The organism is Parapedobacter sp. SGR-10 (assembly GCF_011030405.1).
Taxonomy (GTDB): domain Bacteria; phylum Bacteroidota; class Bacteroidia; order Sphingobacteriales; family Sphingobacteriaceae; genus Sphingobacterium.
The window spans coordinates 1-180322 of the sequence record NZ_JAAJTJ010000006.1; the positions used below are offsets into that span (position 1 = coordinate 1).

General features: G+C 43.2%; 159 protein-coding genes and 1 riboswitch. Of the genes, 77 read left to right on the forward strand and 82 right to left on the reverse strand.

All coding sequences use genetic code 11. The features are described 5' to 3' along the window. The 8 genes from G5B00_RS06615 to G5B00_RS06650 form a co-directional block, all read left to right on the forward strand. A partial coding sequence (locus G5B00_RS06615) for a 3'-5' exonuclease (RefSeq protein WP_163872488.1) occupies positions 1-855 on the forward strand: 855 nt, incomplete at its 5' end. Between the two features lie 92 nt (positions 856-947). Beyond that, the gene (locus G5B00_RS06620) at positions 948-1157 is read left to right on the forward strand and encodes a hypothetical protein (protein ID WP_205966334.1); all 210 of its coding nucleotides are present in this window, start codon (positions 948-950) and stop codon (positions 1155-1157) included. Between the two features lie 228 nt (positions 1158-1385). Next, complete coding sequence (locus G5B00_RS06625) at positions 1386-3482, forward strand: peptidylprolyl isomerase (RefSeq protein ID WP_240894412.1); 2097 nt, start codon at positions 1386-1388, stop codon at positions 3480-3482. 63 nt (positions 3483-3545) lie between these two features. Further along, entirely contained in the window at positions 3546-4061 is a 516-nt protein-coding gene (locus G5B00_RS06630) for a DUF2480 family protein (protein WP_163872490.1), read from the forward strand. 30 nt (positions 4062-4091) lie between these two features. Next, entirely contained in the window at positions 4092-4880 is a 789-nt protein-coding gene (locus G5B00_RS06635; protein ID WP_163872491.1) for a DUF3108 domain-containing protein, read from the forward strand. 1 nt (position 4881) lies between these two features. After that, the gene (locus G5B00_RS06640; RefSeq protein ID WP_163872492.1) at positions 4882-5445 is read left to right on the forward strand and encodes a DUF3109 family protein; all 564 of its coding nucleotides are present in this window, start codon (positions 4882-4884) and stop codon (positions 5443-5445) included. 62 nt (positions 5446-5507) lie between these two features. Next, positions 5508-6479: a polyprenyl synthetase family protein gene (locus G5B00_RS06645; RefSeq protein WP_163872493.1), complete on the forward strand. Its 972-nt coding sequence runs from the start codon at positions 5508-5510 to the stop codon at positions 6477-6479. A 3-nt stretch (positions 6480-6482) separates the two neighbouring features. Continuing rightward, positions 6483-7538 (forward strand): TerC family protein, encoded by a 1056-nt coding sequence (locus tag G5B00_RS06650; RefSeq protein WP_163872494.1) that lies wholly within the window; start codon positions 6483-6485, stop codon positions 7536-7538. A 121-nt stretch (positions 7539-7659) separates the two neighbouring features. Here G5B00_RS06650 and G5B00_RS06655 read toward each other — a convergent pair whose 3' ends face one another. From G5B00_RS06655 to G5B00_RS06670, 4 genes are read right to left on the reverse strand one after another with little or no spacing between them, the layout of a single operon-like run. Beyond that, positions 7660-8850 (reverse strand): AGE family epimerase/isomerase, encoded by a 1191-nt coding sequence (locus tag G5B00_RS06655; RefSeq protein ID WP_163872495.1) that lies wholly within the window; start codon positions 8848-8850, stop codon positions 7660-7662. Next, positions 8840-10018 (reverse strand): glycosidase, encoded by a 1179-nt coding sequence (locus G5B00_RS06660; protein WP_163872496.1) that lies wholly within the window; start codon positions 10016-10018, stop codon positions 8840-8842. The genes G5B00_RS06655 and G5B00_RS06660 overlap by 11 nt, the downstream gene beginning before the upstream one ends. Positions 10019-10044: 26 nt before the next feature. Beyond that, positions 10045-11436, reverse strand: coding sequence for an MFS transporter (locus tag G5B00_RS06665; protein WP_205966335.1), 1392 nt, complete (start codon positions 11434-11436; stop codon positions 10045-10047). A gap of 15 nt (positions 11437-11451) precedes the next feature. Then, positions 11452-12570: a glycoside hydrolase family 26 protein gene (locus G5B00_RS06670; RefSeq protein ID WP_163872498.1), complete on the reverse strand. Its 1119-nt coding sequence runs from the start codon at positions 12568-12570 to the stop codon at positions 11452-11454. 274 nt (positions 12571-12844) lie between these two features. Here G5B00_RS06670 and G5B00_RS06675 point away from each other — a divergent pair, with 274 nt between their 5' ends. Next, positions 12845-13708, forward strand: a complete 864-nt coding sequence (locus tag G5B00_RS06675) for a helix-turn-helix domain-containing protein (RefSeq protein ID WP_240894413.1) — start codon at positions 12845-12847, stop codon at positions 13706-13708. Between the two features lie 52 nt (positions 13709-13760). Here the strand turns inward: G5B00_RS06675 and G5B00_RS06680 are convergent, their stop codons facing one another. The 3 genes from G5B00_RS06680 to G5B00_RS06690 are packed head-to-tail and all read right to left on the reverse strand — an operon-like array spanning position 13761 to position 19588. Next, positions 13761-14810, reverse strand: a complete 1050-nt coding sequence (locus tag G5B00_RS06680; RefSeq protein WP_163872500.1) for an IPT/TIG domain-containing protein — start codon at positions 14808-14810, stop codon at positions 13761-13763. A 12-nt stretch (positions 14811-14822) separates the two neighbouring features. Then, entirely contained in the window at positions 14823-16442 is a 1620-nt protein-coding gene (locus G5B00_RS06685; protein WP_163872501.1) for a RagB/SusD family nutrient uptake outer membrane protein, read from the reverse strand. A gap of 11 nt (positions 16443-16453) precedes the next feature. Further along, positions 16454-19588, reverse strand: coding sequence for a SusC/RagA family TonB-linked outer membrane protein (locus G5B00_RS06690; protein ID WP_163872502.1), 3135 nt, complete (start codon positions 19586-19588; stop codon positions 16454-16456). Positions 19589-19871: 283 nt separating this feature from the next. Between G5B00_RS06690 and G5B00_RS06695 the strand changes: the two genes are divergently transcribed. The 5 genes from G5B00_RS06695 (at position 19872) to G5B00_RS06715 (ending at position 24879) form a co-directional block, all read left to right on the forward strand. Further along, entirely contained in the window at positions 19872-21005 is a 1134-nt protein-coding gene (locus G5B00_RS06695) for an aspartate aminotransferase family protein (protein WP_163872503.1), read from the forward strand. A gap of 105 nt (positions 21006-21110) precedes the next feature. Continuing rightward, positions 21111-22073 (forward strand): acetylornithine carbamoyltransferase, encoded by a 963-nt coding sequence (locus G5B00_RS06700; RefSeq protein WP_163872504.1) that lies wholly within the window; start codon positions 21111-21113, stop codon positions 22071-22073. A 125-nt stretch (positions 22074-22198) separates the two neighbouring features. Continuing rightward, the gene (argB, locus tag G5B00_RS06705; protein WP_163872505.1) at positions 22199-22996 is read left to right on the forward strand and encodes an acetylglutamate kinase; all 798 of its coding nucleotides are present in this window, start codon (positions 22199-22201) and stop codon (positions 22994-22996) included. 22 nt (positions 22997-23018) lie between these two features. Then, the gene (gene proC, locus G5B00_RS06710) at positions 23019-23819 is read left to right on the forward strand and encodes a pyrroline-5-carboxylate reductase (RefSeq protein WP_163872506.1); all 801 of its coding nucleotides are present in this window, start codon (positions 23019-23021) and stop codon (positions 23817-23819) included. Continuing rightward, positions 23812-24879 carry a M20 family metallo-hydrolase gene (locus G5B00_RS06715; RefSeq protein WP_163872507.1) on the forward strand — a complete coding sequence of 356 codons (1068 nt, stop codon included), beginning with the start codon at positions 23812-23814 and terminating at the stop codon, positions 24877-24879. Before proC ends, G5B00_RS06715 begins: the two co-directional genes overlap by 8 nt. Before the next feature lie 11 nt (positions 24880-24890). Here G5B00_RS06715 and rnc read toward each other — a convergent pair whose 3' ends face one another. The 3 genes from rnc to G5B00_RS06730 all read right to left on the reverse strand — a co-directional run bounded on the left by rnc (position 24891) and on the right by G5B00_RS06730 (position 27223). Further along, positions 24891-25619, reverse strand: a complete 729-nt coding sequence (gene rnc, locus G5B00_RS06720; RefSeq protein ID WP_163872508.1) for a ribonuclease III — start codon at positions 25617-25619, stop codon at positions 24891-24893. Positions 25620-25705: 86 nt separating this feature from the next. Further along, on the reverse strand, positions 25706-26959 hold the full coding sequence (fabF, locus tag G5B00_RS06725; protein ID WP_163872509.1) for a beta-ketoacyl-ACP synthase II: 1254 nt from the start codon (positions 26957-26959) through the stop codon (positions 25706-25708). A 27-nt stretch (positions 26960-26986) separates the two neighbouring features. Continuing rightward, positions 26987-27223, reverse strand: a complete 237-nt coding sequence (locus tag G5B00_RS06730) for an acyl carrier protein (protein WP_079643602.1) — start codon at positions 27221-27223, stop codon at positions 26987-26989. 392 nt (positions 27224-27615) lie between these two features. On the opposite strand from G5B00_RS06730, the gene G5B00_RS06735 reads away from it, so the two are divergent. Both G5B00_RS06735 and pyk read left to right on the forward strand, forming a co-directional pair. After that, positions 27616-28116, forward strand: coding sequence for an IPExxxVDY family protein (locus tag G5B00_RS06735; protein WP_163872510.1), 501 nt, complete (start codon positions 27616-27618; stop codon positions 28114-28116). A gap of 98 nt (positions 28117-28214) precedes the next feature. After that, complete coding sequence (pyk, locus tag G5B00_RS06740; RefSeq protein ID WP_163872511.1) at positions 28215-29645, forward strand: pyruvate kinase; 1431 nt, start codon at positions 28215-28217, stop codon at positions 29643-29645. A 205-nt stretch (positions 29646-29850) separates the two neighbouring features. On the opposite strand, the gene G5B00_RS06745 is transcribed toward pyk, so the two are convergent. Continuing rightward, the gene (locus G5B00_RS06745; RefSeq protein ID WP_163872512.1) at positions 29851-30639 is read right to left on the reverse strand and encodes a HEPN domain-containing protein; all 789 of its coding nucleotides are present in this window, start codon (positions 30637-30639) and stop codon (positions 29851-29853) included. A gap of 6 nt (positions 30640-30645) precedes the next feature. After that, complete coding sequence (locus tag G5B00_RS06750; RefSeq protein ID WP_163872513.1) at positions 30646-31776, reverse strand: hypothetical protein; 1131 nt, start codon at positions 31774-31776, stop codon at positions 30646-30648. A gap of 309 nt (positions 31777-32085) precedes the next feature. Between G5B00_RS06750 and G5B00_RS06755 the strand changes: the two genes are divergently transcribed. The 3 genes from G5B00_RS06755 (at position 32086) to G5B00_RS06765 (ending at position 36154) form a co-directional block, all read left to right on the forward strand. Next, on the forward strand, positions 32086-32493 hold the full coding sequence (locus G5B00_RS06755; RefSeq protein ID WP_163872514.1) for a helix-turn-helix domain-containing protein: 408 nt from the start codon (positions 32086-32088) through the stop codon (positions 32491-32493). Positions 32494-33603: 1110 nt separating this feature from the next. After that, positions 33604-35451, forward strand: coding sequence for a sensor histidine kinase (locus G5B00_RS06760; protein WP_163872515.1), 1848 nt, complete (start codon positions 33604-33606; stop codon positions 35449-35451). 16 nt (positions 35452-35467) lie between these two features. Then, positions 35468-36154 carry a response regulator transcription factor gene (locus G5B00_RS06765; RefSeq protein WP_163872516.1) on the forward strand — a complete coding sequence of 229 codons (687 nt, stop codon included), beginning with the start codon at positions 35468-35470 and terminating at the stop codon, positions 36152-36154. Between the two features lie 24 nt (positions 36155-36178). On the opposite strand, the gene G5B00_RS18005 is transcribed toward G5B00_RS06765, so the two are convergent. The 7 genes from G5B00_RS18005 to G5B00_RS06795 form a co-directional block, all read right to left on the reverse strand. Continuing rightward, complete coding sequence (locus tag G5B00_RS18005; RefSeq protein ID WP_205966336.1) at positions 36179-36934, reverse strand: glycoside hydrolase family 16 protein; 756 nt, start codon at positions 36932-36934, stop codon at positions 36179-36181. A 6-nt stretch (positions 36935-36940) separates the two neighbouring features. After that, positions 36941-38395, reverse strand: a complete 1455-nt coding sequence (locus G5B00_RS18010; protein WP_205966337.1) for a DNRLRE domain-containing protein — start codon at positions 38393-38395, stop codon at positions 36941-36943. Positions 38396-38431: 36 nt separating this feature from the next. Further along, a complete protein-coding gene (locus tag G5B00_RS06775) occupies positions 38432-39799 on the reverse strand; it encodes a RagB/SusD family nutrient uptake outer membrane protein (protein ID WP_163872517.1) in 1368 nt (455 codons plus the stop codon). 98 nt (positions 39800-39897) lie between these two features. Next, positions 39898-43233, reverse strand: coding sequence for a SusC/RagA family TonB-linked outer membrane protein (locus G5B00_RS06780; protein WP_163872518.1), 3336 nt, complete (start codon positions 43231-43233; stop codon positions 39898-39900). Positions 43234-43411: 178 nt separating this feature from the next. Further along, positions 43412-44608 (reverse strand): FecR family protein, encoded by a 1197-nt coding sequence (locus tag G5B00_RS06785; RefSeq protein ID WP_163872519.1) that lies wholly within the window; start codon positions 44606-44608, stop codon positions 43412-43414. Between the two features lie 67 nt (positions 44609-44675). Then, complete coding sequence (locus G5B00_RS06790; protein WP_163872520.1) at positions 44676-45230, reverse strand: RNA polymerase sigma factor; 555 nt, start codon at positions 45228-45230, stop codon at positions 44676-44678. A 323-nt stretch (positions 45231-45553) separates the two neighbouring features. Beyond that, positions 45554-46651 carry an alpha-hydroxy acid oxidase gene (locus tag G5B00_RS06795; protein ID WP_240894414.1) on the reverse strand — a complete coding sequence of 366 codons (1098 nt, stop codon included), beginning with the start codon at positions 46649-46651 and terminating at the stop codon, positions 45554-45556. A 271-nt stretch (positions 46652-46922) separates the two neighbouring features. Next, positions 46923-47022: riboswitch (SAM riboswitch) on the forward strand. Positions 47023-47095: 73 nt separating this feature from the next. On the opposite strand from G5B00_RS06795, the gene metE reads away from it, so the two are divergent. The 3 genes from metE to G5B00_RS06810 all read left to right on the forward strand — a co-directional run bounded on the left by metE (position 47096) and on the right by G5B00_RS06810 (position 50507). Further along, the gene (gene metE / locus G5B00_RS06800) at positions 47096-49408 is read left to right on the forward strand and encodes a 5-methyltetrahydropteroyltriglutamate--homocysteine S-methyltransferase (protein ID WP_163872522.1); all 2313 of its coding nucleotides are present in this window, start codon (positions 47096-47098) and stop codon (positions 49406-49408) included. 152 nt (positions 49409-49560) lie between these two features. Next, positions 49561-50046, forward strand: a complete 486-nt coding sequence (locus G5B00_RS06805) for an antitoxin Xre-like helix-turn-helix domain-containing protein (RefSeq protein ID WP_163872523.1) — start codon at positions 49561-49563, stop codon at positions 50044-50046. Then, positions 50046-50507, forward strand: coding sequence for an RES family NAD+ phosphorylase (locus G5B00_RS06810; RefSeq protein WP_163872525.1), 462 nt, complete (start codon positions 50046-50048; stop codon positions 50505-50507). The genes G5B00_RS06805 and G5B00_RS06810 overlap by 1 nt, the downstream gene beginning before the upstream one ends. A gap of 122 nt (positions 50508-50629) precedes the next feature. Here G5B00_RS06810 and rplQ read toward each other — a convergent pair whose 3' ends face one another. The 30 genes from rplQ to G5B00_RS06960 form a co-directional block, all read right to left on the reverse strand. Then, entirely contained in the window at positions 50630-51253 is a 624-nt protein-coding gene (gene rplQ / locus G5B00_RS06815) for a 50S ribosomal protein L17 (RefSeq protein ID WP_163872527.1), read from the reverse strand. A 173-nt stretch (positions 51254-51426) separates the two neighbouring features. After that, the gene (locus tag G5B00_RS06820) at positions 51427-52419 is read right to left on the reverse strand and encodes a DNA-directed RNA polymerase subunit alpha (protein ID WP_163872529.1); all 993 of its coding nucleotides are present in this window, start codon (positions 52417-52419) and stop codon (positions 51427-51429) included. Positions 52420-52512: 93 nt separating this feature from the next. Beyond that, positions 52513-53121 carry a 30S ribosomal protein S4 gene (rpsD, locus tag G5B00_RS06825; protein WP_163872531.1) on the reverse strand — a complete coding sequence of 203 codons (609 nt, stop codon included), beginning with the start codon at positions 53119-53121 and terminating at the stop codon, positions 52513-52515. Positions 53122-53188: 67 nt separating this feature from the next. Beyond that, entirely contained in the window at positions 53189-53578 is a 390-nt protein-coding gene (gene rpsK, locus G5B00_RS06830) for a 30S ribosomal protein S11 (RefSeq protein WP_163872533.1), read from the reverse strand. 10 nt (positions 53579-53588) lie between these two features. After that, positions 53589-53966 (reverse strand): 30S ribosomal protein S13, encoded by a 378-nt coding sequence (gene rpsM, locus G5B00_RS06835; RefSeq protein ID WP_163872534.1) that lies wholly within the window; start codon positions 53964-53966, stop codon positions 53589-53591. A 111-nt stretch (positions 53967-54077) separates the two neighbouring features. Next, a complete protein-coding gene (gene ykgO / locus G5B00_RS06840) occupies positions 54078-54194 on the reverse strand; it encodes a type B 50S ribosomal protein L36 (RefSeq protein WP_021071232.1) in 117 nt (38 codons plus the stop codon). Between the two features lie 40 nt (positions 54195-54234). Beyond that, positions 54235-54453, reverse strand: a complete 219-nt coding sequence (gene infA, locus G5B00_RS06845) for a translation initiation factor IF-1 (protein ID WP_079643278.1) — start codon at positions 54451-54453, stop codon at positions 54235-54237. A gap of 77 nt (positions 54454-54530) precedes the next feature. Next, the gene (gene map, locus G5B00_RS06850; RefSeq protein WP_163872536.1) at positions 54531-55313 is read right to left on the reverse strand and encodes a type I methionyl aminopeptidase; all 783 of its coding nucleotides are present in this window, start codon (positions 55311-55313) and stop codon (positions 54531-54533) included. An 8-nt stretch (positions 55314-55321) separates the two neighbouring features. Next, complete coding sequence (gene secY / locus G5B00_RS06855) at positions 55322-56662, reverse strand: preprotein translocase subunit SecY (protein WP_163872538.1); 1341 nt, start codon at positions 56660-56662, stop codon at positions 55322-55324. Positions 56663-56668: 6 nt separating this feature from the next. Continuing rightward, positions 56669-57115, reverse strand: a complete 447-nt coding sequence (gene rplO, locus G5B00_RS06860; protein ID WP_163872540.1) for a 50S ribosomal protein L15 — start codon at positions 57113-57115, stop codon at positions 56669-56671. Positions 57116-57231: 116 nt separating this feature from the next. After that, positions 57232-57411: a 50S ribosomal protein L30 gene (gene rpmD, locus G5B00_RS06865; protein ID WP_163872542.1), complete on the reverse strand. Its 180-nt coding sequence runs from the start codon at positions 57409-57411 to the stop codon at positions 57232-57234. 5 nt (positions 57412-57416) lie between these two features. After that, on the reverse strand, positions 57417-57935 hold the full coding sequence (rpsE, locus tag G5B00_RS06870; RefSeq protein ID WP_163872543.1) for a 30S ribosomal protein S5: 519 nt from the start codon (positions 57933-57935) through the stop codon (positions 57417-57419). A gap of 12 nt (positions 57936-57947) precedes the next feature. Further along, positions 57948-58301 (reverse strand): 50S ribosomal protein L18, encoded by a 354-nt coding sequence (gene rplR / locus G5B00_RS06875; RefSeq protein WP_163872545.1) that lies wholly within the window; start codon positions 58299-58301, stop codon positions 57948-57950. Positions 58302-58306: 5 nt separating this feature from the next. Further along, positions 58307-58861, reverse strand: coding sequence for a 50S ribosomal protein L6 (gene rplF / locus G5B00_RS06880; RefSeq protein ID WP_163872547.1), 555 nt, complete (start codon positions 58859-58861; stop codon positions 58307-58309). A gap of 23 nt (positions 58862-58884) precedes the next feature. After that, entirely contained in the window at positions 58885-59286 is a 402-nt protein-coding gene (rpsH, locus tag G5B00_RS06885; protein WP_410510762.1) for a 30S ribosomal protein S8, read from the reverse strand. Between the two features lie 269 nt (positions 59287-59555). Further along, on the reverse strand, positions 59556-59825 hold the full coding sequence (rpsN, locus tag G5B00_RS06890) for a 30S ribosomal protein S14 (protein ID WP_163872551.1): 270 nt from the start codon (positions 59823-59825) through the stop codon (positions 59556-59558). Next, positions 59818-60387, reverse strand: a complete 570-nt coding sequence (gene rplE, locus G5B00_RS06895; RefSeq protein WP_163872553.1) for a 50S ribosomal protein L5 — start codon at positions 60385-60387, stop codon at positions 59818-59820. Before rplE ends, rpsN begins: the two co-directional genes overlap by 8 nt. Further along, the gene (gene rplX, locus G5B00_RS06900; protein ID WP_163872555.1) at positions 60387-60731 is read right to left on the reverse strand and encodes a 50S ribosomal protein L24; all 345 of its coding nucleotides are present in this window, start codon (positions 60729-60731) and stop codon (positions 60387-60389) included. Before rplX ends, rplE begins: the two co-directional genes overlap by 1 nt. 2 nt (positions 60732-60733) lie before the next feature. Continuing rightward, positions 60734-61102 (reverse strand): 50S ribosomal protein L14, encoded by a 369-nt coding sequence (rplN, locus tag G5B00_RS06905; RefSeq protein ID WP_130143044.1) that lies wholly within the window; start codon positions 61100-61102, stop codon positions 60734-60736. 1 nt (position 61103) lies between these two features. Then, positions 61104-61358 carry a 30S ribosomal protein S17 gene (rpsQ, locus tag G5B00_RS06910; RefSeq protein ID WP_134091323.1) on the reverse strand — a complete coding sequence of 85 codons (255 nt, stop codon included), beginning with the start codon at positions 61356-61358 and terminating at the stop codon, positions 61104-61106. A 13-nt stretch (positions 61359-61371) separates the two neighbouring features. After that, entirely contained in the window at positions 61372-61590 is a 219-nt protein-coding gene (gene rpmC / locus G5B00_RS06915; RefSeq protein ID WP_163872557.1) for a 50S ribosomal protein L29, read from the reverse strand. Between the two features lie 95 nt (positions 61591-61685). After that, positions 61686-62108, reverse strand: coding sequence for a 50S ribosomal protein L16 (rplP, locus tag G5B00_RS06920; RefSeq protein WP_163872559.1), 423 nt, complete (start codon positions 62106-62108; stop codon positions 61686-61688). A gap of 60 nt (positions 62109-62168) precedes the next feature. Beyond that, on the reverse strand, positions 62169-62960 hold the full coding sequence (rpsC, locus tag G5B00_RS06925) for a 30S ribosomal protein S3 (protein WP_163872561.1): 792 nt from the start codon (positions 62958-62960) through the stop codon (positions 62169-62171). A 13-nt stretch (positions 62961-62973) separates the two neighbouring features. Continuing rightward, a complete protein-coding gene (gene rplV / locus G5B00_RS06930; protein WP_205966338.1) occupies positions 62974-63405 on the reverse strand; it encodes a 50S ribosomal protein L22 in 432 nt (143 codons plus the stop codon). A 6-nt stretch (positions 63406-63411) separates the two neighbouring features. Beyond that, positions 63412-63678, reverse strand: a complete 267-nt coding sequence (gene rpsS / locus G5B00_RS06935; RefSeq protein WP_163872563.1) for a 30S ribosomal protein S19 — start codon at positions 63676-63678, stop codon at positions 63412-63414. Further along, a complete protein-coding gene (gene rplB / locus G5B00_RS06940; RefSeq protein WP_163872565.1) occupies positions 63678-64505 on the reverse strand; it encodes a 50S ribosomal protein L2 in 828 nt (275 codons plus the stop codon). The genes rpsS and rplB overlap by 1 nt, the downstream gene beginning before the upstream one ends. Before the next feature lie 5 nt (positions 64506-64510). Further along, on the reverse strand, positions 64511-64801 hold the full coding sequence (gene rplW / locus G5B00_RS06945) for a 50S ribosomal protein L23 (RefSeq protein ID WP_163872573.1): 291 nt from the start codon (positions 64799-64801) through the stop codon (positions 64511-64513). Positions 64802-64804: 3 nt separating this feature from the next. After that, positions 64805-65434 (reverse strand): 50S ribosomal protein L4, encoded by a 630-nt coding sequence (gene rplD / locus G5B00_RS06950; RefSeq protein ID WP_163872575.1) that lies wholly within the window; start codon positions 65432-65434, stop codon positions 64805-64807. Positions 65435-65439: 5 nt separating this feature from the next. Beyond that, positions 65440-66057 (reverse strand): 50S ribosomal protein L3, encoded by a 618-nt coding sequence (rplC, locus tag G5B00_RS06955; RefSeq protein ID WP_163872576.1) that lies wholly within the window; start codon positions 66055-66057, stop codon positions 65440-65442. A 205-nt stretch (positions 66058-66262) separates the two neighbouring features. Next, positions 66263-67654 carry an APC family permease gene (locus G5B00_RS06960; protein ID WP_163872578.1) on the reverse strand — a complete coding sequence of 464 codons (1392 nt, stop codon included), beginning with the start codon at positions 67652-67654 and terminating at the stop codon, positions 66263-66265. 150 nt (positions 67655-67804) lie between these two features. Between G5B00_RS06960 and G5B00_RS06965 the strand changes: the two genes are divergently transcribed. Continuing rightward, positions 67805-68329, forward strand: a complete 525-nt coding sequence (locus tag G5B00_RS06965; protein WP_163872580.1) for a DUF4833 domain-containing protein — start codon at positions 67805-67807, stop codon at positions 68327-68329. 234 nt (positions 68330-68563) lie between these two features. Here the strand turns inward: G5B00_RS06965 and G5B00_RS06970 are convergent, their stop codons facing one another. Further along, complete coding sequence (locus tag G5B00_RS06970; RefSeq protein ID WP_163872582.1) at positions 68564-69154, reverse strand: 30S ribosomal protein S16; 591 nt, start codon at positions 69152-69154, stop codon at positions 68564-68566. A 122-nt stretch (positions 69155-69276) separates the two neighbouring features. Between G5B00_RS06970 and G5B00_RS06975 the strand changes: the two genes are divergently transcribed. Then, positions 69277-70497: a TCR/Tet family MFS transporter gene (locus G5B00_RS06975; protein WP_163872583.1), complete on the forward strand. Its 1221-nt coding sequence runs from the start codon at positions 69277-69279 to the stop codon at positions 70495-70497. Here G5B00_RS06975 and ispF read toward each other — a convergent pair. Continuing rightward, entirely contained in the window at positions 70494-70976 is a 483-nt protein-coding gene (ispF, locus tag G5B00_RS06980; protein WP_163872585.1) for a 2-C-methyl-D-erythritol 2,4-cyclodiphosphate synthase, read from the reverse strand. The genes G5B00_RS06975 and ispF overlap by 4 nt on opposite strands. A 151-nt stretch (positions 70977-71127) precedes the next feature. On the opposite strand from ispF, the gene G5B00_RS06985 reads away from it, so the two are divergent. Both G5B00_RS06985 and G5B00_RS06990 read left to right on the forward strand, forming a co-directional pair. After that, complete coding sequence (locus G5B00_RS06985) at positions 71128-72657, forward strand: SUMF1/EgtB/PvdO family nonheme iron enzyme (protein ID WP_240894415.1); 1530 nt, start codon at positions 71128-71130, stop codon at positions 72655-72657. A 203-nt stretch (positions 72658-72860) separates the two neighbouring features. Beyond that, positions 72861-74198, forward strand: coding sequence for a PDZ domain-containing protein (locus tag G5B00_RS06990; protein WP_163872591.1), 1338 nt, complete (start codon positions 72861-72863; stop codon positions 74196-74198). 68 nt (positions 74199-74266) lie between these two features. On the opposite strand, the gene pnp is transcribed toward G5B00_RS06990, so the two are convergent. The 3 genes from pnp to G5B00_RS07005 all read right to left on the reverse strand — a co-directional run bounded on the left by pnp (position 74267) and on the right by G5B00_RS07005 (position 78283). Further along, positions 74267-76453, reverse strand: coding sequence for a polyribonucleotide nucleotidyltransferase (gene pnp, locus G5B00_RS06995; protein ID WP_163872593.1), 2187 nt, complete (start codon positions 76451-76453; stop codon positions 74267-74269). A gap of 173 nt (positions 76454-76626) precedes the next feature. After that, positions 76627-76908 carry a 30S ribosomal protein S15 gene (gene rpsO / locus G5B00_RS07000; protein ID WP_163872596.1) on the reverse strand — a complete coding sequence of 94 codons (282 nt, stop codon included), beginning with the start codon at positions 76906-76908 and terminating at the stop codon, positions 76627-76629. Positions 76909-77068: 160 nt separating this feature from the next. Continuing rightward, on the reverse strand, positions 77069-78283 hold the full coding sequence (locus G5B00_RS07005; RefSeq protein WP_163872599.1) for an acyltransferase family protein: 1215 nt from the start codon (positions 78281-78283) through the stop codon (positions 77069-77071). Between the two features lie 542 nt (positions 78284-78825). Between G5B00_RS07005 and G5B00_RS07010 the strand changes: the two genes are divergently transcribed. The 6 genes from G5B00_RS07010 to G5B00_RS07035 all read left to right on the forward strand — a co-directional run bounded on the left by G5B00_RS07010 (position 78826) and on the right by G5B00_RS07035 (position 90929). After that, entirely contained in the window at positions 78826-81948 is a 3123-nt protein-coding gene (locus G5B00_RS07010) for a tetratricopeptide repeat protein (RefSeq protein ID WP_163872602.1), read from the forward strand. Between the two features lie 115 nt (positions 81949-82063). Continuing rightward, complete coding sequence (locus tag G5B00_RS07015; protein ID WP_163872605.1) at positions 82064-84307, forward strand: penicillin-binding protein 1A; 2244 nt, start codon at positions 82064-82066, stop codon at positions 84305-84307. 185 nt (positions 84308-84492) lie between these two features. After that, positions 84493-86292: an excinuclease ABC subunit UvrC gene (gene uvrC / locus G5B00_RS07020; RefSeq protein WP_163872608.1), complete on the forward strand. Its 1800-nt coding sequence runs from the start codon at positions 84493-84495 to the stop codon at positions 86290-86292. 206 nt (positions 86293-86498) lie between these two features. Continuing rightward, positions 86499-89123: an FtsK/SpoIIIE family DNA translocase gene (locus G5B00_RS07025; protein WP_163872610.1), complete on the forward strand. Its 2625-nt coding sequence runs from the start codon at positions 86499-86501 to the stop codon at positions 89121-89123. 1 nt (position 89124) lies between these two features. Beyond that, positions 89125-89778, forward strand: a complete 654-nt coding sequence (locus G5B00_RS07030) for a LolA family protein (protein ID WP_163872614.1) — start codon at positions 89125-89127, stop codon at positions 89776-89778. A 119-nt stretch (positions 89779-89897) separates the two neighbouring features. Beyond that, positions 89898-90929 carry a LacI family DNA-binding transcriptional regulator gene (locus tag G5B00_RS07035; protein ID WP_163872617.1) on the forward strand — a complete coding sequence of 344 codons (1032 nt, stop codon included), beginning with the start codon at positions 89898-89900 and terminating at the stop codon, positions 90927-90929. Between the two features lie 40 nt (positions 90930-90969). Here G5B00_RS07035 and G5B00_RS07040 read toward each other — a convergent pair whose 3' ends face one another. The 3 genes from G5B00_RS07040 to G5B00_RS07050 form a co-directional block, all read right to left on the reverse strand. Then, complete coding sequence (locus G5B00_RS07040) at positions 90970-91386, reverse strand: hypothetical protein (RefSeq protein WP_163872620.1); 417 nt, start codon at positions 91384-91386, stop codon at positions 90970-90972. 51 nt (positions 91387-91437) lie between these two features. Next, complete coding sequence (locus G5B00_RS07045; RefSeq protein WP_163872623.1) at positions 91438-93096, reverse strand: M20/M25/M40 family metallo-hydrolase; 1659 nt, start codon at positions 93094-93096, stop codon at positions 91438-91440. An 84-nt stretch (positions 93097-93180) separates the two neighbouring features. Then, positions 93181-94788: a DUF4139 domain-containing protein gene (locus G5B00_RS07050; protein ID WP_163872626.1), complete on the reverse strand. Its 1608-nt coding sequence runs from the start codon at positions 94786-94788 to the stop codon at positions 93181-93183. Between the two features lie 419 nt (positions 94789-95207). On the opposite strand from G5B00_RS07050, the gene G5B00_RS07055 reads away from it, so the two are divergent. The 5 genes from G5B00_RS07055 to G5B00_RS07075 all read left to right on the forward strand — a co-directional run bounded on the left by G5B00_RS07055 (position 95208) and on the right by G5B00_RS07075 (position 98965). After that, complete coding sequence (locus G5B00_RS07055; protein ID WP_163872629.1) at positions 95208-96056, forward strand: transketolase; 849 nt, start codon at positions 95208-95210, stop codon at positions 96054-96056. 137 nt (positions 96057-96193) lie between these two features. After that, on the forward strand, positions 96194-97147 hold the full coding sequence (locus G5B00_RS07060) for a transketolase family protein (protein WP_163872632.1): 954 nt from the start codon (positions 96194-96196) through the stop codon (positions 97145-97147). A gap of 6 nt (positions 97148-97153) precedes the next feature. Further along, positions 97154-97699, forward strand: a complete 546-nt coding sequence (locus tag G5B00_RS07065; protein WP_163872635.1) for an RNA polymerase sigma factor — start codon at positions 97154-97156, stop codon at positions 97697-97699. A gap of 34 nt (positions 97700-97733) precedes the next feature. After that, on the forward strand, positions 97734-98516 hold the full coding sequence (locus tag G5B00_RS07070) for a hypothetical protein (protein ID WP_163872638.1): 783 nt from the start codon (positions 97734-97736) through the stop codon (positions 98514-98516). Continuing rightward, positions 98516-98965, forward strand: a complete 450-nt coding sequence (locus G5B00_RS07075; RefSeq protein ID WP_205966339.1) for a hypothetical protein — start codon at positions 98516-98518, stop codon at positions 98963-98965. Before G5B00_RS07070 ends, G5B00_RS07075 begins: the two co-directional genes overlap by 1 nt. Before the next feature lie 48 nt (positions 98966-99013). Here G5B00_RS07075 and G5B00_RS07080 read toward each other — a convergent pair whose 3' ends face one another. From G5B00_RS07080 to G5B00_RS07090, 3 genes are all read right to left on the reverse strand, one after another. Beyond that, positions 99014-99706 carry a DUF4397 domain-containing protein gene (locus tag G5B00_RS07080; protein WP_163872641.1) on the reverse strand — a complete coding sequence of 231 codons (693 nt, stop codon included), beginning with the start codon at positions 99704-99706 and terminating at the stop codon, positions 99014-99016. Between the two features lie 101 nt (positions 99707-99807). Further along, complete coding sequence (locus G5B00_RS07085; protein WP_410510763.1) at positions 99808-101043, reverse strand: DEAD/DEAH box helicase; 1236 nt, start codon at positions 101041-101043, stop codon at positions 99808-99810. A 538-nt stretch (positions 101044-101581) separates the two neighbouring features. After that, positions 101582-103357 carry an aminopeptidase P family protein gene (locus G5B00_RS07090; protein WP_163872644.1) on the reverse strand — a complete coding sequence of 592 codons (1776 nt, stop codon included), beginning with the start codon at positions 103355-103357 and terminating at the stop codon, positions 101582-101584. 152 nt (positions 103358-103509) lie between these two features. Between G5B00_RS07090 and G5B00_RS07095 the strand changes: the two genes are divergently transcribed. The 3 genes from G5B00_RS07095 to sprA all read left to right on the forward strand — a co-directional run bounded on the left by G5B00_RS07095 (position 103510) and on the right by sprA (position 113830). Further along, positions 103510-105795, forward strand: coding sequence for an NADP-dependent malic enzyme (locus tag G5B00_RS07095; protein ID WP_163872647.1), 2286 nt, complete (start codon positions 103510-103512; stop codon positions 105793-105795). 108 nt (positions 105796-105903) lie between these two features. Continuing rightward, positions 105904-106488: a Holliday junction branch migration protein RuvA gene (gene ruvA, locus G5B00_RS07100; RefSeq protein WP_163872650.1), complete on the forward strand. Its 585-nt coding sequence runs from the start codon at positions 105904-105906 to the stop codon at positions 106486-106488. Between the two features lie 493 nt (positions 106489-106981). Further along, the gene (gene sprA, locus G5B00_RS07105; RefSeq protein WP_240894416.1) at positions 106982-113830 is read left to right on the forward strand and encodes a cell surface protein SprA; all 6849 of its coding nucleotides are present in this window, start codon (positions 106982-106984) and stop codon (positions 113828-113830) included. Between the two features lie 56 nt (positions 113831-113886). Here sprA and G5B00_RS07110 read toward each other — a convergent pair whose 3' ends face one another. The 3 genes from G5B00_RS07110 to G5B00_RS07120 form a co-directional block, all read right to left on the reverse strand. Then, positions 113887-114006 carry a helix-turn-helix domain-containing protein gene (locus tag G5B00_RS07110; RefSeq protein ID WP_255453785.1) on the reverse strand — a complete coding sequence of 40 codons (120 nt, stop codon included), beginning with the start codon at positions 114004-114006 and terminating at the stop codon, positions 113887-113889. A gap of 94 nt (positions 114007-114100) precedes the next feature. Beyond that, the gene (locus G5B00_RS07115) at positions 114101-114880 is read right to left on the reverse strand and encodes a hypothetical protein (protein ID WP_163872657.1); all 780 of its coding nucleotides are present in this window, start codon (positions 114878-114880) and stop codon (positions 114101-114103) included. A gap of 738 nt (positions 114881-115618) precedes the next feature. Next, positions 115619-115882: a hypothetical protein gene (locus tag G5B00_RS07120; protein ID WP_163872660.1), complete on the reverse strand. Its 264-nt coding sequence runs from the start codon at positions 115880-115882 to the stop codon at positions 115619-115621. Positions 115883-116101: 219 nt separating this feature from the next. Between G5B00_RS07120 and G5B00_RS07125 the strand changes: the two genes are divergently transcribed. Then, complete coding sequence (locus G5B00_RS07125; RefSeq protein WP_163872663.1) at positions 116102-117058, forward strand: ribose-phosphate pyrophosphokinase; 957 nt, start codon at positions 116102-116104, stop codon at positions 117056-117058. 42 nt (positions 117059-117100) lie between these two features. On the opposite strand, the gene G5B00_RS07130 is transcribed toward G5B00_RS07125, so the two are convergent. Further along, the gene (locus G5B00_RS07130; RefSeq protein ID WP_163872666.1) at positions 117101-119320 is read right to left on the reverse strand and encodes a Tex family protein; all 2220 of its coding nucleotides are present in this window, start codon (positions 119318-119320) and stop codon (positions 117101-117103) included. A gap of 58 nt (positions 119321-119378) precedes the next feature. Continuing rightward, positions 119379-119876 (reverse strand): twin-arginine translocase TatA/TatE family subunit, encoded by a 498-nt coding sequence (locus tag G5B00_RS18320; protein ID WP_163872669.1) that lies wholly within the window; start codon positions 119874-119876, stop codon positions 119379-119381. A 212-nt stretch (positions 119877-120088) separates the two neighbouring features. Between G5B00_RS18320 and G5B00_RS07140 the strand changes: the two genes are divergently transcribed. Beyond that, positions 120089-121435, forward strand: coding sequence for an MATE family efflux transporter (locus G5B00_RS07140; RefSeq protein ID WP_163872671.1), 1347 nt, complete (start codon positions 120089-120091; stop codon positions 121433-121435). Between the two features lie 65 nt (positions 121436-121500). Here the strand turns inward: G5B00_RS07140 and G5B00_RS07145 are convergent, their stop codons facing one another. From G5B00_RS07145 to ccoN, 6 genes are all read right to left on the reverse strand, one after another. Beyond that, on the reverse strand, positions 121501-122193 hold the full coding sequence (locus G5B00_RS07145) for a sulfite exporter TauE/SafE family protein (protein ID WP_163872674.1): 693 nt from the start codon (positions 122191-122193) through the stop codon (positions 121501-121503). An 8-nt stretch (positions 122194-122201) separates the two neighbouring features. Then, a complete protein-coding gene (locus G5B00_RS07150) occupies positions 122202-122627 on the reverse strand; it encodes a FixH family protein (protein WP_163872677.1) in 426 nt (141 codons plus the stop codon). Between the two features lie 294 nt (positions 122628-122921). Continuing rightward, positions 122922-124313, reverse strand: a complete 1392-nt coding sequence (gene ccoG / locus G5B00_RS07155) for a cytochrome c oxidase accessory protein CcoG (RefSeq protein ID WP_163872680.1) — start codon at positions 124311-124313, stop codon at positions 122922-122924. Positions 124314-124565: 252 nt separating this feature from the next. Next, the gene (locus G5B00_RS07160) at positions 124566-125456 is read right to left on the reverse strand and encodes a cbb3-type cytochrome c oxidase N-terminal domain-containing protein (RefSeq protein WP_163872682.1); all 891 of its coding nucleotides are present in this window, start codon (positions 125454-125456) and stop codon (positions 124566-124568) included. Beyond that, entirely contained in the window at positions 125453-125653 is a 201-nt protein-coding gene (locus G5B00_RS07165) for a hypothetical protein (protein WP_163872685.1), read from the reverse strand. Before G5B00_RS07165 ends, G5B00_RS07160 begins: the two co-directional genes overlap by 4 nt. Positions 125654-125684: 31 nt before the next feature. Further along, positions 125685-127826, reverse strand: a complete 2142-nt coding sequence (ccoN, locus tag G5B00_RS07170) for a cytochrome-c oxidase, cbb3-type subunit I (protein WP_163872688.1) — start codon at positions 127824-127826, stop codon at positions 125685-125687. A 216-nt stretch (positions 127827-128042) separates the two neighbouring features. Here ccoN and G5B00_RS07175 point away from each other — a divergent pair, with 216 nt between their 5' ends. The 11 genes from G5B00_RS07175 (at position 128043) to G5B00_RS07225 (ending at position 144265) form a co-directional block, all read left to right on the forward strand. Next, entirely contained in the window at positions 128043-128627 is a 585-nt protein-coding gene (locus tag G5B00_RS07175; RefSeq protein WP_163872691.1) for an RNA polymerase sigma factor, read from the forward strand. A gap of 46 nt (positions 128628-128673) precedes the next feature. Next, on the forward strand, positions 128674-129879 hold the full coding sequence (locus G5B00_RS07180) for a FecR family protein (protein WP_163872694.1): 1206 nt from the start codon (positions 128674-128676) through the stop codon (positions 129877-129879). Between the two features lie 137 nt (positions 129880-130016). Next, positions 130017-133277, forward strand: coding sequence for a SusC/RagA family TonB-linked outer membrane protein (locus G5B00_RS07185; RefSeq protein WP_163872697.1), 3261 nt, complete (start codon positions 130017-130019; stop codon positions 133275-133277). A gap of 12 nt (positions 133278-133289) precedes the next feature. Continuing rightward, positions 133290-134735: a RagB/SusD family nutrient uptake outer membrane protein gene (locus tag G5B00_RS07190; protein WP_163872700.1), complete on the forward strand. Its 1446-nt coding sequence runs from the start codon at positions 133290-133292 to the stop codon at positions 134733-134735. A 148-nt stretch (positions 134736-134883) separates the two neighbouring features. Next, a complete protein-coding gene (locus G5B00_RS07195; protein WP_163872703.1) occupies positions 134884-136314 on the forward strand; it encodes a DUF4843 domain-containing protein in 1431 nt (476 codons plus the stop codon). A 55-nt stretch (positions 136315-136369) separates the two neighbouring features. Next, positions 136370-137485, forward strand: coding sequence for a serine hydrolase domain-containing protein (locus G5B00_RS07200; RefSeq protein ID WP_163872706.1), 1116 nt, complete (start codon positions 136370-136372; stop codon positions 137483-137485). 10 nt (positions 137486-137495) lie between these two features. Continuing rightward, on the forward strand, positions 137496-138899 hold the full coding sequence (locus G5B00_RS07205; RefSeq protein ID WP_163872710.1) for a serine hydrolase domain-containing protein: 1404 nt from the start codon (positions 137496-137498) through the stop codon (positions 138897-138899). A 29-nt stretch (positions 138900-138928) separates the two neighbouring features. Then, positions 138929-140518, forward strand: a complete 1590-nt coding sequence (locus G5B00_RS07210) for a M81 family metallopeptidase (protein WP_163872713.1) — start codon at positions 138929-138931, stop codon at positions 140516-140518. A gap of 310 nt (positions 140519-140828) precedes the next feature. After that, positions 140829-142283, forward strand: a complete 1455-nt coding sequence (locus tag G5B00_RS07215; protein ID WP_163872716.1) for a DUF6600 domain-containing protein — start codon at positions 140829-140831, stop codon at positions 142281-142283. A gap of 109 nt (positions 142284-142392) precedes the next feature. Further along, positions 142393-143571 (forward strand): nicotinate phosphoribosyltransferase, encoded by a 1179-nt coding sequence (gene pncB / locus G5B00_RS07220; RefSeq protein WP_163872719.1) that lies wholly within the window; start codon positions 142393-142395, stop codon positions 143569-143571. After that, entirely contained in the window at positions 143558-144265 is a 708-nt protein-coding gene (locus tag G5B00_RS07225; protein WP_163872727.1) for a class I SAM-dependent methyltransferase, read from the forward strand. Before pncB ends, G5B00_RS07225 begins: the two co-directional genes overlap by 14 nt. Before the next feature lie 68 nt (positions 144266-144333). Here the strand turns inward: G5B00_RS07225 and G5B00_RS07230 are convergent, their stop codons facing one another. From G5B00_RS07230 to G5B00_RS07245, 4 genes are all read right to left on the reverse strand, one after another. Further along, on the reverse strand, positions 144334-144837 hold the full coding sequence (locus G5B00_RS07230) for a peptidylprolyl isomerase (RefSeq protein WP_163872730.1): 504 nt from the start codon (positions 144835-144837) through the stop codon (positions 144334-144336). 32 nt (positions 144838-144869) lie between these two features. Continuing rightward, complete coding sequence (locus G5B00_RS07235; protein WP_163872733.1) at positions 144870-146873, reverse strand: thioredoxin domain-containing protein; 2004 nt, start codon at positions 146871-146873, stop codon at positions 144870-144872. Between the two features lie 687 nt (positions 146874-147560). Next, complete coding sequence (locus G5B00_RS07240) at positions 147561-148055, reverse strand: SixA phosphatase family protein (protein WP_163872736.1); 495 nt, start codon at positions 148053-148055, stop codon at positions 147561-147563. A 240-nt stretch (positions 148056-148295) separates the two neighbouring features. Further along, complete coding sequence (locus G5B00_RS07245) at positions 148296-149306, reverse strand: glycosyltransferase (RefSeq protein WP_163872739.1); 1011 nt, start codon at positions 149304-149306, stop codon at positions 148296-148298. 568 nt (positions 149307-149874) lie between these two features. On the opposite strand from G5B00_RS07245, the gene G5B00_RS07250 reads away from it, so the two are divergent. The 4 genes from G5B00_RS07250 (at position 149875) to G5B00_RS07265 (ending at position 154210) form a co-directional block, all read left to right on the forward strand. Next, positions 149875-150717: a glycosyltransferase family 2 protein gene (locus G5B00_RS07250; RefSeq protein ID WP_163872741.1), complete on the forward strand. Its 843-nt coding sequence runs from the start codon at positions 149875-149877 to the stop codon at positions 150715-150717. Positions 150718-150758: 41 nt separating this feature from the next. Further along, positions 150759-152009 (forward strand): glycosyltransferase family 4 protein, encoded by a 1251-nt coding sequence (locus tag G5B00_RS07255; protein ID WP_163872745.1) that lies wholly within the window; start codon positions 150759-150761, stop codon positions 152007-152009. A gap of 116 nt (positions 152010-152125) precedes the next feature. Then, positions 152126-153193 (forward strand): glycosyltransferase family 4 protein, encoded by a 1068-nt coding sequence (locus G5B00_RS07260; RefSeq protein ID WP_163872747.1) that lies wholly within the window; start codon positions 152126-152128, stop codon positions 153191-153193. Between the two features lie 78 nt (positions 153194-153271). Next, positions 153272-154210 carry a glycosyl transferase family 90 gene (locus G5B00_RS07265; RefSeq protein ID WP_163872750.1) on the forward strand — a complete coding sequence of 313 codons (939 nt, stop codon included), beginning with the start codon at positions 153272-153274 and terminating at the stop codon, positions 154208-154210. Positions 154211-154309: 99 nt separating this feature from the next. On the opposite strand, the gene G5B00_RS07270 is transcribed toward G5B00_RS07265, so the two are convergent. The 6 genes from G5B00_RS07270 to G5B00_RS07295 form a co-directional block, all read right to left on the reverse strand. Further along, the gene (locus tag G5B00_RS07270; RefSeq protein WP_163872752.1) at positions 154310-155419 is read right to left on the reverse strand and encodes a glycosyltransferase family 4 protein; all 1110 of its coding nucleotides are present in this window, start codon (positions 155417-155419) and stop codon (positions 154310-154312) included. Next, positions 155410-156426 (reverse strand): glycosyltransferase family 9 protein, encoded by a 1017-nt coding sequence (locus tag G5B00_RS07275; RefSeq protein WP_163872755.1) that lies wholly within the window; start codon positions 156424-156426, stop codon positions 155410-155412. The genes G5B00_RS07270 and G5B00_RS07275 overlap by 10 nt, the downstream gene beginning before the upstream one ends. A gap of 9 nt (positions 156427-156435) precedes the next feature. Continuing rightward, the gene (locus G5B00_RS07280; protein ID WP_163872758.1) at positions 156436-157041 is read right to left on the reverse strand and encodes a DUF4254 domain-containing protein; all 606 of its coding nucleotides are present in this window, start codon (positions 157039-157041) and stop codon (positions 156436-156438) included. 29 nt (positions 157042-157070) lie between these two features. Continuing rightward, complete coding sequence (gene argC, locus G5B00_RS07285) at positions 157071-158090, reverse strand: N-acetyl-gamma-glutamyl-phosphate reductase (protein ID WP_163872761.1); 1020 nt, start codon at positions 158088-158090, stop codon at positions 157071-157073. Positions 158091-158162: 72 nt separating this feature from the next. Continuing rightward, positions 158163-159350 carry an argininosuccinate synthase gene (gene argG / locus G5B00_RS07290; protein ID WP_163872764.1) on the reverse strand — a complete coding sequence of 396 codons (1188 nt, stop codon included), beginning with the start codon at positions 159348-159350 and terminating at the stop codon, positions 158163-158165. 174 nt (positions 159351-159524) lie between these two features. Next, positions 159525-160241, reverse strand: a complete 717-nt coding sequence (locus G5B00_RS07295) for a GNAT family N-acetyltransferase (RefSeq protein ID WP_163872767.1) — start codon at positions 160239-160241, stop codon at positions 159525-159527. Between the two features lie 703 nt (positions 160242-160944). On the opposite strand from G5B00_RS07295, the gene nuoH reads away from it, so the two are divergent. From nuoH to G5B00_RS07395, 20 genes are all read left to right on the forward strand, one after another. Continuing rightward, positions 160945-162018 (forward strand): NADH-quinone oxidoreductase subunit NuoH, encoded by a 1074-nt coding sequence (nuoH, locus tag G5B00_RS07300; RefSeq protein ID WP_163872844.1) that lies wholly within the window; start codon positions 160945-160947, stop codon positions 162016-162018. Between the two features lie 127 nt (positions 162019-162145). Continuing rightward, positions 162146-162709, forward strand: a complete 564-nt coding sequence (locus tag G5B00_RS07305; protein WP_163872770.1) for a 4Fe-4S binding protein — start codon at positions 162146-162148, stop codon at positions 162707-162709. Position 162710: 1 nt separating this feature from the next. Then, complete coding sequence (locus G5B00_RS07310) at positions 162711-163253, forward strand: NADH-quinone oxidoreductase subunit J (protein ID WP_163872773.1); 543 nt, start codon at positions 162711-162713, stop codon at positions 163251-163253. Further along, complete coding sequence (gene nuoK / locus G5B00_RS07315; protein ID WP_163872776.1) at positions 163250-163555, forward strand: NADH-quinone oxidoreductase subunit NuoK; 306 nt, start codon at positions 163250-163252, stop codon at positions 163553-163555. Before G5B00_RS07310 ends, nuoK begins: the two co-directional genes overlap by 4 nt. A 6-nt stretch (positions 163556-163561) precedes the next feature. After that, entirely contained in the window at positions 163562-165574 is a 2013-nt protein-coding gene (nuoL, locus tag G5B00_RS07320) for an NADH-quinone oxidoreductase subunit L (RefSeq protein WP_163872779.1), read from the forward strand. A gap of 1 nt (position 165575) precedes the next feature. Continuing rightward, entirely contained in the window at positions 165576-167180 is a 1605-nt protein-coding gene (locus tag G5B00_RS07325) for a NuoM family protein (protein ID WP_163872782.1), read from the forward strand. Between the two features lie 6 nt (positions 167181-167186). Continuing rightward, entirely contained in the window at positions 167187-168677 is a 1491-nt protein-coding gene (locus G5B00_RS07330) for an NADH-quinone oxidoreductase subunit N (RefSeq protein ID WP_163872785.1), read from the forward strand. A gap of 29 nt (positions 168678-168706) precedes the next feature. Continuing rightward, on the forward strand, positions 168707-169375 hold the full coding sequence (nth, locus tag G5B00_RS07335; RefSeq protein WP_163872788.1) for an endonuclease III: 669 nt from the start codon (positions 168707-168709) through the stop codon (positions 169373-169375). A gap of 285 nt (positions 169376-169660) precedes the next feature. Next, a complete protein-coding gene (gene recA, locus G5B00_RS07340; protein ID WP_163872791.1) occupies positions 169661-170683 on the forward strand; it encodes a recombinase RecA in 1023 nt (340 codons plus the stop codon). Positions 170684-170978: 295 nt separating this feature from the next. Then, on the forward strand, positions 170979-171725 hold the full coding sequence (locus tag G5B00_RS07345) for a methionine ABC transporter ATP-binding protein (RefSeq protein WP_163872794.1): 747 nt from the start codon (positions 170979-170981) through the stop codon (positions 171723-171725). 6 nt (positions 171726-171731) lie between these two features. Then, positions 171732-172388, forward strand: a complete 657-nt coding sequence (metI, locus tag G5B00_RS07350) for a methionine ABC transporter permease MetI (RefSeq protein WP_163872797.1) — start codon at positions 171732-171734, stop codon at positions 172386-172388. Positions 172389-172432: 44 nt separating this feature from the next. After that, positions 172433-173245 (forward strand): methionine ABC transporter substrate-binding lipoprotein MetQ, encoded by an 813-nt coding sequence (gene metQ, locus G5B00_RS07355; RefSeq protein WP_163872800.1) that lies wholly within the window; start codon positions 172433-172435, stop codon positions 173243-173245. A gap of 188 nt (positions 173246-173433) precedes the next feature. Then, a complete protein-coding gene (gene rplM / locus G5B00_RS07360; protein ID WP_163872803.1) occupies positions 173434-173877 on the forward strand; it encodes a 50S ribosomal protein L13 in 444 nt (147 codons plus the stop codon). A gap of 11 nt (positions 173878-173888) precedes the next feature. Then, positions 173889-174275 (forward strand): 30S ribosomal protein S9, encoded by a 387-nt coding sequence (rpsI, locus tag G5B00_RS07365; protein ID WP_163872806.1) that lies wholly within the window; start codon positions 173889-173891, stop codon positions 174273-174275. A 19-nt stretch (positions 174276-174294) separates the two neighbouring features. Then, complete coding sequence (rpsB, locus tag G5B00_RS07370; RefSeq protein WP_163872809.1) at positions 174295-175122, forward strand: 30S ribosomal protein S2; 828 nt, start codon at positions 174295-174297, stop codon at positions 175120-175122. Between the two features lie 165 nt (positions 175123-175287). Then, entirely contained in the window at positions 175288-176124 is an 837-nt protein-coding gene (gene tsf / locus G5B00_RS07375; RefSeq protein WP_163872813.1) for a translation elongation factor Ts, read from the forward strand. A gap of 387 nt (positions 176125-176511) precedes the next feature. After that, the gene (locus G5B00_RS07380; RefSeq protein ID WP_163872816.1) at positions 176512-177561 is read left to right on the forward strand and encodes an AI-2E family transporter; all 1050 of its coding nucleotides are present in this window, start codon (positions 176512-176514) and stop codon (positions 177559-177561) included. Between the two features lie 450 nt (positions 177562-178011). Continuing rightward, positions 178012-178383 carry a 30S ribosome-binding factor RbfA gene (rbfA, locus tag G5B00_RS07385; protein WP_163872820.1) on the forward strand — a complete coding sequence of 124 codons (372 nt, stop codon included), beginning with the start codon at positions 178012-178014 and terminating at the stop codon, positions 178381-178383. A 20-nt stretch (positions 178384-178403) separates the two neighbouring features. After that, positions 178404-179081 (forward strand): leucyl/phenylalanyl-tRNA--protein transferase, encoded by a 678-nt coding sequence (gene aat, locus G5B00_RS07390; protein ID WP_163872823.1) that lies wholly within the window; start codon positions 178404-178406, stop codon positions 179079-179081. A gap of 68 nt (positions 179082-179149) precedes the next feature. Continuing rightward, entirely contained in the window at positions 179150-179797 is a 648-nt protein-coding gene (locus G5B00_RS07395) for a hypothetical protein (RefSeq protein ID WP_163872826.1), read from the forward strand. 37 nt (positions 179798-179834) lie between these two features. On the opposite strand, the gene G5B00_RS07400 is transcribed toward G5B00_RS07395, so the two are convergent. Next, entirely contained in the window at positions 179835-180221 is a 387-nt protein-coding gene (locus G5B00_RS07400; protein ID WP_163872829.1) for a hypothetical protein, read from the reverse strand. Positions 180222-180322 lie beyond the last annotated feature (101 nt).

Here is a 180322-nt window from a genome sequence, read left to right on the forward strand (position 1 = left end):
TTTTTAAAGAATAATGTACAGGCAAAATTGATTCAGTCAAATGACGGTTTCAGCTTATACAACCTTAACGAAGTCAGATATTTTTTAAATCAGTTGAATTTGACTGATGATATTTATACAATCAGTGATGAAATTTGGTTAAACGCGAAACGTGAAGTAGTAAATAAATACCGCCACAGCACCAAATTGGAAATTTTAGGAAACATCATCAGAGATTTTGAAGCGACCAATCCGAAAAAGAAATACAAATCAGACTTAGAGGTTTTCATTCGCGAATCCAAATTGGAAGATTTCTTCACCGAAGATGGAGAAACGATTTTTGTCTCAACCATCCACAAAGCAAAAGGAAAAGAATTCGATAATGTTTTTCTAATGCTTGAAAACTTCAATCCTGCGACAGACGAAACCAAACGACTTTTGTACGTAGCCATGACAAGGGCAAAAACAAACTTGACAATTCATCTTAACTCAAACATTTTTGACAACGTTACAGCAGACCATTTAGAACGAATTGAAGACAAAGAATTTTATTTGCCACCGACCGAGTTAACCATGCACTTATCATTAAAAGATGTCTGGTTGGACTATTTCATAAGCAGACAATACTTGATAAACCAACTTATAAGCGGAGACACGTTGACGATACACGGAGATGAATGTTTGGACAGCAAAGGAAGATCCGTTTTGAAATTCTCCAAGCAGTTCGTTGAAAAAATGGAGAATATGAAAGCGAAAAACTATGAATTGAAAAGTGCAAAGGTGAATTTCATCGTTTATTGGAAAAAAGAAGACACGGAACAGGAAGTGAAAATTATCCTTCCTGAGCTTTATTTTGAAAGGGATAGTAACAGATAGGATAATGCTTAATCCTCGGAGAAAGGATTTCCAACCATAAAAATCGTAGCCGATATAATCGTATTTTTTGTATCTTTGAAAAAAGTAAAATCATGGGCTTAGCATTAAAAAAGACAACTATTGACAAATATTTTGGCTTTCTGACAAGACTTGATAATGTTACTAAAAGGCGTTTAATCGTAAAACTAACCGAATCAATAGAAGTTAAAGAGAAAAAACATTTTGATTTGAAAAGTCTCTACGGAGCTTGGGAAGATTCAAGAAGTTCGGACGAAATAATAGATGACATTAGAAACTCATAAACCTACCTCCCCAATATCGCGTGTACGTCAAGTTTAGCATTCTTGTGTCATGTCGACGATTAGGAATAGCGAAGCAACGACAAACTCTTTGTAGAAAAAAATAAAAACCTGCAAAATCATAAATTTTTAGATTTTTTTTTATAAAAGTTGTATCTTGCGCCTTGTTTAAAAAACAGGGCAATTAAGTAACTAAAAAACAAATAAATACAATACGAGAATATGGGTATAATGGGTAATTTGCGTAACCGGGCGGGTCTAGTGATCTTTGTCATTGGTTTAGCAATCGTTGCATTTTTATTGGGTGACATCATCCAATCGGGCACACCGTTTTGGGCAAAGAAGCAAAATGAGGTCGGAAGCGTAAACGGAGAGGCTATAGATTACATCGCATTCAATCAGCAGGTAGACCAAATGTCAATGATGTACCAGCAGCAAATGGGCGGCATGGAAACGCCGCAAATCAGAAGCTTTGCGATGCAACAAGTATGGAATCAATTTATTTCGCAAAACCTTATCAATGGGGAAATCAAAAAAATCGGCTTGACCGTAGGCAAAAACGAATTCAATGAGTTGATTACCGGTCCAAACCCGTCTCCTCAGATCCTTCAGAACTTCACCAATCCACAGACGGGACAGTTTGACCGCAATTTTCTGAACCAGGTCATCAACGAAGCCAAAGGAGGAAAAAGCGAAATCGGTGGTCAATGGGAAGCCCTATTGGAAAATATACGTTCACAACGATTGACCGAAAAGTACTCAAACCTCTTGAAAAACTCGGTCTATGTGACTGCTTTGGAAGTACAGGATGAGTACACTGCCAAAAACAAATTGGCCAACTTCAAATACCTGTTGCTAGACTATTCGTCTGTAAAAGATTCAGAAATCAAATTGACGGATGCAGATTACAAAGCGTATTACGATAAGCACAAAAATTCGTTTAAAAACACCGAAGAAACACGTTCGGTAGACTACGTTTTATTCGATGCAAGTCCTTCGGCGCAAGATACCGCTTCTACATTGGCGACTATACAGCAATTAAAAACAGAATTGACCAATTCAACCAACGATTCTTTGTTTGCTACTGTCAATTCAGACACCAAATACCCTGTGGCCTATATCCGCAAAGGACAGGTCAGTCCGGCTTTGGATTCTGTATTGTTCAATGTACCCACAGGTACTACGGTAGGACCATTCCTTTCCAACGGTGCTTATGAAATTGCTAAGGTCATTTCCTCTAAATTCAGTCCTGATTCAGTCAAAGCTAGCCATATTCTATTGAATATTGCCGCTGAAGGTGGAGCGGACAAAGCAAAAGCAAAAGCAGATTCAATTCGAGGGTTGATCCTAAAAGGTGAAAACTTTGCTTCGCTAGCAGTAGAGTTCAGCCAAGACCAAGGCAGCAAGGCAAGTGGTGGCGACTTGGGCACTTTCCCTCGTGGACAAATGGTTGCTCCATTTGAAGAAGCAGCCTTTGGTGGCAAACCGGGTGACGTTGTCGTCGTCAACTCTCAGTTTGGTGTACACATTATCCGCATTGAGAAGCAGGTCGGCAATTCAAAGATTGTCAAGGCAGCTATCGTAGACAAAGTCATCGTGGCCGGAAAAGAAACTACAGATGCAGCCTATGCCAAAGCAAACGAATTCTTTACAGAAGCAACATCTTCAAATTTTGCTGAAGTCGCACAACAAAAAGGCCTAACGGTAAATAAAGCAACCCGCATCCAGGCCATGGACAATACCCTTAATGGACAAGATGCTCCCAGAGAGTTGTTCCGTTGGATATATGAGGCAAAAAAGAATGCGGTAACAGACAAGATCTTCGAAACAGACCATCACTTCATTGTAGCTAAGCTATCGGATATCAACCCAAAAGGGATCCAACCATTGGAAAGCATTAAAAATGATATAGAGCTCGGTGTCAGAAATATGGTAAAAGCTCGTATGCTTAAAGAAAAACTAAACAATGCATTGAATGGAGCATCATCCATCGATCAAGCCGCTCAAAAAATCGGCAAATCAGCAGTATCGGTGGAAAATATCGTATTGGCCAACCCTGTCATCCCTGGTGTTGCTTTAGAAAGCACTGTAGTTGGTACCGTTTTCGGTTTACAACCTAACAAGCCTTCCAAGGCGATCGAAGGGGCACAAGGCGTGTACGCTGTTCAAGTCGACAACTTTGTCAATCCAAAAGAATTGGTAGACTCTGAACGCATAAATCAACAGAAACAAATATTGACATCCAAGGAGCAACGTGCTTGGGGAGCGATCTACAAAGCGCTACAAGACAATGCAGATATAGATGACAATCGCATTAGATTTTATTAAGATATTATCGCTAATTTTGAAGCCGGGTTTGAACGTTCAAATCCGGCTTTTTATTTCAATAGTATGGACATACAAGATAAGATCATCAATAAGGTAGCCCAGAGTGGTCTGATGACCATCGATCTGGCACATTATGCCCCTACTCAGGATATTGTGGAATACGATATCAAGGACAATCTTTTCCATGGATTGATCTTGAAAGAAAAAGATTTCCGTGAATTTGTCAAAAATCATGATTGGAGCCAGTATAGCGGAAAGACGGTGGCTATTACCTGTTCGACAGATGCTATCGTTCCGACCTGGGCCTATATGATATTGGCCAACAAAATGGCGCCCTATGCGCAGGGTGTAAGTTTTGGAACAAAAGAAGATATCTATCGGGATCTATTTCTCAAAACCCTGAATGAAATGGATTATACCCCATATACAGATCAACGAGTCGTCATCAAAGGCTGTGGTGATATTCCCGTGCCGGAAAGTGCTTTTGTCCTGTTCACAAGCAAACTGACACCGATCGTCAAGAGCATCATGTATGGCGAACCCTGTTCTACCGTCCCTGTGTACAAAAGAAAAAGTTAAACTATTGCCGTTGCTATCTGTCCTACTGATATGAAGAAATTTTACATTATCTTATTCGCATTATTGACAAATTGGGTATATAGTCCCGCACAGACCCTACCCTATCTCAAGGAGCCTACCTTCAAAGAGGGCGAAAAATTGACATACAAACTCAAATATGGCAGTATATCGGCCGCTACAGGTGTACTTTCTGTCAACAAATCAAAATTGCAGTTCAGCCAGCCGACATACCATCTCAATGCATACGGACAGACCTCGAGTTTTTTCTCCGTATTCTATACAGTTAAAAACAAATACGATTCCTATATTTCAGCCAGTACGTATTTGCCCTATCTCTACGTGGAGGATATCAAAGAAGGGAGCTATACACGTAAGGAATATGCTACTTTTGATAGTAAGAATAAAACCGTAAAAGGCAAAAAGGGAACATTCAACAGTCCCGTGACACAGACATTTGATCTACTATCGGCTTATTATTTTGCGCGCAACCTGGACTTTTCATCACTGAAATCCGGAGAAAGCTTCAAACTGACCTATTTCCTCAACGACGAAATCGCCCAATTGGGTGTACAGTACATCGGCGTGGAAAACATAAAAACAAATCTAGGCACGGTCGAATGTATCAAACTCAGTCCAGAAATCAAACCGGGTCGTATTTTCAAGAAAGACAGTAAATTATACCTTTGGGTAACCAACGACGGAAACCGTATCCCCGTTCGGGCACATGTAGAGATCCTGATCGGCTCTGTGACATTGGAACTGGAGAAGGCAGAAGGTCTAAAATACGAGCTGGGAAAAAAAGTAAGCTATTCAAAATAATATGATCGAGGTAGGGAATGTTTTGGTACACGAGGATGTAATCAATAACGATTTTGTCTGTAATCTCTCCAAATGTAAAGGGGCTTGCTGTATAGAAGGTGATGCCGGTGCCCCCCTGCTCCCAAGAGAGACCGATATACTGAAGGAAATCTATCCGAAGGTAAAACCTTACATGACCGAAAAAGGCATTAAAGCTATCGAAGAACAGGGTACACATGTCATCGATGCAGACGGTGATCTCACCACGACTTGTGTCGGCGGCAATAAAGAGTGTGCGTACGTGACTTGGGAAAATGGCATTACAAAATGTGCGATAGAAAAAGCCTATGAATTGGGTGAGATCGATTGGAAAAAACCCATCTCATGCCACCTCTACCCTATTCGGACTACACACTACCCCGGATTTGACGTTCTCCACTATGACAGATGGCATATTTGCAGCGATGCCTGCACCTTTGGCAAAGAGCTACAGGTTCCTGTATACAAATTCCTTAAAGATCCGCTCATCCGCGAATACGGAGCAGATTGGTATGCTGATTTGGAAAAAACAGTAGAAGCATTATAATCGATTTTTGTTATATTTAGCAAAATATTTACAGTGCCACAAAACAGGGATTGACACCATACATGCTTAGCTTAAAAGAGATACAAAAACCAATTGCGCAAGAGCTCAAAAACTTTGAAGCCAAATTCAAAAAGTCCATGCAAAGCTCTGTACCGCTCTTGGACATCATCACACAGTATTTGTATAAACAAAAAGGCAAACAAATGCGTCCTATGTTTGTCTTTTTCGCTGCCGGACTATGTGGCAAAATCAACGAATCAACCTATAGAGGGGCTTCTTTGATAGAACTCTTGCATACAGCCTCGCTTGTACATGATGATGTCGTCGATGATGCCAATGAACGCAGAGGCTTCTTTTCTATCAATGCCTTATGGAAAAATAAAGTAGCCGTATTGGTAGGAGATTATTTGCTTGCAAAAGGCTTATCTATATGTGTCGAGGGTAATGAGTTGGCATTGCTGAAAATTGTCTCTGATGCCGTAGGACAGATGAGTGAAGGAGAACTATTACAAATCGAAAAAGCCCGAAAATTAGATATCAAGGAAGAAGTGTATTTCGAAATCATTCGAAAAAAGACAGCCACATTGATTTCTTCGTGCTGTTCATCAGGAGCTACATCGGTCGGTGCCCCACCGGAGCAAATAGACAAAATGCGTCTCTTCGGTGAAAAAGTCGGTATAGCTTTCCAGATAAAAGACGATCTATTTGATTTTGGTACAGACGATGTCGGCAAACCCTTGGGCAACGACATCAAAGAAAAGAAAATGACCCTCCCACTGATACATGCATTGAAGCAATGTTCGGCTAAAGAAAAAAGATATTACATCAACATTGTCAAAAACCACAATGAAGATCATAAAAAGGTAAAAGAAGTTATAGATTTCGTAAAAGGAAGCGGAGGCTTGGACTATGCCACAGCCCGTATGCTCGATTACCAAAATGAAGCTTTTGCTATCTTGGATAGGTTTGAAGACAATATATATAAAGAAGGATTACAACAATTGGTCAAATTTACGACAGAAAGAAAAAAATAATATATGAGCCATGAATTGATGTTTTTTGGAGGATTTGTCATTTTTATCATCCTCATGCTTGCCATTGACCTCGGTCTATTCAGCAAGAGGGACAAACCTATTTCCTTGAAAGCTGCCGCCATCATGTCCGCTATTTGGGTATCATTTGCCCTGGCATTTGGCCTTGTACTCTATTATTGGGGATACGAACTGCACAATATCCACGATATAGCAAGTCTAAAAGAAATCATTGCCAAGCATCATCACAACATCCGAATCAATGAGCTTAATCTGGAAGAAAGCCTGCACATCTACAGTAAAAACCTTACTTTGGAGTATCTCACGGGTTATGTAGTCGAGTATGCACTCTCTGTCGACAATATCTTTGTCATGGTCCTTCTGTTTTCTTCCTTTGGCATTCCGGAAAGATACTACCATAAAGTGCTGGTATGGGGTATACTGGGAGCAATCATACTTCGTTGTATCTTTATTTTCCTGGGTGCGGCTCTGATCGCCAAATTCGGTTGGATACTATATGTTTTTGGTGCTTTTCTGGTGTACACCGGGGTGACCATGTATATCAACAGAAACCAGGAAGAAGAGGTAGATCCCCAGAACCATACTGTTGTGAAATTTGCGTCAAAGTATTTTAAGGTCACTTCCAAAATGGATGGTGGAAGATTCTTTCATATAGAGAACGGTGTAAGGTACATGACCCCCCTATTTTTGGTATTACTCGTGATTGAATTTACGGATTTGATTTTTGCCGTGGATTCAATCCCGGCAATTTTCTCAGTGACACAGGATCCCTATATTGTATTTTTCTCCAATATTTTTGCAGTACTGGGACTGCGGTCTATGTTCTTCCTGTTGGTCAATATTATTCATAAATTCCATTATCTCAAAGTAGGATTGGCCTTTTTACTGGTATTTATCGGAGCCAAGATGCTCCTTCATAGCTGGTTGAAAGACTGGGGCTTCACGACGACTCACTCGTTGATCATCATCCTGAGTATTCTAGCTATTAGCGTAGTAGCCTCCTTATTATTCCCGAAAAAGGAAGATTATAATAAAGGGTAGGGTTTGAATAATTACGAATGACGAATCTTTAAATTATGAAATTCATAATTCATAATTCATAATTCATAATTCATAATTCATAATTCATAATTCATAATTCATAATTCATAATTCATAATTATTATCCGCTTATTCTTTGTATGATTTCCATACAAGCCCGGGCATTGTGGTAAGGGCATTTCCATGGTCCGACCTTATCTTCGGGCATGATGAACCCTTTCTCATCAATTCCCCAGTACCATTCACCATGTACTTTATCCTTGATCTGTTGCTGGATAAAAGCCCAGTTTCTGAAAACAATCTCCAGATAATGCTCCTGCCCACTTAATTGATAAGCATGAAAGAACCCCACCATACTCTCAGCCTGTACCCACCAATGCCTTTCGGATACGACATGTCCAGATTCGTTATCACGTTCGTAAGATAGCGATCCGTCCGGCATCAGCCCCTGTATACATGCATCGGCCATATGCAGAGCAATACCACTGAACTTGTGTATAGCATGCTTGTCACTTATTTTTTCCGCAGCTTCCAATAGTAGCCAAGAAGCTTCTATATCGTGTCCATAAGAAGTAATGTCTCCCTTGATCTGCCAATATTGGTCAAAAAACAGGTTTAAGGACATCTTGCCTGTCCTTAGTATCTTATTCTCAAAGAGGGACAACAGATTTTGGATACGTCGCAACAGGCCATCATCCGGCCATACTGCATACAACGTAGCATATGCTTCAAGTACATGGAGATGAGTATTCATGGTCTTGGCCTCATTCGCATCTTTATCACTCAACCGAAAATCTTCCTGTAATTGCCATTGTCTGTCAAAAGCTTCAAAATAGCCATTATGAACTCGGTCAAAGGCATGCTGTTCGATCTGTTGATAAATGTCTATCGCCAGTTGCAAAGCTTCTTCATCGCAATGGCTCCTACTATACTCTGCCAGAGCATATATCGTAAAAGCCAAAGCATAAATCTGTTTTTTGGTATCTACAGGACATCCCAAATAATCTACTGTCCAATAAACACCTCCATGTTCGGTATCTACAAAGTGGTCTTTGACGTATTCATAAGCTCTGGTACCCATCGCACCATCTTGTTCCCGCCCATACATACGATACGCCGCAGAAAATGTCCACAATATACGGGCGTGAAGGACAGCTCCCTTATCTGCCGCAGTACGTTTTATCTGCTGATGATCAATCCGGCCAATGAAACCTCCGTACTGCAAGTCCAATGTTTCCCTACTCCAAAAGTCAAGGATTTCCCGCAACTCGCCATCAAGCTCTTCACGTAATACCAGCAATCTATCGTCCATGCCCTTCATTATGTTCGATAAGTGTCAGAATAGCATTGACAGACGCAGCCGACGTCAGTTTGTCTTCGGGGGTATTGACCACATAATCAACCAACTGATCCACCGTAGTCGTAGCTACATGCATACGTGTATCAGACGATCCGTAATAGATGTACACATTTCCGCCATCACGTATCCATCCATTACAAAACACTACATTGGACACATCACCTATACGTTCTTCATCCTGGGGAGCCATGAAATAACCGCCGGGTTTATAAATTACTTTCGTGATGTCCATAAGATCGGTTGCAAACATATACAGTACATATCGTAGACCTGCTGCTGTATGTCGGACACCATGCGCCAAATGTATCCATCCGATCGAAGTTTTGATTGGAGCCGGTCCTTGTCCATTTTTTGCTTCATATACGGTGTGGTACACTTTCGGAGAAATGATCACCTCTTCATGGACTACGGGGTTTTCCATACTTTCGGTATAGGCAACAGCGATTCCTCCCCCCTTTCCAGCTTCGATAAAAGAATCTTGAGGGCGCGTGTACAAAGCATACCTTCCTTTCACAAACTCAGGATGAAGCACCACGTTCCTTTGCTGCGCCGAATTGGATTGAAGATCAGGCAACCTCTCCCAATTTACGAGATCCTTTGTCCGTATAATGCCACATTGGGCAATGGCAGCAGACTGGTCTCCTTCGGGTGCATGGGGATCTCTACGTTCTGTACAAAACAGGCCGTATACCCAACCATCCTCATGCGCAACCAACCTCATATCGTAGACATTGGTATCCGGTATATTTCCCTGGGGCAATTGTATAGGTTTGTCCCAAAACCGGAATCGGTCGATGCCACTAGGGCTTTCAGCAATGGCAAAGAAAGACTTTCGGTCTACGCCCTCTACCCGGGCCACGACAACAAACGAATTGTTCCATTTTATGGCTCCGGCATTGAACACAGCATTCACCCCTATACGCTCCATGAGATAGGGATTGCTTTCCGGATTCAGATCATAGCGCCAATGAAGAGGAATATGCGCCGCTGTCAGAATAGGACATACATATCGGTCATATACCCCATTGCCCAAAGGTTGCTTTTCATTTCTTTGTCTTTGGATAAGACGGTCATACTCTGCTCTCAATGCTTCTAGACGGCTCTGGAAATAATTATTCATATCTTTTTACTTATCCTCTCAAAAATCTATTTTAACATCGTTCTTTTTGTCTGTAAATCGTCGTTTATCCTATGCATTTTGTGATCAGACAATTGGTAGAAAAGTATAATTCCGAAAGAGAAAAAAGCTCCTATAGCCGGGAATATACTCATCATCATCTTGAGACCGCTTTCTGCATAGTCACTCTGTATACTATTGGCTTCGAAACCATAGGCAGACAATATCCATCCCGTAAGGGCCCCACCCAGACTCCATCCCAGTTTTTGAGACATAGAAGATGAGGAGAAGATAAGGCCCGTGGCACGCCTGCCTGTTTTCCATTCGGAATAATCAGCAATGTCTGCATACATTGCCCATAGCAACGGAAAAATACTTCCCGCACAAATACTGATCATGCACTGCAAAACAAACATCAGCAAGAGTTGATCTCTGTCCAGGGTATAGAAAATCATACTGAACAATGCAGCCAACAACATAGCTGTAGCAAACGTATTTCGCTTCCCTATTTTATCCGAAATAGGTTTGGCCAGAAGTACTCCTATTATATTGGCGGCCTGGCCAATGACCAGATAGAGCGAACTATATTGTAGGGAAACATCCAACAAAGGCAGCTTGACCCTATCACTATAAGCTACGAAATATTTAAAGTAAAAAATGGCCGAACCATCCCGAATAGAATTAAAGATCAAGGTCGCCACACCTGCTCCCAATAGGATAAACCATTGTTTGTTATTCATCAGATCAGCAAAATCCGACTTCAATTTATTGTTCCTTTCTTGTGGGGGCTTTATTCTTTCCCGGGTCTTCAGAAAGGTCACAAAAAACATCAAACTGGCCAGCACGGCAAAACAAACAATCGTATAGAACCATCCCTGTTGCTCATTGACCACATTATCTGTACCTCTTCCAAACCAAGTAACCAAGGGCTCGGCAGTACCCAATACCAGAATACTTCCGGCAAAAGCAAAGACAAACCGGTAGGTAGATAAGGTCGTCCGTTCTCGGGTATCTGCACTCATCACCCCCATCAGCGACGCATAAGGTACATTGATCAGGGAATAGATCATCATCATCAATGTATAAGTAATATAGGCATACGTGATTTTTCCCTGATAGCTCAACTCGGGAGCTGAAAAAGTCAGTATCCCAATGATACCAAATGGTACGGCAAACCATAATATAAATGGCCGGAACTTTCCCCACCTTGTGTGGACCCGATCCGAAACGATCCCCACCAATGGGTCGAAGGCCGTATCCCATATACGGGTGACCAGAAACATCGTTCCGACTGCTGCTGCAGTGATCCCGACTACATCTGTATAGAAATAAAGCAAATATGCCGAGAAAAGTTTCCAAAACATAGAAGATGCAAAATCTCCAAAGCCATAAGCAACCTTTTCTCCAAATTGGATTTTCATGCTTTTCATCGGTAACTAGTTTGGTAAATCATAAATATTCATCGATCTCAGCGTACCTTGCAATGTCATTTTCGTCCCTTTGAACATTTTTGTGAAGTCCGTAGCTGAAACATGTCCGGGATAAGGCGCATAATAGTGCATTTTGTCTTTTAACATCCCTTGATTTCGCCAAACCAATACATAAGACAGGTCGTAAGATTGAATAGCATCGTACAAGACTTCAGTCCACCATGCTTTATGAGGGATAGTTTCAAAGCCTGTTTCTGCAAGTGCCATTAACTTCCCATGCCGGGTTGCACATTGTTGTAGTACAGTTAAGTTTGATTTTAAATGTGCTTTGAATTTTTGGCTAGACGTTTCGAGTGATGTACTACTCATCGTATTGACGTTCAAATGCTGATACGTATCAAAACTCATCATATCGACATATTTATCTCCCGGATAACGTTCCATAAATTCATCTTCATGCTTAAAATTATTCGTATTGTACACGTAGAGTAAATGGTGCAAACCTTTGGTATCCTTGAGATAATCGACAGTAAATCGCCATAGTGCAATATATTCCTCTTTGGAACAAAAAGGTTTGCACCACCAAAACCAATCGCCGTTCAGCTCGTGGAAAGGTCTGAACAAAACGGGTACAGGTGTACCGTCTTCAAAACGTAGACTCTCCAAAAAGGCAGCAACCCTATCTAACCAGGCAACAAACTGGCTATGCAGACGACCGGAAGGCAGAATATGTGCAACCGCAGCCGTAGTATCCCAAGAATTGCCGCCTGTCACGGGGTTATCCAAATGCCAACTGATGGTATTGATGCTTCCTGCCCGTGCCGAAGAAACAATAAATTGTCTCATCAAGTCGAAAGGCACAGCATCCAAATTGGTTTCGCGGCCATGTTCTATACGTCCGATATCCCACCCCATGACTGCCGGATAATCTCCTGCCACATCTTTGACATCACTTTTGCCCGGTTGATATCGCCAATGTACCCCGTATGCCAAATCATCCTGATGTCCAAATAATATCTTGTCGCCCTTCAATCGGTGAAGAAGGGTATAAAGGCTTCGGGCTTCCCGGGTTGCTTTTGTATCAATAGGACGAAGTTCATCCCGATTACATGCGAACAGTAACATAGGCATTCCTAACAAAAAAATACACGTACTAAATATGTGTCTATAAATTGGGTTCATTATTAATATTTAATTTTCAATATTACTGATTAATAGCCGATCAAGGATAATACTATTTTATCCAAACCAAAGATTATTTATTCTTTCACTCTTTTGTTTCTACTAAAAATAATTATCTTGCCTCTATATTATAAACTTTTGAAACAACTCCTGTCTACAAAATAGGATTGTCCAATATTATCCCAAACTTATTATGCTTATGGAGGCCGAAAGTATTATGAAAGAAATAACGCCCCTTACCCAAAACGATTGTTTTACTTTTTTTTCGAGAACCAAGAAAGAATTCAACTTTCCCTTGCACTATCACGAAGAGTATGAGCTGAACCTGATTGTCAATGCCAAAGGAGCCAGAAGAGTAGTGGGCGACCACATGGACAGCATCAGCGATATGGAATTGGTGCTAGTAGGCCCCAATCTTCCCCACGCTTGGTTTACGCATGAGTGCAAATCCGATATGATCAAAGAAGTGACCGTACAGTGGCACAAGGATCTGTTTGACGACAGATTCTTAAGTCGCAATCAGTTACATGCGATCAAAAAACTTTTGCAGAAAAGTATAAACGGATTGAGCTTTTCCGAAGAAACCATCAAAAGCATCGCTCCCAAACTGCTCAACATTGACCAAAATACAGGCTTCGATTCGGTCATCACTTTTATGCTGATCCTGAGAGAGCTTTCTACGGCAAACAATACGACTACTCTTTCATCACGGGCGTACCACGAAACCATATCCAACTCTTACAACAGTCGAAGGATCGATAAAGCTTTTGACTTTATGAACAAAAATTACCACTCACCTATCCAACTCAAGGAAATGGCCAAACTGGTAAATATGACCGAAGTTTCTTTTTCACGCTTCATAAAGAAAAGAACGGGAAATACATTTATCGATAGTCTGAACAACATCCGACTGGGTCATGCCTGTCGTATGCTGATCGAAACAACCCATACCATAGCCGAAATATCGTATAAAACCGGATTCAACAACATTTCCAATTTCAACAAAGTATTTAAGAAAAAGAAAGGGTGCACCCCCAGTGAGTTTCGGCTAAACTACCAAGGTACAAGAATTTTTATTTGATAAACAATGTGTGACAAATCATCTTCGTGATCTGTCACACATTACATTTCGTTTACAAGAATCCTATATCATCAAAATAGATAACTGCATTCTGTAAAACCTGTTTATTCTCTCCATTAAACTCCTGGAAAAGCAAGGAAGTAATATTGGTCAAATTCCCGAAAGCGCTCAAAGGAATCTGGTATTCGACCCATTCATTGACGGCCCCTATGGTAATAGTATAGGAACCTGTTGTCGATGAATTATTTAAGTAGACACGCACCTTTTTACCTAAATTTGCCTGTTCGGCATACATAGAAAATTTGACGGCAGTGTAATCCGAAAAAAGCAGATCAGTGCCGGCATATGCCAACCGAACAGCTCCCCACCCACCGTATAAAGCACTGTAGGCATGTGTACCCCGCTTGACCACAGCCGTATTCAAGACCGTGAAAACCCCGGTATAAGAAGTACTTGACCAATTCGGGCGAAGCCCATCGGTATACACCAAATGTTTGAAGCCGAATGTATTGGGTGAAGAGGCTGTACCACTGGGCGTAGTGACATGGACTACACCAAAAGCAGATGGAGGTATTTTCACTTTAACCTCCGTTTGGGTATTGGATACGATTTCGGCCTCTTCATCATTGAACATGACCTGACTTACACCATTGAAATGTAAACCGATAATGGTAATTACTTCTCCCGGATCACCTATAGAGGGTGTGATCTGATGGATGATAGGCTCCGGTTGTAAGATCCGAAAGGCATATACGGCCTCCCCAAACGCTGTAGTTACCGTAATCGGATTGTTCTCGGGATCGGGCAATGTCTCCGGAATCTGTACTGTGATGCTATGGTCCTCCGCATAAAAATCTACCGGTGATACCGCTACACCATTGAAAGATATGGCTTTTGTTGTTTTTAGATATTCTCCATGAATAATGATCCAACTGCCATATACCGTAGACGACAAGGCATCATCTCGCTCATCCAAATTCGTCACTCTTGATATCTTCGGTTGTCCTTCGACTACGGTTTCTTCTTTTTTATCACACGACAGAAACTGCATAGCCATACAGACTGTCAAAAGGATAATGATTGTATGTTGTATTCTTTTCATACCTAAAAATTATTACCAACCAAAATTGTTGTCTTTTATCGCTTTATTTGAATTTATTTCACTCACCGGAATAGGGAGCAAAAGATTCCGCTGTACTCTTATTTTAGAGATATTGTTTTGCCCCATGCCGATACTATTCATGACCTCCAAATAGATACCCCAACGAATGAGATCATATCGCCTGATGCCTTCTAATACAAACTCACGTGCCCGTTCTGCAAGGACAAAACTCCTGAACTGCTCTTTGTTCATACCTGCCGGAGCATCTTGTGTAGTCGCGCGGTTATATACCTCGTTGAGGTATTCGTATGCTCTGGCCGTAGGTGCACTGCTGGCTTCATTTGCCGCTTCTGCATAAATCAGCAGAACCTCTGCATACCGCAGCAATGGAAAATAGGCATCACTATTCGATACCAAAGGTTCGGCGACATCGGCATATTTGATCACATAGGCTCGATCATCCGTACCGCCGTTATTATTGTATGTCAAGCCATTCACTACTTTGTATTGGGCTGCTTCCCAAGATGGGTAAAAATACCGTGCTCCGGTATTGCTCACATAATTGTGCGCCACTACATCCAATATACGCTTATCATTCGGGGTATAATCCATGTAATGGTTATTGGTAAACCAGACTGCTCCTCGTCCAAAATAGGAAGTAGCCGAAAAATAGCTGTGAATCTGATTGACAAAGGTTGTTCCCGATAAAGATTGCAACATCCACATGTGCTCATCCTTATTCCGGTAGGCTGCACTCCACAAGTCTTTCAGATCCGGAACCAATTTATATTCTTCGCTTTCGATCACTTCCAACGCTTTGTCACGTGCTAGCTCAAAATAAGTTTGGCTATCTACCCCTTCTAGTCCAGCGACCACTTTCTTTACATAAGCCTGTTGGCTATTGGTAGTCCCCCCTCGCACAGTGATGTTTACCGGGGGCAGGCTTCCGGAAGCAATGGTCAAATAGGTTTTTGCTAAAAAAGATTTTGCCACTTCACGGTTTACCCTTCCACTTTCTCCCGATTTCTCGTGAGATTTGGGCAACAACAGCACTTCGGCCTGTTTGAAATCCTCAATAATAGCTTCATAGACTTCCATTACCTTAGCCTTCGGCACATTGGCTTCTGGATTGGCTGACAGGGATTGCAAACGCAAGGGTACCTCTCCATATAGCTGTACCAATTGAAAATAAGCCCAGCCCCTTAAAAAATAAGCTTCACCCAAAATTCTGTTTTTGATTTCCTCATCGATATTCTCCTGAATCAGTATGACGTTTTCGAGTACGGTATTCGCTCTTGATATCATGGTATAACATCCTACCCAGGGGCCATCTATTCCCCAATATCCTTGAGGATTGCCTGCACCAGAGGTACCTAGGTACCAGTCCGCACCCGATACATGGTCGTCGTCCAGCACAGTAAGGTTCCATATAGGCTGCAAATACATATTCCAACTGTACAATTCGCTATACACACCGTTGATAGCAGTTTTGGCATCCTCTTCATTCTGATAAAAGTTATTGGGTGAGAGAAAAGAGTGTGGTTTCTCTTCCAACACTTTTTTACAGCTATTCAAAAGCAGTAAGGTCGACGAAAGGATGACTGATACAAGTATAATAAATGATCTTTTCATGGCCTTAAAAATTAAAATTTGCATTGAAGAGTTAAATTATAGGTTCTGGCGTTCGGATAGCCTCCCAGATCTACCCCGAACAGGGCTGGATTATCTCCGTAACTGTTGATCTCTGGGTCATATCCGGAGTAATTGGTCCAGGTAAACAGATTATTTACGCCTAGCGAAATCTTGGCATTTGAAATGCCTTTGATAATACTGTTTGGCAGGGTATATCCCAATGTGACATTCTTTAACCGCACAAAACTACCATCCTCTACAAACCTCCTCGAAAACATAAGGGTACGCCAAAATTGTCTGCTCATTTTCGGGCCCGTAGCATGGGTATTGTCCCGATCATCAGACCAAGCACCATCAAACATGGCCTGTGTAATGTTCTTTTGCGTACCTAGATTGGCAATAAACCGTGTGTTCATATTGATAATGTCATTGCCTTGTACCGCATGAAGGAAAATGGACAGATCAAAATCCTTATATTGGATCTGATTCGTAATCCCAAAGCTATACTTGGGATTGACATCTCCGATGATCATACGATCCGATGTCGATATGGATGTCGGATCGTCATCCAAGTTTTTATATTTTATCTCTCCGACCATCCGGTTGATGATAGACTGATCTTGATTGTAGTATAACATAGAGTTTCTTACTTCCGCTTCATTGTCATAATAACCATCTTCCACATAACCATATATGGCTCCTATAGGTGCTCCCACCGTTTGGATAAAGGGAGCGTCGTTTGTTGAAATATTAGCAGCAAACTGCTCGGTCAGCCCATTCCCCAATGACAAAATTTTATTTCTATTAAGAGAAAAATTAAAACCAGTATTCCATTTCCAATCCTTGTTGGCAACCACCTGCCCATCGAGACGTACCTCTATACCTTTGTTTTCGACAGAACCCGAATTGACCAACTGACGTGTAAAACCAGTAGAAGCCGGAGTGGTGATAAACTGCAACAGATCATTCGTGCGTTTTAAATAGAAATCCGTCGTTACATTTAACCTACTGTTGAAAAGTGACACATCTAGCCCGACATTGTAGGCGTCCGTCGTTTCCCATTTGATATTGGGATTTGCCGGACCTGCATAAAAATCATCTGCCAAACCACTTTGAAGACTTCCATCGAATGGATAGTTGTACACCGCCAATTTGGAAAGCGAGGAATAAGCACCAATCCCTTGGTTACCCGTCTTACCATAACTCAATCTAAGCCCCAGATTGTTGATTTTCTCTACATTCTTTAAGAAATCTTCCTGATTGATCTTCCAGGATATTGCCGCAGAAGGGAAACCCGCCCATTTATTATTGGCACCAAACTTACTGGAACCATCTTGACGATAAGAAACTGTAAGGAGGTATCTTTCCATGAACGAATAGTTTAACCGGGCGATGAAGGATACTAAATTCGAGGTCGTACGTGCTCCCCGTATAGGCATGATCTGTTCGGCAGCCTGCATATTGTCATTCTGTAACAAATCATTTGGAAAGGTCTTTGCTTCAGACCGTTTCCATTCTGATTGGGTTCGTTCATATGTCCCTGCGCCTGTTAAGTTAAACAGGTGCTGCTCCACTCTCTTCTCATAGGTCAATATACTCTCAGATATAACAGAATTGAAACTGTTATCCGCTTTCAACCCCCAACCTTTCGAGCCGAAACCCTCGTACACCGTACGTGGATAGTACTGGTCCCGGTTACTGATATAATAGTTAAACCCAAGATTGTTGCGAAATTTCAATCCATCCAAAATACTGATTTCCACATAATTGGAATTGAATACGCTCAACGTACTGATCTTGTTCAGTACATCGTTTGTATAAATGACCGGATTGGTAATAAAATACGAATCACCTACACTGGTAAACTCTTCTATGGTAGTAATGGTAGGTGGAAAAGAGAGTGCCGATCGGATCACTCCTGCACTGGCGGCATCAGACTTATCTGTCCCAGTCTTGACACCATTGTTCACACTTCGTGATACGGAAGCACTTGTACCAATTTTTAAGTACTTTTTTACGTTTCTGTTCAGGTTCAGACTCAATCCATACTTTTCATAGTTCGAATTGCTAATGACACCTTCCTGCTGCAAATAGTTAAAGCCTAACCGGTGATTGCCCGCATTCGTAGCTCCCGCGATGCTAAGAGCATGTTTGTGGTAGCGCCCTTGTCTGAATAGCTGTTTTTGCCAATTGTTATTTTCATTTGCAAATACACTAAGATCGGGATATCTGATGCTGTATGACGTTCCTTCATACTTATTTGCGTTTAATAAGGAAATATTTTGATATTCAGCATACTCAGCAGCAGTCAACACATCCAGCACTTTCGTAATATTGGATACTCCAAAATTGGCAGAAGCTTCGATATTATCCATGCCCAATTGCCCTTTTCGGGTCGTAATCAACACTACTCCATTCGCACCACGAGACCCGTAGATAGCTGTAGCAGAAGCATCTTTCAGAATATCGATAGACTCGATATCGTTGGGATCGAGAAAAGCCAATGCACTAACGGACTGGTGTTCGTCTTCTCCCAAAGATACGGGCGTAGCATCGCTGTTATTGGCATTGTAGGGAATACCATCGATCACGTAAAGAGGTTCAGTACCACCCAAAAATGAATTGGATCCCCGAATACGTATGCTAATTCCAGCTCCGGGTGCACCATCATTTTGCGTGACGGCTACGCCCGCCAGTTTTCCCTGCATGGCTTGTAAGATATTTGCTGAATTTTCCCTCACCAAATCCTCATGACTGATCCGATCTATTGCTCCTGTCAAATCGGCTCGTCTTGCCGTACCGTATCCTACTACGATGATATCCTCCAGTTGTCGGTTGTGTAAAGGTAATATAACATCATAAGCATTTTGCCCCGACAACAGGACATGTTGTGTTTCATATCCCAAGAAGGAAACACTCAGTGATCGGGCAGCTTCGGGTAGTGTTATCGAAAATCCACCGTCTGCACGAGATTGTTCTGTCAATAAAGATTCGCCATCCGAAGATAATACGGTTATCGTAGCTCCTTGAAGGGGTTTGGCATACTCATCCTTGATCGACCCTTTGATACTTTTTTGCTGTCCATAGACTAATACCTGACAAAAAAGCAAGATCACAAAAATTTTTACGGTTAATAGTTTTTGCATCGCGTTCATAACTGATTAAAACAAAGGTAGGCACATTGTATTCGCCCCGGATAATACTATTTTATCCTAACCTTTAAAATTTTTATCAGTCTAAGAAGCAAAAATCCAATATACATCCCATACAGAAACCAGTTTTGGTTGGATACATACTTGACAGTACCACACAAATAAGGACTGCCTTCAGAATTTTTCATCTCTTTGGCCCACTATAATTTACGTTTTCTTAGCTTATTCCGTTATATTTGCCTGTCGTTTATATTAAGCAAAGCGGCTTTTATACACTATGGAACTTTTTGATGTTTATCCGATCAATCCTATCAGTATCGTGCGTGCACAAGGCTCTACGGTATGGGATGACAAGGGCAATGAGTACTTGGACCTCTACGGTGGCCATGCCGTGATATCCATTGGACACACACACCCACACTACGTGGCTACTGTTACAGACCAATTAAACAAGATTGGTTTTTATTCCAATTCTATTGAGATCCCTATTCAGCGACGATTGGCTAAACAACTTGGTGAGGTATCCGGTAAAACTGACTATACGCTCTTCCTATGCAACTCAGGTGCAGAAGCCAATGAGAACGCGTTAAAATTAGCTTCTTTCCATACGGGACGTAAAAAAGTGATTGCTTTCACCAAAGCCTTTCATGGACGTACATCCTTAGCAGTGGCCGCCACAGACAACCCAAACATAGTCGCTCCGGTCAATCAAACAGAAAATATTGTCTTTTTGCCGTTCAACGACGAGGAAGCCCTGTCTGCTGCATTCCAATCCTTTGGTGAGGAGGTGGCTGCTGTCATTATCGAAGGGGTACAAGGTGTAGGCGGTATTCGTGAGGCATCTGTTCCTTTCATTCGGTCGATCCGTTCACTATGCAATCAATATGGGGCTGTGTTTATTGCGGACTCGGTACAGTGTGGTTATGGTCGTACGGGCACATTCTATTCGCACGATTATGCAGGTGTGCAAGCAGATATTTATTCCATGGCTAAAGGTATGGGCAATGGTTTTCCGATTGGGGGCATTGCCATATCTCCCAAATTTAAAGCCTCATACGGATTGTTGGGAACTACATTTGGTGGCAACCATTTGGCCTGTGCTGCAGCAGTAGCCGTATTGGATGTCATTCAATCAGAGGATCTGTTGGCCAACGCTGTCAACGTGGGCGATTACCTGATCAGAGAGCTACAGAAATTTGACAAAGTGAAAGAGGTTCGTGGTCGTGGACTAATGATAGGAATCGATCTGCCGGAAGAACTGGGACATGTCAGAAAGGAACTTTTGGCGAAAAACAAGATTTTCACAGGAGAGGCTAAACCAAATGTCATACGCTTGTTGCCGGCACTGAATATCACAAAAGATATAGCGGATAGATTTTTGACGGCTTTTGATGAGCGGTTGAAAGCTTGATGCGTATTGCGTAGTAAGTATTGCGTATTGAGATATATACCCGCCGGACACAAAATAAGAAAAAACTGGTCACTGATAACTGACCACTGATAACTAACAACAAAAATGAACAAATTCTTTTCAGTAGCGGATGTAGATAGCTTAGATGCGATCGTCAAGGAAGCGCTTGCTTTGAAAGCCAATCCGCATGCGCACGAAGCCTTAGGAAAGTACAAGACATTGGGTTTGGTATTTCTAAACCCTAGTCTGCGGACACGCCTGAGTACCCAAAAGGCAGCGATGAACCTAGGTATGAACGTCATGGTCATGAATATGGACAAAGACGGATGGGCATTGGAGACCCGTGACGGTGTCGTCATGAATGGCACGACGGTAGAACATATCCGTGAAGCTGCTGCAGTCATGGGAGAGTACTGTGATATATTGGGTTTACGCTCCTTCCCTTCATTGAAAGACAAGGAAGCCGATTACAATGAAGATCTGTTCAACAAATTTATCAAATACTGTGGAGTACCGGTTGTTTCATTGGAAAGTGCTACCCGCCATCCACTGCAAAGCTTAACGGATCTCATCACTATTAGTGAACATAAAAAAAGCGAAAAACCCAAAGTCGTGCTGGCATGGGCTCCGCACGTAAAAGCACTCCCGCAAGCTGTACCCAACTCCTTTGCCGAATGGATGAGCAAAGCTCAGGAGCAAGGATTAGTAGACTTTACCATAGCGCATCCGAAGGGTTACGAGTTGTCTGAAGAATTTACAACGGGTGCTACGATCAGCCATGACCTGTCGTCCGCGCTGACCGAAGCAGATTTTGTCTATGTCAAGAACTGGTCCTCTTACAAGGAATATGGCCAAGTCTACCCTGTCTCCGAAAACTGGATGATGAACAATGAAAAGCTGGCCTTGACAAATAATGCCAAGGTGATGCACTGCCTACCCGTAAGACGTGATCTGGAATTATCGTCCGAAATATTGGACGGACCAAATTCTTTGGTTATCCAAGAAGCGAGCAACCGTGTGTGGGCGGCACAAGTGGTATTAAAAAGAATGCTAGAAGATTTAAAATAAAAAGTGATGGAGGTTATGAGAGTGATGTAGTTACGAGGGCGGAGAAGAATATCAAGGCTTACTTAACCTTCATAACTCACATAACTTTAAAAAATAAAAAACAATCAAACCAAAAAAAGATAAAGATGTCAAGTAGTACATTGAATATTATTAAGATAGGTGGCAACGTAATAGACGACAATATTCAATTAGAGGATTTTCTAGAGAAATTTGCAGCCATTCCAGGCAAGAAGATATTGGTACATGGCGGAGGCAAAATTGCTTCGCGTCTGGCCAGTAAAATGGGGATAGAAGCCAAAATGATCGATGGACGGCGTATTACAGATGAAGAAATGTTGGACGTGGTGACCATGGTCTATGCCGGACTGACCAACAAGAAAGTCGTAGCCACATTACAAAAATATGGTTGTGATGCTATTGGATTAAGTGGAGCTGATGGCAATGTCATTAAGGCTATCAAAAGACCTGTCCGTGAAATCGACTATGGGTTTGCTGGCGATATACTAGCCGATTCGGTCAATAGTGCTGCGATCAAGAAATTTTTGGATGCCGGATTTACACCCATCTTCTCTGCGATCACACACAACGGTAGTGGACAATTGTTGAATACCAATGCTGATACAATTGCATCAGCTTTGGCCACAGCGCTCTCCAAGTTGTACGAAACTTCCCTTATCTATTGCTTTGAAAAAAACGGGGTACTTTCCAACCTGGAAGACGAAAATTCGGTCATCGAGACCATTACAGCAGTACAATTTGAAACGTTGAAAAAACAGGGCGTGATCTATGAAGGGATGATTCCGAAACTGGATAATGCTTTCGATGCTATCAATAAAGGTGTAAAAAACGTATTTATTGGCAATGCCTCTAATCTACATCTGCTTCAGCAACAAAAATTCGGCACTTGTTTAGTCAAAAAATAATTCATTCATTAATAACTATACCATGAGCAAACTAACCATTATCGGATCCGGAAACATCGGACTTTCTTTGGCCAAGGGCTTGGTAAAATCAGGTCAATATCAAGCTGAGGACATTGTATTGACGCGACGGTCACTATCTTCTCTCGAAGTAGAGAAATCGTTGGGATTCGGTATCAGCGCAAACAATGTGGAAGCGATCACGGGTGCTGATGTCATCGTGTTGGCCGTATTGCCTCAGCAGATCCGCAAGGTGATGGAAGAAATCGCAGTCTCGGTTCATTCGCAACAAATCGTTATTTCGGTTGCTTCAGGGGTCACCTGTCGTGATATTAAAGATATTCTGGGCGAAGATACTATTGTAGTTCGCGCCATGCCCAATACAGCTATTGCCATAGGACAATCCATGACCTGTATTGCTACAGACAATGCTCAGCCAGAACATATTGCCCTAGTGGAAAAAATGTTCGAGACCGTAGGTTCAGTCGTTGTTATCAATGAAGATCTGATGACCTCGGCAACAGCTTTATGTGCCTGCGGTATCGCGTTCTTTTTACGTGCCATCCGGGCTGCCTCACAAGGTGGTGTAGAAATTGGCTTCCATGCTCATGATGCGTTGAAAATGGCTATACAAACAGCCAAAGGCGCAGCAGACCTCCTGTTGCAGACACAAAGCCATCCGGAAAGTGAAATTGATAAGGTGACTTCTCCAAAAGGCTGTACAATAGCCGGGCTGAATGAGATGGAACATAATGGTTTGAGTTCGGCCTTTATAAAAGGCATTAAACTGTCCGCGCAAAAGGCCGGGGGACTATACAATGAATAATATAGCCGCACACATCGATGATAGTATTGCGCTGTTAATCCAATTGATAGCGACGCCCTCTTTCAGCCGAGAAGAGGAACAAACGGCTACGATCATCGGTGATTACCTCTTAGCCCGTGGTGTAGAGGTACATCGTGTAGGCAACAATGTCATTGCCTACAACAAGCATTTTGACAAAGACAAACCTACCATACTCTTAAATTCCCATCACGATACGGTAAAACCGAACCCCGGCTATACTAAAAATCCTTTTGAAGCCATTATTGAAGACGAAAAATTATATGGATTAGGAAGCAACGATGCCGGAGGGTGTCTTGTGTCTCTGGCGGCAGCATTCTTATATTATTACGATCAAACGGGTTTGGCTTATAACCTTTGCTTATTGGCTTCTGCCGAAGAAGAAATTTCAGGCAAAAACGGTATCGAAGAAGCCTATAAACACCTTCCCAATTGTGCTTTTGCCATTGTAGGTGAACCCACACTTTTAGACCTGGCCGTTGCAGAAAAAGGACTAATGGTATTGGATTGTGTAACACAAGGACAATCTGGCCACGCAGCCCGTGAAGAAGGTGTCAATGCCATCTACAAAGCCATAGAAGATATCCGTTGGTTTCAAACGTATTCTTTTCCTCAACAATCTACCCATCTGGGGCCTGTGAAGATGTCCGTGACTATGATCAATGCAGGATCTCAGCATAATATCGTACCTGCATCTTGTTCCTATGTAGTCGACGTAAGAACAACAGATGCGTACACCAACCAAGAGGTTTTGGACATCATCCGTCAGCATGTCCAAAGTGCTGTCACACCAAGATCAACACGGTTGAATCCATCTTCTATAGATGTAAAACATCCCATTGTCCTGTCGGGACAAAAATTAGGCAAAAAGATATACGGCAGCCCCACCATGAGTGACCAGGCCCTTCTCCCCATTCCCTCTGTCAAAGTAGGCCCAGGCGATTCGGCTCGCTCGCATACTGCAGACGAATTTATTTATATACAGGAAATAAAAGATGGAGTACAGTTTTATATCGACCTGTTACAGAATATATTACTATAAGAAACGAAGAATCATAGAATCTTAAGGTATTCACAGGCTCGTTCTGCGGCTAGTTTCTCGGCACTTTTCTTGTTAAAGTCGCGTCCCAATCCACACACTTCCCCACTGACCAATACTTCAATACTGAACATTTTGACCGACTCCCCTTCCGGATTTTCTATCTGTACAAAGTTGATTGCCTTGCCTTCTTGTTGGCACCATTCAATCAATCGGCTTTTGAAATTAGTTTCGGTATTTTCCAAGGTATGGATATCCACATGAGGTTTGATGATGCGTGTCAACAGGAATTCTTTCGTAAACCGATATCCTTTATCTAGATAAACAGCTCCTACCAAAGCTTCAAAAGCATCTCCCATGAGTGAACCTTGCTTGGTGGGATAATGAATCATCCGTGCATCGTACTGTATGAGGCGATCAAAACCTAGCTTACGGGACAATTGATTAAGGTTTGCTCGAGATACGATCTTAGAACGCATCTCTGTCAGAAACCCCTCATCTTTATACGGATATAGCTTAAAAAGCAATTCGGCTACGACCGAACCCAACACTGCATCGCCCAAAAACTCCAATCGTTCATTGCTATTCTTTACACCTTCCTTGATTGTAGATGCTACAGACTTGTGCCTGAATGCCATTTGATACAGTTTAATATTGCCCGGTACAAATCCGAGAATATTCTTCAACTTTTTGACATATGCTCTATTCGAAGAAAGATAAAGGTTATAGAATTTAAAAGCCATGCTCTTTTGTCACAAGAAGAAATAGGTAGTCTTTCTTCAAAACTACCTATTCCAAAGTCTTCCCTATTATGGTGCTACCCAAAACATTAGTCTTGATATTTTTTCACAATAACGGTTGCATTATGACCGCCAAAACCAAATGTATTGCTCAAAGCAGCTTTTACGACACGCTTTTGGGCTTGGTTAAATGTAAAGTTCAATCTGTTATCTATTTCCGGATCATCGGTGAAATGGTTGATTGTCGGAGGGACAATATCATTTTTAACCGTCATGATAGCTGCAATAGCTTCTATTGCCCCCGCAGCTCCCAATAGGTGTCCAGTCATTGATTTTGTAGAGCTGATATTCAGTTTATAAGCATGATCGCCGAATAGGTCGATTATTGCTTTGGTCTCACTGATATCACCTACAGGAGTAGAAGTACCATGGACATTGATGTAATCAATATCCGTAAAATTCAACCCCGCATCCTGTACCGCCATGGTCATAGCTAGCTTAGCCCCCAATCCTTCGGGATGCGAAGCCGTAATATGATGTGCATCCGCACTCATTCCTCCACCAACAACTTCTGCATAGATCTTCGCCCCCCTAGCCAAAGCATGTTCCAAGCTCTCCAACACAATAGCTCCCGACCCCTCACCTGATACAAAGCCATCACGATCTTTGTCAAAAGGTCGTGAAGCAGTTTTTGGATCATCATTTCGGGTAGAAAGCGCATGCATCGCATTGAAGCCTCCAATACCTGCCTCATTGATCGTTGCTTCTGATCCCCCTGTGATGATGATATCAGCTCTACCTGTACGAATATAGGTAAAGGCATCGATCATCGCATTGGTCGACGAAGCACAAGCCGATACAGCAGAAAAGTTAGGCCCACGCAGACCATGTCGCATCGAAATATGACCTGGTGCAATATCTACGAGCATCTTCGGGATAAAGAAAGGATTGAAACGTGGTGTTCCATCCCCCTTAGAAAAATTGGCCACTTCCTCCGTGAAAGTCGTCAACCCTCCAATACCTGACCCCCAGATTACTCCGATTCGATTTCTATCTAATTTATCAAAGTCAAGATTGGCATCTTTGATAGCCTCATCGGATGATGCTATCGCATATTGTACAAAAGGATCCACTTTACGTGCCTCCTTGCGATCCATAAAATCATGTGGATCAAACCCCTTCACTTCGCACGCAAACTGAGTTTTAAATTTTGACGCATCAAAATGCGTAATAGGAGCAGCACCACTTACACCATTGATTAGGCCGTTCCAATAATCGGTCACGGTATTTCCCAAAGGTGTAAGTGCGCCTAACCCTGTAACAACTACTCTTTTAAGCTCCATTTATGATGTTTAGCCTAATAAATCTAGTTAGTTAACGTTTTTTTCTAAGTAAGCGATAGCTTGACCAACAGTGCTGATATTTTCAGCTTGGTCATCAGGAATTGCAACGTTGAATTCTTTTTCGAACTCCATGATCAACTCAACTGTATCAAGTGAGTCTGCACCCAAATCATTCGTGAAAGAAGCTTCTGGTGTTACTTCGTTTTCGTCTACACCCAACTTTTCAACGATAATTGCTTTTACTCTTGATGCGATATCTGACATGATTTTATAATTTAATTGTTTAATAAATCTGTGCAAAGAAAAAATAAATTTCCCCAAAAACCAAACCTTTTTGATTTTTAGACGAAAAATAAAGAACACCCACGGCTTGCCCCCATATACCAAGCGTGACAAACCCTCCTCCAATTATAATAAAATTAACATATAATAACAAATTATATCAAATCATTTTTTCTTGTTTTTTGATGCCATGTCATATGGTGTACGAAAAAATATGAGCACAATCCGTACACGCATGCATTATTTAGGATAATACCAATAAAAGACACAAGAGCCACCCTACCTACTCCCCCAGTTTTCACTAAAAAGCTTCCCATATTGCATTATATCCGTGATAATCGTAAGTTTGCTTATTACCAACTGAAAATACGGAATTGAACAAAATTACCTTCAAAATTGATTTTGACTTTGACCTGGAATTGGATTTCACCCTCATAGGCATCAGTACGTCGTTGCGGGATTATCGTCTGTGCCATTTCATCAACAAACGGACAGGCTTAAACCTTGTCTTCGGGAAGGAGTCTCCCCTCGACCACAACGGTAATGTAAAGAATAAAAATCAGGACGAACTGGATTACCACATTCTACGCGAAAGAGGCAAAAACAAAAAAGAAGCCACCTACCATTACCAAATTTATCGTTATTGTAACGATATCTTCGAATACGAGTATTACCTTGTCAACAACAAAAGTATAGAAAATGCTGTTTTGATTCCCGAAGCTTCCAATTTTGACTATTTCCTACTGATAAAGCACTATATCGACAAGGAAGATATTTCTCTGCTGATGGAACAAATAAAATCCATCCCTGAGATCATATTGGTAAAAGAAATTGATCCAATTACATTGAAATCTAAAGAAAATCTAATATTTTAGCACATTATTTCGAAAGTGTACATTTTACACCATGAAATTGTCAGTTTTAAATAATTTCTCTGTTAAGTTTTTCTGAAATAGAGCCAAACATCCGACAAATGAAAAAAATTCAAAAAAGAACAAAAATAGTAGCAACTCTCGGACCAGCATCAGCCGATAAGGAAACGCTCTCCCGAATGATTGCAAAAGGTGTAGATGTATGTCGTCTTAATTTTTCGCACGGCAGTCAGGATGACCACCTCAAGGTCATAGAGACAATCAATATTATCAATGATGAATACGGTTACAATGTAGGTATCCTTGCTGACCTTCAAGGTCCCAAGATCCGTATCGGAAAGATGAAAGAGGGCGGTGCTATCCTTGTAAACGGATCAACCATCGAGATGACTACACAAGAGCTTATAGGCGACGAAAACCGCATCTATATCACGTACGAAAATTTTCCTAACGATGTAAAAGAAAACGAAATCATTCTATTGGATGATGGGAAATTACAGTTGCGTGTCCTATCGACAAACCACAAAGACTCTGTAATCTGTGAAGTAGTACACGGTGGAGTACTGACGTCTCGCAAAGGCGTAAACCTGCCCAACACAAAAGTCTCTATCCCCTCATTGACCGAAGAAGATCTGGACAACCTCAACTTTGCCCTGGATCATGGTGCGGATTGGATCGCCATGTCTTTTGTAAGGTCGGCTGAAGATATAATCCAAGGTAAACAAGTTATCGCAGCAAAAGGTAGCCATGCAAAGATCATAGCCAAGATCGAAAAACCAGAAGCTATTGACAATATTGACGCCATTATCGAAGCCACAGACGCTATCATGGTAGCACGTGGTGACCTTGGGGTCGAAATGCCTATGGAAGAAGTGCCCGGACTACAGAAAACAATCGTGCAAAAATGCCGTAACCTCTCCAAACCGGTCATCATTGCGACTCAAATGTTGGAGAGCATGATTACCACACCTCGTCCTACCCGCGCCGAAGTAAATGATGTGGCCAACTCCGTACTCGACGGCGCAGATGCTGTCATGTTGAGTGGCGAGACTTCCGTCGGTGAGTTTCCCGAAATTGTGATCGAGACCATGGCCAAAGTAATCACGCATGTAGAAGCGACATCATATCCTTATTATAGTGCCAAAGAAGACAGCTATACAGATATGAGCTTAATTCCTGACGCTATCTGCGGATCTTCAATATTCCTGGCCGAAAAAACCAAAGCTTCGGCTATAGCAGTCATGACCGCTTCTGGCTATACAGCTTTCGAAATATCCAGCTACCGTCCAGATGCCAATATCTATGTATTCACCAGCAACAAAGGCCTTTTGAGACAACTGAGCCTATTGTGGGGTGTACGAACATTCATCTACAGCAAGTATGAAAGTACAGACGGGACCATTCACGATGTCAACGAGCTGCTCAAAGAAAAACAGTTGGTAGAATCGGGACAGATTGTGATCAATACGGCTTCTACCCCACTGCATGTAAAAGGAAAAACAAATACGATACGAGTATCGGAAGTGAAATAAAAATCGTGTAGAGACGCAATGCATTGCGTCTCTACACGATAAGTAAGGTATCCCTTGTGGGTACCCTATTATCCGGGCAACCACATGGGTCACCCCTAACATCGGCCATACGTAGGGGCAAATAATGATTTGCCCGATTCATAGGGGCGAAACATCTTTCGCCCCTACCGTTGTTATTAATTTTCACGTGTCTATCAAATCCTGTCTACGCAGTATCCTGAAAGTGATCAAAAATATCCCCTGCATTTGTGTGCAAGGATAGCATCTTCCGCTCCAGTTGCTCCAACACATCAATATCGATCTGAAAATTGTCCTCATAACGGGTAGCCCGGTATATATCTTCCAATATCTGGAGCAGATAAATATCGGTGTCTCTTTCTTCATCAAAAATAGATACGTACATAGCACTGATCTCTTTGAGATAGAGATGATGGCAACGGATGGAATGTGTGATCCGTTCTTTGGCAACGAGCAGAAGCTGCAGATACCTATAGGTCAACTCCATGGCTTGATGTAGCATAAAGGAAGCCAATGGATATTTACCGTGATCCTTGAAATAGTAATATCCTTCTTTAAATTCGTCTATCTTCTGTCTCTCCCTATCATGCAAGGCCATGGTCAATTCCATACACCTCTCAAGATCAAAGTTTTTCGGCACAGGCAGAAAGTCCGAGTTTTCCTTTTGATAGATGAGTTTATGAGGTTGGCAGGAAGTAAATAAGAAAAGATTGCCCTGCCGTATTTTGTCTTTTGCCTGGAATGCGATGTAGCACAGCACCCTGTACTGTGTAAACTCCCGGATGCTGTACAATATCTTGGGCACCAATCCACCCAATGTCTTTATATATTTGTTGGATACGAGGATAATCAACTCATAGGGAGCTGTGGCACGTTCATAGCAGTTGAGATAGATACACTCGATGTTGTATCTCTGGATCAATGTATGGACTATCGATTCTGCACCGTCCGATTTTTCTGGATAGAATTGTACCATAGCATATCATATTTCGGGTTCATATTTTAGGATGTCGTTAAATACGAGCAATACCGCCACGAAATCCAATACTTCGTCGTATTGAGACCATTTGCCGACTTTGACCGCTTGGTTGCTGAGCACGTCTTCCAAGCAACACTCCAACATATTCCGCCATTCGGACAAGGTCTTTTTCTCAAACTGCCGGCGAAGGTATTTCCACGGCTTTTTTATCCGCTTGCGGATGATGCGGTAGATTGCAGTCTTCTTGTCATCGGGATATTTCCATTTGGTATTTATGTCGGTTTCTTGGGCCATTATTTCTTGATTGCAGACCCAATAACTCTCCAATACAAAAAGAAAATCATGAAAATAATAGAGCATATTGGCTGGATTGCCGTGTAGCTTCCAAAAACCGTCCTTGTAGACCACACCTCGTGCGATTTTCAAAGCTTTGGTCAGATCTTCCTTTGCCGAATATTCATACAGATGATAGATATCATGGTGATAGTCGTATAGCGTCTGGCGTGCGTTGAATTCATTTTTTTCTTTGGTCAATATTTCGATGTCTTTGGGAGACAACGTGTTAATCTGCTCGTGTTGGTCGATGATGTGCAAGGCTTGGATCAAAGAATCCATTTGCTTCAATGACTCTACCACATACGCGTCAAATTCCACAGCGTACTTGACACAGGTCGGCATCAGCCCCTCAAACAATAGGTTGAACAGGTCACTGCGCAATGCTTGAAGTGGCATACCACTGTACACATTTATCAATATCTTGTAGGCTTGTGAGATGTGGTCTATCCCCGTCACAGACTCTTTTCTGCCCTTTGTAGAGGTGTCGGTCTCGATCTGATTGTACGGTATGATTAGCTTTTCACTGAGGGCGTGGTCGGGTCGTATCTTCTCTATGAGCCAACCGGCCTCGAATAGGCGCATTAGTTTTTTGTACTTTCTGTAGACGATCAAGGGCGAATCGTATGTCAACCAATAATTCTTCCGTACTGCCAGTGCAAAGAGTTCGAACAGTTCGTCCTGCAAGTGTACAGGAGATGACCATTCCTGAAATACCTCTTCCAGAACCGCAAACGGATTTAGGATCTCGCCTGCTGTCAAGAGCGTGATATTATCGCTTTCGTATTCTACGTGGTGCATAACATTATGGATTTTGTTTCTTGGCAAATGAATACATATCTGCTCATGTACCGAACCAAATCCGCTTGTATAATACCATTTGAAGGTAGTATTCTACCGGGTGCATGACAAAAATCCGTTATCACATAGATAAGTCGTCTTTCTGTCATCCTGAACGCAGTGAAGGATCTTTACACATGAATAAGTTATGTGGTTTTAGATCCTTCGGCAAGCCTCAGGATGACATACGAGCATCTGTCGTACACCCTATTTTACCAAACAGGAATATTTTGTATCTTCACTGCTGAAATATTTATTAACTTTGGACTTATGAGTACGACCAACACAACAAACCATATCGGTAGAAAAATCAGCCGCATCCGCGAACTGCGTGGCATGAAGCAGGAAGCTTTGGCTATGGAACTTGGTGTAAGCCAACAAACGGTATCCAATATCGAGAAAAGTGCTTCTATTGAGGCAGATTTATTGGCACAGGTCGCTAACATATTAGGCGTTACTCCGGAAGCGATTGAGAATTTTAGCGAAGAGGCAGTGTTCAATATTATTAATAACACCTATAATAATACAAGTAGCGATAATTCGACTTTGATCGCTAGTTCGGTAAATTACCTGCCTACCTTTAATGCCGCTGAGAAAATTGTTGAATTATACGAGCGCCTATTAGAAGCCGAAAAATCTAAGGTGGAGTATTTGGAGAGGTTGTTGAAGGATAAGTAAGGGCATGGATGAGGACATACGACAGGATTCGCACCAGCGAGGATAGCAAAACAACCCTCAGCAATATATTAACTACAAATTAACTTTACATCTCAAACATTCCGAAGTTTTGTACCTCAAAAATTTAAAGCGTGCTAAACGCCTTATCTTACCTTTATATACAAGATCAGATTTTATTTCTTGAAAATTGACCTATATTTTTAGCAAAATTGCTTAGGCAATTTTGGAAACTCACCGAAGCAACTTTGTAAAAAGACTTCGGTGAGTTTGAAAAATGGCCGAAGTCTTTTTGAAAACGCTCTGCTCAAAAACCCAAACACTCGCAAAAAGAAATAAAAAAAAACAAATAGGTTAACAAAAGTTTCATCAAAATAAACCGAATTTATTTGTTTTACCAAACCAGGGCGTCATATGACAACATTTAGTTGCGCTCTACAGGAGCATAAATAATGTATGTCATCTAGCAAACATGAATTCATAACAATCCACAAATCCTATATATGGTCTAAGAACATGTTTAAATTTTGTAATAAGCCCCATTAGGGGCTGACTTTTGGTAATATTTATGTGTCCCTTAATAAAAGCTCCATAGGAGCGACCTTGATTTATCAATCAAAAGGCCGTCCCTCTGGGACTTCCTTAATTCCATAATGCCATTTTGGTAAAAAAGTAAAGGCAATTATATACTTTAGCAACCAACCCGTCATTTCGACGAAGAATGAGGAGAACCGAGTGAAACGAGCTCTACGAAGTAAAATCTATGGATGAATTAGATTAATTTCCCATTTGGCCATAGATTTCTCTTCGTCGTACCTCCTCATCGAAATGACGACAAAGCTTGGTTAAAGAAATATATAATCACTAAAGTAAATATTGAAATTTAAACACTACGTGAATTGCGGAGCAATCATTCATACCATTAAAAAACTAACATGAATGAATAACCATCCGTCTCTGTCCAATTTACAGATGTTTCGGCAAGCCTCAACATGACATAATACTCAGTTTTCATAAGATGTAGACAGCTTCTAAAAAAGCTGACAAGCAAGCTGTTAAATAGTGTTAAACGCATTCTAACACCCGTTTTCATTCCTATTTTTGTATAGTCCCATGAAAAAAAGAAGTATTTCATTGATTATATGGCTCATGTCTATCGCACTCCTGGGTGTAATGGCTATGCAGTACTATTTCATTCGGGAAACTTATCGGCAAAAGTCCACACTCTTCGATGAATCGGTCAATGCGTCACTAGCAAAAGTAGCTTCGATCGTAGAAAGAAACGAAGTGCTGGATCTCGTCAAAACCCAACGTAGACTCAACCGTGAAAAAAATGAAGCTGAACAGCGTAAACAAGACATGCTAGCCGAACAGCTCAAGATACAGCACAAGATACAACAGCTCCGTACACAGCAATACGACTATTACCAAAGTTTCAAAAATGAAGAGGATAAGCTTAAGGCCGCCTTCCCCAATCTCATTTACATTGAAAACTGGTTTTACGAAACATATATCCGGCGTCCACAATACAAAAGGCTGATCGAGATCGACGTCATACAAGACCTCATCCCGGGTACAACCGTGTACCAAGAGTCCGTCGTCGTCAGTGCCCGAAGAGAACTACCACGTGTCAATGCCCGAGATGATTCGGTCCGGTACATTGTGGCGGATATCGATCCTTTTATGAAAAAGGCTTCACAATATGTCGTGGCCACGCTCCCTCCACAGGCCAATGCACAGATCGCCTTCGAGCTCAAAGAATTGGAAGATCGATTGGCCAGGCTCAACAAAGAATTCCTAGCCAACAATGCGGCGACCATCTTCGACACATTGGCCGTGACAGGAGGAAAAAGATCGACTGTCCTAGAAGAAGCCATGTTTGGAATAGAGTTGGCCAACAAGCCCCTTAGAGATCGTATCAACATCAATATGGTACACGCTTTATTGAAAGAGGAGCTAAAGGCCAGGGATATACAAGCCCCATTCAATATCGAGATTCGTGACAGCCAAAAACTCATCTATCACACGAGCAACATTGCTTCCCTCAACACGCATGAACAGCCGACACGCTACACCACGGCCTTATTTAAAGGGGATGTAAATGCGCCCACAGGACGCTTATCTATCTATTTCCCCAACAAAAAGGCCGTCATATTCGACACCATGAGCTATTTGATCTTACCTACGCTGGCTCTATTGGCTCTGTTGATCGGTAGTTTTGCTTATACCCTGTCCATTATTTTCAGACAAAAGAAAATTTCGGAGATGAAGACTGACTTCATCAACAACATGACACACGAGTTCAAGACTCCGGTAGCGACCATTATGATCGCAAGCGAATCCCTACGTGATCCGGAAATCGCATCCAATGAAAACCGGGTCAACAAGTTGGCAAACATTATTTACGATGAGAATGTGAGGCTTGGATCACATATCGAACGTGTGCTCAACATTGCCCGGCTGGAAAAAGAAAACTTAAAAATCGAGCGTACCAATGTACATATCAACCCTCTGGTAGAAGGCGTATTGGACAGCATGCAGCTCCAATTGCAAAAAGCCAACGGCATATTGCACCACGACCTTGCCGCCACACACGATCTGGTGGTAGGTGATGAGTTGCATCTTTCCAACGTATTCTTTAACTTAGTGGACAATGCTATAAAATACAGTCCAAGCTGCCCCGAGATTACCGTAAAAACATACAATAACAAAGGCAATATCATGATATCTGTAGCCGATAAAGGCTTGGGAATGACCAAAGACCAGCAAGAAAAAATCTTTGATCAGTTTTATAGGATCCCTACCGGAAATATCCACAATGTCAAAGGCTTTGGATTGGGGTTGAGCTATGTCAATGATATCGTCAAACGGCTGGACGGAAAAATCCAAGTCAAGAGTGAAAAAGATAAAGGAACGGTTTTTGAGATTATCCTACCTTTAAAGAACAAAAACGACAACTAAAAAATGAGTTCTGATCATGCAAAAAATATTACTCGCAGAAGATGATCCTAATCTTGGAGAACTACTGAAAGACTATCTGGAATTGAAGGGCAAATATGAGGTCGTACTCTGTCAAGATGGCGACCAGGCCTTGGAACAATTTCGCAAAAACCGCTTTGACCTCTGTATTCTGGACGTCATGATGCCCAAAAAAGATGGTTTTTCCCTAGGCAAGGATATCCGTAAGATGGATGATACCGTACCCATTATTTTTGCCACGGCCAAGGGCATGATGGAAGATAAGACACAGGCCTTTGAATTGGGTGGAGATGACTATATCACAAAGCCCTTCCGCGTGGAGGAACTGTTACTACGTATACAAGCCCTCCTAAAACGGGTGTCCAAAGAAAAAGAAGAAGAGATAGCCGATAAATTTGAAATAGGCAATTACTTCTTCGATTATACCAGTCAGATCATCACCTACAAAGGGCAGCAACAAAAGCTATCCACCAAAGAAGCCGAATTGCTCCGTCTGTTGTGCCTGAAAAAGAACGATGTCCTGACACGTGAAGAAGCTTTGATAAAAATATGGCATGATGACAACTATTTCACGGGACGTAGCATGGATGTATTTCTCAGCAAACTCCGCAAATACCTCAAAGAAGACTCCAGTGTCGAGATCGTGAATGTACATGGCAAAGGATACAAATTATTGGTAAGTTAAAGAGGCTAGATAGCCTCTTTAACTTTATTTAATAAATTCAAACTTCTCAATGATCATCTCCTGTTCTTTGGCGTCCGAAGGAATTCGTCCACGGAACAACCATAAATTCATTCTTAAGCGTTCGGTTCCTCTATGTGGCGGAATATCATTCCCTTGATACGTCCATTCATGGATAAGATTGGTTTCATCTGCGGTGGCCCCATGTCCCTGCCTACTAAAAAACTCGATTATGTCCGGCTGCCAATTGAAGGCATGCGTAGACTGTTCTGTCAACAGGTTTAGCTCATAGCGCTCCTTATTGCCGGCACGGTCTGCCGGTTGCACGGCAAACTGAGAGTCTTTATTGTCCGGATCTGACCATCTTGAAAATTCAATGTCGATTTCTTCCTCATCGTTCAGATAAGTGAACAGACCGCCCACGACATGCTGATCCAATCTGCTGACATCACTGGATACATAAAACACGTATTTACCATAGCCAAGCGACTGCCTCAGAATGACACCTGAACAATACCAAAGACCTCCTTTCTGCACGATCTTCAAGTGTAACCGCCCATCACCATCGACCCAAACATTGTCCTCCGAATTCGAAAAATAATTTGGTCCCGGCCCCACTTGGGTATCGTCGGATGTACGGACAATCCAATCGTAGCCCGAAAATTTGATTATCCGTTCGGTCGGTTCCGGCAATGCCTCATCCGGCTCTACAGGGGAAGAACAAGAGTACAACACTATGGTTACACTAAAGAATATCTTGAAACTATTTAACAGAAATTGCATACTCCATTATTGAATATTAATCTTTACCTCTATATCTTCTATCACTGCACCTGTCCTGTCTCTGACAGATAATGCAATGCTATCCTGCCCGCTGCTCTCGCCATCGTGGATATACATCAGACTCAGCGACTGTATATCTACCTGTGTGAACTGTCCACCCTGCCCCAGTATATCCGCACCGCGGATGAGCCAACCTTTGGATGGAGCCGCTGCTATGGTATAGATGATATCCCCAGGATCTGCCCCCGAAACTTTCAACAGCTCACTATCTATGACAAAGGAGCCTCCATTGGAAACCGAGGCCTCTTCGTTGGTTTCTAGCACCAACGTATTCTGATTGGTAGCCAATGTCGCAATGATCATAGGTGGCTCCAGCGTCGCATGCTCTTTGGAAGCCAGATCGTCCGTCCCATTGGGCCAGGCGTCGGCATCCACCATAAAAGAAACCCGTCCACCCGGGGCTTCGTCTTTGTAAAAATCGGTTATATCAAAGTTTAATGCAGATGCGCCGCTTATGCTCGGTGCTATTGAAACAGGCTGTCCATTGGGAGCAGGAGCACTGTTGAAGGTGATCGTGGACTCCGTCCAATTGTTGTCCGGCACTTCGTACAGTGACAGATTATACCCACCACGTGCAAATGAAACCGCAAACTTCATCCTCACATCAATCACAATTCCTGGCTTATCAAGACCATCGAAGTCGAACATCAGAAACGCCCTCCTGTCGTATGTACCGGTGCCGCTTCCCGCCAACCGCTTCGGCCTAAGCAGATTCAACGAACCATAATTCGTATTGCTTAGATCTTCGTCACCCGGTGTATGACCCGCCACAAACGAATCATGCAAAGGGTATATCGTGTCTCTCACGAGCGTAGGATCCTCACTGTCGTCAATAGCCGGAGCAGAAAAATAGACAATAAAATCGACTGCATGTATCACTCCGTTTGTCGGTTCTAAATTGGAAGTACGAATTTCCCATTGTCGTGACGTACCTTGATTGATCAAGCCTACATAATTGTTGTTGCGTGAGAGAAACATGGTCTGTCCGTTTTCGGTCTCATAAGGAAGCGGACGATCACGGACGATAGCCGGATCCGTGAAAATAACATGATCCTTAACAATATGGTACCGCAACATGTTGCGAAGAATAGGGATAGGTATATCTTCTATCGAAGCATAACTACTGCTTTGTAGATATGTATTGAAGGCTATATTATTGGGTACTATAAAGGTTTTGTCCTCGTTTTGATACAGGTTTTGGAGTCCTGTACGTATTATCGCCCGTTCCAATTGGTCAAAATCATTGTTGGACTGGATAAATTCCCATGCCGTGACACCCAATTTTCCATTCACGCCAGAAGGTTCATACTTGAAATTCTCCTGTATCTCACAACTCGTCACCAAAAGTAGCATGGCCGCACAAGTTGTTAAAAATCGGTTTAAAATTCTTTTCGTTTGCATAATAAATATCTTTATGATCAATGCCTTTACATCAAATTATCTGTAAAATTCATTTTGGTCCAGGTTGGGGTTACGGTTGACCGCATCCTCATGTATGGGCCATACGATATTGCGTGGGTCGCTCAATTGGTTGATTGGGTTCATCACTTCAATCGCCTTATCCGTTCGGACCAGATCAAACCAACGATGTCCTTCAAAGCAAAGCTCTATCAATCTTTCGTGCATGATCGCATCAGCGACAGTGCTATATAGATCCTCTGCATCATTTTCATCCAACGAAGGAAGACCAGCACGATTTCGAATACTGTTCAACAACGGTAACGCAAGATCATTTTGATGTAGACGAGCGTGTGCCTCTGCCTTCAGCAACATAATATCGGACAACCTCACCAAAATAATATTGTTTTGCGAAGGGTCCGGACTTTCATCATTGAAACCTTCACCAAAAAACTTCCATATCTTTCGGGGTGGAGTCTGTGTATTATCCCATATCTTTGGTTTTCGCAAATCCCCATCCTCGAAAGAATTCATAAACTTCTGACTTGGAAAATAATCTGCGTCATTGCCCAACGCATAGAGTATCCGCATCGAATTGGTCTGGGTCTCATCATAGCCCACTTCAAATACACTTTCACTACTCAAGCCTGCTGAGAACATATTGTTCCAATTGCTGATCGTAACCAAAGAATACAAGGGATTGTCCATCACCCGTTCAGCAGCCAAAATCGCCTTGTCATATTGCTTGCGCCACATATATACCTGTGTCAAGAGACCATCGGCACCACCTTTGGTGATCAATACCCTATCCCGCTCGCCTCCGTAACTGGGTGCACAGAATTGCGAAGCGTACAAGAGATCGTCTACAATCTGGTCAAGGATAGTTTCTCGGTTCGTAACAGGCAAAAACAGTTCCTGCCGCCCACTTTCATACGGTTCCAAGGTAAAAGGCACATCTCCCCATACTCTGACCAAATAAAAATAGGCTATAGCCCGCAAGGCTCTTGACTGCCCGATCAATTGGTTCCTTAGCGCACTATTGTCATCCTCAAAAACTTCGGGAATATATTTTATGGCATAATTGGCCCGGCTGATCACCATGTACAGATTGGTCCAATTGGATGATGGTATGACCGGTGACAATAGATTACGGCTCAATGCATGGGGATCTCCCGAATGGTTGGTCTCAACGGCATCTGCTCTCCCTTCTCCCCAATAGGCAAAATTGATCCGGAAGGTGGATTGCATGCCGTTGTATATACCATAGACACCTGCCTGTGCATCACTCACCGTCTTGTAAAACCCCTGGGCCGAAAAACTGCTGATCGGTTCCTTATCCAGAAAAGAACAGGAGGCCAACAAAAGGACAAACATCAAGGTTGTCAATTTTATCGTTATATTTTTCATCTGTATAATTATTTATAAGCGTTAGATCTCAACGGTATAAATGAGCTCGTTACACTCCGTTTATTAAAAAAAGTGATGAAGCTCTCATAATCTACATCCTAAAGACCTATATTAATACCAAAAACAAACGTGCGGCTCTGCGGATACGAACCTTCGTCTACTCCTACCCTCAGTCCGGCATACGAATTCACGTCCGGATCAAAGCCTGTATATCTCGTCCAGGTAATTAAATTGGTTCCCGTGACGAAGGCCTCCAGACTTCTTATACCGGCTCTCTTGATCCATGTAGGTGAGAAACGGTAACGAAGATTGACATTTTTCAACTTGATATACGAACCATCTTCTACCCAACGGCTCTGTACGCGGCTTTCGCTTTGCATAGGATCATCACGCACAGGCTTAGGATAGTCCGTCATATCCCCTTGCTGCCTCCATCTCCTTAATGCATCGGTAGAAAGGTTATTGTACCGCACAATGGTATTTCGCTGGTGATTGATCTCACTATATATATCATTGCCATACGAGTATTGGAACAGCACATTCAATGAGAAGTTCTTATAGCTGAAATCATTGGAAATACCGCCAAAGAATTTCGGTTCAGCATTGCCGATGATCTGTCTATCGTCCTGGTTGATGACCTCATCTCCATTGAGATCGTGCCATATAGGATCACCTCCTTTGAATAGGGGCCCCGATGCACCATGCGTGACTCCATTGACATTGTCCTCATCACGTGCATAAACCCCGTCAAAGCGCCAACCGTAGAAAATGCCAATAGGTTGTCCTTCTTTCAAGATATGGTAAGCACCGTTCTGGATATATCCATTGGTCAACAACTCTTCCGGAAGAGAAACGATCTTATTTCTATTTGCACTAATATTAAAATTGGTTGTCCAGCCAAAATCGCCTATTAGGTTTTTGGTCGACAACAAAAACTCAACTCCTTTATTTTGGATATTTCCGATATTTTGGGTTATCGTACTAAATCCGGTGGTAGTCGGAATAGGCACACTGTACAACAAATCACGGGTATTCTTTATATAATAATCTGCATTCAAGGTTATCCTGTTTGCCAAAAAGGATAAATCCAATCCGGCATTGTACTGCACTGTTGTTTCCCAAGTCAGACTAGCATTGGGCATGACCGATGGTGCTGCTCCCGAAAAGCCCAAGTAATTGCGCCCGACCAAGAATTCACCTTGGGAGGTATAGTTTCCGATAGAGTGATTCCCCGTACTGCCCATACTGAAACGTATCTTACCATCATTGATGACATGTTGGATGCCTTTCAGAAATGTCTCATCCGTAAAACGCCAGCCCACGGAAGCCGATGGGAAGAAACCAAATCTCCTATCTCGTCCAAATCTCGAAGAACCATCAGTCCGAAGGTTGACCTCAGCCAAATATTTTCCCAGGTAATCGTAGGATGCCCTACCAAAGTAGGAAAGCATAGCGCTCTCGCCAACTATATCAATATCTTGTCCTTCCGAGTCCTTATTGGAGATCACACTTGCTGCATTAAGCGTCCGTATATCATCACTTGGAAAGAACATACCATCCAGACCTGTCCGTTCGTACCGCCAATCCTGCAAACTAAACCCAAGCAAAGCTCCAAAATTGTGCTTATTCGAAAACATCTTATTGTATCGCAGGATGTTTTCATTTGCCCAAGTGATGTTATTTGTATTTCTGACACCTCCCGTATTATAGCCTTCTCTGTAATCCAATATCGACGGCATAAATTCATTCTCTTTCATGGTGATGAAATCGAAATGCAGATTGCTACGAAAGCTCAACCCCTCGAGGATATCATATTCTACATACTCGCTTCCAATGATACGATGGCTTTTGTTGTAATGTGTAGCATGCATCGCGATACCGACCGGATTGCGCCGTCCCAACTGATAGCCATTCAGCGAACCATCCGGAAAGTACATAGACATAACCGGAGGTCTGACCAATAGTTCACGGATCACACTGAGATTGCCTGTTCCTCCTGCATTGATACGATTGTTTGTCGCGTTGGTGTACGCGAGGCTCTGACCTATTTTCAGCCTATCGGTTACCTTAAAATCGACATTCAGCCGTGAGGTTATTCGTTTATAATCATTGCTGATGATGATACCATCTTGATCCAAATAAGAGTTGCTCCATGAATACTGTACCTTATCCGTACCACCCCGGACGGCGAGATCAACTTTGTACTGTGCGGCACTCCTCAGCAGCTCTCTCTGCCAATCGATATCACCATTGTTCGAAGGATTCAACGAGTCTAAGACTGTCCAGTAAGGTTCTTCAGGATTGTCCATGTTGTTGTATGAATCGATCACCGCCGCCCGGTATTGGCTGGCGTTCAAAACACTTAAGTGACGTGTAATCGCACTCACTCCCGTCATGAAATTGGCAGTAATCTGTGCTTTCCCTTCTGCACCGCGCTTGGTCGTGATCAACACAACACCGTTGGCTGCACGTGATCCATAAATAGCAGTAGATGACGCGTCTTTCAAAATTTCTATTGAGGCGATGTCATCGGGATTGATGTCTGCTAAGGGATTTAGACCAAAATTTTCCGTACCGTTCAAAGAAGATAAGGAATTGGATTCTATCGGCACTCCATCCACTACAAACAACGGGTTGTTTCCAGCATTGAGCGACGAATTTCCTCGGACACGGATTGTCATCTCTCCACCGGGAGCCCCTGAATTGGAGGTAATTTGTACACCGGGCGCCCGTCCTTGTAAAATAGAGATTGGGTCTTGCAGTGTAGTTTTTTCGATTTCGTCGCTGCCTACCGATACCACAGATCCGGTCAAGTTCCTTTTTTTCTGTTGTCCATAAGCCACTACCACCAAATCATCCATTAAGATCGATTGATCTTTGAGCACGATCAGTAATTCTTTTCGTTCTCCTATAGTTACCGTTACCGGTTCTTTGCCGACATAAGAGAAAGTAAGCCTATCTTGAGGTCTCGCAGTAATGGAGAAAGTACCATCCTGCCCAGTCAAAGCACCATCACCAGCACCATCATTGAGACGTACAGTCACACCAGCAATCGGCGCACCATCCGTGCCCTGTACCTTTCCTTTGACAATAGCTTGTTGCTGATCGGTCAAAACAGGTTGTGGGTGAGAGATAGTTCCCTTGCTCAGAACAATATTCTTTCCATTTTCATGGTACTTGATACCAAAAGGAGTCAACACTTCGTCGAGTACCCGATGGAGCTGGACAGCTCTATAATTGACAGTAAGCCGTTCTTTTTGAGGAACGATCCGCTGGTCGAATAGAATGTTGTACCCACTTTGCTTTTGCAGCTCTTTAAGTACATAGTCCAACTTGACATTCTTCCGTTGAAGGGTAACTTCTTGGCCAATAGCAGATGCGCTGACCTGCAATGTCGCCACAAGTAGGAAGGGCAAGGCTAAGGATAGCTTCATGACTACAGGATTAGTTTTAGTACGGCATATTCTCCATAGCAATATGCCTAACCAATTTTTTTTATACATTTGCATTCGGTTGATTTATAATTTAACACGTTAGTTTCAATCGCTAGTCTATTTGACTAAATCTTTAGGGGGTGCTGGTAACACCTCCTATTTTTTTATAGATGGTCCTTTATTTCATGACGATTATCCTCCTTCCGTCCAGTTTTAGTTTTACAGATCCAGTCCATTCTATTGTCTGAAGCAAAGTTTCAATGTTCTCGAACTTGGATACTTTTCCGGAGAACCTTACATCACTTACCTTCGACTTGTATTCTATACTGACATCGTACCATCTGGCGATGTCTTCCATTACATTTTCCAAAGGGGCATTATCAAAGGCAAAGTCACCACTTTTCCAAGCCGTCACGTAGTAGGGATCTATCTGGACAATGTGTATTTTTTTGGATTTACCATCATACGTCGCCTGCTCGTTGGGCCGGAGGATATGTGGCTGATCTACCGATACGCCATCAAAGGAAACCAGGACACTTCCCTCAATCAATGTTGTCGTGACTTTGTCCCTAAAAGTATTTACATTGAATTCTGTTCCCAGCACTTCTAAAACCTGTCCTTTGGATTTTACGACAAATGGTACACGTCTGTTATTGACCACTACTTTTGCCACATCAAAATAGGCTTCTCCCTCTAGTTCTACTTCTCTAAGGTCACTATTGAAAGAAACAGGATACTTCAATTTGGAATCTGCATTCAACCATACCTTGGTGCCGTCAGCCAGCTGAATGACATATTCTCCACCGATCGGTGTGATAAGCGTGTGTATCTGGGTTGTCTGTGCTCCTACTTTCGATGACCCAAGGTAAGACACCTCTTCGCCACTATCTCCTATCGTAAAAAAATCACTTTCCAGTACACCTGCTCTTGCTCCCTTCCCCAACTCTTGAAAGGTTCCATCTTCAAAGACAATACGAGCTTTGTTGCTACCTGGCAGTACTTCTGCCTGTGCTTGGGAAAGCACTTCTTTTTGTTCAGTATTTGATTGGAACAAGAGGAGATATGCTCCTACACAAATCGCCAACATAGCTGCTACCGCCGCAGCTTTCCTAAGGAGTTTTTGGTACATAGGTTTCGATGTACCACACATACCTGTGCTTACCTCTGGTCGGGACAGTATATGTGCATACATCCTGCCACTTTCTTCTTTCGTAATGTCTAAGGATTGATCTTCATGTAACTGGTTCCACAGCAGAAGGATATCCTTCTCTATATTCGGGTCTTGCATGAGTGCATACAACTCAGCCTTTTCAACATCCAAACATATGCCTTGCTGATGTTTCTTAATGAGGTATATTAACCGTTGCTTATCCAATTTTATTGCGCTTTTACCCTATATATCGCACAACAATGGAAATCGTACTAGTTTACTTAAAAAAAGATTAGAAAAATACATACATGATCCGCTGCAATTTAAGCCTCACTGTCTTTGTGGCGACCGTCAGATGATTTTTGACCGTATTTTTAGAAACAGCAAGCCGCTCTGCAATCTCTTGATAAGACAAGTCATCCAATTTGTTCAGTATGAACACTTTTTTTTGTTGCTGAGGTAACTCATCTACAATTTTATCAAGGGTATGTTGCAACTCTTTAACCAAAACAGCCTCTTGGGTGTCGTATGAATTGTTTTTGGGGAATATTTCGATGTGCTCTAAGGCCTGTTCACGGATGATTTTTCTTCGAAAATGGGATATGGCAATCCTTTTCGAAACTGCATACAAAAAAGGTAATATGCTTTCTCCGTCCTGTATCCTGTCTCTGTAAATAAAAAGTTGGGTAAAAGTATCCTGAGCGATTTCTTCGGCTTCTTCTCGTTGACGGCAAAACCCATAAGCATGCTGTAGAACAATTTGATGGTATGCATCAAAAATTATTCTAAAAGCCTTTGAATATCCTGCTTTAAAATCAACAAAAACCGCTTCAGATACCTTTTTCATTAGAATAATTATTTACCGGTGTAAGTATTTCAATGGCATAAATGAACTAGTTACACCCGGTTTGTTTCTTAATGGCTATGAAGCTTGCATAAATTTTGCCTGTTTTTTCTTTATGGCATTTTATGCAGGTTTCATTAGGTTTATTTCTTAGGTCACTGGGAGCACTATCTAATCTTGTAATTCGATTCAACGAATCACTATTTCAAAAATATAAAATAATAACAACCATTACAAAACATTAACTTAACATTTGGCAATTTTGTTTTCAAAAAAATAGAGAAGCGATCAATCGTCTCTCTACAAATTATATATTTTGACCTTCTTTACAATGATGACAGTAACCGTTTCGGAAAATCTTGTATCTTATCAATTGATAACTGTTGCATGATTTGATACAGATGTGCTTTGAACATATTGATCGTATGCTCTCCCCCCTCATCCCCTAATGCGCCTACACCGTACATAAAGGGTCTTCCCATAAAATTAAATTCAGAACCCACAGCATGTGCACGTGCCAGATCTACACCGGATCGTATTCCACCATCCAACATCATCTTGATTTTACCTTGATAAGCAGGATCGTTTACCAATCGGATCAGCGAACGGATAGATGATTCGCCTGCATCGATCTGTCGTCCGCCATGATTGGATACGATGACACCATCCACTCCGAGTTGAATAGCCTCCTCCATATCTTCCTCATTGACTACACCTTTCAATACCAACGGACCTTGCCAAATGTCCCGTATAGCCTTTATTTTTTCAAAGGTTACTTTCCCTGTGAATGTCCGGTTCATGAACTGTCCCAACTGGCTCAAATCCATCCCTGTTTCCATATAAGGCTTCAATGTCGCAAACGAAGGGATACCATGCTGCAGCGTCCTGATGCCCCACGTCGGCCGAAGGAGTGCCTGCAACACATTCGTGATATTCATCTTTGGCGGCATAGAAAGGCCACTCTTAATCTCCTTGTACCGCAACCCAAACGAAGGGACATCTACCAAAACCACTAACACCGGATATTGAGCCTGTTTCAATCGTTTTAAGATGTCGTCTCTCAGAAGATCCTCTGTAGGGTGATACAACTGAAACCATGCCGTCCCTTCGGACACATCAGCGATACGCTCAATGCTCGCTGTAGATACGGTACTCAAGGTATAGGGGATACCATTTTTTGCTGCTGCTTTGGCGAGGATCTCCGGTGCATTGGGCCACATCAAACCCTGCAAACCTATGGGTGAAATACCAAAAGGCGCCTTGTATCTGACACCAAAAATCTCCGTAGACATATCGATATCTCCCGTCTCTTGTAAATATCTCGGTTTAAGAAAAATATCGTCAAAATCACTTTCATTGCGCAAAAGATTCAATTCCTCGTTGCATCCTCCCTCCAGATAATCGAAAGCAAATTTAGGGATCATGCTTTTTGCCTTTCGTCTAAGATCCGCAACAGAAGGATATTTAGCATTATAAGGAAAAATCAGTTTTTTGGACATTGTCTTATTAGAATAAGTTAACTCATGTCAAATGTACAGAGTATGTTTTGAAATTGCATCCTGTGCCGTGGTGTATTCTTCATTATTTCTACAAAAGCCTTTTCTAATAAGATGATATTTAGCTCTGACAGGTTTAGGATTCATGAAGTTTTTAATTTTTACTTTTAACTTATGATTTTTATAACTATCTTTGCAACGCTTATAGGGAAAGGCAGAGGGAATAGACCCGAAGAAGCCTTAGCAACCTGTCTCCGGACAAGGTGCTAAATTCTACTCCGCAAGGGGAAAGATAAGCCGAAGTTTCTAGTCCGAGAACCTTCTCTACAGCACCAACATCGTTTAAGATTAAAATTTAATAGGGCTAAAAGTATGTTAATTACCAACAACTTAGGTTACCCAAGAGTGGGACCGTTCCGCGAGCTAAAGAAAGCTAACGAAGCTTACTGGGCTAAGAAGATCTCGGCGGAAGAATTATTACAAGCGGGAAAATCTATCCGTGAAAACAACTGGAAATTGCAAAAAGAAAAAGGAATTGATCTGATTCCTTCTAACGATTTCTCTTTCTACGATCAAGTATTGGATCTGTCATTGACCGTAGGTGCCATTCCGGCTCGCTACAATTCCTTGCTAGACAAGATCGATCGTCAGTACAACCTGGACCTGTATTTTGCCATGGCACGTGGTTTCCAAGAGGGAGGTGTGGATGTGACTGCAATGGAAATGACCAAATGGTTTGATACCAACTACCACTATATCGTTCCCGAGTTCACAAAGAACCAAGAATTCAAATTGACTTCGGAAAAATTCCTAAACGAATATAACGAGGCAAAATCATTGGGTATCGACACTAAACCCGTATTGATCGGCCCTATCACTTACCTATTGTTGGGTAAAGAAAAAGAAGCTGGATTTGATCGAATTGATTTGATCGACAGATTATTGCCTGTTTATGAAGAGATATTGGGCAAATTGGCTGCTGCTGGAGCACAATATGTACAGATCGATGAACCTTTCTTAGCTTTGGATATCGATGCAAAAGTAAAAGCATTGTATCCTACGGTATTCGAAAAATTGAATGCTGCAGCCAAAGGCATAAAATTGATTGTAGCGACTTACTTCGAAGCACTGCGTGACAACGAAGATATCGCTGTCAATTTGCCTGTACACGCTCTGCACTTAGACTTAGTACGTGGCGAAAACCAATTAGATACTGTTTTAGCCAAAGTCCCTGCTTCTTTGACCCTTTCATTGGGTGTAGTTGAAGGGCGTAACATCTGGAAAAACGATTATGAAAAATCCTTGGGCAAAATCAAACAAGCTGTAGATGCATTGGGCAAAGACCGCGTGTGGATTGCTCCTTCCTCATCTTTGCTGCACGTACCGTTTGATCTGGACAACGAGAAAAACGAAGAGTCTCTTCCTGCTGAAGTTAAAAACTGGTTGGCTTTTGCTAAACAGAAACTTACAGAAGTGAAAGATTTGGCTGTATTAGCCGATGGTGAAGTAGACGCTGCTACTGCAGAACGTTTCGAAGCCAATAAAGATGCTGCCGAAAGCCGTCGTACCTCTTCCTTGATCCACAAGCCAGAAGTGAAAGAGCGTGTAAACAATATCACAGATGATGATGCAACACGTACCTCTCCTTTCTTGGCCCGTAAGGCTGCGCAACAAGCTAAATTTGGCTTGCCGGCATTCGCTACAACAACAATCGGTTCGTTCCCGCAAACAAAAGATGTGCGCAAGTGGAGAGCAGACTTGAAAAAAGGAGCTATCACACAAGAGCAATACGATAAAGAAATCGCTGAAGAAACCGAAAGAACAATCCGTCTGCAAGAAGAGCTAGACATCGATGTATTGGTACATGGTGAGTTCGAACGTAACGACATGGTGGAATACTTCGGTGAGCAATTGGCAGGTTACGCTTTCTCTCAAAATGGTTGGGTACAGTCATACGGCTCACGTTGTGTGAAACCTCCGATTATCTACGGAGACGTATACCGTCCGGCTGATATGACCGTTCGTTGGTCCGCTTATGCGCAGTCGCTGACTAATCGTCCTGTCAAAGGTATGTTGACTGGTCCCGTGACGATCCTGCAATGGTCTTTCGTACGTAACGACCAATCCCGTTCGACCACGACTTATCAAATCGCCTTGGCTATCCTGGATGAAGTACAAGCTCTGGAAAAAGCAGGTATCAAAATCATCCAGATCGACGAACCGGCTATCCGTGAAGGCCTTCCATTGCGCAAAGCCGACCAACAAGAATATCTAAACTGGTCCGTACGTGCCTTTCGTGTATCTTCATCCAATGTGGAAGACGATACGCAGATCCATACGCACATGTGCTACTCTGAATTTAACGATATCATCCGTGATATCGCAGCTATGGATGCCGATGTGATCACAATCGAAACTTCGCGTTCGCAAATGGAACTATTAGATGCTTTTGCTGGAGAATTCAAATATCCAAATGATATCGGACCAGGTGTGTATGACATCCACTCTCCTCGTGTACCAAGTACGGAAGAGATGGTCGAGCTATTGCGCAAAGCAAAAGCAGTCGTTCCTGCTGAGCAACTGTGGGTCAACCCTGACTGTGGCTTGAAAACACGTGCATGGCCAGAAACCAAAGCGGCTTTGGAATCTATGGTCGAGGCCGCCAAGATCCTAAGAGCAGAGTAATCTCAAAAATTAGTAATATTAAATACAACAAAGCCCGAAGCGTAAAACTTCGGGCTTTTCTTTTATAAATATAATTTATAAAATGTTGAAAAGAAAATGTTGAAAAAATTCCAAAACCAAAAAGAAAATATTACATTTGGAGAGGAGGAGTTATGAAAACAAAAGGCAATAAAGAAACCTACACAGGTAGTCACAAAAAAACAGGAATAGCAAAAGAGCCAGCAGTAGCTTATCGCAGTATGCCCGTTCTAAGGAATTTTGCCATAAAGGACGATTATTCCTTGATCAAAAAAGCGAGACAAGGTGTCAAAACCGATGTCTTCTACTTATTAGCAGATACCATTAAGATGCCCGAAAAAACATTGGCCTCTATTATCAATTTGTCACCTAGAACAATAAGCAATTATCGTGAGCAAGAAAAACACTTAGATGCCAATTATAGTGAGCATCTGCTCAAACTTATCAATCTATATCAGTTTGGAAAGGAAATCTTTGGAAGCTTCGAAGAGTTCGATCTTTGGTTGCATAGGCCTTTTTGGAATTCCGAAGAGAAGCCCATAAATCTCATTACAACTCCCGGAGGAGTAGATCTGGTCTACGAAGAAATAGAAAAACTCGCACTGGGCTATCCTATCTAATGCTCGTCTATCGAATCGTCCATAAAAAATATTCCGACACACTTTTTGCGAGTGGTCTTGCAGGCCGTTGGAACAGTACAGGTAAAAAAGTCCTTTACACTTCTGAAAGTGTGTCTTTGGCCTATCTAGAAAATATGGCTCACAGAAATGGACTCGGATTCAACAATGACTTTCGTATTATGGTCATAGAAATTCCTTCTAAGGTTTCTTTTTATGAAGTAAAACCCTACGATTTACCAAAAAACTGGCGATCTTTCAGAAACTACGAGGAATGCCAAAAAATAGGTGACAAATGGTTTCACCAATGCGAATTTTTATACATGAAAGTCCCTTCTGCGATAGTTTCGGAGAATTGCAATATAGTGATCAACACACTCCATAAGGACTATAAAAAAGTAAAATTGCTCGAAGTTCTGAATTTCTATCCAGATGATAGATTGGAAGAACTTATCAAAAGGTAGACTTCCTTCAATTTCACCTTCTGATCTGATCAGCAATCTTGGGTTTGCAACTAATACATTAGCACAAAAAAAGCCCCGATAGAAATCTATCGGGGCTTCTTTATGATTAAAAACCAATGTAATTAGTCTTCTTTCTTTTCTTCTTCACCAGTCGTAGAATTTTCTGTTTCTTCTGGAGCTGAAGTTTCTGCGTCCTCAGCAGCAGGCTCTTCAGCCACAACAGTTTCTTCTGTAGCAACTGCTTCTACTTCCTCGGCTACGGCTTCCTCAGCTTTTACTTCTTCTACTGCTACTTCCGCAGTTTCAGTAGCTTCAGCCGCTGCCTTTTTCTTACCTCCACGACGACGAGTAGCTTTTTTCTCTGTCTTAGCTGTTGCACCATATACTTCATTGTAATCTACCAACTCAATGAAAGCCATCTCTGCATTATCACCCAAACGGTTTTCTAATTTGATAATACGTGTATAGCCTCCAGGACGAGTAGCTACTTTTTCAGAAATCTCGCGGAACAGAATCGTAACCGCATCCTTGTCTTTCAAGTAAGAGAATACCGTACGACGAGAGTGTGTCGTATCACTTTTAGATTTAGTGATCAAAGGCTCTACGTACGTACGCAATGCTTTAGCTTTTGCCAAAGTAGTCGTGATACGTTTGTGCTTGATCAATGAAGTCGCCATGTTGGCTAACATCGCCTTACGGTGACTGTCAGTGCGCCCTAATTTCTTTACTTTTTTTCCGTGTCTCATTTTTAATTGTGGTTTTTGTGCGTACCGTCCTGTTTAAGGATTAAGGATTAAGGATTAATAGATTAAGGACTACTTTCCATCTTATCAAATAGTCTTTATTCTTTTAATCTTTGTTCCTTGTTCCCGATCAAGGGGAATTACGCAACAGGTCGCTTATTATTTGATTTTAAATGTTATTCTTCGTCCAATTTGTATTTTGACAAGTTCATTCCGAATGACAAACCTTTCGATTTTACCAATTCCTGAATCTCGCTCAAGGACTTTTTACCGAAGTTACGGAACTTCAACATGTCAGCTACATCGTAAGTAACCAATTCGGCCAACGTACGAATATCTGCAGCTTTCAAACAGTTCAATGCGCGAACAGAAAGATCCAGATCCACCAATTCGGTTTTCAATATCTTACGCATATGTAGAATCTCCTCATCCACGACTTTGGTTTCTTCTTTCGTTTGAGACTCCAACAACATATTCTCATCGGAGAACAACATAAAGTGTTGGATCAAAATGCGTGCCGCTTCTTTTAACGCATCTTCGGGGTGAATAGAACCATCAGTAGAGATATCCAACAACAACTTCTCATAGTCGGTCTTTTGCTCTACACGATAGTTTTCAATGGTATATTTTACATTTTTGATCGGAGTATAGATCGAATCGATAGCGATCAGACCTACAGGGCCGTCAGCAACTTTATTTTCTTCTGCATTGACGTATCCCCGTCCTTTCGTAACAGTCAGCTCTACTTCAATTGTGGTAGAGCTCTCCACATTACAAATGACCAAATCCGGATTCAATACAGTAAAGTTGTTTGAAAACTTACTGATATCACCAGCAGTAAATTGATCTTGACCATTGATAACTACAAAGATTTTTTCGTTATCACCCTGCTCACCTGTTTTCTTAAAACGAACTTGTTTCAAGTTCAGGATGATTTCAGTAACGTCTTCCACCACACCTTTGATAGTAGAAAACTCATGTGAAACGCCTGAAAATCTGACCGACGTAATCGCATATCCTTCTAGGGAGGACAATAAAATACGGCGCAAAGCATTACCAATAGTAACACCAAAACCTGGTTCTAATGGACGAAATTCGAAAGTACCATCAAAATCAGTAGATTTTTGCATGATTACTTTATCCGGTCTTTGAAATGCTAAAATTGCCATTTACTATGTTTTAATTTTTTGTAACGATGTAAGTATGTCTCAATAGTGTATGCATAATTCGATAATTCGAACTATACATACAGCTACTCATTATTATTTAGAGTACAACTCTACAATTAAGTTTTCCTTAATGTTTTCCGGGATATCTGCACGTTCAGGGTAGCTGATAAATTTACCTGTCAACCCTTTGGCATCCCACTCCAACCATCCGAACTTATTGATTGTGCGGCCAGCTACCGAGTTGGAGATGGCTTCCAATGTTTGTGAACGCTCACGTACGGCAATCACGTCGCCCGGACGAAGGCTATATGATGGAATGTTAACGACATTACCGTTAACTGTAATATGTTTGTGCGAAACCAACTGACGTGCTGCAGAACGTGTAGGAGCGATTCCTAAACGGTACACAACGTTGTCCAAACGAGCTTCCAACAATTTTAAGAAGTTCTCACCTGTGATACCTTGTTTTGCAGACGCTTTTGCAAACAAATTAGCAAACTGGCGCTCTAGTACGCCGTATGTATATTTTGCTTTTTGTTTTTCCAACAACTGAATAGCATATTCAGATTGTTTACCTCTTCTTTTTGATGGACCGTGTTGTCCTGGAGGATAATTCTTTTTTTCTAATGCTTTATCAGGGCCGAAGATAGGCTCTCTGAATTTACGTGCAATTTTGGACTTAGGTCCTGTATATCTTGCCATTTCTCTTTCTGTTTGAAGTATCTATCAGCCTATAGCTGATGAATCTTATCTTAAACAATACTAATTATTAAACTCTTCTGCGTTTTGGAGGACGACAACCATTGTGAGGAAGTGGAGTGATATCCTTGATGGTAGTCACGTCAATTCCTACGGTTTGCAATGTACGGATTGCTGACTCGCGACCTGCTCCCGGACCTTTAACGAATACCTCTACCTTACGCAATCCTAAATCAAATGCAACTTTACCACAGTCTTGGGCAGCTTGACCGGCAGCATATGGAGTATTCTTTTTAGAACCTCTGAAGCCCATCTTTCCGGCACTAGACCAAGAAATCGTTTGACCTGAATTGTTTGTCAAAGTGATGATAATGTTGTTAAAGGTAGCGTTGATATGCGCTTGGCCAACAGGCTCGATAACTACGAGACGCTTTTTAGTAGCTTTTTTAGTTTTAGCCATTTCTTATTAATTATTTAGTAGCTTTTTTCTTGTTTGCAACTGTCTTACGTTTACCTTTACGTGTACGTGAGTTGTTTTTGGTACGTTGACCACGAACCGGCAAATGCTTACGGTGACGTAGGCCACGGTAACAACCGATATCCATCAAACGTTTGATGTTCAACTGCACTTCCGAACGCAAAGCACCTTCTACTTTGATCTCATCATTGATGATCGTACGAATAGCCGTCAGTTGGTCATCATTCCATTCCGAGACTTTCACGTCTTCACTAATACCTGCTTTATTCAAGATATAAGCAGCAGTGGACCGACCGATACCAAAAATGTAGGTAAGGCCGATAACCCCTCTTTTGTTTTTAGGTAAATCTATACCTGCTATCCTTGCCATATATTTTATTTACGATTTTTTTAATTTACGATTTTAGATTTCAGATTGCTGACTGACCAAAGGCGATTGTACAGCAATCGTAAATCGCAGATCCAAAATCTAAAATCTAATTTACCCTTGACGTTGTTTGAATTTAGGGTTCTTTTTGTTGATGACAAAAATCTTCCCTTTACGACGGATAATCTTACAATCCGCACTACGTTTTTTTACTGATGCTCTTACTTTCATTTTATTTTAAACTTTAAAGGGCTCTTCACAGAGCAGTGTCTTATTTGTAACGATATGTTATTCTTCCTTTGGTCAAGTCATAAGGAGACATCTCCAACTTCACCTTGTCACCAGGCAGGATCTTGATATAGTGCATGCGCATCTTACCTGAAATATGCGCAATGATTTCATGCCCATTTTCCAATTCTACCCGGAACATTGCATTGGACAATGCTTCCTTGATGACGCCGTCTTGTTCTATCGAGGCTTGTTTAGCCATATATCTTTTTGTATTTTATGTTATCCAAAGCCTGTATAAACAGGAGTGCAAAGATAAATAAAAATATTGAAAACCAACTACTTTTTGCCCAAAACTTTTTCGACATGTTCGAAGCTCAACAATATATCCGGTTGTCCCTTTTGGATCGAAACCATCTGTTCGAAATGAGCGGACAGCTTCCCATCAATGGTGCTCACCGTCCATCCGTCATCCCAGAACTTGACACCTCCTCTTCCCGCATTGATCATAGGCTCGATACAGATGATCATTCCTTGTTCTAATTTAGGTCCCGAACCGCGCTTACCATAGTTCGGCACTTCCGGTTTTTCATGCAAATGTATTCCCACTCCGTGCCCGACCAACTCCCGAACAATACCAAAATTGTATGGTGTCACGTGATCTTGTACAGCCGCCGAAATATCTCCTACACGCTTGCCAGCTACTGCTTGCTCGATCCCCTTCTGTAAAGAAGCTTGCGTAACATCCAACAGCAACTGTGCTTCTTCCGAAATCTCACCTATACCAAAGGTATAAGCCGAATCACTAATATAACCATTCAGATTGACACCACCATCAACCGACACCAAGTCTCCTTCCTGAATGACATAATCGCTCGGAAAGCCATGTACCACCTGATCGTTTACAGAAATACACAAAGAGAACGGAAAACCTTGATAATTCAAGAAAGCCGGCGTAGCCCCATGATCATGGATAAACTCATAAGCCAGCTTATCCAAGGACAATGTCGTTATACCTGGTCTGATGACTTTAGCTATTTCACCAAGCAAGTGCGAGAGAACATCTGCCGATGCTCGCACTTGTTCAATTTGTTCTGCAGTTTTATATATGACCTTAGACATCTAAAATCTTAGATAGCTGACTGTCCATAGCCCTCTACTCCAACTGCTGAACGGCCTTTCACCCTACCGGTCTTCATCAATCCATCATAGTGACGCATCAACAAATGACTTTCAATCTGCTGCAACGTATCCAATACTACCCCTACTAGGATCAACAGCGATGTACCGCCATAGAAGTGCGCAAACTGATTATTCACTCCTGCTACGCTTGCTATCGAAGGAAGGATAGCTATGATTGCGATAAAGATAGCCCCTGGAAATGTAATACGCGAAATCACATTATCAATAAACAGATTTGTATCATGTCCAGGTTTGATACCAGGGATAAACCCTCCATTTTTCTTCATATCTTCGGACATCTGCTGAGGGTTGACCATGATAGCTGTGTAGAAAAATGTAAATGCAATGATTAAAATTGCAAACGTAACATTATAGGCTACCGAAGTAAAATTGGTCAACGAATTCAAGAAATCCGATTGAAGATTTGGGAAAAACTGAGCCAAGGACATCGGCAAAAACATGATAGCTTGAGCAAAGATAATCGGCATTACACCGGCAGCATTTACTTTCAAAGGAATATACTGACGTACACCTCCAACTTGCTTGTTGCCTACAATTTTCTTGGCATATTGTACCGGCACTTTACGCACCCCTTGAACAATCAAAATCGTAAAGATTACCACGAAGAACAACGCTATGAATTCCAACAACAGCGGAATGATACCTCCACCACCTGGACTCATACGTGACGCCCACTCAGCAGTAAGACCTGCCGGCAATTGTGCGATGATACCTGCCATAATGATCAAGGAGATACCATTTCCTATACCTTTGTCCGTAATCTTCTCACCTAACCACATCACAAACAAGGTTCCTGCAGTCAATACGATAGCCGAAAGAATGGTAAACATGGGATCAGCAATAGTTTTGGCTGAAGGCTCGATCTGGGTTTTCACATAAGCTATAGCCTGCACAAGCGTAATCGCTAATGTCAGATAGCGTGTAATCTGGTTCATTTTTTTACGTCCAGACTCTCCTTCCTTTTGCATTTTCTGAAAAGCAGGTACAGCTATCCCCAACAATTGCACGACAATAGATGCAGATATATAAGGCATAACGCCTAAAGCAAAAATCGCCGAACGGGAGAAAGAACCTCCGGAAAACATATTGATGATACCCAAAAGTCCTTCCTTTTGGCCCGCAGTCACCAAAGCATCAGGATTGACACCCGGCAAGACCACGTGACACCCAATACGATAGATCAGAAGAAACAGCAAGGTATTAATAATACGATTGCGCAGATCTTCTATCTTCCAAATATTGGTTAAGGTTGTGATTAGTTTCTTCATGTAATATTAAAGTTTTACGATAGAACCACCTGCTGCCTCAATTGCTTTTTGAGCAGTTGCGGAAAATGCGTGAGCCTTAACTTCAACTTTTGAAGTGAGTTCACCACGGCCCAAGATCTTGACTAAATCCTTTTTGGATGCCAGACCGTATTCTCTAAATGTATCGAAATCAACTACAGTCAAATTGTGCTTGGCAACCAGTTCTTGCAATACGTCTAGGTTAATCCCATTGTATTCTACACGGTTAGGATTCTTGAAACCAAACTTAGGCACACGACGTTGCAAAGGCATTTGACCACCTTCGAAACCGATCTTTGTACTGTGTCCGGAACGAGATCCGGCACCTTTGTGTCCACGTGTGGAGGTACCACCACGTCCAGAGCCTTGACCACGACCAATACGTTTTCTGTTTTTTGTTGAACCAGCTGCTGGTTTTAAATTACTTAAGTTCATTTTGCAAACTAAGATTGTGTTGCGCCTTCGCTTTCACTAAACAGGACACAACGATGAAACAAATAATGATAAACAACTAATGGAAAGAACGAGATGTTCTTTCCATAGTATGATTTTTAGACAAGCTCTATCGCCACCAAATGGTTTACTTTACGCACCATTCCGATGATAGACGGAGTTGCTTCTACTTCTACTGTGTGGTTGATACGCTTCAACCCCAAAGCCTCGATAGTTTTCTTTTGGCGCTCGCTCCTGTCGATAACGCTCTTTATCTGGGTGATTTTGATTTTTGCCATGATAATTAACCGTTAAATACTTTATTAAGATCGACACCGCGGTGCTGTGCCACTGTATAGGCATCACGCATATTCGCCAAAGCGTCAACTGTTGCTTTTACCACGTTGTGTGGATTGGATGAACCTAATGATTTGGCCAATACGTCCGTGATACCGGCAGACTCCAATACGGCACGCATCGCACCACCTGCAAGTACTCCTGTACCGTGGACAGCTGGTTTTATTAAAACACGACCGCCTGAATATTTACCATATTGCTCATGGGGAACTGTTCCTTTGATCACAGGTACCTTCACCAAATTTTTCTTTGCATCGTCGATTCCTTTGGTGATTGCTTCGGTTACCTCCTTGGCTTTACCCAGACCGTAACCCACGATTCCGTTTTCATCACCGACAACCACGATAGCAGAGAAACTGAAAGTACGACCACCTTTGGTTACCTTTGCCACGCGTTGGATGCTTACTAAGCGATCTTTTAATTCAATTTCGCTCGATTTTACTCTTTTAATATTGCTTAATGCCATTTTTTCTCTTGATTAAAAGTCTAAACCGCCTTCGCGAGCACCTTCTGCCAATGATTTCACACGGCCGTGATACAAGTACCCATTACGGTCAAAAACTACTTTGCTAATACCTGCTGCCAACGCTTTCTCAGCGACCAATTTACCTACAGCTTTCGATTGTTCTACTTTGGTGCCTGACGCAACGAAGTCCTTAGCCAAGCTAGATGCTGCGGCCAATGTCTTACCTGTCGTATCGTCAATAACCTGAGCGTAGATACCTTTATTGCTCCTAAAAACCGATAAACGAGGACGCTCTGTTGTTCCAGTCAGGTGTTTTCTTATTCCTTGTTTGATTCGCGCTCTGCGAGATGTTTTATTTCCTGCCATGGTTATTATTTTTTAGCTGATTTACCTGCTTTTCTTCTTAACACTTCACCTGCAAACTTGATACCTTTACCCTTATATGGTTCTGGCTTACGGAAGCTGCGGATCTTTGAGGCGATTTGCCCAACCAATTGTTTGTCGATAGACTCCAATGTGATAGTAGAGTTCTTACCTTTTTCAGCAGTTGTTGTAACTTTAATTTCCTTTGGCAATACAAAAACGATCGGGTGCGAGAAACCTAAGGTTAGCTCTAAGACATTACCCGTGTTCGACGCACGATAACCCACACCGACCAACTCTTGTGTCGTCTTGTAACCTTCAGTCACGCCAACAACCATGTTATTGATCAATGCGCGGTACAGTCCATGCAATGCTTTGTGTCTTTTCTGTTCGGTAGGACGAGATATGACTAGGTTACCGTCTTCTTGTTTTACGATAATGTCACTGTCTACCTGTTGTGTTAATTCACCTTTAGGGCCTTTCACTGTAACTAGATTCTTGTCTGATACAGTTATCGTTACTCCAGAAGGAATAGCGATAGGCGCTTTACCAATTCTTGACATTTCTTTTGTGTGTTTTTCCTAGATTAATAAACGTAACATAAAACCTCACCACCTACATTCTGTAAGCGGGCTTCCTTATCTGTCATGACACCTTTGGATGTAGACAAGATAGCAATACCCAAACCGTTCAAAACGCGGGGCATGTTTTCGACATTTGCATACTTTCTTAAACCAGGTTTACTCACACGTGTCAATGTGCGAATAGCCGGAACTTTGCTAATTGGATTGTACTTCAAGGCAATCTTGATTGAACCTTGAGGTCCTTCTTCGACGAATTTGTAATTAGCAATGTAACCTTTGTCAAAAAGAACTTTGGTGATCTCTTTTTTAAGGTTCGATGCAGGAATCTCAACAACCCTGTGGTTGGCCTTAATGGCATTCCTTACTCGGGTAAGGTAATCCGCTATTGGATCTGTATTCATTATGTATTTAAAAATTGTGACAATGGTTTCTATGACTAACCGAAGCCAAAGACCTATTATCTGTTTATAAAATGTGCTTTACGAAAAAACCCGACACTGTCTAAAACGATCTGTTAAACTCTTTATTCTGTCATACTGAGGCTTGCCGAAGTATCTAAACACTCACAAATCTGTATAGTTTCCAGATCCTTCACTTCGTTCAGGATGACAGAGAGATCAACCATCAGCACTTTTTAGACAGCGCCTGGGCAAAAGTAAATATTTTTTTTAAATTACCAAGAAGCTTTTCTTACCCCTGGGATTTTTCCATCCAATGCCATCTCACGGAATGTCACACGAGAGATACCGAATTGGCGCATATATCCTCTTGGGCGACCGGTCAGCTTGCAACGATTGTGCAAACGTACAGGTGAAGCATTCTTTGGCAATTTGTCCAATGCAGCATAGTCTCCGGCTTCTTTCAAAGCGGCACGTTTAGCTGCATATTTAGCTACCAATTTTTGACGCTTAAGTTCGCGTGCTTTTAATCCTTCTTTAGCCATTGTTGTTCGTATTTTGATTTTTGAATGGTAAACCGAATTGTTTTAACAGTTCCAAAGCTTCTACATCGTTCTTGGCAGAAGTCACGAAAGTGATATCCATACCTTGAATCTTGTTGATCTTATCAATGTTGATCTCCGGGAAGATGATCTGCTCGGTGATACCCAGGTTGTAGTTGCCTCTTCCATCGAAACCTTTGTCATTGATACCACGGAAGTCACGGATACGTGGCAAAGATACCGATACCAAACGATCCAGGAACTCGTACATATTGTTGTCACGCAATGTCACGCGAGCACCGATAGGCATTCCTTTACGCAATTTGAAGTTAGAGATATCTTTCTTCGATTTGGTAGGCACTGCTTGTTGGCCTGTGATCAACGTCAATTCGGCTACAGCATTGTCGATCAATTTTTTGTCTGCGGTAGCAGCTCCGATACCTTGCGATACGACTATCTTTTCAAGTTTCGGAACTTGCATAACGCTTTTATACTGAAATTTTTCTTTAAGCGCAGTACGGATCTCCTCCGCATATTTCGCTTTTAATCTTGGTACGTAAGTCATTATTTAATTTCCTCCCCTGATTTTTTAGCGTAACGAACTATTTTGCCATCTGCATTCACTCGACGACCGACGCGAGTAGGTTCACCTGTTTTTGGGTCGATCAAAGCCAAGTTAGAGATGTGGATAGCGGCTTCCTTCTCGATGATACCACCTTGAGGATAAGCTGCGCTTGGTTTGGTATGCCTTTTCACTTTATTTGCCCCTTCTACGACCGCTCTATTGGCATCTACCAATACCCGCAATACTTTTCCTTGTGCACCTTTAGAGTTACCAGCGATAACTTTCACCAAATCACCTGTTTTGATCTTGATTTTGTGCGTAGTTGTTTTTTTCTTCTGTGCCATAATTATAAAACCTCCGGTGCTAGTGATACAATCTTCATGAACTGTTTCTCACGCAACTCTCTAGCCACAGGGCCGAAGATACGTGTTCCACGAGGTTCATCGTTATTATTCAACAATACAGCAGCATTGTCATCGAAACGAATGTAAGAACCATCTTTACGACGTATCTCTTTTTTCGTACGAACTACGACTGCTTTGGAAACGGTCCCTTTTTTAACGTTTCCTGAAGGTAAGGCGCTCTTAACGGTAACAACAACTTTATCACCGATAGATGCATAACGCTTGCGCGTACCGCCCAATACACGGATCACTAAAACTTCTTTAGCTCCGGAGTTGTCGGCTACATTTAATCTTGATTCCTGTTGTACCATGTTATTTAGCCCTTTCTAAAATTTCAACCAATCTCCAGTTCTTTGTCTTGCTCAGCGGACGTGTTTCCATGATTAATACCGTATCGCCGATACCGCAGGTATTTTCTTCGTCATGAGCTTTGAATTTAGTAGTTTTCTTTACGAACTTACCATAGATAGGGTGCTTCACTTTACGTTCTACAGCCACTACGATGGATTTGTTCATCTTGTTGCTAACTACTAAGCCGATTCTTGTTTTTCTTAAATTTCTTTCCATTTCGACTTAAATTTTATGCCTCAGCGGCTGTTTGGTTTTTCGCTTCGTTATTACGCTTCGATACCTCGGTAGAGATACGTGCGATGTTCTTGCGAGCTGCACGAAGAACGTTAGGGTTCTCTAAGGCAGAAACAGCATGTGCAAATTTTAATTTGTTTAGAGCAGCTTTCTCTTCTTTGAGCTTAGCTGTCAAATCCTCTGTTGATAATTCTACGATTTCTGAATATTTCATCTTATTTCAGTGTTGTGCTGGGTTATCAATCCTGTTTATGCAGTACCTTACGGGTAACGGCCATAAGGCTAAACGATTGACATTACCAACGATTCTTATGCTTCAACGTAATCTCTACGTATCACAAACTTAGTCTGCACCGGCAATTTTTGTGCGGCAAGACGCAAAGCTTCCTTCGCGATCTCCAATGGCACACCTTCTGCTTCAAATAGCATACGGCCTGGGCGTACTACGGCTACCCAATATTCGGGAGCACCTTTACCCTTACCCATACGTACCTCTGCAGGTTTTTTAGTCACCGGTTTGTCGGGGAAGATACGGATCCACACCTGGCCTTCACGTTTCATGTAACGTGTCACCGCAATACGAGCTGCCTCGATCTGACGGCTGGTGATCCATGCTTCTTCCATCGATTTGATACCAAAAGAGCCAAAAGCCAACTCTGCACCACGTGTAGCGTTACCTTTCATACGGCCTTTCTGCATCTTTCTGAACTTCGTTCTTTTTGGCTGTAACATGTTCGTATTTTGTTTTTAATCCCGACTATGGTCGGGAACAATGCTAAATCTTGTTGTTAATTAATCTTTCTTTGGACCACGGCTTGCACCACCACGTCCGCCACGGTTGTTGTCACGACGGCCTCCGCGGTTGTTGTCACGACGATTGTCACGACGATCACTACCTTCGTTTCCGCCACGTGTTTTGGTGTTGGATGTCTGACCGATATTTGGAGACAAGTCACGTTTACCGTAAACTTCGCCTTTACATATCCAAACTTTCACACCAATCTTACCGTAAGTAGTCAAGGCTTCTGCCAAAGCATAATCGATATCTGCACGGAAAGTATGCAAAGGAATTCTTCCTTCTTTGTACTGCTCAGTACGTGCCATTTCAGCACCGCCAAGGCGTCCCGAACACATGATCTTGATACCTTCAGCACCCATACGCATGGTCGAAGCGATAGAAGTCTTCATAGCACGACGGAAAGAGATACGTGCTTCCAATTGCTTGGCAACACCTTCAGCAACTAGTTTGGCATCCAATTCCGGGCGTTTGATCTCGAAGATGTTGATTTGAACGTCTTTTTTCGTCAGTTTCTTCAACTCTTCTTTGATCTTGTCAACTTCTTGGCCACCCTTACCGATCACGATACCTGGACGAGCCGTGTGGATCGTCACCGTGATGCGTTTCAAAGTACGTTCAATCACAACTTTTGCTACACCACCTTTGGCGATACGTACAGAAAGGTATTTTCTGATTTTCTCGTCTTCAACTAATTTATCGGAATAGTTCTTTCCGCCGAACCAGTTAGAGTCCCATCCTTTGATGATTCCTAACCTGCTACCTATTGGATTTGCTTTTTGTCCCATTCTTTACTTTAAATTAGTTGTTAACGTTATTTACACTATCTACTACCAAAGTCACGTGGTTTGAGCGCTTGCGGATTCTGTAACCACGACCTTGTGGTGCGGGGCGCAATCTTTTCAACTGACGACCACCACCTACAGATACCTCTTTTACGAATAGCGCACTATCTTCCAAAGAAGCACCCTCGTTTTTAGCTTCCCAGTTTTTGATTGCCGACAATAACAATTTTTCTACACGAGCTGCAGCTTCTTTACCTGAGTGTTTCAAGATATACAAAGCTGTTTCCACTTTTTCGCCACGGATAAGATCCACTACCAAGCGCATTTTGCGCGGTGAGGTAGGGCAATTCAATAATTTGGCAGTAGAAGCTCCTCCTACTTGAGCTTTTTCCTGCTCTTTACGCTGTCTGATCAAGACAGATTTTTTGAGTTTTTTTGTTGCTTCCATTACCTATTATTTTTTCTTTTCTGCGTGGCCTCTGAATGTACGCGTAGGCGCAAACTCACCAAGCTTGTGACCAACCATGTTCTCTGTTACATACACAGGAATGAATTTGTTCCCGTTGTGCACTGCGAAGGTATGACCGACAAAATCAGGTGAGATCATTGATCGGCGAGACCATGTCTTGATAACTGACTTTTTGTTGGTTTCATTCTGGGAAAGAACTTTTCTTTCCAAGTTATGATCGATATAAGGACCTTTTTTAATTGAACGAGCCATTATTTTTTCCTTCTTTCAATGATGTAACGATTCGATATTTTCTTCTTAGCACGTGTCTTGAAGCCTTTAGCCAACACGCCTGTACGTGAGCGAGGATGACCTCCTGAAGTACGGCCTTCACCACCACCCATTGGGTGATCTACTGGGTTCATCGCCACACCGCGTACGCGAGGACGACGTCCCAAGTGACGTTTACGACCAGCTTTACCCAATACTTGGTTAGCTTTCTCCGCATTCGATACCGAACCGATAGTTGCTACACAGGTTGCAAGGATCATACGTGTCTCGCCCGAAGGCAATTTGATGATGGCATACTTGCCGTCACGTGCAGACAATTGCGCATAGGTACCAGCCGAACGAGCGATAGAACCACCTTGACCGGGGTTAAGCTCGATGTTGTGGATGATAGAACCCAATGGAATGTTTGACAATGGCAGGGTATTACCAACTTCTGGGGCTACTGCATCACCTGCTACCACCGTCTGGCCGACTGTCAAGCCCGCTGGAGCTATGATGTAGCGTTTCTCACCATCAGCGTAGTGCAACAAGGCAATACGTGCTGTACGGTTTGGATCATACTCGATCGTGGCTACTTTTGCAGGGATATCTTTTTTATCGCGTTTGAAATCTATTAATCGGTACACTCTCTTGTGCCCCCCACCGAGATAACGCATAGTCATTTTACCGGACTTGTTACGACCGCCTGATTTCTTGTTAAGGCCGACTACGAGAGATTTCTCAGGAACGTTAGTTGTAACGTCCGAATAGTCTGCACCTACTCTGAAACGAGTACCAGGGGTTACCGGTTTGAATCTTTTAACTGCCATTTTTATTATATAACACTGTAAAAGTCAATAGTTTCACCATCTTTTATTGTAATGATGGCCTTCTTATACTTAGGAGCTCTACCAGAGACAAAACCTGCTTTTGTATAGCGGCTTTTTGCTTTACCGGCTACGACTGCTGTGTTTACTGCCAATACAGTGACACCAAACATTTCTTCGACGGCTTGCTTGATCTGGATTTTGTTGGCTCTGTGATCTACTTTGAAAGCATAACGGTTCAATTTTTCCGTCAACAATGAAGCTTTCTCGGTCAAGATAGGTTTTTTGATAATTTCCATATATTACTTAGCGAATGCTTCCTCCAAAGTTTTAACAGAATCTGTGGTCAACAAAAGTTTTGTCGCATTCAACACATCATATGTGTTCAAATCCGAAGCGGCAATTACTTTTGCTTTCTTCAAGTTTCTGCTTGATAAATAAACATTGTTATTGTGCGCTGGCAAAACCAACAAGGTTTTTTCGTCAGCGACATTCAACGCATTGACAAAAGCTACATAGTTTTTAGTCTTGACCGTGTCGAAGTTGACTTCGTCCAATACCAAAACATTGTTTTCCTGTGCTTTGTAGCTCAATGCTGATTTACGTGCCAATTGCTTCAATTTCTTGTTCAATTTGAAGCTGTAGTCACGTGGCTGAGGACCGAATACACGACCACCACCATTAAACAATGGAGATTTGATAGAACCTGCACGAGCACCACCTGTACCTTTTTGCTTATGCAATTTACGAGTGGACCCTGCAATTTCGTTACGTTGTTTTGATTTGTGAGTACCTTGGCGTTGGTTCGCTAGGTATTGTTTTACATCCAAATAGATCGCATGGTCGTTTGGTTTCACACCGAATACCGACTCAGGTAGTTGCACCTTGGCACCTGTTTCTTTACCTGATACATTTAATACGTTAACTTCCATCTCTACTATTTGTCTACGATTACATAAGAACCTTTAGCTCCGGGTACGGAACCACTCACAACGATTAGGTTTTGTTCAGGGTAAACTTTCAAAACTTGCAAGTTTTGGATTTTCACTCTGTCTCCACCTGTACGACCTGCCATGCGCATTCCTTTGAATACACGTGAAGGCCATGAAGAAGCACCCAATGAACCTGGAGCACGTAGCCTGTTGTGCTGACCGTGAGTCGCACCGCCTACACCACCAAATCCGTGACGCTTCATGACACCTTGAAAACCTTTTCCTTTGGAAGTACCGACTACATCTACGTACTCGCCTTCTTCAAAAATAGTCACGTCCACGGTGTCTCCTAGTTGTTTCTCATCCTCGAAGGTTTTGAACTCAACCAGTTTACGCTTAGGAGTCACTCCTGCTTTTGCGAAGTGTCCTTTTAAAGGGGCTGTCGTGTTCTTTTCTTTGGCATCGTCAAAGCCAAGCTGAACAGCGGAATAGCCATCCTTCTCTACCGTACGTATCTGCGTTACCACGCACGGCCCAGCCTCGATTACTGTACAAGGGATATTCTTCCCTTCAGCGTTGAACAGGCTGGTCATTCCTACTTTTTTACCAATAATTCCTGACATGTTATAAATTAAATTAATTAAAGTCCATCGAAGCAGTAGGGCTTCGTTCAAGACACACTTTTCCCAATAAGGGACTGCAAAGGTATAAACTTTTTTATAAGTATCAAATAGTTAACGAATTATTTTTTTTCGACAGCATGCCACAAACGAAGTAGAGACACAATACCTTGTGCCTCTACCCTAAAAAAATTCTTATATTAGAACACTAAACAGTATCCGGTTTCTTTCTATTCATCCAATAATAAACAGGAACTCCCGTCAGAATCAAAATAAACCCCGGCCAGGTATATTGTGGTTTATAGATAATAAGCAACCCACAGAATAAGGTTCCGATGACAAGGTAAATAAGTGGTGTGACGGGGTACAAAAACGTCTTGTATGAACGCTCTATATCAGGTCTTTTTATACGTTGATAGATCACTCCAAAAACGGTGACCATATAAAAGATTACGATTACAAAAGACACCATATCAAGCAAATTCCCGTATTGTCCGCTCAAACACAACATCGACGCCCAGATCCCCTGCAACCATAAAGATCTTTCAGGTACATCATACTTGTTATTTGGGATAGCTTGCTTAAGAAAGAGACCATCCTTGGCCATCGTCTGAAACACACGGGCTCCCGACAGGACGATACCATTGACACAACCAAACGTGGATATCATGACCAGCAACGCCATCAAAACCGTACCTGCTTGCCCTAATAATTTTTCTGCAGCGGCGACAGCCACACGATCATTGGCAGCAAAGGCAATTTCATCCCTGCTCAACGCCGCTAGATAGATATAGTTGCACATCAAGTATAACAGCATAACCAAAGAGGTACCGATGACCAGGGACCGTACTACATTTTTTCTGGCGTTGACAATTTCACCCGACACAAAAGTCACATTTTCCCAGGCCACGCTACTGAATATGGAGCCGACCATTGCTGCGGCGATACCCCCCATCAGTGCTGCTCCCGAAATACCCTGCCATCCTTCTCCGCCAAAATTTTGAAAAGCTTGCCATCCCATGCTCATATTATCCCAAAAGAAATTGTTTTTAATGAGAAATACACCTCCTATGATCAGCACGATTAAGGCCAGTATCTTCGCTACGGTAAAAAACGACTGCACCACCTTACCACTACGGATCCCTTTGGTATTGATAAAGGTCAACAACAATACTATACCCACCGCCAGCACCTGTATCCACGTAATCATAAATGTTCCATTCTGGTATATGGGTGGAGCATCATTGAGCGAAGGGAAGATATAAGCCGTAAACTTACCAAAGGCAACCGCAACTGCCGCAATAGTTCCCGTCTGTATGACCGTAAACAAACTCCAACCGTACAAGAAACCCGTCATCTTGCCAAAAATCTCAGTCATATAAGCATACTGCCCACCCGCTTTGGGATACATGGACGAAAGTTCCCCGTAACAGATCGCTGCAGCTACGGTAGCTATAGCAGTGATGATCCAAACCGAAAGCATCCAATAGCCCGAACCCAGCTGCCGCATCATGTCCGACGAGACAATAAAGATACCACTACCGATCATAGAGCCCATCACGATCATCGTCGCATCCCATAAAGTAAGTTGTTTTTTCATAAAATCAGTTTATAGCGGCATAAACCTACATAATTAATACGTAAAATCTATAATATCGCACCTATTATTTTATTTTACACATAAAATTTATCTGTTGTTCACACAAAAATTAAAAAACAACTCTTATCTTCATAGTGTTATTACTAGTGTATGAGAATATTGTCATTATTGCTCCTTTCACTCGCTGCCCTTACTGTATCATATGGTCAGACAGGCTATCCCGTGCCAACCGACAAGAACAACCTCTTGTTTTATATCCAACATGATCGGGGACAAAACACGTACGTATATAAAGCAAACCTAAACGGCTCCAAAACATTTGTAAAAAACGAACCCATCATCGTATACAGGCAAATCTTCGAAGAGAATGGACAGGTCAAACCCCTGACAAAAACTCAACGACTCTTTGCTTATGGGATAAAATCTTCCAAAGCCAACACCAATACCTACGAAACCCATGTGGTCTCCCTACCCGAACAGAAAATCACCGTCACACTTGATAAGGACAGTGTCCCCATTGCAGAAACATCGGTGAATGGCACAAAGCTCATCCTGGAAAGGATTTTCTTAAAATTGACCGAGGGCACAAGTGGATTGGGCACTAAGCTGGATTATATCATCTTCTACGGAAAGGATAAAAATGGAAAGTCCGTCGAAGAAAAGTTGATGATGTAGGGGCAAATTACATTTGCCTTCACTGTCTGTAGAGTTCTGAAAGGTCTCTATCCGCCGGTAGTCGGACACGTGGGCTTTTTTATGATCGATAGCCTGACCACCTTATACCCTTCATCCGTAGTCTACTTCGCTTCACACTACGGATAGCTACGTCATTACAAAAGAGAATCCAATAAAAAGCCTTTTTGGATTGTGGTCCAAAAAGGCTTTTCCGAATCTTAAAAGAAAAAAAGATTAACCTTCTGTTTCTTCCGCGTTTTCTGTTGCTTCAGTAGCTTCAGCTGTTGCTTCCACAGCAGCTTCGGGAGCTTCAGCTTCCGCAACAACCTCTTCGGTTGTTTCTTCTTCAGCAGGGGCTTCTTCTACCGGTGCATTCTTAGCTGCGATAGCAGCAGCTTTATCTGCTTTTTTCTTGGCTTCGGCAGCCAAGGCTACCTTTTTAGCTTCTTCTTTTGCGTTGGCCAGGCCTGATTTTTTACCTTCGATCCTTGCTTCTTTTCCTTCTACCCACTGCACAAACAGTTCTTCGGCTTTAGCTTCGTCGAAAGCACCTTTTTTCACACCACCTTGCAAATGTTTTTTGTAAAGGACACCTTTGTAAGAAAGGATAGCACGAGCAGTATCGGTAGGCTGTGCACCAACATTCAACCAATACAACGATCTATCAAAATCCAATACGATGGTTGCCGGGTTGGTGTTTGGGTTATAAGAACCTAAGCGCTCGATAAATTTACCGTCACGTGGAGCACGTGAATCGGCTACTACTACGTGGTAAAATGGTTTTCCTTTTTTACCGTGTCTTTGCAATCTGATTTTAGTTGCCATGTTTTGCTTTTATAGTTATGTATTCAACATATCCCCCGTACTTCGTGCAAGAGGGGATGCAAAGATAGCAATTTAAAAGAGAAAATAAAATAATTTTATACCTTTACGGCTTTCGTTGAGCTATGGGGGCAAAAACAAAGTCATTTGGACTATTATTTATATTCATTACAGTTGTCATCGATTCGGTCGGTCTCGGTATCATTATCCCTGTTATGCCCAAGCTGATCCAGGAACTCATCCACGGCGACATTAGCCTAGCCTCACAATATGGAGGTTGGTTGGTCTTTGCCTACGCCATTACACAGTTCTATTTTGCATCCGTACTGGGCAATCTAAGCGATCGTTTCGGCAGACGCCCCGTGCTATTACTTTCTCTATTTGGCTTTTCTATTAATTATCTTTTGATGGGTATTGCACCAAGCATTGCCTGGCTGTTTATAGGACGACTGGTAGCCGGGATTACAGGTGCCAGTCACACCGTCGCAGCCGCCTATATCGCCGACATCAGCACACCTCAAAATAAAGCCCAAAACTTTGGTCTTTTAGGTGCGGCTTTTGGCCTAGGCTTTATCATCGGCCCTGTCATTGGAGGGATATTAGGGCATTACGGCGCACGTATCCCTTTCTTTGCGGCAGCAGGACTGTGCGGCCTAAACCTTCTTTACGGATATTTTGTGGTACCCGAATCATTAAACAAGTCCTTGCGCCGGCCATTCAACTGGAGAGCTGCCAATCCCATTGGCACCTTCTTCCATTTGAAATCCTATCCGGCCATCCTTCCACTGATCACCTGTATATTCCTGATCAATATTGCCGCAAATGCCGTACAAAGCGTATGGTCTTATTATACAATGGAAAAATTTCAGTGGACCGAACGGATGGTGGGACTCTCCCTAGGTTTTGTGGGCACGCTCCTCATGATCGTTCAAGCGGGGCTTATCCGCATCCTGATTCCTAAACTGGGCCTTGTCAGGGCTATTTTGATCGGAATTTCATTGATGACTTTGTCTTTCCCGTTATTTGGTCTAGCCAATCAATCGTGGATGATGTATGTGATTAGCATCCCTTATGTCTTGGGTGGGATTGCAGGGCCTTCTATACAAAGCTATATCTCCAACCTTATCCCCCCAAACGAACAGGGACAAATACAGGGAGGTATCACTTCGGTGATCAGCCTGACAGCCATTATAGGCCCACTGATCATGACCAATTTGTTTTCCTATTTTTCAAGTAAAGATACTCCCATTTACTTTCCAGGGGCCCCATTTATATTGGCGGGCATTTTGGCCTTGACAGCATTGACCATCGCTGCCCGATATTTTAAAAGAAACAAGACAAACTAACTTTCTTTTTGCAGCAAACAAACTGCATACGCCACTACTCCTTCTTGTCGTCCGATAAAACCCATGGTCTCATTGGTCGTGGCTTTGATAGATATATCATCCGTGTCCAGCCGTGTCGCCTGTGCCAACTTCTCCTTCATCTGTGCAATGTATGGCTTGATCTTGGGTGCCTCCAAGCATAGCATCGAATCGATATTGCCCAATCTCCACCCTTTTGTACTAATGAGGTGCACGCACTCTTCCAATAGCAGTAAGCTGCTTACATTCTTCCATTTCGGATCCGTGTTGGGAAAATGATAGCCGATATCCTCCAGATTGGCGGCACCCAAAATAGCATCGCAAATAGCATGCACCAATACATCTGCATCCGAATGACCAAAAGCACCCGAATGGTGATCCAACCGAACACCTCCAACAACAAAAGGATGCCCTTCTTTCATCTGATGAACATCAAAACCAAAACCTACCTTAATCTTCATAAAGAACGAAATTAGCATATATTTCGTTGGGAAACAAAAGATATACGTATCTATATTATTTGAAATTTAACATTTTTTAAGCTTTTTTTTGATCTATTTTCAAATATTCATTCCTTCATACTTGATGTTTTGTATCAAAATATTCATAACTTTGGCCATTATAATAATCATCATTGCAATGAATTATTCCAGATTAGCGGTTTTTGTCTTGTTAACGGTTTTTGGATCGACAATCCTCTTTACGTCCTGCAAAAGCTCTAGAAACAATGTTTCTGACAAAACAGGTGTACGATACAACGATCCTTATAACGGTGGGCTTCAGATCAATCGTAAGATCACGGAAAGCCCCGGTCCCGGCCTGGTAGCTATAGAAGGAGGCTCTTTCGTCATAGGCGGCAGTTTGAATGAAGATTTGGGATACACCCACGACAACTTAAAAAGACGGGTTACCATTCCCTCATTTTATATCGATGAGACTGAAGTATCCAATGCCGATTGGCTGGAATATCTCACCTGGATAGCCAATAACTTCCCGCAGGACGCACGTCTCTATTATGAGGCCCTGCCCGATTCCTTGGTATGGAGAAATCCACTATCCTACAACGAACCTTATGTCAATCTGTATTTTCGCCACCCTTCCTTTCAGGATTATCCGGTAGTGGGAGTCACATGGGAACAGGCTAACGCGTACTGCCAGTGGAGAACAGATCGTGTGAATGAACATATCCTGCGTGAACGTGGTATTTTGGTCGATTACAAAACCCTTAGTGAGCAAGGAGGCGGCGATGCACAGCAAGCTTACAATACAGAAATGTATCTGAATGGTCAATTAAAAGGTGATGGCATCGATGGAAAAAAAATGCCTAAAGACAATCGGCCAGGCGCGGCAAAAGATGCCAAACGTCCCGCACGTATGGAAGATGGCATACTGAAACAACCCTATCGCCTACCTACAGAAGCCGAATGGGAATATGCAGCATTGGGGCTCGTCGGCAACACCTATGATGGCAATATCGAAACTGCACGTACCTACCCATGGAATGGATTGGGTGTACGTGACGCGAACAGAAAGAACCAGGGGCGTATGATGGCCAACTTCAAGATCACCAGCGGCAATAACATGGGTATTGCCGGCGATCTAAACGACGGGGGCGACATTACTGTTCCTGTAAAAAGCTATAGGCCCAATGATTTTGGTCTATACAATATGGCCGGAAATGTCAATGAGTGGGTAAGTGACGTCTATCGCCAACTGTCCTATGAAGATTTCGAGGATTTCAATCCTTTCAGAGGCCATGTATTTACCAATAATCTCTATGAAAGTGGAGAATCATTGGCATTGGCAAAGGATAAATACGGCCGTCCTATAAAAGTACCGGCTAAGGCTCCTCGCAAACAAACGTGGGACGAACTACAAGCGTCTAAAGCTGCTGACCCCAACTCTACCACTTACGACTATGACGTGAGGGGGTTCAAAGATGAAGAACAAAAGGAACTTTACGGCAAGGTAACCTTAGTCAACGATAAGTCAAGGGTATATAAAGGTGGTTCGTGGAACGATAGAGCCTACTGGCTCAATCCTGCTACCCGTCGCTTCATGCAGCAGGACGAGTCGAACGCTATGACAGGCTTCCGATGTGCGATGACCATGGTCGGCAATAACAACTTTGTTGTAAGATAATGAACACTAAAGGCTTTTCAATGAAAAGCCTTTAGTGTTCATTGATTATCCTATTTCCTATCCGTCTTCCTCAATTCTCATTTCAGTAATAACCTAAACATAAGAATATACATTGGTTATCGCAATCCTATGATGATACCAGCGCGGATTTTCCATAAAAATTTGCTCAGTATTAGTATCTTCGTGTATATATACCTCTTGTGATGAAAAGTATTATCTGCCTTTTATGTATTTGTTTTTCTTCCTACAGTTGGGCACAAGGTATATTCCGGCTACCCGATCGCAAACCACACTCCTTTCACTTTGAGCTCATTAACAATATAGTGTTGGTTCCGGTCACTATCAATGGTATAGAATTCACTTTTTTGTTGGACACAGGGGTAAAGGAGACCATTCTATTTGCACAGGCTAACGATTCTCTCTATCTACACAATAAAAATAAAATGACATTTCATGGAATGGGTAGTGGCGAGGGTATAGAAGGCCTCCTCTCTACAGACAACGTTGTCAAGGTAGGCAACGTCGCGATAGACACACTGCATTGGATCTATGTCATTCAAGCAAGTGACCTCGATATATCGAGTAATATAGGTGTAGCCATAAATGGCATATTGGGTTCAAAATTTTTCAATAGTTTTCCAATTCACATCGATTACACAAAATCAAAAATCACACTTTACCCTCCAGGATATGACTACAGCGATATGCGTAAAGGATACCAAAAAACAGCTATCCGTATCGAAAACGAACGGCCTTATATACGGGCAAAGATACAGGTAGATCAAGAATGGATGGAAGGCAAAATGTTGATCGACATGGGCAACACTGATCCGATGATGATTTTTTCATTTTTGTTGCCTCATTTCACAATCAAAGCACCATATGTAGACGAGTACCTAGTAAGGGGAATCAATGGTGCTATATATGGAAAAAGGAACAGGGTACGAAAGTCTGCAATAGCAGGTTTTGAATTGGCCTATCCCATTGTTTCCTACCCAAATTCGGATGCTATCATCAAAGACCGACTGACAAAAAATAGAATAGGATCAATAGGCAATCAAACCCTGCAACGCTTTCACCTCTTTATGGATTATGCAAGAGAGGAGATGTATTGGAAAAAGAACAAATGGTTCAAAAAACCCTTTTTGCTGAATATGGCCGGCATGGATGTACAACATACCGATATGATCTGGACGGAGGAGAAAATACCCATACCCCGAACCAAGAAACAAGAAGAAGATAGAATGGAGCATGGGATTACGATATATCTTTCCGACCATCATTTCCAATATAATTTCGTGTTGAAACCTCAGTACAAAGTCGCTGGAGTCCGAAAAAACTCTCCGGCAGAAAAAGCTGGAGTACAGGTCGATGATATATTGCTGAAAATAAACGGAACACCTGCACAAAACCTCTCCCTTTCCAAAATAATGACCCGATTGCAATCACACCCTGGTGACGAAATCAGACTGACCGTACAAAGAGGTGAAGAGATTAAAAATATTAGGTTCCATTTGGTGGATCCTATTCCATATTTGTAGTCTCTACCTTCTTTCAACGTGAAAGCCCGGCTTTTCAACCGGGCTTTACAATTTTTATCCGAAAAGAATTATGCCTCCGGAGCATCCGGCACCGTAGGAGCTGGAGCCTGATCTCTTTGAGGTTTGTCTTCTCTTGGAGGACGAGGCAACAATACTTTACGCGAAAGCTTCATCTTGCCCTGCTTGTCAATATCCAATAATTTGACCTTCACATGATCACCTTCTTTGAATATGCCGTCCATATTTTCCAAGCGCTTCCAATCGATCTCCGAGATGTGCAGTAAGCCATCTTTACCCGGCATGATCTCTATGAATGCACCGAACGCCATGATAGACTTCACTTTACCTTCGTATATTTCGCCTATCTCCGGTTTAGCTGCAATAGCTTTGATACGGGAAACAGCAGCATCGATAGAGGCCTTGTTGTCGGCAAATACCTGTACGATACCTTTGTTGTCCACCTCCTCAATAGAGATTGTAGCTCCTGTTTCACGCTGCATTTCCTGGATAATCTTTCCACCCGGCCCGATCACTGCACCGATAAAATCCTTATCGATGGTCAATTGGATGATACGAGGTGCATGAGGCTTGTAGTCTTCACGTGGAGCAGAAAGTGTATTGTTCATCTCATTCAAGATGTGGAGACGAGCCTCTTTCGCCTGATCCAATGCCTGTGTCAACACTTCCCATTTCAAACCGTGGATCTTCAAGTCCATCTGACAGCCTACGATACCATTGGCCGTACCTGTCACCTTAAAGTCCATATCCCCCAAATGATCTTCATCACCCAAGATATCCGAAAGGATAGCATATTTGCCTGTTTTCTCGTCAGTAATCAATCCCATTGCGATACCGGATACAGGAGCTTTCAATTTTACCCCGGCATCCATCAGCGCCAATGTACCGGCACAGACCGTAGCCATCGAAGACGAACCATTGGATTCAAGAATATCCGAAACCACACGGATAGTATATGGGTTTTCCTCATCTGCAGGCAATACCTGTTTCAATGAACGCATCGCCAGATTACCATGACCTACCTCACGACGGCCAGGGCCCCTATTTGGACGCACTTCTCCCGTAGAGAATCCCGGAAAATTGTAATGCAGGATAAACTTGTTGTATCCATAGATAAATGCGCCATCGATCATCTGCTCATCATCTTTGGCACCCAAAGTAACCGAAGTCAACGACTGGGTTTCCCCACGGGTAAAAACCGCAGAACCATGTGCTGCAGGAAGATAATCCACTTCTGACCAGATTGGGCGTACCGTACGCACATCACGACCATCCAAACGGATACCTTCGTTCAATACGAGGTTACGAACAGCCTCATACTGTACATCATGGTAATATTTTTTCAATAAAAATGCTGTTTCTTCATCGATCTCCTCACCCAAAGTCGCAAAGAACTCTTCACCAATTTCGGTAAACTTTTCAGTACGCTCATGCTTAGTCGAACCCGATTTGGCGACAGCATAGACTTTATCGTAAGTAGCTTGGAATATCGCTTCACGCAATGTAGGGTTGCTTGGCTCGTGGTTAAACTCGCGCTTCGCTTCCGAACCTACCAATTTAGCCAACTCTACCTGAGCCGCTACTTGTTTTTTGATCGCTTCGTGTGCAAAAGCAATAGCTTCTACCATTTCGGCTTCCGAGATTTCTTTGGCCTCTCCCTCTACCATGACAATATCCTGTGCAGAACCGGCCACGATAAATTCCAAGGTCGCCTTTTCCAAAACGGAACGTGTAGGATTGACGACCAACTCTCCATCGATCTTAGCCACACGCACTTCAGATATAGGTCCGTTGAATGGAATATCCGATACCGCTATAGCGGCCGAAGCAGCCAAACCTGCCAAAGCATCCGGCATGATATCCTTATCTGCCGAAATCAACGAGACCATGACCTGCGTATCCGCGTGGTATGTCTCTGGAAAAAGTGGACGCAACGCCCTATCGATCAAACGTGAAATCAACACCTCATAATCCGACAATCTTGCCTCACGACGCAGGAAACCTCCCGGAATGCGACCCGTAGCCGCGTATTTTTCTTGATAATCTACGGATAGTGGAAGGAAATCCGCCCCCGCTTTGGGTTCTTTGGACGAAACCACTGTAGCAAGCAACATCGTTGCTCCTTGTTTTAACACTACCGAACCATCGGCCTGTTTGGCCAATTTACCGGTAGACAATTCGATAGGAGCCAAACCGTTTCCTAACTCGATTGTAACTTTTTTTTCGTTGTAACTCATTGTGTTTTACTTGTGATGCGTATTCCTCTTTATTTGACGCATCTATTTTTTAGACTTTTAAAAATTCAAGCAAAGGTAAGGAAAAAATTCAGTATCAAATGTAAAATAGCGTAGAGAGCATAAAAAAACCATCCCGATATATCGGGATGGTTTTCTGTTCTTTTACTAAAAGATTATTTTTTGATAATATCACGTAGACCCAATGCTTTGATAATGGCACGGTATCTCTCGATATCTTTTTTGTACAAATAAGCCAACAACGAACGACGCTTACCTACCAATTTCTGTAGTGCAAGCTGCGTATTGAAATCTTTTCTGTTTTTTTTCAAATGCTCAGTCAAGTGAGCAATTCTTTTAGTGAATAAAGCGACCTGGCCTTCTGTAGAGCCTGTGTTGGCAGCTGAACCGGCAAACTCTTCGAAAATGCCTGCTTTGTACTCTTTACTTAAATACATCTCTTGAATAATATTAAAGCGTTATAAAATTTATTAATTGCCTGCAAAGGTAGGAATTAAATTTGAGAATGAAAACAATTTGGAAATTTGAAAATTGTAGACTTACAGATTGGCAAATCACCACATTTCCAAATCATCTCATCTCCTCATTTCCAAATTATCACACCTTCACATAAATTCCCTTTTTGTCCAGTACATAACCCACTGCCCACATCAGCAGCATATAGCACAGAGCATAGGCAAAAGATCCTATTTCCGGTGGGCCCGGTATCATGGCGCATACATTGTTATAAAACCAGGCAAAGGCTGTTGTGTACAGTTGCACACCATCTGCATCGAATCCATTCGGAATCCTAAACAAGCCTACAAAACGCACCAACAGCGCACTAAGCACATAGATAAACAACGGATTTTTGCCAAAAACATCAAAAAATCTCGTGATACCGTTTCGAACTCCTTGCACCTCTATATACCAAATCATTGTTCCAATCGTTAAGGCACCAAGCCCTGCAGTGTACAATACATACGAACTCGTCCAAATCTTCTTATTGATCGGAAAACCCAACGACCATACATAGCCCAGCACTACCAAAATAAATCCTGTCACAAACAATCCCGATAGCAGTTTAAAATGCGACTCCTTCGACAAAGGGACTTTTGCCCACAACCAGTCTACCTGCCCTTGATTTCGGATAAACAAACCCGTCAGATAACCAAAAACAACCTGCACAATCGCAGGGAGTGTACTCGCCAATCCCTCTGGATCAAACGGCACGCCCTCCCCTTTATACATATGGGCCACCCCTAAAATCTGTTTATCTATTGCCGTTCCGAACCATCCCTCCAAACTATACGGATCCTCTCCTCCTAGTGCGATGCACAATCCCCAATACGACAACAATATGCCCGTTGAAATCCAGATAATGGCTTTAGGTTTAAAATAAAAAGCCAGAATAGAGGCAAAGAAGTAAGCCAAAGCAATACGTTGCAATACACCTAAGATCCGTATTCCCCGATTTGGATCATCGGGGTCCACCCAATGCTTGAATACCAATTCCTCCCCCTTCCATTTCACAAAAGGCCACCACATGATCAACAGACCTATTAAAAAGATAATGACAGTCCTTCGAACAACTTTTCTCCAGAATACACCTGAGCCCCCCTCCCGAAGACGCGGCATCACAAATGCCATGGCATTACCCACGGCAAATAAAAAAAAAGGAAATACCAGATCAGTAGGTGTACAACCGTGCCACTCGGCATGTCCCAAAGGCACAAAAATGTATTTCCATGTTCCTGGATTATTAACCAGGATCATGAAGGCAACTGTCGCGCCCCGAAAGACATCCAACGAATAATAGCGCTGTGGTTTCATCGATTAGACTATTTCCCAAACTTAGGTAAAATGCCCCACATTCACCAATACTTCACGGTAAAAAACCAAATCCCTAAACAACCCTTGTATTACACCCTCGGATTAACATAATTTAACAACACAAGCTCTGTTTTGGCACGAGGCTTGATCATTACTTGGTAATTCATAATTTAGGTTAATAATTGGTTAGTTGGAAAATCCCGTAGCTCCCCGCTACGGGATTTTCTTTTCTGCACTCTTCATCAAAAATTATATTTTTTTACCCCCTAATTCTATCAATTTTGGCACAACTATTGATGGTATTTTAGTAATTCATATTTAGGTTAATAATTGGTTTGGTAAAAAATCCTGGAGTTCCCCGCTTCAGGATTTTTTTTATAGAGATATGTTCAAAAAACTTTGAGCCCAAGCCCAAGGCTTTAAACCTTGGGTTAAAGATTTAGTTTTTTTTAACATGCAAAAATGCTGTAATAATTGGTAAATTTGTACAGGACTATAGAAATGGGTCTATTGTACCTTTTAAATCAATTTGCTACAACTGCATGTCAACTGCCCAAGTTAATCTGTTTACGCTATACATTTGCACTGTATTTGCACTTGTGCTATTCTCCAATTGCAAAGGTGTAAAAAAACACAACAGTGCTTATGACAAAGTAAATGTACAAGAAGATGAAAAAGAATACAGCTTTTCCCAAAATTTCACGAGCAAGTACAACATCCTCTATAACGCCAACCTGATGCTGGAAAATGAACAGGAAGCCATCTTTAACAGTTCATCAAAAAATTATCAAATCAGACAAACCGTCTTTGACGAACCTACGGCTGAAGGAGATGCACACACCTTAATGGATTCGCTGATCACTAAGGTCTATAAAATCGTCAACAAAAAGCAGGAAAGCAAATATGTCAATGAAGCCTATTTCATCCTTGGCAAGGCCAATTACCTCAAAGGAGCATATCACACATCCATAGAGTTTTTCAACCAACTCCTGCGCTCGGCGGAAGACCAGCAAGAATACCTCCCCTTGGCTTTCGCATGGAAATCGCGGGCACTATTGCAAATCGGAAAGGCCGAGCAGGCCAAAACCATGATCGATTCGGCCTACATCACCCTCGACGACAACAAGTCTACACGTACCTTCGTAAACGCCGCCAGGGCAAATTACCTCATTCGTACAGGTGACGAACAAAAGGCCATCCCATATCTGGAATATGCTTTGGAATCCAACAAAAACCGCTTAGACAAAATGCGTTGGCAGTTTCTGTTGGCTCAGTTATACAAAGAGTATGGCGAAGCCAATAAGGCTTTGCAATATTTTTCTAAAATTTCCAAAGGAAATGTACCTTTCGATATGGCCTTTGAAGCTTCTCTACAAAGCTCTTTTTTAAAAGGAGAAAAATACAGCTCCGTAAATGATCAAGTGAAACCTTTGTTGAGGATGTTGCGTGAAGGAAAGAATGAAGGGTATCAAGACCAGATTCTTTTCCAAGCCGGCGAAGTATATTTTCAGAAAGGGCATCCCGAACAAGCAGTGACTTATTACAAACGATCACTTGCACAACCCACCCGAAACAATTACCAGGCAACTGAAACGTACCTGAAATTGGGTGACTATTATTTCGACCAAAAAAACTACCTTACGTCCCAGTCTTACTATGATTCGGCAGCAATGGTTCTTCCTACGGACTACACCGATGTCAATAAGGTACGGAAAAAACTAGGCTATATGGCCGAGATCACTGGCTTGTTTCACGATATCTCCCACAAGGACACACTATTGAATCTAGCAGCCTTGAACGAGAGGGACCTAGATAGCACCGTGAGCCAATATGCCGCGGCACAACTGGAAATAGAGAAGAAAAGATATGCAGAAGAGACTGCTCAAGCCAATAAAAAGAAAAGGAACAACAATACCCAAACTTTTTCCTCTTCTACCACAACAGCATTCCAAGCCTTGGATCAACAGGAACTCGTATCCGGGTCTGGTACGGACAGAGCTTTTTATTTTAACAATCCGGACGAACGCGTGCTTGGTCAAACCACATTCAAACGCCGCTGGGGGAATCGACAACTCAAAGACAACTGGCGCTATGAAGCCGACCACTCCATCAACCTCAGTCAGAATACCACTTCTGCTCCTGTACAGGACACCGTGGAGAAGAAGACTGCAACATTGGATGAAGAAGCTTTTGTACATACCATAAAAAACCGCTATCTAAACGCTGTCCCTAAGGATAAAGCCTCCTACGATGGATTACATCAAAGCATCCACGACAATTTGATCATCATCGGCAATATCTATAGAGACAATACCCAAAATAGCCTGGAAGCAATTCACGTGTACGAGGATTTCTTACGACGGTACCCCAACACACAAGAAGGTCCTTCAATCTACTATTCACTCTATAGGATGTACGACGATATCGACAAGAGAAAATCCAATGAATATAAAGAAAGGCTGATTAAATTATTCCCCAACTCCCTACATGCAAAAGTAGCACAAGATCCAGCCTATATGGACAAATACCGACGAGACAAAAACATACTCGACCGTTTGTTTGAGCGTCTGTTTGACCTTTATACCAAAGGTGATCATACGGGTGTGATCTCCGAAGCCGACCGTGAACTCCAAGGCCGTTTTGAAAATTCAGCCTTAGTCGCACAGGTAGAATACCTCAGAGCGCTGGCGGTGGGACGTGTCGGCCGTGTGGAAGACTTTACTCAAGCTCTTTCGGCTATCATTCAAAAACACCCCACCGATAGTTTGGTCACACCATTGGCAAAGGAAAACATAGCTTTCATGGAACAACACCCCGAAATGTTTACCAACCGCGTCAATGCCCTACAAGATATTGACAAGAGTAGAATCGCTTTTGTGGACGAACCGAATATGACAGCTTGGCCCTTGCTGCATATCGAAGGTGATTACAGGAGCAGTATAGCCTTGGCGGTAGAAAAGCCCAAACCTATCGAAGAAACGGTAGAACCCAAGCCTGTCGAAACCCAGAAAGAAGAAGTGACAGAGACTAAGGAAGTCGCTAAGGTAGAAGAGAAGAAAGAAGTACAGGAAGCAGTGGAGGTAGCGAAAGTGGAAGAAGAAAAGAAAGAAACTGAAGTCAAAGGACAAGAAAATCTAACTGCTACAACTGTGGAAGAGCAGAAAATAAAAGAACTGAAAGAACTGGAGGTAACCAACAAAAACATCGGTCTTCAAAACCAACTGACGACTGAAGCCAGCTTAAGGTTAAATACACGCAATATCGGAGCCGCCTCTATTGATGTAGGACCTAACGACTACAAGGACAAAAAACTATTTCCGGATACAGCAGAATATTATTTTGCTATAAATGTCATGGACAACAGCGTAAATCTTGCACCGAGTCGTTATGGTATAGGACAGTTTAACAGGACGCGATACCAAAATACCGCCATTAACCATCAATTGAAAGTAGTCAATGGCGAAAACCAATTGGTTTTTGTAGGCCCTTTCAAGAATTTTGAAGAAGTCAAGTCGTATGAGGCACGAATTTTGCCGATGATGCCAGAAATCATGAAGGTACCGGCAGACATTTACAATACGTTTATCATTACGAAAGAGACTATACCTTCATTGACAGATGGCGTTAGTATTCGACATTATCATCAAAATTACATAGAACAATAATAGCTGGCGCACGAATCCTTTCGTGTGTCCGAGAACAAGCACACGAAAGGATTCGTGCGCTAGCATAGGAATCAAACAATATAGCATAAGTTAGGTAATTATACATTATCAGTATATGAGAAGAGAATCGAAAAACAATAAATTGACACAAGAAGATATCACACAGTACACACGGACATTTTGGAAGATTCTGATCGGTGCGGTACTGTTCGTTTTTTTGTTTCTGCTGAGTGTACGTTTAGGGATTTTCGGCAAACTGCCAAGTTTCCATGATCTGGAAAATCCAAACAGCAACCTGGCATCCGAAATCATTACAGAAGACAACAAGGTATTAGGAACCTATTATGTCGAAAATCGTTCCAATGTCAAATACAGTGAGTTATCCCCTTATCTGGTCAAGGCCTTGATTTCTACCGAAGACAAGCGTTTTTACAGTCATTCCGGTATTGATTATTGGCGGACGGTGACGGTCGTATTCCACACCTTGATGAACAACAAACAAGGAGGCAGTACCATTACGCAACAGCTAGCCCTTAATCTTTTTGCCGAAAGGAGAGAAAGAAACACATTGAAGCGTGTCATGCAAAAGCTGCAGGAATGGATCACTGCAGTACGTCTGGAACGAAATTATACCAAAGAAGAGATCATCATGATGTATTTCAACACCGTAGACTTTGGCTATAAAAACACGTTTGGCATCAAGTCAGGAGCACGCACATTCTTCAATACTACGCCGGACAAGCTCACCGCTGAGCAAGCAGCCGTTTTGGTTGGTATGCTCAAAGGCCCGACGATATACTCTCCCGTAAGAAACCAAGAAAATGCTGTACGCAGACGAAATGTCGTTCTGATGAATATGCACAAAGAAAACTTCATTACCAGAGAAGAGTATGACGCCGCAAAAGAAAAGCCTTTGGTCTTGCACCTCAACATTACAAACCATGCGGAAGGTCTGGCACCTTATTTCAGGTCGGTATTGAAAGATGAGATCAAAAAGGAATTTCAAAAACTTTCTATTACCAAAGCCGATGGCTCTCCCTATGACTTGGATCGCGATGGGCTGAAAATATACACGCCGATCAATTATAAAATGCAGCAATACGCCGAGGAAGCACAGAAAGAATGGATGCAGACGCTCCAACGAGAGTTTGACAAACAGTGGAAACGTAGAGATGCTTTTACGGGCAATAATGCCAAATTGTTGCAATCCGGAATGAAACGTTCGGATAGATACAGAGAGATGAAACGCAACGGAGCTTCAGAAGAAGATATCAAAAAAGCATTCAATACCAAAGTGCCTATGACCCTTTTCAGCTGGAAGGGCAGTATAGACACGATGATGACTCCGATGGATTCCATCAAATACAACAAACTGATTCTCCGCAATTCTATGATGGCGATGGAACCCCTTACAGGACATATCAAAGCCTGGGTAGGAGGAATCAATTTTGAGCACTATAAGTACGACCAGGTCAAGATGGGTATACGGCAAGTAGGCTCCACTGCAAAACCATTTACCTACGCAGTCGCTATCGACAACGGGTATTCTCCATGTTATACCTTGCCAAACCACCAACAGACATATGGCAACTGGACACCACGTGGTACGGTGCAAGGGGGAGATCCCATTACCTTAAAAAATGCGCTCAAATACTCTCAAAACTACGCCACTGCCTACATTATCAATGAAGTAGGAGCTTCCAATGTAGCTGCCCTTACCAAAAAGATGGGGATTACTTCCAATGTCCCAAATTACCCATCTATTTCATTAGGAGCCTATGAAGCGTCGGTGTTTGACATGGTAGGTGCGTATTCGGCCTTTGTCAATCACGGTACTTGGATAGAGCCCACCATGATCCTACGCATCGAAGATAAAAACGGCACACCTATCTACGAGCGGACGCCAAAAGTAGTCAAAGCCTTAAACAGTGAATCGGCCTATATCATGGTCGACATCCTAAAAGGTGTCGTCGACGGCGGTACAGGTAGCAGGCTACGCCGTAAGGAATACGGTGGGTTGACGAATCCTATCGGTGGTAAAACAGGAACAACAAACGACAACTCCGATGCTTGGTTCATCGGGATCACACCCGAGCTTGTAGCAGGAGTATGGACAGGTGCAGAAGACCGGGGAATCAGCTTTAACAATATGCAATATGGACAAGGAGCCGCGGCAGCCTTGCCTGTCTATGGACTTTTCATGAAGAAAGTATATGATGATTCGACGTTGAATTATTCCAAAGGGGATTTTCCTAAGCCTCCGGGGGGGATGACCCGTGTACTGGACTGTTCGGAATATTCCAAATACGACGGCTATTCTACCGAACCGCAGCTGGATGATGATAGATTAGGGTTTTAATGTTGGATTATCCAAAAGGCTCGATTTTTCACTTCACCATTCTGAGCCAGACAAGGATCTTATCATAGTCTTGCTTTATTTAGAATGGGATGCCTGCCTCTGGTAGACAGGTTTCGATTTCGCTCAACAACTTGTCCGACTACTGGCGGATGACAACCTTATAGATAGTCCACGATATTAAAATAATGAGCACATTTGACTATAGAGAAGAGCTAAAGCGCATACCGCACAAGCCCGGAGTCTATCAATACTTTGACAAAGACGACCTATTGATTTATGTCGGCAAAGCAAAGGATCTGAAAAACCGGGTCAGTTCTTATTTTGTCAACGATCGTCAGCTCAACACCAAGACAAGGGTACTCGTACGCAAGATACAGCGGATTGCTTTTACAATCGTCGACACCGAAATCGACGCCTGGCTGCTCGAAAACAACCTTATCAAAAAACACAAGCCCCGGTACAATGTCATGCTCAAAGATGACAAGACCTATCCTTGGATCGTGATCAAAAACGAACCTTTCCCTCGTGTTTTTTGGACAAGAAAATATATCAAGGACGGCTCAAAATACTTTGGTCCCTACGCATCCGTAGGCATGATGCATATCGTGCTCGATACTATTCGAGAACTCTTTCCACTACGGACGTGCAATCTGAACCTGACCCCAGAGAATATCGCAAAAGGCAAATTCAAGGTCTGTCTCGAATACCAACTAGGCAATTGCAAAGGGCCTTGTGAAGCATACCAATCCCAAGAGGACTACGACCGCAATCTGGAGGACATCAAGGATATCCTCAACGGCAAGATCAGTGTCGTAACCAACAGGTTGAAACAACAACTGGATCAAGCCGTAGCAGATTTGAAATTTGAGGAAGCACATACCATCAAATCCAAATTGGAAAAACTGACCAGCTACCAAAGCAAATCTACCGTCGTTAATTCGTCCATCACCAATATAGACGTGTTCAGCATTGCCTCCGATGACAGTTATGCTTTCGTCAATTTCTTGAAGGTCATGAATGGCGTCGTCATACAGACACAGACCTTAGAGATGAAAAAACGATTGGACGAATCGGACGAAGAACTCTTGGCAATAGCCATTCCCGAAATCAGAAACCGTTATAAAAGCGTTTCCCGTGAAATCATCGTACCTTTCGATCTGGCACTCGATGCCATCCCCCAAGAAGTAAAACTTGCCGTCCCAAAGGCAGGAGAGAAAAAGAAACTATTGGAGCTTTCCTTGAAGAATGTGGCCTATTTCAAGAAAGAACGCCTATTGCAATACGAAAAGCTGAATCCGGAAATAAAAACCGAACGCATACTCAAACAGATGCAAAAGGACCTGCGCATGAACGTCTTGCCCAGACATATTGAATGTTTTGACAACTCCAATATACAGGGAAACTTCCCCGTATCAGCCATCGTCGTATTCAAGGATGCCAAACCTTCCAAAAAAGACTACCGACACTTTAACGTCAAGACCGTCGAAGGGCCAAACGACTTTGCCACGATGGAAGAAGCCGTACACCGCCGCTACAGAAGATTGCTGGACGAAGATCATCCCCTGCCCCAGCTCATCGTGATCGACGGTGGAAAAGGACAGCTCGGTGCAGCACTCAAAAGCTTGAAACTGCTCGGCATCGACAAGAAAGTGACCGTCATCGGTATCGCCAAACGTCTCGAAGAACTGTACTACCCGGGCGATCAATATCCCTTGTACCTGGACAAAAAATCAGAAACACTAAAGGTTATCCAACATCTTCGGGATGAAGCACACCGTTTTGGCATTACTTTCCACCGCAATCAACGCAGCCGAGGGACCTTTGTCTCCGAGCTCGACAACATACCGGGTATAGGCAAGACAACCGTCCAAAAGCTCCTAAAAGAATTCAAGTCCGTGAAGCGGGTCAAAGCCAGTACAGACGAAGAATTAAAACGGGTACTCAACCTAAAACAGATCAAAGCCCTCAGGGAATATTTTCAGTAACACTCTCGTCCCCTATTGGTTAACTGTTTAAACGTTTAACTGCTTAGAACCCTTACTAACCAATTAAACATTTAATCCTTAACCCCACCTCACACCTCGCAGCTCAAATCACGCATCCCAAAACCGGTATCACGCAACCCGCAACCCCTTATTGCATATACAGCCTATTTTAGCTAAGTTTGTATCTGGAAAGTTATACCATCTTCATGGCAAGCAAAGGAAATACATTTAAAAGAGGCAGTCACGCTAAACAACATAAAGACAGTAAGGTTTCAAACACTTCAACAGTCAAAAAAAGAAGTTCAGCCTTCAAGTCTTTCAACAATATTGATTTTTCCGAACGGCAGCGCAAGCTGTTGAAAATCCTCGGTTTGTTTTTGATCCTTACCTCGTTCCTATTTACCGTAGCTTTCGTCTCCTATCTCTTCACATGGAAAGAAGACCAGAGCTACATCGCCGCGACCAATGGCGGATGGAGTACACTCTTCAGTACGAGTGAAGAAATCCACAACAGTGAGACTGCAGAGCTCCCTGTCGTCGAGAACAAACTCGGCAAACTCGGAGCGTTATTGGCCAACCAATTTATTTTCGAATGGTTCGGCATAGCCTCCTTCCTGTTCGTGTTGCTGTTTTTTATCCTTGGTTATAAGTTCCTATACAGAAAATCCTTACTCCCCGTGTGGAAGACCATACTGTATTCCCTTATCGGGATTGTCTTTCTATCGGTTACCCTTGGTTTTATCCAAGATTATATAGCAGATACTCCCCATATACTGGAGGGCAAGTTTGGCTATTGGACCAACCAGTTGCTCAATGCACAGATTGGCAAGTATGGCGTAGCTGGTATCTTAATCTTTGCCTATCTCTCCGCACTCATCCTGATTTACAATCTGGATCTGAAATTCTCTTTACGGGATAGAACCACGTCTGTTGATGAAACGGAAGACATCGAGGAGGATATCGAAGAACAAAACAGCTTCCGTACCGTGGAAAAGGATGACGAAGAAAATATTGGTGATGTAGTCATCGATGTGGCCAATACCCTCCGCTCCCGCTCTTCCAACGAATTGATAGAAGCACCATTTGCTACCGAAGACAAGTTGGATGAGGCCGAAAGCGCTATGAGCATTGCTTTCGAAACAAAATCTCCTCATGACTCCCCTTCTAACGGACAAAACAGCATAGAGCTTTCGATCAATAAACCTTTAGAAATCGAAAACCCTGTTGAAGATAAAAACGAGCCCAGTCTCTCCGTCGAAGAAGTCAAAGAAGAAAAAACTATCACAGCCAACGATCTGGTGGCCCAATTTGGTGAGTATGACCCCAAACTGGACCTATCCGGATACCAGTACCCGACACTTGACCTGCTAAGAGACTATGGCTCTGGAAAGATCACGATCAACCCACAAGAATTGGAAGCCAACAAAAATCAGATCGTCGAAACATTGCGGAATTTCAATATCGAAATCGAACATATCAAGGCAACGATAGGTCCTACCGTGACACTGTACGAAATCATTCCGAAGCCCGGTGTCCGCATCTCCAAGATCAAGAACCTCGAAGACGACATCGCTTTGAGCCTGGCCGCATTGGGGATCCGTATTATCGCACCTATGCCCGGCAAGGGAACAATCGGGATAGAAGTCCCGAACAGCAATCCCGAAATGGTCTCCATGCGCTCGGTACTGACGACTGAAAAATTCCAAAAAACGGATATGGACCTGCCTATCGCTTTGGGAAAAACCATTACCAACGAAGTTTATATCGCCGATCTGGCCAAAATGCCTCACCTCTTGGTAGCCGGGGCAACCGGACAAGGTAAGTCCGTCGGGATCAACGTCATCCTGACATCCCTACTCTACAAAAAGCATCCATCCGAGCTCAAATTCGTTTTGGTCGACCCCAAGAAAGTAGAGCTTTCCCTATTTAAAAAAATCGAACGCCACTTTTTGGCCAAACTTCCCGGAGAAGATGATGCAATCATCACCGATACCAAAAAGGTCATCAACACCCTAAACTCCTTGTGTATCGAGATGGATCAACGCTATGAACTGCTGAAAAATGCAGGCGTACGCAATATCAAAGAATATAACCCAAAATTTGTCAATCGTCGATTAAACCCTGAGGAGGGTCATCGATTCTTACCTTATATCGTTCTTATTGTTGATGAGTTTGCAGATCTGATGATGACTGCCGGCAAAGAGGTTGAGACACCTATTGCCCGATTGGCACAGTTGGCACGTGCTGTAGGTATCCACCTTGTCATTGCCACACAGCGTCCTTCGGTCAATGTGATCACGGGTACGATCAAGGCCAACTTCCCGGCACGTTTAGCTTTCCGGGTGTTGTCCAAAATCGATTCGCGAACGATCTTGGATACCGGAGGGGCAGACCAGCTGATCGGACGAGGAGATATGCTGTTGTCCACCGGTAGCGACCCGATCCGTATCCAGTGTGCCTTTGTCGATACGCCGGAAGTAGAGGGCATCTCAGATTTCATCGGTGGCCAGAGAGGTTATCCATCGGCACACCTGCTGCCCGAATACGTTGACGAAAACGGAGAAGGCAGCGGCAGTACTGATTTTGATCCCAATGATCGGGATGCCATGTTTGAAGAAGCAGCCCGACTCATCGTCATGCATCAACAAGGCTCTACGTCCCTCATACAGCGCAAACTGAAATTAGGGTACAACAGAGCCGGACGTATCATCGACCAACTGGAAGCCGCCGGGATAGTCGGCCCATTTGAAGGTAGCAAGGCACGCGAAGTCCTTTACCCCGATGAATACTCCTTAGAACAGTATTTGGAAACATTAAGAAATGACAATTGACATGAACAAGTTTTTATCCACCGCGCTGTTGAGCCTCTTTTCGATACTGCTTTTCGGACAGACAGATCCTGCCGCTAAGGCTTTGTTGGAAAAAGTTTCGAAAAAATACGAACAATACAAGACCATACAATCCGACTTTACCCTTGTGATACGCGATGCAGAAGGCAATTCATACAACAATGCGGGCAAGATGCTGTTTGACAAGCCTCAAAATCAATACCGCATCAAGCTCCAGGATCAGGATATTATCTCTAATGGCAAATCGGTATGGTCCATCTCCGACGAACTGAAGGAAGTCCAGGTCACCGAAGCAGAGGACAATTCCAGCTCCATAGGTCCCAACAATCTCTTTTCTTTTTACAAGACCGGTTACAAATATGTCAGTATGCCCGATGAGAAGATCACGAAAAATGGAAAATCCGAGACAGTCAACGTAGTCGAACTGTCCCCATTGGATACCAAAACAAATTACTTCAAGATCAAATTACGGGTCAACAACAATACCCATATCCACGATGTGACCATCTTTGACAAATCGAACAATCGGTATATCTATACGATAAACACGTTATATGTCAATCATAACATTGCAAAGACCAACTTCGAATTTCAAAAAGAAAAATACAAGGATTTTGAAATAGTCGATTTGAGATAAGTATATCTGAATTTTTACCTTTCGCTGGCGCACGAATCCTTTCGTGTGCCTGATAAAACCATATATCTGATAATATTTATTTTTACTATCTTTACGCACATGCTCTATCATTCAATCTTATGTCAAAGGTTACATTAAAAGAACTTGCAAAGGAATTGAATATGTCGGTATCGACGGTTTCCAAAGCGTTGAACGACAGCTACGAGATCAGTGATGCCACAAAAAAACGGGTAAAAGAAGTCGCGTTAAAGCATAATTACCGTCCCAATGCATTGGCAAAAAACCTGAAATTGGGCAAGACCAACAACATCGGTGTGATTATCTCCACCATCGGCAGCCCCTTTCAAGCCCAGATCATCGAAGCTTTGCACAAAGCTGCCGTACGTTTTGATTTTAATCTGATCATGATGCAGAGCCAGGATTCGGAGGAGATCGAACGCAAAGCTCTCAATACATTGATCAATCACGGTGTGGAGGGTATACTTATTTCCCCGGCATTTGAAAACTCAAACGTTGATCTGTTGGCACATCTTTACAAAACTGCCTGTCCCATTGTCCTATTCGATCGGATCAATTACAACTTGGACACATTCAAGGTCGGTGTAGACAACGAGAAAAGTATTTATAGAGCGACAGAAGAACTTATCAAAATAGGACGAAAGAAAATTGTCGTCCTCTGTGGGAAAAATATAGGTGTAACCCGAAACAGGCTCGGAGGTTACAAAAAAGCCTTAGCAGACTATAATATAAACTTCAATCCATCCTACATCATCTATTGCAATTACAACAATTCATTGGAAGGTATAGACAGGGATATGGAGCACAAGCTCACCGAGTTACTGAACACGCAGGACCCGCCAAATGCGATATTGGGTACGACAGACACCTTGACCACACGGGTACTGGGCGTACTTTCTAAAATAGATATCAGAGTACCCGAAGACATGGCCGTTATTGGCTTTGCCAACACCGACATCGCCAACAGCCTCAACCCTTCCCTCTCCACTATCCGGCAGCCTACATTTGAAATGGCCGATATTGCTTTGGAAAAATTGATGGTATTGATGAATTCAAAAAATCGAAGTCAGATAGAAGTACAGGAAATACTGCTTGACTCGACTATCCAACTTCGAAAATCGACGGATATTTAGACTTTCGAAGTTTTTAGAACTTCGAAAGCCTATCCTATTTTTAGTTCAACAACGACCAGGTTGACCAAGGAATCCTGGATAGGATAAAGATCAAACCGATAATGTAAAATAACAAGACAGTTTTATTAGCTTTCTTGCCATCTGCAAGCCTTTTGGCTTTGGAATAACCTACAGTTATCAAGATAATGCCCAAAAGCATCATCAAGGGATGCTCCAGAAAATACAGCCTAGATAGGCTGATTTTCATATTTGCTCCCGAAAAGCTTTGTATCCCCAAAGGAGATATAAAATAGATCAATAGCCCTACAACTAATTGCAGGTGCGCACTGATCAGTCCCAACAGCGCAATTTTACGGTTATACGGTTTGTTGCCTGCATAATTGACCAATGTAATGACAATGGCGACCACTAAAGCTAAAAGCAGCACAATCGCCAGCGTAGAGTGTAAATGTTTCATTCCTGTTAACATGTTTGTTTGATTTATTTTCTCTTTCTGTTTACAAACATACTATTTTGCCAATCGTTTTTCGCCCAAATCTCTAAATTCTGACTTTTCCGTGAACTGTGGAAACGTTTTTTCCATGCTTAGCATATAGCCTATGTCAAAAAACAATCGGATATCCGCCAATATTCCTCCTAGATCCCAATGACCATCCAATTCGTCACGCACGGAGTGGTACCTTCCTTCCAATGCTTTCTGACGGACATGTATGGCAACCGTATCCGTAGAAATCAATTCGGAGCCACTGCCCATAAACAGTCCGGGAACGCCTTTCTTGACAAAATTGAAATGATCCGAGCGATAAAAGCCACCGGAAGAAGGATTTTTCTCCCCCCGAACGATCCGATCAAATTTTGCTGCCGAGCGGGCCACGTAATCTTCGATCTCCGTCTGCCCTATCCCGACGATAGACACGTCCTTGGTTTCGCCCAATGCGCTAAATGCATCCATATTTAGGTTGGCCACGGCTTTATTGATTGGATAGATAGGATTTTCGGTATAATAGGCCGACCCAAGCAAGCCCTCCTCCTCTGCTGTCAATGCCATGAAGACAATTGTACGTTCGGGCTTTACCTTGGCCGCTTGAAAAGCCTTTGCAATCTCAAACAAGGCTGACACCCCTGCCGCATTGTCTATCGCACCATTATAGATCGAGTCACCGTCTACACTTTCTCCTATACCCAGATGATCCCAATGGGCTGTATAGATAATGGTCTCCCCCGGTCTTTTGGCCCCCTCGATCGTGGCGATCACATTATTGGACTTGGCATAACGGAACGTGTTTTGAATATGCACTTCTGTAGATATATCCAACGGAACAGGTTTGAACCCCGGTTTTTTGGCGCTTTCGAGCAGGTTGGCATCCAGGCCACCGAGCTGAAAGAGTTTTTGGGCAGTCTCTCCCGACACCCACCCTTCAAAAGCAGGGTTTGAAGCCCCCTTGTCTTCAGCCACAAGATCAAGCTGAGGACCACTCCAACCTGTACGTACCACATCCCAGCCATAGCTTGCCGCTCCCGTATCGTGTATCAAAAGGACACCGGCAGCTCCTTGGCGCCCAGCCTCCTCATACTTGTAGGTCCATCGGCCGTAGTAGGTCATCGTGTCTGCCTTGAATAATGTTTTGTCGTAATAGCCCGGATCACCCACCATGACGACCACAGTCTTTCCTTTCACGTCTAGGCCATCGTAATCGTTCCAGTTGTACTCAGGGGCAACGATACCAAATCCGGCAAAGACCAGATTCGTAGTAGGTATATCAATATGGTCTTCCAATCTACGTGTACCGATCACATAGTCATCAAGATAACGCGCTGTCAGCGTACCGTTTTTTCCGGTAAAAGTCAATGTAGGTGTGGTCGGCTTTGACGTGATCTCCACCATAGGGACTTCTTGAAAATAAGAATCCCCATTGCCGGGTTTGAGCCCTAATGATTTGAACTGCTGTTCAATGTAACTGACCGTTAGGGTATCCCCTTTTGTAAAGGGCTTGCGGCCTTGATATTCATCTGAAGCTAAAGTAGCCACATGGGCTTCATAGCTATCCTGGGAAATAGCGGCCAGTGCGGTGCTGTCCAAACTGTCGGGGTCATAGCCTTGTTTGCCTCTGCCGCAACTACTGAGAACAGTAGCAAGAGCCAGACCGATTATTATCTGTTTTTTCATACAATGTTGTTTGATGATGTTTTTTATGTTCTCTTATAGAGACGTTGCACCGTGTCCCGGCTTTGACGGGATGCAACCTCTCTACTAGTTGATCACCACATTCCGATCCTTCGGGTGTTTCACGTTGAATGTGAAACGGTATGTCTGTGTCTCCCCCGGCTTGATGGACAATGTCCAGGTCAATATCCCTGTCTCCTTGTTGACAGCCGCTCCCCCATCGTTGGTCAGTTCGATTTCGATAGACTTGTCCGTAGCAATAGGGTATTGATCTTTGAGCAGCATATTGACCGTGCTCGACTTGTTGTTGCGCACACGTATTTCGTAGGTGTACGTTTGTCTTTTTGAGCTTCCACTCACTTGTGTACTCTTTGCATCCAGGATACGCTCCCGTTTGATGGATATAGCTTTGTCCCTGCCCATACTAAGATTGAGTGTATCCATGGTGATGACCGGGTTGATATACGATTGGCCGACAAACATATTTTCAAAGATAATATTTGCCTCCCCCGGCACTAGATTCAGCTTTTCGAAATCTTTTATCTCCGCTAACAGAAAAGCATCCTTATCCAATTTTGGTACTGCATAATATTTGAACAATGCCGGATGGTCATATTCCTTGAGTGTTACACTATGCGGTTGTCCGTTTGACACGATATCGTAGGGCACCTCTATGTCAAACGTGGCACTCAATTGATTTTCATTAACGGTGGTCTGTGGAGTTTCCAGGGCTTTGGTAGCCACATCTGCCGCAGCCACTTCCTCCTGCATCGGTGCCCGAGTACCGATGCTTTGCACCCTGTTCTGTAAGACATTTTGTTGCGCGGCACCTCGTATCATAATCCCACTTTGTGGATAGACAACCGTCGCGTAGCTAGGTGACAATACAGGCGCTGTACCCGACTGCGAGGGATTGCCTGTAGACAGCACGAGCTTCACATTTTTCCAGTCTACACCCGAATTTTGGGTCACGCGGGCTTTGTAAAGGATCTGCAAAGGGCTCAATATCGATTTGGCACGCAAGTCATAGTAAGCCTGCCAATGGGCGGAATAGGTCATATAGCTGAAAGCCAATTCACCTTGCACGGGCTTGGAAGACACCAATTGTACCGTCAACTGCCCTCCATCTCCTGCATAAGCACGCATCTGTTCACGCAGTCGGGCGATAACCTTGTCTTCTGCGGCAATATCCTTGCTCAATTTGGCTATCGAACCATGCAATTCCACTGCTTTTGACTGATAGTAATCGACCAACTTGGACAGATCGCCAAGATCTACCTTACCACCACCTCCAAGCAGCTGATCATTATTCAATATTTTTAATGCTCCCTGTGCCGCAGTCTGCCTGTTTGCCAACAGTTCCCGACGTGCCTGAGCTACATCCAAGCTATCCTTAAGCCGACGATGGGCAGGGTTTGTGATTTCTACATCAGCATTTTTCTCAGGTGTAATAGAAAGTACGGTCAATCCGTCCGGACCGGCAAGCTGTACACTCTTTACATCCACGTCGCTGGCCACATTCTGTATGACCAATTTCACACTCCCTTTGGGCAGGTTGACCTTGGTCGTGTTGCTCACTTCAGCCCCACTCGCAAAGACGGTCACTTCTTTTACCTCGGCTGTCGTACTGACGATTGTCTGCGCACGAACACTCCATACCATCATGGACAGCATCAAAAAACAGATATATTTCATATATGGAATTTTATACCTAAATGTAAAGAGTTTTTTGGTAATCATAAAATTTTGACCTAAAAAAGCAAAAAACCATATCCCTATCCTGTCAGAAACAGAACAAGTTGTGGTTTAAAAGCCTTAGAGCCTGTTTAAATTTTATTGCTACATATTTTTATAGCTATTTTGAGATGGATTTTTTGCTTCGTGTTTGCAGATTTAGCGGGCTAAATCCAAAACAGGAAGTAAAAAATAGGCTCAAAAGAGCATTAAAATATAGCAAAGACAACTTCAAATCAGCATAATAAAAATTTCGTTAAAATTTTAAACAGGCTCTTAATAATCGAACTGATATTTTTGGCTTTTATAAGCAATTTTAATCGCTTAAACCATTAAAATTAATTAACTTTACCCGCGAAAATGAGAATAAACCAATCAAAATGAGTGCAGATATAAACAAACTAGAGCAGATTGCATCCCAAGTAAGGCGTGATATCGTACGTATGGTACATGCTTGCAAGTCCGGACACCCTGGAGGATCATTAGGTTGTACCGATTATTTCGTGGCCTTGTATTTCCATATGATGAAACACGACCCATCTTTCAACATGGATGGCAAAGGCGAAGATTTATTTTTCCTCTCCAACGGACACATCTCGCCTGTGTTTTACAGTACATTGGCCCGTGCAGGATATTTTCCCGTCAGTGAGTTGACGACTTTCCGCAAGATCGACTCACGTCTGCAAGGACACCCTACCACACACGAAGGACTACCTGGCATACGTATCGCTTCGGGTTCACTCGGACAGGGGCTATCCATTGCCATAGGTGCCGCGCAAGCCAAAAAGCTCAACAATGACGACCGTCTGGTGTACGTGTTGATGGGTGACGGTGAATTGCAAGAAGGACAGATTTGGGAAGCTGCACTCTATGCTCCGCATAATAAAGTAGACAACCTAATTGCTGCTGTGGACTACAATGGTGCACAGATCGACGGTCCAACCAATAGTGTCCTCTCCCTCGGAAATCTCAAGGCAAAATGGGAAGCTTTTGGCTGGGAAGTCGTTGAAGTAACCAATGGAAATGATATGTCTACAGTAATCGCTGGTTTGGAAGAAGCCAAATCCCGTACCGGAAACGGTCGTCCTGTTGTCATCCTGCTACACACCGAAATGGGCAATGGCGTTGATTTCATGATGGGTACACACAAATGGCATGGCGTGGCCCCAAATGACGAACAACTTGCCTCGGCATTGAATCAGTTAACAGAAACTTTGGGAGATTATTAATAGTAGATTTTTAGACATTAGATGTTAGATAAAAGATATTAGACATTAGATGTTAGATATAAGATAATAGATTTCATTTTTTTTCTAAATACTGATATCTAAATACTAACTACTAACATCTAAACACTTAACAATACATGAAAAAATACACATACACAGAATCTAAAGATACACGTTCGGGCTTCGGCGTAGGTTTGCTGGAAGCCGGCAAAATGAACGAGAATGTAGTCGCCTTATGTGCCGACCTGATTGGGTCACTCAAAATGGATGCCTTCATCAAGGAATTTCCGGAGCGTTTCTTCCAGATCGGTATTGCCGAGGCCAATATGATGGGCATTGCAGCAGGCTTGACCATTGGCGGCAAAATACCTTTTACAGGTACATTTGCTGAATTCTCTACAGCTCGTGTTTACGATCAAGTCAGACAATCTATCGCCTATTCGCACAAAAACGTCAAGATCGCCGCTTCGCATGCCGGCCTTACTTTGGGCGAGGACGGCGCTACCCACCAGACATTGGAAGATATCGGCTTGATGAAAATGTTGCCCGGAATGGTCGTCATCAATCCCTGTGACTTCAACCAAACCAAAGCCGCTACTATCGCAGCAGCTCAATACGAAGGCCCTGTTTATTTACGTTTCGGTCGTCCTGTAGTACCCAACTTTACCCCTGCTGACCAGACTTTCGAAATCGGTAAGGCTGTCTTGTTGAATGAAGGCAAGGACGTGACCATTATCGCTACAGGCCATCTGGTATGGGAAGCTATTCAAGCAGGTGAAGAATTGGAAAAATTGGGCATCGATGCCGAAATAATTAATATCCACACCATCAAGCCATTGGACGAAGAAGCCATACTGGCCTCTGTCCGAAAAACAGGTTGCGTGGTGACAGCCGAAGAACACAATCGTCTCGGAGGCTTGGGAGATAGCGTCGCACAGGTATTGGCCCAAAAGCTACCTACACCACAAGAATACGTAGCCGTCAATGACAGCTTTGGTGAGTCCGGCACACCGGCCCAATTGATGGAAAAATACGGATTAACATCTTCAAATATAGTCGCTGCAGCGCGCAAAGTCATCAGCAGAAAATAAACTCGAATGGAAGACGCGCTAATCATATCCAAATTTGCGGATGAGCGTACTCGCGAAGAAGCCTTTGGTCTTTTGCTTAAAAAATACCAACAAAAAGTATATTGGCACGTCAGACGCATGGTCATCGACCATGACGATGCAGACGACGTGACCCAGGATATATTTGTCAAAGTATGGCGTAATCTGGAAAAATTCAGAGAAGACTCGCAGTTGTACACTTGGCTATATCGCATAGCCACCAACGAATGCATTACCTTCCTGAACAAGAAAAAACAAAAACAAAGTGTTTCGTTGGACGATGACAACTCTTCCTACCTATCTGAAACATTGGCCGATGGGCAGTATTTCAATGGCGATAAAGCCCAGTTGAAACTGCAACAGGCTTTATTGACTTTACCGGAAAAACAACGCCTGGTCTTTAATATGAAATACTTTGAAAACCTCAAGTACGAAGAGATCTCCGATATCCTCGGAACGAGTGTCGGTGCACTCAAAGCCTCGTACCATTTGGCCGTCAAAAAAATCGAGCATTTTTTTAATACGCATGATTAAACCTTTGAGCGCTTAATGCATCTATAACTACACGATGAAAGAAGAAAACACATACAATGAAATAGGAGGCAACAATCTACCTGATTATTTGCGTGTTAACCCTTTTGGTGTCCCTCAAGGGTACTTCGATCATTTAACCAATAATGTTCTGGCCGAAATAGCTGAACAGAAGTTAAAGCAACAGGTTTCAGATGCCGGTTTTACCGTTCCGCAGGATTACTTTATCCAGTTGGAAGAACGGGTGCAAAACAGACTGTTTGAACAAAATCTAAAGGACAACGTTCAGACAGAAGGCTATCAGGTTCCACAGGGATATTTTGAAGAGTTGACCGACAAGATCAAAGCTTCGGTCGCTTTGGAACAGCATATAGCCACCTCTGAAAGAAAAGAAGGTTTTGAAATACCTACCGGTTACTTTGAGTCACTTTCTTCCAAGATCATGGATAAAGTGACGGGGGCACCGTCTGTTCAAGAAGAAAAACGTCCGGACACGCCGGTCATACAGATGGCCCCTAGGAAAAATTGGATATATCAAGCATCGGTAGCTGCTGTAGCCATCCTACTAGGCATAGGCTCTTATTGGTATCTGGACAGAACAGATCCGCAGTCTCTTCCGGAGGATCATACACAAGCTTCTCTCCATGGACTCAGCAAGGAAGATATTGTCCAGTACCTGGCACAAGAGACAGACGGCGTGGAGCTTATTGAATTAGCCTCTTATGTGGATGACGAAGAAATGTTTGACAACACTTCTTTTGATATAAAGCAAAGGCTCAACGACAAAGAGATTGAAGAATATTTAAATTATATGTTATAATGTTACGATTGAAACATATTATAATGACCGTTTGCGCCATGGTTTTGTGCTGTATGGTCTCCTATGCCCAACAGGACAAACAGGAGAGATTCAAGGCTATAGAAAGCGAAAAAATGGCATATATCACCAAAGAATTGAAGCTCACCCCTACCGAGGCACAGAAATTCTTTCCGATATACAACAAGTATAACGAAGAAATGTGGGAGCTCAAAAGAGCAAAGAGAGGCGCAGCTTCGGCCCCTCAAGGAGCCAATTCCTTCAGCGGTGGCAAACGTGACGTGATTGCTTTTGATGCCAAAGAAGTTGATATCAAGAAAAAATACAGAACCCAATTTGCACAGGTCGTCGGTCCGTCCAGAGCCTCTCAGTTTTTTCAAGTCGTCGAAGACTTCAATGATCTGTTGCGAAGCGAGTTGCAGAACCGGAGAAATAAAGACCGGGGAAGATAATTTTAATTTTTGGCTTGAGGTTTTAAACACTTCACTTCAAGCCAAAGATTAATGCTTGACAAGCTGCATACTGATTTCTTCAGTCTCGTTGCTCGCATTCACATAGCCTTTTATCAATAATGTATAGATTCCCTGGTCTTTAGGTATAAAGACTTGTTCTAACGAGCGGGTATTTCCTACCGCTGTGGTTGGTTTTACGACCAATAAGGTCTGTCTTTCGGATGACTTGATCTCTTTAAAACCTGTGACATCTTTATACTTGATATTGTTGAGCAACTGATTTCCCCCTTCGCCAAAAGTAAATGATGCCGCATCGGAACTCATATGAGCCACACGGATCTTGGCATTTCCTTTTGCAGGCAGGATCATATCATCTTCAGACTGTACAACCGTAAGTTTACCCCCCTCCTTATTGACAAATATGCTATAGAAACGTTGAGGAAGCAAATCCACGAGGCCTTCGTAGGTATCCTTGCCACTGACTATCCGGATTGTTTTCTTACCCGAAAACTGTGTTCGATAGCTTAGATAGTCTCCAAATGCAAGCCGTTCATTGACTTTATTGATTTTTGACTCCCCCAGAGAGATTTCCATAGCAGTCGAGTTGGGTACCATATTGAATACCGCCAAAGCCGACATATCTACCGATGCATCCATCTGCTTCTCCAGATCATCGAACTTTGAACAACCATGGAGAAAAAGCAAACTTGTTATCGAAAAAAGGACAATAATATATCTCATTTTCTTCAATTTCCTATAATGTACTATGAGTACGTATTTCGGATCACAATCGCTACAAAGGGAGAGGAAGGAAATCCTTTCGTGTGCCTCGGAGGCCTATACTATACCTTATCGCTAGATGAAGCATTTGGCTTTCTAAACGGCTTTTTCTTTTTGCGAAAAGGCTTCTTCTTACGGTCGTCCTTTCGTCCAGGCGTGTAAGCAGGTCCACTTTCAAAGCCTTCGGGCAGGGACACTTTGGGGATTTCATAGCCGATCAGGCCCTCTATCCGTGCAAAACGGTTTTGATCCTTATCGTTGACAAAAGTAATAGCCGTACCTGTCGTTGCGGCACGAGCTGTGCGACCTACGCGATGTACATAATCTTCTGGATCGGGCGGCACATCGTAATTGACAACCAGACTAATGCCGACGACATCTATACCTCGAGAGATTACATCCGTACCGATCAAGACCTTTACCTGTTTGGCACGAAAACGTCCCATAATATCCTCTCGTTGGGATTGATCCAGATCGGAATGAAAACCTTCGACAGGTATCCCACTTCTGGAAAGTTCACGCGCCAGTGTCTTGACCGTATCTTTCTTGGAAGCAAAAACAATAGCCGTATGATACTTCGGATCCCGTAACAGGGTTTTTATCAAAGCATTTTTCTGCCCATCGTACACCAGATACGCATGCTGATCTATGCCCTCTGAAGGTTTGGAGATAGCGATATTGATCTCTACCGGATCGTGCAATATACGCTTGGCCAACGCACGTATGCGTGGGGGCATGGTGGCCGAAAACAATAAGCTTTGTCTTTTCTTGGGTAGATAACTGATGATGCGTAAGATATCATCGTGAAAGCCCATATCTAACATATTGTCGGCCTCGTCCAACACCAGATGCTGCAAGTGGCTGAAATCAAATTTGCCCGACGACAGATGGCTCAGCAGACGTCCCGGAGTAGCTACAATAATATTTGCTCCATCACGGATAGCTCTTTTCTGCTGTTCATAACCCATACCATCACCCCCTCCATATACGGCTATAGAAGTCGCTCCGGTAAAATAGCCCAAGCCCATAATCTGTTGGTCGATCTGCAAGGCAAGTTCTCGTGTCGGTACAATAATGATCGTATTGACACGCTCATGCGGGTCTTGTGCTATCTTGTGTAAGATAGGCAGCAGATAGGCTGCTGTCTTTCCTGTTCCTGTTTGTGCACAGGCAATCAAATCCCTGTTCTGTAAAATGACCGGTATGGTCTCTTCTTGTATAGGGGTTGCGGATACGTACCCCATGCTATCTAGTCCATCTTCTAAGGCCGGACCAAAGCCAAATGCATTAAAATCCAATGTATTCTTTCTAAAATTCAACGAAATATACTACTTTTTTTACCATATCGCAAACGTATCCACAAATTATATTACCGTATATGCTATTTGTCATGATTTTGTAGAGAAGGAGCCTATATAAAGCTATATTCTCCATATCCGTTAAAAATCGTTAAAAAAACCCTTCTCTTTCTTATATTTCCATGAAAAATAACAACCTTTGTGTATTCATAATTTTAGGTTAATAATTGGTTAGTTAGAAACGCCTGTAGCTCCCCGCTATGGGCGTTTTTTTATGGATTCCACTTTTTTTGAAAAAAATTTACACGCCTACACAATATATATGCACTATAGACGTTTTAATAATAAAGAAGCACAAAAATGGAAGGCTGTGAGAGCAGTCTGACGATCAATGATAAAGCTTCCGAAGGTGTCCGAAGAGAACAAGCATAGGGTTTGTTCAACAAAAGAAACATAGAAACGGAAAAAACAGGATACCAATAGAAAGAAGCATAAAAAAGAAGCTGTCCGTAAGGGCAGCTTCTTTGATTTATATCTATCAGATCGCTTGTGTTTTATGTGCCAGCCACGCCGCTTCCGCTATGGTCAGTCTAGGTGACAATTGATCATACACCCATTGATTATACTTGTTCATCCATTCGATATGGGAGGAATCCAACAGAGATGGTTCGATCAGACTCGTATCGATGTAACAGATGGTCAACGTCTCGAAATCCATGAAATCGCCAAAGATCGAGCTATCGTGCTTTTTGGACAACACCAGATTTTCGATACGGATACCATATTTTCCTTCTCGATACAGTCCCGGTTCAATAGAGGTAATCATGCCCTCTTCGATAGCAATATCCACATTAGATGGGTTGAACACATGCGGTCCTTCATGTACATTCAGAAAGAAGCCAACACCATGTCCGGTTCCATGGCCATAATTGCGCAAAGCCGCCCACATTGGTCTTCGGGTAATAGCATCAATTTGATATCCCTTAGAGCCTTTGGGATAGATAGCTTGGCTACCTTCGATCATACCTTTCAGTACAATCGTGTAATCGATTTTTTCTTCCGCAGTAATATCGCCCAAGGATACCACACGCGTAATGTCTGTCGTTCCGGTCCTATACTGTCCTCCCGAATCGACCAATAACAAACCGGATGGTTTTAAAGTGTAATCGCTTTCCTCCGTAGCCGAATAGTGTGGTAAAGCACCATGATCCAGATAGCCGGCTATTGTCGTGAAACTAACGTCCACAAATCCCGGTTGCTCTTCCCGGAACCCTCTCAACTTGCTGGCGATGGAAAGCTCAGACATTTCTTCCTTGCCTAGATTTTCTTCCAGCCACTTGAAAAATCTGGTCATCGCCACACCGTCATTGATCATGGTCTCTCGGATGTGTGCGATTTCCACTTCATTTTTGATAGCTTTCAAACAGGTAGAAGGGTTGATATCTTCGACGATAGAGACTGTATCCGGAATACTATCATAGATGGCAAAACAGGTACGTTTTGGGTCAATCAAAATAGAATCTATGTTCAGCCCCTTTACAAAATCAAAAGCCTCCTCATACGATCGAACGGACACACCTGTATACCTTAGTTCTTCCACTGCCTCTTGGTCGAGTTTGGATCGATCGATAAACAAAATGGCTTCCACTTGGGAAAGGTAGACAAATCCCAATACGACAGGATTGCAAGGCACATCCTGTCCCCGGATATTGAGCAGCCAAGCCAAATCGTCCAGAGAAGATATAAAATGTCCTTCTGCACGTTTTTTTCGCATGGTAGTTCGTACCGCTTCCAACTTAGCAGAAGGACTTTGCCCTGTCGTCTCCTCATCCAGCAGATACGCTTTCACTTGAGGCAGTTCGGGACGGTCTTGCCATATCGGCGACAGCAGGTCTACATGACCATCTACTTGGATATCCAAAGACTCCAACTTATCTTTAACTGTCTGTGCAACCAATAACGAAGCCAGATTGCCGTCAAAAGCAACCTTACTTCCAGGTTTAAGCTTCTCGCCTAGCCATTCCGCATATTCGGCTGCTCCCTGCGTCTTCAATTTCACCAACTCAAAACCTGTATCCCGGAGCTGCTCATTGGCCTGCACAAAATACCGCGCATCCGTCCACAGGCCTGCAAAATCGGCCGTAATGACCAATGTACCTGCCGAACCTGTAAAACCGGAGACCCAAGCAATACATTTGTACCGTTCGGGCAGGTATTCACTGATATGTGGATCAGAAGATGGAATGATATAGGCATCTATCCCCTGCTCTTCCATAAGTCTCCGTATCGCAGACAATCTTTCTCTATGTGACATAAATCTTATTACTTGAAAAACAATGCAAGTTAGTGAAATATTAGGTTTACACCTGTACTATCCTTTCCAAAAAAAATAAAACATCCCAAAATTTCTTTATTCTATAAAGGAGTAATACATTTGTAGGCATAATTTTGAAATAGACATTTAATATGAGTACCAGCAGCAACAATAGAAAAAAGGATGCCTTGGAGTATCATGCCAAGGGCCGTCCCGGTAAAATTGCAGTCGTTCCCACAAAACCTTATAACTCTCAACGTGATCTTACACTAGCCTATTCGCCAGGTGTAGCCGAGCCTTGTTTGGCTATCGCTGAAAATAACGAAGATGCTTACAAATATACCGCCAAAGGAAACTTAGTCGCTGTCATCAGCAACGGTACAGCGGTACTGGGCCTTGGAGATATCGGTGCACAAGCCGGAAAACCTGTGATGGAAGGAAAAGGCCTTCTATTCAAGATATTCGCCGACATCGACGTCTTCGACATCGAATTGGACACCAAAAATGTAGACGAATTTATCAATATCGTCAAGGCAATGGAGCCTACTTTCGGAGGAATCAATCTGGAAGATATCAAAGCCCCCGAATGCTTCGAAATCGAACGCCGTCTTAAGGCCGAGATGAATATCCCTGTCATGCACGACGACCAGCACGGCACAGCCATCATCTCAGGCGCAGCACTGATCAACGCTTGCGAACTACAAGGCAAAAACATTGCAGATGTGAAAATTGTCGTCAACGGAGCCGGAGCTGCAGCTATTTCCTGTACAGCCATGTATGTAGCCGTAGGAGCTTCCAGAGAGAATATCGTCATGCTCGACAGCAAAGGCGTGATTCGTAACGACCGAGAAAGTCTAGATCCTACGAAGGCCGAATGGGCAACCGGTCGTGACATATATACGTTGGCCGATGCCGTCAAGGACGCCGATGTCTTTATCGGGCTTTCCAAAGCAGATGTACTGACTTCCGAAATGCTCAAAAGTATGGCTCCACGACCTATCGTATTGGCCATGGCCAATCCTAACCCAGAAATAGCCTATGATCTTGCCGTAGCCACACGCGACGACATCATCATGGGGACAGGTCGTTCGGATTATCCCAATCAGGTCAATAATGTACTGGGCTTCCCTTACATATTCAGAGGAGCCCTGGACGTACGAGCTACAGCGATCAACGAAGAAATGAAAATCGCCGCAGTACGTGCCATTGCCAATCTGGCCAAACAAAGCGTTCCCGAAGAAGTCAACCAGGCCTACAATGCGAACAACCTACACTTCGGGCCCGAATATGTCATTCCGAAACCCACAGACCCCCGACTGATTACAGAAGTATCTATAGCTGTCGCTAAGGCTGCCATCGAGTCCGGTATAGCACGCAAAACCATCTCCGATTGGGGAGCCTATCAGGAAGAGTTGCGGAAAAGATTGGGCAAAGACGATGGAATCATCCGTCACCTTACAGCCATAGCCAAGAACAACCCCAAACGTGTGGTATTTGCAGAAGCAGATAATTATAAAACATTAAGAGCAGCACAAATCGTCAAAGAGGAAGGTATCGCTATCCCTATCCTCTTGGGCAATAAAGAGAAAATTTCCAACCTTATCACGGAATATGCTTTCGAACTGCAGAATGTACAGATCATCGATCCATTGGAAGAAAGGAAGTCAGCCCGCTTCGAACAATACGCCGAACACTTATATAAAATGAGACAACGACGCGGTGTGTCAAAATATGATGCTATCAAGCTGATGACCAACCGCAACTACTTTGCCGCCAGCATGGTTGAATTTGGAGATGCAGATGCGTTGATCTCCGGATTGACCAGAAATTACGCTTCTGCTATCCGTCCTGCATTGCAGGTCATCGGAGCAAAAGAAGGCAGTCGTCTAGCGGGAATGTATCTGATGTTGACGGCAAAAGGCCCGCTCTTTCTGGCCGATACGACCGTCAATACAGACCCTACAGCACAAGAACTAGCAGAAATCACAGTATTGATCGAGAATCATGTACGCAGATTCAACATTACACCAAGGATTGCGATGTTATCTTATTCAAACTTCGGGTCAAACGATGGCACCACAGCGATCAAAGTACGTGAAGCTGTAAAAATCCTGCATCGTGACTATCCTGAAATTACGGTCGACGGTGAACTTCAAGCCAACTTTGCACTAAATAAGGATCTTTTGGAGAGCAATTTCCCATTCAGCACATTAAAAGGAGAAGCAGCTAACACACTTATCTTTCCAAATCTTGAGTCTGGAAACATAGCCTACAAACTATTGCAAGAAGTTGGTAACGCCGAAGCCGTTGGCCCTATTTTGATTGGCATGGACAAGCCTGTACATGTCCTTCAGCTGGACAGTTCCGTACGTGAGATTGTCAATATGGTCACCATCGCCGTGGTCGATGCACAATCGCGTGAAACAACATCTGCGTAAGTAATAGGCTGTAGGATTTAAGCCATCGGTGGTAAGCCCAATGCTTACCGCATATAGCTTAAGCCTATTGCCTGACATTTTTTTGATTTTTACTTTTGACTTCGTAATATGTACGACTATTTTAACGGTAAACTCGTATCCAAAACCCCTACTCACGTCATTCTTGACGTGGGGGGTATTGGATATCATATCCATATATCGCTAACTACATTTGCGCAGATCAAAGAGCAGGAAACCTGCAAACTGTATATCTCTTTTCAGGTACGTGAAGACTCTCATACCTTGTTTGGTTTTGCCACCGAAGGCGAACGCCACTTGTTCAATCACCTCATTTCGGTCTCTGGGATAGGTCCCAATACCGGGCGCATGATGCTCTCGTCCAGTACCCCCGAAGAAATACAATCTGCCATTGTCAATGGACAGGTTGCCCTCATCCAAAAAATAAAGGGAATAGGTCCTAAAACTGCCCAAAGAGTCATCCTAGAATTACAAGATAAACTCAAAAAACAGGGGGAAGACACCCTATTGCCCATATCCATTTCAAAACAAAGCGTACCGGAAGAAGCTCTTTCTGCATTGATTATGCTTGGCTTTCAAAAGAACCAGGTGGAGAAAGTATTATCCAGCATCGTACAGACCGAAAACAACCTTTCTGTAGAAGCATTGATCAAAAGCGCATTAAAAAAACTGTAATACGTAGCACAAGGATTCAATCCCTACCCAATTGATACAAGCTCTTATTAGTGCACGAACCGAGCGTAGCGATGCTTGTGCTTTATGTATAAAATACTTTATTCAAAAGTAAGCGCATACCTACCGATAGACAGGCGTACCACATATACCCTATATTATCTATAATTTGAAAAATATCATGTACTAACCAAAAAAATTAACATTTTTTGACGCTTTAGTTTGTTCCCTACTTTTGTTTTATTACATAAAATGACAGATATTTGCAAAAGTTTCGCAAACGAATTTAATTTTAAGCAACTATTAGTCTAAAATATTGTTGAAAAATCTAGGCCTCATATTCCTTAGCCTCTTATGTATTTGCTATGCAAGCCTATCTGTATTTGCGCAGCAAACAGAAGGCCAAAGCACGGCAACAAGAGACTCATTGAAGCTGCGATACAACTTTAAAGACTACCCTTTTCTACATCTTCCGAAGACATACACACCCTTCACCTTGTCGCCTCCTACAAATATAGATCGCGAAATCACCTTTGATCCGGAAACAAAACAATATATCATAAGGGAAAAATTGGGATCCAAGATGTATAGGCCTCCACTGTATATGTCCCTCGATGAGTACAGAGATTTTGAGTTCAAAAGGACACAAAAAAATTATTGGGAGCAGCTAGCTGAAAAAGAGTTGGCAGAAGAGCGAAGAAGAAGATTATTTCCCGTGATTGAAGTCAATAGCCCTACCTTCGAAAAAATATTCGGGGGAAATACCATCGACATCAACCCACGCGGGTCGGCTGACATCACGCTAATGGGGCAATATAACACCAACGAAAACCCCTTATTCAACGAAAGACAACGGAAACAATGGGGATTTGACTTTGACCAAAACATCAACCTCAGCATGGTGGGCAAGATCGGGGAAAACGTTCGTCTCAATGCTAATTTCAATACGCAAGCCCAATTCGGGTTTGAAAACCAGATCCGCTTTGACTATGTAGGCAAAGACGACGATATCATCAAGCGTATCGAGGTCGGAAATGTCAATATGGCACTTAATTCCACCTTGATACAGGGTTCGGAATCCCTTTTCGGTATCAAGACCCAACTGCAGTTTGGCAAGCTCATGTTCACGGGCTTGCTCTCACAGCAACGGTCCGACCAAAAGCAGATCACCATTACCAATGGCTCCCGTGAGAGTGAGTTTAGCATAGAACTGGACAATTACGAGGCCAACCAACACTTTTTCCTCGCACAGTATTTTAGGGACCACTATAACCAGGCCTTGGCTATGGCACCCATTATCAATAGTCCAATAAACATCACGCAGATCGAGGTATGGATGAGCAATCGGTCCAACTCTTACGAAGATGCCCGCGACGTACTTGCTTTGATGGATCTGGGCGAATACAATCCCTACTATACGTCAATTGCACCGGGTTCGTCACAAATGCCCTCAACCGGTATTCCCGGCGAATTGGCACCAAACTACTCCAATGACCTACTCGTGCAGTTAGGCCAACAGGGAAGAGAACCCAATGGTCAGTTTGTATCGACCTTTTTCGGGGCAGATGGTAGCCCAAATGATCATTATGCCAAGCTGACCTACGCGCGTAAGCTTGTCGAAGGCAGGGATTACACCGTCAATAGGAGATTGGGCTATATCTCGTTGGTGTATCCCTTATATCAGGACCAAGTTCTTGCCGTATCCTATCGGTACATTGCCAACGGTAAAGAATATCAAGTGGGTGAATTTAGCACTGATATTCCAGTCACACCGTCGGAGCCAAAGCTTTTGTACACCAAGTTGTTGAAAAATGAAACGATCAAGACCAAAACAGCAACAGGAGACGTGTTCCCTCTTTGGAAACTGATGATGAAAAACATCTACTCCCTCAGTGCCACCAATATCTCGGACAACAATTTCTTTCTACAGGTGTACCGGACAGAAGATGAAACAGGCACCGAACGGCCTATGCTGTATGAGGGAGCGCAGACAGCAGACAAGAGTTGGCTACAACTGACCGGTCTCGATAGGATAACACAAAATCAAGCTGCCGGAGCGGACGGTCTATTCGACTTTCTGCCCGAACTGACCATAGAACCACAGCGGGGCAAGCTCATCTTTCCAGTTGTCGAACCTCTCGGAGAAGACCTTGCCAATCAATTTGCCCCCGGCGAAAATGCGTTGGTAGACAAATATACCTTCCCCGAGCTGTACAGCGAGACACAAATGGATGCCCAACAAAAATTCCCGAATAAGAACAGGTATAGGCTCAAAGGAAGGTACAGTTCGGAGGCCGGCACCGAATTTCAGCTGGGTGTCATCAATCCCAGGCCGGGCTCGGTCAAGGTCATGGCTGGAGGCATGCTCCTACAGGAAGGTACAGACTATACGGTCGATTACATGCTGGGCAACCTGCGTATCCTCAATCCCGCACTCGTCATGTCCGGACAACCGATCACGGTGTCGATAGAAGACGATACCTTGTACGGTCTACAGCAAAAATCACTGATAGGGGGACGTTTTGACTATACGGTCAATAAGAATCTATTCCTTGGTGCTACGGTCATGAATCTGACCGAAAAACCTTTGTCGGAAAAAGTCCTTATCGGGCAAGAGCCTATATCCAATACCATGCTTGGGGCAGACATCACGTACAATGCACCTTCACGCTGGCTGACACGTATGGTAGACAAGCTGCCATTCCTCAGTACCAAAGAAGAGTCGCACATCAGCTTCTACGGCGAATTTGCACAGCTGATCCCCGGACATCCCAGAGGGCTCAACACGGCCAACAGTACAACGGGAACCACCTATATAGACAACTTTGAAAACAGCGTATCCTATATTGACATCAAGGGTTTTCAAAACTGGCAGATATCGGGTACACCAAAGATATTTCCTGAGTCACAATTGAACGACAACCTGGCATACGGCTACAACCGTGCCCATCTGGCTTTCTACAACATAGACCCTATCTTTTACTACAACAATGACCTCAATCCACGTGTCGACAGCAAATTTCTCCGCGACCATAGAACCCGAAGGGTAACCGAAAAGGAAATCTTCCCCTTCAAAGAGATCAAGACCGGAGGCGATGCCTTCCTGCCGACTTTGGATCTAGCCTATTATCCAATGCTACGTGGTCAATATAACTATACCACAACAGGTATCAATCCGGACGGAACACTCCAAAACCCCGAATCACGCTGGGGTGGTATGTTCCGCAAGATAGACCAGACCGATTTTGAAGCCCAGAACATTGAGTTTCTCGAAATGTGGATGATGGATCCCCAACTGACCAATCCAGGCAAAGCCGGTGGAGATATCTACATCAACCTGGGCAATATTTCAGAAGATATCCTCAAAGATGGTCGGAAATCATTGGAAAACGGCATGTCGCCCAATGGCGACAAGTCCAATGTGGATCAGACACACTGGGGCTATGTCATCAAAAACCAACCGGTCGTACAGGCTTTTGAAAACAGCGATGCCAGCCGACTTTACCAGGATATAGGTCTGGACGGACTGACCAATGACGAAGAACGGTCTTTCCACAATACCTTCCTTTCCCAAATGCAAGGCATCTTAAATCCAAGTGCTTTTGCCAAGCTACAGGCCGACCCTTCGTCCGATGACTATGTGTACTTTCGGGGAGATCATTTCGACCGTAGTGTAGGTATATTGGAGCGTTACCAATATTACAACGGTACACAGGGCAACACCCGTACACGCAACCAATCCCTGGAAGATTTCGGTGTTGAAAACTCGGCTAGCACATTGGTTCCCGATGGAGAAGACATCAACCGGGACAACTCAATGAACGAGGTCGACGAATACTTCCAATACAAGCTTTCCATCCGTCCTGCAGACATGCTCGTCGGGCAAAACTTCATTGTGGATGAAGTGAATAGCCGGGCAGAAGTCAACGGTGCGTATATGGATACCAAATGGTACAAAATCCGTATCCCTTTGGATCAATTCGAAAGCAAAGAAGGCAATATACAGGACTTCAAATCGATCCGTTTCATCCGTATGTTCATGACCGATTTTGCAGATACCGCTGTCGTGCGTTTCGGCAAGCTGCAATTCGTACGGGGTGACTGGCGGAAGTATAACAGTGAGAGAGATGCTTCCAAAGTCATTGCAGATCCCGGTCTGGGAGTCGTAGGCGATGACGGTTCTGAATTCAATGTGGCCAATGTCAGTATCGAAGAAAACGGTAAACGGGAACCCATTCCCTATGTAGTTCCCCCTGGCATCAACAGACAAGTGGATATCGCGCACAACAACCTCAATGTACAGTTGAACGAGCAATCCATGAGCCTCGATGTCAAAAAACTAAGAGACGGCTACGGTAGGGCTGCCTTCAAGACTGCCTCTCATGATTTTAGAGCTTATGGCCGATTGGAAATGTTTATACACGCCGAGGGTGAGAACCTCAACAAAGGTGATTTCAGAGCTTTTATCCGGGTAGGTACAGACGACAAAAACAACTACTACGAATACGACATGCCTTTGGCTGTCACGCCTTATGGCACCTCTTCGCCCGACTTGATCTGGCCCGAAGAAAACCGTATGAACATCCGTATCCAGCTCTTCCAAGATGCTAAGCTGGCCCGGGACAATGCGACCCTCAGTGGCCAACCTTGGCCTTTGGACGAGCCCTACGAACATTGGGATGGCCCCAACCGTATCACTATCGTCGGTACCCCCGATATATCCAAGGTGAGGTACTATATGATCGGTGTGCGCAATCCGTTGCGCGGATCTTCGACCAGTACACCGAACGACGATGGCTTGGATCTGGACGGTGAATTTTGGTTCAATGAGCTTCGATTGACCGATTTCGATGACAAAGGCGGATGGGCGGCTACGGCCCGTTTGGACCTCAAGCTAGCCGACTTTGCCAATGTCGCCATATCCGGTACAAGATCGACGATCGGGTTCGGTGCTTTGTCCCAACGCATTGGTGAGAGACAACGTTCGGACAATATGTTCTTCGACATCACCACCAATGCCGAACTGGGTAAATTCTTCCACCCTCGACATGGTATTGTCATTCCTTTCTATTTCAATTATTCCAATCAGACGGCTACACCCGAATTCAACCCCTATGCACCGGACATCAAATTGGATGACGCCTTGCGACATGCCAGCCCAAGCCAACGCGACTCCATATTGCGCTTGGCACAGGACTATACGACACGAAAAGGATTCAGCTTCAACAATATCCGTAAGATCAAAATGAACAATGAAAGCCCGCTGAGGCCTTGGAATATCGAAAACTTCAGCGTATCCTATGCGTACAACGAATATTATCACAGGGATTTCAATACGGCCACATCCTTACAAAAAAATTACAGAGGCTTATTGGACTATACCTTCAGCAATCCTTCGAGCAGATTCTTTGAACCATTCAAAAAAATAAAGTCCAAAAATCTGGATATCATCAAAGATTTCAATTTCAATCTGATGCCTTCGTTGATCAATTTCAGGATGGAGGTCAACCGTATCTACAACGAAAACACATTCCGGGACAATGCGACAAGCAATGTTTTACCAACCTATTACAATAAAAATTTCAATATGAGCCGTATCTACGGTATCAGTTGGGATCTGACCAAGTCTCTGCGACTGGACTTCAATGCTACCAACTATTCCATCATCGACGAACCCGAAGGGCGTTTGGATGGTATAAAACGGGATACGCTATGGAGCAACTTCTGGAAGATGGGACGTACGACGGACTACAACCACATGATGAACATCACGTACAGCCTTCCGATCAACAAAATCCCTTATCTGGAATGGGTGGATGTGACAGCTCGGTACGGTACGCAGTTCAATTGGAAGAGCGAGCCGCTACTCTCCATGCAAAACGATCAGATTGATTTGGGTAATAGTATCCTGAACAACAGAACGATACAGATCAATCCTACATTGAACTTTACAGCACTGTACAATAAATTCCGTTTTATACGTCAGAATTCCGGGCGTAATGCTAAAGGCGGCAAGGGCGCTCTTGTCCAATTGCTGACTTCGATACGCAATGTCAATGCCGCCTATACTCGCCTTGAGGGAACATTCCTGCCAGGATATACCCCCCACAGCAATATCTTAGGCTATGATTTTGATGCACAAGCTCCCGGCTGGGGGTTCATATTTGGTAGCCAGGCCGACATTCTGACCAAGGCCGCCAACAATGGCTGGCTCACCGGAGATCCTATGCAGACCAATATGTACACGAAGACCTATGCCGAAAACTTCTCGGCCACGGCCAATCTAGAACCATTGAAGGGATTGCGAATCAACCTGTCCTCTACACGTGTGGACAACTATAATTATTCTGCGACAATGGAATTTAATCCATCTACCGGACAATTAGAAAGTACCACACCATTCATGACGGGTAACTATACCGTCTCCCAAATAGCAATTCGTACGTCGTTCAAGAACAGCGACGAACTGTTCCGCAAATTTGAAGAAAACGCCTTGTTGGTATCGCAGGAATTGGGTCGCAAAACAGGACAAGGGGAGACACCTTCCTTTGCCGATGGCTTTGGCAAGACACAGCAAGACGTCGTGGTAAATTCTTTCCTGATGACCTATCTGGGTAAGGACATCACGGACATTAACTTGAACAAACAACCTCGCGCACCTTTGCCAAACTGGCGTATTTCCTTTAGTGGTCTGAGCGCTTTATTGGGGTTGGAAGATTTTATTTCTTCGATAGACCTCAACCACTCCTATCAGTCCCAATATATCATCGGTGGATACAGTTCTGTCCTGCGGTACGAGGAGGTCAATAATATCCCGACCGAAAAGGATGTAAACGGCAATTTCCTTCCCAAAAATCAATACAATCAGATTACACTGGTGGATCGCTTCGTACCTTTGATCGGAGTGGATATGAGATTGCAAAACAGCATGACGATCACGACGGAATATCGCAGAACCCGCGATATGAACCTCAGCCTGCAAAATAGCCAGATGGCTATGATGGCCGAAGAATCGATCGTCGTGGGAATGGGCTACCGTAAAGCCAATGTACGTCTTCCATTCGGATTGTTTGAAGACCGCAAATGGACGAACGATATGAATTTTAAAGTCGACTTTTCGCTGAACGACCGTAAGACTACCGTGTATCGCTCCGATATGGACCAAGCCGAAGTGTCCGGAGGAAACAAGAATATTTCATTCAGTCCATCACTGGATTACACAGTCAATCAATACTATAATCTAAGGATATTTTACAATTCGAATGCGGTCAGGCCCTACACATCCCAAAACTACGCCACATCGTACACCTACTTCGGGATCAACCTGCGGATTATGTTTCAATAGGCTACACAGTCCAAACTTTTCCAAAGTTTTGAACTTTGGAAAAGTTGCTGACAGCTTTAATTCTTCAACTCACTCGGTGGCAAGCCAAAGTATTTTTTAAAGGCTATACTGAAATTATTCTGGTGGGAAAACCCGACATAGGAGGTTACTTCACTAATGGACATTTGTTCTTCCAGCTGTCGACAATATCCTGGATTTCAAACACCAGTTTATGCCCGGACAACCTGGACGGATCTTTATCGGTGGATTGACCTACAGGATATGACCTATTCAATCCCAATCCACCCCTTCGTCATGCTCAGGCGGGGGACAATTTGACTTCTCTTCCACTCTATCCTGTAGCAGTTTGCCCTCCCGTAAACCAAAAACCTCTATAATTCCGGAGGCCATAAACGATCTGTTTGCCGTTAGAAAGTCTCCCTGTCCACTTGACTCCCAAAGGTAAGACTGTACAGCACCTACCACCACAATCAGACAATTGTCCCAACCTGCAATAGAAAAACCGGCCTTCCTGGCATCACTTTTTTCCCCTGGCGTAAAGAACAATTCTTTGGTGCTCAATCTAGCCGGTTCCTCATCCAGTTCAAATGGGATCTTCCATATCTCATACCAAACGGCCAATTTACTGACACGTGGATCATAGCGTTTGAACAACCAAGTACTCGTCGCCGGTACAGTAATGTCTATGGAAGCATCTGCCGTATGGCAAACCACCTCCGTGTTCCACCCCACAACCCCCCGCCACGACTGCCGTGCATTAAATTGCAGCCCTTTGATTGCTAAAATATTGCCATACCCTATCCTTAATTGTCCCAATTCGTGCACTTCGTCTGACCTTACGAGCTTCAACACGACAGCAAGAATCTTTTGATAGACCGTACGATCTGCAGCTCTACTCATCAAAGGTTTAACAAAACTGTAAATCCGACCCGCAATCTTATTGGCATAACCAAAGTCCTGTGTAGATAACCTACTGTTTTCACTAAGCTTATAGATCTTGCCCCTCGCGCGGAGCTTCTTAGCGACCACCTGTTTGATCAACTCGTCCATAATCGTTTATAAATTGGTATCTTGATCTAAGATATAAAAAGTACATGACACTCCTATCATTACATCAGAATCTGGTTGTCTTTTATGTGTCGTGTCCCACATTGAGAATAGGTTCATAAAAAACGGATTTTTAATTTAAACAGTTTTTTGCGCCTCTATCGCCGGCGCCGGGCGATAAGCTTTGTCTTGACACAAAGCTTAACAAAAGTCAAGACTGTTCGGAATTTGTTCCAACCGCCACGCTACACTCCCGAAGCGCCTTTTGCAATGCCTCCAACCCACAATCCCCACGCAAGGACTGAAAAGACTTGCATTGTGCGAAGTGTAAGCCAGCAAGACGAGAGTTTCACGGGCTTGTTGTCCAAATTCCGAACTGCGAAGCAGGCATCAGGGTCGTGTTCGTGGTTGGGGACTGATGCAACATTGGTCGTTCTTTTGGGTACTGCTTATCAAAAATTTTCCTGCAAAAAGATTAAAGCAGGATCCTTACAATCACTCAAATGTCGCCTTCGAAATTTTTGGCAATAGCAGTAGGATGCACTATCCCTACGGCCAAAAGTTTCGAGCGACGAGTTTTTGCGTACTTTTTGCAGAAAAAAGTACGAGCCCTGCCACGGCTTGAGTGGCGGAAAGGATGTGCGGAGGGAAACGTGATACTTGTCCAAACAAATCTTCCGTTTTATTTAAACAAAAACCGAAAAACTCCGCTCAACTCCGTTAAAGTCCGTAGAAGTCCGTTCAACTCCGCACCAACGAGCATACCGCGCCCATACAACTAGGCCACAACTTCGGGACAACATCGGCACGGCTTCGGCTCACGTTCGGGTACGGTTCGGCACAACATCGCCATACACCCGAAAACAAACCAAAAAACAACCGAAGATCTGTCGAACCTGTATCGAGGTAGTCTCGAAGGGGTCCCGAACAGGTCTCGAAGACCTGCCATAAACCATTCAAATATCCGGCGATATCACCTACAACGACCAGAGTAAGAAAACACATAGTGCGAGTAAGTTCACGGTACTTTCGCAAACCCTGAACAATACACCTGTTATAGTCATTCTGGAAAGATACACCAAAGGAGCTCTATACAGTCAAAATTAGTATCTAATTAGCGTATTATCCTTGGCTAGTTTTCAAATTAAATCAATAACTTTGCCGTACTAAAAAAAGTCTTCAACTTGAAAATTAATTATTTCAAATCATAAACAATACATAAAAATGCCTTTGCAATTCAACACGGTAAAATTGTTCGCTGGCTCAGGAACACAAGAACTAGCTGAAAAAATCTCTACAGCTTACGGCAAACCACTTGGAGACATGACCCTATCCAAATTTAGCGATGGCGAAATCCAACCTTTCTACAACGAATCGGTTCGCGGCAGCGATGTGTTTTTAATCCAATCGACCAATCAACCCACGGACAACTTGCTGGAATTATTATTGATGATCGATGCAGCCAAACGTGCTTCTGCCCATTACATCACGGCAGTAGTTCCCTACTTTGGTTTTGCCCGCCAGGACCGTAAGGACAAACCTCGTGTGGCTATCGGGGCCAAAATGATTGCAAACCTGATTACCGCAGCGGGGGCGCATCGTATCATGACGATGGACCTGCATGCCGCACAGATACAGGCCTTTTTCGATATCCCTGTGGATCACCTGGACGGATCTGTCATTTTTGTTCCGTACATCAAATCGTTGAATCTGCCCAACCTGACCATTGCCTCTCCCGATATGGGGGGATCATACCGTGCACGTACATTTGCCAAGTTTTTCAATGCAGAGGTCATCATCTGCGACAAACGACGCAAACGTGCCAATGAGATCGAATCCATGTCCATCATTGGGGATGTGACAGATCAGGACGTGGTATTGATCGACGACATCTGCGATACTGCCGGCACATTATCCAAAGCGGCGGCTTTGATCATGGAAAATGGAGCCAGATCCGTCAGAGCGGTCTGTACACATGCCGTACTATCGGGAAAAGCTTACGAGACCATTGAGAATTCTGTCCTGTCAGAAATGATCGTAACCGATACCATTAAGCTCGATCCCGAAAAAGTAAAAAACAGTTCAAAGATAAAGGTATTATCTACTGCAGACTTGTTTTCTAAAGCCATCAAAAGTGTCAATCAGCATTCCTCGATTGCAGAATTGTTCCAAGTAGATTAACAGCTAGCAATAAAAAAAGACCCAAATTGGGTCTTTTTTTATTTACTTAAACCTGCTGGCCAACGCCGCCAGCTTGGAAGCCATGTCCGTTTCGGCTCCTCTACTCTCTCGCTTTTCCGAATGTTTGCGCGGCCCTCTTTCTTCGGTTTTCATCGATAAGCTGATACGCTTTCTTTTTTCATCTACCTCGATGACCGTCACCATCACTTTCTGCTGTACCTTGACCACCTCATGCGGATCCGATACAAAACGGTTGGCCAACTGGCTCAAATGCACCAACCCATCCTGATGCACACCAATGTCCACAAAAGCCCCAAAGTTGGTAATATTGGTCACAATACCCGGCAATTTCATGCCCACACGCAAATCAGAAACTGCATTCACGCCATCAGTAAAGGAGAAGGCCTCAAACTGTTCACGGGGATCTAAGCCCGGCTTAGCCAGTTCGGCCATGATATCATTCAGCGTGGGCAACCCTACCTCATCGCTGATATACTTTTTGAGATCGATCTGCTTACGGAGTTTGTCGTCTTTCATCAGCTCAGCTACATCTACACCAAGATCCCTGGCCATTTGTTCCACCAAAGCATAACGCTCAGGATGTACAGCAGAGGCATCCAGAGGATGTCGTCCATTACGGATACGCAGGAAACCGGCAGCCTGCTCAAAAGCTTTATCTCCCAGACGAGGTACTTTTTTCAGTTCTCGGCGAGAGCTAAAAGGGCCATTTTCCTTCCGGTAATTGACGATCTGCTGGGCCAATGCAGGACCTAAGCCCGAGATGTAAGCCAGAATCTGTTTGGAAGCCGTGTTGAGCTCCACACCCACAGCGTTCACGCAGGACATGACCGTGTCATCCAATGCTGTTTGTAATTTATTTTGATCCACATCGTGTTGGTATTGGCCTACGCCAATGGATTTAGGGTCGATCTTGACCAACTCTGCCAGGGGATCCATCAAACGTCGACCAATGGATACAGCCCCTCTGACCGTTACATCCTGCTCGGGAAATTCTTCCCGTGCAGTTTCTGAAGCCGAATAAATGGATGCTCCACTTTCATTGACCATCACGATGACGACATTGGACAACCCCAATTGACGTATAAAATCTTCGGTTTCCCGCCCTGCCGTACCGTTGCCAATGGCGATGGCCTCTATAGCGTATTTATCAACCAGATGTCGAACGGTTTTCTCCGCTTCGCTTCTACCTCCGGCACCGCTGTGCGGAAAAATAGCCGTATTCTCCAACAAGTTGCCTTGGGCATCCAATACCACCGTCTTACATCCGGTACGAAATCCCGGATCGATGGCCAAAATACGTTTTTGTCCCAATGGAGCTGCCAACAGAAGTTGCCGTACATTGTCCGCAAAGACCTTGATGGCCTCTTCATCAGCTTTCTGCCGAGTCAGGACACGTAATTCAGTTTCCATAGAAGGTTTTAGCAAGCGTTTGTAACCATCGATGATGGCAAGTTCTACCTGTTTGGATGCCCCATTTTTCGCTTTCAGATAAAGGTTTTCAATAAGCGGCAGTACACTTCCCTCCTCCACCTGTATATCAAGATACAGCAGTTCTTCTTTCTCTCCCCGGCGCATAGCCAATACACGATGCGAAGGAGCGGCGCTCAAAGGCTCTGACCACTCGAAATAATCCTTATACTTCAATGCCTCCTCCTCTTTTCCCGGAACAACACGTGAGACAAACAGTCCCTTGTTCAGAAACACCTTACGTACACCTGCACGCACTTCTGTATCTTCAGCAATCGTCTCTGCAATAATATCCCTTGCGCCCGCCAAAGCTTCCTCCACCGTGGTCACCCCTCGTTCTTCGTTGACAAATTGGTCGGCTTTGTTTTCAATAGCACCGGAAGACTGTTCCAGGATAAAGTCTGCCAACTCTTGCAGCCCTTTCTCTCGGGCAATAGATGCACGTGTGCGACGTTTAGGCTTGTAGGGCAGATAGATATCTTCCAATGCGGCCATCGTCTCAGCAGCCTTGACTTGATTTTCAAGTTCAGGGGTCAACTTGCCTTGCTCGGTAATGGATTTCAAGACGGTTTCTTTACGCTTGTCCAATTCCCGCAATTGCAGGATACGGTCACGAATGGCCGTGATCTGCACCTCATCCAGACTCCCGGTCAATTCTTTGCGGTAACGTGAAATAAAAGGAACAGTAGCTCCTTCATCCAAAAGGGCAATGGTCGTCCTGACCTGTCTGTCGGTCAGCGACAATTCGTTCGAAATAATGATTTCGTGTAACATAAAGTGTTAAGTGGTCGAAATAAGGGGTAAAAAGAGTATGCTAAAAAATGACAATTTTTTAAGCTTGCTCAGATGGTTTGTCGTCCTCTTTACCTGTATTTTCTACAGACCCTTCGTCTGATTCCTCTGTTTGATCGGTCGCGAAGTGGTCATTATATCCATATTTATAGTATTCCGTCTCGTCTACAGGATGCGCACCGGGATCATGCTGATAAGTATTTTCCGGTGCTGTAAAATCAGGAAACTTCTTTTCTACAATTTCCTCATCTGTATGCTCCTCTATCGCTTCTTCCTCCCCATCTATCGGTGTATCTGTATCGGACGCATAAGTAGATTCTTCTTGATCCTCCCGTGTCACATCAAGATCCTTTTCAAAATTATTGATCTGATCGGCGATCTCCTTTTTGATCCCCTCCGAAGCATCTTTAAATTCCCGAATACCTCTTCCTAAACCTCTTGCCAATTCGGGTAGTTTTTTACCACCAAAAAGCAGTAGAACCACTACGACAATGACAAACATCTCTTGCGTACCAATATTTAAAAATGCTAATTCCATCTTATTTTTTTATTTCCAAGAAGCTAAGGTAAGTGTATATTTTTTTTTCGGCAACACCTCTTTGTAATTATTTAGAGATATTGTCTCTTATCCACATCCTCTTCACTGTCTTTAGACTAGCGCATGGGTACCGCGTGTGCCATTAAGAATATAAAAAAGTAAAGTTAAACTTCGGAAGTCTTTCCGTACCTTTGCAGGCCAAAAACAAGGTCATGCGGGAAAGAAAGAGAGCACATAGATCGTATTATTGGAGTACATTGACACTGGCTATCCCAATCGTCATCTCCCAATTGGGCCATACCATGGTGCAGACAGCAGACACGATGATCGTAGGCCATTTTGCGGGGACTATTCCTCTTGCCGCCGTCTCCTTGACGCACTCGGTATTCATGGTAGTTCTGGTCATCGGCCTGGGTATTTCCTATGGTCTTACCCCCTTGATTGCCCAGGAAAACGGTAAGTCAAACTATACCGAATGTGCCAAACTGCTTTCCAACAGTTTTTGGGTAAACCTCCTTTCGGGTATTTTGCTTTTTTGCATTGTTTATTTTGGTTCTTTTTATGCCATGGAACATGCCGATCAAGATCCTTTGGTTGTCAAGGAAGCAAAACCTTACCTGTTATTGCTTGGATTATCCATTATCCCGTTGATGGGATTCAATACGTTCAAACAATTTGCCGAAGGCCTAGGTTTTACCCGACAAGCCATGCAGGTCACGATATGGGGCAATGTCCTCAATGTGGTCATAGCCATTATCTTGGTCAAAGGTATGTTTGGCTTCAAACCTATGGGGATCAGCGGGGTAGGGGCCGCAACATTGATCGACCGTACATTGATGTTTTTCGTCATGATGATCTATGTACTGCGTTCCCGCCATTTCAAAAAATATCTCTCGACCTTCAATTGGCTGAGCATCCAAATCGGCCGTATCAAAAACATCCTCCGCATAGGTTTTCCTGTCGCCATGCAATATGTATTTGAAATCGGTGCTTTTGCAGGTGCTTCACTCATAGCAGGTAAAATCGGAGCCTTGGAACAGGCCTCCCATCAAGTAGCCATCACATTGGCCGCTATGACCTACATGATGGCCAGTGGTATAGCTTCTGCAGCCACCATCAAGGTGGGCAATAGTTTTGGAAACCACAATTTTTTCAGGTTACAGCGTTTTGCAAGGGTATCCTACCATTTGGTATTGGCTTTCATGATCTTTACGGCACTCCTATTTGCCCTACTCAATCAATATTTGCCTTTCCTTATCAGTCAGGATACAGCCGTGATTGCCCTGTCCGCACAACTGTTGATCATTGCAGGTTTATTTCAACTTTTTGATGGCACGCAGGTTGTCGGTTTGGGCGTGTTGCGGGGAATGGGAGACGTCAATATACCTACCTTCATTACTTTTGTTGCTTATTGGATTGTGGGACTGCCTAGTGGGTATTTGATGGGTATTCCAATGGGCATGGGTGTACAGGGAGTGTGGTATGGGCTTACGCTAGGGCTATTGACCTCCTCTCTATTGCTGTATGTACGGTATAGGTATATTGTGAAAAAATTATAGAGACCTATAAGGTTTAACTTTGGTATGTTTAGCTTTTCAATAGCAACTTTATATAGATTTTAAAATCAATCGCACCGAACTGCGCCGTCTACATGGATCAATGGACTGAGGTAAGGTATATCGAGGTTGGCCCCCCGAAGGATAAACCAAACTCCCATCAGAAGGTATAAAAACGGTAAAACACGAGAAAATCGGCCTTTCAGCATTTGTTTGGAAAAATTTGCCGCAAAGGAAAACACCAACATCAACGGCAAAGTTCCCAGACCAAAAAGCACCATAAAAAACCAACTGTTCACCATCCCATCCGCATTCATCGCCGATGCCAATGCCATATACACCATTCCACAAGGTAATATACCATTCAATACGCCTGCTACGATAGATCCTCCGGGTCTATAAAGCCACTTGCCCATCATCCTGACAAAAGGTTGGACTGCACGTGTCTGAAAGCGGGCTATAGTGGATGATTTTGTGCCGAAAGCATAAAAAACACCTAATATGACCAAGAGTATGCCTGTGAAGATCGAAAGGAATTGCTGCCCGCCCCGGACAACAGCCAGATTGCCCAATGCTCCCAAAAGGAGACCGATAGCTCCGTAAGTCATGATACGGCCAAACTGATATAGCAGCTTATTCCAGGTCTGTTTCCATGATATCGTCTGGTCGCCCTGCACGGCGATAAGCAATGGACCACACATGACCGCACAATGCACGCTACCAAACAAACCCATGAAAAAAGCCAGATAATGATAGGTCATCCCTTATTTTATTGCACATATAAAGATTGGGTATCTATATATGCCTTGTTATTGTTCTCCCAAGAAATTTCCAAACTCCAACTTCCCTTTACAAAAGTAGATATTGGAAGTCGAAATACCTCTGTGTCTGTATAAAACGGAATCTTTGTATCCAATGTACCATCCGAAGGTCGCCTAAATACCAATTGTCCTTTATTTATCGGTCGTTTAAAGACAATGACCAAGGTATCCTGTTCCAATCTTATACTAGGTTTGGCATGGTCGTCCACCAGATTCTGCTTGCGATCGTACACTTCGTCATAGGCCAGACTCTTTTCGTAATAATCGTCATCCAACAAGGAGTCCGAGTCCTGCGTAACCATATAAATCCCCGCCCCCACAATGAACAGCATAAATGTGCCCAACCCTATAACAATCTTCATTCCCCAATTCATAGTTTTTTTGTTTTAGGAAGCAATATACGATATTAATGAAAAATATATAAAAGATCCATGTTCTTCTATTACTTGCACAACATTTACATCTATACTTCCGTTGTGAAACACTGTCCCCCTCTGGAGGGGGGAAGGGGGAGGAATAAAAGGTATACACAATAGACAGTGACCTATCTACTTTTTCAGCCTCCCCCTCCCAACGCTATCTCCAACCGCACTCCCCCTCAATGAGGGGGATATGTATGTGTAATACCTATCTATAGTATTAGAATTAACAATCTAGCAAAAAAATCGCTAAGACCCCGGCGGTGCAATAAATGTTGTTTTGAGTTTTTCAACTATCTTTCCATCCGACACCACATTGACCCGAACCTTGGTCTTATATGTTTTTACGTTTTCTCTCTTTCCGATCAGAAAAAAACTTAATTTGGCCGATCCGTCTTTGGCCAACGTATGTATATTATTGACCAATTGTATCTGCAAATTACTGTCCTCAGGGACAAGTTCAAAGTCTATTTCCCTTCCACTTTTGTTGATGAGTTCCAATGCATACAGATTGCTGACTGTTCCGTCCTCACGCATCTGATAGGTACTGCCTGTAGCTCGTAGCAACGAACCTCCAATCTCCGAACGGCTAAAGATCATGTATCCGAATACGCCGATCAGAAATGCTAATATAACAATATAAATCGTCTGACGGGTTTTGTTTTTCTTGAATTCACCCTTTCCTTCGATTTCGCCTAAGGTATAGAATCCGATCAACCTTTTGGGCTTATGGATTTTTTCCATCACTGCATCACACGCATCGATACAAGCCGTACAGCTTACGCACTCCATCTGTATACCATTGCGGATATCTATTCCGGTAGGGCATACCTGTACGCATAGGTTACAATCGATACAATCTCCTTTATCATTGTCCGTCTCACCCTTTCTCAATTTGCCCCGAGGCTCTCCCCTCTTCTCGTTGTAGGCCACGGTCATGCTCTGCTCATCGAGCAATACACCCTGCAACCTACCATAAGGACATATCGTCGTACAGACGATCTCCCGTACATAGGCAAAGACACCATAAAATACCAATGTGAAAACGACAAGGGAAATGAAACCACCGATATGCTGTTCCAAAGGATCGGTCATGATCTTGAACAGCGCGTCTGAGCCAATGATATACGCCAAAAAAATATTGGAAATAGCAAAGGAAATAAGCAGGAAAATACTATGTTTCAGCAGTTTTTTCCAGGCTTTGGCATCGGTATTGGGCCCTTCGTTAAGTTTACGCTGTTGCATCCAATCCCCTTCGATAAGGTATTCTATCCGTCGGAATATCAATTCCATAAATATGGTCTGCGGACAGGTCCATCCACACCACACCCGTCCAAATACTGCCGTAAACAGGACGATACAGACCATGACAATCAACATGCCAAACACAAAAATGTGCAGGTCTTGCGGATAAAAGATGTTTCCAAAGATAGAGAACTTACGCTCTACGATATTGAACATCATAAAAGGATTGCCATTTATCCGTATAAACGGCCCCAAAAACAGGAACAGTAACAAACCATATCCCACCCACTGCCGGTAATTGTAGAATTTACCGGCTGGTTTTTTGGCATATATCCATGTTCTCTTTTTTCCTTTGGACGGCAGAACAGGATTATTATCATTCGCTACTGCTCCCATTTATTACCCTCTCTCTTTTTACAATACTACTATTTAGTGCAAGACATTTTCATGAGAAGGAGGTATCTCAAAAGGTCTGACAATCCATCTAATCGTCATTTCGACCAAAGGGAGAAATCTATGGATGAATTAAAATTAACTATTTTTTCAACAAGCTGAAAAAATGTCTAACTATAGATTTCTCGTCGTACCTCCTCGAAATGACGGCATGATTGACTTGTTAGCCTCCCATAGCCTTGTCTTGTACAGAATCTATTCATTCACAACTTCTTCGCCAGTCGGTCCCTCTCCGCTTCCACCACCATACGTGACTTCTATACCTTCTGCGGCTTTGGCATTGGCCGGATTGGTGTCACGCAAGGTAATGATATAGCTACTTACTTCTGCAATCTGCGCCGGTGTCAACGTCTGCTCCCAAGGCACCATACCTTTTTCCGGAACGCCGTATTTTACGGTTTTAAATATATCTTTAATCTCTCCTCCATGTATCCAATGGCGATCCGTCAAGTTGGGACCGATGGTTCCTTCACCATTATTGCCATGGCACGCTGCACAGTTAGCCATAAATATAGCCTTACCTGCCGGGGCCAATGCTTCGTTGAACTCTACCGAACTCTCATCCACCAAGCTGGCTGACTGTGCCAAGTATTCCTGTTTTGCTTTTTCGGCCTGCGCCATCTCGTGCAGGTATTCCTGATCTTGATTCATTCCCCATCCGAACACATGGTAGACCAATAGATAGAAAAAACCAAATACAATAGTTCCATAAAACAAGGCATTAAACCAAAGAGGAACGGGATTGTCTAGTTCTACGATACCATCATATTCATGATCGATCATCAGATCCTTCTCTTCCTCTATAGGACGCAATCCCAATAGACCGATCCAAAAATTGTTCCATCTATCCTTTATACTTCTACGTGATGCGTGTGCTTTTTGTGCCTCTGTCTGCACGGCTTCGGGCATCGTGATCTGCAAGATCGAACGCAGCGCCTTTTGTATGACGATCGCAAAGATGAGCAGCGTCACCATGACGATCACAAACGTAATGATCAAAATATCCGTATAAATATTGCCTGAACCGGACAGCCAGTTCGAAACCGATGGAACGGCTGCCTCTGCTGCTAATAAATGTAAACTCATGATTTCTTTTGCTCTTCAGATGAATAATCGATTTGTTGCTCCGATTCATCAAATGGTATCTCCTTCATGTACTTGATATAGTCCTTTTTCATAAAGAACAGCATCAGCCCCACGGTCACAAAGAAGACGATGAATATCCACAGTGATACGATCAGATATATCTCGTCACCATGTAAATTTGTTATTTGCTTGAACATTTTCTCTCCTGTTTTTTTAATACAACCAATTCTATTGTTGACCTTCTACACTTGTCGTTTCTGTCTTAGGCTCGGCTTTGATATCCGTTCCCAATCGTTGCAAATAAGCAATCAAGGCAACAATCTCCCGGTCGGACTGCACTTGCACCTGGTTTGCCTCCAAATCCTTCGTAATCTCTGCAGCCTGCTTTTCAGCATCTGCCACAGCACTTTCTATTTGCTCATTTGTATACGGTACGCCCAAGATACGCATGGCATTCATCTTAGCCTTGAGTGTACTATTGTCCAGCTGTTGGTCGATCAGCCAAGGGTATGCTGGCATGATACTTCCCGGAGAAGTAATTGTCGGATCAAGCATATGGTCAAAGTGCCATTTGTGCGGATACTTGCCACCTATACGGTGCAGATCCGGACCGGTACGCTTCGACCCCCACAAGAAAGGCATATCGTACACAAATTCACCGGCCTTACTGTACTCACCATAGCGAGCCGTCTCTGAACGGAACGGACGTACCGTCTGCGAGTGACAGTTGACACATCCCTCTCGTATATACAGATCACGTCCTTGCAGTTCTAATGCTGTATAAGGCTGCACACTCTTGATCTTAGGCACATTGTTTTGGATGGTAAATGTCGGCACCATCTCCACAATACCTCCGATCAGGATCGCAATCAGCGCCAATACCATGAACAAGACCGGTTTGCGCTCCAAACGACGGTGTGAAGATTTTTCCATGGTTTTTACAGGTTCCAAAGCCGGAGCCTCCGCCGGTTCGTTTTCCTGCAATTTGCCAGCCTTCATTGTTTTGACAAGGTTGTACGTCATGATAATGACCCCCGTCAGGTAGAATGCTCCACCCAATGCACGCATCATGTGCATAGGCAGGATTTCCAAGGTAGTGGCTAAGAAGTTAGGATATTTCAATACACCTTCCGGAGTGAACTCTTTCCACATCAAACCTTGAACCACCGCAGCCCAATACATAGGGATCGCATAAAACAAGATACCGATCGTTCCTAGCCAAAAGTGTACATTGGCCAATTTTTTAGAGTACAATTCTGTTTTGTAAATACGTGGCAACAGCCAGTACAGGATCGCAAAGGTCATAAAACCATTCCATCCCAAAGCACCTACGTGTACGTGTGCGACGATCCAATCCGTGAAGTGCGCAATAGCATTCACTTGTTTCAAAGAAAGCATAGGCCCTTCAAACGTGGCCATACCATATGCTGTCAATGCCACGACCATAAATTTCAAGATAGGCTCTGTACGTACCTTATCCCACGCTCCTCGCAAGGTCAGCAGACCATTGATCATACCTCCCCATGATGGAGCAATCAACATGACCGAAAACACTACACCCAACGACTGTACCCAAGAAGGCAACGAGGTATAGAGCAAATGGTGGGGGCCGGCCCAGATATAGATAAAGATCAGCGACCAAAAGTGTAGGATACTGAGTTTGTAGGAGTACACTGGTCTGTTCGCCATTTTAGGCAAAAAGTAGTACATCATCCCCAAAAATGGTGTCGTCAAGAAGAATGCAACCGCATTGTGCCCGTACCACCACTGTACCAAGGCATCCTGCACACCTGCATAGACATAATAACTCTTCCACGCACCGATAGGAAGCTGAATAGAATTGACGATATGTAATACGGCTACAGTAACAAACGTTGCGATATAAAACCACACTGCCACATACATATGCCGCTCGCGACGCTTGATGATCGTACCAAACATATTGACACCAAAGACCACCCAAATAAGAGTAATACCCAAGTCAATCGGCCACTCCATCTCTGCATATTCATGTGATGTCGTAAAGCCCAATGGCAAGGTGATAGCCGACGCAACGATAATAAGCTGCCATCCCCAAAAATGTATTTTGCTCAAGATGTCGCTAAACATACGTGCCTTGAGTACCCGTTGTAAGGAATAATAGACACCCATAAAGATGGCATTACCCACAAACGCGAAAATCACAGCATTGGTGTGTACCGGACGTACACGACCAAAGGTGGTGTATTGCGTTAGAAAATTCATCTCGGGCCAGATCAATTGAGTCGCTACCAACAAACCGATAGACATACCCACGATACCCCAGACAATCGTTGCAATTGCGAAATTGCGTACAATTTTGTTGTCGTAATTAAACTGCTCTAAATACATTACTCTTATAGATTAATTTTTCCGATGTAAAAATAAGACACTTCGATGACATTCTTATGATATTTCTCCGCTAATAAATGTGATATGTATCACTTTTAAACTGTAATATCCTTTGTCTTTTATTCAGATCTCCGGAATTTTTGAAACTCCAACAAGTATTTTTTCTAATCTTAACATATTTATTATCTTTACATCTTCTAGCCTGATAATCCTACTATGAACAGATATACAAACATAGATGAAAAGGATCTACTACAACTATTGCAGAAAGGGGATGAAACAGCCTTTACACAGGTTTTTTATCAATTCCAGCCTGCTTTGGTCTTTTTTGCAAACAGGCTTTTATCCGGACAGGTATGTATAGATGCCGAAGAAATTGTTCAGGACGCTTTCCTCAAACTTTTTGAAAGAAAAGGGACATTAGTTACCCTACAAAATGTCAAGGCCTTTCTCTACATTGTGACCAAAAATGCTTGTCTAGACCGTATCGCAAAAGAACAGACAAGACTGCGCCGCTTCGAAAAGTTCATGACCTCATATGAAGAAAGCGAAGACACTATCTTATCCGAGATTGTCTATGCCGAAGCGTTACGCGAAGTAAGTATGGCTATCGAGCTATTGCCCGAAAAGTGCAAAGTGATTATGAAACAATTTTTTGAAGAGGGGAAAGATGCCAAAGAAATTGCCCAGGGACTCAACATCACAGTCAGCACGGTCAACAATCAAAAGTCAAGAGCTATTTCGCTTCTAAAACAGCGACTTTCAGGAGCCGGAATAGTACTTTTGTTACTGTCTGTTTAATTTTTTCAATATTCTTTTAGAGAAGAGCCCATGCTTTCCCGTTTTTATGGGAAAGTACGACATGGAAAACCTAAATTTAGACAATAGCTTTGAAATAAGCGATATCCTACGTAAGTATGTTCAACACCAACCATTGACCGAGCAAGAAACAAAAATACTTGAGCAATGGTTGACAAAGAACGAACGCAACAGGTATATCTTGGAATCTCTCGATAGCGAAGACAAATTGGCTTCGGTGTTGCAACAATTCTACCAAACAGATACACAGGCACAGTTGGCAATCGTCAACCGTCGTATAACACAAAACCTACGAATTAAGCAATTAAAACAATGGATGTCTATCGCGGCCTTGCTTGCAGTTGTCTTCGGTATCGGTCTGTGGATCTACAACGGTAGTCGGGACATATCCAGTAAGGCAGATATACAACTCACAAGTGTACATGGCGAAGACATGTTGCCAGGCACTAACAAAGCCATGCTAACATTATCCTCAGGCGAGACCATACAATTGGATGAAGATAAATCCGGCATCTTAAGTACCGCAAATGGTCTTTCCTATGAAGATGGCGCCAACATCGGTACACCCGAAAATGCCCAATATGCTACCCTGTCCACTCCCATAGGCGGACAATACAAAATAACTTTACCTGATGGATCTATCGTATGGATGAATGCCGGATCATCGCTCGAATATCCCCTACACTTCACTGGCAACCAACGACGGGTCAAACTCAAAGGAGAGGCTTTCTTTGATGTAAAACGAGACGTTTCCAAACCATTCATTGTACAGACAGCCGGGCAACAGATCAATGTATTGGGTACTACTTTCAACGTCAAGGCCTATGTTGATGAAACCAAGACCACAACTACACTTCTGACAGGATTGGTCAGGATAACAATGGATGACGTTGAAAAAGAGGGAGCGAACAACAATCATTTTGTGATGTTACATCCTGGACAGCAAGCCGTACAAACAAACGGACAGTTTACAGTAGATGAGGTTGTTACAACCTATGCCGTCGCCTGGAAAGACGGGAATTTTACATTTAGAAACGAATCTCTGGCCAATGTGATGAAACAGTTGCAACGGTGGTACGGTTTCAGCGTGGATTATGACAAGCTACCTAAACTACATTTTACGGGTGGTATCAAACGTGATGTAACCCTATCACAGGTACTCAATATGCTGGAAGAAACCAGTACGGTCCGCTTTCAAATCAAAAACAAACACGTTTCCATCATAAAAAATTAATGCAGGCTTTGCAAGCACAATATAAAAGAGGAGAACAAGATTTTTATAAGAAATTCAATTGTAAAAAAATGAGTATAGAGTCATGTTTAATTAATTTGCGGCGTTTAAAATGTACCGTTTTTATTCTATTGGTCTGCATGCAGACCAGTATTGCTGCTTACTCGCAGCGCATCACGCTCAATGTACGAAATATACCATTAGAGACTGTGCTGGACAATATTCAGTCACAAACAGGATATCTGGTATTGTATAACAATGAATTGATAAAGAATGTGGGGAAGGTACAAGCCAACTTTCGCAATCTGGAGTTAAACGCAGCTATGCAAGCCATCTTGCAGGGACTTCCATTAACCTATGACATTCAAGGAAAAACGATACTGATCAAGCCATCTCCTGCCTCCCAAAATGAAGCGAACCGTGCACAAACCATCCAGGAACGTATATCGGGCAAAGTCGTCAACGAAAAAGGAGAACCCCTATCGGGTGTTTCCGTCGGTACGATAGATCGGACCGCTAGTACCCAAACAAATCAACAAGGCAACTTTGAACTGAACGGGATCACGGGAAATGCCGTATTGCGTTTTTCCATGTTGGGCTACCAACGTGTGGAGTACCCGGCAAACAAACTACCCTCGCCCATCATCCTGATACAGGAAATCAGCAATCTTGATGAAATCATCGTCACAGGCTATGGTGTACAGCAACGGAGAAGCATCACCGGAGCGATGTCGACAGTGAAGGGTGAAGATTTCGAAAACATGCCCGTACAGTCTCTAGACAAAGCTATACAAGGACGGGCAGCAGGTGTATTGGTACAGACCTCCACAGGAGTACCCGGAGGAGCTACTCGCATTAATATCCGCGGAGTCGGATCTGTCAGTGGCGGAACAGAGCCTATGTATATCATAGATGGTGTACAACTAAACAGTGACTCCCCGAGCAGCCGAACCTCTACCAATCCACTGGCCTATATCAACCCCAATGACATCGAATCCATCGAAGTACTAAAGGACGCCGCAGCCGCAGCCGTCTACGGTGCTCAAGCTGCTAATGGTGTAATTTTGATCACGACAAAAAAAGGAAAAGCAGGCAAGGCCCGGTTTAACCTAAACTATTATGAAGGAGTTTCTGCTCCTATCAAACGAATGGATGTGCTGAATAGCCAGGATGCGATACTACTACGCCAAGAAGCGCTGCTAAACAACAATCCCAGTCTTAGCCCTGCTGCAGCTCTGGCTCAGGCACTAACCGACATGGGCGCAAGGCCAGACCTGACTGAAGAAGAACTAGCGGCATTGCCTACCTATGATTGGCAGGGAGAGGCATTCAAAACAGGCAATGTTCGCAACATAGAATTCAATACCTCAGGAGGTACGGATAAATCAAGCTTTTATCTGTCGGGTTCCTATAATAAGCACCAGGGGAATGTCACCAACATAGATTTCCAGCGTGGGAACTTCAAGGTACGGCTTAATCAGGAGGTTACCCCGCGATTGCATCTGGATGCCGGAGCCAACTTGAGCATGATCACACAAAACGGCAATACAGGCTCGCAGGGTAGCACTACAGGATCCGCTGCTCCACAATATACAGCTTCTTATATGCCTCCTACCGTACCCATATACAATGAAGATGGCACGTTCAATGCTTATGAAGGAATGCCTGGCACAGGTTTCAATCCCATACAGGCGGCTACTGTAGATGACAACATCGTACGCCAACGGGCATTGATCGGTAATTTCTCTGCCTCTTACAAAATACGAGACAATCTGACATTCAAGTCCTTTTACGGAATAGACTACCGTTTTATCCGAGCTGACTATTACCGCGATCCACGTACACCCAATGGTGCGACCTGGAATGGATATTTGATCGATGATAATACGGAAAATGTAAATTTCACCACCAACCAGGTATTAAATTACAATACTAAGATCAGCAGCAATCACAGTATCTCAGCCTTGTTAGGTGCCGAATACAGGAGCGATGTACGGGAATACGAATCGGCCAGAGCAAATAATTTCCCTACCTATCAACTCCGTACCAACCAATCGGCAGCCGAACCTTATTCGGTCACGGGTTCATGGAGCGGAAGCCGAAGACTGGGTTTTTTTGGACAAGCCAATTATGATTATAAGAACAAGTTGTTCCTGTCTGCCGTAGCACGTTATGACGGTTCTTCCCGTTTCGGTGCCAACAACCGTTTTGGATTTTTTCCCGGTATTTCAGCAGGATGGGATATGGCCAAAGAACAATTTCTCGACCAGGCAAATTGGGTGGAACAATTAAAGCTTCGGGCCGGGTACGGAGTCGTGGGCAACGATCAAATAGGGAATGTCTCTGCGCGGGGCTTCTATCAAGGTGGAACACGGTACAATGAAAACGCGGCTCTTCGCCTACAAACCTTGGAAAACCTTGAGTATGGTTGGGAGCGAAATACCTCTGCCAATATTGGTCTGGACTTTCAGGTACTTAAAAGCCGTATTTCGGGAACCATCGAAACCTTCCATCGCACAAGTGAAAAATTGCTATTTAACAGACCACTACCCGAAACCAGTGGTTTCAGCAATGTCGATGACAATATAGGCCGGCTCGTCAATAAAGGTTTGGAAATAGACCTCAATACGGTCAATGTCTCTGCCAAAAATTTCCAATGGCGCACCAACTTCAATATTGCCTTTTTGCATAATGAGCTCAAAGAGCTATATGATGGTTTGGATGCAACTTCCAATACTGTTCGGGTGGGGTATCCACTGAAAATATGGTATCGCGCCCGGTACGCAGGAGTCAATTCGGCAAACGGACGTTCGATGTGGTATGATGCGAACGGAAATATTACCTATTCCTTGTCCTCTGCAGACAATGTACCTACTAAAAAAGGGTGGCAGTCCGATTATTTTGGTGGGTTGACCAACACCTTTTCCTATAAGGGGTTCGAATTGAGTACACTGTTCCATTTTGATATGGGACGCTACATGGCCAATACCATGTACCAGGTCTGGTACAACGTCATGAGCAATCCGGGCAGAAACACCTTACAGGAGCTTTATGACGAACGATGGACAACTCCGGGACAAATCACGCATGTTGCAAGACCCGTTGCAGGAGGAGCAGAAAGCAACAGCAGCACCAGAAGTTCGACGACGACCCAATTCCTGCACGATGCTTCCTTTATCCGTTTACGTGAAATTACGTTAGGATATCAATTCCAGCCGAACTTATTAAGCAAATTGAATCTTTCCAGACTACGGGCATACGTCACTGCAGTCAACTTGCACACATGGACTAAGTGGATAGGATATGACCCTGAGTTTGCCGTATACGGATCAGTTGAAAACAATAGCGGAATTGTTCCACAGACCATGAGTGTGACAGCCGGTATTCAAGTTGGATTTTAACAGGTAATCAAAATGAACACATATATCAAGAAATCAACGATCATCACCTGTCTGGCAGGAAGCCTATTGCTATCCGCTTGTGACAGAATACTAGACGTGACACCCAAACAATCTATCGATTCTCGTATAGCACTTGAAAGTCCAGAGGCGATCAAGGCTTCATTAAATTCGGTCTATGCCTATCTCAGACAGGCAAGTCAATACGGCAGGGATCTGATTGCCATACCTGAGTTACTGGCCGACAATACGGATCATACCAACAATCCTACCGAATTGTACAGTCATTTCCGCAACCAACCGGGTGCCCACATGGGTATATGGGGCAGCAGCTACTCGGCGATCAATGAGATCAACAACATACTCCTTGCCTTGGAAAATCCACCTGTAGGAGTCAATAACGAACTTAAAGAAACCATAGCCGGCCAGGCCCATTTTCTTCGCGCACTTTATTATCACAATCTATCCAAGATATATGGATACGATCCTAAAGCCAGTGTAGATGAAGTTAACTATGGTAGTGTTCCGTTGATGTTGGATGCCGTACGGAAGACAGACCAGGTGACCTATCCATCCAGAGCCTCGGTAGAAGACGTCTATGCCCAGATCTACGAGGATTTGGAAACGGCATATAATCTTCTAAATGGTAAGACAGTAGATGCTTCCAATCCCGAATATTATGCTTCTGCCGCAGCAGCAGCAGCTTTATTTTCCCGTGTGGCACTTTATAACGAAGATTACGATCGTGTCATTGCCGAGGCAGCATCGGCACTGGAATTGAGTGGCGCCAAATTCATGACAAATAGTACATATATCGCAGGCTGGCGTCAGATGAAACTGCCCGAATCCATATTTGAGGTGGTTTTTCATTTAGGTGACTACACCGACCCCGTCAACGAATCCTTACGGGTAACCTTCACTTCGCGCCAAACGCTGAGTGCTACTGCATTTTCCAATCGTGGTAACGTCGTCGTAGGTGCTGATCTTTATGGCAGATATGCCTCCAATGATGTACGCAGAGGCCTGTTCATGAATGGGGTCGGCAGGAATGCCAGCCGCATAGAGATCACTAAGTACCTGAGCCGAAGCGCTGTGAACCATGACAACGTACCTGTGATACGTGTCTCCGAAGTTTATCTGAACCGGGCAGAAGCTTATGCCAAATCCACTCCTGCCCAGGAAGAGCTCGCAAGGCAGGACGTGAATGTTATACGCGAGCGTGCTGGACTTACACCTGTTTCGGAAAGCCTTTCGGGGCAGGCCCTTATCGATGAGATATTGCTACAAAGAAGGTTGGAATTGGCCTTCGAAGGACATCGTTTCTTTGACCTTAAACGTCAGGGAATGGACATCATCAAACCCATAGGCAATGTACGCTTTGACGAACCACGCATATTGGCACCTCTACCGTATACAGAAACACAGCGTAATATCAATTTGAAACAGAACTTTGATTTTTAAGTTTGACGATCAAAATACATTGAAAATGATTTTAACACCGATAAAAATAGCAAAACGTATAGGCACTTTATGTACTATAATGTTGGTTTTATCTACCTTGACTTCCTGTTTCAAGGATTTCACGGAAGATTTTCTGTTCACAGAAAAAATGATTGAAATAGATGCTGCGACCTGGGAAAGCAAGGCGCCTGGCAAGACCTATCCCATAAAAGGTCCCTACGAGAAAGGCATTGGTATCCAAACATTTCAGGTCAATCTGATCGGCGGCCTTATGGCTACAGATCAAGTGGTAAGTTACCGTATCGTACCAGAGGAAACAACGGCAGTAGAAGGAATCCATTATAGCCTGCCTAACAACGGAAGCTTTGTGATCCCTGCAAACAGCACTACCGGCTATCTGACGTTGGAGATCCTAGATTTTCCAGCAGAGTCCGGCACACATACCGTCGTATTGGAACTGGTCGGCAACGATCAGATAAAAGTAAGCGAAAACTACAAGCGGCTCGGTGTCTCCATCCTGTTGACCGGACCGCCTAGCGAAGAACATGCATTGCACACACAGCTAGGACCGGATAGTTACTTCAACAGTATCTATTTTGATCCACTGAATCCACACATTCCTGCCGATATCAGACAACGGATCGAACAGTCTGCTACAAACCTGGCAGCACAAACAGGTGGCCCACGTAGACTGCAAAGCATGTACATCTATTTTGGCAACGACAATTTAGTGACGGTAGTTGCACAATATTATGGAGGCGGAGGTAATAGCTTGACGGCCGGTCCTATTGCAACATGGACCTATGAGATGGTATTGGATGCCCAGGGTGTGGGTAGGCTTGAATTTAAAGAAGCTAACGGCAATGGTAATTCACAACGGACCAATTTCTTCCCGATCCTAGGCGATTATCTGGAAAAATACGAGTTTAAAGTCGATTGGGTAGACCCGGGCATTATGACACCTGCCCGTCCGGAAGTACAATTGGGGGGATTGTTCCGTACGGATGATCCGGCTTCGTATATCTTGGGGCCACTAGCGACGTTAAATGCTACGGGTACAATAAGGCCTTTCCCGTCATCGCCAGTGATGCACGAGCTCTTTACAGACGGCAATGGAGGATATTATACGACTCTGTATATCGATCCGGCTTCGACTACGCAATCGCCGGCTTTCCAAACACGTTGGCAAGAGGCCTATGATCATATCGTGACGACTTCTTCCGGAAGACAACTACACAAAATGCTATTCTATTTCAATCCTACCTTCAATTTCCAGGACGTACGCGTAGTCAACTATTACTATACCTCTTCGGGAGGAAAGATATTAGGGCAGATGCGTTTCCAATGGAGGGTGGACTATGATGGTCATGTCAAGCCATTTGCATTTATTTATCAGGATGCCAATGGTAATGCTACCCGCGCACCACAGATCATCGACAATTTCCTGATGACAACAGAGTTTGCTATGAGCCGTACCGGAAACCGGATCCGGTTCACAAGCGTAGACGATCCATCGGTGTATTTTGAAGGGGAACTGAGTAACCACCCATTGAATGTCAATACTTTTTGGCCGGAATAAGAAGAAGTAAACTATATTAGAAAAATAAGAAGGAGGAGATATGTTTATAAACAGCATGAAGGTAATCATACTGATTTTTGTAGGGATAATTGGCTTAGGGGCTTGCTCAAAAGAGAACAATCCCCCTGCCCAGCCACCAAGTGGTGACGGGATAACCAAAGTGGATGATATGGTCTATCGGTATATGAGCCAGAATTCCGTACCGGGAGCAACGTTGGCCGTATCACGCAATGGTAAGCTGGTCTATACCAAAGCCTATGGCTTTGCCGATAGAGAAAGTGGCGAACGTATGAACGTGAATACCCGATCCCGGATATCCAGTATTTCAAAAACGGTAACAGCCATTGCCATCATGAAACTGATGGAGGAAGGCAAATTGAATTTGGACGACAAGATATTTGGCACCGGTGCCCTTTTAGGTAATGATTTTGGCACACAGCCCTATAAAACACACATCACCAGCCTCACGGTCAAGCACTGCCTCTCGCACCATGTGGGTGGATGGGGCAATGCCAGCAATGACCCTACGATGAGGAATCCGAGTATGGATGCCACACAATTGATCTCAGACATCATTAACAACGTGCCGCTAAGCAACGCTCCGGGTACAAGCTATGCCTATTCCAACGTGGGGTTCATGATATTGGGCAGGGTCATCGAAAAGATCAGTGGTAAGAGCTATGAGCAATATGTCAAAGATGAAATCCTCAGCCCTATCGGTATCACGACCATGGAGATCGGTGGCAACACTTTGGCCGATCAAAAAACCAACGAGTCCAAATATCACAATACCAGTGCTTATACCGGTAATTTTGCGCGACGGGATGCCAATGGAGGCTGGATCGCCACAGCGACGGATTTAGTGCGTTTGTTTGTGCGTATCGATGGATCTGCAACAGTTCCCGATATACTGCAAAACACGACTTTACAGACCATGACCACACCGCCTTTCAACTATCAGAATTATGCGTTGGGCATCACACTCAATGGAAGTACATGGTCGCATGGTGGTTCTTATTCTGGGAGCAGAAGTCATTGGTTACGCACAGGGTCAGGCTTTGTAGCGGCTATCATGGTGAATGGCGATGCCAATGCCAACAACTTACAGACATTGCTTGAAAATATCGTTGCTGCATCGGTAGAATGGCCTAATGAGGATTTGTTTAAATAAAAAACTAAAAATGATAATCAAGCAATACAAAGTTTTACTCGGTCTATTGTTATGTGTGCCTTTTTGTTCTAAAGCACAAACCTTACAGGACACATTGAACAAGATTGACGCCCTGTTTGAGCATGTAAACCAACAGACACCGGGAGTATCAGTGCTGGTAAGCCGTAACGGACAAATCCTGTACCACAAGCATAAAGGGATGGCTGATCTGGAACACAGTACACCGATTACCGACAGTACACGCATAGAAGCCGGATCCGTTTCCAAACAATTTACGGCGACAGCCATACTGATATTGGTGCAAGACGGAAAAATAGGGTTGGACGATGACGTCCGCAAGTATATTCCCGAACTACCCGGCTATGAAAAAACCATCACAGTACGGCATCTGCTCAACCACACCAGCGGGTTGAAAGATTGGGGTGTAGTAGCTTCTCTGGGCGGTTGGCCACGTGGCACACGCGTCTACACGAATGAACTTGCCTTAGACTACATTGTCAAACAGCCTACGCTTAATAATATTCCCGGAGATGAATATCTGTACAGCAACTCCAACTACACGCTACTGACACTTATCGTAGAACGCGTTTCCGGGGAAAAATTGGCAGATTTTACACAGGAACGTATCTTTAAACCCTTAGGTATGCATGCGACGAGCTGGCGCACGGACTTTCAGCATATCGTACCTCATCGGGCAATCGGTTATGACAAAACAGGTCGCCAATATCAGATGGTCATGCCCTTTGAAAATACATACGGCCATGCTGCATTGCTGACTACAGTAGCTGATCTGGACAGATGGAATACCAGTTGGAAGAACAGCCCATTGGGCGGTAATACACTGCTTAAACTACGTACAGAACGTGGCGTATTAAACAATGGAGATACGATCCGCTATGCCGGGGGAGTGTTCGTTGACACCTATAATGGCCATCCGATGGTCAGCCATACCGGTGCCACAGCGGGTTATCGTGCCGTATTGTCCTATTTTCCCGAAACATCCCTTTCCATCGTCTATCTCTCCAATGATGCCAGCTTACCCACATCTAAAATGGGTAACGGTATCGCTGCTATATTTTTTGGCAAAAAACAAGCAATATCCGCAAGTGAAAAAAAAATAAGCGAAATACCGAAGTATCTGTTAAGCCATACGGAATTAATGGAGTTTCAAGGCCGTTATGTAAGTGCGGCGTGTGAGGGTGAGCTTGTGGCTACCATTGAAAATGAAACTACTTTGACGATGACCTCCAAATCCAACAGAAAAAGGAAATTGAAACCCACTGCCAAAGATATGTTTTCACAAGGCGCAGAAACTAGTTTTCTTTTCAAAAGAGACGGACAAGATAAGATCAAAGGTTTTTACATAAGTGTCCCACGGGCTAGAAATGTGTGGTTCGAACGCGTAGACAAATAAATAAGGAATATTACAAAAGATGCTTTAATATGAAAAAACATATAGGGATAATATCTTTATTCAAGCAAGGATGGATAATACTTTTAGCTCTATTTTTTGCTTGTGATAGCCCAAACAGAAATTCATCATCTTCTTATCGTGTCGCCGTCGCAAGTTTTATGCATGAAACATGCACTTTTTGTCCGGGCGAAGAACCCAGTATTGAAGATTGGACATATAGAGGTGCCCCGTTAAAGGGTGATGAAGTCCTGCACGGAGCAAAAGACTGGGAAAGCAACGATTATATCCAGGGATTTGTCCAGCAAGCCAAACAGTTTGACAATATGTCACTTATCGGTCTTTCGAGTCCACGAGATGTATTCGGAGGCTCGTCCAGAACATGGAATAAGCAAGAGGCATTTGACCATTTCGTAAATTTGATGTTGGAAGATCTCAAAGCCGCTTTACCCGTAGACGGTGTATTCTTAGCTTTGCACGGCGCTATGGCCGTCAGAGGCATTGATCGTCCCGAAGCCGAGATAGCTAAGCGTTTTCGGGAAGTTGTAGGACCAAATATACCCATTGTAGCCACCTTTGACCTGCACGGCAATGAAGATCAGGACTTCCTGAAATGGGCGGACGGCACCTTTGTGACCAAACGTTTTCCGCACTACGATTCATACGCACAGGGAGAACGTGCCGCACGTTATATCCATCAGATGATGCGCGGTGAATACCATCCAACAAAAGCCGTCAAACAAGTACCTATATTGACCGCTACCGTGCTACAATGGACGGGGCAATCGCCTATGATGAATATCATGGAACGGGCTAGACGGTGGGAAGACGAATACCCTGGTGCATACGTCAATGTATTTCTTGGTTTTCCTTGGTCGGATGTACCGGATGTCGGAACCTGTGTACAGGTCATGACCAACAATGACCAAACGCTGGCAGATAAGATTGCAGATGACATGGCTGAATTTATCTGGCGTGTGCGTCAAGGCTGGAGCCAAGGGGAGTTTCTACAACCCGAAGAGGCTGTAAAACAAGCACAACAGGCCATTGTCAATGGTAAAACGCCTGTCATCCTCGCCGATTATTGGGATCGTCCCGGAGATGGCACATGGACCCTCCACGAACTCATTAAGCAACGAACAAACAAAGTATTATACGCCGCTCTGACAGATGTACATGCTTTGGAGGAAATCTGGAACAAAAATTTACAACCCGGTGCCTCCTTCGATATGTCTGTAGGTGGATATACGGGCGAACAAGCAGGAAAACCTGTCCATATTGCCGGAAAATTGGTTTGGAAAGGTGCCGTTTGGGGTTATGATCGCGTGGCGGCTATAGCATTTGGCGACGGTAATATTTTAGTACTCACTCCAGGGTATCAGCAGTGTATCACTCCCGAAGAATTGCAATTTGGGCCCGTGAATCCAGATGATTACGATGTCATCGTGCTGAAAAGCCGTGTCCACTTCCGAAGAGGCTTTGATGAGACGGGATATGCCCCGAGTATCTTCATTGTGGATGCACCCGGTGACTGGTTTGGCACGACAAGATTGGAAGCCTTGAAATACAACAATATCCATATCAAGGATTTCTATCCTTTTGGAGAGGTAAAATTTCCATAGGTATCTACTAAAAACAAACAGGAGGGTACCTAAAAGCTTATCATGCCGTCATTTCGAGGAGGTACGACGAGAAATCTATGGCTAAGCATTTATTTTTTAACTTTTTGAAAATAAGTCGATTAAATTTCACCCATAGATTTCTCTCTTCATTCGAAATGACGATTAGATGAATTGTCAGACCTTTTTAGACAGCCCCTTTCATAATGTAACAAAACCGCAACATTGGGAAATTGACTCACCCCCTGTTAAACCCTCGATACATTCGTCCTGTCATACCACCACAATGACGTTTAACTAAAAAGGTATAGACATGAAAAAGGGGTTCATCGCATCAATCATAACGGCAGCCGTTATAGTGCTACTCAGTATTTTTGCCCTACCAAAAGCAAATGCCCAAGGTTACGGAGCGGTATCGTTCGATCTTTTCTACGACGAACTATCCCCTTACGGCTTTTGGGAGAACGACCCAAACTACGGTGACATTTGGTTTCCGAACGTTCCTGCGGGCTTCCGTCCATACAATACCAACGGATATTGGGTCATGACCGAATATGGCAACACCTGGGTCTCCAACTACGATTGGGGTTGGGCACCTTTTCATTACGGCAGATGGGTCTATACCTCTTATAGAGGCTGGGGATGGATTCCAGGGTATGAGTGGGGCCCCGCATGGGTAGAATGGCGCTCCGGCAATGGTTATTATGGCTGGGCTCCGATGATGCCCCGCGTAGGTGTGCATGTCTCCATAGGCATTCCGGTCAACTTGTGGATATTTGCCCCGACAAGACATATCTTTGCCCGTGACGTATACCGCTATTGCTATGTGGGTCGGAGGAATATCTATAGCCGTACGACCATCATCAACAATACATACATCGTCAACAACCGCCACTATTATGGCGGACCTTCACGTAGGGATATGGAACGGACCACCGGTCGCCGTGTCTCTGTACACAATGTACGTCAATCCGAACGTCCGGGGGCTTCCCGTACAGACAGACGCTCCGTATCGATCTATAGACCCGATATGGACCGTAACAGATCGACATCACGACGCACGGAAGGAACTACGCGTGAAACCCGTGGCAATGAACGTATTTCCTCCAATAGAAACAATCAAGGCACGACCCGCAGAGCTGACAATAGACAGTCTGCTGACATCAGCCGTACAGATAGAAATACCCGGTCTGCCGAAAGTAACCGGGCCAACAGCAACAACACATCGAGGCGTGAGCTCTATATTGACAAGGACGGACGCGCGACCATGCGGGATGGCAATAATAACAACCGCTCGCGTCAAACCGAAAATACCGAACGGAACGCTACCCGTCCCGCTGAAAGACAGGTAAACCGTCAAACCGAGCAAAGGCGACAACCGCAGGTGCAAAGAAACGAACAACGGGAAAACCGTGCTCAAAACAGAGGAGGCAACGTAGAAAGGACCTCTCCTCCCCGTTCGTCTACACCACAAAGGCAGGAAAGAAATACACAACCGGAACGCACACAGCAGCAGCCTGCACGCCAAAGAGCTAATACACAACCCGTACATCAAGCTAGCAGCAGCAGATCCTCCGGCAACAGTGTGACACGTCAAAGAACAAATGCTCCACAAGCACAACAGTCCGGTAGCAGAAATTCAAGCATCACGCGCCAGAGCACTCCCCGCGTCGAAAGAAGCAGCTCGGCAACGCGCTCTTCGGGTAGTGCAGCTTCTTCAAACCGTGCAGGAAGAAGCAGCGAACGCAGCAGCTCCGGAAGAAGATAAATGTTTATGGTTTTTTTGTTTAATTGAAATGTTGAAAGCGGGTAAGATTAAAATCTTACTCGCTTTTTTTGTAGATATTCCCTAATATTACATAAAAAACAACATGAGTATGGTCAGACTTCATTCCCTATTGGACAATGATTTTTACAAGTTCACGATGCAATATGCCGTGATCAAGCTCTTCCCTCGAGCCCAAGCCCGCTATCAATTTATTAATCGGGGCAAACACCAGTACCCTGCGGGTTTTGATGTCTGTCTTCGCGAGGCTATTGATCAAATGGCAGAGCTCCGCCTCACTCCTGCTGAAAAAGTATTCTTTGCGGATACCTGTCCTTATATAGATCCCACTTATTTTGATTTTCTACAAGGCTATCGCTACGATCCAAATGAAGTCGTCATCAAACAAAAAGGTTCGGAGCTTTCTGTCCATATCGAAGGCTATTGGTATCGTACAATATTGTGGGAGGTCCCCATTATGGCCTTGATCTGCCAGCTTTACTACGAGATGACAGGGTCGCAACGTGTTTCGGATGAAGAGGTGACGAATATTGTCACGCAAAAGATGGACAAATATGACACACTACATATTACGATTGCTGATTTTGGCACACGTAGACGGCATTCGTACGATGTACACGATCTGGTCATCCAGACCTTGAAAAACCATCCTTCCTCTACTTTTATAGGTACCAGCAACGTACATTTTGCCATGAAATACAAGACCAAACCGATCGGTACACATGCCCACGAATGGTTTATGTTTCATGCGGCCAAATACGGTTACAAGATGGCCAACCTACTTGGGCTGGAGCATTGGGCAGATGTGTACCGAGGCGATCTGGGCATAGCCCTTTCAGACACGTACACAACAGAAGCTTTTTTCAAACAGTTTGACAAAAAACTCACCAAACTGTTTGACGGGGTACGGCACGATAGTGGTGACGCTATTGAATTTGCCGAAAAAACCATTGACCACTACCGTAGCAAAGGTATCGATCCTTTGTCGAAGACCATTATTTTTTCGGACGGACTGGATTATGAAAAAGTAGAAAGAATTGTCCATTTTTGCGAAGGCAAAATAGGCCATTCATTCGGGATAGGCACGGACTTTACAAATGACGTGGGTTTGCCCCGGATGAACATCGTCCTTAAAATGACCGAAGCCCAGCCGGATGAGGATGAATGGACACCGGTCATCAAACTATCGGACGAGCCTATGAAACACACGGGCAGTCCCGAAGAAATCGAGATGGCCATCAAATACCTGCAAATCGATGAACACGCATAGAGATGTCTACGGAGAAGCATTATATGATTATTATCAACATGAAAAATTAGCTGCTCCATTGCTGCTCCATAACTCGTATGGCGAGGCTGAAGAAATGCCCATAGAGGTTTTCTTTAAAGAAGAGGAAGATTTTCCAGAGCTGGAGTTTATTGCACTTTCACTTTGTGATGGAAAGATCTTGGATGTAGGAGCAGGAGCAGGAGCTCATGCTTTGTACTTGCAACAAAAAGATTTTGACGTTACCGCTCTTGATCTATCGGCAACAAGTTGCCATATCTTACAGCAACGAGGTATACAGAAAGTTTTACAAGGCGATATTTTTGAATTAAAAGATCAAAAGTACGACACGCTTCTGTTTTTGATGAATGGCATCGGTTTGGCCGGGACAGTGGAGAGATTCAAGAAACTACTTGCACATTGCAAGACTTTACTGACAGACAAAGGGCAACTGCTCTTTGACAGTTCGGATATTTCGTATCTGTACGAGGATTTCGGCATACCTAAGCCTTCTCACTATCTTGGTGAGATCAGCTATCAATACGAGTATAACGGGCAACGGGGCACCCCTTTTCGCTGGCTCTATCTTGATCAAGGGACACTCATTAAGATTGCACACGAGGAAGGTTGGGTCGTACAGATCTTGTTCGAGGATGAAAGCGATCAGTATCTTGTGCGTATGGAACCGAAGAAATAGAATAAGGACAGGAGAGCAAAGAACAAAGATATTTTGTGTCCTTGTTCTTTGTTCCTTTCATCCTTCATCTACTCATGTCCTTCTGTACCGTCAGCACCGTGTGCATGACCATGTGACAGCTCTTCAGCAGTAGCGGGACGTACAGCTAAGATCTCGATATCAAAGTTCAACATCTTGCCAGCCATAGGATGATTTAGATCTGCTACAACCGCTTCAGGAGTGACTTCGATGACTACTGCACGAAATTGGTTACCTTGGTTGTCCTGCAAAGGAAGTACTTCGCCAACAGGAGGCAAACCCATTTCGGCAAACATATCTGCCGGCAATTGTGCGATCGCTCTATCGTCTCTCTCACCATAAGCGTCTGCTGCTTCCAGCTGGAAAGAGGTTTTGTCTCCGACAAGAAGTCCGCCAATGTTTTCTTCAAACTTCGGAAGCATCATCCCCGCACCGTATAAAAAAGTAAGTGGATTGTCAGTTGTTGTCTGTTCTACAAACGTTTTTTCACCATTTGCCTCAACAGTATGAAGCGTGTAATTCAACGTGACGACGTTGTTGTTTTCTATTGCCATTTTGAGTTGTTTATGCGGGAGTGTTCCCTATATTATGATTTAATTAATTCAATGAGCTGTGCAATCGACTCTTGCGGAAGACTACAGGTTCTGTGACGACAAAGGTAGGCTTTTGATTCCAAACCTTCTTTATCCATTAACAAAGGAAGTGAACTTTTTGTTCCGCCCAATGTGATTTTGTTGGGGATATATTGGGTCAAATCCAATTCTCTGCGCCATTCTTGGGCGTCATTTCCCATTAAGGCGATTTCATTCGTACCATAGTGATATTCCAATAACTGTATACCCCAGTTAGAATAGGCAGAACCATAGCTTTTGATATATGGAAAGACATTGGCAAAGACCTGATCGGCAATAGTAGTGTATTGGTCCTGATCAAACAGTATCCCTAACTTATATAACTGACGAACAATGGTCGAAGAAGACGCAGGAATAACGTTGTCCATGATCTCACTTTTGCGCGCAATAAGTTCTTCTGCGTCAGTCGCGGTGTAGTAAAATGTTTTTGCTTCGGCATCATAAAATGAAGCTATTGCTTTGTCGGTTAACCCCTTGGCCTCCAAAAGCCAATTTTCATCAAACGTCGCTTCGTACAAAGCAACAAATGCTTCTATCGTAAACGCATAGTCATCCAAAAAAGCGAATATCTGCCGGTTTTGGTCGGCAGGTTGATGCAGGAGCCTGTTTTCATGACAACAGTCTGTTTGTATGAATCGAGCTATACCTAAGGCCAGCTCAAGGTATTCCGAATGATCAAATACACGGTAGGCATCCACCAATCCTTTCAGCAACAAGGCATTCCACGTGGTCAGCTGCTTGTTGTCCCTCGCAGGACGAACTCTTTTGGATCTATAGGTCAATAGTTTGGTCTTGATTTCTTTGAGATATTGTTCCCATTCCTCTTCTGTAAACCCTGCTTCCCGGATGAGATGATGATTGTCGGGATTTACAAATGGAATATTGATCTGCTCTTCTGCCCAATTTCCACTTTGGGTCAGGTTGAAATATTGCCTGGCCAGATCGGCATCTGTCCCCAACACATCCAACTCTTCGTATTCGAACGTATAAAACTTGCCTTCTATCCCTTCACTGTCGGCATCCAATGCGGCGTAGAAACCACCATTCCTGGCCAACATTTCCCGCTGTGCCCAAGCAATGGTCTCTTGGACAACCTGTTTGTACAAGGAGTTAGGTCGTTGTTGATAGGCTTCGCTATAAAGGCTGATGAGTTGTGCATTGTCGTACAGCATCTTCTCAAAATGTGGAACGTGCCACTTTCCATCGACCGAATAACGGGCAAAACCTCCCCCGATATGATCGTAAATTCCCCCATTGGCAATCTTTTCCAATGTAAAATGCACATGATCCAGAACGTCCCGATCTTTGGCCAGTACTGCGTAGCGTAAAAAAAATAGCCAATTGTTGGGCAACGGGAATTTAGGCACACGTTTATATCCGCCTTCCTTTGGATCGAATTGTTCTCTCCAAGGATGTACGACGTCCTGTATGTCACGCAAGGTGTATTGTTCGGGAATCTCCGCTATCGGTAAACGTTCGGCTTGATGGATACCGGTCGTCAGTCTTTCGGCATAGTCAATGGCTGTTTCGGGTGTTTCTTCCCACATTTGGGCGATTTGCAATAAGACGTTTTGCCAGTCCTGCGGTCTGAAATAAGTTCCCCCATATATCGGCCTACCATCAGGCAGACAAATCACATTCAATGGCCAACCGCCCGAATTGGTCATCAACTGTACGGCAATCATGTAGATCTGATCAATGTCGGGACGCTCTTCGCGATCTACCTTGATCGATACATACAGTTTGTTCATCGTCTGTGCGATAGCTTCGTTTTCAAAACTTTCGCGTTCCATGACATGACACCAGTGGCAAGCCGAGTAACCTATGCTGACGACAACAAGTTTATTCTCTTTCCTGGCCAGTGTAAGGGCTTCCTCTCCCCAAGGCATCCAGTTCACCGGATTGTGTGCATGCTGAAGGAGATAGGGGGAAGTTTCGTTTTGTAGTTTGTTTGCCATGTAAGACAAAGGTAGGAAATAAATGGTAGAGACGTAAGATCGGGTCCGCGATAGTTGAGGTAGAGGTATATTAATTTTTTATGATCATGATAAACGGAGGAATAAATTAATCAATTTTTCTTTGTGCTCAAGCCACACAGGCTCCTACTTTTTTTCCGCAAAAAAGTAGGCAAAAAACTCGCCGCTTTGGACATTTGACACAATGGTAGTGCTTCCACCTGCTATTGTCAAATCTCCGGAGGCGGCATTTTTAGGGAATGTAAGGATAGTGCTTGCAATAGAAAACCATAGTTCTTTGGGGAAGTGCTTTCTATCCAAATAGTTTGCAGATGCCGTATTGATGTACAGGTAAAGGAATCCTTTGTGGATAGCGAACCGCCCATTCCATCAGCAGCGGCAAAAATAGCCCTGCAACGGGGGGGACTGTGAGGTGGGATGCCCCTGGCTCCGTTCAGTTTTGTCGATGGGACCGTGTGCAATGGCCTTGGGGAGACAAAACCAAGGGCAGTAGTTGCAGGGCTATTGCGTATAGGGTTTGTGTGACAAGCTGCCTTGGAATGGGCAAGCACCTTGGTCCTTGGGTGCTTCCAAGGACTAGGCCTCCGCGGCCATTGAGCGGTATGAAAGTGATAAAGAAAACCTCCGTTTAATTTTATCAATAACATTAAGATACTGTTATCCTTTTATCTACTCAGTAATAACTGTTTTTAAAGTTGCCGTACCTCCGGACAGGTCCTTGAAATCAAGGCCCTCCTCTAATTCGAGGATAGCAACATGGGATGTTTTGAGATCAACGTATACATTGGTCAGGTAAGTAGTCAATTCGGATATGCCGGGATTGTGCCCAAATACCAACAGGGTGTCCACGTCCATGGATGTTTTGTTGATCGCATGTAGGATATCCAGATGATAGGCTTCGTATATGCTTTTGTCCTGTAGGATCTGATCCATCGGATAGCCGATGATTTCGCTGAATAAATAAGCTGTCTGGATAGCCCGGTTGGCAGAAGAGGAAAGTATTTGGGTCGAGGGTGTTGGATGAAGCTGTTGTGCCAATGTACTGGCGATTTGTACTGCCCTTTCTTTTCCTTTTTCAGTGAGGTTGCGGTCATAATCCCGCTTGCCAAAAGTGTATTCCTCAGCTTTGGCATGACGGATCAGATAGAGGGTTTTCGTTTTCATCTTTTAAAGGTAACGAACTTCTTTGTTTTTCTTCCGGTATCCTATCTGATTTTTGTTTAGTACATGACTCTTTTGGCTCGCGCATATCTACCGGTAGGTACTCGCGAGCCTTATTGAGGGCTCTGTTAGGAAAGAAACCTTTTACAAACTTTAAATATGAGGAAGAAGGGGCAGTATTGGGAAGAATGGTTTGTTTTTCTTCGGGAGGCGAATATGGAATAGATAAGGGGGCTCTCTCCCTCATTTTTTAAACAACTTTTTAAATTTACGCTTAACCGATTTTCTCATTTTTTTGAATTTCCACTTAAATATGCGGACATTTTTCCAAAAGTTGGCATCACTTGGTATGTGGTTGACCGTTGCCAACAGTTCTTTTGCAGTTTGTTCCACATTCAATTTCTCCATTGTAATTTCACGTAGCTTTTTACCATCACCCGGATTGTATTTTTCAAGTTCGCGCACAAGGTCATTTTCGTCGAACTCCAGATTACGGTAGCGCCCTGAACAATTGAACCGAACAAACTTATCAAACAATTCGGGTTCCAAATAACCATCAGCTTTATTGTTGTTATAGTCACGACTATCAAAGACGATACAAGGTCTTCCACAGGCCATGGCATCATAAACTGACCGTCCAATGCCAACTACCAAATCGGCTCTGTTGATCTCATGCTCAATGTCGAATGTAGGATTCTTAAACTTGTTGAAATGGATAAACTTCACCCCTTTTTTACTACAGGCTTTAGCCAATAGTTCATTCGCTTCTTCGCTTTGGCATAGTGAAAGAACCACTTTCAGTTCTTCATTAACCTCGTTTATAGGATATTTTTGATGAATATCAAGTCCGTTTAATACCAACTCATTGGGATAGCCTTTTTTGGTAAGACTTTCACAAACCTCTTCGGTAATCCCTACGTGGTAGTCCGCATAAATGGATGGTTGTTCGAGTTCCAAAATAGCCCCGTGGCAGATTTGTACCACCGGACCTCGATCGTGGATAGCCTCTACGGTTAAGTTGTGGGTAGCCAAGATCAAATCATATTGATCTCTTGACATGAACTGGACACCAAGTTCACTTTTCACACGCTCTGCAAGCTGACCTTGGTGCACCGCAAAAAACTCTACTTCAACATTTTCCTGCTTGCGCAACTCATTCAGTAGGTCATATGTATAAAGCTCTGCTCCTCCTATGTGATCTAATCGATAAATACCTACCAATACCCTCGTGGGGGTTTCTGTCAATTTATTCATATGTTACGGCAAATCATTTATGGCAATTATATATAATTCTAACCAAAACATTCCGTCATGTTGAGCGAAGCACAGCGGAGCCGAAACATCTCATCTAAGAAGGCGTTAACTATGATGAGATTTGCTTCGCAGCTGCCTTCGGCGGTCTTCCGCTCCACTTCGTTACGGTCATAATGACGATGTTGTTTTTGTTGGTCATTAAAGTATATAATTACCTTATTTATAACGTGAAGTCATGGCATAATGCTACAAGGATTCTTCACTTTCGCTCCGTCATCTTGTCTTTAATATTTATCCATAATGCACAACGGGTTGCGAATATATAAAAATAATGTTAATTCTTTATTTGACGCCGTTTGATTTACCCTCCTCCATACTAAAAACAGTTCGATACCGTTAAAAACATAGTTTCCCAACTAGGGTACCTTTTTCCTGTGTCTCTTGTCGCTTCGCTATATATACTCGAATCCATCCACCAATCCCGGTGACAATTTGAAATGCACCCAAATTATATTTTGATTGAAAAGATAAATGGTATCTTTGCTCGTGGCAAAATTATACTTGAAAAATGAACGTGAAATTTTCCGTTATTACCATCAACTACAATAATGCACAAGGATTAGTGAACACAATAAAAAGTGTTATTGAACAAGACTACAAGAACTTTGAATACATTATTATTGATGGTGGCAGTACAGATGGGAGCACTGAAATTATTACACAATATCAAAACCATATCGATTATTCCGTTTCAGAAAAAGACAATGGAATATATCATGCGATTAACAAAGGTATAAAAGCTGCCAGTGGAGATTATGTCATTTTTATGAATAGTGGGGATCGGTTTTACGATACACATACATTGACAGCCTATGTCGACAATATCACATCAAGCGAATACGGAGTATATTATGGCAATTCTATTGGCCTTTTTCAATCCAACAATCAAGTTCAACTTAAACAACCGGAAGATTTAAATTTGTCCTTTTGGTTCTTTAATTCATTGAGTCATCAAGCAACTGCCATAAACAGAAAACTGTTCGATGTATACGGATTATATGATGAAAACATGGAAATTACTTCCGATTGGCAGTATTTCGTAGAGCTATTTTTACTGAGAAATGTTAAGTTTAAATATATAGATCGGGACATGGCATACTATGATATGCATGGCATATCTTCGGATCCTGCTATGGCTGCAAAGAATTTAAACGAAAGAGAGATCTTCATTAAAGAGAGATTACCTCAATTTTGGGAAGAATATACGATCTTGAAAGAATTAAGAAGCCCCACACACAAAAGACAAACACATTTCGAATACATCCAGACTTTTCCATTTGCTTATCGCATTTTAAAAAGTTTTATGGATCTCATTTTGTTGTTTCTCCCAAGCAATAAGGAAAAGAAATAGGTTAGCTAAAATTGGACAGATAAATAGAACTTTAAAGACGCATGAATAAGGAAGTAGCAATCATAGTTCAACGATATGGTTTGGAAGTAAACGGTGGTGCAGAATACCATGCTCGGCTATTGGCAGAACAGCTTTCACAACAATATAAAGTACAAGTACTGACGACCACAGCTTTAGATTATGGTTCCTGGGCTAATCACTATTCTGCGGGTGTAGAAGTAATTAATGGAATACATGTCCATCGATTTCCAACACTTCGCACACCTCCGAGAAGAACCCGCGTAGCGCGTAGAGCTATAAGTAAAAAGAGAAAATATTTTAAAATCTTAAAAAGACTAGGTGTATTTGATTTTTTAGATAAAAAATTCAACATTACACGGGTTAGACCTCAGGAAGTAGAGAATTGGATTATTGGACAGGGGCCCTATTGCCCTGAGTTGATTAGATACATAAAAGAGCATAAGGAACAGTTTGATGCTTTTATTTTCTTTACCTATTTGTATTATCCTACTTTTAAAGGGATGCCACTAGTGAAAGACAAAGCCATCTTTATTCCTACTGCCCATGATGAACCACTTCTTTACACACTGCCGTACACAAATATATTCTCCGTACCAAAATTTATCATGTACAATACGGAGTCCGAGAAGAAGCTGATAGAAAGTCATTTTAAAAACCCTACTAAACAAAGTGATATAGCTGGGGTAGGCATAGAAAAATATAGAGGAGAAGAAGGTGTACTTCCCGATACACTTCAGCAAAAAAAATATTTTGTATACATAGGGCGTATCGATGTACATAAAGGCTGTGATCAGATGCTGGAATATTTTATACAATTCCAAGATAAATATCCTGAATATAAAGAATATAAGCTGGTGCTCGTAGGAAAAAATTATATGGAGAAAAGCTACGATCACCCTGCTATTATGTATACAGGGTTTATTGATGAAGGACTAAAGTATACGCTTTTGCGAAATGCCAGAGCAATGATTATGCCTTCATTTTATGAAAGCCTTTCTTTAGTAACCTTGGAAGCGATGTATGAAGAAATACCTGTTATTGTGAATGAAGAATGTGAGGTACTGTACGCACATATCTTTAAAAGTCAAACTGGTCTTTCATACAACTCACCAGAGTCTTTTTTCAAATCGCTTGAACACTATATCTTAAAGTCCGAGAGAGATTTAGCGGAAGAAGGAAAAAAGGCAAAACAATATGTGTCGGATCATTATACTTGGAAAAAAGTTTTGGACAAATTTGAAAATAGTATTGCTTTTGTCTCAAAAACATAACCTATCGATAAAAATACAGATTTGTTCTTGTTTAATGAACATGGCATATCTATGAACGACTATTTTATTCTGTTGTTGAAATAAAAAAAGTATTTTTGGTCAAAAAAACACATAGTATGAAAAAAAGCAAGATTATATTTGATGCAGAACGAATGAAATATCCGCACACTGGACTGTATCATTTTTGCTTAAATCTAGGAAATGCTATCGTAGACCAATGCCCTAAGGACAAGGAATTATTTTTTTACCTAAACGCTAAGATGCCTAAGATATTCGGTCCTGATAGGCAGTATATAGATCAATATTCATTACAAAAATTTTTTATGCCGAGATTGCGTAATTTTTCAATCTGGCATTCTACCTTTCAACTCACCTCTTATTTACCACGTCACAAAAGCCTAAAGGTTGTATCGACTATACATGACTTGAATTTTTTGAAAGAAGGAAAGTCTCCACAAAAGATCGAAGGATATCTAAAAAAGATACAACACACCCTAGATCGGGCAGATGAAATCGTAGCAATCTCAAATTATGTAAAACGTGATCTTGAAGATTACTGTGATCTAAAAGGAAAAGAGGTCAGCGTCATCTATAACGGCAATAATATCGATCCCAACCTACTACAGAATTTGCTCACAGGTTCCAGTCCTTTGGATCAAGATTATATCTTTACGATAGGTACGGTCAATCGAAAGAAAAATTTTCATGTTCTTCCCTATTTGTTGGTGGGCAATGACTTGAAGTTGATCATCAGCGGGATAGTGCATGAGCCTGACTATCATAAAAAAATACAGGATATCGCGGCTAAACTAAATGTTGCAGATCGTGTGGTATTGACCGGTCCTGTCACCGAAGCAGAAAAGTACAATTATCTGAAGAATTGTGCACTGTTTGTTTTTCCTTCCATCGCGGAAGGATTCGGTCTCCCTGTGATAGAAGCTATGTCATTTGGCAAGAAAGTTTTACTTTCCAAGCATACATCCCTACCAGAAATTGGGGGTAAAGAAGCATTTTATATGGAAAGCATGGAGCCGGATGATTTAATGGATTTTGGGAAGAACAAATTAATGGAACTTATTAATTTTCCTTCCAAAGAAAAGGAAATAAAACAATGGGCATCTCAATTCACCTGGCAGAACGCAGCTCTTCAGTATTGGGATATATACAATAGACTATTAAAATAACAACTAAGCTTAGTTGGGTGAGAAGAAAAAATAGTTGGCAATTCCATAATAATCCAGGCGAATGAATCTATGAGCTCTATGAACTTTAAAAGGATTTTTTTAAGGAATAAGAATAATAAAGTCTATTATTATATCAAGGCCATTCTAAGGGAGCTGGTACCGGGAAGATTGACCAGATGCAGGCTCCGAAAATTGCTTACTCAGGATCATCGACAAGATCTATCTTATGTGGAGGAGCGGATCAACTATTACAACAAGCTTGGAGAAGTCAAAACCCTAGGCGAGCAGGCCATAGCAATAGGAAGCTACAAGATACCTAACCACATAAGGGTCTATTATTTTGATAGCAAGGAGTATTTACGGTATTTTGATCCGCGGCTCCGGTTCCATATTTTGCCCGGAGATATCATACATGTTCCGGAATTTCCGACCCTGGTCAAGAGCAGGCCTGTAGCGGGAGACAATACAAATTCGGTCTTACTGAATCTGGATAAAGCCAGGCATTTCAATTTTATAAAAGATCATATTCCATTTCACCAAAAAGCCAATATGCTGGTCGGGAGAAGTGGATTCAGCCAGCTCCATCGAGCACGTTTTTTTGAAATGTATAAGGATCACCCACTATGCGACTTGAAAAAAGCAGCTCTTCCTTCGGATCCGGATTACCTATCCATAAGTGGTCACCTTCGCTACAAATTTATTTTGGCCTTGGAGGGGAATGATGTGGCCACCAATCTCAAATGGATCATGTCTTCCAATTCCATAGCGGTCATGCCTCTACCCAAATACGAAACATGGTTTATGGAGGGAAGACTTGTACCGGATTACCATTTTATCTGCATCAAAGATGACTATTCGGATCTGGAAGAGAGATTAGACTACTTTATCCGACACGACGATAAAGCGATGGCCATCGTCAGAAATGCCCATGACTATATAGGACAATTCAAAAACAAGAAAAGAGAGGATATTATTGCGTTAAAGGTATTGCGGAAATATTTTGATTTTACCGCATGATATAAATGGGGCAAGATAGGCACACGAAAGGATTACCTTTCGTGAGCTCGCTCCACTCGGTTCGTGTGCCAGCAATGGGCAAAAGATTTTTTGCCCCTACTAAACTGATTGATAAAGCTCGATCCATTGTCTAGCGAGCACATCATCGTTAAACCGTTGTGCGTAGATCCGGCCCTGTTCGCTCATTTTTCGGCGCAGATCGCTATCGGACAGAACGGTACCGATAGCCTGGGATAGCTCCTCGATATTCTCTGGATCTACATAACAGGAAAAAGGCCCTCCAGCTTCAGGAAATACCCCTGTCCCGTTCGTAATGACCGGAGTTCCTGCATACAAAGCCTCGATAATCGGGATGCCAAAGCCTTCATATTTGGAAGGATACACAAATATATCCGCCATCGCATATATAGTAGCCAATTCTCCCATAGTAAATCCCTGTAGAATATACACTTTGTTCTGCAACCCTTTTTGCTGGATGTATTGATGAATCTCCTGTGCATATTTGGTTTCCTTACCGATAATAACCAACGGTATATCCATGTTTTCCACCGCCTTGACTAGCTGAAAGGCATTTTTTCTTGGTTCTATTGAACCTACATTTAGGATAAAATTCTTGGGAAAATTGTATTTTTTACGGATAGCAGCCTTGTCGGCTTCTGTTTTGACAGTTTTGAATGCCGGGTGACAACCTTGATAGATGACTTCGATCTTTTGCTTAGGTATGTCATAAAACTGTACGATATCTTCTTTGGTCTGCTGACTTATCGCCACGATCTTATCGGCATGGCGAACAGCATATTTGAACTTTTTGTCATAGATTATTCTATCGACAAGCTTATATAGCTCTGGAAATCTCAAGAAAATCAGATCATGTATGGTCACCACGGATTTGATGCGGGCTTTTTCGAGACCGATAGGGATTTCACCCGAAAGTCCATGATAAATATCGATTTTGTCCCTTTTGAGATCATTGACAATCCATTGACGCCGCCAAAGTCGGGGAAATAAAAGGCTTGTTTTTGTTCGTGGCAACCTATCTTGTCCAAAAACATCGTCTCCTTCTACTTGTGGTTGGGCAAACTTAGGCGTATATTTTATGTAGGTGTGTTCGGGATAATGTACCTCAAGCATACGGATCAAGTCACGGCTATAGTTTCCCAGACCTGTGTTATTCAAAAAGTATCGCTTGGCATCAAATCCTATCCGCATATTTTGTTGATGTGTTGAATAACCATGCCCGAAGTTACTAAATCTATCGCTTCCACACCATCACAATCACACGGTTTGTTGCCATATATAGAACTTGGTCTGTTCGGATGTTCTACCTGTATACAATCTTCCAAAGACTGTCCATAACCCAAAAATCCCGCAAAAGGGTGCGTCGCCCCCCATATCGATACACACCTCGTCCCCATAAGGGAAGCCATGTGCATACCCGCACTGTCCATACTGATCATGAGATCCAAATGAGCGATGATATCCAGTTCCTGGCGGAGTGAAAATTGTCCAATGGTATTTTGTACACCCGCATATTTCTTTCTCCACTCCTCACCTATTTCTTTTTCTTTGGTTCCTCCCCCAAAGAGAAATACAGTATAGTTGTTTTCAGATAAGTATTGGATGACTTGTTCCATGCTTTCCAAATCAAACACCTTATACGGATGCTGGGCAAAAGGTGCTACACCTATTTTTATTTGGTCCGAGGCCAGTAAGCCCAATAACCCATTAGGGATAAGACGAGGTTCCTTTTGAAGATGGTGGGAAAGATCCATTGCAAAACCAAATTGTCGAAATACGTCTGCATAACATTCAGTCATGGGGCGCAGTGGCTTCAATATTTTGTTGCGTTTTCTGATCAGTTCTTTTTTCGCTGCTCTCCCCTTATCCAAGATACGGACAGGATAGCCCCTCCAAGCGAACAACTTATTTAGAACATTGGATCTGAGGTTGTTGTGCAAGTCTGCAACAAAATCGGGCTTGTAAGCCCGGAGTTCTTGAAAGAGCCTGAATAATCCCTCTATTCCACGATGCTTGACTTTAGGATCAATCGTATGGAATATCACACGCGGGATATGCTCGAAAAAAGCCTTGAATAGCTTGCGCGAAACCATAATGATCTCGGTGTCCATATGTTGTGCCTGAAATTCCTTCAATACTGAAGCGACCATAGCTACGTCGCCCATAGCTGAAAATCGGGTTACGAGGATACGCTTCATCTTATCAGGTTACTTTTGCGAGCCGTAAAGAACAGGGTTCAATGTAGGATCATTATACATTTTCATCTGCTTGTACACCTTCATGTATTTTCTACCTGCTGCAATATCTTCCAGCAGTTCATCAATACTTTGAGAAAGGTCTTTTCTTTGTTCCAGCAGGATGTCCAGTTTTTGCTGGCAGGCGGCAATATGCGCTTCCTCTACATCGGTTCGCTGCGTTTCCCGCTCCATGTGGTAGATCTTCAAGGCCAGAATAGACAGTCTGTCTATGGCCCAGGCCGGACTTTCCGTATTGACCTTGGCATCGTCTTGCGGTTGTACATCTGCAAATTTATGCAGATAATGGCTGTCTATGTATTCTACGGTATCGGTACGAACTTGATTTTGCTGATCTATCCGTCTTTTCCAATAAAGACCGTCCTCGGGAGTTATTTCCGGATTACGCACCACATCTTCCATGTGCCATTGCGCTGTATCGATCCAGCATTTCAGATAGAGCAAGTGCTCCAAAGAGCTGCTGTCGTAAGGATTGACCATAGGATGATCTATTTCATCATGAACGTGGTAATCATTGATAGCACGTTGGAAAATGGTATTTGCTGTTACGCTGATCATGAAACAAATATAAGGAATAAAGAAATGTCTTAAAACCCTACACTCTTCAGATTTAATCCCGCGCGTTCATCGAGGCCAAACATCAGATTCATGTTCTGGACAGCCTGACCTGAAGCCCCTTTCACCAGGTTGTCCGTAATACTGAGGATCAGCAATTTGTCACCATGTTTTTCCAAATGCAGAATACACTTGTTGGTATTGACAATCTGTTTGATATCAATATTTGCCTTACTTACGGATGTAAAAGGATGAGAAGTATAGTATGTCTCGTAAAGAGCATACGCTTCTTCTTCACTCAAGGAGGAATCCAGGTAAATGGCAGAGAAAATTCCCCGTGGGAAAGCACCCCGTTGAGGAATCATATTGATCCTGGACATAGCCCGCTCCAGCAGGGACTTGTCCGATTGGGGCAGAAAACCATTCTGCAACTGATCCAGAGATTCTGAAATTTCCTGCAAGTGTTGATGTTCGAAAGATTTATAAGCCGAGAGATTGTTGTTTCTCCAGGAAAAATGGGATGTAGGTGTAGGTTTTTGCCCTGCACCGGTAGAACCTGTCGTCGCATTGATGTGAATCTGGTCGGGAAGCAGTCCCTCACTGGCCAAAGGCAGCAAAGCCAACTGCACATTGGTGGCAAAACAACCGGGATTGGCAATATATTGTGCTTTACGGATGACTTCCTTATTCAGTTCGGGAAGTCCATACACGAAATGTTGACCTTGGTAGGCCGTGTTGGCACGCAATCTATAATCTTGGGATAGGTCAATGATCTTGACGGAAGGATCAATGGTATTTGCTTCCAAAAATTTACGCGCATCTCCATGTCCTACACAGAGAAACAAAACATCGATATTGGAATGGAAATCCGATGAAAATTCCAGTTCAGTATCACCGAAAAGGTCATTGTGTACGGCATACAGCTTATTTCCTGCATTGGAATGGCTATTGGCAAATACAATCTCTACATCGGGATGGTAAATCAAGATGCGTAATAGCTCTCCTCCTGTATATCCAGCCGAACCGACTATGCCTACTTTGATTTTTTTCATATTTATTTTAGTTGTAAGTGATAAGTTGTAAGTGATAAGTATCAGTCTATAGAGCTGAACACTGACAATTTACTACTGACCACTATTTACCTTATGCCAGATCAAGGTCTGGTTGCCGAATATCTTGGAGAAGCCTTTGACATCATCTCCGGTATAGCCTTCATTCATCTCTCCGTAGCTACCGAATTTACTGGCCATCAAATCGTGCTCCGACTCTATACCGATAATGACAAAACGGTACGGGTGCAACTCTACGATAACACGTCCCGTCACAGTAGACTGCGCACTTTGAAGAAACGCCTCGATATCCCGCATGACCGGGTCGTGCATCTGTCCTTCGTGCATATAGTTGCCATAGAAAGCTGCTATCTGGTCTTTCCAGGAAAGTTGCCACTTGGTCAAGGTGTGTTTTTCCAACGTATGGTGTGCTTTGATCAGGATCAATGGCCCTGCTGCTTCGAAGCCTACACGCCCTTTGATACCGATGATCGTATCACCTACGTGTATATCCCGTCCGATACCATAGGGCTGCGCCAAATCCTGTAACTGCTGGATTACTTTCACCGCACCGATTTTCTGTCCGTTCAATGCCACCGGCTCACCTTTTTCAAAACCGATGATAACTTGCTGAGGTTCGGTAGAAGTGACCGGTGTAGGCCATGCTGCTTCGGGTAGATATTGATTTGATGTCAAGGTTTCGGCGCCTCCGACCGACGTGCCCCATAGCCCCTTGTTGATGGAGTATTTGGCTTTTTCGGCACTGTATGGAAAGCCGTGTTTGGCCAAGTATTCGATTTCAGCTTCACGGGACAGCTTTAGATCGCGAATAGGTGTGATGATTTCGATACCGGGTATCAACGTGTTGAAGATCATGTCAAAACGCACCTGATCATTGCCGGCTCCCGTGGACCCATGGGCCACACATTCGGCACCTATTTTCTTGGCATAATTGGCTATGGCCGTAGCCTGACATACACGTTCGGCCGATACCGACAACGGATAAGTAGCGTTTTTAAGGACATTACCAAATATTAGATATTTGATAGTTTCACGATAGTAGTTTTCGGTTTCGTCGATTGTCGTATGTGATTTTACACCCAGCTCATAGGCACGCTTCTCGATGTGCTTGATTTCCTCTTCGGAAAAACCTCCGGTATTGACAACAACAGAATGGACTTCCAGTCCTAAATCTTTGGATAGATAGATACAACAAAAGGAGGTATCCAAACCACCACTAAATGCTAAAACTACTTTTTTCATCTGTATATTTTTTGTTTTTATTGATGAGCTATTGTCATGCTGAGGCTTGCCGAAGCATCTAAAATCTGTGAAGCAGACAGATGCTTCATTTCATTCAGCATAACAAAAAAGCACTGTTGGTTCATTTTTTAATCTTTTAGACAGTGTCTAAAGTAAGTCTGCAAATCCAATAAATTAAAATCCTTTTACAGGCTTTATCCCCACAGGAAACACGATTGCGACAAATTTCTTTGTCGATTTCCACAATTTTGCTTCGATCCGTTTCAATAAAGATTGCTTTTTGGAAATCCGATCCAAACGCTCCTTAGCCTCTGCCCGGCGTTGGATCTTTTCTTTCAATTCCCGTTCTTTTTCTACAGGATCCCAAAGCATAGCCGTACACATGCAGTTTTTACGATCTTTGCTCATTAGGATATCGTAGTTGATACAGCTCTGACACCCCTTCCAAAACTCTTCGTCCTGCGTCAGCTCCGAATAGGTAACCGGTTCGTAGCCCAGATCTGAATTGATCTTCATGACCGCCAGTCCTGTGGTCAACCCAAATATCTTAGATTTCGGATATTTTTCGCGCGAAAGATCAAATATACGTTTTTTGATCGCTTTAGCCAATCCCACTTTGCGAAACTCTGGATTCACAATCAGTCCTGAGTTGGCGACATAATCCCCATGGCTCCAGGTTTCGATATAGCAGAATCCTGCCCAAGTCCCATCCTTATGAAGAGCGATGACCGCTTTGCCCTCTTCCATCTTTTTAGCCACGTATTCAGGCTTACGACGTGCAATACCTGTCCCACGAGCTTTTGCGGACTCAAACATCTCCTCACAGATCTGCTCAGCATACTTGATATGTTCTGCTGTGGCTGGAATAATTAAAAAATCTGAAATTGTCATTTAAAGTGTCGACCTATTTAATTATGGCACCCAAGGTGCGCAATCAATAAAATAAACTGGATTTTTCGAAACTCATCGAGCCGGATGAATCCCCCCTCCGAATTAGCCTGCCTCTCCTCCATCAGGCCCGAGGCAGAATAGGTCGTCGAAATCGTAGGACAGGACAGCTCAATCTGTGGTTAGATGTCATAGCAATACCGACAAGCTTGTGATGGCAAGCTTGGGCAATAAGGCCTGTATAATCTTTGCTACAATACATTTTAAATCAATGCTGTCTCTTTAAATCTGACCCTGCAAAATTACAAAATTATTTTTTTCTTTTATGCAACATCTCTCCAGTTTTTTTGAATCACACCTAACATGTAGCTTAAAAATCTTACAAAAGTCGCAAAAAAAATCCCGAAGCGGGGAATGCTCCGGGACCTTAACCAAACCAATTATTAACTTAAATTATGAAACTATGAATTATACTTTTTATTGCTTTTACTCTAAAAACGAGAAAAGCAGCTTTTTAGTGTGATCATTCTTTAGTTTAACATTTCTTAACACCCTTACTTCCTTACTGTCGCAAGTTCAATGTCATTTAGTTAAGCCATCTATTCCCAATAAAATCTACCGATTTAGTATATTTTTAAAATATTATCGTTCTTTTCCAAGGTTTTGCTTATGTTTGCAAGCAATTAGAATCAATCTAAAGTACGCATTGGCCGAGCTATTGATCCATATCATTGTTCCTATCGCTATATTTGGCTTTATAGCCTTATTTACGTTATTTGCCGTGTATGCAGAACGTAAAATAGCGGGCTTTGTACAAGACCGTCTGGGGCCGATGGAAACAGGCAAATATGGCCTGTTGCAAACTATTGCAGATATTCTAAAGCTACTCCAAAAAGAGTTTATCACACCCGCTGCAGCAGACCGGATCCTATTTGCCCTGGCTCCTATAGTCATTTTTGCCGCGGTATTTGTAGGTTTCGCTGTCATGCCCTGGGGGCCAGACCTTCTTCCTGCCAACACAAATACAGGACTGTTTTTTATCATGGCAGTCGTATCTATAGATGCTATCGGCATACTCATGGCCGGATGGGGATCAAACAACAAGTACTCTCTACTGGGATCAATTCGTGCTATTGCACAGATGGTTTCGTACGAAATACCTGTTGGGCTTTCCCTGATTGCCGCAGTCATGATTACCCAAACGCTTAATCTGAACGAAATCGCTTTCCAACAAGGTGTGCTGGCGCAGGAAGATATTTTCTTCTTTGGATTTTGGAACGTCACCGAAATAGGCGGGATATTGGCCTGGAATATTTTTCAAGCCCCTCATCTTATAGTGGTATATGTTATCTTTTTCATTGCCACACTGGCCGAGTGCAACCGTGCCCCATTTGATATTCCGGAGGCGGAAAGTGAATTGATCGGTGGATTTCATACGGAATATGGAGGAATACGGTTTGCCTTTGTCTTTCTGGCCGAATATGCCATGATGTTTTTGGTAACCATGTTGGGCGCAGTTATTTTTTTGGGAGGATGGAATACGCCTTTACCGAATATGGGTGCGCTGAAATTGGCTGACTGGACAACAGGGCCATTTTGGGGTATATTTTGGACATTGAGCAAATCTTTATTTATTGTCGGTGTGCAGATGTGGATACGGTGGACATTGCCCCGTTTCAGAGCCGATCAGTTGATGGATCTATGTTGGAAAATCATGATTCCTGTAGCTTTTATCTGTATGGCTATTTCGGGATTGTGGCGTATTTTGGTGATGGTGTAGAGAATTTGGAAATTGTATGATTTGGAGATTTGAAAATGATTGGCGAGAAGAGAAGCGTATACTTAGTAATGGTTTAAGGTTGAAAGGCTACTGATCACTGACAACTGATCACTGACCACTGAAAAAAATGATCTTAAAAACAACGATACAAGGAGTTACGACAGCTGTAAAAGGATTACTTTTGACGGTCAGGCACCTCTTTGCGGCAAGGCAACAGCGACAGGTGTTGGATATTCGCCGGGACGATTATTTTGAGCAGGGTCAAGGTGTGACGACCGTTCAGTTTCCCAAAGAAAAAATGCCTATTCCCGAAGTTGCCCGTTATCAGTTGGACGTAGAGATCGACGATTGTATTGTCTGTGATCTCTGTGCCAAGGCTTGCCCTGTAGATTGTATCGAGATCGAAGCCGTCAAATCACCCGAAGCAATCGGCAAAACCTCGGACGGCAGTGTGAAACGTCTGTATGCAGCCAAATTCAATATTGATATGGCCAAGTGTATGTACTGCGGATTATGTACGGTAGTCTGTCCTACAGAGTGTATCACGATGACCGATCAATACGACCGCAGCACGACAAAATTGACTGATCTGATCTATGGGTTTGCAGAGATGAGCGAAGAAGATATTGCCCAACGTAAAGAAGAATGGACACGTTTCCAAGCTGAAAAGGAGGCAGCCAAAAAGAAATAAGATGGAAGAACTGTTGTTTTACACCTTTGCGGCACTGGCCATCGTATCTGCCCTATTGGTCGTAAGCCTCAAAAATACGGCACGTGCCCTATTTCTTTTTTTTATTACCTTATTTGCTTTGGCCGGATTATTCCTGTTTGCCTTGGCAGACTTCGTCGCCATCACACAGATATTGGTATATGTAGGCGGTGTATTGATACTGATGATATTCGCCTTCATGCTTTCCAACAAAGAATTGTTGAAAGATCTGCAAGCGATTTCGGGGAAATTTGTGGATATGCCCAATACGCAATCGATCCTCCTGGTAATCGGTTTTTTAGCTGTGATGATATATGGTATCGTGGAGTGGCATCAACAAACACCCGATTGGATCACACACAATATAAAAACAAAACAAATCATTCAATCTACGGACAATAATATCCATCAATTGGGTATAAAATTCATGACACAGTATATTCTGCCTTTTGAAGTGATTTCGATTTTTCTATTGATGGCACTCATCGGGGCTTCACAACTATCGCGAAAGGAGGATGACAGGTGATTACTTTGACACATTTTCTGATCGTCAGCGCCTGCATATTCTGCATAGGGCTCTATGCTGTACTTGCCAAACGGAATGCCATCATGATCCTTGTCGGTATTGAGCTGATGATCAATGCGGCTATCCTTAATTTTGTAGCTTTCGGAAAATACGACAAACTCCATTATAGCGGACAGGTTTTTGCCCTGTTTGCCATCGTACTTGCAGCAGCAGCTGTCGCTGTGGGCCTGGCTATTATATTGAACGTATATCGACATTACAAAACTATCAATCCAGACAACATAACCGACCTGCGTGATTGACGAACAATGAGTGGTTTATTCAACATATCGCCCATTCCTGCCAGCATACTTGTTGTTGGCCTTCCCTTCGTGGCTTTCCTGATCCAGGCGCTCCTGGGCAAAAAATCTATTTCGGGTATCTTTTCGTTGGCAGCCATTATACTATCCACCCTGATCAGTGGCCTTTTTGTCTTTACAGATATCTGGCAGAAAGCCCCTGTATCTTATACCGTAGATTGGTTTACGATCGGCAATAAGACCGTGACGATCGGTATATTGCTCAACAACCTGACCGTACTGATGCAGTTCATCGTCTGTATTATTGCGCTGCCCGTACATATCTATTCGAAAGCCTATATGAAAGGTGACCCGGGTATACACCGATATTGGATGTATCTGAGCCTGTTTTGTTTTGCTATGCTGGGGCTGACCGTCTCCAAGAATCTGTTTATGCTGTACATCTTCTGGGAATTGGTGGGTTTTGCTTCTTATCTATTGATTGGCTTTTGGTTTACGAAGAATACGGCAACGGAGGCCAACAAGAAAGCATTCCTTGTCAACCGTATTGGCGATCTGGGTTTTCTTATCGGCCTGTCCATTATCTTTAGCCTTTTCGGAACCTGGGATCTGTTAGAACTATTTGGGGACGCAGGCATTTTTGCACAGGGGATAGATAAAAATACCGGATTGATTACAGCAGCGGGTATATGCTTCTTTATCGGGGCGATGGCCAAATCGGCTCAGTTTCCGCTACATGTATGGCTGCCCGATGCGATGGAAGGTCCGACAGCTGTATCTTCTCTCATACACGCGGCGACTATGGTTGCAGCCGGGGTCTTTTTGGTCAGTAGTATTTTTCCGCTGTTTAATGACCTTGTCCTGCTGCTCATTGCCATTATCGGTAGTATTACCGCATTATCGGCAGCTTATTTTGCATTATGCCAATACGACATCAAGAAAGTACTGGCTTTTTCGACTGTCTCTCAGTTAGGGTACATGATGGTGGCGGTCGGTATAGGTGCATGGGACGCAGCCATCTTCCATTTGGCCACACATGCCTTCTTCAAATGTCTTCTGTTCCTATGTGCCGGAGCGGTCATTCATGAAATGGCTCATCACAAGGAACACAGCGGGCAGGATTTTGACCCCCAAGATCTTCGAAATATGGGTGGATTACGGAAGTATATGCCTAAAACCTTCGTACTGATGGGAATGGCCTCCATGGCTCTGGCGGGATTCCCCTTGACGTCGGGTTACCTTTCCAAAGATGCCATTGTTATTTCAGCTTTTGAATGGGCTACCCATCAAGGTGGACTGTTTATCATCCTACCCATTACCTTAGTCTTCGTAAGCCTATTGACAGCATTCTATATAGGACGTCTGATGTTCAAAGCTTTCTTTGGCACGCTTCGTGTTCCAAAAAATGAACAACAGCATGTCGATCTGCATGAAGCACCTAGACAGATGTTGATACCGATGTTTTTCCTAGGTATATGCTGTTTTTTCTTCGTCTTTTCATTCAACCCATTCTCTTATCATCAAGCAGGGATATTGGAGGGTTTTTCCGTACAATACAGTTTTGCAGAAGTACACAGCTTGCATCTTGCTATCCCCACGTTACTCACATTAGGTACGGTATTGGTCTGGCTCGTAGGGTGGAACTGGTACGTCAAAAACAGATATCCTCTTCGTTCGGACAGTGCTTTCCTTATCTGGGGGGAGCGGCAGTTGGGATTGAACGAATTATACAAAAAGGCCTTTGTGGATAGCACAATGTCTCTCACCCGGTTCAGCTACTGGTGGGATAGACATATTGTAGATGGTACGGTCAATGGGGCTGCCTATGTAGCAAGAAGTATATCTCGTGCTATCGATTGGATAGATCGGTATATCGTAGATGGTCTTGTCAATACCATAGCCGGTACAACGTATTATATCGGCCACTTACTGCGTTGGGTACAAAACGGGCGTATCCAAAATTACCTGGGATTTGCATTTACCATTATTTTAATAGGAATAGTTTATTTGATTTTTCGATAAGATGGGATTACTCTCTCTACTCATATTTTTACCTTTGGCCGCGACATTTCTTATATTGCTGTTGCCAAGATCACTACAAAGTAGCTTTAAATATATTGCTTTGTTTTTTACTGTCCTGCAGCTGTTGTTGTCGGGCTACATGTACACACAATTTGACGGAAGTGCTACAGGGATCAACCAGGTATCGGGCTATCGATTTGTGGAACAGCTGCCTTGGATACACCTGGATATAGGAAGTCTGGGACGGCTCGAAATAGACTATTTCATCGGTGTGGATGGCGTGTCCCTGCCTTTGCTTGTCCTCAGTAGCCTGGTCATGCTGATGGCTGTAGGCTCCTCCTGGAATATCCAAAAAAGTCCGAAAGGGTATTTTGCTTTATTGATGTTGCTGAATATGGCCGTGATGGGTATTTTCGCAGCTCTGGACTTCTTTTTGTTCTATATCTTTTATGAAGTCATGCTGTTCCCACTGTATTTTCTGATCGGTATCTGGGGCGGGGCAAACCGGGAATATGCCGCCATCAAGTTTTTCATCTATACCCTATTCGGCTCCGTATTCATGTTATTGGTCATCGTAGGGCTATATTTCTCGGTTATCAATCCGGATACCGGGGCGCATACCTTCAATATGCTCCACATGATGAATCCGAACAACTATGTGGAAGGTTCGTTTTTCGCCTATTTGGACAACAGCCATACGATATGGGGCATACCTGCGAGAATGATTGGGTTTATCGTACTTTTCGTTGCTTTTGCCATTAAGGTGCCTATTGTGCCTTTACATACATGGTTGCCTGACGCTCACGTCGAGGCTCCCACACCGATATCCATTGTACTGGCAGGAATTCTATTGAAAATCGGTGGATACGGTATCATTCGTGTCTGCATGAGTATTTTTCCGGATGCTACCGCCGATGCCAATTGGTGGCTGGGCTTAATCGGCGTTGTCTCTATACTATACGGTGCATTGAACGCCCTGGCCCAAAAGGATCTCAAACGTATGATCGCCTACTCGTCCGTCTCACACATGGGCTTCGTCCTGTTGGGATTGGCCTCTTTGACCGCCGAAGGCGTTTCCGGGGCCTTATTCCAGATGATCAGCCACGGTTTTCTCTCGGCTGCGCTGTTCTTCCTTGTGGGCGTATTGTACGATCGTGTACATGATCGATATATCTACAATTTTAGAGGGCTGGCGGGTCTGATGCCCCAATATACAGGATATGTGGCTATTGCATTTTTCGCGTCATTGGGTTTGCCCGGATTTTCGGCCTTTATTGGAGAGGCATTTGTCATTATCGGGAGTTTCAATGCCGAAAGCGTGGGTACGGGTATCCCCAGATGGATGGCTATTGCCGGTTCGGTAGGTATCCTGTTGAGCGCAGCTTATTTCCTGTGGACATTGCAACGTATGTATTTTGGACAGACACGTCTGAAAGGTGGCGAAGAATGGGCTTCGAAACTCAAAGATCTAAGCTTACGCGAAAAAAGCATCTTATTCCCGGCACTGGCACTGGCCTTGGTTTTGGGTATAATGCCCTCCTGGGTGTTTGATAAAATGAACACTTCAGTACTTAACCTTGTTTCATTGATTACGGCACAGCTATAGATTAGGATGAACGATTTTGTACACAGCCTACCGAGCATTATAGACCATATCGTACAGTCTATCCCACTGTTCAAGCCCGAAATAGCTTTGATTGGTGCTTTCCTGTTATCTGTTCTGGCGACACTGTTTTTGGATAAGGTTTGGAAACACTCTTCCTATGCGATCAGCCTGGGGGGCTTGCTGGCATCGTTCTTATATCTTTGCGGTCAATTGGACAATAGTGTCGCCGGATTCTTTGATATGTTGCGCATTGACAATTTTTCGGTATATGCCCGTATGCTTATTGTTTTTGCGTTGCTGATGGTCTGTATCTTCGTGCAGCAACATTTTAAGGAAAAACCGGACCGCAAAAGACTTGGGGAAGTCTATGGCACATTACTGACTGCAGGGATTGGCCTGCACCTACTGACCATCACAAGCAACTGGCTGATGGCTTTTATCGCTATTGAGACCGTATCGATCAGTTCATATATATTGGTGGGCTATTTTTCGGAGAATAAAAAACAATCCGAAGCAGCCATGAAATACGTGCTTTTTGGCTCTACCTCGGCAGCGGTCATGTTGTACGGCCTGTCCCTTGTGTATGGCTTCACGGGAAACCTGGATTTCGTCAGCATGCAGCATATACAAGGATTGGCAGCAGCTCCTACCGTGATCTGTACCATTGCTATCCTCTTTGTCTTCACAGGCATTGGCTTCAAATTGGGTTTTGTGCCTTTCCATCTTTGGACACCGGACGTGTACGAGGGTGCGCCTACACCTATTACGGCATTTTTGTCTACCGTACCCAAGATCGGGGCAATTATCCTATTCAGCAGATTGACACAGGCCTGGTTGCCGACGTTGTTTTATTTTAGTGAGGTTACTTTTTTCTTTTTGGTGGTCGTGGCCATTGTCACGATGCTGGTCGGAAACCTCATTGCTCTGCGTCAGCTCAATATCAAACGGTTGATGGCATATTCGTCCATTGGCCATACAGGCTTCTTGTTGATGGCTATTATGGTACTATCGACCGACAACCAGGAGATATTACTATTTTATCTGGCGGCGTACACCTTGATGACACTTGCGGCCTTTGCTTTTATCGACAGCATAGAAAGCGCCACAGGTATCGTTGACCTGCCCGCATACGCCGGTTTGGGGAAAAAGTTTCCTTTACTTTTCACCTGTTTCACATTTGCAGGCATATCGTTGGTAGGCCTACCTCCTACCGCAGGATTTATCGGCAAATTATTGGTCTTTACCTCAGTGTTTGAGGTGTATCAAACCTATCGGGATGTTGCCCACCTGTTGCTGCTGATCGTAGGTGCACTGACCTCCGTGATCTCCCTATTCTATTACTTCAAGATACCGCTATTCGCTTTCCTCCGGAAGAGTAATGAAGAGCCGATGTATAAAATTGGCTTCTCGCTTGTACTCGTATTGGGTGTGGTGATGAGTGTACTGTTGGTGGTATTGGGCCTGTTCCCTGGATTGTTATTAGGTTTTCTTCGATAGCTATTGAACGAAAATATGTATCTTTGTCTATGCTGAAGAAAGATCGATACAAAGCCTTTGTAGAATACTTTTCCACCCACAATCCTGATGCACAGACCGAGCTGAACTACAGCAACCCATACGAGTTGCTCGTCGCTGTCATACTTTCGGCCCAATGTACGGACAAACGTATCAACCTAGTCACTCCTGCTCTTTTCGAACGTTTTCCGAATGCCGAAGCACTTGCGGCCAGCACTTCTGAGGAAGTGTTCACCTACATACGATCCGTCAGCTATCCCAACAACAAAGCCAAGCACCTCGTCGGTATGGCCCAAAAACTTATCAGTGAATTTGACGGCACAGTACCCGAAAAGGTAGAAGACCTGGTCAAATTGCCTGGTGTAGGGCGCAAGACAGCCAATGTCATCTCCTCGGTCGTGTACCACAATCCGGCCATGGCTGTAGATACCCATGTATTCCGTGTCAGTAACCGGTTAGGTCTCACCAGCAATGCCACTACTCCCCTCGCCGTAGAAAAGCAATTGGTCAAATACCTGCCCAAAGAAACTATAGCTGTCGCCCATCATTGGCTAATCTTACATGGTCGGTATATCTGCGTGGCCAGAAAGCCAAAATGCGAAATATGCCCAATCACTTATTTTTGCAAGTACTTTGAAAAGACCTATAAAGCTAAAGTTATACACACCCCATCCGAGTAAAGAAAATAGATTGTATATTTAAAAGTTGTTTAATCTTTAAAAAAACCGGGTAATTGTCATGTTGAGGCTTGTCGAAACATCTATAAACCATACATAACAACAGATGCTTCCTATTCCCGAATACTTTCGGGACAAGCTGTCAGCATGACAAGAGATAGCTTTGAATGATTGTTAAACAGTTTCTTATACGAAGGAGACAACGATTTCAGATAAGCTAATTTTTTTAGTAAATTATTTTGTTTTTAAAATTTATTGTTTTACTTTTGACCTAACAATACTAAGTATATGAGCAATTCAGACAAATTAAAAGCGCTACAGCTTACATTAGATAAATTGGAAAAGTCCTACGGAAAAGGCACCATCATGAAATTAGGCGATTCTGCCGTAGAGCCTATTGAAGCTATCTCTACCGGATCTTTAGGATTGGATATAGCCTTGGGAATAGGCGGAGTACCCAAGGGGCGCATCATTGAAATATACGGGCCCGAATCTTCCGGCAAGACAACTTTGGCCACACATATTGTTGCCGAAGCACAGAAAAAAGGCGGTATAGCAGCCATCATCGATGCGGAGCATGCCTTTGATAAATACTATGCCCAAAAACTCGGTGTGGACGTAGAGAATTTATTGATCTCCCAACCGGACAATGGTGAACAGGCTTTGGAAATCGCAGACAATCTTATCCGTTCCGGTGCCATAGATGTGATCGTCATCGACTCGGTCGCTGCCCTGGTACCCAAAGGCGAGATCGAAGGCGAAATGGGCGATTCCAAAATGGGTCTACAGGCCCGTTTGATGTCTCAGGCGTTGCGTAAACTAACAGGAACAATATCCAAAACCAACTGCTGCTGTATCTTCATCAACCAATTGCGCGAGAAGATCGGTGTGATGTTTGGCAATCCAGAGACCACCACCGGAGGTAATGCGTTGAAATTTTATGCTTCTGTACGTCTGGATATCCGTCGTACCTCGCAAATTAAAGATGCCGATGAGGTATCTGGTAACCGTGTGAAGGTCAAGATTGTCAAAAACAAAGTGGCTCCCCCTTTCCGTATAGCTGAATTTGACATCATGTTTGGTGAGGGTATTTCCAAGGTTGGCGAGATCATCGACTTGGGGGTAGAATACAACATTATCAAAAAATCCGGATCTTGGTTTAGCTACGGCGACACCAAGTTGGGTCAGGGACGCGATGCTGTAAAAGCACTCTTACTGGACAATCCCGATTTAATGGATGAATTGGAAGCAAAGATCCGCTCCGAAGTTACAGGTGAAGCACTGGACCAAAAAGCTTTGAACGAAGAATAGTTCCATTTTTTATATGCTGTATACAGCCGCTCTATTCATTTGGAGCGGCTGTTTTTTTCAACTGCCTTTCGTCTGCCTAAAACCTGGTGCAAGCATAAGCGCAGCGGTGCTTGTGACTGACCCTTGACTTTCGGGCACAAGCGGCACGCTTGCACCAGTTGTGGGGCAGAGGAGACCTGCCTGCCGGCAGGCAGGGATCGATAAAGTTGCTTTTTTATTGAACTTGATTATAATTGCATATAAAAGCAACTTTATCTAAGTTTGCAAAAAAGATCAACGTACGACATACATATTTATGATCCGATTAGAGCAGGTCCATAAGGTTTTTCATAAAAAAGGCAAGGATATCCATGCCCTGAAAGGAATTGATCTAAGTATAGACAAAGGTGATATTTATGGCATCATCGGCTATTCCGGGTCGGGGAAAAGCACATTGATACGTACGATCAATCTATTGGAACGCCCGACATCGGGAGCTGTATATCTTGGCGGCACCAATATCGTACACTTCAATGAAAAGCAACTGATACCCTACCGACGAAAAATGGGCATGATCTTTCAACAGTTCAATCTGCTGTCCTCGGCCACGGTCTTCGAAAATATCGCCTTCCCGCTCCAATTAGGTAAAATCGACAAAAAATATATAACCGATAAAGTCCATCATCTACTTTCGCTTGTAGACTTGACTGAAAAAAAAGACGAATACCCGGCCAGTCTATCCGGAGGACAAAAACAACGTGTTGCCATTGCCCGTGCATTAGCGTCCAATCCAGACATCCTATTGTGCGATGAGGCTACCAGTGCATTGGACCCACAAACGACCCGATCTATCCTGGCTCTCTTGAATAGGATAAACCGCGAGTTGGGCATTACCATTGTGCTCATCACGCACGAGATGGAAGTTGTCCGCTCCATTTGTCATAAGGCTGCTGTGATATCCGACGGAAAGATTGTCGAGCACAATACAGTAGAACAGCTATTTGCCCATCCCGTAACCTCCACCGCCAAAGAACTGTTAAATCCTTCATTACTTATCGAATAATAGCGTATGTCTGAGTTTATATTTTGGTTATTGGCAAAAGGCACATGGGAAACCCTGTTCATGACCTTTGTATCTGGATTTTTCAGCTTTTTGCTCGGGCTGCCTATCGGCATTCTGCTTTTTATTTCTCGAGATCGTCAATTGCTACAAAACAAAACCTTAAATGGCATCTTAGCTTTTTTCGTGAATACCTTTCGCTCCATCCCCTTCATTATATTGATTGTATGGATGATACCTTTTACCCGAATATTGGTCGGCACATCCATCGGTATGCAGGCAGCTATTGTTCCCTTAAGCGTAGGAGCAGTTCCTTTCGTTGCAAGACTCGTCGAAAACAGTCTCTTGGAGATCCCTTACGGTATTATCGAGGCCGCACGTTCTATGGGTGCCACTACCATACAGATCATCTGCAAGGTATTGGTACCCGAAGCACTCCCCTCTTTGATCAACAATGCTTCCCTGACCCTCATTACACTGGTTGGCTACTCGGCCATGGGCGGGGCTGTAGGAGCAGGTGGCTTGGGGCATATTGGTTATCAATATGGTTATATCGGGTATGATGCCTTAATCATGAATACTGTTTTGGTGCTTCTGATAGTTATTGTTTTCGGCATACAATTCTTAGGAGACCGAATATCCAAAAGTTTTGATCATCGTAAATAGCAACCGCCAACAAATTCGTATCTTACGCCACTAAAAATACAAGGATGCAAATAAAAACAATCTTAGGCAAAATAACCGCTATGCTAGTCTTTGCCGGACTAGCTTATTCTTGCACCCCACCCTCTTCCTCTGATAAACTTCGTGTAGGCGTACAGGTGGGTCCCGAATACAAACTGGCCGAAGCGGCACAAAAAGTCGCTAAGGAAAAATATGGATTGGAAGTAGAATTGGTTTCTTTCAACGATTATGTGATGCCCAATGAAGCCTTGCATCAAAAGGACATCGATGTCAATGTATTCCAAACCCGCCCCTATCTGGAAGAACAATCCAAAAACAGAGGATATGATTTCGAAATCGTGGGGCACACCTTTGTCTATCCTATGGCCGGTTATTCAAAAAAGATAAAAAGTGTGGATGAGCTGGAGAATGGGGATACCATTGTCATCCCCAACGATCCCAGCAATCTGGGAAGAGCACTTTTGCTTCTTCAAGAGGTCGGCGTGATACGGTTGAATGATAATGTCGGCCTTCTACCTACGGCACAAGACATCAAGGAAAACAGACTCAACCTGCGTATCGTCGAACTGGAAGCTCCGCAGCTACCCCGTACATTAGACGACAAAAAAGTAACTGTGGCAGTTATCAACAACAATTTTGCAGCCAGCAACAATCTCATGGCTCAAAGGGATGGTATCTTTATGGAGAATGAAAAATCACCTTATGTCAATATCATCGTCTGCCGCAAGGACAACCGTGAGGATAAAAAAGTCAGCAAATTCGTACAGGCATACCAATCCGAGGAAGTTGAAGCTGTCGCCGAGAAAGAGTTTAAGGGAGGTGCTGTCAAGGGGTGGTAGTGGAAGATGAAGGAACAAGGACAAAAAATGAAGGAGCGATAACGGTCAATGTCTTTATTCTTTAATCCTTTATCTTTCTTTATTTTTCATTTTGACTTTTTAATTTTTAAACCTACCTTTGCAATCCGCTTGTAGTGAATATATGCGGAGTGAGAAAAATATTAATTAAATTATTTAAACAAAAGCAAGTGAATACGTTAAGTTACAAAACTGTCTCTGCCAACAAAAACACCGTGAACAAGGAGTGGATCGTTGTTGACGCTGAAGGCGAGATTTTGGGGCGCTTGGCAAGCAAGATTGCGAGAGTAATCCGTGGAAAGCACAAGCCTTCGTTCACCCCACACGTAGACTGTGGAGATAACGTGATTGTTATCAATGCAGACAAAATTAAGTTGACAGGAAACAAATTGAGCGACAAGGTTTATACGCGCTACACAGGCTACCCAGGTGGTCAGCGTTTTGTTTCTCCAAAGGAATTATTGGCCAAACATCCGCAACGTCTTATCGAGAAAGCGGTTCGTGGTATGCTACCTAAAAACCGTTTGGGTCGCCAGTTATTTGGCAACCTTTACGTGTATGCCGGAACAGAGCACAAACATGAGGCTCAAAACCCAAAACCAGTTAAATTTTAAGGAGAACAATTATGTCAACAACTAATACTTCAGGAAGAAGAAAAACCGCTGTTGCTCGTATCTACTTAAGAGCTGGAAGCGGAAACATTACCGTCAATGGTAAGGACTACAAAGAATATTTCCCAACATTGCCTTTGCAATACATCGTTACGCAATCTTTGAACGTAGCGGAGTCATTAGCAAATTTTGATATCAAGGTTAACGTGAATGGTGGTGGTATCAAAGGTCAGGCCGAGGCAGTACGTTTGGCGGTTGCCAAAGCATTGGTCGAGCTTGACCCAGAGGTAAAACCAGCATTGCGCGCTAAAGGTTTGATGACACGTGACGACCGTATGGTAGAGCGTAAAAAACCAGGACGCCGCAAAGCACGTAGAAGGTTCCAATTCAGTAAACGTTAATCAAAGGAGGATCAAAAAAATGGCAAGAACTACTTATCAAGAATTATTGGATGCAGGTGTTCACTTTGGTCACCTTACACGTAAATGGGATCCGAAAATGTCCAAGTACATTTTTATGGAACGCAACGGTATCCACATTATAGACCTGAACAAAACCCTTACGAAGTTGGAAGAAGCTGCTTCAGCTATCAAACAAATCGTAAAATCAGGTCGTAAAGTTTTATTCGTAGCAACGAAAAAACAAGCAAAGGAAATCATCGCTGAGCAAGCAAAGGCTGTCAATATGCCTTTTGTGACAGAGCGTTGGCTAGGAGGTATGCTTACAAACTTTGCAACAGTGCGTAAGTCTATCAAAAAGATGTCAAACATCGACAAAATGCAAAAAGACGGTACATACGATGTATTGTCCAAAAAAGAAAAGTTGATGATTCAGCGTGAGCGTATCAAATTGGAAAACCTTTTGGGAGGTATCGCCGATTTGAATCGTTTGCCAGCAGCTTTGTTTATCGTAGATGTGAAAAAAGAGCACATCGCGGTATCTGAAGCTCTGAAATTGAACATCCCTACTTTTGCGATGGTCGATACCAACTCGGATCCTACGAACATTGATTTTCCGGTCCCTGCTAACGACGATGCGACAAAGTCTATCAGCCTGATTGCTAGCATCATCGGAAAAGCTATTCAAGAAGGACTGGAAGAGCGTAAGCGTGATAAAGAAGAGGACGCTGAAAAAGAAGCTGCAGCAGCTAAAGCAGCCATAGACAATGGTGGCGAAGAAGTTGTAGCTACAGCTACAGAAGAAGCTCCTTCTGGAAAACGCACTCGTAAAGCGAAAGACGTAGAATAATTCATTCTATATAGAGCCGGATAGACAAGTGTTGGTTTCTGGAAGATTAGCTTCCTTAACCGTACGTGTCTTTCCGGTTTTCTCATTTATAATTTAACAGTAGCTTTTCAGCAAGTTAAAGCTACAGAAACATTTCAAGTGTAATTTTATAAAAATAAAAATATCATGTCAGTACAAATTTCTGCATCAGATGTAAACAAATTGCGCCAACAAACGGGCGCGGGTATGATGGATTGTAAGAAAGCATTGGTCGAAGCAAATGGTGATTTCGAAGCTGCTGTAGACTACTTGCGCAAAAAAGGTGCAAAAGTGGCCGCCAGCCGTCAAGATCGTGACTCTAACGAGGGAGTAGTTATTGCCAAAGCTGCTGCGGATGGCAAATCAGGCATCGTGGTTGAAGTCAACTGTGAGACTGACTTCGTGGCCAAAAATGCAGACTTCGTCGCTTTTGCCGAAAAAATTGCAGAGGTAGCTCTTGTCAATAACCCAACTTCTTTGGAAGCTTTGAAAGCATTGCCCGTAGATGGCAAAGTCATCGCTGAGGCGCTAATTGAGCAGACAGGTGTCATCGGTGAGAAAATCGACGTTTCTAAATATGAAACCGTTTCTGGAGAAAAAGTTATCGCTTATATCCACGGAAACTACCGTCTAGGTGTGTTAGTAGGCCTTTCTGCAGATGCAGCCGGTGCTGACGAAGCAGGCAAAGACGTTGCTATGCAGATTGCTGCAATGAACCCTGTTGCTATTGACAAGGATGGTGTAGATTCAAAAACCATCGAACGTGAGCTTGAAATCGCAAAAGAACAAATACGTGCCGAAGGCAAACCAGAAGAAATGGTTGAAAAAATCGCTGCCGGTAAATTGAATAAATTCTACAAAGAATCAACTTTGCTGAACCAAGAATTTGTAAAAGATTCTTCTAAAAATATAGCTCAGTTCCTGGATTCTGTATCCAAAGGATTGACTGTTACTGCGTTCAAACGCGTGCAGTTGGGAGCATAGTTTTAGTATTGCGTATTGAGATATGCAAACTGCATAGAATAACAGCCTGTCCGGAAAACGGACAGGCTGTTTTGTTTGCTATCCTTCCGATCTTTGCGCAAACAACTATTAGCCAATATGAAATATTTTTATCTATTCATGCTGACATTTTCTTAGGACAGGAAAGTGATTTTTTTGTTTCGCCTTAAGGTTAAAATCAAAGCGAAACAAAAACTAAATATTGCCTTTCGCATGTTCGTAGATAGTATGATCCTCTGCATATCCTTAACTATTTGCAAAAAATATCTTATAGGAAGTTCAACACAAAATATGTAAAATTGTACCAGCACTCCACTAGAACTAGTTCCCTTCTCGGAGCGACAGTATATTTAGTAAAAAACCGGAAAAATGAAACAAAAACAGATCAACAACAATTCCATCAACCAGATCATGCTTATTTTGATCATTATATTGATCTGTATATTGATCTTCAAGAATCTACTTTACTACCTTCCCGGCTTTCTAGGTGCTATCACTTTGTACATATTGTTCCGGAAAACTTACTTTTGGATCACAGAATACAAAAAATGGAACAAATCCTTGACCAGTATTCTCTTCATCCTATTGTCTATAGTATTTATTGTCTTTCCCCTTTGGGGAATGATTGATTATTTGGTTCGTCAGATCAGTATCGTCGCCAGTAATACCGAAAACATCGTCCGGCAATTTAATCTCATGAAAGAATATATGAGCGACAAACCTTTGCTCAAAGAAATTGACCTTTCGGATGAAGCTCTGTTGGCCTTTTTACAGCGTCTGACCCGATATATCCCGAGCCTGCTCAACTCTGTGGTCGAGGTCGCCATCAATCTTGTGACGACGTTCTTTGTGTTGTTTTTCATGCAGGTACATGGCAAGAAAATGGAAACCTATATCTATCGGTCTTTACCTTTTTCAGCCAAAAGTAAAAATGAAATCTGGAACGAAGTAGATCTAATGGTACGTTCCAATGCTTTGGGTATCCCTATCCTAGGTCTTTGTCAGGGCCTGGTCGCCATGCTAGGATATTGGGTCTTTGGTGTAGAGAGTTTCATTCTTTGGGGCATACTGACTGGTGTCTCCTCCATTGTGCCCGTTCTCGGCACCATGACGATCTATGTGCCCCTCACGATCATGACCTTGGCCGCTGGACATACGATGAACGGAATAGGTTTGGGGATCTATTGCTTTTTGCTCGTCGGAGGAATTGACAATATCCTACGCTTTACGATCCTCAAGACACTAGGCAATGTACCTCCTCTCATCACTGTGTTTGGTGTATTGCTCGGACTAAACATGTTTGGCATGCTCGGATTGATCTTCGGCCCATTGATATTGTCCTCCGTACAGGTATTGATCAAAGTGTATGGAAATGAATTTGGAAGATCTACACGAGACGAACAAGAGCTGAATGTATAAAAGTGCGTTTAAGCAACTGTTAAGGGAATGTTAAAACCTATTTTCACCTTATCAAAAGTAATCACTTACTTTTTTTGAAAAAACCTCTTTGGATAACGTATTGAACTCTGTATGTTTGTAGTGTTAAGGGAGATGAAAAGAAAACAAATGTGAGTTGACACTCACATTTGCGACCACAAAAAACTAAATTCATGATAGACTTCAATGTCTCTAAACTTGAAAGATATTATTCTATCCAATTATAAACTAATTTTTTGAGAAAGAACTTGTCGCAGACCTGCGACAAGTTCTTTATGTTTTTATGGAGATGCAATGTTAGCGCACGCCCCCTTTCGTGCGCTTATGGTTTAGACACACGAAGGTTCATACACCAGCATAAAATGATTCGTACATCGCCCATGAATATAATTCTTATATTTGTTTCACTTATTCATTTAAATACAACAAAAGATGGGAACGGAGAGCAAGAGACAACAGCGTTTTGCCGGAGTTATTCAACAGGATCTGGCCGAACTATTCCAACGAGAAGGCAAGGCATGGGCCCCAGGAGCTTTCATTACCGTGACGCGTGTACGAGTCACACCTGATCTGGCTATTGCACGGGTCTATCTAAGCTTCCTCAATACGCAGACAGCCAAAGATGACATGACATCTATCAAAAGCAAAACAAACGAGATCCGTTATAAACTAGGGTTACGGATTAAAAACCAGGCTCGGATAGTACCACACTTGGAATTTTTCTTAGATGACACCAATGAATATGTCGAGCACATGGACCGCCTGTTTGAAGAGATCAGTAAAGAGCCCAGACAACCCGATTGATTCCTTCGGATTTTTGGACAATGATCTTTGAACTTGATCCCAAACACGTTCTTTTCCCACATCCTTCTCTTGCCGAAGAAGATGGCCTGTTGGCTATAGGTGGTGATCTTTCTACCGAGAGACTATTGAACGCTTATCGCCAAGGGATTTTTCCATGGTATTCGAAAGAGACACCTATACTTTGGTACGCCCCGCACGAACGCTTCGTCTTATACCCTTACAAAATTAAGGTCAGCAAGAGCATGCGGAAAAGTTTTGCCCGCAATGATTTTACTTTCACTTCCGATCAGGCCTTCGAACAGGTCATTGCCGAGTGTTCCCGAGTCCCTCGTAAAGATCAGGATGGTACCTGGATTGTGCCTGATATGATAGAAGCATACGCGGAACTGCATCGGGCTGGTTTTGCCCACAGTATCGAAGTCTGGCAAAAAAAGGTGCTCGTCGGCGGTCTATACGGTGTACTTATCGGAAAAGTCTATTGTGGTGAAAGCATGTTTTCGAAAATATCCGATGCATCCAAAGCCGCTTTAATTTATCTTTGTCAGGAGTACGACATTGATTTGATCGATTGCCAGATACATTCCGCACATTTAGAAAGTATGGGTGCAGAAATGATGACGCAACAAGACTACCTGAACATCTTGGCCCAACAGGCATATAGCCCCAATGGTTTACAAAAACTGTTCAGACAGGTATGAAATCAATATCTTAGTCCCTCGTGTTGAATTTTTTAAACTTTTACTTTTGATTTTTGACTTTATAACATATGAATTTTAAAATAGGAGACCTTGTTCGCTTTGTAGATGAACCCATAGAAGGTCACATTACCTCCATACAACCCAATGATATCGTAGGTGTCACAGACGATACAGGGTTTGAAATACCCGTGCCGAAGTCCAAAATCACCCTTGTACACGGCAATATGCGTATGCCCGAAGACGATTTGGACGAACTACCCCGTTTTACCAACCAACCCTTTGTCGACAAGGGCATCTATCTGGGTATTGCCGGAGAGCAGCAAGGGGGATTGGCAAAATTCTATCTCATCAACGAGACCTCGTACGAGCTATTGGTAAGCATATCTTCGTTAGCCGGAGCAAAGACCATCGGTCTATTTGTCCAAAGCATTCCTCGAAATGACTTTGCCCAATGCTATACAGCCAACTTTTCGTCCATTGGACAATGGCCTACGTTCTATATACAGATCATCCGCCACTGCCCCACCGAACAAACCCTTGTACAACCTTTGAGCAAAGAGATACGTATCCGGTTTTCGGATTTAGGCCATGCCAAGGAGCGTGTGGAAATGTTGCAGGAAAAGGTATGGTTATTTGAATTGGATAAAAAGGAAGAGGATATCGGGATAGATAAATTGAAATCACATTTTATCTCACATAGGCCAAAGAGGTCATAAAATTGCATTGTAGAGACGCAACGCATTTCCTCTCTACCTATTTCTTCCGGACACTAAACAATAGGATGACAGCACCCACGAAGAGGAAAAACCATCCCCATTGGATGTGCAAGGTTTTAGCCAGTATTCCGTCAAAAAATCTAATACCAAAATAGTTGTTAATTTTAAAATAGACCGCTGTTAATCCTAGCACACACCAGCCTGCAAATATCCAGGTCATCCACCTAAACAGGCTTACCTTACGCATGAACAAGAATATTACCGTTACTGCCAAAATACCGTGCGTAATAAAAAACAAACTGAGATCTGTTTGGTACAAATTCCATCTTCCCACCAAGGGAGCCTTTACAAAAGGACAGAATATGGTCGACAATGCTGCAATGGCTATTCCCAACCAGGCAAATGCTTTGTTTAAAATGTACATATCTTAAATAGTAAGACTCAAACTTAGATAAAATGCTTTGCATTCACGAATGCCTACAGTACAAAAATGTTCATGAGTAATTCATTTTTTATATGCAATAT

What these genes read in the sequence shown, in the direction of transcription:
- G5B00_RS06970 (WP_163872582.1), bottom strand. Translation starts at nt 69,154, where the DNA reads ATGGCAACTAAAATCAGATTGCAAAGACACGGTAAAAAAGGAAAACCA.
- G5B00_RS07235 (WP_163872733.1), bottom strand. Translation starts at nt 146,873, where the DNA reads ATGGCAAACAAACTACAAAACGAAACTTCCCCCTATCTCCTTCAGCAT.
- rpsQ (WP_134091323.1), bottom strand. Translation starts at nt 61,358, where the DNA reads ATGGAAAGAAATTTAAGAAAAACAAGAATCGGCTTAGTAGTTAGCAAC.
- G5B00_RS07055 (WP_163872629.1), top strand. Translation starts at nt 95,208, where the DNA reads ATGAGTGCAGATATAAACAAACTAGAGCAGATTGCATCCCAAGTAAGG.
- G5B00_RS07120 (WP_163872660.1), bottom strand. Translation starts at nt 115,882, where the DNA reads ATGTGTTTTCTTACTCTGGTCGTTGTAGGTGATATCGCCGGATATTTG.
- G5B00_RS07215 (WP_163872716.1), top strand. Translation starts at nt 140,829, where the DNA reads ATGAAAAAGGGGTTCATCGCATCAATCATAACGGCAGCCGTTATAGTG.
- G5B00_RS07130 (WP_163872666.1), bottom strand. Translation starts at nt 119,320, where the DNA reads ATGTTACACGAAATCATTATTTCGAACGAATTGTCGCTGACCGACAGA.
- G5B00_RS07185 (WP_163872697.1), top strand. Translation starts at nt 130,017, where the DNA reads ATGCAGACCAGTATTGCTGCTTACTCGCAGCGCATCACGCTCAATGTA.
- G5B00_RS06685 (WP_163872501.1), bottom strand. Translation starts at nt 16,442, where the DNA reads ATGAAAAGATCATTTATTATACTTGTATCAGTCATCCTTTCGTCGACC.
- G5B00_RS07265 (WP_163872750.1), top strand. Translation starts at nt 153,272, where the DNA reads ATGAACTTTAAAAGGATTTTTTTAAGGAATAAGAATAATAAAGTCTAT.
- rplF (WP_163872547.1), bottom strand. Translation starts at nt 58,861, where the DNA reads ATGTCAAGAATTGGTAAAGCGCCTATCGCTATTCCTTCTGGAGTAACG.
- rplW (WP_163872573.1), bottom strand. Translation starts at nt 64,801, where the DNA reads ATGGAAATTATCAAAAAACCTATCTTGACCGAGAAAGCTTCATTGTTG.
- G5B00_RS07210 (WP_163872713.1), top strand. Translation starts at nt 138,929, where the DNA reads ATGAAAAAACATATAGGGATAATATCTTTATTCAAGCAAGGATGGATA.
- G5B00_RS06805 (WP_163872523.1), top strand. Translation starts at nt 49,561, where the DNA reads ATGAAAACAAAAGGCAATAAAGAAACCTACACAGGTAGTCACAAAAAA.
- G5B00_RS07030 (WP_163872614.1), top strand. Translation starts at nt 89,125, where the DNA reads ATGAACAAGTTTTTATCCACCGCGCTGTTGAGCCTCTTTTCGATACTG.
- rplR (WP_163872545.1), bottom strand. Translation starts at nt 58,301, where the DNA reads ATGGCAGGAAATAAAACATCTCGCAGAGCGCGAATCAAACAAGGAATA.
- secY (WP_163872538.1), bottom strand. Translation starts at nt 56,662, where the DNA reads ATGAAGAAACTAATCACAACCTTAACCAATATTTGGAAGATAGAAGAT.
- G5B00_RS07295 (WP_163872767.1), bottom strand. Translation starts at nt 160,241, where the DNA reads ATGACAATTTCAGATTTTTTAATTATTCCAGCCACAGCAGAACATATC.
- G5B00_RS07010 (WP_163872602.1), top strand. Translation starts at nt 78,826, where the DNA reads ATGTCAACTGCCCAAGTTAATCTGTTTACGCTATACATTTGCACTGTA.
- G5B00_RS06775 (WP_163872517.1), bottom strand. Translation starts at nt 39,799, where the DNA reads ATGAAAAATATAACGATAAAATTGACAACCTTGATGTTTGTCCTTTTG.
- G5B00_RS07035 (WP_163872617.1), top strand. Translation starts at nt 89,898, where the DNA reads ATGTCAAAGGTTACATTAAAAGAACTTGCAAAGGAATTGAATATGTCG.
- rplX (WP_163872555.1), bottom strand. Translation starts at nt 60,731, where the DNA reads ATGGCACAGAAGAAAAAAACAACTACGCACAAAATCAAGATCAAAACA.
- G5B00_RS07140 (WP_163872671.1), top strand. Translation starts at nt 120,089, where the DNA reads ATGCGGGAAAGAAAGAGAGCACATAGATCGTATTATTGGAGTACATTG.
- nuoL (WP_163872779.1), top strand. Translation starts at nt 163,562, where the DNA reads ATGAGTGGTTTATTCAACATATCGCCCATTCCTGCCAGCATACTTGTT.
- G5B00_RS06820 (WP_163872529.1), bottom strand. Translation starts at nt 52,419, where the DNA reads ATGGCAATTTTAGCATTTCAAAGACCGGATAAAGTAATCATGCAAAAA.
- G5B00_RS07015 (WP_163872605.1), top strand. Translation starts at nt 82,064, where the DNA reads ATGAGAAGAGAATCGAAAAACAATAAATTGACACAAGAAGATATCACA.
- G5B00_RS06645 (WP_163872493.1), top strand. Translation starts at nt 5,508, where the DNA reads ATGCTTAGCTTAAAAGAGATACAAAAACCAATTGCGCAAGAGCTCAAA.
- G5B00_RS07160 (WP_163872682.1), bottom strand. Translation starts at nt 125,456, where the DNA reads ATGAGTTTACATTTATTAGCAGCAGAGGCAGCCGTTCCATCGGTTTCG.
- rplB (WP_163872565.1), bottom strand. Translation starts at nt 64,505, where the DNA reads ATGGCAGTTAAAAGATTCAAACCGGTAACCCCTGGTACTCGTTTCAGA.
- G5B00_RS06620 (WP_205966334.1), top strand. Translation starts at nt 948, where the DNA reads ATGGGCTTAGCATTAAAAAAGACAACTATTGACAAATATTTTGGCTTT.
- G5B00_RS07115 (WP_163872657.1), bottom strand. Translation starts at nt 114,880, where the DNA reads ATGGACGAGTTGATCAAACAGGTGGTCGCTAAGAAGCTCCGCGCGAGG.
- G5B00_RS06635 (WP_163872491.1), top strand. Translation starts at nt 4,092, where the DNA reads ATGAAGAAATTTTACATTATCTTATTCGCATTATTGACAAATTGGGTA.
- G5B00_RS06755 (WP_163872514.1), top strand. Translation starts at nt 32,086, where the DNA reads ATGAGTACGACCAACACAACAAACCATATCGGTAGAAAAATCAGCCGC.
- G5B00_RS07075 (WP_205966339.1), top strand. Translation starts at nt 98,516, where the DNA reads ATGTTACGATTGAAACATATTATAATGACCGTTTGCGCCATGGTTTTG.
- proC (WP_163872506.1), top strand. Translation starts at nt 23,019, where the DNA reads ATGAGCAAACTAACCATTATCGGATCCGGAAACATCGGACTTTCTTTG.
- rplP (WP_163872559.1), bottom strand. Translation starts at nt 62,108, where the DNA reads ATGTTACAGCCAAAAAGAACGAAGTTCAGAAAGATGCAGAAAGGCCGT.
- G5B00_RS06625 (WP_240894412.1), top strand. Translation starts at nt 1,386, where the DNA reads ATGGGTAATTTGCGTAACCGGGCGGGTCTAGTGATCTTTGTCATTGGT.
- rplQ (WP_163872527.1), bottom strand. Translation starts at nt 51,253, where the DNA reads ATGAGACACGGAAAAAAAGTAAAGAAATTAGGGCGCACTGACAGTCAC.
- rpsC (WP_163872561.1), bottom strand. Translation starts at nt 62,960, where the DNA reads ATGGGACAAAAAGCAAATCCAATAGGTAGCAGGTTAGGAATCATCAAA.
- fabF (WP_163872509.1), bottom strand. Translation starts at nt 26,959, where the DNA reads ATGGAGCTTAAAAGAGTAGTTGTTACAGGGTTAGGCGCACTTACACCT.
- G5B00_RS06745 (WP_163872512.1), bottom strand. Translation starts at nt 30,639, where the DNA reads ATGGTACAATTCTATCCAGAAAAATCGGACGGTGCAGAATCGATAGTC.
- metI (WP_163872797.1), top strand. Translation starts at nt 171,732, where the DNA reads ATGTCTGAGTTTATATTTTGGTTATTGGCAAAAGGCACATGGGAAACC.
- G5B00_RS07260 (WP_163872747.1), top strand. Translation starts at nt 152,126, where the DNA reads ATGAAAAAAAGCAAGATTATATTTGATGCAGAACGAATGAAATATCCG.
- rplV (WP_205966338.1), bottom strand. Translation starts at nt 63,405, where the DNA reads ATGGAAGCAACAAAAAAACTCAAAAAATCTGTCTTGATCAGACAGCGT.
- G5B00_RS06780 (WP_163872518.1), bottom strand. Translation starts at nt 43,233, where the DNA reads ATGAAGCTATCCTTAGCCTTGCCCTTCCTACTTGTGGCGACATTGCAG.
- G5B00_RS06990 (WP_163872591.1), top strand. Translation starts at nt 72,861, where the DNA reads ATGAAAAGTATTATCTGCCTTTTATGTATTTGTTTTTCTTCCTACAGT.
- rpsS (WP_163872563.1), bottom strand. Translation starts at nt 63,678, where the DNA reads ATGGCTCGTTCAATTAAAAAAGGTCCTTATATCGATCATAACTTGGAA.
- ccoG (WP_163872680.1), bottom strand. Translation starts at nt 124,313, where the DNA reads ATGGGAGCAGTAGCGAATGATAATAATCCTGTTCTGCCGTCCAAAGGA.
- G5B00_RS07070 (WP_163872638.1), top strand. Translation starts at nt 97,734, where the DNA reads ATGAAAGAAGAAAACACATACAATGAAATAGGAGGCAACAATCTACCT.
- G5B00_RS06640 (WP_163872492.1), top strand. Translation starts at nt 4,882, where the DNA reads ATGATCGAGGTAGGGAATGTTTTGGTACACGAGGATGTAATCAATAAC.
- G5B00_RS06795 (WP_240894414.1), bottom strand. Translation starts at nt 46,651, where the DNA reads ATGATCCCTAAATTTGCTTTCGATTATCTGGAGGGAGGATGCAACGAG.
- metE (WP_163872522.1), top strand. Translation starts at nt 47,096, where the DNA reads ATGTTAATTACCAACAACTTAGGTTACCCAAGAGTGGGACCGTTCCGC.
- rpsD (WP_163872531.1), bottom strand. Translation starts at nt 53,121, where the DNA reads ATGGCAAGATATACAGGACCTAAGTCCAAAATTGCACGTAAATTCAGA.
- rpsE (WP_163872543.1), bottom strand. Translation starts at nt 57,935, where the DNA reads ATGGCATTAAGCAATATTAAAAGAGTAAAATCGAGCGAAATTGAATTA.
- rnc (WP_163872508.1), bottom strand. Translation starts at nt 25,619, where the DNA reads ATGGCTTTTAAATTCTATAACCTTTATCTTTCTTCGAATAGAGCATAT.
- G5B00_RS06680 (WP_163872500.1), bottom strand. Translation starts at nt 14,810, where the DNA reads ATGAAAAGAATACAACATACAATCATTATCCTTTTGACAGTCTGTATG.
- G5B00_RS07060 (WP_163872632.1), top strand. Translation starts at nt 96,194, where the DNA reads ATGAAAAAATACACATACACAGAATCTAAAGATACACGTTCGGGCTTC.
- ykgO (WP_021071232.1), bottom strand. Translation starts at nt 54,194, where the DNA reads ATGAAAGTAAGAGCATCAGTAAAAAAACGTAGTGCGGATTGTAAGATT.
- G5B00_RS07040 (WP_163872620.1), bottom strand. Translation starts at nt 91,386, where the DNA reads ATGAAACATTTACACTCTACGCTGGCGATTGTGCTGCTTTTAGCTTTA.
- G5B00_RS07280 (WP_163872758.1), bottom strand. Translation starts at nt 157,041, where the DNA reads ATGATCAGCGTAACAGCAAATACCATTTTCCAACGTGCTATCAATGAT.
- G5B00_RS06695 (WP_163872503.1), top strand. Translation starts at nt 19,872, where the DNA reads ATGGAACTTTTTGATGTTTATCCGATCAATCCTATCAGTATCGTGCGT.
- G5B00_RS07380 (WP_163872816.1), top strand. Translation starts at nt 176,512, where the DNA reads ATGAAACAAAAACAGATCAACAACAATTCCATCAACCAGATCATGCTT.
- G5B00_RS07275 (WP_163872755.1), bottom strand. Translation starts at nt 156,426, where the DNA reads ATGAAGCGTATCCTCGTAACCCGATTTTCAGCTATGGGCGACGTAGCT.
- infA (WP_079643278.1), bottom strand. Translation starts at nt 54,453, where the DNA reads ATGGCTAAACAAGCCTCGATAGAACAAGACGGCGTCATCAAGGAAGCA.
- G5B00_RS06715 (WP_163872507.1), top strand. Translation starts at nt 23,812, where the DNA reads ATGAATAATATAGCCGCACACATCGATGATAGTATTGCGCTGTTAATC.
- G5B00_RS06960 (WP_163872578.1), bottom strand. Translation starts at nt 67,654, where the DNA reads ATGAAAAAACAACTTACTTTATGGGATGCGACGATGATCGTGATGGGC.
- G5B00_RS06765 (WP_163872516.1), top strand. Translation starts at nt 35,468, where the DNA reads ATGCAAAAAATATTACTCGCAGAAGATGATCCTAATCTTGGAGAACTA.
- ruvA (WP_163872650.1), top strand. Translation starts at nt 105,904, where the DNA reads ATGTACGACTATTTTAACGGTAAACTCGTATCCAAAACCCCTACTCAC.
- rbfA (WP_163872820.1), top strand. Translation starts at nt 178,012, where the DNA reads ATGGGAACGGAGAGCAAGAGACAACAGCGTTTTGCCGGAGTTATTCAA.
- G5B00_RS07255 (WP_163872745.1), top strand. Translation starts at nt 150,759, where the DNA reads ATGAATAAGGAAGTAGCAATCATAGTTCAACGATATGGTTTGGAAGTA.
- G5B00_RS06760 (WP_163872515.1), top strand. Translation starts at nt 33,604, where the DNA reads ATGAAAAAAAGAAGTATTTCATTGATTATATGGCTCATGTCTATCGCA.
- G5B00_RS06630 (WP_163872490.1), top strand. Translation starts at nt 3,546, where the DNA reads ATGGACATACAAGATAAGATCATCAATAAGGTAGCCCAGAGTGGTCTG.
- G5B00_RS07005 (WP_163872599.1), bottom strand. Translation starts at nt 78,283, where the DNA reads ATGAAACCACAGCGCTATTATTCGTTGGATGTCTTTCGGGGCGCGACA.
- G5B00_RS06655 (WP_163872495.1), bottom strand. Translation starts at nt 8,850, where the DNA reads ATGGACGATAGATTGCTGGTATTACGTGAAGAGCTTGATGGCGAGTTG.
- G5B00_RS06650 (WP_163872494.1), top strand. Translation starts at nt 6,483, where the DNA reads ATGAGCCATGAATTGATGTTTTTTGGAGGATTTGTCATTTTTATCATC.
- G5B00_RS06730 (WP_079643602.1), bottom strand. Translation starts at nt 27,223, where the DNA reads ATGTCAGATATCGCATCAAGAGTAAAAGCAATTATCGTTGAAAAGTTG.
- rpmC (WP_163872557.1), bottom strand. Translation starts at nt 61,590, where the DNA reads ATGAAATATTCAGAAATCGTAGAATTATCAACAGAGGATTTGACAGCT.
- G5B00_RS07240 (WP_163872736.1), bottom strand. Translation starts at nt 148,055, where the DNA reads ATGAAAACGAAAACCCTCTATCTGATCCGTCATGCCAAAGCTGAGGAA.
- G5B00_RS07145 (WP_163872674.1), bottom strand. Translation starts at nt 122,193, where the DNA reads ATGACCTATCATTATCTGGCTTTTTTCATGGGTTTGTTTGGTAGCGTG.
- G5B00_RS07065 (WP_163872635.1), top strand. Translation starts at nt 97,154, where the DNA reads ATGGAAGACGCGCTAATCATATCCAAATTTGCGGATGAGCGTACTCGC.
- metQ (WP_163872800.1), top strand. Translation starts at nt 172,433, where the DNA reads ATGCAAATAAAAACAATCTTAGGCAAAATAACCGCTATGCTAGTCTTT.
- G5B00_RS07150 (WP_163872677.1), bottom strand. Translation starts at nt 122,627, where the DNA reads ATGAATTGGGGAATGAAGATTGTTATAGGGTTGGGCACATTTATGCTG.
- G5B00_RS07045 (WP_163872623.1), bottom strand. Translation starts at nt 93,096, where the DNA reads ATGAAAAAACAGATAATAATCGGTCTGGCTCTTGCTACTGTTCTCAGT.
- rpmD (WP_163872542.1), bottom strand. Translation starts at nt 57,411, where the DNA reads ATGGCAAAAATCAAAATCACCCAGATAAAGAGCGTTATCGACAGGAGC.
- ccoN (WP_163872688.1), bottom strand. Translation starts at nt 127,826, where the DNA reads ATGTATTTAGAGCAGTTTAATTACGACAACAAAATTGTACGCAATTTC.
- G5B00_RS06700 (WP_163872504.1), top strand. Translation starts at nt 21,111, where the DNA reads ATGAACAAATTCTTTTCAGTAGCGGATGTAGATAGCTTAGATGCGATC.
- argB (WP_163872505.1), top strand. Translation starts at nt 22,199, where the DNA reads ATGTCAAGTAGTACATTGAATATTATTAAGATAGGTGGCAACGTAATA.
- G5B00_RS07195 (WP_163872703.1), top strand. Translation starts at nt 134,884, where the DNA reads ATGATTGAAATAGATGCTGCGACCTGGGAAAGCAAGGCGCCTGGCAAG.
- G5B00_RS07165 (WP_163872685.1), bottom strand. Translation starts at nt 125,653, where the DNA reads ATGTTCAAGCAAATAACAAATTTACATGGTGACGAGATATATCTGATC.
- G5B00_RS07250 (WP_163872741.1), top strand. Translation starts at nt 149,875, where the DNA reads ATGAACGTGAAATTTTCCGTTATTACCATCAACTACAATAATGCACAA.
- G5B00_RS06750 (WP_163872513.1), bottom strand. Translation starts at nt 31,776, where the DNA reads ATGCACCACGTAGAATACGAAAGCGATAATATCACGCTCTTGACAGCA.
- G5B00_RS07205 (WP_163872710.1), top strand. Translation starts at nt 137,496, where the DNA reads ATGATAATCAAGCAATACAAAGTTTTACTCGGTCTATTGTTATGTGTG.
- G5B00_RS06810 (WP_163872525.1), top strand. Translation starts at nt 50,046, where the DNA reads ATGCTCGTCTATCGAATCGTCCATAAAAAATATTCCGACACACTTTTT.
- rpsI (WP_163872806.1), top strand. Translation starts at nt 173,889, where the DNA reads ATGTCAACAACTAATACTTCAGGAAGAAGAAAAACCGCTGTTGCTCGT.
- G5B00_RS07270 (WP_163872752.1), bottom strand. Translation starts at nt 155,419, where the DNA reads ATGCGGATAGGATTTGATGCCAAGCGATACTTTTTGAATAACACAGGT.
- tsf (WP_163872813.1), top strand. Translation starts at nt 175,288, where the DNA reads ATGTCAGTACAAATTTCTGCATCAGATGTAAACAAATTGCGCCAACAA.
- G5B00_RS07395 (WP_163872826.1), top strand. Translation starts at nt 179,150, where the DNA reads ATGAATTTTAAAATAGGAGACCTTGTTCGCTTTGTAGATGAACCCATA.
- G5B00_RS07125 (WP_163872663.1), top strand. Translation starts at nt 116,102, where the DNA reads ATGCCTTTGCAATTCAACACGGTAAAATTGTTCGCTGGCTCAGGAACA.
- G5B00_RS18010 (WP_205966337.1), bottom strand. Translation starts at nt 38,395, where the DNA reads ATGCAAACGAAAAGAATTTTAAACCGATTTTTAACAACTTGTGCGGCC.
- G5B00_RS07400 (WP_163872829.1), bottom strand. Translation starts at nt 180,221, where the DNA reads ATGTACATTTTAAACAAAGCATTTGCCTGGTTGGGAATAGCCATTGCA.
- G5B00_RS07190 (WP_163872700.1), top strand. Translation starts at nt 133,290, where the DNA reads ATGAACACATATATCAAGAAATCAACGATCATCACCTGTCTGGCAGGA.
- G5B00_RS07050 (WP_163872626.1), bottom strand. Translation starts at nt 94,788, where the DNA reads ATGAAATATATCTGTTTTTTGATGCTGTCCATGATGGTATGGAGTGTT.
- rplO (WP_163872540.1), bottom strand. Translation starts at nt 57,115, where the DNA reads ATGAACTTAAGTAATTTAAAACCAGCAGCTGGTTCAACAAAAAACAGA.
- map (WP_163872536.1), bottom strand. Translation starts at nt 55,313, where the DNA reads ATGTCTAAGGTCATATATAAAACTGCAGAACAAATTGAACAAGTGCGA.
- G5B00_RS07245 (WP_163872739.1), bottom strand. Translation starts at nt 149,306, where the DNA reads ATGAATAAATTGACAGAAACCCCCACGAGGGTATTGGTAGGTATTTAT.
- argC (WP_163872761.1), bottom strand. Translation starts at nt 158,090, where the DNA reads ATGAAAAAAATCAAAGTAGGCATAGTCGGTTCGGCTGGATATACAGGA.
- G5B00_RS06660 (WP_163872496.1), bottom strand. Translation starts at nt 10,018, where the DNA reads ATGAATAATTATTTCCAGAGCCGTCTAGAAGCATTGAGAGCAGAGTAT.
- argG (WP_163872764.1), bottom strand. Translation starts at nt 159,350, where the DNA reads ATGAAAAAAGTAGTTTTAGCATTTAGTGGTGGTTTGGATACCTCCTTT.
- G5B00_RS06965 (WP_163872580.1), top strand. Translation starts at nt 67,805, where the DNA reads ATGAGAATATTGTCATTATTGCTCCTTTCACTCGCTGCCCTTACTGTA.
- rpsO (WP_163872596.1), bottom strand. Translation starts at nt 76,908, where the DNA reads ATGTATTTAAGTAAAGAGTACAAAGCAGGCATTTTCGAAGAGTTTGCC.
- rplC (WP_163872576.1), bottom strand. Translation starts at nt 66,057, where the DNA reads ATGTCAGGAATTATTGGTAAAAAAGTAGGAATGACCAGCCTGTTCAAC.
- pnp (WP_163872593.1), bottom strand. Translation starts at nt 76,453, where the DNA reads ATGAGTTACAACGAAAAAAAAGTTACAATCGAGTTAGGAAACGGTTTG.
- G5B00_RS18005 (WP_205966336.1), bottom strand. Translation starts at nt 36,934, where the DNA reads ATGCAATTTCTGTTAAATAGTTTCAAGATATTCTTTAGTGTAACCATA.
- rplD (WP_163872575.1), bottom strand. Translation starts at nt 65,434, where the DNA reads ATGGAAGTTAACGTATTAAATGTATCAGGTAAAGAAACAGGTGCCAAG.
- rpsN (WP_163872551.1), bottom strand. Translation starts at nt 59,825, where the DNA reads ATGGCTAAAGAAGGATTAAAAGCACGCGAACTTAAGCGTCAAAAATTG.
- G5B00_RS06670 (WP_163872498.1), bottom strand. Translation starts at nt 12,570, where the DNA reads ATGTTACTGTTCGCATGTAATCGGGATGAACTTCGTCCTATTGATACA.
- G5B00_RS07325 (WP_163872782.1), top strand. Translation starts at nt 165,576, where the DNA reads ATGGGATTACTCTCTCTACTCATATTTTTACCTTTGGCCGCGACATTT.
- G5B00_RS07330 (WP_163872785.1), top strand. Translation starts at nt 167,187, where the DNA reads ATGAACGATTTTGTACACAGCCTACCGAGCATTATAGACCATATCGTA.
- recA (WP_163872791.1), top strand. Translation starts at nt 169,661, where the DNA reads ATGAGCAATTCAGACAAATTAAAAGCGCTACAGCTTACATTAGATAAA.
- G5B00_RS07080 (WP_163872641.1), bottom strand. Translation starts at nt 99,706, where the DNA reads ATGAGATATATTATTGTCCTTTTTTCGATAACAAGTTTGCTTTTTCTC.
- nth (WP_163872788.1), top strand. Translation starts at nt 168,707, where the DNA reads ATGCTGAAGAAAGATCGATACAAAGCCTTTGTAGAATACTTTTCCACC.
- G5B00_RS18320 (WP_163872669.1), bottom strand. Translation starts at nt 119,876, where the DNA reads ATGGAATTAGCATTTTTAAATATTGGTACGCAAGAGATGTTTGTCATT.
- G5B00_RS07305 (WP_163872770.1), top strand. Translation starts at nt 162,146, where the DNA reads ATGATCTTAAAAACAACGATACAAGGAGTTACGACAGCTGTAAAAGGA.
- rpsM (WP_163872534.1), bottom strand. Translation starts at nt 53,966, where the DNA reads ATGGCAAGGATAGCAGGTATAGATTTACCTAAAAACAAAAGAGGGGTT.
- pyk (WP_163872511.1), top strand. Translation starts at nt 28,215, where the DNA reads ATGAAAAAAATTCAAAAAAGAACAAAAATAGTAGCAACTCTCGGACCA.
- rpsB (WP_163872809.1), top strand. Translation starts at nt 174,295, where the DNA reads ATGGCAAGAACTACTTATCAAGAATTATTGGATGCAGGTGTTCACTTT.
- ispF (WP_163872585.1), bottom strand. Translation starts at nt 70,976, where the DNA reads ATGAAGATTAAGGTAGGTTTTGGTTTTGATGTTCATCAGATGAAAGAA.
- G5B00_RS07095 (WP_163872647.1), top strand. Translation starts at nt 103,510, where the DNA reads ATGAGTACCAGCAGCAACAATAGAAAAAAGGATGCCTTGGAGTATCAT.
- G5B00_RS07225 (WP_163872727.1), top strand. Translation starts at nt 143,558, where the DNA reads ATGAACACGCATAGAGATGTCTACGGAGAAGCATTATATGATTATTAT.
- G5B00_RS06790 (WP_163872520.1), bottom strand. Translation starts at nt 45,230, where the DNA reads ATGAAAAAGGTATCTGAAGCGGTTTTTGTTGATTTTAAAGCAGGATAT.
- rplN (WP_130143044.1), bottom strand. Translation starts at nt 61,102, where the DNA reads ATGGTACAACAGGAATCAAGATTAAATGTAGCCGACAACTCCGGAGCT.
- G5B00_RS06975 (WP_163872583.1), top strand. Translation starts at nt 69,277, where the DNA reads ATGGGGGCAAAAACAAAGTCATTTGGACTATTATTTATATTCATTACA.
- G5B00_RS07345 (WP_163872794.1), top strand. Translation starts at nt 170,979, where the DNA reads ATGATCCGATTAGAGCAGGTCCATAAGGTTTTTCATAAAAAAGGCAAG.
- G5B00_RS07230 (WP_163872730.1), bottom strand. Translation starts at nt 144,837, where the DNA reads ATGGCAATAGAAAACAACAACGTCGTCACGTTGAATTACACGCTTCAT.
- G5B00_RS07090 (WP_163872644.1), bottom strand. Translation starts at nt 103,357, where the DNA reads ATGTCACATAGAGAAAGATTGTCTGCGATACGGAGACTTATGGAAGAG.
- G5B00_RS06665 (WP_205966335.1), bottom strand. Translation starts at nt 11,436, where the DNA reads ATGAAAATCCAATTTGGAGAAAAGGTTGCTTATGGCTTTGGAGATTTT.
- G5B00_RS07025 (WP_163872610.1), top strand. Translation starts at nt 86,499, where the DNA reads ATGGCAAGCAAAGGAAATACATTTAAAAGAGGCAGTCACGCTAAACAA.
- rplE (WP_163872553.1), bottom strand. Translation starts at nt 60,387, where the DNA reads ATGACTTACGTACCAAGATTAAAAGCGAAATATGCGGAGGAGATCCGT.
- aat (WP_163872823.1), top strand. Translation starts at nt 178,404, where the DNA reads ATGATCTTTGAACTTGATCCCAAACACGTTCTTTTCCCACATCCTTCT.
- G5B00_RS07200 (WP_163872706.1), top strand. Translation starts at nt 136,370, where the DNA reads ATGAAGGTAATCATACTGATTTTTGTAGGGATAATTGGCTTAGGGGCT.
- G5B00_RS07310 (WP_163872773.1), top strand. Translation starts at nt 162,711, where the DNA reads ATGGAAGAACTGTTGTTTTACACCTTTGCGGCACTGGCCATCGTATCT.
- rpsK (WP_163872533.1), bottom strand. Translation starts at nt 53,578, where the DNA reads ATGGCTAAAACTAAAAAAGCTACTAAAAAGCGTCTCGTAGTTATCGAG.
- G5B00_RS07175 (WP_163872691.1), top strand. Translation starts at nt 128,043, where the DNA reads ATGAACAGATATACAAACATAGATGAAAAGGATCTACTACAACTATTG.
- G5B00_RS06675 (WP_240894413.1), top strand. Translation starts at nt 12,845, where the DNA reads ATGAAAGAAATAACGCCCCTTACCCAAAACGATTGTTTTACTTTTTTT.
- uvrC (WP_163872608.1), top strand. Translation starts at nt 84,493, where the DNA reads ATGAGCACATTTGACTATAGAGAAGAGCTAAAGCGCATACCGCACAAG.
- G5B00_RS06690 (WP_163872502.1), bottom strand. Translation starts at nt 19,588, where the DNA reads ATGCAAAAACTATTAACCGTAAAAATTTTTGTGATCTTGCTTTTTTGT.
- pncB (WP_163872719.1), top strand. Translation starts at nt 142,393, where the DNA reads ATGGTCAGACTTCATTCCCTATTGGACAATGATTTTTACAAGTTCACG.
- G5B00_RS07180 (WP_163872694.1), top strand. Translation starts at nt 128,674, where the DNA reads ATGGGAAAGTACGACATGGAAAACCTAAATTTAGACAATAGCTTTGAA.